We start from the raw sequence: 227,010 nt of genomic DNA on the forward strand, positions 1-227,010 counted from the left end.
ACCTCGACGGCAAGGTCGACCACATCATCGAGAAGCTCGAGGGGATGAAAATCGAGGACGTCGCCGAGGTTGAAGGCTAGAGTTCCGGCACCGCGAGGTTGAAGTTCTGGTTTCGGGCCTCGACCAGACAGAGGTGGTAGCCGCGTTTCCGGCTGAGGTTGACGAAACTCCTGCGCTTGTCGCGGCTGAGGAGCCCGCCTTTGGTCGCCTCCGCCGCCGTTTCCAGGGCCTCGGGCTCGAAGAAACTCTCAGTCACGAGAAACGCGCCCGCGAGCGTGTCCTTCGAGCCGCCGACCCGCTCGGCCGCCGTGATCAGCCGTTCCATCATCCCCTCGGTCGCACCCTGTCGGGAGTCGTTCAGGTTCGCCACGAACAGCGGGTCGCCCATCCGGTCGCGCAACACGATGTCGAACGTCTCCTGGTCGCGCTGCTCGGTCCCGTCCTCGGTGTACCTGACCGCGACGGTCCCGTTCAGCTCCGCCCGGTCGACGTCGGGCAGCGCGTCGTAGAGGTCGACCAGCCCGTCGGCTCCGCCAGTGTCCCGCACCTCGAAGAGCAGGTCCTCGACGAGCCACGTGACGAACTGGTACTCGACCCGGCTCCGGACGAACGCGTCGTAGTCCTGGCCGTCGACCGAGACCTCGCTCGCGTCGAACTGGGTGTGCTGTTCCAGCCGGAGGTTCTCGGTGACGTCCTCCCGGCGCCCGTTGCCGTCGTGAGCGTCGGCCAGAGTCGTCCCGTTTTTCGACCGGTAGCGGACGAACAGGTCCGTCCCCTCCAGCGCCTCCGCAGGGGTCAGCCGCTGGGACGCCCCGGTCGCGACGTCGAACTCCTCCTCGACGCGCTCGAGTTCGGTCTCCAGCCGCTCGACCTCCGCGGCCAGCTCGTCGCGCTCCTCGCGAACCTCCGCGAGCTGTGTCTCGAGCTCTTCCCGGCGCTCGGTCGCCTCCGCGAGTTCGGTCTCCAGCCGCTCGACTTCAGCCTCCCGGTCCCCGAGCCGTTCGCGGAGGTCGGCGGTTACTTCGGTCTCCCCTTCCGCGTCCGGGTCAGCCCCGGTCGACGCCGCCTCCTGTTCCGGTTCGGCCCCGTCCGGCTCGGCGCCGGAGGACCGGCTGTCACCCGGTTCGTGGACGCGCTGCTCGCGTCCGGGGTCGGTCTCGGGCTCCGGTCCGGCGCGGTCCGCGGTCGGCGACGACCCGGCTGCCGTCTTCCGGCTCGACCCGGCACCCGCGCCGGGCACGGCGCCCGGACTGGCGTCTCCGCCCGCTCGCTCCGGAGCCGACGTCCGTTCCGGGTCGAGTGACGGGACCGACCGGGTCTCCAGAGCAACGCCCGCCCCCTCGCCGGCCTGCTGTGCGTCGGCCCCGCTCCCGCCGGCCGCCCCCGCAGTCGCCGCGGTCGGCCCGTGGGATCCCTGCTCGTCGACTGGCTGCCGGTCCGGTTCCGTCCGCTCTGCCTCGGGCTCGGAGGTATCCGCCCCGGCCGGCCGGCGCTCGGCGCGCCCGCGCCCCGCCGCCGCTTCGTCGCGCTCCCGGTCCGGGCTCGCCCCGTCGCCCTCCCGGCCCGCCCCCTCCTCGTCGCGCTCGCGGCTCCCGGCGCCGGCACCGTAGCCGGCCCCTGTATCGGGTTCCGCGTCTTCCGGGGGCCGACCACTCTCCGGTCGGTCGGGCCGGTCCCCACCCGGCGCCGCTCCAGGCTCCGTCCGGTCCGGCTCGGCGTCGGCCTCCACACGCCCGTCGGCTGGGGTCTGCGGGCTCCCGGAGCCCTCTCCGGGGTTCTCCCGCGTTTCGACCGCTTCCGACTCCGCGCCGGCGTCCCCGGTCGCCCCGGCGTCGACGGTCCCGGCACCGTCGTCGCTGGACGCGCCGGTCCGGTCCGGCCCGGTATCGGAAGGACCGCCCCGCCCGGACCCGGCGTCGGGCTCGCCTCCCGCGGCCCCGACACCCAGGTCCGGGGCATCGTCGCTTCCTTCCCGGGGCTCGTCGCCACCAGCGTCGGCCCCGGCCGCCGTGCCTGCTGTCGCTCCCGCCTCTGTCCCGGCGCCGGACTCCGGTTCCGGGTCGGGCTCCTCGGGTTCCGGGATGTCGACGGCGTCGACCTCGGCGGGCCGGACCTCGTAGATGCCGACCTCGTCGTTGGCCGTCTCGAAGGCCTCCTCCCCGTCGACGAGCTGCTGGCTGTTGCCGACGAAGGCGACGCTCATCGACCGCCCCTGGTGGTAGACAAGGTAGTAGTCGCCGCTGAGGACGTTCTCCGAGAGCTCGACGTAGCCCGTGAACCCGCCCTCCGAGAGCGTCTCGTCGACCTCGGCCATCGGGGTGTCCTCGGTGTAGTACTTCGCGCGGACCTCGTCACCGCGGCTCTGCATCACCGCCAGCAGGGGCAGCGCCGGCGAGGGGGCGCGGTAGGCAGTTCCGCTCGCCCCCTCGAAGTCCTCGATGGAGCCGTCCTCGATGCCGACGACGGTGCCCTTGGTCATGTAGAGGTCGGCGCCGCCGGCGCGCACGACGCCGGAGAAGTCCGCGTCGGCGAGGTCTCCGAGCCCGCGGTAGCCGTCGGCGAAGGACTGCTGTTTCCAGCCGTCGACCCGGTCCGCGACGCGTGTGCTCATTTACGTGTACAAACCCGATGCCGGACAAATACTTTGCGGGCAAGCGACGGACATAATTCGGTGCGCCCCGTACGCGCGTCCATGGACGAGGACATCGACAGCGAGCTCGACCGGGAGATAGAGCCCGGGCTGAGCGAGCAGTACCGGAAGGCGAGCCCCTGGCCGCTGTTCGTCGCGCTGGGCTTCGTCCTCTCCGAGGTCGGCGTGATCCTGGGCTTTTTCTCGGTCACCGTCGTCGGCATCCTGCTTTTCGGCGGCACCGTCGGCGCGATCCTCCAGGAGTCGGGCTACATCGGTCAGTCCTGGCGAGCGATGGTGTCGATCGGCGCGCTCTTCGGCCTGCTGGGGGTAGCCGTCGTCGTCGCGTGGGGGGAGACGCTCGCGGTCGGCGGACTGCTCGACCCCGCCAACGGCTTTGCGTACCGCGGGTTCGCGGTCGCTATCGCCGGTGTGCTGCTCGCCGCGGTCGGCACCACGGTCCGGGTCGCCGGTCGCCAGCCCGTCTGAGCGGGAAACCAACACGCTATTTTACTCCCCTTCTCGAATGCCCGGTATGGAGAAGGAACTGTTCGACCGTGAAACCGTCCTCGACCTCACGGTCAACTTCATCCCGCTGGGTATTCTCCTGGTGTTCATCGTTCTCTACCTCGTCTTCAACCCCTTCGGGTTCGGCAGCGTCATCTCGAGCATCCAGTTCGCGATCATCGGCGCGATGTTCGTCGCGCTGGCCGCGCTGACCTACTACTCCGGCGCAGCCGTCTCGCGCGCGGAGAACCAGATGGAGGCGGCCGCGGCGCTCGAGGAGGACGAAGAGACGGAGGAGCTCGGGTCCGGGGACGACGGGGAGGAACTCGAGGACGAGGAGCCAGCGGAACTGGACGAGGGCGACGACCAGGACGGAGAGAGCGACAGCGAAGACGGGGACGGCACGGCGTCTGAGAGCGACGACGAGGGCGACTCCGGATCGGACGCCGACGACGCGGACGAGGAGACGGCGTGACCGCGGTCGGGAACCGCGAACCTAACCTTTGATTACCCCCCAGTCCTGAATCGGATCCATGGCAGGAGAGCAACTCCTATTGACGGCCCTCATGGGGGTGCTTCTGGTCGCCATCGTTGCGCTGCTGACGCGCATCGAGGACTGGAAGTCGTACACCCCGCTCGCCGGGGGCGGCGCCGGACACGCCGGGGAGTCCGGCTACGCCCACAGCGAGAAACCTGGCGGGATCATGCGCTGGCTCACGACGGTCGACCACAAGGACATCGGCATGCTGTACGGCGCCTATGCCATCATCGCGCTGGTGGTCGGCGGGCTGATGGCCTTCCTGATGCGGGTCCACCTCACCTCGCCCGAGGGGGCGCTGTTCAGCAACAACTTCTATAACGCTCTGCTGACGTCCCACGGGATCACCCTCCTCTTCCTGTTCGGGACGCCGATCATCGCGGCCTTCGCCAACTACTTCGTCCCGCTTCTGATCGGCGCGGACGACATGGCATTCCCCCGGATCAACGCCATCGCGTTCTGGCTGCTTCCCCCGGGCGCGGTACTCATCTGGGCCGGCTTTTTCCTCGAGCCGCTGACCGGCGGCGCCGTCGAGGCCGCCCAGACCTCCTGGACGATGTACACGCCGCTGTCGGCCTGTTCCGGCACCGGCTGTGGCGCGCAGGCGACCGCCGGGGTCGACCTGATGCTTCTGGGACTGCACCTGACAGGGGTCTCCGCGACCATGGGGGCGATCAACTTCATCGCCACCATCTTCACCGAGCGCGGCGACGACGTCAACTGGGCCAACCTCGACATCTTCTCCTGGACCGTCCTCACCCAGTCCGCGCTCATCCTCTTCGCGTTCCCGCTTCTGGGGAGCGCGCTGGTCATGCTGTTGATGGACCGCAACCTCGGGACGATGTTCTTCGCCGTCGAGAACGGCGGGACGATGCTGTGGCAACACCTGTTCTGGTTCTTCGGCCACCCCGAGGTGTACATCCTCGTGCTCCCGCCGATGGGGCTCGTCAGCCTCATCATCCCCAAGTTCGCCGGCCGGAAGCTCTTTGGCTTCAAGTTCGTCGTCTACTCGACGCTGGCCATCGGTGTCCTTTCGTTCGGTGTCTGGGCCCACCACATGTTCTCGACCGGGATGGACCCCCGGCTTCGGGCCTCGTTCATGGCGGTCTCGCTTGCTATCGCAGTCCCCAGTGCGGTCAAGACCTTCAATTGGATCACGACGATGTGGAACGGGAAGATCCGCCTGACGACGCCGATGCTGTTCTGTATCGGCTTCGTCGCCAACTTCATCATCGGCGGGATCACCGGCGTCTTCCTGGCTGCCGTCCCCGTCGACGAGGTGCTCCACGACACCTACTACGTCGTCGGCCACTTCCACTACGTCATCATGGGCGCGATCGCCTTCGCGGTCTTCGCCGGCATCTACTACTGGTACCCCATCTTCACCGGGAAGATGTACCAGCGCAAGCTCGGCAAGGCCCACTTCTGGCTGACGATGGTCGGTACCAACGTCACCTTCTTCGCGATGCTCGTGCTGGGCTACCTGGGGATGACCCGCCGGTACGCCTCCTACCAGCTCACCGTCGCGAGCGCCCCGCTTGACCTCATCACGCTGTTCCACCAACTCGCCTCCGTCGGTGCCTTCATCCTCTTCGCCGGCCAGGTCGTCTTCCTGTGGAACTTCGTCTCCTCCTGGCTCGAGGCTCCCGAGGTCGAGGACGGCGACCCCTGGGACCTGAAGGAGAACGGAATGGTCGACAAGGACTTCCAGTGGCACGAGGACCGCATCACCACGGCCGTCACTGACGGCGGTGACGAGGTGGCCACGGACGGCGGCGAGGAAGTCGCTACCGACGGCGGCTCCGCGAGCGAAGCGGCGGTCGCTGAGGGCGACGGCGCCGAGCCGTCCTCGGACGACGACGCGGTCTGACACCACGACACGCTGGGGCTCTCTGTCGCTCTCGTTTCTCCCGCCAGTCGAGGTAGCGTTCCCCTCTCTGTCCCCTGCCCGAGAGGCCGTATCACCCGGTCGCGATCAGCACCAGGCCCGTGACGAACATCATGGCCGCGACGCCGGCCAGAACGAGAAAGAGCAGGTCCTTCTCTGTCATACCGCTACCTTGGCGGGGAATGTGTAAAGGCTATTCGTCTGGGCACCGAATCCGTGATATGTCCGAGGCCGAGACCGGGTCGGACCCGGGAGCCGACCCCGGCAGGGAGTCCGACCCCGGGGCCAACCCGGAGACCGAGCCCGACTCCGGGGCCACGTCCGACCCCGCAGTCTGGGGTGGCAAGCGCTTCGTCATCCTCATCTACGTCGCCCTCGTCGCGGTCACGGGCGTCTTCGGGTACATCATCGGGCTGGCGCGCCCGGAGAACCTGGACCCACGGCTGCTCGGGGTCATCTCGCTTCCCCCGACACCGGCGGGCGTGGCGCTGTACGGCATGCTCACGGTCGCGCTCGTGCTCGGCGTGCTCCTGTTGGCTGTGAACTACGTCTCCCAGCGCTACGACACCGCGGCCGTCGACGGCGGCGAACAGGAGTAATACTCCGGGAGCCGGTGAGTCGGCCCCGTTCAGAACCCGCCGCCGTAGCTGCCGTAGTGGTCCGCGAAGACGCTCATGACCTCCTGGACTGTAGCCTTCGCCTTGACGGCCTCGATGACTGCCGGCATGACGTTCTCGCCCTCGCGGGTCGCCGCCCGGACGCCGTCGAGGGCGGTCTCGACTTCCCTGTCGTCGCGTTCTTCTTTCGTCTCCGCCAGCCGGGTGCGCTGGCGGTCCTGGGTCTCCTTGTCGACCGACATCGTCTCCGGGCGGGTGTCCTCCTCGATGGTGTACTCGTTGACGCCGACGACGACCTCCTCGCCGCGCTCCACCCGTTGTTGATACTCGTAGGCGGAGTCCTGGATCTCCCGCTGGAAGTAGCCGTCGTCGATGCCCCGCAGGATCCCGTCCCGGACCGAGCCGTCGCCCATGTCCTTGATCTCCTCGATGTACTCTAGTGCTTCGGCCTCCATCTCGTCGGTCAGCTTCTCGACGGCGAAGCTCCCGCCCAGCGGGTCGACGGTGTCGGCCACGCCGGACTCCTCGGCGATGATCTGCTGGGTGCGCAGGGCGACCCGGACGGCCTCCTCGCTGGGCAGCGCCAGCGCCTCGTCGAAGCTGTTGGTGTGGAGGCTCTGGGTCCCGCCCAGCACCCCGGCGAGCGCCTGGATGGTCACGCGGACGATGTTGTTCAGGGGCTGCTGGGCGGTCAGCGACTGGCCCGCCGTCTGGGTGTGGAACTTCATCTGCTGGGCCTGCTCGCCGGCGTCGTACCACTCGTCAGTCAGCCGGGCCCACAGCCGCCGGCCGGCCCGGAACTTCGCCACCTCCTCCAGCAGGTCGTTGTGGGAGTTGAAGAAAAAGGAGAGGGTTGGGCCGAACTCGTCGATGTCCATCCCGCGGTCCAGACAGTCCTCGACGTAGCCCAGCCCGTCAGCGAGGGTGAAGGCCAGCTCCTGGGCGGCGGTGGAGCCAGCCTCGCGGATGTGATAGCCCGAGATGGAGACGGGACTGAACTTCGGCGTCTCGTTGACCGAGAACTCGATGACGTCGGTCACCAGCCGCAGCGAGGGCTCCGGCGGGATGACCCACTCCTTCTGGGCGATGAACTCCTTGAACATGTCGTTCTGGAGGGTCCCCCGGACCTGCTCGCGGGGGACGCCCTGCTGGTCGGCCAGCGCGACGTACATCGCGTAGATGACCGGCGCGCTGGGGTTGATGGTGAAGGAGGTCGAGACCTCCCCGAGGTCGATCCCGTCGAACAGCCGGGCCATGTCGTCGAGGGTGTCGACCGCGACGCCCTCCTTGCCGACCTCGCCGTCGCTCATCCGGTCGTCCGAATCGAGGCCCATCAGCGTCGGCATGTCGAAGGCCGTCGAGAGCCCGGTCTGGCCCTCGTCGATCAGGTAGTGAAACCGTTCGTTGGTCTCCTCGGCGGTCCCGTAGCCGGCGAACTGGCGCATCGTCCAGGTCCGGCCGCGGTACATCGTCGGGTAGACACCCCGCGTGTAGGGCGGCTCGCCCGGGAGGCCCAGGTCCTCCTCGTAGTCGGTCTCGGCGACGTCGTCGGGGGTGTACAGCCGGTCGAGCTCGTGGTTCGAGACCGTCGCGAAGCGGTCCTGGCGCTCGCCGTAGGCGTCGAGCACCGGGCCGAGGGTCTCCTCCTCCCACTCCTCCTTGGCGGAGCGGATCGCGTCCAGGTCCTCCTCGTCGTACATGTGCCACCGTTTCGCACCACGGGAATAAGAATACCGGGGGAGTCACCGGACAACGCGCGGCCGCCCCGCGGGGGCAGCGCCTGCGGGGTCCTAGCCGTTCCGCCGGAGCCGCTCGGTCGTCTCGATCAGCGGGTGGTGGGCGTAGTCGACGGCGTCGATGTCCTCGATCGACTCGAGTTGCTCCTTCTCGGCGGTCTTCACCATCCCCAGGTCGACGGGCTCGTCGATGACGATCACGTAGGCGTCCATCTCGTCGATGTCCAGGCGGCTGGCGGCCTTCACGCGGTGGTGGCCGTCCGCGAGCAGCAGGTCGGTCCCGGTGTCGATGACCACCAGCGGCTCCGCGAGCCCCCGCTCGAGCTCGTACCGCCGTCCCTCGAGTTCGTCGGCGTAGACTTTCCCCTGTGTGGGGGTGAGGTCGGCAAGGGAGACGTCCCGGCGCTCCTCGCGGGTGTCGACGTCGTGGATGTTCTCCAGGGTCTCCCGGAGTTTCTCGACCTTGCCGGGGGTCGCGCGCTCGATCTGGCTGCGGATCACGTCGGCGTTCGAGATGATCCCCACGAGGTTGCCCGCGTCGTCGACGACCGGCAACCGCTGGATCCCCGACCGGAGGATCACGCGGGCGGCGTCGTCGACCTCCATCTCCGGGTGAGCCACCAGGAGGTCGGTCGTCATCACCCGGAAGACCGGGACGTGCTCGGGCTCGAGCAGGAGGTCGCGGGCGCTGACGAAGCCCTCGACGTGGCGGCCGTCGCAGACGGGGAAGCCGCTGTGATTATCGCTTTCGGCGATCCGGCGGGCGACGTCGGCCACCGTCTCGTCGGGCGAGACCGTCTCGACGTCCCGGGTCATGTAGTCGCCGACGGTGGGGTTTCCCTCGTCTGTCATCACTCCCCTGGATGGGCGGCCGGGAGAAAAGTTCCCCGGCCCCGGAGTCACTCCCCCCGGTCCGAGACGGGGGCGTCGTCGGATGCCACGCCGGCCCCGGGGTCCGCATCGGTCCCGCCGGCACCGGAGCCCGACTCCTCCTCCGGCGCTGGCGTCCCGCCGCTGAGGTCTACGGCGTCGCTCTCCTCCGGGGACAGGTACCGGTCGACGAGCGCTTCGACCGACGTCGGGCTCGCGGCCGCCCGGCCGGGGACGGTGTCGGCCGCCTCGAGAAAGCGGTTGTCGACGAAGGCCTCGACGACGTCGAGCAGCGACTCCTCGTCCTCCACGGCCTCGAGGACGCCCAGGGTTATCTGGGCGCCCGCCATGTCCGCGTGGCCGCCGGCGCTCCCGACGCGGCCGAAGGCCTCCCGCAGCGCCGCGCCGAGGTCCAGCTCCGGGTCCCGCGAGCGCGCCGAGATGTGGATCGTGCTCTCCATCACGCCGTAGACGACCGCCGTGGAGACGCCCTCCATGTCGACCAGCCGGTCGGCGGCCTGTGCGAGCGCGTCCCGGTCGGTGAGCTGGCCGGCGCAGCTGAGCACCACCGTCCCCTCCTCGCGGCGGTTGCGGATCGCGGCCGCGATCGTCTCGAAGGTGTCGGTGCCGATGCTCGGGGAGCCGACCCGCTCCAGGGTACCCAGGTCGGCCTCCGGGAGCAGCCACGCCCCTGCCTCGAAGTCCATCGCCGACACCCCCCGCCTGAACTCCCGGGTGTCGGTCCGGATCCCGAACAGGAGGCCGGTCGCCAGGTCCGCCGCCGGCCTCATCCCGAAGCGGTCGAGGTAGTCGACGAGCAGCGTGCTCGTGGCGCCGGCCTCGCTCCGGAGGTCGACGAAACGGCCCTCGACGGGGCCCCGCGGCGGGTGGTGGTCGATGACGACGTCGACGTCCTGCTCTCCCGGGAGCCCGTCGTTGACGCCCGGCCGCGAGTGGTCGACGAGCGCGACCCCGTCGGCGTCGGGTTCGGTGCCCGGGTCGAGTCTCGTCAGGTCGAACCCCAGCAGGTTCACCAGCGCGCGGTTCTCCTGGTGGTCGATCGACCCGTAGTGGTAGACCGTCGCCTCGCAGCCGCTGGCGACCGCGACGCGCTGGAGCGCGACGGCGCTCGCGATGGCGTCCGGGTCGGGGTTGTCGTGGGCGACGACCGCCAGCCGGTCGACCCCCCGCAGCACCCGGCGGAGCTGGCGCGCCCGCATCCCTCGTTCGGTCACCCGCTCCAGGAGGTAGTCCGTAGCCACGCCGCCGGCGTCGACCGTCCGGTCCGCGAGTTCGGCCGCGGCCGCCCACCGCTCGTCCTCCCGGTCGCCGCCGAGGTAGGCAACCACGGCCGCCCCCGGGTACGCGGCCCGGGCGGCCCGCGCGCTCCCGAGGGCCAGGTCGGGGTCCGGCGTCGCGACGACGACCCCGCTCACACCGTCGACCGCGGCGAGCGCGTCCCGGTCGGTCGGGTCGGCCACCGTCGCCGAGCCGCCGCCTTCCCGGATGCGTTCGGCGGTCGCCTCCTCCGGCGTGACGACGTGGACCGGTCCGTCCCCGCTGCGGTCGACGAGGGCGCTGCCGACCGTGCGGGCTGGCGCTCCACTCCCCAGGACCACCCGCGTGTCCATACCCCCGGTCGGAGCCCCCGACTCTAAAAGGTCGCGCTCACCTAATTCGAGGCGGAGGCCCCACCCCCAAGGAGCGAGCGGGGCGATTGCCCCCGAGCGAAGTAGGGGAGGGTAGTTTACTTCAGCCGTTCCTGCAGGAAGGAGGGGTGGGAGGCCACGACGCCCTCGATGCTCGTGATCTCCTGGTTGATGACCTCGCCGAGTTCGTCGCCGTCACCCGCCCGGACCTCGGCCATGAGCATGTGGTCGCCGCTCGAGGTGTACAGCGCCTCGACGGCGTCGAGGTCCCTGAGCGCGTTCGTGACCTCGACGTAACGCTCGCTCTCGACGTCGACGCCGACGATGGCGATCGACTGACCCGCCAGCTTCTTGGGGTCGACGTCCGCGGAGTAGCCGACGATGACCCCCTCCTCCTCGAGTTTCCGGATGTACTTCCTGACCGTCGGCTTGGAGACGCCCGCCCGCTCGGCGATCTCGGCGTAGGAGGCCTGGGCGTCGTCCTCCAGCACGGAGAGGATCTGTTTCTCCGTCGCTTCGGTGCTCATGCACCGTTCTTTGCCGTCGGTGAAAAAATACCTTCCGAACCCGAAAGTCCCGTGCCGGGCTCCCGTCACCGAGTGCGCGAGCGCCCGCCCGACGGGGACGCGACCCGGCTCAGGTGTGGCGGTCGATGAGTTCGTCGGCGGTCCGCTCCCACTCCCCGTCCCCGAAGTACCGCTCGGCGACGGGCTCTTCGGGTACGTCCCCCTGGGCTCGCTTCTCCTCGCCGTAGGAGGGGCGGTCGGGGTCGTGGTAGAACCGTCCGGTCAGCACCTCGCCCTCGTAGAGGCGGGACTCGGCCTCGTACATCGCCTCGGCCGCCTCGCGGCGGTCGCCGGTGTCGAACTCGAACTCCTCGGAGTCCTGGACGTCGGTGTAGGGGACGTACTCCTTGGCGTCCTTGTTCCAGGTGGGACACTGGGTCAGGAAGTCGATGTGGGCAAAGCCGTCGTGCTGGATGGCCTCAACGAGGACCTCCTGGGCCTGCCGGGGGTTCACTGCGGCGGTCCGGGCGATGTAGGAGGCCCCCGAGGCCAGCGACAGCGACATGGGCCGGACGGGGTCCTTCGCGGAGCCGTGGGGCTGGGTCTTGGACTTGTGGCCTTTCGGGCTGGTCGGAGAGGTCTGGCCCTTCGTCAGCCCGAAGATCTCGTTGTTGAAGACGATGTAGGTGATGTCGTGGTTCTCGCGGGCGGTGTGCATGAAGTGGTTGCCGCCGATGCCGTAGCCGTCGCCGTCGCCGCCGGCGGCGATCACCTCCAGGCCGGGGTTGGCGAGCTTCGCAGCTCGGGCGACCGGGAGCGCCCGGCCGTGGATGCTGTGGAAGCCGTAACTCTCGAAGTAGGAGGAGAGTTTCCCCGAACAGCCGATGCCGGTCACCAGCAGCGTCTCGTCGGGCGTGCGGCCGACTTCGGGCATGGCGCCTTTCAGCGCCTTCAGCACGCCGAAGTCGCCACAGCCGGGACACCACGTCGCCTGTGGCTCGATCCCCGGCGTGAACTCCTCCTGGTCTATCTCGCGGTCCTCTCCGATCCCTGTGAATGCACTCATATCAGTCACCTGCCGCTGGCACGAACTTCATGTTCCCGGCGGCCGGCTGGCCGCCGTCGATGCTCGACTCGAACCCGTCGACGACCTCGCCGGGTTCGAACGCTTCCCCGTCGTACTTCAGGAGGCTGGAGAGTTTCTCGCCGTACTGGCCCAGCTCCTTCTGGGTCAGCCCGCGGAACTGGCCGGTGGCGTTCATCTCCACCACGACGCACTCCCGGACGCTCTCCAGGAATTCGCGGACTTCGGCCTCGGGGTAGGGGAGCATGTCGCTGACCCCGAGCGCCTTCACGTCGTGGCCGGCCGCGTTCAGGCGGTCGACGGCCTCGAAGACGGTGTCCTGCTGGCTCCCCCAGACGAGCAGACCGTACTCCGCGTCCGCGGGCCCGTGGCGGGTCTGGTGGGACTGATCGCGGCCGTCCAGCTCCTCGCGGACGTGCTCGAGTTTCCGCATCCGGCGGTCCATCTGGGCCTTCCGGTTGTCGGGGTCCTCGCTGATGTGGCCGACCGTGTTGTGCTCGTTGCCCGAGGCCAGGAACCGGCCGCCGGTCTGGCCCGGTATCGAACGCGGGCTGACGCCGTTCTCGGGGTCATGCCGGAACCGCTCGAACTTGCCCGACTCGTGGTGGGCGGCCTCGCTGATCTCCTCCTCGGTCAGCGTCGCCCCCAGCGAGGGGTCGGGTTCGCGGTCGAAGAAGTCGACGCCGACGTTGCGCATCTCCCCGCCGAGCTTCTGGTCGTAGAGGATGATGGTGGGGATCTGGTAGTCGTAGGCGACCTGGAAGGCAGTCCGGGTCTGCTCGTAGGCCTCCTCCAGATTCCCGGGCGCGAACACGACCCTGTTGGAGTCGCCCTGGCTGGTGTACAGCACGTGCTCGAGGTCGGCCTGCTCGGTCTTGGTGGGCATCCCTGTAGAGGGGCCGGCCCGCATCGCCTCCACGAGCACCAGCGGCGTCTCTGTCATCTCCGCCAGCCCGAGGGGTTCGCTCATCAGCGCGAACCCGCCGCCGGAGGAGCCCGACATCGCCTTCACGCCGGCGTGGGAGGCCCCCAGCGCGAGGGCGGCGGCGGCGATCTCGTCTTCGACCTGCTCGGCGATGCCGCCAAAGTCCGAGAGGTTCTGGGACATGATCGTGAACACGTCCGTCCAGGGGGTCATCGGGTAGCCGGCGATGAACCGACAGCCCGAATCGAGCGCGGCGTAGGCGATGGCGTTGCTCCCGCTCATCAGCGCCTGGTCGGTCTCGTGGCTCCCCGTCGGGACGCGCAGGTCGTGAGTGAACTCGAACTCGCTTGCTTGCTCGTAGGCCTCTTCGAGGATGGTGAGGTTTGCCTCCATCACCTCGCCGGACATCGCCTCCTCGACGAGTTCCTCGAAGTAGCTCACGTCCTTGCCGACGAGCGCGGCCGTCGCGCCGACGCCCGCGGTGTTGCGCATGACCTCGCGGCCGTGCTCGCGGGCGAGTGCCCGCAGGTCCATCGGGTAGACGTGCCAGCCCTCCTGCTGGGCGCGTTCCTCCAGCCGGATCTCCGCGATGTCCTCTTCCTCGAAGAAGCCGGTATCGTAGACCACGACCCCGCCCTCGTTGAGGTCGTCGAGGTTCTCGGCCAGCGGCTTGACCTTCTCGTTGCCGTAGTAGGCCCCCTCCTGCGGGCTGCGGGCGAAGGAGTCGCCGAGCGCGAGCAGGAAGTTGAAGCCGTCCCCGCGCGAGCGGACCGGCTGGTCGGCTGCCCGTACCTCCACGTACGTGTGGCCGCCTCTGATCCGCGACGGATAGTGCCGGTGGGTGAAGACGTCGAGCCCCGACCGCATCAGCGCCTTGGCGAAGTTCTGGCTCGTCGAATCGATCCCGTCGCCAGACCCGCCGGCGATCCGCCACATTAGTGTCTGGTCTGTCATATGTCGGTGTCGGCCCCGGTCGGGTGCCGTATGTCAACCTTTGTCGTGACGGGACTAAACTCTTGTCACCGAATGGATGAATAACGATCGTGATGGACTGCGGGCCGTGCCGGCGGCCGCGGGACGCGACTGGAATCCCCGCACCGCTCCCCGAGCGCCGCTACTGGCGGCGGTGGGCTGCCGGGTACTTGAGGGCGGGAGACGAGGACCGTCCGACTCTCCGCCCGGCCCGTCGGTCGCCCGACCGGGTTTTTAATATCCGCCGCGGCCGAGGCCGGAGTATGCGCCGCACAGACCTGGCCCGAGACGGGGCGCGGGTGGGACGATGAACATTCTCGAACACGTCCTGCTCCCGGTCGCACACGAGGAGGACGCGCTCGCGACGGCCCGACGGCTCGAGCCGTACGACCCGGAGCGGGTGACCGCGCTGCACGTCGTCGAGAAGGGCGGCGGCGTCCCGGACAAGACTCCGGTCGAACAGTCCGAGGAGCTGGCCGAGGAGTCCTACGCGGCGGTCCGGGAGGTCTTCCCCGACGCCGACGAACACACCGCCTACGGCCGGGACGTCGCCGAGGCGATCTTCGAGGCCGCCGAGGCGGTCGACGCGAGCGCCATCGCCTACCGCGCCCGCGGCGGCAACCGACTCATGCAGTTTCTCTCGGGCGACGTCTCCCTGGATCTGGTCACCGATGCGGACCGGCCCGTCATCGCGCTCCCGCGGGCCGACGCGAGTGAGTAGGTCGCGGAGGGGGTGGGGCCGGCCTCGGCGATCCCCCGGGAATCGCCGACGCGGGTCCCGTCAACGCTCGCCTGACTGACCCTCGTTTTGCCCCCGTCCCCCCAGTGTCCGGTCACGGGCGGCTCACAGCTCCCCCTGGAGCCGCGCGGCGACCGCGACGAGCGCGATACCGGCGAGCCCGACCGCGCCCGTCGCGACGAAGACCGGCGTGTAGCTGCCCAGCCGGTCGACCCCGACGCCGGCCACAAAGGGGCCGAGCAGCCCGGGGACCGCGAAGGACAGCGAGACGAGCCCGAACAGGGCGTTGAGGTTTCGCTCGCCGAACAGGTCCGCGGGAACGGAAGACAGCAGTGCGCCGGTGCCGCCGTAGCCGACGCCGAAGAAGACGGCGACGGCGAGCACCAGCAGCGAGGTGTGCGCGAGCGGGAGGACGAGCACCGCCAGCGCCATCGCGGCCCCGCAGGCGACGAAGACGGCCAGCCGACCCAGGCGGTCGCCGACCCCGCCGACGGCCAGGCGGGTGAGCGCAGTCGTCCCGCCCAGCACGCTCAGCGCGAGCACGCCCGTCTCCCGGATGCCCTGCCCGGCGGCGTAGTTGACGAGGTGGTTGAGCAGGACGTACAGCGTCCCGTACAGCAGCACGTAGCCGGCAAAGAGGAGGAGGAAGGCGCGGTTCCCGGCGACCGCGCGGACCCCGCGCAGCTGCTCGCGCCAGCCGCCAGTCGCCTCCGGTCGCCCGTCCGGGAACTCGGTGTCGACCGCGGCGTCGACGCCTGCGGGGTCGTCGGCCATCAGCAGCGCCGCCAGCACCAGCGCGAGCGCGAGGGCGACTCCCAGCACGAGAAACGCCCCTCGCCAGCCGACCCGGCCGACGAGCGCGGCGGCGGTCGGGGCGATGACGACCATCCCGACCCCGAGGCCGGCGCTCGCGACGCCGGTCGCCAGGCCGCGCCGGCGCCGGAACCACTGCGGCGGCGTGGCGTAGCCGACGACGAAGGCGACGCTCATCCCGGCCCCGGTCACGACGCTGTAGGTCAGGACGAGCACGGGGAGGCTGCCGGCCCGGCTCCCCGCGACCATCCCCCCGCCCAGCAGCGCGGCCGCGAGCACGAGCCCCCGCCGGGGCCCGAGCCACTCCACCACCCCGCCCATCGGCGGGGCGACCACGTAGAGGACGAACAGCTGCACCCCGAAGACCAGCGAAATCCGGGCCGTCGAGGCCGGGAACGTCGCCGCGAGCGGGTCGAGGAAGACACCGAAGGAGTAGGTCATCCCGAAGACGACGCCGCTTGCCAGAAAGCAGGCCGCGACGACGAGCCAGCCGTAGTACACCGGCCCGTCGGCGAGCCGGGCCCGGAGCAGCCTCATAGAAACCCCCGACCGGTCTCGGGCTCAAATTGTTGCCGGTTTCCGTGTCGACGGCTGGCGAACGAGCCCCGCCCGGGAACGGGAACGACGCCGGCCCTCAGCCCCGCCGCCACCGCCGGACGAGGATGCTCACCGTAGCGAAGGTGACACCGAATGCGGTCCCGAGCACCGCAGCCCGGGTCGGGGAGCCGTCGTGTAACACCATCTCGGCACCCCCGTAGGTGGCGCCGGGGACGACTGCGAGTATCAGCCACCAGACGATGGCGTGCTCGTGGAGCCAGTCGGCCACACTCGCGTACGAGGTGCGGATGCTGGAGGGCATGTGGGCCCCGACGCCTGCTGGCGACGAAACCGTTGCGCCGGCCGACCACGGAGCCCCGGCGGCGCGTCCGGGTTCGGGTCACTCCCCGGTCTCCTCGTCCGCAGGCGCGCCCTCGCCCTCTGACGGGTCGCGCTCGTCGCCAGGGTCGCCGTCCCGGGGGGGTCCGGACCCGCCTGCAGCGGGGTCGTCGGTGCGCCAGGGAGGACGCCCGCCGACCGCCCGCCGCGCGACGAGGCCGGCGGCGAGGACGGCGCCCCCGAAGAGCACGAACGGGCCGAGGCGAGCGGCCAGAAGCACGGCCCCGTACAGCAGGTCACCGAGCGCCCCCACCGAGCCCAGGAACGCCGAGACGGGCGAACTCCCGGCGTCGTCCTCAGCGTCCGCTCCGGGTTCTGGCTCGCGCAGCTCCACCCGGAGCGTCGAGAACGCGACGCGGTTCTCGAGTGCGCGTCGCTCTGCCTCCAGCCGCTCGATCTCGGACTGGACCGACGAGAGCCGCTCCTCGACGCGCAGGAGTTCCTCCGTCGAGTTCGCCCGGTCGTAGAAGGAGCGCAGCCTGTCCCGGCGCTCCCGCAGGTTCGTCAGCCGCGCCTCCAGGTCGACGAGCTGGTCGGTGACGTCCTCGGTTTCGGTCCCCTCGCTCAGCACGGTCCCGCGCTCCCTGGCGTCGGCGAGCGCGTCGGAGAAGCGCTCGGCGGGCACCCGGACGACGACGTAGCCGGTCGTCCACGAGCGGTTGTCCCGGGTGTTCCGGGTCGAGCCCGACTCGCTGACGTAGCCGCCCAGACTCCGTGCCCGGTCCGCGACGGCCGAGCGCGCGGCCTCGAAGTCCCCGACCCGGAGTTCGACGGTCCCGGTCCTGATGACCGCCCTGTCGACCTGTGCCTGGCCGGCGACCGCGTCCCCACCGCCGGCCTCGGCGCCAGCGTCACCGCCGGCCGGCCCGTCCGCCCCGTCGGCACCGCCGCCACCGCCGTCGCCGGCGTTGGCGGCCCCGCCGCCGCCCCCGAGCGACCCACAGCCCGCCAGCACCACCAGGGCGACGAGCGCGACGGTCGCGAGCCCGCGTGTCCGGTCCATGCTCGGACTGATCCGACGAGCGACACAAAAAAGAAGCGTAAGGCCGGACGGTCGTTTGACCCTCCGGGCTGCCGGTCCGGACCCTCGTCCCCAGGGCCGAACGCAGGCGCAGTGACCGGGTCCCGCTCAGGGCCAGTCGTCGGGGAATTCGTCCCGGTGGTTCTCGATCAGGACCAGCAGCGGCGCGATGTCCCCCCAGTTCGGACCCTTGCTTATCTTGTTCGCCTCCCGGTCCCACTCGATGAACCCCATCTCCTCGAGCTTCGGCAGGTGGTTGTGGACGATGTCGAGCTCGAGCACCTCCGGCTCGATATCCTCCGAAACCACGTTCAGCGGGTCCCGGTCGTCGTCGTCCTGGGGGTTGTGTCTCAACAGTGAGAGAAGCAACTGGCGCCGGTAGGGACTGGAGAGCGCATCGAAAATGTCGTCCACTGTTGAAGGATCCAACACGGTCGACCAACAGGCCCCCGACCGATACGCCTGTGGCATGGCACACCATGGGAGCTCTTGTCGCCCCGCTCCGCTCCGATAGTGACCGCGCGCCCACCCGTTCCGGGCGAGAACGGGACGAGCGGGAAAACCGGTCGCCACCCCCCTTCCCTCACTCGCCGACGGTCTCCTCGACGACCGCGACCTCCTCCTCGGTCAGCCCGTAGAGGTCGTAGACGATCTCGTCGATCAGGTCGTCCGTCCGCTCGATCTTCGCCTCCAGTTCGTCGGCGCGGGCCCGCGTCTCCCGATAGCTCGCAAGCCCCTCGCGGACGTCCGCGACCGCGGGCAGCGTGAGCGCGCGCAGGCGGTCGACCGGCGAGTTGGTCTTGGTGGCGGTCTCCCGGAAGCCCGCGAAGCCGCCGGCCTCGTCGACGGCCACCGGGACAAAGGCCTCCACCAGGTCGGCCTCGGTCTCGCTCAGGTCCGTGACCCGCAGCGCCGGCAGCGGGTCGGTCTCGGTGTAGCCCCACTGGTCCGTTTCATACGCATCCTCGTCGTCGGGCTTGTACCGCGCCGTCAGCCGAACCGTGACCGTCGTGGGTGACTCGCGGGCCACCGTGGCCTCCCCGACCCGGAGGTTGGGGTACTCCTCCGCGGTGGCCTGGAGGATGGAGTCGGCGGCCCCCTCCGGTGGCTGGGTCAACCCCGCGTCCGCGAGGGTCTGGCCGTCCGAGTACGAACCGAGGTGGTCTAACAGATTATCATTGAGATTCCGTCGCTGTACCGTCAACTGCTCTATTTTCTGTACTTTCTCATCTATGGATTCGTAAGTCGATGAGTCATACACCAGCGGTAGTTTTCTGATATGTTCCGGAAAGACGTTCAACTGTCCGCTGATAGCTTGCATGTAATAATAATGCATCAACGACGAATTGATGATGCCGAGGACAGACTTGGCCTGTACATTCTGGGATCGCTCTAAATCATCGGAGTAAATCGTCGTATCCCGGTCGTAGACCATGGACTCGTCCGAATCAGAAGCTGGCCGAGTGTGCTCAACGATTTCGATGCCGCGTGCAGAGAGAGTGCTGTCATCAGCTTCTACTAAATCGGCTTTGGAAATGACGTTGACAACTGAATCTTCAGTATAATACTGTTCTTCATCGATGGCGGCTACAAGACCGTTTGCTCCAGCTACCTTCCGAATACACACTTTTGTATTCTCGAATAGTTCGGGAAATGCCGGCCTGTGTAGCTCTTGCCGGTCATACCATAGATATCTGCCATTGTACGAGATTGAATATCTTGAGATGTCCGCTCCCTTGATCAATTCGACGACCTCGCCCTCCACATCAGAGGGGTATTCGTCGAAAACAAACCGGCTGGCGTTCCCAGGCTGGGCTCCCCAGCTCGCATAATATAATCGTGAGAGAGGAAACGAATTCTCCCGAATCGCCCTCAGCATATCGGGGGTCTTCTCAGTCCAATCAATGCGGATCTGTGCACCTGGTAGACGTTGATACTCTGCAACAGGGAGGTGGCACCGCTCAGTCACTCCTGACTGATTCATCACATCAATACCGATAGTCGTAGCCTGTCCTCCCGATTGAGAGATATACACGACGGGCGCATTCGTGGCATCATCGAAAACGTTCTGCTCACGTAGATCCAGAATCCTGTGAATGTCGCCATCATCGAGAACGGTCTCGCGCCAGACGGAGGCGTACGACTCTGTTAGGATCTTATCGGGCACAATATAGGAATAATAGCCGCTGGTCCGGGCCAGCGAGCCGGCTAATTCGGAGAATAGCACGTACAAATCAAACCGCCGAAAGGCTGTCTCGTACGTGTCCTTGAAATAGGTGGCTTGGTCGTCTGGGATTCGAATGATATTGACATACGGCGGATTTCCAGCTATGGCATCGAACCCTGCACCCTCCATCCGCTCCCCGTCCTCGCCGAAGAAGACCTCGGGGAACTCCAGTTCCCAGTGGAAGAAGTCCTCCTCGTCGGCCATCGCCTGCGCGCTGGCGAACCAGTCCCGCTCCTGTATGTCGGCCCACGCATCGTCATCCTCGATGGCGCCGGCCATCTCCTCGTAGACGCCCTCGGGGACGTCCAGCCCGAACTGCTCGGCGGTGTGGACGTTGGCGACCTCGAACAGCCGCCGATATAATGGATCGGCGCGGATCTCCCCGTAGATCTCCTCCATCGACTTGATGTCCTCGAGCGTTTCGTTGTCGATGGCCAGCAGGTCCTGCATCAGCTCCATGACGTGGCCCAGGGTCTCCTGGCGGGCGCGGGCGAAGGCCTGCCCGAGGGTGAGCTGCCCGCCGCCGTCCTCCGGGTCCTCCGAGAGCACCTCGGTGATGTCCGAACCCACGAGCGAGTTCCCGGTCTTGAGGTGGTGGTCCAGGAAGGCGAGCGGCTGGTCGGCCGCCAGCGTCTCCAGCCACATCGACAGCTTCCCCAGCTCGACGGCCATCCCGTTCACGTCGACGCCGTAGATGCACTCCTTGGCGATCTCCCGGCGGAGGTGTTGCTCGTCGTAGGACTGGATCTCCTGCTCGCGGACGACCTCCATCACCCGCTCGGTCAGGTAGCCCGTCGCGCTCGTCAGGAAGTGGGCGCTTCCCATCGCCGGGTCCAGGATCTGGAGGTCCTTGACGGCCTGCCAGAACCGCCGGAAGTACTCCCGGTCGCTGGGCTCCAGTCCGTCCGCGCGCAGGTCGGCCTCGATGTCTTCCAGCAGGGGGTCGACGGTCTCCTCGACGATGTAGGAGACGACGTAGTCGGGGGTGTAGTAGGCGCCCGTCGCCTTGCGCTCGCCCTCGTCGTTGACGACGTACAGCTCCCCTTCCTCGACGGTCTCGACCGCGTCGGCAACGCTGACCTCCGTGGCGGGCTTCCAGACCTGTCCGCCGTCGGCGGCGACCGCGGCGTACTGCTCGGGGGCGATCCGGAACTCGTGCTCGAGGAGCCCTTCGTAGATGCTCCCGAGGTGGCGGGTGTCCAGGTCGGCGTAGTCCGCGAGGACGAACGACCCCTCACCCGCTCCGTCCCCCGCGGCGCCCGCGCCGTCGGCCTCCGTGGTCCCCAGCCGGTAGATTACCTCCGCGATGTAGCGGTCCGCGACCTCGTGCTCGGCGAGGAACTCGTGTTCCTCGGGGTCGAAGAGGCCGCCGTTGTACGGGGGGATCCCCAGCGACTCCTCGCCCTCGTCGACGAGGCCGAACAGGTCCTCAAGTCGCCCCCAGATCTGGGTGGCGAAGCCGCTGTAGTCCTCGAAACTGTCGCCGGACTGGATGTCCTCGTGGACCTCCAGCCGGAGCTGGTCGAGGCTGAAGTGCTCCTCGTACTCGGCCTGTTTGGCGGGCTCTTCGGGGTGGATCAGCCCCCTGGACTCGGCGTAGAGGACGAACATCAGCCGGTAGAGGAGCACGAGCGACTGCTCTTTCAGCTCCCGGCGGGCAGCTTCGTCGTCGGGGTCGATGTCGAGGTCGTTGGTGTGGACGAAGCCCTCCCCCAGCACCCGCAGGGCGGTGAAGACGTTGTCCTGCAGGTCCTCGCCCAGCTCCTGGGCGGCGGTCTCGCTCTCGTTCCAGACCCGGTCCAGAAAGGAGGTCCCCGCCGTCTCGCGGAAGGCCGCCGGCCGGAAAAAAGCATAAAAATACTTGAACTCCTCCAGGCTCCCCGACTCCAGCAGTTCCGGCAGGTCGACCTCGTAGTAGGTCTCGGTGGCGTAGTCCTTGGTGCCGTAGAGGCGCCACTTCTTGCCGTCGGTCAGCACGCCCCACCGGAGGTCCTCGGGCGTGCGCTCCAGGTAGTACTTGACCTGGTGTGAGGCGTCCCGGTAGGAGCGGGCCTCGTTGAACCGCGCCGAGAAGTCCGCGCCCCACTGTTTGGCCTCCAGGACCGCCGCCGCGCGGGCGTACATCGCCTCGGCGTTCCCGTCCCGGCGCCGCGCGGCGCCCTCCCGGCGGGCTCCCTCGGACTCGAACAGGAGGCGGTCGTTGTAGCCGCCGCCGTCGGGTAGCGTCGGCTCCGAGAGCGAGCCGAAGCCGAGGGTGTCGAGCACCTCGTCGACCCAGGCGGCGAGCAGTTCGTCCTCCTTGTACCCCGCGACGAGGTCCCCTTCCTGTGCCCACAGCTCCCGCAGCGTCTCGAAGGCGGCCTCGGCCTCGCTGTCGCAGTCCCACCCCTCCAGGTCGTCGACGCGCTCGTCGAGGTAGTATCCCGAGAAGAGGTTCGAGTTCCGGTAGGGGGCTGACCCGAGGGTGGCCTGGCTCATTCGTCCCTTGGAGCGCACGAGGGCAACGGTATCAATCTTGGGGAGCGCCCGGTAACGGCGGACTACCGCGGGGCCTGCCCGTAGATCAGGTCGCGCTGGATGGCGTTTGCCCCCTCGTAGATGACGGGGATCCGGACGTCCCGATAGATGCGGGAGATCTTGTTCTCGTTGAGCACCGACCGGCCGCCGTGCAGGGACATGCCGGTCTCGGCGCAGTCCATCGCGGCCTCCGTGGCAGTGGCCTTCGCGAGCGCGGCCCAGTAGCCGGGGTGCTCGCCGTTTTGCACCTTCTCGACGGCGCGCCAGGTCAGCGCCCGGGCGGACTCGAAGGCCATCCGCATCTCCGCGAGGTCGTGCTGGACGGCCTGGAACTCGCTGACCGACTGGCCCCACGCTTCCCGGTCGTGGACGAAGTGGCTGGCCTCCTCGATGGCCGCCGCGCCCAGCCCGAGCCCGTGGCCGGCGACGACCACGCGGCCGTGGTTGAAGAACTCGAAGAGCATGTAGAAGCCCTGGCCAACCTCGCCGACGACGTTCTCCTCGGGGACCCGGCAGCCCTCCAGCGTGATGTGGGCCTGCTTGGAGGCCCGAAAGCCCATCTTCTCGGGGATGTGCTCGGCCTCGTAGCCCGGCGTGTCGGTCGGGACGATGAACATCGAGTAGTCGTCGTAGCGGTTGCCCGTGTCCCCCGTCTTCGCGTACACCGTGACCCAGTCGGCCTCGACGCCATTGCCGATCCAGTACTTCTCGCCGTCGAGGACCCACTCGTCGCCGTCTTTCTCGGCGCTGGTGGTCATCCCGCCGAGGTCGCTGCCGGTCTCGGGTTCGGAGACCGCGAGCCCGGTGATCTGCTCGTTCTCGGCGACGGGGCGGATGTACTCCTCGATCTGTTCCTCGGTGCCGTACTCGTAGGTCATCTCGGCGCCGAAGCTGGCCAGCTGCAGGGAGAGGGCGATGCCGGCGTCGGCGCGGTAGAACTCCTCGGCCAGCGCCAGCATCTCCGGCAGGTCGAACCCGCGGCCGCCGTACTCCTCGGGGATGTCGGGCGCGACCAGGTCCGCCTCCATCCCCGCCTCCAGCACCTCCCAGGGGTACTCCCCCGATTCGTAGTGGGCCTCGGCGGCGGGCTCGATGTGTTCCTCGGCGAACTCGCGGGCCTCGCGTTTGACGTCCCGTGCGTGTTCCGGCACGATGGACTCGTCGAGAAGGTCCATGTCCCCTGTTGGGGCTCGGCAAGCAAAAACACGAGGAACGCCGACCCCGGGCGGGACGCGGTCGGCACGGGCGGCCCGGCTCCCGAGACGGGACTCAGTCCCGCCTGACCGAGACCGCGACGCCCTCCCCCAGCGGCAACAGCGCCGTCTCGAACCCCTCGGCCTCCCGGACGTGGCCGAGGTAGTCGGCGATCCCCCGGCTGGCATCGCTCGCCTCGACGGACTCCCCGGACAGCAGCGCGAGCACGTCCGTCCGGTCGATGGGGCCGGCGGTGACGGCGTTGTCCGCGAGCACCAGCCCGCCCTCCCGGACCTTCTCCCGGACCGCCTCGAAAGCCTCGACGTACCGGGACTTCTCGTTGTCGACCAGGACCACGTCGAAGGGCCCCTCGTACTCGGTGACAGTTTCGATGGCGTCGCCGTGCTCGAAGCGTGCCCGGTCGGCCAGGCCGGCGCGCTCGAAGTACGTCCGGGCGTCCTCGAGTTCATCGCGGTCGACCTCGGTCAGGACGACCTCGCCGTCGGCGGGCAGCTCCCGCGCGAACCAGTAGGCGGAGTAGCCGAAGCCGGAGCCGAACTCGAAGACCCGGCGGGCGTCGACGACGCGAGCCAGCAGTGCGAGCCACCCACCCACGGCGGGGCCGACCGTCGGGAACCCCTCCCGCTCGGCGCGGGCGTCCATCTCCTCGACCAGCTCGTCCGGTTCGGGCCCGACCGCCTCGGCCAGGGCCGTGACTTCCTCCGGGAGGACATCTGACATATCCGGCCTGGCGGGCGCCGTGGGCTTACCGGTTGCGCCCGGCCGCCTCGACCAGCGCCCGGACGCGCTCGCGCTCGACGGGTGCGGCCGTCTCGCCACCTCTCTTCAGCGCCGTCCCGACGACCAGCCCGTCGGCAAGCTCCAGCAGGTCCGCGGCGTTGTCGGCCGTGACGCCGCTGCCGACGAAGACGGGCACGTCGCGGGTGGCATCGTCCCGGCCGTCGAGCACCCGGCGCAGGTGGTCGCCGTCGGCCGCCTCGCCGGTCGTCGGCCCCGACACCACGAGCCCGTCGGCCAGCCCCCGGTCGACCGTCTCCCGAGCCAGCCGCGCGAGGTTGCGGTCGGCGACCGCCCCGGAGTGTTTGACGGCCACGTCCGCCAGGACGGCCACGTCGGCGTCCAGTCGCTCGCGCAGCCGGAGCGTCCCGTGGGCCCGCCCCTCGAGCACCCCCTGGTCGGTCGCGCGGGTCCCGGTGTGGACGTTCACCCGGACGAACGACCCACCCGTGGCCGCCGCCACCGAGAGGGCGGCCTCGGCGTCGTTCCTGAGGACGTTCACGCCGTGGGGGAGGTCCACCTCGCCCGTGACCGACTCGACGACCGCCGCCATCTCCGCGACGACGTGGGCCGGGACCGACTCGGGGTGGTAGGGCGCGTCGCCGTAGTTCTCCACGAGGACGGCGTCGCAGCCACCCTCCGCGAGGGCGGCCGCGTCGGCGCGCGCCCGCTCCCGGACGGCTCTCCTCTCGCCCCCGTACCCCGGCGAGCCGGGCAGGGCCGGGAGGTGGACCATCCCGACCACCGCCCCCTCGCGTCCGAAGACCGCCTCGACGTCCATGGCCGGCCTTCGCCCCGACCGGACTAAACCCTGGCCCGTCCGCGGTCACAGTTTCCGTGAGATATTGACACGCAAATTTCAACAAAGCTTACTATCACCTGGCGCCAACCTCACAGTTGCGCGGGAAGTCATCCGGGCCAACTGGACGGTCCGTCGAAGACCGATAGGGAAGCGACGGGCTGGGAACGCCTCCCGAAATCATAAGGGCGGTGGTCCGAAGGAGAACCGCACCACACCGACGCCGTCCCTTCCGGAGGGGGCGGAGGAAGGCCAACTACCGCCGGCCGGGAAACCGGCCGGTGGGAACCCGGCAACACGCCGGCACAGCCGTAACGGACGTGGGGAAAACGTCTCCAGTCCGGGTCCGGGTGGTTACCGCGCACCCATTCATCTCCGACATTCCGACCGCGAGCCACGGGGCCGTCCCGACCGCTGCCCCGACGCGGTCTCCTGTCACCCGGCGTAGTCGGGTTCGTTACCGGGCTTCCACTTGATCGAGCAGCCACGGGAGGCTTTGAATCCGGCGTCGACCTCGCCGCCGGCCAGCAACGTCTCGATGTGTCCCTTCATCTCGCGCTCGGTGGGCTCGTCGTCGGGGTTGAGCGCGTCGTCCAGCCGGCCGTGGTAGGCCAGCCGGAAGGTCCCACTCACATTCTCGAAGAGGAACGGGTCCGGCGTGCAGACGGCGCCGTAGGCCGCCGCGACCTCCTGGCTCTCGTCGCGCAGGTAGGCGTCGTACCGGACGTCGCCGCGCTCGACGTACTCCCGCATCTTCTCGAAGGAGTCCTCCGGGTACTCCTCCTCGTCGTTCGGGTTGACCCCGACGACGGCCACCTCGTCGTACTCCTCTGCCAGGGCGTTCAGCTCGTCGAATTTCGCCTTCGCGTACGGGCAGTGGTTGCAGGTGAAGACCACCAGAAGCGCCTCGCGGTCCGCGAACTCGGAGAGTGCGTGGGTCTCGCCGTCGGTGCCGGGTAGCTCGAAAGCCGGTGCCTCGTCGCCGCGCTCCAGAACTTCCTCGGAGTCGAGTGCGACCATACCGCACCTTCGGGCGCGCCATCCTTCAGGGCAGCGCTGACCTGTCGAGGCAGCGCCGGCCTGCCTGCCTGCCGGGTCGCGGCTCAGCCGGTCGCCGTCAGGTACACCGCGACGATGGCGAGGACGATCCCGGCGCCGCGCCGGAGGGTGAGCGTCTCGTCGAGCAACACCACACCCGCCGCCGAACTCGTGACGATGAACATCGCGAAGATAGGGACGACGATGCTCACCGGCCCCAGCGAGAGCGCCCGGTAGTAGGCGATGATCCCGACCGCGAGAAAGAGCCCGGCGGCGTAGACGTAGGGGGTCTTCGAGTGTGTCAGGAAGTCCACGGCGCTGTTGTCCGACACGGCGACGAGCCCGCCCGCGACGGCCACGAGGATGAGGTTCGAGAGCAGTACGGCCACGTCGCTTGGCACGTCCGTCAGCGCGATCTTCATCAGCGGCGCGACCATCGTGTAGCTCGCCATCCCGAGAAGCGCCCACAGCACGTAGTTCATGGCCCGGACTACGCCCCGAGGGGGTTTCAGTCGCTACGGTTCGGTGCGGGCCCGGTTCCGGCGCGCAGCGCCCCGCCTACCCGAGTTCGATGACGTGCTCGCGGTCGGCGCCACAGCTCGGACAGACGTGGTGGTAGACGACCCGCCGGCCGTCGGTCTCGCTGGTCCAGTTGCCCGCCTCGTCGACGAACCCGCAGGCCGGGCACTTCTTCTCGGTCGTCTCGTACCGGCGCCGCAGCCGCTCGAGTGCCCCGCCGCCGGTCGTGTCATACGTTGCCATGTAGCAATGTTTCCGGTCCCGACGCATAAATCTCGCGCCGTGGTCGCCAGCCGCCGGCGAGCGGTCGCATCTCCGGGCGCGGAACCGGCGGCCGGCGCCGCGGGTGGCGGCGGACCGACAGGATTTTGTTCGCGCTGGGGTCCCTACAGGTATGAGCAGCCACAGCGACGTGCTCGGCATCCTGCGGACCGACGCCCGGACCTCCGTCGAGGACATCGCCCGTCAGACCGGCCTCGAGGAGGACGACGTCGAGGAGGTCGTCGCCGAACTGGAGGCCAGCGGCGTCGTCAGAGGGTACCGGGCGGTCGTCGACTGGAAGCGCGTCGAGGACGAGCCGGTCCGAGCGGCCGTCGAGCTCAACGTCACCCTGGACCGCGAGACCAGCTACAACGAGGTCGCCGAGCGCGTCGCCAAGTTCCCCAAGGTGGAGTCGCTGCACCTCGTCAGCGGCGACTACGACCTCCTGATGGAAGTCGAGGGGGAGTCGATGAGCGAGGTCTCCTCGTTCATCTCGGAGAAGGTGGCGCCCGTCCCCGAGATCACCCAGACGGTCACCCACTACGTCATGGACACCTACAAGGACGAGGGCATCGAGTTCGGCGACGGCGAGGACGACGACCGGCTCTCGGTCTCGCCATGAAGCCGGCCGACCGCGTCGAGCGCGTCCCGCCCTCCGGGATCCGACGGTTCTTCGAACTCGCCGAGGAGAAGGAGGACATCATCTCGCTGGGCGTCGGCGAGCCCGACTTCTCGGCCCCGTGGGCGGCCCGGGAGGCCGCGATCACCTCCCTGGAGCAGGGCAAGACCTCCTACACGGCCAACCGGGGCCGTCGCGAACTCCGGGAGGCCATCGCCGACGACGCCCGCGAGCGCTACGGGCTGGATTACGACCCCGACGAGGAAGTGCTGGTGACGGCGGGCGCAAGCGAGGGGCTGGACCTCGCCTGCCGGGCGCTGGTCGACCCCGGCGACACGGTCGCGGTCGCCCAGCCCACGTACGTCTCCTACGTCCCCGCGGTCACCTTCGCCGGCGGAGAGGTCTGTGCGGTCCCCACCCGCCCGAAAGACGAGTTCAAGCTCACCTACGAGCGCCTCGAGCGGGCGGGGGCGGCCGACGCCGACGCGCTGATGTACTGTTACCCGAACAACCCCACCGGCGCGACGATGACCGGTGACGAACTGGCGGAGGTGGCGGAGTTCGCCCGCGAGCACGACCTGTTCGTCCTGTCGGACGAGATCTACGCCGAACTCACTTACGAGCACGAGCACACCTCCATCGCCACCCTGCCCGGGATGCGCGAGCGGACGGTCGTCTTCAACGGGTTCTCGAAGGCCTACGCGATGACGGGCATGCGGCTGGGCTACGCGCTCGGTCCGCCGGAAGCGGTCACGGCGATGAACCGGATCCACCAGTACACGATGCTCTCGGCGCCGACCACTGCCCAGTACGCCGCCATCGAGGCCCTGGAGAGCTGCGACGGGGCGGTCGCGGAGATGCGCCGGGAGTACGACCGCCGGCGGAACTTCGTGCTCTCGCGGTTCGACGAGCTCGGGGTGGACTGTTTCCCGGCCGGCGGGGCCTTCTACGCCTTCCCCGAGGTGCCCGGCGGCGACGCGGAGGCATTCGCGGAGGGGCTGCTGGAGGAGGAGGGCGTCGCGGCGGTCCCCGGTGGGGTCTTCGGCGAGGGGGGTGCGGGCCATCTGCGGGTCTCCTACGCGACCGGGCTGGGCGAGCTCAAGGAGGCGCTCGCCCGCATCGAGAGCTTCCTCGACTGACGGGTCGGGGCCCCGGCCGGTCTCGGACGGGTAGGAACTCCTTTCCGGACGATCCCCCCTGTATCGTCTGATTTCGCCGGATCCACTCGCTGAAATCGGGGGACAATCTTTTTGACGCGGCACATGTAGGGAGGCCTTAATGGCAACCGACGAGACGGGGGGCGAGGAGGGCCAGTCGGACCCGGAGGCCGACCCGGACTCGGCGGCCGAATCGGAGCTGGAGTGGGGGTCGACCCCGGGGTCGAACCCCGACCGGGCGGCTGACACGGAACGGGAGGGCGTCGCTCCGGAGGACCCCCGGGTGGCCGTCGGGGAGTACTCCTGGACCGACCTCCGTCGCGAGACCGACGGCGAGGGGTCGCTCGACCGGGCGGAGTATCTCGGGTTCGACCCCGCGGACCTCGGGGACCGCCTCCGCGAGGCAGCCGGCGCTGCCGCAGACCTCGACGACCACTTCCAGGCGTTCTGTGACCCCGAGACGACCCCGGTGGTCAAGGACACCTACAAGTGGGAACACTTCAAGCGGGAGTACTACTACGAGGCCGGCGGCGCGCTCCCGCGCAACCAGGCCGGCGAGCAGATCCCCTTCGAGCCGGCGGGATATCTGGGATTCGACCCCGCCGAGACCGAGCCACGGCTCTCCCGCGGGCAGGACGCCGCCGAGACACTCGCCGACATCGTCGAGGAGCGGACCGTCAACGTCAGAGAGGAGCTCGACGAGGACGACTTCTTCTCGACCCGGGAGGGCTACTGCACGGTCGTCGACCGCTACGACCTGGAGAAGGCAGTCCCGATGGAGAAGAAGACCCACTTCTACGAGGAGGACCGTTACTGGGTGAACAAGCCCTACGCCTGCGTCGTCATCTTCCACTCCCGGAAGGAAAACGAGCGCAAGTACTACGTCATCGAACCGTACAGCAACGAAATCGAGGAGCGGCTCCGCGATTTCCTCTCGCGGAAGCTCAAGACTGCGATCAAGTACTCCGAGGACGACGTCGTCGTCCAGGGCAGCGACACCGACAGGGCGCAGGTCATCCAGCGGGAGGCCGAGAACCTGCTCAACCGGTACGACCTCTACGACGGCACGACGGTCCACACGAACGGGAGCGGCGACGAGGAGGACGGGATGCTGGCACAGCTCAAGGGGATGCTCGGGATGAACGGCGCCGAGAGCGAGTCGACCGGTGGCGAACTCGAGGGGATCGCCGTCCGCCCCGAGCCGGCGATCCTCGAGGACGACCCGGAGACGCTCACCGAGTACCAGGTCGAGAAGCTGCTGTACCTGCTCAAGCGCAACTTCATCGGCTACGCCCGGATCGATGCGGTCAAACACGACATCAACGTCGAGGACATCTCCTGTGACGGCTACAACTCCCGGGTGTTCGTCTACCACACCGACTACGAGCAGATCATCACCAACGTCGAACACGGCGAGAGCGAACTCGACGAGTTCGTCGTCAAGCTGGCCCAGCGCTCGGGGAAGGGCATCTCGAAACGCCAGCCCCAGGTCGACGCCACCCTCCCCGACGGCTCGCGTGCCCAGCTCACGCTGGGCCAGGAGGTCTCGGACCACGGCACCAACTACACCATCCGCCAGTTCAAGGACGTCCCCTTCACTCCGGTCGACCTGATCAACTGGAACACGTTCAACCTCGACGAGATGGCCTTCCTGTGGCTCTGCATCGAGAACAACAAGTCCCTCATTTTCGCCGGCGGTACCGCCTCCGGGAAGACCACCAGCCTGAACGCCGTCTCCCTCTTCATCCCCTCCAGCGCCAAGATCGTCTCCATCGAGGACACCCGCGAGGTCGAACTCCCACAGCGCAACTGGGTGGCGTCCGTAACGAGGCCCTCGTTCGGCGAGGACGACAAGGGCGACGTCGACGAGTTCGACCTGCTGGAGGCCGCACTCCGGCAACGGCCCGACTACATCGTGATGGGCGAGGTCCGGGGGGAGGAAGGACGGACCCTCTTCCAGGTCATGTCGACCGGCCACACCACCTACACGACCTTCCACGCGGACTCCGTCGGCGAGGTGATCAAACGGTTCACCACCGAGCCGATCAACGTCTCGAAGACGCTGTTCACCGCGCTGGACCTGGTCTCGATCCAGACCTCGACCCGCGTCGACGGCCACAAGGTCCGCCGGAGCAAGACCCTCACCGAGATCAACGAGTACACCCCCGAGAACGACGAGATCAACGTCCGGGACGTCTACGAGTGGCGCGCGGAGACCGACGAGTTCCTCCAGATGGGCTCCTCGAGCACGCTCGAGGAGATCAAGTTCGACCGCGGGTGGACCCGCGAGCGCCTGGACGAGGAGCTGTTCAAGCGGAAGGTCGTGCTCGCCTACCTCATCCGCAACGGGCTCAACAGCTACACCGAGGTGGCGGCGACGATCCAGGCCTTCATCAACGACCCCGAGACGATCCTGACGGTCATCGCCAACGAGCGCCTGGAGCGGTCGCTGGAGGACCTGCGGGAGATGGAGTCGGTCCAGATCGAGGTCGACCCCGAGAAGGAGGAACTGACGCCGCGGCCGGACCCCGGCGAGGACCTGATGGACGAGACGGCGGAGATCATGGAGAACGCCGAGCCGATGTTCGAGCGCTACCGGGGGATGGAGGCCGGCGACATCGTCAACGCGCTCCAGGGGATTACCGACGAGGAGGCCGGCGAGGAGACGCCGATCCCCGAGACCCCCATCTCGGAGACGCCTATCGAGGAGGGTGGCGGGCTCGGCGACGACCTCGACTTCGGCGAGTTCGTCCCCAAGGCGGGTGAGGACGAGGAGAGCGAGGGACAGCCGTGAGCCTCGACCGTCAGGGTGGCGAGACCCTCGGCGGTGACTCGCTGGGGGCGACGTTTTACCCCCTCTACGACCGGCTGTTCGACGGGGACGGGGAGTTCGTCGCCAGCATCGAGGAGAAGCTCGGCCAGGCGCGGATGGCCGACAACGTGGAGATGTTCCTCTCGCGCGCGCTGGCCGTGGGGACCATCGCCGGCCTCGCGCTGTGGGTGCTCGGCGTCTTCGGCGGCTGGCTGTTCGTCCAGGCCTTCGTCGACCCCGGCACGACACTGATCGGCCTGCCGGTCCCCGAGAGTCTCCTGCCGGTCGTCAACGCCATCAAGGGCCCCCTGCTGATCGTCCTCGCCGGCCTCCTGTTCGGGTCGATCGGCTTCACGATCGGCTTCGGCTCGCTGGTGTCGATCCCCTACTTCCGGGCGAGCGCGCGCAAACGCGAGATCAACGTCCTCCTCTCGGATTCGATCTCCTTCATGTACGCGCTCTCGGTCGGCGGCATGAACCAGCTGGAGATCCTCCAGGCCATGGCCAAGGCCGACGACACCTACGGCGAGGTTGCGAAGGAGTTCCAGTCGATCGTCCTCGAGACCGAGTACTTCGACACGGACTACCGGACCGCCATCCGGAATCAGGCCATCGAGACGCCCAGCGACGAACTCTCGCAGTTCCTGACGGACATGCTCTCGATCATCAACTCCGGGGGTGACATGACCGGCTTCCTGGAGGACCAGAAGGACAAGCACATGCGCACCGCCAAGCAGGAACAGGAGAAGCTGCTCGACACCCTGGAGCTGTTCGGCGAGATGTACATGACCCTCTCGCTGTTCCCCCTCCTTCTGATCATCATCCTCGTCATCATGCAGATGATGGGCGAGGCCCAGGCGATGCTGCTGTACGGGACGGTCTACGGGCTGATCCCGCTGATCGGCGTGGGCTTTCTGGTGCTCGTCTCGACGGTCACCCAGGACAGCATCGGCGACGGCTACATCCGGGCCGACACCGCCGAGGACATCGACCCCCAGCAGGGCGGGATCGGCGTGTTCAACCCCGGCCTGGTCGAGCAGTACACCGGCGACCACGGCGTCTTCGACCGGATCAAGCGCCGCGAGGGGACCCACGAACTCCTCGAGATCCTCCGGGCGCCACACCTCTTTTTCAAGGACCACCCGATGCTGGTGCTGGCGGTAACGATCCCCTTCTCGGTTCTGGTGCTCCTGGGCGCGGTCCTCACCGGGAACGCCCCGCTCTCCTTCGACGGGATGGTCGCCCAGCCCGTCTGGAGCACGTTCATCTGGTTCTACGTGCCGATGTACATCAACTTCCTCCCGCTGGCGGTCTTCTACGAGTGGAACGTCCGCTCGCGGCGGGGCGTACTTGGTAGCCTCTCGGACAACCTCCGGAAGCTCGCAAGCGCCAACGACACCGGGATGACGCTGCTGGAATCGGTCCGTGTCGTCTCCGACACCTCCTCGGGAAAGCTGGCCGATGAGTTCGAGACCATGCACGCCAAGGTCAACTACGGGACCAGCCTCAAGGAGGCGTTGCGGGAGTTCAACAACAAGTACCACATCCCGCGGCTGGCCCGGACAGTCAAGCTCATCGGCGAGGCCCAGGAGGCCTCCCACCAGATCCAGGACGTCCTCTCGACGGCCGCCCAGGCCTCCGAGAACCAGGACGACATCGACCGCGAGCGCAAGGCCCGCACGCGCATGCAGATGGTCATCATCATCATGACCTACTTCACCCTGCTGGGCGTGATGGCGCTCCTGAAGCTGCAGTTCCTTGAGGTGATGGCCGGGCTGGCCCAGTCCGCCGGCGGGTCCGGCGGGGGGAGCGGTGCCAACCCCGCGGGGAGTTTCAGCGGGGTCGACACCGAGGTGCTCTCGCTGCTGTTCTTCCACGCCGTCACCCTGCAGGCCGTCATCTCCTCGTTCATCGCGGGGTACATCCGCAACGTCGAGCTGGTCTCGGGTGTGAAATACGCCGTCGCGCTCTCGACGGTCGCCCTGCTCGTGTGGGTCGCAGTCAGCGCCGTCTCCTCCGGCGAGAGCGGTTCCAGCGAGTCCATGCTCCTGCTGGTCGGCGCGACCGGCCCCGCCGCGCTCCGGGACCTCCGGGCCCGCGTCTCCCGGTTCCGCTCCGACGGGGGCGGGGACGAGGCAGACTCGCCTCGCGGGAGCCGCGAGCGGTCGGCACCCGTCGCCGGCCGGCGACGACGCCGGCCACGACGCGCCGGCCGTCACCGGTAGGGAGTCGGCGGTCGCCCGCCGCCGCTACTCGAAGGAGTCGTCGAGGTCCTCGGCGACGCCGCCCAGCGCCGCGTGCGCGTCGTCCAGTTCCGCCATGCCCTCCAGCATGGTGAAGAAGCCGTGGATCATCTCCTCGTAGTTGCGGTACTCGACGCCGACGCCCGCCTCAGCGAGCGCCTCGGCGTAGGCGGCACCCTGGTCCCGCAGCGGGTCGAAGCCGGCGGTGATAACGGTCGCGGGCGGCAGCCCCGAGAGGTCCGCCGCCTCGAGGGGGTTGGCGTAGGGGTTGGCCTCGTGGACCTCGTTGGGGACGTAGGAGTCGTGGAACCAGTCCATGTCCTCGGCCTGGAGGAAGTAGCCCTCGCCGAACTTGGTCATGGAGGGCCAGTCGTCGCTGCGGCTGGTCGCCGGATAGACGAGCACCTGCCGGTCGATGTCGGGGCCGTCGAGGTCGCGGGCCATCAGCGAGACGGCGGCGGCGAGGTTGCCCCCGGCGCTGTCGCCCATCACCGCGAGGTTGCCGTCGCCGTCCAGGTCCTCGGCGCCGGCCGCCCAGACCGTCGCTGCGTAGCAGTCCTCGACGGCCGCCGGGAAGGGGTGTTCGGGCGCGAGCCGGTAGTCGACGGCGACGACGACGCTACCGGTCTCGTTCGCCAGGTACCGGCAGGTGATGTCGTGGCTTTCCAGGTCGCCGATGACGAACCCGCCGCCGTGGTAGAAGACGACCGTCGGGAACGGCCCCTCCCCCTCGGGGCGGTAGATGCGGACCGGAACCTCTGGACCGCCGTCGTAGCCGGGGACGGTGCGGTCCTCGACCTCGCTCACGCCGGGGCCGTCGACGTCCGGCTGCAGCTCCGAGTAGACCTCGCGGGCCCCCTCGGCGCCGTACTGGTTCAGCGGGAGCACGCCGAATTCCTCGATCTCCGCGAGCACGTCCTGGACGTCGGGATGCGGTTCGTCGGCTGCTGTCGGGTCCATGGGGAGGAGTGTGTCCGGCGATGACATAACGTTCGGGGGACCTGTGTCGACCGACGGGGGAGCGGCGTCGAGCCGTCGCGGACAGGGCGGGCCGGACCGGGGCCCCACGGGCGCCGGCACGCCTAAGAGGGACCCCGTCGAACCCGACGGGCATGTCCAAACTGGACGGCTCGACGGCGTTCATCACGGGCGCGAGTCAGGGGATCGGCGAGGAGATCGCGGTCACGCTCGCAGAGTACGGCGCGAACGTCGCCCTCGCGGCGCGGTCGGACGGCATCTACGAGACCGCCGAGCGGATCGGCGACGACGACCGGACGCTGCCCGTCGAGACCGACGTCACCGAGGAGGACAACGTGGCCGCCTCCATCGAGGAGACCGTCGATGCCTTCGGCGGGCTCGACATCCTCGTCAACAACGCGGGCCACTCCGGCCCGACCGCACCCGTCGAGGAGGTCGAGGCCGAGGAGTGGCAGCTGATGACCGACGTGAAGGTCTTCGGCCCCTTTCTGTGTCTGAAACACAGCGTCCCTCACCTCCGGGAGAGCGACCGGGGCACCGTCGTCAACATCTCCTCGGTCGGCGGGAAACGCCCTTACCCGAACCGGTCGCCCTACGCCGCTGCGAACATGGCGATGATCGGGATGAGCCGGACCTGGGCCCACGAACTCGGGAGCGACGGGGTGACTGTCAACACGATCTGTCCCGGCCCGGTCGCGGGCGACCGCATCGAGCAGGTCATCGAGGCCCAGGCCGAAGCGCAGGGCCGCCCCGTCGAGGAGGTCCGCCAGGACGACTACCTCGCGGACCTGGCGGTGCCGGAGTTCGTCGAGCAATCCGACATCGCCGAGATGATCGCCTACCTGGCCAGCGACGACGGCCGCCACATCACCGCCCAGGACCTCAACGTCGCCTCCGGCGGCGCCTGGTACTGACCGGCGGCGCACGTTCGACACGCGGTATCCCGGTCGCTTCCGTCACCCGGGTCGATAGGGGTTGGTCGCGGTCCCGAGGCGGGAGATGTTCTCAGGGGCGTCGAAATCGTCGTCGAACGCGTAGAGATAGTCCAGGTCCTCGGCTCGCATGTACGCGACGATGCAGGCGTCGACGAACGAGAACCGCTCGTACTGCCGGAAGAGCGCTTTCGCCGTCGCGAAGGCGTCCGCAGTCAGCGAATCGACGTGGAACCGCGCGTTCTCCTCGAGGTGTCCGAGGGAGTCGACGGCATTTTGATGGCCGGCGTGTGTCGCCAGGCCGTTCAGCGTTTCCGCGAGCACGTAATCGAGGACCACTGCCTCCGGAAGGTCGGCGGCGTCGACCCCCTGGAGGGCCGGGAGCGCACGCTCGTGGGCGCCGTCGCGGCGGTACGCCGCGGCGAAGGGGACGGTCGTATCGACGAGCGCCCGGGGCATCTACTCGACGTCGACGCCCCACGCGTCGTGGTCGGTCGTGACGTCGGTTTCCTCGCTGCCGGCGTAGCCCTCGAAGTCCTGAAACGTACCGCTGCGCTGCTGGACGACGCGGACGCGGAGCGTCCCGTCGTCGTCGATCCGCCACCGGAGTTTGTCGCCGTCGTCGATACCGAGTTCCCGGCGGATGTGTGCGGGGATGTTCGCCTGATTCCCCGACACGGTGCTCTCGGCGTCGACCCGCTCACCACTCATACCGGGAGCTACGGCGTCGCCACTGATGAATTGTAGTGTGCACGCACACTACCAGCGCAATCCCACGACCGCCGCAGCGGCACCCACCGGGCGCCCCGTATCGGCACCGGGAGGTGTGACCGGGCACTGGACGGTCCGCTCTCAAGCCGTTCCGAACGCGTCGGCGAGGTGTTCGCCGAGCCGGTCCAGCGCGTCCTGGCCCTGCGGGATCGCCTCGGGCAGGCTGACGAAGGCGTGGATCATGTCTTCGTAGTGGAGGTGTTCGGTGTCGACGCCGTCCTCGACGAGCCGGTCGGCGTAGCGGATTCCCTCGTCGCGGATCGGGTCGAAGCCGGCAGTGATGACCGTCGCGGGCGGCAGCCCCGAGAGAGCGTCGGCGAGTAGCGGCGACGCGTACGCGTTGCGGACGTGCGCGGGGCTCTGGACGTAGTTCTCGTAGTAGAACTCGACGGTCTCGGTCTCCAGGAAGTAGCCTTCGGCGTTCTCCTCGTGGCTGGGGATGTCGTGGAGGACCGGCGAGGCCGTCCCCGGATAGATGAGGCCCTGGTAGGCCAGGTCGGGGCCGCCCTGGTCGCGGGCCATCAGCGAGACGGCGGCGGCGAGGTTACCCCCGGCGCTGTCGCCCGCGACGGCCAGGCGGTCGGGGTCGCCATTTATTTTCTCGCCGAACTCCGCGGCCCACTCGACGGCCCGGTAGGCGTCCTCGAGCCCCTCCGGGAAGGGGTGTTCGGGGCTGAGCCGGTAGTCGACCGAGACGGTGAGGCAGTCGGCGCGGTTGGTCAGCGCCGCACAGACGTTGTCGTGGGTGTCGAGGCTGCCGACCATGAACCCCCCGCCGTGGTAGTAGACCAGCATCGGGTAGGGCGGCTCGGCGTCGGGCTCGTAGACCCGCAGCGGGATGGGTCGGTCGGTCGTCTCCGGGCCGGCGATGCTGTACTCCTCGGTGTTTTCGACGTCCTCGACGGGCAGGTCGCCCATGATGTCCTCCAGGCGCTGCCGGGCGCTCTCGGGGGAGAGGCCGTCGCTCGACGGCACCGGGACGGCTTCGGACATCTCGATGACTTCCCGCGCGGCGGGGTCTGGTTCGTCTGCCATACCTCCGGACAACACCGGTTTCCGGTTAATCCTATCGCCGGCATTGCCCCGGCTCGGGAGGCTGGTGCCCCGGGCCACGACGCGGGCTCCCCGCACGCGACCGGGCGCCAGCCCGCATGTAAGCCGGAACTACACTTTCCCGTGTCGACACGAACGGCGGGGTATGGACGAGCTACCCGATGGGCGGGGAGTGGCGACTGGCGGTGCCACGAACGGGACGGCGGAGGCAGTCGACGGGGAGGCCACGGGCGAGGGGGCCGCCGCGGGCGAGGACGACACCGCGGCGCCCGGCGTGTTCGCCGAGTTCCTGGCCACGGTTCCGGACCCGGTCCTCGTGGTCGACGGGGAGCTGTCCGTCGTCGCGGGGAATCCACAGTTCGGCGAGGAGTTCGGCCGCGACCCGGCGCGGCTGCGGGGCGAGCCGGTGTCGACGGTGTTCCCTGCCCTGACCCGGGACCAGGTGGTCGGTAACTGCGACGACGGCACCGGCGAGTACGTCACCACCCCGGTCGCCGGCGCGGGGCGGGGGCGACGGACTTGGGTCGACCTGGCCTTCGACCGCCACCAGCTCAACGGCCGGACCTACTTCGTCGGCGTCGCCCGGGACGTCACGGCAAAGCGCCGCCACGAGCGCGAGCGCGAACAGTACGAGCGGATCCTCGAGACGATCGAGGACGGGATCTACGTCCTCGACGAGTCGTTCGTGATCGAGACCGTCAACTCGGCCGTCGAGTCGATGACGGGCTACGACCGCTCAGAGCTGGTCGGCGAGCCGGCGACGGTTCTGACCGACGAGTCGACCATCGACGAGGCGGCCAGACTCAGCGAACAGTTACGCACCGGCGAGCGTGAGGTCGGGACGCTGACGACGGAGCTGCGGACCGCGGCGGGCGAGACGTTCCCCGTCGAGACCCGTTTCTCGACCTACAGGGACTCCGACGGGAACTACAGGCAGGTCGGCGTCGTGCGCGACATCTCCGACCGCCGGCAGTTCGAGGAGACCCTCGCTACCCTCCACGGCTCCACCCGCGAACTCCTCGAGGCACAGACCACCGAGGAGGTGAGTCGGCTTGTGGTCGGCTCGGCGACGGACGCCCTCGACGTGGAGGGGGCGGCGATCTACCGGTTCGACCAGTCGGCCAACCGCCTGGTCCCCGAGACCGTCTCGGGGTCGCTAACCGTCGTCGACGGGTCGACCGCCGTTGACGTCGGCAACAGCCCGGTCTGGGACGCCTTCGTCGACGACGAGCGCAGGGCCGTCTCGGCCGACGGCAGCCACCGCTTGGCCGCGTCCGACTCCTCCGCCGACGGGGCGGAGGTCGCCGGGCTCTGTTTCCCGCTCGGCTCCTACGGCGTCTTCTACGTCTCGCTGGGGGCCGAACGGCAGTGTTCGGACGTGGTCGGTGTGATGGAGGTGATCGCCGCCAACACCGAGGCAGCGCTGGCCCGCGTCGACCGCGAGCAGGCGCTGCGCGAGCAGGAAGACCAGCTCCTGGCCCGGAACCGCCGTCTCAGGCGCCTCGAGGAGGTCAACGCCATCATCCGCCGGATCGACGGCGCGCTCGTCGACGCCGACACCCGGGCCGAGGTCGAGCAGGCGGTCTGTGACGGGCTCGCGGACTCCGACCTGGTCTCCTTTGCGTGGGTCGGCGCGTCCGACGGCGTGGAACTCGACGCCCGCGCGTGGGCGGGCGGGGGGTCGGACTACCTGGACGCCGTCCCGCTGGAAACCGGCAGCGAGGCGCCTCCGCCTGCGGTCCGGGCCGTTCGAGACCGGGAGATGACCGTCGTCTCCTCGGTCGCGGCGGACCTGCGCGAGGAGGCCTGGCGGACCGAGGCCCTGTCGCGGGACTTCCGGTCGGCACTGAGCGTCCCGCTCCAGTACGAGGAGTTCACCTACGGCGTGTTGACCGTCTACGGGACAGAGCAATCGGCGTTCGACGAGACCCTCCGGTCGGTGTTCGCGGAACTCGGGGAGACGATTGCCAGGGCAGTCTGTGAGATCCAGTCGAGGCGACAGCGCTCGGGCGCGACGACGGTCGAGCTGGACGTGTCGGTGTCGGCTCCGACCGACCCGCTCCAGCAACTCGCCGACCGGCTCGGAACCCGTGTCGACTGTGCTGGTGTCGTCCCCGACGAGGCGGGAACGACCCGGCTGTTCGTCCGGATAGGGGACGGCGCCGACACCGGGGCGGTCCGGGACTGCTGTGCTGACCTGACCCGTGTCCGGTCGGTGACGGTGGTCACAGACGATGACGGCGAGGCGCCCCCCCTCTACGAGGTAGTCGTCTCCGGAGACACCGTCCCCGGGACCCTTCTGGACCGCGGCGTCCGGGTCAGCTCGCTGTACGCAGGGGCGGAGGAGTCGGGCCTGTCAGCGACGGTTCGGCTTCCGCCGGGACTCGACGTCCGCGGGCTGGTGGAGTATCTCGACGCCCTCTACGGCTCGGCGCAACTGACCGCGCGCCGCGAGCGCGACATCGCGGACCGCTCGGAGCGTGGGGTGCGAGCGACTGTCGAGAAGCGGCTGACAGAACGCCAACTCCAGGTGCTCCGGACCGCCTACTTCAGCGGCTTCTTCGAGTGGCCCCGCAGGACCACCGGCCAGGACCTCGCCGGCAAGTTCGACGTCTCCCAGCCGACGGTCAGCCGCCACCTCCGGAAGGGGACGGGACGCGTTCTCGATATCCTGTTCGAGACTGCCTGACATGCCAGGCTCGTCTCCCCCGGCCGACGGCCGGCGGCGCTAGATAGATACCCCCCGGGTCGAACACCTCCTAACAGCTTACCCACAACGTGGTTTATACGGGGAACAGTACCGCTATGTAGGTCAACTCATGACGGAGACGACAACTTACCAGCTGTCCGCCGACGAACCGACGAGTACCGCAGTCGTGAAGTGTGTCGCGGAGGCGAATGGCGTCGAACCGTGTTCGCTGGACGACCGGCTCTACGACCACGTCGACCCGGACGCCCTCGACTCTCTGTTCAACACGGACGGCCGGGGTGCCATCGACGTGACCGTCTCCTTCCGGATGGCCGGCTGCCGGGTCACCGTCGACGACACCGGGACAGTCTCCGTCACGTACACGGAGGGCGTGGAAGCAGCCACCCCGAGCGCCCTCTCCTGAGCGGAGTCCGAACGGTCTTCTCCGGGTTTCCGGCCCCAAAGCGGCCGGTAAGCACTTCTTACGGCTACCTCGTGCCCGGTCCGGCAGTCGAGAGCCTGGATACTAGCCACGACGCTGCTGGTATCCAGGTATGGAGAACCGGTACGTAATCCGGACCAACCCACTGATGTCACGCAAAAATAGTCTTTAGAGTAGGTAGTTCATACCCGGTCGTGTACCACCGAGACTCCCGACCCGTCGAGACGACCGCCCCTGTAAGTGACTCCCTACCGCACCGGACCGACGACCCGAACCATGGCGACTAACGACGCCCGCGCTACCGACACGGGGTTTCTCGACCGGATCGATAGCGTGACGCTGCCGGAGCCGGTGGATTCGCTGGCCGAGGAGTACGACGCGCTGTTCGAGGAACGCGACCGGTTTCTCTGGCGGTGGATCTACTCGCTGTTCCCCGCCTTCACCCTCTCGTCGGTGCCCGAGACTCACGCCCGCCACGTCCGCACGCAGAAGACGGTGTTGACGATGTACGTGACGGTGCTGGACGACCTCGTCGAGCACCACGGCGACAGACGGACCTTCGAGGAGGCCCGGCGGCTGAGCCGCGACCCGGCGGCGGTCGACCGCGACCGGGTCGAGGTGACCGACGAGCAGTTCGCGTTCATCGAGGAGCTCTGGGAAACCTTCGCCGCGGGGATCGGGGACGCCCCGCGCCACGACGAGTTCGCCGACGTGTTCGACTACGACATGCGCCAGACGACCAACGCGATGCACTACAGCGCGGTCGTCAACCGTCACCCGCGGATCGCGAACCTCAGCGGCGCGCGCCGGTACGACGCGCACAACATGGTCATGTTCCCCTACGCGGACGTCGACCTGATGTACTCGCCGTCGTTCTCGCTGGCCGACTTCGGCACGCTCCGGGACCTGCTGTGGGACCTGCAGGAACTGGCCCGGATCGGCAACTGGCTGACCACGTGGGAACGGGAGGTCAGAGAGGGCGACTACACCGCCGGGATCGTCGTTCTCGCCCTGGAAGAGGGGGTCGTCACCCCAGAGACGCTCCAGCAATCACCGGACGCGGCGGTCGCGGCGATCCAGGACAGCGACGTCGAGGCCCGCTTTCGCCAGCGGTGGCGGACCAAGCACGCGAACGTCCGGACCCGGGAGTTCGACACCGAGAGCGTCGACCTCCGTGGGCTCGTCGACGGGATGGAGACGGTCTTCGAGTACCACCGTGCGAGCCGCGGGCACAAGTAAACTACCCTACCCTACTTCGCTCGGGGGCAATGGCCCCGCTCGCTCGTTGAGGGGAGGGCTTTCGCGTGGACTCCCGTTCTACGCCGCATCAGCGGTGGGAAGGTCGTCCTCTCCACTCACGTTCAACGTCCCGCGATTCAAGCGCACGTCTACAAGTGCGCCTCCGTCGTCTGCGTTTTGCCGACGCCGGAGATACCGAAGGCCGATGTTTTTCGCCGCGTTGTAGTCGGCGTGGTTCTGGTAGCCGCAATCCTGACACTCGAAGTCCTCACCGTTGCGGTTGTCGTCGTGAGTAAACCCACAGGTCGAACACCGCTTCGAGGTGTTCCGTGGGTCTACTTGGACGGCTTCGACGCCCTGCTCTCTGGCTTTGTATTCGACGTACTCATAGAGGTGACGGAACGCCCACAGATGGTGCCACGACGCCTGTGGGACGTTCTCACGGATGTGGGTCAGGTCCTCGAATACGATATGCGAGCAGTCGTGTTCGACGGCTTCGACTACGAGTTCGTTGGCAACACGATGCAGGAACATCTCGAAGCGTCCGTCCTCCTTGCGCTCGACACCTGCTATCGCCTCGTGTGCCGCTCGCGTTCCGCACTGTTGCAGGTCGCCACGCCGCTTCTCGTACTCTCGTTTCCAGTGGTTGAACTCGTCTGCCGACCAGAACCGCCCGGTCGAAGCGACCGCGAGTTGATTCACACCGAGGTCCACCCCGAGGACTGTTCTGTGCCTGGTGGTGGTGTCGGTGTCGTCGTCCTCTTTGAGCATCGACGCATGGAGATACCAGTCGCCGTCGCGTCGATGGAGTGTTGCCCGCCGAAACTCGTAGTCCTCGTCTGTGACGTACTTTGTCGGCGGTACGTCGGTATCGTCGGGGAGAATATAGTCACACTCGATACGCCTATCCGGTGTCGAGAGCGACACGTGGTCACGGTGGAAGGTGGCACTTCGCTTGTCGTAGACGGCGGTATCAGCTGTGAGCGTCGGACGGGACGTATCTTGGCCGTTTTTGAGCCGCTCGACGCCGCTCTTGACTGATTCGACAGCTTGGCGAATCCCCTTCTGGACGAGATTTGCGGTCAACTCCGTGTCCTCGCGTAGCTGGTCGTACAGCGCATCTTCGGCCTTTACTTTCGATGTGACGTGGTAGCCGTCATCGCCGTGCCAGCACCACTCGCTCGCGGTGTTGGCGCAGTATTTGAATTGCTCGACAGTCTCCCGCAGGCGTGCATCCGCGCCTTCGGGTGCTTCGAGCTTGATAACGGCGGTTCGACGGCAGTCCACGATATTTTCACGTGCCAGGTTGAGGTTACATAATCGTTGGGAGTTGGCAGGCACCAGTTTGGCGGCTGGTCGATACCGGGTCAGCTTCCTCCCCACCCTACTCGCTTGTGCTTCCGCCGGGGCCGGAAGCCCGGCGCTCCTTGAGGGTGGGGCCTCCGCCTCGAATTTGATGAGGCCGCGACCCTGCCCTGTTCTCATACACCGTAATTTCAGCTTATCTGAACCGTTCGCCAGCATAGGAGTCTCCTACCGGTAGGGTTATGTGCCCGTGGGACGCGATGACGTACGTCACGATGTCAAGCAGGCGCGGCCGGAGTTCGTCGGCGTCGCTCAGGCAGGTTCTCTCGGTGGACTACAGCCTCATCCGGCGGTGTCGCCGCAACGGCGGCTGCCGGGTCGACTGTGCCCACGACCGGACCGACGACAGCCGGCTCCCCTGGGAGGCCGACGGCTACGGCGGCTGGGGCGGCCACGAGTACCACGGCACCGAGCCGGGGACCGAGCGACCGCCGGTGGTCTTTGTCCACGGCAACCAGCGCGACGCCTGCGACTGGGACCCCCACGCCGAGTTCTTCCTGAACCGCTCGTACGGCGGTGACGAACTCTGGGCAGTCTCCTTCGGCGACGCCAGCCCGACCCACCCGGCCATGGCGGACCAGCTCGAGGAGTTCGTCTCGCGAGTGTGTGCCTACACCGGGGCGGAGGAGGTGTCCGTCGTCGGCCACAGCCTGGGCGTGACGGGGCTGCGCTACTGGCTGGCCCGCGAGGACCGCTACGACCGGGTCGACAGCTTCGTCGGCATCGCCGGTGCCAACCACGGCAGCGAACTCTTCGGGCTGGCTGTGCGGGTCGGCCTCACCGAGGGGACCTACGGGGTGTGTCGCTTTCTCCAGGACGGCCCGGCCGGGGAGAGCCCACTCGCCGCGCTCAACGAGAACGAGACGCCCGGCGACGTGGACTACTACACCATCCGCGGGACAGAGGACCCGCTATTCATGCAACGCCCGGAGAGCCCGGCGCTTGAGGGGGCGACGAACGTCGCCCTCGAGACCGACCACGACGGGGCCAGGGAGAGCCTCGACAGCCTCGAACTCCTCTACGAGTGGGTCGCCGACGAGAGCCCCTACAACGTTCGGACGTTCGTCTAGGGCGGGTTACGGCCCGTCGTTCCCCCGTACGTCCGCCCCACACCGCTGACACATGTCCGGCTGGTAGGGGACCGTTTTCACGACGGTCCTGACCTCACCACACTGCGGACAGTACGCCTGACGAGTCGAGACCATGCTACGCGGCCGCTCGCTCCGCCGCGAAGTCACCCCCGACCGGAGCAGCCCCCTGAGTCCCGACGGCGGGACCTGTGCTCACTCGAGTGCGATGTACGTTCCCCCACATACATGTTATCTGAGACGAATTATAGATTGATAAAACTTCCTCCCGGCCTCCCGGAGCCGACTCAGCCGGGGTCCGGCTGGACGGTGACTCGCTCGTACCGGTAGACGGCGTACAGACCGGCGGCGAGGGCGGCGAGCGCTGCGAGCGCCGCGGCCGCGAGCGAGGCGGTCCACAGCCACGCTACGACCGTCACCAGACCAGCTGCCCCGACGGCGACCCCGGCCACGGCGAGCAGCAGGCCCGGTGCCGCTGCGCCAGAGACGGAGGTGAGGAGGACCGCGACGAGCGGGACCTGCAGCGAGGCCAGGACCGGGAGCGCCCGCGGGGCCAACCCGGCCGCGACGAGCTGTCCGACGGCGAAGGCCGGCACCGGGCCGAGAACCGCCCAACAGGCTCCGAGGAGAACCGCGCCACCGGTGCCGGCGACCGGGTCGACCGCCGCGAAGCCCACGAGGAGAGCCCCGGCGGCGAGAGCACTCAGCGGATTCGGGCTGTTGCTCCCCGACCCGACGATACTCACTCGTGGCTCACCCCCGCAGTCGGTCGCTCCCGGCCCGCCGAGAGGACGGCTGCGAGCCGGTCCGCCGGTGCGACCTCGAACGCCGTCACGCCGCCGAGCCCCGCGAGTTCCTGGCGTAACTCCTCGAAGGCTACGTAGGAGGCGTACGCGTCGTCGAGGTCGGTCAGCGCACCGGCGCCGTAGAGCGCGCCCGGTAGCAGATAGAAGACGGTCTGAACTCCCTGGCGCCGCAGGAGTCGCGCAGTCTCCCGGAGCTCCGTTCGGCCGGTGTCGTCGGTGACGACCACAGCCAGCTCGGTGCGCGACCGCCGGGCGAGCGCCGTCCCGACGGCGTCGAGCAGCGGCCTCTCGCGGACGCGCTGGACGTAGGCCTCGCTGTCCGACAGGAGCGGCGCCAGTGCGTCCGCGAAGGCAGACTCGTCGTCGGCAAGCCGGGCGGCGACCTCCCGGGTTTCGCCCGGGCCCCGGGGGTCCGACCGGCCGCCAGAGCCGTCGGTCGGCACCAGGTCGGCCAGCCGCGTCCGGACCCGGCGGTAGTGGTTGTCCGCTGCGCTCGGGTCGTACTGTGCGGTGAGTCCCCCGTCACCGACGGTCACCAGCCCCAGCGGGTCCGCGAGGTCGTCGGCGCTGTCGACGACTGCCAGGGCGAGTTCGCGCCCGTAGTCGAGTTTCGTCTCGCCCGTCCGTCCGGCGCCCATCGTCGCCCGGTGGTCGATGACCAGAAGCGTCTCGCGGTCGACCTGTGCCTCGAACTCCCGGACGTAGGGCTCGCCGAGTCGGGCGGTCGCGTTCCAGTCGATGCGGCTCGTGGGGTCACCCGGGATGTACTGCCGGAGCTCTGCGGGCTCGAGTCCGGCACCACCCCGACCGGTCTCGTGTTCCCCGTAGGCCACCGCGAGCCGCCGGCCGCCCTCGCCGACGTGGACGTCCCGGGGTCGGCGTGGCTGCACCGCGAGCTCGGTCGAGCCCTCCGTCGGGACGGTCGTCTCGAACAGGCCCAGGGGGTCGGCCACGCCCAGCCGACAGGGCCCGAGTTCGAACCGGCCGGCGACCGGGGCGGTCAGGAGGACGGTCGTCCCGTCCGTCCCCCCTCCCTGTGTCACCGCGAACGTCGGGTCTCCGTCGATGAGTTCAGCGACCGCCGGAAGCTGACAGTCGACGGTCACCTGGAGTCCGGCCGCGGCGGGCTCCCGGCTCGCCCTCACGGTGACCGTCGTCTCCCCGTCGGTCCTGACGGTCGCCGGCGCGGCAGAGATGTCGATGTCGAGCCCCTCGACCGCCCGCCGCGTGCCGGCGACGAAGGCCGCCGCCGCGCCGACGAGCCACGCCCCGAGCACGAGGCTGCCGACGAGCAGAACGGGCTCCCGGGCCACGGCTGCGAGTCCGCCGAGTGTTGCACACGCTCCGGCAGCCGCCCGGAAGCGACGCGTGAACCGCATTACTCCCTCCCAGGCGGAAGGGACAGTTAGGCCTGCTGGTAAGGACAAGACGTTTCACCGACCCTGTGCATCCTCGGAACAGTGAGGGCGCTCCGGACCGGGACTGTACTCCGTGTGTGCGTGCTCCTCCTGGTACTGGCTGCCCCGGCCGCCGCGACAGCGGGCCCGGCAGACGCGGCACCCGCACAGCGTCCCGCCGACGGCGGGAACGGCGGGGTTCTGGGAGCGGGCGACGGCCTCGAGCGCCTGCCCTCCGGCCTCGGACAGACCAACAATACGACCCAACACGAGGACCCCGACAGCGTTTCCGAGGAGGGTGACGAGAGCCAGGTGGCCGCCTGGCTGGCGAACCGTCTGGGCGACCAGCTCCAGGGGAGTACCCTCCAGCTCAGCCAGGGGGAGTACGAGCTCGCCGACCAGTTCGTGACCGAGGGGTTCGAGGAGCATCTGGGCCGCTACGTCGACGTCGCGGGCGAGACCGACTCGGCGGCCGACGACGAGGCGGCCGACACCTTCCAGGAGGTAGAGGAGGACCAGCGAGAGCTCGTCAATCGAACCAGGGAGTACGAACGAACGCTTCGGGAATACCGGGAGGCCCAGCAGGCGGACAACGTCAGCCGGGCTCGCAGGCTCGCGCGGGCCCTCCAGGGTCTCGCGGACGGCGTCAACCGGTCGGCGCTCGACGTGAGCCGCGGGGCCGCAGCCATCGAGAACCGGACGGACGTCTCGCTGGCGGAGACGCAGACCCGTCTCGAGGCGCTTCGCCGGGAAGTGCTCGCCGAGCAGGAGAACATCACGGCCTCGCTGTTCGTCGGGACGCGGCTGACGGCCTCGACCAATAGGACGACGGCGGCCTTCGACCACCCGGTTCTCGTGACCGGGCGGCTCGCCGTCACAAACGCCTCCATCGATACCCCGGATGAGGTGACGCTTCGGGTCGGCGAGACGACCCGCCGCGTCGCGCTCGATGACCAGGGCGTGTTCGCGTTCGCGTATCGGCCGCGACTCGTGCCCGCTGGCCCCGGGAACGTCACGGTCCGGTACCTCCCGGGACCCTCCACGCCGTATCTCGAGAGCCGGGCTGCCGTCGAACTCGACGTCGAACAGACTCCCTCTTCGGTCGACGTCACCACCACCCCCGACTCCGTTCGGTTCACCCGGGACCTGCGGGTCGACGGCACGGTGTCGGCCAACGACCGGCCGGTACCCGGTGTCCCGGTCCTGGTCCGCGCCGGCGACCGCCGGCTGGGCACCGTCACGACGGACGGGGAGGGCTCGTACTCCCTCGCGGGTGCGTTCCCCGCGGACGTCCCGGACGGTCAGCGTCGGGTCACCGCGGAACTCGCCGTGAGCGGCCGCGCCGTCGGCCCGTCGAACGCGTCGACGGACCTCGTCGTGAACGAGACCGACACCAGCCTCACCGCAGCGGTGACCCGCGGGGACGACCCCGCACGGGTTCGCGGCCGGCTGACGACGGCCGACGGGACGCCGGTCCCGGACCAGCCGGTTCGCCTCGACGCGCCCGGGCTGGCGACCGTCACCGCGCGGACCGGCGCGGATGGGGGCTATGCGGTCAGCCTCGAGCGCCGTAGCACCGACCCGACGCCCGTCACCGTCCGCTTCTCGGGGCGGGGGACGAACCTGAACGGCAGCAGCGCGGCAATCCAGCTCCCCGCGCGCAACGACACGGCGAACGGGTCTGGCACGTCATCGGGAGCAGATGGCGGCCCGAGCGAAGGCGGGCCAGGTAACGACTCGCTTCCGCTGGCTCTCGCCGGCCTGCTCGGCCTCGCGGTGGTCATCGGGGGGGTCGCGGTCGTCGCCCTCCAGCGGGGGACCGACGAGGGGACAGGTACCGCAGCGGCGGCCGCCGACGAGGGCGACGGCGGCGGCGACGGAAACGGTGCCGGCCCGGAAGAGCCAGCCTCGCCCGCCCCGGTCGACCTCGTCGGGGAAGCTATCGACGCCGGGGAGTATAACCGCGCAAGCCGGGAGCTGTACGCGCTCGTGCGCGCCTCCCTGGCCGAGCGCGCTGGGGTCGCCGACGGCGGGACTCACTGGGAATTCTACGACGCGGTCGCGTCCGTCCCCGACGCCGACGGCGACGTCCGGGACGCGCTGCGGACGGTGACTGAGACCTACGAACAGGCGGCCTTCGCACCCACGGCCGTCGGGGAACGGCGTGCGCGGACGGCACTCACCGCAGGAGAGCAGTTGCTCGGAGACGGAACCGGCTGACCTGGCTTCGCGTGGTTCCAGGTCTGCCGGGCGAGGGAGAGACCGGATCCGGGCCTGGCTCCGGGCCGGGAACCCGGCGGCTTTAGTTCGCCCGGCGGATCGGATACTCGTATGGCCGACTCCCAGTGGGCAGCACTCGTCCCCCGCCCGGTCCGGGACTTGCCCGCTGACCTCGCCGCGGTCCTGCTGTTGACGGGCGCGACCCTGTTCGTGGCGCTCGCTCCCGTCGTCCGGGAGACGCCGCTACGGGTCGTCTTCGGCCTCCCGTTCGTGCTCTTTCTCCCGGGCTACGCGCTCGTGGCAGCGCTGTTCCCGGAAGCCGGGGACGATGGCGCGTCCTCGGAGCGCGAGGAGGGCGGGAACGACGGCGGACGCGACGGCAGCGGGGTCGCCGGGGTCGAGCGCGTGGCGCTCTCGTTCGGACTGAGCATCGCCATCGTCCCGCTGGTGGGACTGGTGCTGAACTTCACGCCCTTCGGGATCCGGCTGGTGCCGGTGCTGACGGGCGTGAGTCTCGTCACGGCGGCCGCCGCCGCGGTGGCCGCGCGGCGCCGCCGGCTGCTGGCGCCCGAGGACCGGTTCCGGGTACCGTACCGTGCGTGGTACGCGACCGCTCGCGGGGAGTTCCTCACACCGAATTCGCGGACGGACGCGGCGCTGAACGTCGTTCTCGTCGTGAGCGTCCTGCTCGCCGTCTCAAGTGTCGCCTTCGCCGTCACGGTCCCCCAGCAGGGCGAGTCCTTCACCGAGTTCTACCTGTTGACCGAGACCGACGACGGTGACCTGGTTGCCGACGGCTACCCGACGAACTTCACCGTCGGGGAGTCGAAGCCGGTCGTCGTCGGCGTCTCCAACCAGGAACACGAGCCGGTCGACTACACGGTGGTCGTCGAGCTACAGGAGGTGCGACCGGCGGGACCGAACGGGACGAACCTGACTGTCGAGGGATCGACGGAGCTCGACCGCTATGGCATCGACCTCGGCGACAACGAGACCGACCGGCGGACCGTCGACGTCCGGCCGACGACGACCGGCGAGCGGCTCCGGCTGGCCTTCCTCCTGTACCGCGGGGAGCCGCCTGCGGACCCCGCTGTCGAGACCGCGTACCGGGAGACTCAGCTCTGGGTGAACGTGACCGGGGGATGAGACGGCTCACCCGTGTGGTGGGCGGCCGCTACTCGATGACGCTGAGGAAAAACGAGGAGAAGACGGTCTGTAGCCCGAGTATGATCCCCAGACACGCCAGTAGCGACTGCGTTGTCGGGGGCACGACCGAGAAGCCGGAGCCCGCCCACGTCCAGACGAGATACAGGGCGTAGCCGACGCCGGCGACGAAGAGCGCGAGGCCGGCGCCGACCCCCCGTTCGACGCTGACGTGTTCGACGAGGAACGTCGTCACCGGGTCCGTGGGCTGGCCGATGGTCCGCCCGGCGACCCGGGAGAACACGGCGAGCGCCACGGCGTGAGTTCCAACGATGGCGAACACGCTGCCCGCGATCATCGAGTTGACGCCGAACGAGCGGCCGAACACGGCCGTCCCGGTGACTGCGAACAGGAGCAGAAGGACGCCGAACACGAAGGCGCCGATCCCCGGGCCCGCAAACAGGTACGTCGGCGCGTTCGTGAGCATGAAGCGGACGTGCCGCCAGCCGTCCCGGAAGCTGTCCAGCGTCTCCTCGCCCTCGCGCTCGTGGTAGGTGATCGGCACCTCCGCGACGTCGAGGTCGGCGGCGCTTGCGGCCATCACCATCTCGCTCGCGAACTCCATCCCGTCCGTTTCGAGGTCCATCGCCTCCAGTGCATCGCGGGTGAACACCCGGAAGCCGCTGTGGGCGTCGCTCACCTCCGTTCCGTAGAAGACGTTCAGGAAGCCCGTCAGCAGCGGATTGCCGACGTGCTCGTGGAGCGCGGGCATCGCGCCCGGTTTGATCGTGCCATCGAGTCGGCTCCCCATCACCATGTCCGCGCCGGTGCGCTCGAGTTCCGCGACCAGCTTCGGGAGCTCCTCGAAGTCGTAGGTGGTGTCGGCATCGCCCATCGCGATGATGTCGCCGCGGGCGCGCTCGAAGGCGTACCGGTAGGCGTAGCCGTAGCCCGGCCTGTCGGGCTCGACGACGATAGCCCCGGCAGCCTCGGCGATCTCCGGCGTCCGGTCGGTCGAACTGTCGCTGACCACCACCTCCGTCGGCACCCCCAGCTTCCCGGCTGCGGTCCTGATGCGGTCGATACACTCCCTGACGCCCTCCTCCTCATTCAGGGTCGGCATCACCACGCTCAGCACCGGCGACTGGTCGCTGTCGGCCCCCACCAGAAGCGTGTCGGTCTCGTGCTCACCCCGCTCACCCGGGTCGGACTGTGTGAGCGATTCCCCCGGTCTGGTCCCCTTTCGTGTCGTACTTGTCATTGTCGCGAAACCGCAGGCCGGCGTCGTTGCGCGAGCGAACCTGTCCGGCTGGCTGGCGCTGCGAGGGTGATGCCAGGTCGTCTACGCCCGGTCTCCCCCGAAATTCCCCCGTCTGTTGCTCCCCGCGTCTCTGACTGAGACGACAGTCGGATGTCATCAGCAGCCATCAAATAGCTTGTGGTGGCAACAAAACCGCGGAACGGTTATGCCTACCGGTAGCACTTCAAGCTCTACTGCCGGACAGTTGTGGTATGTAAACAAACGAACCACTTGGGCAAAGTTTCCGGCGCCGTCCCCGAGCGAGTGTCGCGAGGGGGTCAGGGGCCGGTTCAGTCCCGGGCCGTCGAGGCGGCCGCGAACTCCGCGTCGGCACTCGGGGTGGGGACGTCATCGAGCAGACTCCCGATGACCGCGTCCGGACTGCGCTCGCCGAGTTCTGCCTCGGCACTCAACACCAGCCGGTGGCGGAGGACCGGGCGGGCGAGTGCCTTCACGTCGCCAGGAATGACGTATTCGCGTCCCCGCAGAGCCGCCCGGGCTTTCCCGGCGTCGAGGAAGGCCAGAGACGCCCGCGGGGAGGCGCCGTACTCCACGGCCGTGCTGTCACGAGTCGCCGCGACGACGTCGAGGATGTACTCCTTGACCGGGTCGGCGACGTGGACGTCCGCCACGGCCTCACGGGCTGTCCGGACCTCATCGGGCGAGACGACCGCCTCGATGTCCTCCGGCCCCAGTTCGGGTTCGTCGTCGAACCGGTCGAGGACCCCCCGCTCCTCGGCCCGGTCGGGCAGGCCGACGTCGATCTTGAACTGGAAGCGGTCGCGCTGGGCCTCCGGAAGCTCGAACGTCCCCTCGAGTTCGATCGGGTTCTGGGTCGCCACGACCATGAACGGCCCCGGAAGCGGGAGTGTCTCCCCCTCGATGGTGACGTTGCGCTCCTGCATCGCCTCCAGCAGCGCCGACTGCGTCTTCGGCGTCGCCCGGTTGACCTCGTCGGCGACGACCACGTTGGCGAACACCGGTCCTCGCTGGAGGTCGAACTCCCCAGTCGCCTCCCGGTAGACGTGGGTACCGGTGATGTCGGCCGGGAGGATGTCCGGCGTCATCTGGACCCGGGAGTGGGTGAGGCCGCTGGCTCGCGCGAACAGCGTCGCCATCGTCGTCTTGGCAACGCCCGGAACCCCCTCCATCAGCACGTGGCCCCGAGTGAACAGCGCCACCGTCAGCTGTTCGACGACGTCCTCGCGGCCGACGAGCACGCGGCCGACCTCGTCGCTGAGGGCGTCGTAGACCGCCTCCGGGTCGCCCGTCTCCTCGGGCGCCGTCATGGCTCCACCCACCGACTGGTCGAGCGGCTACGTCCGTTCATCTATCCGTTCGTTCTGGCGGCGGCGGTTAATCTCTTGTGCGACGCGCTCGACCCGGTCGGGGTCCCAGTCGGGGTGCTGGCGCTTCACCGCGTCGACGACCTCCTCCGTGTCGAGGGCCTCTGTCCCGGTATCGCGGTCGTCACCCCGGTCGACCGCGAGCCGTCGACGGACCGGGGCGGTGACCCAGGCAGTGCGGCCACGCCCCCACAGCGCGAGCCCGACGACGGCGACGCTCCCGGTCGCTGCGAGCGCGAGCGGCGACTCGCGGAGTATCAGGACGGCCGCCGCGAGCGGTGGGACGCCCGTGGTGTGCGAGAGGTCGAAAAGCACCGTTGAGGGTCCGTCGACGAAGTTCGTTGCGAACGCACGGTTTCCGGGCCGTTCGAGCATCGCGTTGAGGAAGACACTGGGGTCGGAGACCACGACGACCCGACCCTCGCCGACCGCCTCGACGGCGACGACGGGGTAGGAGGCGACGGTCTCGTTGTCCTCGAGCTCGCCGGAGGCGTTCGTGTCCAGGTACGCGAACGCCGAGGTACCCACGAGGACCGTCGCGTTCGGCCCCGGCTCGAGGACGGTCCCGTAGTTGAGTGTCACCTGTTCGACGCCCGACGCGAGCGTGTGGTTCGCCGAGACGTTCGTCGCCGTCGGCAGTGCGGGGCTCCGGTAGTAGAACCGCTCGTCGCGCACCAGCGTGCCATTAAGCCGGGTCTCGACGCCCAGCCCTGCCAGTAGTGGGTTCTCGTGGCTGCCGAAGTCGCCCGCGACGACCAGCGTCCCGCCGCGGTCGGCGAACGTCCGAAGACGGTTGGTCTCGTTCGCCGTGTAGGCCTCGGTCGGCGACAGGACGAAGGCGACGGTCTCGTCGGGCTCGGTGTCCCCGTAGGCTCCGACGTCGCGGGCGATGACGGTGTCCCCGGCGCGGTCGTCGGCGAGTGCGCGCAGGTCGCTCGTCCCGTCCCAGTTCGGGTTGTATGCGCCGAACGCGGCCGTCGAGAACAGACCCGCGAGGACGAGCGTCAGGGCGACGAGGCTGGCAAGGCCGACGAGCAGGGCTCGCGGCAGGTCGACGTCCGTTCCCAGTACCCGCATCAGACGACCCCCTCGGGGAGGATCGCGAGCACGCGGCGGACGACGATATACCCGAACACGAGCAGCCCCAGTCCGATGAGCCACTTCAGCCGCGAGCGCCACCGCGGCCGGACGTTGAACGGGGCCGTGAGTTCGACGACGACCAGAAAGCCGACCAGCGAGACGACGAAAAACAGCTCGTAGGAGAGCGCGCCCAGTGCAACCAGACAGAGCGCTGCGGCGAGCTGCCAGGCGAGCGTGCCGACGACGAACTGCTGGCGGCGCCGCGTTGCCATCACCCGGAAGCCACAGGCCGGTCCGGCTTAGGGCTGTCGACCGCCCGTACGGGAGACCGGCTCGTTGACGCCGTGCCAGACGGGACCGAAACGTGGAGCATATCACCCACCGGGGCGACCGTGGAGGTATGTGGCCCTGGGCCCACGCCGCCGTCGGCTACCTCCTCTACGTCGCCTACGCTCACCGCCAGGGGTTACCGCTCCGCGGGGTCCCGGTCCTCGCGACCCTCTTTGGAACCCAGGCACCCGACCTGCTCGACAAGCCGCTGGCCTGGACGTTTGCCGTCCTTCCGGCCGGCCGCTCGCTCGGCCACTCGCTTCTGTTCGCGCTCCCGCTGGCCGTCCTGTGCTGGTACGTGGTCGCCGGCCGCTTCGACCGGCCCGCGGTCGCGCTCGGCGCGGCGGTCGGGTACGTCTCCCACCTCTTCACGGACGGGCTCGGGGCGGCGCTGGCAGGGCGGTGGGCCGATCTCTCATATCTCGGGTGGCCGGTGCTGGCCCTCCCCGAGTACGAGCTCGACCCGAGCTTCGCCGCGCACTTCCTGGCCTTCGAATTCGACGAGCTCACACTCTTCGGGTTCGCACTCACGGGACTCGCGGCCGCCGTCTGGCTGCGGCTCGCCGTCCGGGCGCGCCGCCAGGCGAGCGAGCCGTCCGCGGCGCCGACTCGGGAGTGAGTCCCCGCCCGAACGGTGAGGGCGACCGCTACGACCCCTCGGTGTCTTCCGCGCTCCAGCGACAGGTCACGTGCGCGTCCGCGCCGGCCTCGTCGAGTTCCTCGGCGGTCAGCCTGACCGGCCGCTCGAGGTCGCTGGCCAGCCCGGTCGCGACGAGCGAGGCGACGGGGTGGTCGAAGCGGGTCACGGCACCGAGCGCGCTGTCATGGACCGCGACCGTCACTTGTCCGTCCTCGGCATCGACCTCGGGGTCGGCGGCCGCGGCGAGTTCGAACTGCTCGACGACGGCGTCGGCGAGCCCGTCCGCGACCGCGGCGACCTCGGACGACCCGTCTGTGACCCGGCTGCGTTCGAACTCCTCGTGGAGGCGCTGTCCGGTCGGCTCGAGTGCGACTCCGCGCTCGCGCCGGTCCTCGGGGACGACTGCGACGCGGTCGAGGTCGGCCGCATCGGGCACCGCGTACTCCTCGTGCTGCGGAACGAACAGCCGCACCTCCCCCTGTCCGGTCGGCACGTAGACGCGGTGGTCGGTGAGAGCGAACTCCTCGACGAGGGCGTCCCCGTTCGCCGCCAGCGTCGCGTAGACCCGGTCGCCGACCGACGCGGCGATGAACCGCTCGGGTGTCAGGTAGTAGGTCAACACCGCCCCGAAGGCGCCGATCCCCGCGAGCACGACGAACACCGACCGGGCGGCCGGAAAGAGGAGTCCGCCGACCGCGGCGACCGCGGCGACACCCAGCAGACCGAGCGCCGTCTGTCTGTACCGCGCCTGCGTGAGCCGCCGTGACTCCTTGCGGAGCCGACGGTTCTCCTCGCGCAGCACCTCGACGCGAGTCCTGAGGTCGGCCAGAGCCGCTTCCGGGTCCTCCGAGGGCGGCGACGCCTCGCCCTCGCTTGCGTCGCTATCGGCCCCGCTGGCGCGTCCGTCGCCAGTCTCAGAACTCATTCTCGACCGGGATGGGCTATCTCACGCCAGCGGCTAAATCAATGTACTGGCTCACGACTGAATGTGAGGGACCCTCGCCGATGGTCACGACAGGATCAGGTCACCAGTCCGGCGCGTAGTCGGGGTCGAAAAACCGCTCCTTCCTGTCGATCCCGTCGATCGTCGCCAGTTCGTCGTCGGTCAGCTCCAGCCGCCGGGCGGCCCAGTTGTCACGGATGTGGTCCTCGCCCGTGGCCTTCGGGACGGCGGCCACCCCGAGCTCGAGCAGCCACGCCAGGGTCACCCGCGGGACGCTGACGCCCCGCTCGTCGGCGATTTCCTTGAGTTCGGGCACGTCGAAGACGCTCCCGTGGGCCAGCGGCGCGTACGCGACCACGTCCACGCCGACCTCGGCGCAGTAGTCCCGGAGGGCAGCCTGCGGGAGCAGCGGGTGGCACTCGACCTGATTGGCGACGACCCCGGGGTCGGTGTCAAGGGCGGTCTGGAGGTGGGCCGGCTCGTAGTTGCTGACGCCCACACCCCCGACCAGCCCGTCGTCGCGACACTCCGCGAGCGCGGCGTGCACGAGTTCGAGGTCCCACTGCGCGGGCCAGTGGACGTACATGAGGTCGACGCTGTCGACGCCCAGGCGGTCGAGACACCCCTGGACGGCGGCCCGGACCTGCGCGCGGTCGAGGTCATCGGGGGAGCCCTCGACCGCACGCGGATGAAGCACTTTCGTCGCCAGGTAGATGTCCTCCCGGTCAACGTCGGCGGTTCGGATCCCTTCGCCGACGGGCGCTTCGTTGTCATACAGTTCGGCGGTGTCGATATGACGGTAGCCGACCTCGAGTGCGGTCCGGACGCTCTCGGCGCACTGCTCGGGGTCGGTGTTCTGCCAGGTGCCAAGCCCCAGACGGGGGACCGGCGAGTCTGCGACGACCATACCGGTGGCGCGTGTCCGGAGCCTAAGAGTCCATCGGCACTACCGGCACGGAATCTTTACCACGCCGGTCCCGAAAGCGCGTGGCATGGGAACGGACCGCGTCGCGACCTTCGAAGCCGAACTGGAAGGGGTGTCGACCGTTCACCGGACGGCTGCCGCCGACTTTGAGGAGACACTCGCTGGCGCGATTGTCGAGCCAGCCGTGGGGACGGATATCCCGACCGAGGACGTCTCGCTTGCGGACACGCCGGTCGAGACCGCACCCTCGCCGGCCGACGTCCTGGCTGCGGAGACCGGCGTGACGCCCGCAGGACTGGGCGTCGCCAACTACGGAACCATCACGCTGCCCGCAAGCGAGGAACCCCGCGAGGTGGTCAGCCTCTACTGCACCCGCCACGTCGCCGTTCTGGCCGAGAGCGACCTCGTCGCCGACATGCCCGCGGCCTACGACCGGCTGAGCGAGGACTTCGCCGCGGGGACGGACACCCAGATCCTCGCGACCGGGCCGAGTTCGACCGCCGACATGGGCGAACTGCTCCGGGGCGTTCACGGGCCCCACGAGACCCACGTCGTGGTGGTGACCGACCGATGAGCTCGCGACGTGACCGCGCGGATGACCTGCGGGAGCTGATGGAATCAGAGGGCGAAGCCATCGGCGGGAACACCCAGCTCATAAACCAGCTCACCGCCGAGAACGTCGGCAGCTTCGACCGCTACGAGGAGCTTCGGGAGGAGGCCCGCGCGACCAAGGAAGCGGCCATCGAGAACCTCCCTGACCTGATCGACCGGCTGGAGGAGGCCGTCAGCGCCAACGGCGGGCAACTGCACGTCGCGCAGGACGCTGCCGACGCCAACCGGATCATCGAGGAGATACTCGACGAGCGGGGGGCCGAAAAGCTGGTGAAGTCGAAGTCGATGACCACGGAGGAACTGGAGGTCAACGACCACCTTGAACCCGACTACGAGGTCGTCGAGACCGACCTCGGGGAGTACGTCATCCAGGTGGCCGACGAGACGCCCTCACACATGATCGGGCCGGCGATGCACAAATCGGCTGCAGACATCGCTGACCTGTTCAACGACGCGTTCGACCTGGAGGAACCCCTGTCCGACGACCCCGCGGAGCTGACCGAATTCGCCCGCGAGCGGGTTGGCGAGCACATCCTCGACGCGGACGCGGGCATGACGGGCGCGAACTTCGTCGTCGCCGAGAGCGGGTCGATCATGCTGGTCACCAACGAGGGCAACGCCCGCAAGACCGCCGTCACGCCCGACACTCACATCGCGGTCACGGGCGTCGAGAAGGTGGTCCCGACGGTCTCGGACCTCCAGCCCTTCACCGAGCTCATCGCCCGAACGGGGACCGGCCAGGACATCACCTCCTACGTCTCCCTGCTCTCGCCGCCGGTCGACACACCGATTCCGGACTTCGAGGCGGACGAGTTCCGCCCCGCCGAGGAGCGGGATTTTCACCTCGTGCTCGTGGACAACGGCCGGATGGCGATGCGCGAGGACGAGGATCTGCGGGAGACGCTGTACTGTATCCGGTGTGGCGCTTGTAATAACGCGTGTGCCAACTTCCAGTCGTTGGGGGGACACGGCTTCGGCGGCGAGACCTACACCGGCGGCATCGGCACGGGCTGGGAGGCCGGCGTTCACGAGATGGAGGGTGCCGGCGAGATGAGCGAACTCTGTACAGGCTGCTCGCGGTGCGTGCCCAAGTGCCCGGTGAAGATCGACATCCCGTGGATCAACACCGTCGTGCAGGACCGAACCAACCGCGACGCCGAACCCGGCGATTTCGACTTCCTGGTCGACGGACTCACACCCGACGAGGAGCCCTCGGGGCTCGACCTGCAGAAGCGCTTTTTCGGGAACATCGAGACCGTCGCGAAGCTGGGGTCGCTGGCGCCCGGGCTGGCGAACGCGCTCGCGGACACGAGCCTGGCGGACTGGCTGCTGGAGCGGTTTGTGGGGGTCGACGAGCGCCGAGACCTGCCCGAGTTCGCCGGCGAGACCCTGCGGGAGTGGTACGGTGCCCGCGGGCCCCGCGTCGACGACCCCGACCGCGAGGTGGTCCTGTATCCGGACCTCTACACCGAGTACTTCGAGCCCGAACGCGGGAAGGCGGCCGTCCGGGCGCTGGAGGCGCTGGGGGTTCGGGTGCGGATCCCCGAGGTGCCTGAGAGCGGCCGGGCACCGCTCTCGCAGGGGATGGTCGCGACCGCCCGCGAGCAGGCCGAGCGAGTGCACGGCGCGCTCGTGGGCCACGTCGACGACGGCCGGGACGTGGTCATCATCGAGCCAAGCGACCTGGCGATGTTCCGGTCGGACTACGAGCACCTGCTGCCCGAGCGCTCCCACGAGCGCCTGGCCGAGCACAGCTACGACGTGATGGAATACATCTACGGCCTGCTGGAGAACGGGGCCGACGCCGATGCCCTCGCGGGGCCCGCGGGTGAGGGGGAGGGAAGGGGAGACGAACGGGTCGCCTACCACAGCCACTGCCAGCAGCGGACGCTGGGCGTCGAGCGCTACACCACGGCCGTGCTGGAGGAGCTCGGCTACGAGCTGCGGGAGTCGGATGTGGAGTGTTGCGGGATGGCCGGCTCTTTCGGGTACAAATCCGAGTACTACGAGGTGAGCATGGACGTCGGCAAGCGGCTACGGGCGGACCTGGGTGACGTTGCGGGGGAGGAACTGGTCGCGAGCGGGACCTCCTGCCGGACGCAGCTGGACGCGCTGTACGACCGCGCGGCGACCCACCCCGTCGAGTTGGTCGCTCCAGAGACCGGGTCTCGGTAGCTAGCTCTTCCTCTCATCTGGTGTTGGGGGCCCGGCCCGTTCTGCATCGGTCGGAACTGTTCGGTCCGATGGACGTCTAAGTCAGTCGGGTTCTAACGGGATGCGGTCGAGGCCGACGGTGTCGTAGTCCAGCTCGGTCGAAAGAACACGCTCCTCGGACAGGGACGAGTACTCGACCGGTATCTATTCGGAACGGACCCGGAAACAACGCTTATTCCACGAAAAGTCATATTGATGACAGTATCGCGAGATGTCGTCCAGCACGGACGCCGACACGGAGCGGGGGGAGGCGGGTGCCGAGTCGGCCACGGAGCACGCGGTCCGCTGTTCCGGGGTGTCCCACGAGTACCGTAGCCGGGAGTCGCGGCTGCTGCCCTGGCGCTCCGGCGAGGTGACGGCGACCACAGCACTGAAGAACGTCTCGCTGGCTGTTGAGAGGGACGAGGTGGTGGGTGTCGCCGGCCCCAGCGGGAGCGGGAAGTCGACGCTGTTGCACCTGCTGGCCGGGTTGACAGTCCCAACCGACGGCACCGTCGAGGTTGCAGGGACGGACCTGGCGTCGCTGTCGGCCCGCGAGCGGACGGCCTTCCGGCTCCGGCACGTCGGGCTGGTGTTCCAGCGGTTCCACCTGCTGCCCTCGCTGTCCGCGCGGGGGAACGTAGCGCTCCCGCTACTCCAGCGCGGGGTCGGGCGATCCCGGCGGCGTGAAAGGGCAGAGACGCTCCTTGAACGGGTGGGTCTGGACGACCGGGTCGGCCACCGGCCCGCCCAACTCAGCGGGGGTGAACAGCAACGGGTCGCCATCGCGCGGGCGCTCGTGACCGAGCCGGACGTGGTGCTGGCCGACGAGCCGACGGGGGAACTCGACGCCGAGACGGGTCGGACTGTTCTCGACGTCCTGACCGAGGCCGCGGGGGGGCGGGCAGTCGTCATCGCCTCCCACGACCGCGCGGCGCTCGCGGCGGCCGACCGGGTGTACCGCCTCGGAGACGGCGAACTCGCGTCCGCGGGCATCGAGGCCCGCCGATAGCGATGGCTGCTCCCGACGACGGTGGGTCGCGGTGGGCCCGGTGGCGAGGGCTGGTCGGGCTGGCCGGGCGCCGCCTCCGCGGCCGGACGGCAGACGGCCTGTTCAACCGCGTCACGTTCACGGTGCTGGTCGTCGCCGTCGCGGTCGCGCTGCTCGTCGTCGTCACCGGGCTCAGTCTCGGGCTGGCCTCGGGGGCCGCGGTCGGGGCCGGGAACGCCGACTTCCGGGTCGTCCCCGAGTCGGGTGGCACGCTCAGCTCCGTCGTCGCGGTCGGGGACCCGGCGCTCGGCGACGCTCACGGCCGGGCCGCGGAACTGGCAGCCGTCGATGGCGTTCGTCGGGTCACGCCCGTGCTCGTCGGGGTCGTCCGATTGCGCGCACCGGCGAGCGAGGCCCCCGAGTACGTCCTTGGGGTCGGGGTCGTCCCGCCCGAGGAGCCCGTCCGGGTCGGCGGGCTGTCGACGGCGCCACTGACACCCGGCGACTCCGGGTTCGTGAACGGGAGCGGAGATGGGTCCGGTGCGGGTGACGGCGGCGAGACCACGGGCGAGGTCGTCCTCTCGCCGGCGGCGGCGACGCTTCTGAACGCCTCGGCTGGCGACGACTTGGTGGTGGGTAGCCCGGCGTCCGGGACGGTCGAGTACTCGGGGTACGGGGTGACGGCCGTCGCCGACAGCCGGGCGCGGGGGCCGGCCGGCAACGCCCCGGTCGCGCTCTTTCACCTGCGTGACCTCCAGGCGTTGACCGGAGCTGCGGAGGGCGACCAGGCCACGCAGGTCCTCGTCTGGACGTCCGGATCGGGTGTGAAACCGCAACTGGAGGCGACCGCTTCCGGGGCGCAAGTCCTCGAGCGGGGCGGACTGAATGCGGAGCAGGTCTTCGACTCGGACCTCCCACTGGCCGTCGCGGCCGCCGCGCTGCTCGTCGCGCTCGGCGTCGTCGGCCTGTTCGTCGCGACCACGATGGGCCTGGAGGTCGAGACCGACCGGCAGTTCCTGGCGGTGCTGGCTGCGGTCGGCGTCGCCCGCCGCTCCCGGCTGGCCGTCGTCGCCGCGACGACGGTCGGCCTCGCGGCGCTCGGCGGCCTCGTGGGCGTGGTGCTGGGTGCGGGCCTCGTGGTCGCCCTGAACGTCGCTGTACCCGCGCTGCTTGGCCTCCCGGTGGCCGTCCAGTTCTCGCCGCTCCTGGCGGTCTACGGCGTTGGGGTCGCCGTCCTCGCGGGGCTGCTCGCAGTGCCTTACCCGCTGGCCGTCGCGCGCCGGACAGCCACCAGCGAGGTGCTCGGGCGGTGACCGGGGAGCGGCTCAGGCGTGCGTGGGGCGCGGTCGGGCTGGCCGGGGTTCGACTCCAGCGGAATCCCCGGCGGACCGCGCTCGCGGTGGTGGGCGTCGGGCTCGCGGTGCTCGCGGTGACGCTCTTTGCGAGTGTCGGCCTGGGCGTGGCGGCGACCGGCGAGGAGAAGTTCGACAGCTCCGGGCGGGATCTGTGGGTGACCGGTGGGCCACTCGAGATCCGCGCCCGGGAGACCGCGCCGCTGGAGAACAGCCTCCTCGGCGCCCACGAGGTGGCCGCGGGGATCCGTAGCCACGAGGACGTCGCCGTGGCCACGCCGATGGCTTTCCAGGCCATCTATGTCGGCGCGAACGCCTCGGACCTGCGGCTGATTACTGCTGTGGGCGTGCTGAAAGCCCCCGCGGGGACCGCCGTCTCGGTCGACAGCGGGGAGGGGCTGGAACGGGGGGACGTCCACTACGCCAACGGGAGCTACGACGGGCCGATGACCCGGAACGTGCTGCTGGACCCGGGGACCGCCGAGCGCCTGGGCGTCTCGGTCGGTGACACGGTCCACGTGGGCGCGAGCCGGGCGGGCGCACGCGAGCGGGGGTTCACCGTTGTCGGGGTCTCGTCGACGTTCTCGAACTTTCTCGGGACCGAGACGGCCGTGTTGCACCTGAGCGAACTCCAGGCGCTGACGGGGACGACCGGTGCGGACCGGGCGTCGCTGCTGACCGTCCGGCTGCGGGAGGGTGCGGACCCAGAGGCAGTCAGGGCTGACCTGCAGGCGGCCTATCGTGACCTGGAGGTGCGGACGAACCGCGAGCAACTCACCGCGGTTCTGGGCCGGCAGGCGCCCGTCGTGGGGAGCGCGGCCGCGCTGGTCGCGCTGAGCGTCGCGTTGGGGCTGGCGCTCGCGCTCAATCTGCTGTTGCTGACGGTCACCCAGCAACGGCGCGAGCTGGCCGCGCTCCAGGCGATCGGGCTCTCCCCGCGGACGCTCTCGCTGACGGTCGGCACCCAGGGCCTCCTGGTCGGCCTCGGGGGCGCGACCCTGGGGATGCTCGCGACGCCCGTCGCCGCGGCCGGGCTCGACCGCGCTGTCGCCGCGGTCGTCGGGTTCGAGTCGCTGCTCCGGACGCCCCCGGAGGTGTACCTCCTGGGCGCGGCCGTCGCCGTGGGCGTCGGGACGCTGAGTGGGCTCGTCGCCGGCTGGTACGCGGGCCGGACCGCGACGCTCCCGGAGCTCCGGGGGTAGGGCCGCCGCTCGTTCGGCCTGCGAGTGCGCTCGCTCGGGCGCCAGCGTGCGCGCACGGTGACAGCAGGGAACGACGCGACTGCCGGCCGTCCCCGTCCGAGCGACCTTCCTGTGGGCGGAGAGCCGACTGGCTTGCGGGAGACTCGGCGAATCCCCGGGAACGCGAGTGGACAACCGTCCCGGACGTATCGGGCAACTATCCCGGGGGTATCGTCGGAGCCAGCACCGCCAACCTCGGGCCAAGCCGACCCTTTCTTCGGCGCGACTGGAATGTTCAACGCACTTAGGGTTTTACCGTTTGCTGTCGATACTGGGAGTGAGCCGAACACACCACGGAGCCACAATCATGAGTTTCGACCGGCGTACGTATCTGAAGGGAACAGCTGCGGCAGCGGTACTGCTGGGTGGCCTCGGCGGGGCCTCGACGGTGCTCGGCCACCCCGGGAGGGGCGGCCCGCCGGGGTCGGGCTCGGGGTCCGGAGGGGGGTCCGGGCCCCCCGGGTCGGCACCCGCCTGTCCGGCCGGGACGACACCGCTCGCGCGCTACGAGGTCAACGGTGGAGGGGTCCAGTTCGTCGAGGGGGACGATGTCGTGAGTTTCTCGGGTGTCGGCGGTCCCGGCCCGGCGACCGCCTTCGAGTGGGAGGCGACGGACCTCGTCGCCGTGGTGAGCGCCCGCGCGGGCCCCGACCGGACGTACTTCGAGGGCGGGTTCGAGGGGAGCGTCGACGTCGGCTCCGGAGGGCCGCCGGTCAGCAGCGTAACCTTCTGTGCCCCGCGGGGCGGCCGGGCCGTGCTCTGCGAGCTGGACCTGAACGGGCACTACGACACCGACTTCTCCCTCCCTGGGGACCCGGCAGGTGTCGAGTTCAGTCGCGATGAGATCGCGCAGGCGAAGTACAACTCCGATTTCGACGAACTCAGCCCGGAGACAACCCTGCAAGTCCAGGCCATCTTCAATCGCCAGCCGTTCCCCGACGGGACGGGGCCCGGGGATGTCCACACGCGCGAGGAGATCGCCCGGGACCGCTACGGGGGGCACTTCAATGCGCTGAACCGGGCACGGACCATCGAGGTCCAGAACGACTACGACAGACAGTTCGGGCCGCTTCCCTCCGGTCCGGCCACCAGTCTCGACACTATCTCGCAGGCGAAGCACGGCCATCCGTTCGTGGACCTCAGCATCGAGACGACCGGCCAGGTCCAGGCCATCTACAACCGTCAGCCGTTCTCCGGGGACGCGACTGCGGTCCGGACCCGGGAGGAGATCGCGGAGGACCTCTTTGGGTTCCCTGGTGAGGAGGCCGACCTGCCCGACGAACTGGATCGCGAGCAGCTCGTTGCGGTCCAGAACGCCTACGACGAGCAGTTCGGGCCGACGCCGCGGACTGGGGTCGTGTGCGTGACCTCCGACGGGACGACGCAGGATTACGCCCACGCGATGGTGAACGTGGCCTCGCGGCTGGACGAGCGGATCCACCTGGGAAAGCTCCGCGGGCTGACCTTCGACTATTACGAGGGGTCGGAGAACACGGGCAGCGTCCCGGACGAGCTGTTCGTGACGCTGCTGACGCCGGAGGGTGACGCCAAGCTGGCCGTCACCCACGTCGGAGAGGAGGGGCCAGTCGAGGAGTGGCAGAGCGTGGACGTCTTCGAGGCCATCGAGAACCGGGACTGGAAGGTCGAGGACGTCTCGCTCGCAGACTTGCGGACCGGGCAGGCCGCCGCCGCGACGGCGCGCTCGCTCAGGGACGGCCCCGACGAGGAGGTCGTGCTCGGCGACGAGTTCCCGGATGCCACCCTGCTCGGGGTGGGCTTCGGGGCCGGCAACACGCGCAAGCCGACGACCATCGAGCGATGCTTCGACGACATCGTCGTCGAGTGGCACCCCGGTGACGAGTCCGGAAGCCTGCGCGAGGAGACGTTCGACTTCCCGGCGCTGCTGGAGCTGGCCGTCGACGACGTCACGACGCGGGGCCAGGGACAGCTACGGGTCGACCTCTCCTTCGCGGACGACCCGGAGGGCGTGGACCTGGAGGATGTCGTGCCGGAGTCGGTCAAGCTGAACGCGTTCGGGGCCTTCGCCGCGCCCACGGAGCCCGGGGTCGCGCCACAGCAGGTGCGGGTGGAGGATGGGGTGCTCCGGTTGCGGTTCCAGTTGCAGCGGGTCGAGGAGGTGCTGGACGGTGAGTCACACTTCCTCCTCTCGGGTGACTTCGACGTTCCGACGGGGACGTCGTTCTTCGCCGCCGGGGGGCTCTGAGTTCTCCCGGGCCGGATGCTCGCCCGGGACGCTTTCCTAAGAACTAAGAAGTTCAGCCCGACTGTCCTAATCGTGGAATGCTGTCACCGTACCGGTAAAACGAACACTCGTGCGTGGTCGGCTGCGCCGACCGTCGGGACCGCTACCAACGACTTCTGAGATATGGACGACGAGACCGTCGACACGGAGGACATCTCTGCCCGGCAGAAGCTCCGGGCGATCGTCGAGGTGGCCACCCACAGACCGCTGCTGTCCGTGGGGATCATCGTCTTCGGGGTGACGACCGCGGCGCTGGAGGGCGTGGGCCTGGGGTTCATCCTCCCGATCATCCAGGTGGCCCAGGGGCAGGCCGAGCCGTCGGGGCTGGCCGCGCTGTTTGCGAGCTTCTACGACGCCATCGGCGTCCCGTTCACGCTGGAGTACATCATTGCCGGCGTCGGAGCCGTGCTCGCGGTGCGGTACGCCGCGGCCTTTGCCGTACAGTGGCTGCGGGGGATCCTTGAGGCCGTCTACGTGCGCCACCTCCGGGACGAGGCGTTCCGGAAGGGGCTGGACGCGCGGGTCTCCTACTTCGACCAGCAGGGTTCCGACGAGATCCTGAACGCGATCATCACCCAGACCCAGTACGCCGGGCGGGCGATCCAACGGACCGTCCGGGTGCTTGAACTCGTGCTCGTCGGAGGTGTGTACGTACTGATCGCGATGTACATCGCGCCCACGCTGACACTCGTGACGGGGATCGTGATGGGTGGGTTCGTGTTCGGGGTGCGTCGCGTGTTGGAGAGCGGGACCAGCGTGGGCAGCCGCGTCGCGGACGCGAACGAGCGCGTGCAGGAGGCTATCCAGGCCGGGATGCAGGGCATCCGCGACGTGAAGCTGTTCAACATGGAGGAAGAGCTGTACAAGGAGTTCAAAGATTCGGTGGACCAATTTGTCCGGGGGACGATCGACCAGCGGCGAAACCAGTCTGTAATACGGAACGTGAATGATTTCGCGATCGCGGCGACAATCTTCGGCTTGATCTATCTCGGACTCCGGGTGTTCTCCCTGTCGCTTGGTAGCCTTGGCTTGTTCCTGTTTGCGATGTTCCGGCTGGGTCCAAAAGTGAGCAACATGAACGACGTGTTCTACGGGCTAGAAGCAGACTTACCTCATCTCGTTCGAACGCAGCGGTTTACAGAACGGCTGGAAGCCCGGGCCGAGTCTTCGTCTGTTGACCGACCTATCGAGTCCGTCGACACGGTGGAATTCAATAATGTGTCGTTCAGTTACGAAACCAGTAACGAGCAGGTTCTTGACGGAGTTTCATTCTCCGTCGATCGCGGGGAATTCATCGGCTTTGTAGGTCAGTCAGGGGCAGGAAAATCAACGATCGTCTCACTGCTAGCCCGGTTGTACGACCCAGACGAGGGTGAAATCTTGGCCAATGGAACACCGATAAAGGATTTCGACATCTCTGAGTGGCGTGACCGGGTCTCAGTCGTCCGGCAGGACCCGTTCGTGTTTAACGACACCCTCCGAACGAACATCACCATCGGGAACCGAGACGCGACACAAACCGACGTCGAACGCGTCGCCAAAATTGCACGTGTGACTGAGTTTCTGGACGAACTGCCAAATGGGTACGATACGATTCTGGGTGATAACGGGGTCCGGCTATCAGGCGGACAGCGCCAACGGGTAGCAATCGCTCGTGCCCTGCTGAAGGACGCCGACCTATTGATTCTAGACGAGGCAACAAGTGATCTGGATACCCATCTTGAAGAAGAAGTACACCAAGCTATCGAGTCGATGGAGCGCAATTACGGAATGATTGGTATTGCTCATCGCCTGTCGACAGTGACGGGGGCAGATCAGATCATTACAATGAGTGACGGAAAGATCGTTGAACAGGGTTCACATGATGAATTGTTAAGTAAAGGCGGCCAATATGCGGGATTATATACATCTCAATCATAATCAAAAGTCAGAATTCAGCTATTCATGTCTGTAGTATATAGAAATTCATATATTCACTCTCCACGATTATATCTGACTTTGTTGAAACCCTTGCTGGGAAATATGACCAGTGATTATCGGGAGGTGAGATGAACGCCCTCCCGAGATCGCGTCTTCTCCGGTACGTTGAGCGTGCTATGGTGCTGGCTCGACATGCTGTTCCACGGTTCTCAACCCGATACTCACGGAAGCGACTTACACCCTGGCAACACGCCGTTCTGCTCTGCCTGAATATCAAAAATATTATAATTTACCGCGAACTTGTTGACGAACTCATCGAGACGTCGCGCATTCGAGACGCCCTTGACCTCGCTTCTGTTCCTGCACCCTCGACACTGTACGAAGCTTTCGACCGTTTGAAGATGGTCATTTGGCGGGTGCTGCTGAATGTTTACCTCGCGGACTTGCCGCTCAACGGTGGCACCGGTATTGATGCCTCCGGGGTTGAGCGAGCGCATACCTCAACTCACTACACTAAGCGAATGAATCTCACCATCCAGCAATTGAAGCCGACGCTATTGGTCGATACAGCTACCGACGCCGTTCTCGAGATCCACGTAACGACGACACGATAACGCGATACACATAGCGCATCACAGGTAGTGAAACGGAACGCAGCCTCCATCGGGGTGTTGATTGGTGATAAGGCATAAGATGACCAGAAGCCCCCGCATTTCGTCCGGCGTCACGACATCCGGCCACTCATTAAGCACCGTGAGTTCACATCTCTCTACAAGGCGCGGGATACTCGGCTGGTTAGCGAACTCTGTTCCAACGGAAATGCACGAGACAGTCAATACGGCGGTCAAACAGAAATCCGGTATATTCGTTCAGTCACGTCTCTGGTGGAAGCAGCTCTGCGAGCTCGTCATCAAATGCATCGTTCATAATCTGGACCGAGGTCTCGCCATTTCACATGGGGACGAATCTTGAGGATTCCGAGAGGAACTAACTACTGAATATAGAGGATGGGCCTTGTTTAGACGCCAGCGTTCAGCGGTCAGCCACCTCGATTGCGCGTTCGATGTTTCGCACCGCTGATTTCATGACAAGTTCGCGGAATTGACCGAACCACGTTCTCGCCCACAGCGTCTCACCGTATCGCTGGCGTAAGCCGAAAAACACGGATTCAGCATTCGAACGCTGGTTATACGCCCGGTCGTGGATGAGTAAGTTTCTCGCCCAGCCTCGGAAACCTGGGCCGCGTTGCGGAATCAGCGGTGTGATACGTTCAGCACGCAACCTCTTGCGAATTGCTTCCCAGTCGTATCCTTTATCGGCCGCCACAGCCGTCAACTCGTCGAGATTCCGCACCAATACCTGCAAACCGACCTGTGTATCATGCGGTTGTTTCATCGAACAGTGTATATCTAGGATCGCACTCGTTTCACAATCGACGAGCAGCGTGGTCTTCACCGCCTCGAACGTGTAGTCCGTCCGTTTTGCGTAGTGCTGGCTCGCTTGGACACGATCCACGCCGGTTGCGTCGATTGCTTGGACATCTCCGAGTTCGTACAGTTCAACCGACGCGTCGAGGATTGCTCGCCACTGCTTCATCGGAATCGTTTGCTTCCGCGCACAGATCGTGGAGAAGTGAGGGAGCGTCTCAACGGTTAGATCGAGTGATTCTGCAACTCCCGGCATTTCTCGCAGGACATCCATCAGCTTCCTGTAATCGTGGTTGAGATACTCTTTGAGCCCCTGAACAGCGAGAATTACCCAGTCGGCATACCCTTCTCTTCCGGGTCGGTATGCCGGAGCTGGCTCGCCAGCGACGGCTTTTTTGGAGAGCGACGCAACCATCTCTGCGAAGCGGGAGGTCTTGGTTTGCACACCCAATCCGTCCCGCTTCACTTCCTAGTAGATTTGGTACTCTGTTAGAGCTACTAGTTTGACGACACTAGTGGAACAATCTTCAGACTGATCAAGTCTCTCCGTCTAAACAAGGCCTAGAGGATGTAATCAGCAGAGCGGTACAGCGAGGGCGCGTAGGTACAGCGTCAGGAGTTACCGATACCCGAGTGCTTCTAACCTTCCCTCAACCACCGAGTCGTCAGGCTCGTCTAAATTCTTCGGCGTGTTAGGGACCACTTCCCGACGTTCAGCAGTGGGCAGTTCGTGCCACGGGACAGTAACAAGAGCGGGATGCCTGATCCCTCTTGGATGGCCGTATCCTCTAACTGGGAGCGGGGAAAGAGGCTCTCCGACCAAATTCCCATGATCCGCGGTGACCACTACTTTGCCCACCAGCTCGTTCTGCAAGCGGCGCACGGCCGGCTCTGTCAAGCGATAATTTTCCGCATATGCCTCCCACACCGTCGTCTTGTCAACGGGGCAGCGGAGGTTTTGCAATAGCGTCCAAATATCTTCACCGCCGCTCTTGAGGTCGCCAGAGCCGAATGAACGGCCAATTTCTCCGATGAAGGGGTAATGCGGCTGCATGAAGTGCACAATGAGTCGTTTGTTCGGATATTCTTCAGCGGCAGCACTGGCGACCTCAGCGACCGCCTCAGGCGGAACTGTTCCTAAATCATCGTTCCAATGCGTGGCATAGACGTTCTTCACGTCAAAAAATGTCTCCTCGGGGAGATCGCTGGTAAAAGGGTTCGCTGAGACATAGACGGCTTCCCAGAGCTGCTTGTCATGAAAGTTCATCTCCAGGAACTCCTTTGAATCACTACCTGCAGAAATAACGCTGTCCGTCTCGCCCTCAAGCGTTGATTCCTGTTGGAAAAGATCGAAGCGGCAGCCGTCAAGAATTACGAGTATATCCCAGTCGGCGGCAATCACGTCAAATCCAGTATGAGAGCGCGACGACAACGACCTATTCACAGTGGCGCCAACTCGTCGTAGCTCTCCATAAATACGGCCAGGCTCGCTCAAGGCACGGATTGCGGCCTCAATGGTGTATCTACGCCCCATCACTCCCATACACAACGACGCTTTCCTTAGCTTTTAGTATCTATAGCAAAATTGCTGTTTGACTGTCACGGCATGAGTCCAACAGCAGACGCAGCGATGTGTATTTTTGAGGTGTCTGCGTCGACGGTAATATCAGCCCCCGAGTCTTGTTACAGGTCCAACTGGTAATTTGCCTTCGCTTTATCTGGTGCAGGCGATGGCGGACCCGCCACTGTGAAGGTGGATCTTGTACCCTCAACACGGTATTCGTCGTATGCAACTGTGGATCCCTGTCCATTCACGATACGGAGTTGGAGCAAAAACGGGGTTCCCGAGATACCCGAAATGGCTACACTCGCGTTTGTTTCAGTCATTGCCCGCGGCTTCTTCGCAGTATATTGCAGATATAGGATATCCGGGGAATATAATCAGTGCTGAACCCGCTTTTGCCCATGTTAACCGTCTGCCCGCTGCCGCTTGATTGGGGCGTCACAGTCGTTGTTTGGTCGGCCTCTAAGCGGGCTGCCTATGTCGTTTCTTATGACACGGCGAACACTCCGATGGTGTAGTTGCTGTTGCTGTTAGCGTCCGTGACTGCTAACATCTCTTGCCAGACGGTGTAGGTGTCGAGAGCCTGCACTTGCGTATAGTCAAACCCGATCCCTTCATACTGCGATGCGACGTTCTTGAGATTTTGGGCCGTTGCGCTGGATGTCGACAGATCGGTTAAAACTGTGTACTGCAGAGTCTGTCCGCTGGGAATTAATACCCGCTCCTACTTGACGACGGTCGGGCCAAAGACAGACCGGCCGTCATTCCCGGGCAAAAACGGGCTTGATGGGCGTTCCGTCCACGAGATGCCAGGAAGGTCGGGATACTGGTCCTCATATAACAAGCGGTTGTCGTTGTTGCTGCCGTTCTCAGCAATCATCTACAAGCGCTCGTTGAACGGTAAAACCGTGTTTGCCGATGTCTGCACTAACGCTATAATCCTCAACAAAAGTATGAGACCCGGGGTCTGACTCGAAGCCGTTCCATTCGAGTAATTTGAAGTGACCACCCGTCTTGGAGGGGTGACATACTCGTGACCCCGTTAGCCGAAGCCTTGCGGCATTGAAAACCCATTCCTGAAGTTATTACTGTCGACGATGATCTGCTCGTATCATCCCGAGTAATCCTCAAAGGTAGCCCGACCAATATCGGAATTGCCATTCCCTGTAACTTCAAATAAACTATCGCCCCGATACCAGATCGGATCCGCAACGAACGCCGCATTGTATTCGCTGACATCTCCTGAAATTAATACCGGATTTTCGATATACTGATGAGAGGTGACCTGATCGGCGGCCACCTTTCCAGATCGCGTTTGCGATGAAAACCCGTCAAGAGCTCCCTTGGCTTCTCCGATAACTGCATCCTCTGATGTGCCACTCATCCTACTCCAAGACTCGCGCTCTCTATTCAGCAAGACTGCTGCAACCTATCATCTAAGGAGGGTTTCAACAACGCTTTTCGACTCAAGAATCGGCTATAAGCGCACCAATCAGAACGGAACAAATATACCCTTGAGATGTTAGTTCGCACCATGCGTGCTCCTCTCGTTTCGACAATCATCCCTACTTATAATAGACCCAATCAATTTGCTGAGGCTTTGGAGTCAGTCAATAGACAAACCTATGAAAACATCGAAGTTGTGATAGTTGACGACGGCTCTGACAAGACCTACGCTAACCGCATAGCTTCAAATGCTCTCGATACGGACTCGTACATTATTTGTGAACACGACACAAATCAAGGCGTTGCCGTAGCGAGAAATACAGGAATCAAAGATGCAAACGGCGAGTACATAGCATTTCTTGACGACGACGACGTTTGGAAAGAGTCAAAAATAGAGAAACAAATCGCCTCGTTAGAAAACGATGACCGCTCTTTCTGTTATACCTGGCTGAAAAGGGTAGACGAAGATGGAACTGTCACGGGAAGATCGACCAAAACAAGTACAGGGATGGTTAGGACGGAGGTTCCTGATGGGGGATTTCCAGGCCCACCCGCAGTATGTGTTAAAAAAGACGTCTTTGATGATATTGGATACTTCAATGAATCGCTCGATGTATTTGAAGATGTGGAATTTGGTCTGAGAATGGCGGACAATTATGAGTATTCATGTGTGCCTGATACATTAGTCGTCGCTAGCTCTGTGAATCACGTTTCTAGTGAGTATGTGATGAAAAAACAACAAGCAGTACAAAAAATACTCGATTGGCATACCCCTCTTCCCGAACGATTTGGTCCCAAAGCGACCGAACGTTTCCGGTCAAGATTGTATCGCGGACTCGGGATAACTGCCCTCAAAGCTGGTGAGTACTCCATAGCTAGAAAAAGTCTTCATCGCTCGATACGCGAATATCCCTCGCAGCGGCAAGCCTACGTATATGCTTTAGCCGCACTGTGCGGTAAATTCACTCACAAACCATTGCTTTTTTTAAAACGAGCTGCATTCGACCAAAACAATAATTAATTTCCATCATGAATTCTCGGGATATGGGGATGACACTTATCATATTACTGTTAGATTGGGGATAAACGTACAAACTTAAGAAACGACACGTCCTAAAGGCCAAGCAAGTAGATGAACGAAATAGATGAGGAGGTCGCTCTCGGCACAAAAGTCTTCAGCCGGCCCGGTGATTTATATCGCCTGATGGAATCAATTCCTTCTTGGATTTCACAAGTCTATATCGCTGATGACGGGAAAATGACTGAAGAAAAATTGGCCATATATAATTCCAATTATGATTTTGAATTGACTGTTCTGGATCTTGAATACGATTTGGGGGTGGGTGCCGGGAGAAACGCCATAGTTGATGCGGTTACCGAAAATTTCATTTTTATTGTTGACCCAGATCATCAACTGCCGCCGACAGTTTCATTACTTTACGAACAAATCAAAGATTCCCCCAGAATGGGAGGCATCGGCTCATTGATCATAGAGCCCGAGAATGACAGACTATACTCCCAAGCTGCTGATTTCCGAGAGATTTCAACTAACGGGAGCCGGGAACTTGTCAGAGAAACGCACGGGATAGAAAGTAAAAAAAATATACGTATTGTGAAAGGCGCCCCACTTGTTGAATTCGACTTCATTCCACACGCGACACTATTCAGACGTGAATGTTTAGAAGAACAAGCATGGGACGAGGCATTTCTCACTGAATATGAGCATACAGATTTTTTTCTTTCTCACTGGAAAAATACAGACTGGAAGTTCTCCATATCACCAAGCGTACAAATGCTGCACTATCCGGGTGGAGACACGGAGTATTTGCTCAACCGCCAGGATCCAGAAAAGACCGCACACGGTAGGGAACATCTATTGAACAAGTGGGGATACAACAACATGACAACGACAGAGGGCAGATGGATTGAGGCAGGTTCCCTCGGATCGTTCTCAGATAATTTTGAAAGCGCGATTCAAGTTCTTCGAGAAGAAGGACCGATAGCGCTATTACAGCAAGTGCGACTATACTTATCAAACGACAGGTAAGCATGCAGGAGCCGAATGTGCTTATAATCTCAATTGATTCACTGCGAGCAGACGCGACTTCACTACTTAATCCAAATCTGGAAAATACCCCCTTCATTGAGCAATTCTCATCAGACGGAACTGTGTTCAGGAGTGCTTTCTCTCAGGCCGAGTGGACAGTCCCTTCCCACACTTCGGTTTTTACCGGCCTGTATCCAACCGAACATGGTGTTGTGTCAGGAGACCGAGCGCTCGGAGATCATCCCACGCTTGCGGAACTGCTCAAAAATGGAGGATATCAGACAGGCGCAAATTTCCGACTTAACTGGTTCACAGGGGGTGGTATTCTTAGGGGGTTTGGTGATTACGAAATAGATAAAAGAGAGAGATCTAATTGGCTAATTGAAACAGCAAAGGAGTCAATTAAGCAGTCATCAACTCTAAGACAGGTTGCCCGTGGTATATATAGAGGGAGCTTTAGAGGTCACATGCACGATCAGCATGTGGTAGATGGAGCAATTGAGGCAATCAACAGTACTGAGGAACCGTTTTGCCACTTTGTTCACCTGAATGACGCTCATTGGCCATACTCCCCGACAGCTCCATTCCATAAGGCGGCCACTGAGAGACCGACGTGGCAACTGGCTTGGAACAGAGCGGTAACTCAACAGAAATTGTTCGACGAGGATAATCCTACCTCACCTGCAAATAGTGAAAAAATGGCGATAATGAAGGACCTGTATCTTGGGGCTGTTCGCCAAGTCGACCATCACGTAGAAAATCTGCTCACCAACATACATGAAGGCGTTCTTCAAAATACGATCGTTGTCATTTTCGGAGACCACGGGGAAGCATTCGGAGAACATGGTGAGATTGGTCACAATGCGCCAATTCCGGAGGTGGCTCACGTTCCGTTGATGATTAGAGATCCGACTGATACTCTACCATCTTCGAGTATTGAACAGACTGTCCAACTTATTGACCTTTACCCGACCTTGGCTGACTTGCTGGATATCAACGTTCCTGAAACAGATGCTACGAATCTAATTACAAATAATCCGCCGGAAGTAGCGTTCACCCATGCTGGTGATCCCGTGGGGCAAACACACTTTCTGGAGGAGTACGTGGTGTGGCGCTCACCGACAGATTACGTCGCCTTGGACTACCAGAGCGGCAAGTTTGCCGAGCATGGACAAACGGGTAGATTAAGAGGACTGTTAGAGGATCATATCTCGAATCTTGAACATATCTCTCCAAAAGGAAGAGAAGAGATGGACGAGCAGACAGTCCGCCAACTTAAAGATCTTGGATATATGGAATGAACCAAGATGCAGAATAACATATTTGCTGAAATCCCTTTAAGATCAACTTTGTTCAGTATCATCAAATAATTGTTCAAAACTTATAATTTGAAAGCGAGACGGATCGGGACATTGCTGTAATTTCCTCTTAATTTTATTTCTTAAGACGCAGTTATAGCTTCGTTCTAACTAGCTGAATGTAATGATAGTACTGCATGACTATTGGTATCCGAGAGCCTCAAGTTGTTCTGTCCGTGAGATATTCGTAGATGTTCGATCGATCGTCGGCATTATAGTCTGCCTATCGGCTGCTTGAACAGAAGCCCAGGGTACTTCTCTGAGGCTTTTAATTTCCACTCTCGCTGGGTGGCCGTATAATCCATTATATCCTACTCCATTACCGTGATCAGCAGAAATAATTGCTTCCTTAGCATCAAAGTTTTGGCAAAGTTTGTTAACTTCCTCCAGTACGTATCGAAGGTTGTCTAAGTATAATTCGTGTAATTTGGAACTCTCAAGCTCTCCACGCATGACCTGATACCACGGTTCCCGACAGTCCTTAGCTGGGTACGAGAGCTCGACAGCCTCTCGGTTGTTTTGATTTGTTCTCGTTATAAATGGGGCGTGTGGTTGCATGTAATGTACAACATATCTATCAAAGTCAGTTGTTCGTCCAACTTTGATGGCTGCATTGGTAACTTTGTGAGCAGGAACAGTACCGAGATCGGACTCCCATCCCCATTCCCTGACGTCTTCGACAAAACCTAGCGACGGCGGTTTGTGGGCTTCCATAAATGGATTTGCGGTTATAAAAGCGGTTCGTCTTAGTACTTCGCTGGGCGTCCGGGCGAAAGTCTGTTCGTGCCAGTCATCGGATCCGGATCCGACGGAGATTATTGAACCGACGTTATCTTTATTAAAGAGTTGTTGTTCTGGGACGATCTCCCGGACCCATCCCACGTCGCATCCATCGATAATTATTAGCAAATCCCATTCCCGATCAAAGACATTTGTACCTTCAATATTCATTGGTTTGATGCGGTGGTACTGTTTCCGAACCCACCACTTAGCGCCCTCAATACCGCCCCTGTTGAAATGTATACGGAAATTACGTATATGTGATATCATCGCGGTTCTTGTTTGGTGGATGCAACGGTCGCAGAGACTCGGTTGGACTCGTTTCTTATAAGCATGATTATTTATTTGTAGCCAAGTTGAGTAAGTCTGTCCTCAACAGTTTGATCATCTTTTGTATTTTTGTGCTCCTTGGGTTTGTAACTCTCTTCGTCAACCGCTGTTGTTTCAATCCACGGGACTAATTGTACAGCGTCAATTGGCATATGGATTGGGTGACCGTAGATTCCCCACTCACCCACAGCATTCCCGTGATCAGCAGTGATCACGACATTCTCAGCATCTATGTTTTTCAGCAGGAGATCGATATCTTTGAGGACATATCGCAGATTCTCTCGATATCCATGCCATACATCAGTCTCGTTTAGCTCACCTTTGCGGAGCCGATCCCAAACATTGTCCCATGGTAATTCGCCAAATCGATTTATATCAATTCCGTAATCAATTTCCGGAGCAGTGATGAACGGATAGTGTGGTTGCATATAGTGGATTATCATTCTGGGCGGTGAATTGGAGCGAGCGAATGAAATAGCTTGGTCCGTCACAGGCCTCGGCGGCAAGGTTCCTAGTTCCTGATCCCAGCTATGTCTCCAAACTTCCTCTAATGCCAAAAATGTCTTATCATCAAGAAGCCAATCAGAATGCGGGTTTCCACATATATAAGCTGTATCCGAGATCTTGTCACTGAATTCGGTTGTGAAATTCTTCTTCATCCACTCACGAGTCATTGTGTCTACCGACCTGATCTGGTCCACCCCCGCAATATACGCGAATTCGGGACCAACCTCCTGCATGAGATCAAGACGACAGCCATCAAGTACTATTAGTACGTCCCAATTGCGATTATAGATAGGAGTACCATCCGGCGAAAACCGGAATACCTGATGAAGAAATTTTTTATAAACTGGATATAATGCTTCTGAAACCCCTGCGATCCCATCAGAGCGGATGTGGGAGAACGAATCATTCAACCAACCTTTCAGATCCATCGTTAAGATAATCTGGATCATAGCTATTATTTTTTATTATTTGAATGGGCGAGTGTTTCATCCAGACAGACGGAACGTTTGCACTGTATTGTGGCAGTCAATTCGCTTCCGACAGCAGGTTCATGGCAAGCTTGGTGAATTTAGCAGCAAGAAGATCGTGTGAATAATGATTTCTCACACGCTTAGCTCCCGCTTTTCCCATTTTGCGTCTTAGTTCGCTATCAAACGATAGCTTCTTTATTTTTTTTGCATATTCTTCAATATTACCCGGCTTGATCAAATATCCTGTTTCTCCATCTACAACTGACTTAGATATACCGCCAACTGGGCTGGCTACTACTGGCAACCCACTAGCCATCGCTTCTAGCACTGTGATACAAAGCCCCTCAGATAGTGACGGTTGAATATATATGTCCGTTTGTTGGAAGAAGTTGTACAGCTCGGACTGTGTTCGTTGCCCAAGTAATTGGACTCCATCAACCTTTGATACTTTTTGTTCTAGGAACGTGCCCTCTGGCCCTTCTCCCACAATATTGAACTGATAATTCTCAGCTCTAAAGTGGCTAGCAATATCTACGACAGCTCCAAGATTCTTTTCTGGCTGAAGGCGGCCTACCACACCCACTTTTGTAACATTGTTTTGAGTTACGGATACTTCCGGAAATGAGTCTGGATTAATCCCAGCCAATGTCAATACCTCAATGTCATCTTCGGAGATCCCAAGTTCCTCTTCTAACATGAAGCCAGATTCCTCACAGTCGGCTAATACCTTTGTAGCGAGACTTGCGGTAAGCCGGTGGACTGGTTGTCTAATACAGTTCTGTATTTTCGTGCTGTGTTGCCACCTGAAAATCACTGGAATACGCATCACCTTGCCCAGTACTGTACCAACTAATGATGAGTGGTACATTGAACAGATCAATATATCGGTGTTTGAGAAAATCCGGATGAGGGGCGCAAGACTGGCTATCTGATATTTATATTTCACATTGAGTTCGACAATATCAACATGATCTGGTAATTGAGTGAGGAATTCCTTATCATCAATACGAAAACAGACAATCTTGATATCAAATATCTGTTTATCTAGACCAGAGAGAAGTCTCGCCATTCCGGTTTGTGCGCCACCCCAGTCCAATGTATTGATAAAATAAGTTAATTGGTGGTTTTCGCTCATTGTTGATTTTGAATGTGTTACACCAGTTTGGTTATTTTACATCGTATATCCGAACTGATTCAAGTTATCTGTCGTTTCCGCGCTAACTCCCGACTGCGAGTCCCGCCTGCTAACCTCACCCTGCGCGTAGTTCTCGATCTCATCCTCAATGCATTCGAGCGCGTCCAGCGTCGGAGTCGTGTCCCGGTGGTGGCCGTAGAGCCCACAGCGGTCACGGCGGAGACAGTCGACCGTGACGTGGAGAACGTTCATCGTCGCTGTATCTCTCTCAAATGCAGTAGAATATAAAAATTGTTTTGGGAGCGATGCGTCCCTCCTGCGAAGCGAATGGACATCTGTTTTATTTCGAAACAATTCGACCCGAGCGGGGGTGGCTCTGAGCGGTACGCATACGAAGTATCGGGAGCGCTTGCGCGACGGGGCCACAACGTCGACGTGTTTGCGTTAGGTGACGGTGGTTCATTTGACATGGATCCGCTTCCGGACGGACTTTCGGTGACTTTCATTGCAGACCGCCGCCGGTATCTGGTCACGTTCGAGACGCTCTACTACAGCCTGCTCACCCGTCGGGAAGTCCACTTCGAGAACTACGACCTGATTCACGGAACGCTCATGCCTGCCTCGCCGATTGCAATGTCGGTCCGTCCTCCTTCCGCACCGCTGGTGCTCACTAGTCACGGTACCTCGCTGGGAGAGGTTCGCTCCCACCAGTTGGAAGTCCCAACAGATTACCTGAAGAAATTCTTCTTTCATCCGATGAACGTCCTGATGGATGCAGCGACCATCAGGCATGCGTCGCGGGTCATCGCGATCAGCAGGGACTCGCAGAAGGAACTGCAGGGCCGCTATCCCGTGAGCGACAATGCAGTGCGCCGGGTTCCACATGGCGTCGATTGTGACCGATTTCGTCCGGATTGCGCTGGACACCCGGATGTGAGCCCCGACCGATTCACCCTCCTCCATGTCGGCCGACTCGTCTCACGAAAACATGTCGACCTTGGTCTCGAAGCGCTCGCCACACTCGATCGAGATGACGTCGAGCTTCTCGTCGCAGGGACCGGGACCCACAGAGACAGATTGGAACAGAAGACACGCGACCTCGGTATCAGCCACCTGGTCTCGTTCTTGGGGTTTGTTCCGGAAGATGATCTCCCGTCGCTCTACGCCAGTAGTGACGCGTTTCTCTTCCTTTCACGATACGAGGGGTTCGGACTCGTCTTCCTAGAGGCGCTGGCCTCGGGTACGCCAGTGATCGGCTCCCGCGTGGGAGGATTCCCCGACCTCGTCACGGACGGACAGGAGGGGCTGATCGTCGACCGCGACGCCAGCGCGGTGGCAGGTGCAATCGACACCCTCGCGGAGTCACCCGAGCGAGCAGCGCAGATGGGAGAGCGTGCCCGCGCGCTCGCCGAGGGGCGAACCTGGGACGTCGTCGCCGAGGAGACCGAAGCCGTTTACGAGGCCGCTCTCCGCGGAGAATCACCGGACTCGAATAAGCGCGCCTGACCGGTCTCGACCGCGGACGGCTCGTGTTGCACACTCCGGTACACATAAACCCAGGAAGGGCAATCGATCAGGCAACTACCGGACACCGGTCCACACTGATGATTTCAGTCTCCAAGCGGACCCTCTACGCGGTACTCGCGACGGCCTCTCTCGGGACGGCTGGCGTCGCGCTCTTGCTTCCCGAGACACTCGCCGCCCAGCTCGTCGCGCCGGCCTCTCTGCTGCTCGTGCTCCTCGTTCCAGGACTCCTGGGCTATCTCGCCCTCACCGCCTCGGATACTGTCGACATTCGGGCCACGCTCTACGGCTTCGGCCTCTCGGCCGCCCTGCTGATGGCGCTGGGCTTCGTCGTCAATCTCGCCAACCGGCTGTTCTTCATCGACCCGATCCGCCCGCTCCCGGTCTGGATTTCCTTCGCCGCGCTTCTCGGCGTGCTCGGACTCTGTGTCGAGCGCCGCGTCCCTGGCGACCGCATTGACATCGCTCTCTCCTCTTCGCCACAGCCCTACCTCCTCGCCACGCTCCCGCTCGCCGCGGCCGTGGGCGCGCTGGTCGTCGCGGGCGCCGGGACGAACGTCTTCGTCGTCCTGGCGCTGGGGCTCGTCGGCCTCGTCTACCTCCTTGGGGCATTCCAGCCGTTCCACCGCGCGATGCTGATCTTCGCCGTCGCGCTCGCCCTGCTCCTCCACAACAGCCTCATCAGCGAGTTCCTGCTGTGGGGCGACCAGGGCAAGGAAGCCAATCTGGTCTACACTGTCCTCCAGGCCGGCCACTGGGACCCCTCGAACCTTCCGAAAGCTAACAAGGCTGTCATGCTCCGGATCGTCCTCCTCCACCCGCTGCACTCCCTGCTGACGGGGCTGGAGGTGCGCCACGTCTTCAAGATCGCCCACCCGCTCCTCTTTGCGACCGCCCCAGTTGCGCTGTACCGGACCTTCGCCACCCGCGGCCGCGCCCAGGCCGGCTACCTGGCCGCCGGCGCGCTGATGTTCTTCTTCTCCTTCTTTACCGTTCTCGCCCGGAACACCCGGACCGCCATCGCTATCCTCTTCATCATCCTGTTCGTGAAGGTGCTGCTCGACGCCGACCTCGCCGCCCGCACCCGCCGGGTCCTGCTGGTGACCTTCGGGACCTCCGTGTTCGTCTCCCATTACGGCGCGGGCTACATGTTCCTGGCAATCCTCCTCGGTGGGTTCGTCGTCGGCGCCGTCGGCCGCCGCCTGACCGGCCAGCAGGCCCGGTTCCACGAACACCTCACCGGGCCATCCGTCGCCCTCATCGCGCTCATCGACTACGCGTGGTACACCTACGCCCCGCCCGACGCCGCGACGCTGAACACGCTCGTGGGCTTCGTCACCGAGTTCGCCGCCCGCCTCCAGGAGGGCTTTTTCCAGCCCTCGAACTCCGCGACCGCGAACTACGCCGCCAGCTCCTTCTCCTCGCTCTCGCTGAACGGGATCAAGCTCCTGACAATCGTCCTCTTCGCCGTCATCGGCATCGGCTGGCTCGTGGCCGCCTCCCGCGCGGTCCGCGGCGAGGACGGGATCGAGACCAACGTCTCCTACCTCGCGATGGCCACGATGGGTGGCGCGCTCGCCGCCGTCACGCTGGGCCCCGTCGAGCGGTTCAACACCGCCCGGACCATCGCCGTCTCGCTGGCCGTCGTCGCCCCCCTCTTCGCCATCGGCGTCGAGGGGATCCTCGGGGCCATCCCGAGCCGGTCGGCGGTCCCCCGCTGGGCCACCACCGCCGCCTGTCTGGCCATCCTCCTTCCCTTCTTCATCTTCTCCTCGGGGCTGCTGGCCGCGACAGTGACCAACGACTACTCGCCGAACGTGCTGGTCTACCAGGACAGCGTCATCCGGGAGGGCAACGCCGAGAGCAAGAGCTACCTCTACAAGCAAACCCTCCCTGATACGGGCGCCCGCGGGGGTGACTGGCTCGCCCGCCACGGGACCGGCGACGTCTACGGGAGCGGCTGGCCCGGCAACCCCACCTCCGGGGAGATCCGCGGGCCGGTCCCGGCGTACGACTACCACGGCAACGTCTCCGCGGCGACCAGCGACAGCTGCATTTACCTGAGCCCGCTGAGCGTCGACGCCGGCGTGATCCGGATGCCCTCCGCTCACCTCAGCAACGATTTCATGAACGTCTCCGACCTCGACACGAGCGCGCGCTCGACCGTGTACGCCAACGGCGGCGCGACGCTCATGTGCTGACGGCGCCCGGCCCTCTAGAAGCTGTCGGTCCGAGACACTCCGGCGCACTCCACCGAAAATGCCCTGTCTGGCTGGGCAACGCGGGTGGGGCTGAAAGGGGCCGCTCGCGTGGCGGCTTCGCCGCCACGGTATGACGAGGTCGGCGGAGCCGACCTCGCGCTCGGCGCCTGAGACGACGCAAGCCGCGAGGCGCCTCCGGCGCCTCGGCCCGTGCGAACGGGCCGAAGGCCCGTGAGCAGACACCGCAGCGAGGCGAGGAGCACAGCGAGTCGCACTAGCCGAGCGAGCGGGGGCTTTCTTGCTGTCCGCAGTGCCGTCGACACCACGATCTCCCCGGAGTCCCTCGCTCCAGAGGAAGTCGCGAAACCGTCGGTTGGCTGTCGCTGACGGGACAGAGCCACGGACCGTCGAAACGATTACACCACTCCGTATACAGCGTATACGTATGAGCACCACCATCCGTCTCTCCGACGACACGAAAGCTATGCTGAGCGTGCTGAAAGAGGACGACGAAAGCTGGGACGAGTTTCTCACCCGCCTTGCCCGGCGGGAGCGCGATGTCGACGAACTCGGCGGATTCGCGGACGACGATGTCGTCTCCGATATGGCAGACGCCCGTGAAGACGCCCGCGAGGACTGGGACGGCCGCCTCGACGCATGATCTGCCTGGACAACGACGTGTTCAGCCGCTACGCCTCACAGGAATCCTATCCAGCGGTGTCCGACTACCTCGCCGCTCACAGCACCGAGCCGTGGCTCCTCCCCTCGATTGTCCTGTTCGAGTACCTGCAGCGATACTCGGCGCACAATACGATTCAGACGGAGCGACGAACCGTCGAGGACGCCATTGACGGAATCATTCCTGTCGATGCCGACGTCGCCACCCAGGCTGCGAACCTGCGGACTCGTCTCGCGTCCGCCGGCACGTCTCTCGCTGTCCCGGACCTCCTGATAGCAGCAGCCGCCCGGGAGCACGGGTGTACGCTCGCCACCCGAAACAAGACCGATTTCGACAAGCAACCGATTCACGAACTGCTGTCCGTCGACATCGTTCAGTAGCGACGCCCGCAAACCCGCTCGACCGTCGGTGTCGGCTGCTGACGTCCTCCCCGACACTCACCCCAGTAAAAACGGGCCCTCTGCTGTCTCGAGGCGAGCCCTGGTGAGAATCGGCGTGGGAGCGTTTGTCGCCGGCGGTTGGAGCGCTGGCGCGGCTCCGCCGACGAACTCGAGGCCGAGACGGGCGACGAGGGCTGGTCGGACCTCAACGTGCACGGCCTGTGCACCAGCCGAAGTCCCCCGGAAGCCGGCTCGAAATCCCCGCCAACCGACAGGCCTTTTCGGCTCGCATCAGAGCATGCACGCATGAGCGAACAGGGGGAGCAGGCGACCGTCGAGATCCCGGCCGACGTCCGGTCGCAGATTGCGGACCGCGTCGAGCACACCGAGTTCGCTGACGTGAACGCCTACGTCACCCACGTTCTCGAGGAGGTACTCCACCAGGCCGGCGAGGACAACGACCTCTCCGGAGAGACAGTCGACGAGGAGCAGGTCGAAGAACGGCTCAAGTCGCTGGGCTACCTGAACGAGTAATCCCGCTCGATGAAGGTCGCATACCTGTATGACGCAGTTCATCCATGGGAGAAAGGCGGCGCCCAGAAGCGGGTCTGGGAGTTGGCCAGGCGGCTGGCCGACGACCACGACGTCCACCTCTACGGGATGCACTACTGGGACGGCCCGGCTGTGATGACCAAAGAGGGTGTGACCCTCCACGGCGTCTGCGAGCCCAGGGAGCTGTACGTCGACGGCCGACGGTCAATCCCCCAGGCGCTCACCTTCGCCGCCAGCCTCGTTCCCCCGCTCCTGCGCGAGGACTTCGATATCATCGACTGCCAGGAGTTCCCCTACTTCCCCTGTTTCGTCGGGAAAGGTCACGAACTTCTCCGGGACTCGACGCTGGTCGTCACGTGGTACGAGGTCTGGGACGACTACTGGCACGACTACCTCGGCTGGAAGGGCGTCTTCGGGCAGGCCGTCGAGCGCGCCACCGTCCGGCTGGCCGACACTGTCGTCCCCATCTCGGAGTACATCGCCTCGGACCTGCGGGCCATCGGCCGCACGCACGGGCTCGAGGTCGTCGAAAACGGCGTCGACTTCGACGGCCTCCAGGATATCCCCGCAGCGGACGCCGACTGGGACCTGGTCTACGTCGGCCGGCTCTCCGAGCACAAGAACGTCGACTTGCTGCTCGACGCCGCGGCCATCGCCTCCGGGCGGATGGACCGCGAGCTCTCCTGCTGTATCGTCGGCGACGGCCCCGAGCGCGACCGTCTCGAAGCGCACGCCAAGGACGTCGGCGTCGCCGACCAGGTGGACTTTCTGGGCTTCGTTGAGGCCGACGACGACGTCATCGGGAATATCAAGGCCGGCTCGGTGTTCGTGCTGCCCTCGACCCGCGAGGGGTTCCCGAACACGATCCTCGAGGCGAACGCGTGTGGCGTCCCGAGCATCGTCGTCGACCACGAGGAGAACGGGTCGACGGCCGTCGTCGAGGACGGCGTCACCGGCTTCATTACGTCGGTCTCCGCCGAGGCCATTGCCGACCGCGTCGTCGACCTCCTCACAGACGACGACCTCCTCGCGGACCTTTCTACCGGAGCCAGGGAGTTCGGCTGGGCCCACGACTGGGATGTGATCGTCGACGACCTCGAAGACGTATATTCAAGTGCCGTGCAGGCAGACGGCTAACCAGTTGATGTCAGACCGCGATATCCTCGTCACTGGGGGGGCAGGGTTCATCGGCTCGCATCTCGTCCGGCAACTGACCGACGCTGGCGCGAACGTGCTCGTCGCCGACAACTGCTTTTCGGGCACGCCGTCGCTCGTTCCGGCCGGCGCCCGTCTCGAAACTGTCGACATCAGAGACGAGGAGTTCGCGGACCTCATCCGCGCGTTCGAGCCCACCGACGTCGTCCATCTCGCTGCCCTCCACTACATTCCTTACTGTAACGCGAATCCCGAGGAGGCGTTCCAGGTTAACACCATGGGCACCCGCAAGCTCGTCAGCGCGGCCCGCGACCTCCCTGGCCTCGACACGATGGTCTTCGCCTCCTCGGCGGCCGTCTATCCGCCCCGCAAGGGCCCGAACAGCGAAGCCTCCGAAACCGGTCCGATGGACATCTACGGCGAGACCAAGCTGGTCGGGGAAGACCTGATGCGACTGTTCCACAGGGAGACAGGCGTGCCGACGGTGACGGCCCGGCTGTTCAACGTCTACGGCCCCAGCGAGACGAACGAACACCTGGTCCCCGCGGTCCTCGAGCAGGTCCGCCGCGGCAACCGGGAGATCGAACTCGGAAACTTGACGCCCAAGCGTGATTTCGTCCACGTCTCTGACGTGGCACGCGCGCTGAGGACGCTGCTAGCGGAGTTCGAGGGCGGCTACGGAACCTACAACGTGGGCACAGGCACCGAGTGGTCGGTCCGGGAGGTCGTCGAGCAGACCAGCGAGGCCCTCGGCGAGGAGATCGAGGTCGTTCAGGACGAGGACCGCGTCAGGGAGAGCGACCGGCCGCACCTCCAGGCCGACATCTCCCGCATCCGGGCTGACTTCGGCTGGGAGCCCGAGGTCGAGTTCGTCGCGGGCCTGCGCGACCTGCTCGAACAGGACGAGGAGGTGGTCGTCGCGTGACAGAGCGCAACGTCGTCATCGTGACCTACGACAGCCTCCGGGCGGACCACTGCGGGTACATGGGCTACGAGCGGGACACGACCCCCAATCTCGACGAGCTGGCCGAGGAGGGCGTCGGCTTCACGAACGCCATCTCGCCTGCCTCGCGGACGAACCCGTCGATGGCCGGGGTCTTTACCGGCGAGCCCATGGTTGCCAGAGACCGGGTTGCCGACCCGGACCACGCCCGCCGCCACCTCGCGCGCTACGGCACGCTCGCCGAGGAAGTCTCCGGCCGGGGGTACACGACCGGTGCGTTCAATCCGAACGCCTACGCGTCGCGCCACTACGGCTTCGACAGAGGCTTCGACCACTTCGAGGACTTCCTCTTTTCCAGCGACCAGTACCAGCAGGTCTTCCAGAAGCACCTCTCGGATTCCACGCTGTACACGCTGGTCCGGAACTTCAGGAATTACCTGCGACGCGAGGAGGCGTTCAAGACCTGGGATCGGTACATCGATGAGATCGAGGCGTGGTGTAAGGACCAGTCGGAGCCGTTCCTGCTGTGGGTTTTTTCGCTCGATACACACTTTCCGCATCTCACTCCCCGACAGCACCGGGAGTGGAGCAGCCTCTTCGAGCAGTACTACTACAACTGGCGGTGCAATCAGCTCATCGACGAGATGGACCCTGACCTCTCGGAGAAAGAGGTCCGGAAGATCGTCGACATCTACGACGATTCGGTCCGCTTCGGGGACGTGCTGCTCTACGAACTCCAGGAACGGCTGGCGGAGTTCGACCCCGTGTACGTGGTCTTTGGCGACCACGGCGAAGCGTTCGGCGAGCGGGATATATACGGGCACTTCTATCCCTCGCTGTACGAGGAGAACATCCACGTCCCGCTCGTTGTCTCGGAGGCCGTCGACGGGATCGACGACCACACCAAACCGCTCTCGCTCACGCAGGTCCCGTCGATCGTCTCCCAATTCACTGGCGGCGACGACCGGCCGGAGGTCGGTAACTGGGCCGTCGCGTCGGATTACGACGGGCGGACCGACCGGAATCTGATCGCAGTCCGAACTGAAGAAGCAAAGCAGATCGTTTCCTGGCAGGACGGACAAGTGGCCCGTGAGGAGACCTACGACCTGCGCGAGGCTACGCTCGAGGAGTCGCCCCTTCCGATAGACAGCTCGATTCACGAGACGCTGAGGCCACTCACGCAGCGGCGGTATAACCACGAAGAAGAGTTGCTGTCGATCACCTCAAGCGTCGCTGACGTAGCTTAGTCCCAACTTCGCGGAACGTCGACAGCCTCCTGAAGGCCTTCGACGCCGTCACCGCCGAGCACGACGCCACCCTGGGCATCATCGGCGACGGGCCCGAGGCAGAGCGCCTGCGCCGACAGGCCCGCCGGCTCGACCACGCCGACCAAGTCACCTTCCTCGGCTTCTTGGTGGAGTACGAGGCTGTCCTGGGCCACATGCGCGCCGCTAGCGTGTTCGCGTCGCCGTCGACCCGCGAGGGCTTCGGGATCACCTACGCCGAGGCGATGGCCGCCGGCTGTCTCGTCGTCGGCGCTGACCATCCCGACCCCGCCGCGGACGAGGTAGTCGGCGACGCGGGCTACCTGCCAGTGCCGACCCGCAAGGGCGTCGCCGCTGCACCCGACGCCGGGCTTTCCGGACAGGCCCCAACAGGCGATCCGCGAGAGCGAGCGCGACAGTTCGACTGGGGAAAGGTCACCGACCAGGCGGAGGAGGTCTCCGAACGGGCGAGGGCAACGTGAAGCTAACACCTGCTGGGATCCCCATTTGTGCAGACTGTCCTCGCCTGAGACTGTCGTTAGGAGAATCATCAACAACTCACCGCAAGGGTAGTGGAGGTGTCGGTGGACCCATTGCCTACCGTTTCGAAGGATGCCTCACAGCAGTATTTCAGTCCTTTCGTACCTTTCATTCCTATTACTTTTTACAATCCTCGCCGTACTCGTACACAGGCATGTCGATCGACCGGGACACCTTCGAGAACACGAGCGAGGAAGAACTCGCGGACCTCTCCGTCCCTGACCAGGTACTCGGGTTTCTCGTTGCCAACGATGACCGTGCTTTCAAAGCGCGCGAGGTCGCCTCCCAACTCGGTGCCGACGAGGGCGCAGTCAGTACCGCACTCTCGCGGCTGAAAGAGCGAGGGCTGGTCGAACACAAGGCGACGTACTGGGCGGTGACCGACGACGAAGACCGGCTCGAGGGGTACAGTGGCTACGAGCGGGCGACGGCACTGTTCAACGAGCGACTCGGAGCGGAAGACAAGGAATCGTGGCGTGAGCACGCACCCGGTGAATCTCATCCGAACGTGGAGAGCGAGCAGTGACTGACGAGGAAGAGTGCCCAGTCTTCGAGCGAGGGATGTCGTCTACGGTGATGATCCATTCAAGAGTGAAGAGAATGCCCGACCCTGGCTCGTTCTCTCGAACCACGAGGGGCGCCCGTTCCACGCCGAGCAGTACCTCGCGGTGACGTTGACTTCGCAATCTTGGATGGATGGGCTCGTCGACATCCCCGATGGAAGTTGGGTCTGTGGTGGGACACCCGAGGAGAGTCGGGTCGTCCCGTGGGGTATCCAGTCGATCGACCACGAAGACATCGACTTCTGGCAAGGCCGTTTGGAGAGCGATATCGTCGACGAGGCTGTTGCTGCCCTCGTCGAAGAACTTCGATAGCGGCTGTGCTACCAGGACAACCCCGGGTACTACCAGGAAGGGATCTCATCGGGCCTCAGGGCGGGCACAATCCCACGACGATTGATATTTCCCCGCCAGTCTCAACGAGGCCGAACCTGTGATCCAAACTCCGCGTTACTGGACGAGATCCCCGAAGCGGCACGGAAGTGAAAGCTACGGCCGTCAACTGCGATCCAAACACGGCCGTAGAGCCCGCAAGTAGAGGGAATTCGGAGTTTTGATCCCGGTTTTGGACCAGTTTCGTCCGCGAGAGTCAACTCTCGTAATAATCTTATTTTTGCCGAAGAGACCCCGGAGACGTGCTCAGCGCCCTGGTTTGAAATCTTGTCGCTCTGATGGTGGGCAGCCCACCGAGGTGGCTACCAGCAAACCGCAAGACGGCAACCGTGTTTGGATCCGAAGCCGGCCCGAAGTAACTCACAAATGACGAGCGACCTTTCACGTCGGACAGTCTTCCCACGTTCGGAATCGCCAGACGGAATCCGGTCACGTCTACATCCCCACAGCCGGGGGGCGGTTCCAAGACTACCGATCCAAACTCCGAATTAGCCACTACTTGCGGGCTCTGAGCGGAGTTTGGATCCCGGATTGAGTGGGTTTCCGACGATCAATGACCCGATAGCCGGTCCTTAGCCGGTCACGCGGAGTTTGGATCGAACGGTGTCCGACCCCGATTCAGCGAAAGGAGTAGTTTTCTCTATCCTAACAGCGTCAGGCAGAAGCGGTGTAGCCAGCGTCCTCGACCACGCGGACCACGTCGCCGATGTCAGCGTCGCCGTCGATCTCGACCTGCTGTGACTCGCGGTCGGCTGTGGCGCCATTGACGCCGCTCAGCTCACACACCGCCTCTTCGACGGTCTGTTCGCAGTGCTCACACGACATCCCCTCGACGGTGATTGTCGTCATATCGATATCTACGTCGGCCTCTTTTGCGGCTTTTCTTTCGATACTTCGGAAGCGATTGACGCTCGGTTTCGAACCCAAAATCTCGTTCCGAACGAGCGGAGTGTTCGTAACGATAAGCGCATTGAACGAGGACTCTGTAGGTATAGTTGAGCGCCAGTCATGGCCACTTCCCGATGGTGATCACGATGTCACAGACTGACCGACAGCTCGTCACGCTCGTGCTCGTCCTTTTCGGAGCGGTCCTGCTGTTGCCCGTGTTAGTGGGCGGGGCGATGGGATTCGGCCCCGCAATGACTGGGATGTGGGACGGCGGGGTCTGGGGAACCAGACAGTCGTCCTGGTGGATGACCCTGGCCGGTGTCGTCCTCCGGCTGGTGGCGCTCGCCGTCGTCATCGCCGTGGGCTATCTGTTCTACCACGCGTTGACTGACGAGGACGACTCCGACCAGGCTCTGGAAGATCTCCGTCTCGCCTACGCCCGGGGCGACCTCTCCGATGAGGGGTACGAAAGCCGACGCGAGAGACTTCAACGAGACATCTGACCAAACAAACCAAACCATGACCCAGCCCTCCTTCGCTGACCACAGGCGTGCCAGCCCGTCCCTGCCGCACTGGCTCGACCGGTACACCACTTACGCCCTCTACGGACTGGGTGCCGGAACGCTGCTGGCGGTCGTCGCGCTGTTCACGAACCCGGTGCCCGACCCCTCGTTTCCGTGGGCGACGCTTCCAGCGTCGCTGCGACTGCCAGTGACCCAGCCACGGGTCGAACACTGGCCGGTGACGTACACCCTCGGCATCTGGCTCTGGATTCTGGGGTTCCCGGCACTCTTCCTCGCAGGGTACCGCCGATACGGTGACCGCCTCCCGGGCGGGCCGACGGCGTGGCTCGCCGGCCTGCCGGTGCTCGCGATGCTCGCCTGGACCACCTACTGTCGGTTCTTCTGGCCGAAACTCGAGCCGGCGACGTGGAACGCCCCGTCGTACACGCTGGTCTGCTGGCTGTACTGCTCGTCGTACGACCCGCTCTGGAGCAACGCCGCGTACTTCGTTGCTGTACTGGGTGTCGGTGCGACGGTCGTCGCCGCCCGCCGGTTGAGCGTCGCCCCGTACGCGCTGGGCCTGTTCGGCGTCCTCGCGCTACCGCTGGGGCTGCCGGCCCTGTACGAAGGGTATCGATGTCACAGGACTGCCGGGGCTGCCGCCGACGGCGGTGAGACCTGACGGGACTCTAACTCGGCTCTATCGCTGGCCAGATTCCACCCGCCTCGAAGCCGCTCGCCCCCAGATTTACTGGGACGCCGAGTGTTGCCCACGACATGGCGCTTCGCTCAACGCCCGACCACCGGTTCGACCACCTCGAGGGGTACGACTACGAGCCACAGTACGTCACGGCGGTCGACGGCAACGCCGACATGGCCTACGTCGACGTTGGCAGCGGCGAGGAGACGTTTCTCTGCCTCCACGGCGAGCCCACGTGGGGGTACCTGTACCGGAAGATGATCCCCGAGCTCCGCACCGAGGGGCGGGTCGTGGTCCCCGACTTCGTCGGCTTCGGGCGGTCGGACAAGTACACGACCGTCGAGGAGTACAGCTTCGAGATGCACTACCAGTCCCTGGAGACCTTCGTCGAGGAACTGGACCTCCAGGAAGCGACGCTCATCTGCCAGGACTGGGGGTCGGTGCTCGGCCTGCCGCTCGCGGTCTCGGAGCAGCCCCACCGGTTCGACCGGGTCGTCGCAGCAAACGCGTTGCTGACCGACGGCGAGCGCGACACCACGCTCACCGACACCTGGTACGGCTTCAAGGAGATGGTGGAGGCGGCACGGGACCTCCCGCTGGCGACGTTCGACATCTCCGGCCTCATCGACTTCTCCTGCGAGGGGACGCTGTCACCGTCGGCCGCTCGTGCCTACGACGCTCCGTTCCCGGACGACGAGACCAAGGCCGGCGCCTACGCCTGGCCGCCGATGGTGCCCCAGGACCCCGACATGCCGGGCGCGGACCTCCACGCCGACCTGCTGGAGGACCTCGAGGAGTACGACAAGCCGTTCCTGACTGCGTTCTCGGACGCCGACGACGTGACGCGCCACTACCGCGACCAGTTGCGTGAACTGGTGCCGGGGGCCGACGACCAGCCCGACATCTGGATCGAGGACGCCGGCCACTTCCTGCAGGAGGAGGCCGGGGGAGAACTCGCGGAGTACGTCACCGATTTCGTCCGCCGGACGCGGGGCTGAGACCCTCTCACGGTGAGGGCTGTCTCGATACACCGCCCCGGACCCGGGGCGTCAGACACCGGTCCCCGCCCGCGGGGTGTTCACCGCCGCCCGAGCAGGAGGAGGGCAACAAGCACCGCCACAGCAGTCCCGAGAACGGTGAATCCTGGCGTGCCATCACCGGTCGTTTCGGCGGGGGGCGTCCCCGTTCGGGTCCGTGGCGTGATGGCGGACTCTCCCGAGCCGTCTGAGGTCGCTGACTGTGTCGCTGCCCTTCCCGTCTTGTCACCGGAGGGCGGAGGAGATGTAGTTCCCGGCCCCGAGTCAGTCGGTGGCTCCGGCGGACTCGTCGGCGTGACGGTCGTCGAGGGGGGCGTCACCGGTGACGAGACGCTCGTCGTCGGCGGAGGGACCTCGGTCCCGTCGCCTGCCCCCCGGTCACCGTTGTCGGTCGACGGCGGCGTGCTCGCGGCCCCCTCCCGGACCGTGAGCGAGCGCCCGTCGCTCTGGCCGAGGAGTTCCTGCCGGCCGAAGGCCTCCTCCTCGCCCTGGGCGATGCCGTAGAGGGTGTACTCGCCCGCATCGAGGCTGGAGGCGTCGACCGTCGCGACGTACCCCGACCCGGATGCTGAGGCTTCGACGGTGTTGACCTCCCCGTCGCCTGCGAGCACGGCCTGTACCTTCGCGGGCTCCGGCGGGACGGCGGTGTCCACGCGCGATACGTCGATAGCCACCTGGAACTGGTCGCCCTGCTCGACTTCCGAGGGCGCGTCGGCGGCGACCTCGTACCCGCTGACGAGCAGCGGCAGCACGTCCTGATAGACTCCGTCTGCGTACGGCGAGACTGCGTAGGAGCCCGGTTCGTACCCGGAGAGGTCGTAGGTGAAGGTGTCACTTCCATCACCGCGTTTCGAGGCTTCGATCCGCTCCTCGCTGTTACGGATGTGGAGTCGGTACACCTCTTCGGGGGCGTCGACGCTGACCGTCACCTGGTCACCGGCCCTCGCGCGGATCATCGAGTCGATGGTGTGAGACTGCTGCTGGACGTCGACGGTCCGCTCCGGGACGTCGATGGCCCTGTCCGAGGAGACCTGATAGCCACTCGCCGCGGTGAGGGCGGCGCTCAGACTGAGTGCCACAACGAGTACGACGAGGAGCCCGCGGGGACGCATAGCTCCACGTCCGGGGTCGCCTCCCAAGAAAGGTACGGATACCCGAGTCTTCGGGGGCACGTCTCCGACCCGAAGCCGCGAAGCCGGTAGCCGACCTGCCCGCCGGGTAAGTGTTGGATAAAGAGTTTTAATCTGCGCCTATCTTGTTCGACATAAATGTCTCTTGCTCGGGGGAGACGGGGTGTCCCCGCGTTGGTAGTCGCCCTGGTCGTGATCGTGTCAGTTCTCTCGTACGTTCCGGCCGCGGGAGCCACCGGCCACACCGACCCGCCACCGCAGGCGGACGTGTTCGAGGTGAGCGACAGCGTGTCGGCGTGGGACCGGGCGGTCCTCCCGCTCCGCGCCGACACAGCGAGCGCAGCCTACACGGTGCCGAACGCCGAGTGGCGGGTGGTCGATACAAGTGACAACGAGGCCAACCTGAACAAGGACCCGCTTGCGGTCTACGGTACAGATACGGAGATCACGTTCACCTTCGACGACAGTCTCGCGAACTACGCCGGATTCGCCGACGAGAACGTCGAGGTCGTCCGGGCCCGTATCGAGGAGTCTGGAGACGGGACCGTCCCGTCGTCGTTCTCCGACGCCCTCGACCAGGTGACCGCGTCCAACGCGAACGAAAACGCGACGTTCACCGAGGTCGACCCGTCGCTCGCCGTCGGTGGAGATGGGACAGTGCAGTTCTCGGACACGCCCAGCAAGAGCGGCCACTACCTCTACTTCGTCGCCGTTAACGAGACCGGCAAGGACGGCTTCACCGTCACGGACGGTGGGGTCGGCGTCGACGGTGAGGTCACGGTCGTCGGGATGGAGCAGGTCGTCGTCCGCAAGGGCTCAGGGTCAGTGACCCCACCCAGCTCGATCCAGCCCGGGGACAACGCGACCTTCGACGTCGACGCCGGAAGTAGCATCCAGGGAACCGACATCGAGCAGGCGGTCGTGCTCTACGACGAGGACAGATTCGTTGCCCAGTCGTTCGTCCACGAGATAGACGCGAGCGTCACCAGCGACTTCAACCTCAGCGAGGACAGCACCCTCTACTCCGATATCGACGAGGTCAACGGCGTGGGGCGAACGGCGGACCGGATCGGCGCGCTCGGGGTCGATTTCAGTGACGGCACGGTCTCGGGACCCACGAGTGTCGGGACCATCGTCGACTTCATCGGCGAGGAAGCAAGCACCGACCTGCCGGAAGTGAAGGACAATTCGGACGACCAGGACATCGTCCTCGACGGGTCGGCCACAGTCATCAACACGACCCATCGTGACACCGAAATCACCGTCGAGACGTTCGACAACTGGACGACTGGCGACTATCGGTTCGTCTACGTTGCTGTCGGCGAGGACAGCGGGGAGATGGTCACCGATACTGGGACAGTCACCATCGAACAGGAGAGCGACGACGAAGACGACAGCGACGGCGGTGGCGGACCGCCTCCCGGAGACGGCGGCACATCCCCGGGCGGTGGCGGCGCGCCCGGTGACGGCGACGACGGTGACGGGGAACCCGAGCCCCCGGACGACGGTGAGACCGAACCCCCACAACAGCCGGTGGTGATCGAGCCGCCGCTGACCAGAACGAACAACACGGTCACCGCGACGGTCCCCTCCGTGGCAGCGAACCAGTCCGTCGCACTCGACGTCTCGCTGTCGACCGCGACTGACCGCGGTGGGATCACCGTCGAGCGCCTGCAGGTCACACCCTCCACACCGGCCACGAACGTCACGACCCGGGTGACGACAGGGCAGGGGCCGCCGAGTGGCACGCCCGCACTCGACCGCGCGGCATCGGTGGGCTACGTGACCGCCGACCTCGAGAACGTCACCGACCCGGACACGACGCCCGGAACCTTCGAATTCACCGTCTCACAGTCGCTTCTCGACGAGACGGATGTCGAGCCCGAAGACATCGTGATGTACCGCTTCACCGGCGGCGAGTACGTCCCGGTCGAGACGGACTACATGGGTGGCAACCGATTCCAGGCGACCACGCCAGGGTTCTCGACGTTCGCCGTCGGTGCCCCGCCGGCACCCGCGGCCGACCTGCGGGTGACAGAAGCCTCTCTCGGTGCGGCGACCGTCACCGCCGGGGACAGCGTCGACCTCTCGGTGACGGTTCAGAACGCGGGCGGGGCCGACGGAACGGCCACGTTCGAGGTCACAGCCGACGGGGAAGTTCTGGCGACCCCCGAAATCTCGGTGCCGGCAAACGCAACCGAAACGGCGACAGTGCCGGTCGCAATCGACACCGCCGGCGACTACGAGGTCGCGATCAACGGGACAACGGCGGGGACGCTCACCGTCGAGTCGCTGACTCCGACGACGCCGTCGACCGGGCCGGGCAATCCCGGTCAGGGCACCGCCGGCCCGGGGACGGCGACGCCACCGGGAGACTCGGACGGTCAGGACGGCTTCGGCGGGCTCGGGCTGGTGGTGCTCGTCCTGGTCATCCTCGGCCTCCTCGCGACAGGGGTGTGGTATGACCGCCGGACGGAGTAGCTCCCCCGACCCCGTCGTCACCCTTTGCCGGCACCGCGTGCCTGCACGCCGGCTCGGCCGCTCTGTGGGGGCCACGACTCGGTGGGATGTGGTACCCGCGCCCGAGCGGTGCAGTGCCGGTCACGAGCACCCATGACTGCGAGCAAGACCGACGAGAAGACGGCCACGGTCGGGGAGACGGTCGTCTCGGGTGACGACCTCGTCCGCGAGTACACCCGCGGTCAGGGACGGTTCACGAGCGACGGACCCACCGTCCGGGCACTCGACGGTGTCTCGGTGTCCGTCGCGCGCGGCGAGGTAGTCGGGGCCGCCGGCCCGAGCGGGAGCGGAAAATCGACGCTCCTGCACCTGCTCGCAGGGCTCGACACGCCCACCTCGGGGACTGTCCGACTCGCCGGCGAGGACGTCGGCGAGCTCGGAGCGCGGGGTCGTGCCCGGCTCCGGCTGGACCACGTCGGGGTCGTCTTCCAGCGCTTTCACCTCCTGCCGGCGCTGTCCGCGCGGGCGAACGTGGCGCTCCCGCTGGTCGAACAGGGGCTTGGGAAGAGCACGCGACGCGAGCGAGCGGAGGCCCGCCTCGAGGAGGTCGGGCTCGATGACCGCGTGAGACACAAACCCGGGCAGCTCTCCGGCGGCGAACAGCAACGCGTCGCCATCGCCCGGGCGCTTGTGACTGAACCGGATTTGCTCGTCGCGGACGAACCGACCGGCGAACTCGACGCAGCCACGAGCGACACGGTCCTCTCGGCGCTCGAGGCGGTCGCCGACGAGCGCGCGGTCGTCGTCGCGTCACACGACGAGCAAGCACTCGACGTCTGCGACCGGGTGCTCCACCTCCGGGACGGAACGCTCCGCGAGGACGACTGAGATGCCCGGGAACCGGCTCGTGGCACTGGTGGGCCTCGGCGCACGCCGGATCGTCGGCCGGGTCCGGATCGCCCCACAGCGAGTCCTCCTGTGCGTGCTGGGTGTCGGGCTGGCGGTTGGGTTGATGGTCGCCGTCACCGGTATCTCCCTGGGGCTGGCCTCCCAGACGGTCATCGAGGGGGACGACGTCGACTACTGGGTCGTTCCGAAAGGCGCGGACGTGCAGTCGCTCGCAGTCTCGACCGGTGGGGTCCAGCTCGGCGGGGTGCACGGGGCGAGCGAGCGCCTCGCGGCCGACCCGCGGGTCGAGTACGCGACACCGGTCCTGCTCGAACTGCTGCCGGTGCGGGACGCGACCACCGGCGAGCAGACGTACGTCCTCGCCGTCGGCGTCGTCGCGCGCCAAGAGGGGACGGTGCTGGGGCTACCGACGGACCCGCTCGCTCCCGGGGACCCCCACTACGCGAACGGGAGTTACGACGGGCCCTGGACCGGGGATGTCGTGCTCAACGAAGCCGCTGCGACGCTCACCAACGCCTCCACGGGTGCCCGCCTCGACCTCGTCCGGGGTGGAGCCAACCGGTCGCTGACCGTCTCCGGTGTCGGGTCCGGCGAGACGACTACCGGTGTCGGCACGCCCCCTCTCGCGCTCGTGCACCTGAGCGAACTCCAGTCGCTCACCGGCGCGACCGAGGGCGACCTGGCCGACCAGGTGCTGGTCAGCACCGACGACCGGGGGGTCAGAGAGCGGGTGGAGCGTGTCTACCCGCGGACGACCGTCGTGACGCGGAGCGGGCTCGCCGCCCAGCAGGTGACGGCGTCGAACCTGCCGCTGGCCGTCGCCGTCGCCGCCCTGGTCTCGGCTGTCGTCGTCGGGGTGCTCTTCGTGACGACGCTGATGGGACTGGAGGTGAACGCGGACCGCCGCCACCTCGGGACGCTGGCCGCGCTCGGCCTCGGCCGGCGGTCGCGGTCGCTCCTGGTCGCCGCCGAGACCGTCACTGTCTCGCTGCTCGGTGGCGTCGTCGGGGTCGTCCTGGGGTTGCTGGCCATCCTCGCCATGAACTTCCTCGGGGGCGCGACGTCCGGGGTCGGCGCCGTCGCCAGGTTCGACCCGCTCCTGCTGGGGTACGCCCTGGCGGTGGCCGCGGTCATCGGGCTGCTCGGGGCACTGTACCCCATCCTGCTGAGCCGGCGGACCGACCCGCTCGAGGTGGTCGCGCGGTGACCCGACCGGTACGCGGGGTGCTACCGCGGTGAGCCGGCTGGCGCGGGTGCGGGCGCTGGCGGGTATCACCGGCGCACAGCTGTGGCACGACCGGACGCGGACGGTCCTCGCGGTCCTCGGGGTCGCGATGGCCGTGCTCGCCTCGGTCCTGCTGGTGAGTGTCGGGGCCGGCGTCGTCGAGACCGGCCAGCAGAAGTTCGACCAGTCCGGCCGGGACCTGTGGGTCACCGGCGGCCCCGTCCAGCTCCGCCCCGGCTCTGTCGGTGGCTTTCAGAACTCGCTGGTCGGGGCACACGACCTCGCGGATTCAATCGAGAACCACGAGGCCGTCTCGACGGCCGTACCGATGACCTTCCAGACGGTGTACGCGAGTGCCAACACCTCCGAATTCCGGACGGTCGTGGCCGTGGGCGCGCCCGCACGGGGCCCTTCGGTCACGATCACCGAGGGGCGGCCGTTCCAGTACCGCGACGTTCACTACGGCGACGGTAACTACTCGGGGCCAATGACCTACGAGGCCGTCCTCAACGAGCGGGCGGCCGACCTGCTCGGCGTGTCGGTCAACGACACCGTCCACGTCGGTGGCACGCTCGCAGCGGCCCGGCAACACGAGTTCCGCGTGGTGGGCATCTCACCCACCTACTCCCGGTTCGTCGGGGCGCCGACCGCCACGCTCCATCTCAGCGAACTCCAGGAGCTCGTCGGCACGACAGCGAGCGACCGCGCGACCTTCATTTCCGTCCGGCTCACGGACGGGGCGTCGGTGACGGCGGTCGAACGGGACCTCGCGACCCGGTATCCGGAGTACACGGTGCGGACGAACCGCGACCAGCTCGAGGCGACGCTGCAGGACCAGGCGGTCGTCCTCGTCAGCGGCGCCAGCCTGGTCGCGCTCGCTGTCCTCGCGGGCGTGCTGTTGCTTCTGAACCTCCAGCTCTCCTTCGTCACCCGCCACCGGGAGCGCTTCGGCGCGGTCAAAGCCACCGGCGTGTCCGGCACCTCACTGCTGGTCCTGGTCGGGTGCAACGCGGTCTGTATCGGGTTACTGGGCGGGGTGGTCGGGGTGGCGCTGGCCGTCCCGAGCCTCTGGGGCGTCAACTACGTCGCCGAGGCAGTGACGGGCTTTCAGGGGCTCGTCACCGTCTCCCCGGCCATCCTGCTCGGGGGGCTCGGCCTGGCCGTCGCCGTGAGCTGTCTCGGCGGGATCGTCGCCGGCGTCTACCTGGCGCGGATGCGCGTCCTCCCGGCGCTGCGCTCGGAGTGACCGGGCGCTCAGAACCGTCCGGGACGGTACGCGTCCAGGTCGACCTCCGGGTCCCGGCCGGCGAGGAGGTCCGCGACCAGCTTCCCCGTATAGGGCCCTAGCTGGAGTCCGGTCGCGCCGTGTCCCGTCGCGAGAAACGCCCCATCGACGCCCGGGACCGCCCCCACGAGCGGGAGGCCGTCGGCGGCGACCGGCCGGAGTCCGGCCCTGAGGTCGCGAACGCGGGCGTCGTCCAGCCCCGGCGCCAGCGCCCGAGCCGTCCCGAGCAGTTCGTGGACGCCCGCGACCGTCGTGTCGGCGCGGTAGCCGACCTCTTCGTCGGTCGCGCCGATGGCCACCCGCCCGCCGTCCCAGGGGACGAGATACCGGTGGCCGAAGCCCGTCACGACCGGCCAACCGCCGGTGTCGGCCTCCGTCTCCACGTGGACGATCTGTCCCCGGACCGGATCGACGGGCACGTCCAGGCCGAGCTGGTCGGCGAAGGCCGGCGACCACGCGCCGCCGGCGAGGACGACGGTGTCGGCCGCCAGTTCCCCACTGGTGGTCTCGACGCCGGTCACAGTCCCACCCGCGGTCCGGAGGCGCTCGACGGCGCCGTCGCGGACGTCGAGCCCGTGGGTTCGTCCCGCGGCCCGGAGTGCCGCCTCGAACTGTTTGCCGTCCACGCGGGCGCCGCGCTCGTAGTACAGCGCGCGCTCGGGCGTCGCCAGCGGCGGCACTCGCTCGACTGCTTTCTCGGGTGCGAGTTCCGTGACCGTCCCCCCGGCGGGGTAGCCCATCGTCGCCTGCCGCTCGCGCAGGCGCCGCTCGACTTCCTCGAAGGTGCCGACCGCGTCGTCGTCCATCGCGACGGCCAACAGTCCACACTGGGTGTACCCGGTCTCCTCAACCCCCGTCTCGCGGAGTTCGTCGACCAGGTGGGGGTAGTACTGGACGGCCGGCGCGGCCAGCCGGAACCACTCGTCGGAGGCGTTGCGGCTGCTGGTCGGCGGGGAGAGGATCCCCGCGCCAGCGTCGGTCGCCCGGCCCGGGTCCCTGCGGTCAACGAGGACCGTCCCGTGCCCGTCGCGGGCCAGGTGGTAGGCGACCGCCGAGCCGACGATGCCACCGCCGACCACGACTGCGTCGGTCATACGCCCCGTTTGCCGCTCCGGGGTTGTCAGTCCCGGGGCCTGGCCGGTCGGGGACAGTCACCCGGCCGACCGGCTGCCGGGACGACGCCTTCACACGTCGGACCGCGCGCCCGAGCCTGAACCACCCACTGAGGTCCGGTCTTAACAACCCACTCACAAAATGAGCGTTGAGAGGATCGAGGCGGGAATATAGGTATCCGCTCGTACGTCCCCGGATGTGCCGGTTCTGGCCCTGTATCACTCAAATCTGATTTTGAAACGCCCGCGACAAATTATCAAATTTACGATATATTTATGGGGTGCGAGCGGGACCGTCCAGACGCCATGACAGCGACAACCGACGCAAACGCGGACGCCGAACGTCTCGAAGAGTACGTGAACAGCCTCGCCGGCACGCACGGTATCTCGGGGTACACGACCACACCCGACGGGACGGTCGTGTACGCCGCGTACGCGGACGGCGGCTACGACCTGCGGACCGAAACGGAGTGGCTCACCGACGCCGACGGCGACGTCACGTCCCCGGAGTGGCTGGACGGGCGAGAGACACTGCTCGCCCTCCGGGACGTCGACGGAAACGAGCAGTTCGACCTGCTCGAGGTCGACCCCGAGACCGGCGAGGTCACTCCCTTCCTCGACGACGAGTACATGAACGTCAAGGCCCGACAGCACCCGACCGACCCGGACCGGGTCGCGTTCGTCTCCAACCGCGACCGGTCGCTGGACCTGTACACGCTGGACCTCGCGGACGGGACCGTCACGCGCCGTTCGGAGGCGGCGGAGCCGGTCCTGGGGTACGCGTGGTCGCCCGACGGCGACCGCCTCGTCTACCAGGCCGGCACCTTCGAGGAGTCGGCGCTGCGGGTCGTCAGCCTCGAGCTGGACCGGGACGACGTCTTCGTCGACGAGCCCGACTCAGAGCAGTCCATCGCCTTCACCGACGACGGCGCCGGCGCCTGGTCCGAGGCGGGCGTGGTCTTCACGACCAACCACCGGACCGGCTACCGCGAGCTCGCGGTCGCCGCCGGCGACGGCGAGTACGACCTCCGCTACGTCAACAACCGCGACAAGTACGACCCGCAGTGGACCGACGACGGGGGGATCGCCTTCCTCGAAGCCCGGGGAGGCAACCGCGAGCTGCGCGTCCTCGAGGACGGCGACGTGACGGCTGTCGAGCGGACCGGGATGAACATGGACGTGAAGACGACCGACGGCGAGGTCTACTACAAGCACTGGAGCCCGGCGACGGCTGGCGACCTCCGGCGGAAGGGAGAGCGAAAAGGAGAGACCGTGGTCGACACGGGACAGGTCGACATCCAGACGGTCGCGCCCGAGGAACTGACCTACGAATCCTTCGACGGCCAGGACGTCGCGGCCCGGCTCTACCGGCCGGCAGGGGATCCAGTCGGCGGGCTGGTCAAGGCCCACGGCGGTCCGGAAGCCCAGCACTACAACCGGCTGGACATGGTGACCCAGACGCTCGTCCACGCCGGCTTCGAGGTGCTGGCGCCGGACTTCCGGGGCAGTCTGGGCTACGGACGCGCGTTCCGGAAAGCCAGCGACGGCGACCTGGGCGGGGACGACCTCACGGACGTGGTCGCCGGCGCGGAGTACCTCCGCGGCCGGGGTCGCGAGCGGGTCGGGCTGCTGGGTGGCTCCTACGGCGGGTACATGACGCTGATGGGTGTCGGCGCGACCGACGCCTTCGACGCCGGCGCCAGCGTCTGTGGCGTCGTCAACTGGGCGACGGCCGTCGAGAACGCCCGGGCCTACCTGGGCGACGTGCTGATGCGCAAGCTCGGCGGCACGCCCGAGGAGAAACCCGACCTCTACGAGGAGCGGTCGCCGGTCACCTACACCGACGACATCGACGTGCCGCTTTTGGTCGTCCAGGGGGCGAACGACCCGCGCGTCCCACAGAGCGAGGCCGAACAGCTCGTCGACTCGCTGGCCGAGCGTGACGTCGACCACGAGTACCTGCTCTTCGAGGACGAGGGTCACGGCGTCGTCAAGACAGAGAACCGCGTCGAGTACATCACCCGCACCGTCGAGTTCTTCGAGGACCATCTCTGAGCCACCGACAATGACAACACCTTCCACCAACCACGCAGAACGGCGCTCACACAGTGACGACGCGAACGGCGCGCACGACGACAATGACCCTGCAGCGCACCGGCCGATGACGGTCGGGGAGATCCAGAACGCCTACGCCGACTACGCGGACCGCCTGGGCCGGTTCGAGTGGGCCGACCGGCTGGTCGCGGGCCGGTACCGCCGGGCCCGGTTCGGGGACGTCTCCGGCCGGGTGCTCGATGTCGCCTGCGGGACCGGGCCGAACTTCCGGTATCTCCCCGAGACGGTCGACCTCGTCGGGGTCGACATCAGCCCGGAGATGCTCGACAACGCCGCGGACCGCCTCGCGGACCTCGAGGTCGACGGCACGCTCGAGCGGATGGACGCTCAGGACCTGGCGTTCGACGACGACAGCTTCGACGCCGTGATTTCGGCGCTGTCGACCTGTACGTTCCCCGACCCTGTCGCCGCGCTCCGGGAGATGGAGCGCGTCTGCAAACCCTCGGGGACCATCCGGCTCGTCGAACACGGCAAGAGCGACGTCGGCCCGGTCGCGCGCTTCCAGGAGTGGCGCGAGGACGCCCACTACGCGAAGATGGGGTGTCGCTGGACTCAGGAGCCCCACGAGGTCGTCGCCGAGGCCGGTCTGTCGGTGCGGGACAGCTCCACCGGCCTGCTCGGGATGGTCACGACCTTCGAGATCGACCCCGCGTGAGGCCGCCCCCGGAGGGACTCCCCCGCCAGGGGTCGCCCCGGGATTTCATTACCGACGGGGCCGACCCGCCGGCATGGACACCGAGCGGACGGCGGCCGAGGTGTTCGGGCTGCTCTCCGACGAGACTCGCCTCGACATCCTCCGGACGGTGGCGGAGGCACAGAACGAGGACCACAGGACGGGCGTCGCCGAACTCTCCTTCTCGGAGGTCTACGACCGGGTCGATGTCGACGGGACCTCCAAGCTGTCCTACCATCTCGGCGAGCTGACGGGTACGTTCCTCCGCAAGCACGACGAAGGGTACGCCTTCAGCCACGCCGGCGAGCAGATGGTCCGGTTCATCCTGGCGGAGAACTACCGCCAGCCGCCCGACATCGGGCCGGTCGAGGCCGACGGGACCTGCCTGCGCTGTGGCGAGCCCGGCCTGGAGGCGGTCCTCCAGGACCAGTACTTCGTGCTCCGGTGCCCGGACTGTGAGCGGCCGACCTTCACGTACCGGGTCACGCCGGCGCAGGCGCGCAGCCACGCCGAGGCCGACCTGGTCGAGGCCGTGACCTGGGAGCTGGCCGGCGACCTGCTCAAGACGCGCCAGGGGGTCTGCCCGGACTGTGCCGGCCGGCTCGACACCGACGTGATCGACCTGGACGACGTGCCGAGCGGGGAGACGGTGCCGACGTCGTTCGCGGCTGCGAGTGAGTGTCGGGAGTGTCTGCGGTATCTCGGGCTGCCGCTGTCACACGCCGCCGCCTACCACCCGGAGTCGGTCGCCTTCCACTGGGAGCACGGTATCGACATCGCGGGCACCGGCCTGTGGGAGTTTCACGACCGCCTCCACGACGGCCGGTGGACTACCGACCGCGTCGACACCGACCCGGACGAGTACCGCGTCGAGCTCGAACAGGAATCCGCGACGCTGCGGCTCTACCTCGACGACGAGGCGACCGTCACCCGGACCGAGCGCGTCCGGAGCAGGGACCAGCGCGGTCGCCGGTCCTGAGTGTTCGCGGACAGCCCGGCAACACAAACCTGAACACGGAGCTGCCGACACTCCACCGTCCTGTGGGTTCCAGTTCACGTGCTGAATGCTGGGCGCGTATTTCCTAGAACACACGAGGGACATGTCTTCTGCGCCCCCGGCGGACACAACAGGTAGTGAACTACCCCTGCCTACTCACTCGCGGCGTAGCCGCTCGTTCCTTGAGGCAGGGGCTTCCTGCCAGCGGCCGCACTGCATGGAGGACGACCCCGATATATGATAACACCCTGGGGCTAACTCGGTCACGTATGGACGCCGAGCGCGGATTCCAGCTCGTATTGCTTGCCATTGCCGTGGTGCTGGTGTTCCTGCTATTGCGTCCATTTCTGTCCGTCATACTGGGAGCGATTCTGTTAGCGTACTTGCTCTCAGCGCCCTACGATTGGCTGGCCCCTCGTGTCGGCGAACGGATCGCTGCTATATCGCTGATCCTTGCTACACTTTCAACACTTCTCGTTCCGGTTGTCCTGCTTACGTCCTTTGTTTTCCAGGGAGTCAATGAACTGCAACGGGCGATCGGTCAGGGAGATACGGTCACCGAAGTTGACGGAGTGCGGGCGCTATTGGAGGAGGTTTTCGGTATCCAAATTGAAGAGGGAATGTCGGCGGTGGAGCTTCTTCGTCAGGGCGACGTGCTCGAGCTGGCACAGAGCGCCGTCGGTACGTTCGGCGGCATCTCCGAGGTGTTCGTCCATCTGACGGTACTGCTGTTCACCTGGTATTACCTGATGAAAGACGGTGACAGGCTGCTCTCGTGGATGGGCAACGTGGCGCCGATGCCCGAGGAGACGCAGACACGCCTCGTAACCAGAGTGAACGAGCTGATGTATTTCGTCGTGGTCGGTAACTTCGCTGTCGCGGTGGTCGACGGGCTTCTGGTAGCGCTGGGGTTGTTGGTCTTGGGGTTCGACAATGTCATTTTCTGGGCGTTCGTTTCGGTCTTCCTTGCGCTGATCCCGCTCGTTGGGTCGATGTTGGTCTGGGTGCCCGCGGCGACCTACCTCGTCATCCTCGGCAACGTGACGGCCGGCATCGGTCTCTTCATCTACGGGTTTCTCGTCGTGGGGTCCGTTGATAACGTTCTCCGGCCGTTTCTCGGAGCGCCAGAGATCGGACTCGATCCGGGTCTCTTCGTCATCGGAGTCCTAGCCGGACTCTCGCTTTTCGGCGCCGTTGGTATCTTCTACGGCCCGGTCCTACTGGTGCTCGCAAAAGCCGTGACCGAGATAGTCGGTCGGGATCTCCAGTAAAAGGATCTGGACAGTTTATCAGCAGGTCGATATCTGCAGTTCAAGAGACAGGGCGCACATTCAGCGGAGAGTGCCCAATACCCTATTGAGGTAGGAGGACGGACGAACCGAGTAATGGCTGATCTCCTGATTCACGACGCGACTGTCGTCACGGTGAATCGAGAGAATCAGATACTGAAGAGCGGTTCTATTCGGGTGACGGACGGAACTATTTTGTCGGTCGAACCGACTGAACCCGCAGACCGAGACTCAACCGCGAGTCACGTGATCGATGCCAGTGGCAAGATCGTGGTCCCTGGCCTTATCGACGCCCACCGACACACCGATTTCACGCTCGTCCAGGGTTTGTTCAGCGATCTTGATGGCGGTGAACTGCTGAAAGAGGCCTTTGCGTTGTATCACACCGCCGAACCGACGCTGGGAGAATCATTCTTCGACGCGGCGTGGCAACTCGCCTGCCTGCGTCAGCTTACCCACGGCGTCACGACGGTCAACGCGATGGACTTCACGCCGGAACTCGGGGCGGAAGCCATCGGAGAGTCGGGCTTACGCGGCGTGATCGGCCCAGAACTTGCAGATTTCGTTAATCCCGCCTCCGCGTCCGAACAGCTCGCGGATGCCCGTCGATTCATCGAAACCTACCACGATACCTACGATGGGCGAGTTACCGCGAGTATCGCACCGGGCGGTGAAGCCGGCTGTTCGCGGGAACTATGGGAGGGTGTGGCTGAACTGCGAGCCGACTATCCCGACTTGCGCCTCCACACTCACCTATACGACTCGGCTGAGGCAGATACGATGGCCGCCGGAAGCGGCTTCAGCGACCCGCTCGACCTGCTTGACCGATACGGCCTCCTTGATGAACGAACGCTACTAACTCACCTACTGCATGCAAACAGGGAGGACGCGCGACGGATCGCGGACGCCGGCGCACACGTCCTGCACTGTCCAACGGTGTACAGTTATTTCCAGGCCGGGGATCGAACCTGGTTCCCGCTCCCTGCGCTCCGCGAATTCGGCGCGAACGTCGTCATCGGCCTGGACGACCCGTTCTGGTTCGATTGCTGGGACCTCATCCAAGAAGCCAAACACGCCCGTCTGTTGTCGAACTTCGCGTACGGTGCCCAGCAGTGGTCCTCGTATGACCTGCTCAAAATGCTTACCATCGAAGCCGCACGCGCACTCGGGCTCGACGACCAGATCGGGAGTCTCGAACCCGGGAAACGCGCTGACTTCGTCGTCATCGATGCCGATACTCCCCGCCACCAGCCATACAGCAACCTCCCGTCGGTGCTGATGAACTCGGTGACTGCAGGAGACATCGAGACGGTCGTTGTTAACGGTGAGATTCTGATGCAGGAGCGGGCGGTCCAATCGATGGATGTCAGGAGCGTTCGCACAGCCGCCACACGAGAGCGGGAACGACTTCAAACCGAAACCGGCTGGGAAACTTCACTCGCTGGCAGTACACCACCAGACAAATCGATACTCCGACGCGTGTCTGCACGACCGCTGTTACGTGCGGTGCAACAATATGGCCGCGGCGTTGCCAACCAACACCTTGGATGATCGAACGCAGGCCTATCTATCGGCTACTCCGGTGGCGACGCACTGGGATAACCAATCGCCGTCTGCGGAATGCGTCCCCTGTATGGGTCAGGGCGTATTGACAGAAGCGGAGACGTGTTCGAAGGCGCCGATGAGTACAGGGGGTGTATCGGTCACAGGATGGAGCGTCTCTCACGAAACGTTTTCCGGCTGTTTCTCCTACGTCAGATATGTCCACGACTGTGGCGACTCCGGATGCGGACGAACTTTGCGCGTACTGCGACTCCCGAATTTTCGACCACGACCCGATCTGTGTCCGTGATTGTGACGACGGCTGCGGTTCCCCCCAGTACTTCTGTAACTACGCGTGTCTCGCGGCATACATCGAGGAAAACAGCCTGACGACAGGGAATGCGTGTACGTGGAACCCCGAGGGAAGCAACTGCTGCTAATCGGCTGTATCGCTTACAGAGATTGCTGACTAATGCTCGCTATTCAGCAGCTCCACCGTATCAGTTGGGTAGAACTTAGGAAACGAAAGACAGCGTGGACCCGCAGCCCTCAGTCGTCGGCGATGGCGACGCCGTCGGTCGCAGCGTCGGCGTCGACTGACGCCGGACCGTAGCGGGCCCAGAGGGCGAGCATGCTCGGGAGGACGAACACCGCCACGACGAAGGACGTGACCATGGCGAGCACGACCAGCGTCCCGAAGCTCTGGAACTGCGGGTGGGGGTGGAGCAACAGCGCGCTGAACGCGCCCGCAGAGGTGAGCGTGCTCCCGAGCAGCGCCCCGCCGGTGCCGGTGGTCGCTTCGACCAGGGCGTCGTGGACCGACCGCCCGCGCTCGCGCTCGTGGACGAACCGGTCGCTGACGTGGATGTTGTAGTCGATGCCCACGCCGATGACGAGACTCAACAGGAGGGCCGTCAGAAGCGTCAGCGGGACCTCGAACAGCCACATGCCCCCGACGACCAGCGCCGTCACCAACGTGACCGGCACGGCCGTCACCGCGCCCAGCGAGGCGCTGCCGGCGACGAGGCGGTAGACGAGCGTGAGGAGAACGCCGACAGCCCCCAGCGCCAGGACCAGCGTCATCAGGATGCTGTCGGCGGTCTGTGAGAGGCCGGCCTCCTGGAGGGTGGCGCTGCCGGCGGCGGTCGCCGAGACGCCGTCGTGTCCGTCCGCAGCGGCCGCCAGGCTGTGCATGCCGTCGGCCTGGACGGTGATGGTCGCGTCCGGCTGGACCGGGACGACCACCCGCAGCGAGCGGTATTCGGCGCCGGCCGCGTCCCCGTCGCCGGCAGTCCCGGCCCGGTCGATGACCTGGCTGGCCCGATCGGGGGCGGCCGCGTACAGCGCGTCGTAGACGCCCTCGAGGTTCCGGTCGGGGACGCCGTCGTCGTCGGTGTCCGCGGCGGCGAGCGTCTCCGCGAACGCGGGGTCCTCCTCGGCGACCGCCGCCATCACGGTCAGCGGCGAGGTCACGGGGGTAGCGCCGCTGCCGCTCTGCTGGTAGACGACCGCGGTTTCGCTGGCAGTCTCGTGAACGGCCTGGACTGCCTCCAGCGCGGCCGGGTCGGTCACTGCCCCCTCGACGAGTACGTTCGACCGGCTCCGGGCGTCCTCGTCGGCCGCCCGGTAGTGGTCGGCGACGTAGGCCCGTTCGTTCGCCTCCTCGGCGACCTCCCAGGCCAGCGGCCCGGGCAGGTCCTGCTTCCACTCCGCGACGCCGCCGTCGCCCTGCTGGACGGACTGCCTGTCGAGGTCGGCCCAGGCGACCGCCCCGGCCGCTCCGACGACCAGCGCGAGGACGACCACGACCGGCGCAGCGCGCCTCGCGAGGCTGGCCCCGCGGCGCAGCACTCCCTCGAGCCACCCGGTCTTGCCCAGCGGGGCCTTGCGGCGGTCGAGACCGACCCGTTCGAGGAGGCCGTCGACCGTGACTTTGAGTGCGGGCACCAGCGTCACCGAGACGACGAACGTGGAGACCACACCCAGCGAGATGGCTACGCCGAGCTGTCTGATGACCGCGAGTTCGTTCGCGGTGTTAGAGAGAAATCCGACCACCGCCGTCAGCGTCACCAGCCCCAGCGCGGCAACGAGCGAGGTGAGCCCGCGAGCCATCGGGTCGTGGATACTCTCGTCCTGACTGCGCTCTTCGCGGTAGCGCATGAACACGTGCAGGCCGTAGTCGACGCTCAGCCCGACGATGAGGACCGGGCCGATTATCAGCGACATGCCGGCCGGGATCCCCAGCCAGCCGAGGATCCCGAACATCCACAGCACGGAGAGGACGACCCCGGTGAAGCCGACCAGGATGTCGACCAGGTCCCGGTAGGAGAAGGCCAGCACCAGGAGGATGAGCAACAGGGCGACCGGCACGACGAGACCCATCGTGTTCCCCATGTACTGGGCGTTAGCTTCAGCACTCGCGTGTTCGCCGGCGGTGAAGTACTCGGGGCTCTGGCGCTGGTCCGCGGTTTCGTAGAGGACGGCAGTCGCCGCCGACCGGTCACCGGTCTCGGCGAAGCGGAACACCATCCGGTGGCTCTCGGCGCTCGCCGTCCCGGGTTCGTAGCCCTCGGGGAGTAACTCCAGCGCCGGCGACCCCTCCGTCAGCGTTTGCTCGACGAGGCGCTCGACCTCGGACGCGCTCGCGGCCTCCAGCGCGGCGGTCTGTTCCTCGAGTCCCGCACCTGGGTCGCCCGCAGCGCGGACGGCGACCAGGTTCGCGACGCCGACGACTTCGCGGTCGCCCAGCGCAGCCGCGACCGATTCGTTCTCCCGGACCGCCTGCTGGAAGCGCAGCGAGTCGAGCAGTGCTGCCTTCGAGAGGGCGTTGTCCTCGGCGCGAACGTAGACGGCCGCCGACTCCGTGTCGGTGCCGTTCTGCCCGCCGCCGGGCCCGTAGTTGTCCTGGATGTACGTCAGCGTCTCGGCGACCTCGGTGTCGCCGGCGGCCCCGGTCGCGTCGGCCTCGCTGGTCAACTGTAGCTGGCTCGCGCCCGCGACCACGCCGCCGGAGAGGACCAGCAACAGGAGCAGCGTCACCAGGTTGTGCTCGGTGACGAAATCGAAGACGCTCCGCAGCGGGTCGTTCATCGCTCGTCCCTCCTCGACGGGTGAGGGGTGTGATGGTCTGCGTACGATACCTCCGGGGACCGTTCGGTGCGTCTCATCTGTCGCGTCACCTACCCGGAACGTCGGCGGATAGCTACATAAATATTATCGAATATTTGATAAATTAACAGGGCTATTTCAAAATCGGTATTGAGCGGCTCGCCGGGTTTTTGAGGCCACGAGCGCGCTATCGAGTGAGATGGATGCAGATCCGGGCGAGCCGCTCAACGCCGATTTTGAAAGTAATATGTTACTTCGCTCGCGCGGCGGACCAGTCCGCTCAGGCGCGCAGCGTGGGAGCGCCCGGTCCTTTGGGCCCCGGTGACGCCGGCCGCGGTTCACTCCTTGCGGGCCGCATAGATGACCGTCGGCGGCACGTTCGCCATGAGCTCCGGGTCGAAGCTCCCGAACTCGGAGACGTACGCCTCGGGGTCGGCGTAGCCGGGTTCCCGGACCTCTTCGACCGCGAATCCGGCGTCGACCAGGAGGTTCACCGTCTCGCTCACCGGTCGCCGGTGGATAACCATCTCGGCGTCCAATTCCTCGCTGTAGGCCCGGCGCGGGCTGGGGTCGAAGTAGCTCCGCGCGAACTCCCCGGTTCCGGGGTCGAGCAGCTTGTAGTAGGGGTGGTCGACGCTGAAGACTAGCCTGCCGCCGTCGGTCAGAATCCGGGCAGCTTCCTCGAAGCACGCCTCCAGGTCTTCGACCCACTGGAAGGCAAACGCCGAGAAGCCGAGGTCGAAGGCGCCATCGGGGACCGTCGACAGGTCCGTGACACTGCTCTCGATGAACTCGATATCCTGGCCGTGGCGCTCGGCGTTCTTCCGCGCGTGACCGAGCTGTGCGGCGGAGATGTCGACGCCGGTGACGTCTGCTCCCCGTTTGGAGACGGCGATCCCGAACTGCGCGCCACCGCAGCCCAGCTCGATAGCCCTCGTCCCGTCCAGGTCTCCGAGCAGGCCGAGGTCGTCGTCCTTGGGCGCGCCGGGTCCCCAGTCCATTCCCACCTGGATCTCGCCGTCGCCGTACTCCTCTTGGAACCGGTCGGCCCAACTGTTCCACCACTCGCGCGCCTTCTCGTCCATACCCCATATGAAGTTTCGCTGATAAAACGTGTTGTGGTGGCGGCCGCGACGCCGTCAGGCCGGCTCAGGTCCGGTCGTCCGTGATGTCGTAGGCGATAACGTCGCTCCCGACGCCGGCGAACAGCCGGTTGCCGGCCCCGACCGTCCCGAGGTAGGGCCCGGGCGTCTCGAAGGTGCCACGTACCTCGCCGTCCACCTCTCCGAGGACCACCACCTCGCGGTCCGGGCCGATGCCGCGGTCGACGGCGACGTGGTCGGCCAGGACCGCACGGAGGTGCGTGTACTCGTAGTCTGCGGGCCGGTAGCGCCAGCGGACCGTTCCCGACGCGCGGTCGACGGCGGGGATCTGCGTCCCGCCGTCGTTGTACAGGGTTTCCGGGGTAGTCGGTACCTCGGGGACACCGAAGTACGGGACCCGGAACTGCTCTTCGCCGTTCCGATCAAGCGCGAGGAAGGGACCGACCCCGGCGTGGATCGTCCCGTCCTGAAGTCCCAGGTCGCGGGGCCCGCGCTCCCAGTCGCCGGCCGTCCACAGCAGGGACCCGTCGGCCGGGTCGTAGCGGCCGACGCCGCCGCGCTCTGTCCCCTCCGCGCCCGCACCGGCGAGCAGGATACCCTCCTCGGCCAGCGGGGTGAGCGGGGTTACCGTTCCGGTGTCGACGCTCCACCGCTCGGTTCCGTCCGGGTCGACGGCGCGCAGCCGCAGCTGGTTGGTGTCGCGGCCGCTTCGCTCCAGCGCGTAGGCGCCGTGACTCGCCACGTCGGCGCCGCGAAGCTCCGGCACGTCGACGTGCCAGCGCTCCTCGCCGGTGGCGCGGTCGAGGCCGTAGAGGCGCCCCTCGCCCCGCGGCGACTGGTTCGGCCCGATCTCGTTCGGGTGGCGAGCGATCTCCTCGCCCGCCAGGACGACGACGTCACCGAGGACGCCGAGCACCCGGAGGAAAAAACCCTCCTCGAACGTCCAGCGAACGTCGCCGGTCGCGGGCTCGAGCGCCTCGACGTGGGAGGCCAGCGTCTCGTCGGTGAACGTCTCGCTGACCGCGTAGACCGCTCTCTCGGTGACGGTGAGACCCGGGTCGCGTTCCTCGGCGCCGCGAGCAGTCGCTGTCCACTCCAGGCGACCTTTCCGGGCCGTGAGGCGAGCGATTTCCCGGGACTCCGTGGCGGCGTACAGTGGGCCGGCCGGGTCGTCGGTCGGTCCGGACCCGGGCAGCAGGAGGGTATCCACCCGGCCGGAGAGCCGGTCGGCGGTCCAGGCGTCGGCGGCGGCGAACTCCGCTGTGGGAGCCGCTGTGGAGGTCACCGTCTCTGCCGGGGGCGCCGTGGCCGTACCCGGCGTATCGACCGGGGTGTCCATGGAAGTCGTAGCCTCGGCCGGGTCGTCGCCGCCCGCACAGCCCGCAAGTGACGCTACCGCAGCCGCACCACACAGCTGGAGGAACTGTCGGCGGGGACCTGTCGGCATGATTCGTGTTCCATGATAACTCCCAACATACAAATCTTGTGTCGCTCGACGCGACCACGGGCCACCGGATCCCGGACGTGACGACGGCAGACACTCCAGCGGGGCTCTGCTACCGCCGACCCACCGCCGGCTCAGCGACCCTCGGTGGTCTGACCGACTGCAGAAACCGGACCGAACACAGCACCGGGAAGGTGTGGGTGTGGGGCACCTCCCGGCTGCTGTAATGTCGAAAGGCGACAGGATGACAGTCGTAACCGTTTGGGGCTCTGGTCCTGTTACCGTCCGTCCCGATGGTGGGTCTCTCAGTGGGTGGACGGCATGTGCGTGTTACACTGTCACAGGCATACGTCCGTGGCTTGGCCTACCAGGCGGTGGTTCCCGGGCCGCAGGGACGTGATTCCGCCCCGACAGTGCGTTCGGGGCCGGCTCGTCTCGGCCGGCTGTCGGGTCCGGCCGTTCAGGCCCCGCCGTGTTCGCGCTCGTGGCGTTTCTCCAGTTCGCCGAGCTTGATCTTCTCGCTGGCGGTCTTGGGGAGTTCGTCGACTATCTCCAGCTTCCGGGGGTACTCGTGTTTCGAGAGTTCGGACTTGGCGAACTCGACGAGCTCGTCCCGGAGCTCCGGCGTCTCCTCGTACCCGGGTGCCAGGGTGACGTAGGCCTTGACGACGTTGCCGCGGGTCTCGTGGTCGACGCCGATGACGCCCGCCTCCTCGACGGCGTCGTGGTCGATGAGCGTCTCCTGGACCTCGCCGGGGCCGATCCGGTAGCCCGCCGAGATGATGACCTTGTCCGCGCGGCCGCGGTACCACCAGTAGCCGTCCTCGTCGACCTCCGCGAGGTCGCCCATCCGCTGCCATCCCTCGGGACTCTCCCCCGCCATCGGACCCGAGCCGCCCGACTGGTAGGCACAGATCTCGCCGACCACACCCGGCTCGTCGATGAAGACCATCTCCTCGGTCGGGGCCGGGTTCTCCTCGGTCGCCGGCGGGCACTCCGAGCCGTCACAGAGCCGGACTTCCTTCCCCGGCGTCGGCTTGCCCATCGAGCCGTGTTTGACCTCCCAGTCGGGGAACGGGTAGTTACAGACGAGCATCCCGCCCTCGCTGAGCCCGTAGGCGTCCAGCGGGGCGGTCCCGAAGTGCTCGTCGATCCAGGCGGCGGTGTCGCCGTCGCAGGTCTCGCCGGCGGTCACCAGCACCCGCAGGTCGATATCGTAGGCGTCCACGTTCACGTCGCCCGCCCGAAGCTGTCGGAACACCGTCGGCGCGACCATGGCGTTCGTCACGTCCCAGCGCTCCAGGGTATCCAGCCACATCTCGGAGTCGAACCGGCCGCGGTAGGCGCCGATGTTCGTACCCTGCAAGCCCGGAGCGAGCGTGCCGACAGTCAGCCCGTACGACCAGGCCGGGGAGGCCGCCGCGAAGTAGGTGTCCTCCGGCAGCAGGTCGACCACGAAGGTGATGTAGGGCTCGATCCCCACCGCAGTCGCGTGCTCGGAGGTCAGCTGGGAGGGCTGGCCGGTCGTCCCCGACGAGTAGACCATCCCGTAGGTCTCTGTGGGCGCCATCCGGATCGCGTCGTAGCTGTCGGATTCGCGCTCGACCTCGTCGTAGTGGAGCATCTCCACTCCTTCGATAGAGCCGGTCCCCTCCACGGCCCGGCTCCCGTCCGCGGACCCGCTTCCCTCCCCGACGAGGACGACCCGCTCCAGGGCCGGCATCTCCCCGGATTCGACCTTCCCGAGGTGGTCGGCGGTCGTGAACAGCGTCGTCGCCTCTGCATCGGCCATCCGGTAGGACAGCGCATCCGGGCCGAACTTCGTATCCAGCGGCAGGAAGACTCGCTGGGTCTTGACTCCCCCGAAGAGCGCGGCGTACAGCTCCAGCCGGGGCGGAAGCATCAGCCCGAACCGCTCCCCCCGGTCGAGATGTCCCTCGAAGAAGTTCGCCGCCCTGTTCGCGGCCCGGTTCAGCTCGTCGAAGCTGTAGGCCTCGTCGCCACCGGTCGCGAAGTCGCGGATCCGCAGGGCCGTCTCGCTGGAGCCGGCGTGCCGTCCCAGCGCCTCCTCCGCGAGGTTGAACGACTCCGGCTCACCGGCCTCGAGCATCCGCTCCCAGGCGCCCTCCGGCCAGTAGGTCTCCGATACCGCGTCGTAGATGTCCGTGTATGTCATTCGCTACCGATTCCCCGCACGGCATCTTAAAATCCGGGGGCAGGCCGCCGTCGACGGACGCCGCTCTCGCGGTGTCGACCGGTTCGTCGATGACGCTACGAGCGCACTGAATCCCGGACAGCCGACGGACATTTCCCGGGACCCGTCACTGTGTGGCGAAGTCGGTGAACTCGTCGGCGACGACGAAAGTCACCGGGTCCTCACCCTCGACACCGAAGCCGACGGCGAGCATCTCCTCGTCCGGGTCGTTGACCTCGGCCGTTCGGCTCCTCTCGACCGCCCCGTACATCGAGTCCGTCACCTCGACTGTGACCTCGTAGGCGCCGGATTCCTGCCAGACGTCGCTGTAAACCGCCGTCGCGCCCTCGGTCGGCTCGTCGGGCTCCTTGGCTTTCAGCTCGAAGCGCTCCTCGAGCGCTGTCGACCCGTCCGGGGCGAGGACGGTGACCGACCCCGAGAGCGCCTCCGGCGTTTCGTTGAAGACGTTCACGTCCTCGAGCGCTTCGTCCGCGACCGCGTTGACGAGGTCTGTACAGCCAGCCAGGCCGGCAGTCGCGAGCGTTCCGAGACCGGCAAGCACCGACCGACGGGAGATTGACGGTGCTCGACTGCTCTGAGCGTCGGTTGTGGAGGGCACGTTCATCGCGATCCGGGCTTGGCCCCTACGCGGATTAAGCCCTCAGATAGCTATAACGGATTTTGAAGCCTCCCCTGGCTCGTCTCTGGCGTCGGACCCGAGTCAGTTCCGGACCGTGATGTCGCCGTTGGTCGTCTCGCACCGAACCTCGTGTGTCCCGTCACCAGTCACCGTCTCGAGGCTGTCGGTGTCGCTGACCGACAGACCGTCGACGCCCTCGACGCTCACGTCGCCGTTTGTCGTCTCCAGCGAAAACTGCGCGGCCATCGACGCCGGTGTGACGACCTCGATGTCGCCGTTCGTGCTCTCGGCGGTCACGTCGGCACCCTCGTCGAGCCGGAGCGAGACCTCGCCGTTGGTCGTCACGGCCGTCGCGGCTCTGCGGTGGTCCCGCACGTCGATGTCGCCGTTGGTCGTCTCGGAGTCGAGGTCGGCGTCGAGCCCTTCGGCCTCCACGTCGCCGTTCGTCGTCCCGGCCTCCACCGCCGACAGCGACTCCGGAACCGCCAGATCGAGGTTCACCTCCGAGTTCGTGCCGAACGACGGGAGCCACCCGTCGTCGGGGTGGTCGGCGGCGAGGACGAGCGTGTCACCCTCCCGGCGGGTCTCGAGACCCACGTCCGCGAGGTCCTCCTCGCTGGGCGCGCGCTTCTGCCCGTCGATTTTCACCGACTGCCGCTGGTCGTCCCGTACCGTGATATCCCCGTTCGTCACGTCGACGGACAGCGACGTTACCCCGTCGGCCGCGAGTTCGTCCGTGACCGGAGCAGAGGCGGTGAGTTCGCCGGACGCGCAGCCGGCCAGGCCCGCGCTCGCTGCGGCGGCACAGCCCGCCAGTACCTCGCGTCTGGAGACGTTCTTGTTCATACCCGGGACCCCGACCCGGTGGATAATAAACCGGGCCGCGGTGTTTCACCGCGCGCAACGGTGGCCCGGTCGGTCCGGGTACCGCTGTGGGGCGTCTTCCGGAAGGGAATGGAATGCGAGCCGGCTGTGAGAGCGGTCGTCTCTCCGACCGGCGAGAATCTTCCTATCGGTCGGCGCGCCCGCTGGTCTCCGGGATGTCGGCCCCCGCAGCCCCGGTCCCGTCCCCACCGAGTCGCGAGAAGTCCATGTCGCCGAAGTACTCCGGCGACGTCCGCTCGGTGGCGTAGAGATAGAGCGCGGTCTTGGCCACGCCGTTGAGCGCTTTGCCGAGCAACAGCCCGACCAGGAACGCGGAGCCACCGACCAGCACCGCGAGCAGCAGCTGGAGGGTCCCGAGCCCGGCCGTCAGGACGTAGGTGACCCCGCCGAGCGCGACGCCGACCAGCGCGAGCAGGAAGGCGACGATGTCGATCGCCCCCATCGCGCCGAGCGACTCGCCCCAGGTGTCCTTGAACGTGCCCGCGCTCTCCTCGAACATCCCTCTCACCGACGGGTTCCGAAACACGATCACCGGGACGACGAAGTAGGTCATCACGCCCCAGGCGAGCGCGAAGAGCCCGGCGAGCAGTTCCGCGACGATGTTGTCCTGGGACTCGACGGCCTTGATCAGCGTGCCGACGACCGCGGCGACCACCGACCAGACCAGCAGCGGCAGCTTCCGCTGCCAGGCCGTCGCCATCGCCGCGCGGATGGAGGGCTCACCGCCGCGGAAGACCGTGCGCGTGGCCGCGACCAGCGCCGCGGTGAAAAACGACGCGACGAACGTTTCGACCAGGTACGCGACGAACAGTGCGCCGAACAGCGCCGGCCCCGGGTCCTGCAGGAGCGGTCCGGTCAGGAAGAGACTCCCGAACAGCGTCAGGATGAACGCGATACCCGACACTCCGCCGGCGAGCGGGAAGACGAACAGTTTCGGGTGGGCTCTGAGCACGCGGCCGCTCCGCCGGGCCATGCCGAACCCCACTTTGAGGCGTTTGAACAGTCCCATGTGACCTGACGGTCGAGCCCTCGCCACCTCAAGGCCCCCGGAGGGTTTCTCATTCGGCGACTCCCCACAAGGTACTTATCGGCAACCGCGACCTGTCCGACCCCCGTCTCCCGACGCCGTGGGCGGTTCACAGGTACTCGACGTCTTCCACGGCGGAGTTGTAGATCCGCCACTCGCCCTGGTAGGTTCGCAACTCGTGGGTCTGGTGGGCGCGGTTGTCCCTGAACCCCGAGATGTCCGCCCGCGTCGTCTGGACGACCTCGACGTCCGCCCGGTCGCCGGAGACGTCGGCGGACTCGATGGTGACCTCGACAGTCAGCTCCCCGGCCGAGACCTGCTGGAGCAACGCTTCCGTCTGGGACCGCGTTCGGTCGTAGATCGGGGATTCGGGGTGCATCGTCTCCATGTACCTGTCGACGTCGCCCGCCTCCAGGGCCTGTGCGTTCTCCTCGATGACCGCGCGGACGTCGTCGGGCACGTCGCCGCCGAGCAGAAAGAACGCACCCCCGCCGACCGCGACGACGCCGACGCCGCCGGCGACGAGGAGAGCCCGCCGACTCACGCCTCCACCATCCCCGTCCAGTCCCCGTCCCTGCTGTCCAGGTTTCCGCTGTGGCTGTCGCTGCTGTGGCTGCTGTTGCCCTGGCTGCTGTCGCTGTGGCTGCTGTCGCTGTGGCTGCTGTCGCTGTGGCTGTCCCTGCTGTGGCTGTCCCCGGTGTTGCTCCCCCTGCCGCGGTTGGCTCTGCGGGGGCTGCCCGTGAGATGGCTGTTCGCGGCCTGGCTGACCGCCCTGTCCCTGCTGTCGATTCGGCCGCTCCTGCCGGGGCGAGTCCTGCGGCGGCTGGCTGTCCCCCCGGTCGTTCCGGGCTTCACCGAGCGACGCTCCACAGGAGCTACAGAACGTGTCCGCTCCGTCGACGGTTCGACCACAGTTCGGGCACGACGGCATGTCACAAGCACCGGGAAGGGTTCTAATAAGTATTCATATGATGATTGGTAACAGACTCCCTCCGCTACCGGTCCGTGCCGCTACGCGGCCACGAACCCGTTGTGACGCGTGCCACGAAGGCAAATCCTCTTGAGCGCGGGGTGGGATACGCCGAGGGATGACTGGTCAGGACCGGCCGCCGGAGACCGGAGCGGAGACTGGAGACGAGGAGCCCCCGCCGTCGGAGCGCGGCAGTTCCTTCCCCGAGGGCACGTTCAACGACTGGCTCGGGCTCACGGTGGAGGAGATGGGCGACGGCAGGGCCGTCCTCTCGGTCGCCTACGAGGAGTTCAAGCAGAACCCCGACGGGGTGATGCAGGGCGGGGTCACCGCGACGCTGACCGACGTGGCCGGAGCCGTGGCGGTCCGGAGCGCGCTCGAGGGCGAGGAGGTCCCCATGGCGACGACGAACCTGGAGGTGAACTACCTCCGTCCCGTCACGGACACGGCGTACGCGACGGGCGAACTGGTCCGGCTCGGAGAGGCGAACGCGGTCATCGACGTGGAGGTCGAGAGCACGGCGCCGAGCGGCGAGCGGAAGACCGTCGCCATCGGAACGGTGACGTACACGCGCCAGTGAGGCCGTCGCCGGCCCGGCGGCAGTCTGGCGGTATCTATTTTCCGGGCCGTGCCGATGGTCGGCACACGATGCACGACACGCCGATCCGCGTCGACCACGTGGGGATCGCCGTCGAGTCGGTCGAGGCCGCCGAGCCGGTGTTGCAGGCGCTTGGCTGTGAGAAGCTCGTCGACGACACCGTCGAGGGCCGCTTTCGCTGGGTGTACTACACGCTCGGCGGGGCGTCGCGCCTCGAACTCATCGAACCGGTGGCCGAGGAGTCGTTTCTCACTGACTTTCTCGACCGGAACGGGCCGGGGCTCCACCACGTCACCTTCGAGGTGGCCGACATCGACGCGGTAATCGACACCCTGGAAGGGGAGGACATCGCCGTGGTGGACTACCAGGAGTTCGACGGCTGGACGGAGGCGTTCGTCTCGCCGGGGAACCCGACCGGTGCACTCTTCCAGCTGATGGAGTACCACGAGAGCTACGTCGAGGAGACGGGGACGCCGGCGGAGTCGCTGTTCATCGACGGCCGCCCGGTCGGCGAGTGAGCCCCGCTCGCGACCGGCTCGCGGGTATCCGAGGGGAGGCTACCGACCGCCGGACAACTATTTACGACATGGCCCGGGTTGTTGGGAGTATGTCCGCCGAAGACGACTACGAGACACGCATCGCCGACGAGGAGGCGCTCGCAGCCCATCTCGGATCGGTGCTCGGCGAGGTGGACACCTACGCCGTCGAGCGCCACGAGGGCGGCCACTCCAACGAGACGCTCTTCGTGACCTGGGGCGACCGCGACCTGGTCGTTCGGCGGCCGCCGCCGGGCGAAACAGCGGAGAGCGCCCACGACGTGCTCCGGGAGTACACCGTGCTCTCGGCGCTGGGAGACACTGACGTCCGCACGCCGACCGTCGTCCACGCCTGCGAGGACGAGTCGGTGATCGGCAGCGAGTTCTACGTGATGGAGCAGCTGGCGGGCGACGTCATCCGCGACGAGGAGCCCGACCGGTTCGGCACGCCGGCCCGCCGCGAGCGGCTCGGCGAGGAACTGGTGGACGCGCTCGCCGAGATCCACCAGGTCGACTACGAGGCTGTCGGGCTCGGCGACTTCGGCCACCCCGAGGGGTACCTCGAACGCCAGGTCGACCGGTGGTGGAAGCAGTACGAGTGGGCCTTCGAGGTCACCGAGGAGGTCCGGTCGATCCCGGCCGTCGCGGAGGTCGGGGAGTGGCTCGAGGAAAACGTCCCCGAAGCACCCACCCACACGCTGGTCCACGGGGACTACAAGCTGGACAACGTGATGTTCGGGCCCGGGATTCCGCCCGAACTCGTCGGCGTCTTCGACTGGGAGATGAGCACGCTCGGGGACCCGCTGGCGGACCTCGGGTGGATGCTCCACTTCTGGCGCGACCCTGACGACCCCGGCCCCCGCGAGGGCGACTCCGCTCCTGTCTTCACCGAGCGCGAGGGGTACCCGACCCGGCGGGAGCTCGTCGACCGGTACGAGCGACAGACCGGAATCGAGTTCGAGAACGAACGCTTCTACCGGGCGCTGACGGCGTTCAAGATGGGTGGCATCGGGGAGATGTTCTTCCGGCGGTATCTGGAGGGCAACAGCGCCGACCCCACCTACCCGCTGATGGAGGAGCAGGTCCCGCTCCGCGTCCAGCGAGCAAAGGAGTTCATCGAGGCTGGCGACGACGGCCTCGTCTGAACGAGCCCGTCGTCCGGGGACTGAACGGGTGGCATCGACCGTCCCGGGTCGCTCCTGCGACCGGGCCTGCAGCTGTCAGCTACGATTCGTTGACCGGGGCTGTACTCTCCGCCTCGAGCTTCTCGATACGGGCGGCCTTCCGTTCCTCCCGTCGCGCTCGCGCCGAGTCGGCCATCATCCCCTGGTGCCACTCCATGCCTTGGTCCGTTTCGAGCGTAACCGACGACACGCCGTCCAACCCGCCGACTTTCCCCTCGACCTCGTCGACGAAATAGGGGATCTGCATACAGAACGGGGAGGTGAGCCGCAGCGAGACGGTCACGTGGGCCGACTCTATCTCGATGTCCGCCACCAGCCCCATCTCGACGAGGCCGAGGTCCGTCCCGTTGGCCGCACTGCACGGGTCGACGACCTCGTCCAGCCGCCGTTCGACCAGCTCCCGGTCGACCGTCATCCGACCACCTCGTCTGCCGCCTGCGTCGTCGAGTACGGCGCAGCCAGCTCGTCTCCCCCCTGACTGAACTCGTCGTCCTCGATACGGGACCTGGCTTCGTCGATATCTAGCCCGATGAACTCGGCGTAGTTCTCCCCGAGGATCTTCCGTTTGTGCTCGTCAGTGAGGTGCGGGACCTCACTCGTTCCACCCATGCTTTCGCGGACGTCTTCCGGGAACTGGAACTCGGCGAACGCTTCGAGTTGCGGGCGGGGGTGGATCGACATCGCCCCGGAGCTGTAGAACAGTTTCTCGACCCCGAGTTCGCCGGTCATGCTGAGCAGCTCGGCAAACACGTTGGCGAAGCGGCGCTCGTTCGCGACGAGGAGCGGGAAGAGCCCCTCGAGGTTGGCGTAGACGTTCGGGAATCTGGCCAGTTGCCAGGCAGTCTCCTCGGCGAAGGCGACCCCGGCGTGGACGATACTGAAGTCGATATCGGGGAAGCTCTCGGCCGCCACGTCCACGTCACCGGGATGGTAGTCCGACCGCGGGACCGGGCCGAACGGGATAGCCTTGTGGATGTCGATGCGGTCGAGACCCATGTCGACCGCCTTCTCGAACACCGGGAAGGCCACCTCCGGGTCGCCCATGCTCCAGCCCTCGTAGGTGTCCTCGCTCCAGTGTGACGGGTACAGTTTGACACCCAGCGGGTCGAAGGCGTCGGCCTGTTCCTCCAGGGCCCGCTCCCACCCGTCCCGGAGGGGGTCGACCGAGGCGTACGCCCGGAACCTGTCGGGCCACCGATCCATCACCTCGGCGGCTTTCTCGTTGGCGACGAGCCCGTCGTGGAACGCGTACATCGGGACGGGCTGGAAGGTCGCCATGTCCGTCCGGCTCTCCCGGAAGAGCATGTTCGCCGTCTCCTCGACGCCCCAGTCCCGGACGAACCCGTCTTGCGAAAGGTGATACTCCGCCGGCCCGATATCCGTGTTGCCGGCGAGCATCCCGACGATCCCCTCGGCGTGGCGCTCGTTCCGGTAGTTCGAGGGCGCCATGTTGTACGCGTGCGTGATCGAGTCGTAGACGAACGTCTCGTTGAGGTCTACCACGGACGACACCCCCGGACACCGGACCGCGCGGTGCTGACTGTGCTATGTTCTACCGTGGCTATGTCACACATACGTCTCCCGGAATGGTTACCTCAAAATCATAAATCTACTGGTCGGCCCCCCGGTCCCACCCCGACGAGGGAGGGAACGCAGGACCCCTCAACATTTAATGACTATGGATTGAAACGTACCCGCATGAGAGCCGCGACGTACCACGGACAGGGAGACGTCCGCGTCGAAGAGGTCGACGCCCCTGCTGGTCCCGGGGCGGACGAGATCCGGGTCTCGGTCACCGCCTGCGGGATCTGCGGGTCGGACCTCCACGAATACGCCGCCGGGCCGGTCGCGATCCCCGACGACGACCCACACCCGCTCACCGGCGAGACGCTCCCGGTCCCGCTGGGCCACGAGTTCGCCGGGGAAGTCGCCGAGGTCGGTGCCGACGTCGACGACATCTCCGCTGGCGACCCCGTGACGGTCAATCCCCTCCTCTACTGCGGGGAGTGTCGACACTGTGTTGCCGGTCACCACAACCGGTGTGAATCCGGCGGCTTCATCGGCCTCTCCGGGGGCAGGGGTGGACTCGCCGAGGAGGTCGTCGTTTCGCGGGAGAAAGCCGTCCGGCTCCCGGACGCGCTCCCCGTCGGGTACGGCGCGCTCGCCGAACCCTTCAGCGTCGGCTTCCACGCCGTCCGTACCAGTCCCCTCGCTCCAGGCGACTCCGTCGCCGTCTACGGTGCCGGCCCGATCGGCCTCACCGTCATCCAGGCTGCCCGCGCCGCCGGCGCCGACACGGTCTACGCCGTCGAACCGCAGGACACACGCCGCGACCTCGCCGGGGCCGTCGGGGCGGACGGGACGCTGGACCCGACCGCGACGGACACGGTCGCGCAGATCCACGAGCGGGCCGGCGGCGTCGACGTCTCCTTCGAAGTCGCCGGCGTCGAGCAGACGCTGCAGGATGCGGTCACAGCGACCACCGCCGGCGGCCACACTACCGTCATCAGCCAGTTCGAGGGCGCCGTGGAGGTCGACCCGAACCTCTTCGTCATGGGCGAACGCTCCCTCGACGGCACGCTCGCGTACGAGGGTGGCCCCCGGTCGGACGAGGAGTTCGGTCCCGTCGTCGGGATGTTCGCATCCGGCGCGCTCGACCCCGAGCCCCTCGTCAGCAGCTGCATCCCCCTCGACGATGTCGTCGAAGACGGCTTCGATGCGCTGCTGGACCCCGACCGGGAGGAGGTGAAGGTTCTCGTCGAACTGTAGCCCGGCCATGGACCGACCACCGTCCGGGGAAAGTTTCAACCCCCCGTCGCGTCAGGTGCGCGTATGACGGCTACTGGCATCACCGTGGGCGGCGGCGACCGCGAGGACCTGTTCGAGTACGCGACTCTGGCCGAGTCGGCGGGGCTCGAGTCGGTCTGGGTCGGGGAGTCGTGGGGTCCCGCCTCCGTACCGGCGATGACGCAGTTGCTCGAACGCACCGACACGATCGACGTCTGCTCGGGTATTTTCAACATCTACAGCCGGACGCCGGGGCTCGTCGCCATGACGGCGAACACGCTCGCGGACATCGGGGACGGCCGCTTTCGCGTCGGCATCGGCGCGAGCGGTCCGGCGGTGATCGAGAACTTCCACGGCGTCGAGTTCGAGGCGCCGCTCCGGCGGACCCGGGAGTACATCGAGACCGTCCGGGGTTTTCTCCGCGGCGACCGCGTCGAGTACGACGGCGAATTCTTCGACCTCTCGGGGTTCCAGCTCGACGTGGACACCTACCACGAGTGTCCGATATACGTCGCGGCAATGGGTGAAACGAACCGCCAGCTGTCCGGGGAATTCGCCGACGGCTGGATGCCCTTTATCCTCCCGTCGTCGGGGCTCGACGACGCGCTCGAGGCCGTCCACCGTGGTGCCTCTCGCGGCGACCGCGAGCCCGACGCCATCGACGTGGCACCGTGGGTCCCGACCTGCATCTCCGAGACAGACCCAGAGGCGGCACGCCAGCACGCCGCCTCAGTCGTCGGCTTCTACGTCGGCGCGATGGGCGACTACTACGCCGATGCCGTCACCAACTTCGGGTTCGGCGAGGAGGCCGACGCCATCCAGGCGGGCTGGGCGGACGACGGGCCTGCCGGGGCCGCCGCCGCGGTCACCGACGAGATGGTCGACGCGTTCTGCGCCGCCGGGACACCCGAACAAGCAGCCGAGAGCTTCGACCGTTTCGGGGCGGCCGGGGCCGACTCGCCGGTGGCCTACCTCCCGGCCCAGAGTGCGCCGGAGGAGATGCTTCGCGAGACAGTCGAGCATCTCTGAACGTCGGTAGATGTAACGGCGGTCGTTGCCACCCTTTTTGTGGACTCGCGCGGACAGTCCGGTATGGATTCGGTGTACGTGACTGCTGCCGACAGCCGGACGGGTCGATGGTAGACGTCGGCCCCTCGCTGCTCCGGCTCGTGTTCGCGCTGTTTCTCGTCGTTCTGAACGGCTTCTTCGTCGCCGCGGAGTTCGCCTTCGTCCGGGTCCGCGCCACCTCGGTCGAACAGCTCGTCGAGGAGGGGCGAGCCGGCGCGGAGAGTCTCCAGGACGTGATGGGGGACCTCGACAACTACCTCGCGGTGACGCAACTCGGCATCACGCTCGCCTCGCTGGGGCTGGGGTGGGCCGGCGAACCCGCCATCGCGTCGCTGCTGGAACCGGCGCTGGAGTCGGTCCTCCCGGCGTCGCTCATCCACCTGGTCGCCATCGCGGTCGGCTTCTCGATCATCACCTTCCTCCACGTCGTCTTCGGCGAACTCGCCCCGAAGACGTTCGCGATCGCCCAGACCGAGCGGTTCTCGCTGTACCTCGCGCCGCCGATGAAGGTCTTCTACTACCTCTTCTACCCGGGCATCGTCGTCTTCAACGGGGCGGCCAACGCGTTCACCAGCCTCCTGGGTGTGCCGCCGGCCTCCGAGTCCGACGAGACGCTCGGGGAGCGGGAGATCCGCCGCGTGCTGGCACGCTCCGGCGAGGCGGGCGACGTCGACGTCGCGGAGGTGGCGATGATCGACCGCGTGTTCGAGCTCGACGACACCAGCGTCCGGGAAGTCATGGTCCCGCTGCCGGACGTGGTGAGCGTGCCGGCCGACGCCACACTGGCCGAACTCCGGGAGGCCGTCTTCGAGTCAGGACACACGCGCTATCCAGTCGTCGAGGCCGACGACCCGACCCAGGTGGTCGGCTTCGTCGACCTCAAGGACGTGCTGCGCGCGAGCGAGAGCGCGGACGCCGGGACGACGACCGCCGGCGATATCGCCCGCGAGATACTCGTCGTCCCGGAGACGACCGCGATCAACGACCTCCTCCTGCAGTTCCGGGAGGAACACCAGCAGATGGCCGCGGTGATCGACGAGTGGGGGTCGCTGGAGGGGATCGCGACGGTCGAGGACGTCGTCGAGGCCGTCGTCGGCGACCTCCGCGACGAGTTCGACACCGACGAGCGCGAACCGTCGGTCCGCGAGCGCGGCGACGGCGGGTTCGACGCCGACGGCGGCGTCCCGCTGTCGGCGGTCAACGACGTGCTCGACCTCGCACTCGACCACGAGGCGGTCGAAACGGTCGGCGGGTTCGTGCTCAGCCGGCTCGACCGTGCGCCCGAACCCGGCGACAGCGTCGACGTACCCGGACACACCATCGAGGTGACTGGGGTCGACGGCACCCGGATCTCGACGGTACGGATCTACGAGCGCGAGGGGAGTGACGAGTGAGTCGGCACTGACGGGTGCGTCCCGCATCCCGGACGGTGACTCCGGAGACCGGCGGGTGCCGACTGATCCCGACTGGGTGTCTCTTCGCACGGGTCGGCGGCACCTGGCTATCCGGGTCGACCCCCGTTCACCCCCGGCTCCTCCAGTTTTCGACCAGTCGCGTCCGGAACGTTCCCGGAAGCGTCCTGGCGGCACCCGCGCAGTCGTCTCGGCCACAAAGCATATTGTCACGCTGCCAACTTGTATCGCGTGTGTGGAAGAAACCACTGCAGTGGCTACGAGCCCGATTCGCGACCGGATCTGAAGCCGAGGAGACCCGGAGAAGGAACGGCGAAGACCCCGAACCGGGGCGGCTCTACGAGTGTCCTGACTGTGGAACTGTCTACATCAGCACGGACCCCCAGCCCTGCTCCGACTGCGACAGTGACGTCGAGAACGTCCCGAACGAACGCGACCTGGGGATCAAGACGAACGAACTGTGAGCGCGGGGCCTGGCAGCACGCGAGAAGCCCGGAGCCGCGCATGGGCAGACATTCTTTAGCGCCCCGCCAGTACCCTCGCGCATGGACGCCGACCCCGACGGTGGCGGGGATGTCGAGAAGTTAGAGGGGAGAGACCCGGGGGAAGACCCGGAAGACCCGTACGAGGACACCGACATCTCCGAGCTGCCGGACTGGTGGCGGAGAACCATCGAGGAGTTCCGGCGGTACGGGCTCCGTCCGTACCGTCCGCCGCGCTTCGAGGACGGGGTGCTCAAACACGAGACCGTCGACGACCTCGAGCAAGAATACGGGATCGAGATCCGCTTTGTCGCGTACGCGTCGCAGGTCGGGAACGCGTGGGAGGTACAGGTCGACGGAGAGGCGGTCGGGAAGATCGAACGCCGGCGTTCGCCGGAGGGCTACACGGTCTACGGGATGGAGAGCGACGCGTTCGTCGACTTCGTCGAAGCGAAGCTCTGACCGCTCGCCCGGAACTCCCGTCGCGGGCTTGTGTCCCCGGGACTGGGGCGGCAGCGGAACTTATAACTGGTCGACTGGGGTTGGAGAGAGCAATGCCAACACGTCACCTGATCGCCGAGGAGTCCGAACTCGCCGAGGAGGGCGACCGCGTCCTGGCCGACGTCCGCGGGACCGAGGTCGCGGTGTTCCGGGTCGAGGGAGAACTCCACGCGCTGGTGAATTTCTGTGTCCACCAGGGTGGCCCGCTCTGCGAGGGCGACCTCTCCGGCGAGTACGGCATCGCGGACGACGGCTGGGAGTGGACCTACGACGACGTCCAGAAGAACGTCACCTGCCCCTGGCACGGCTGGAAGTTCGACGTCCGCGACGGGAAGAGCATCGACGACGACCGGTACCGGGTCCCGACCTACGACGTGGAGGTCGAGGACGGTAACGTCTACGTCCTGCGGTAGTTCAGATCCCGAACACCTCCATCGCCTTCTCGCCCATCAGCTTGCGCACCTGGTCGTCGTCGAGCTGTGCTTTCGCCGGTTTGAGGACCTCGCTGGGCGGGTCGAAGTCGGGGTGGGGATGGTCCGTCGAATACAGCAGCGTGTCGCCGCCGCCGGCCATCTCCATCGCCCACCCCATGTGCTGGGTGTCGTCGGTGTGACCGAGCGGCTGGGTCGTGATGTGGAACTGGTCTCTGATGTACTCGCTGGGCCGTTTCGTGAGCATCGGGAAGTCCTGCGAGCACTGGAGGTAGTGGTCGTCGAGCCGCCACATCATCCAGGGGAGCCACTCCGCACCCGACTCCTGGAGCACCCACTCAAGGTCGGGGAACTTCTCGGGGACGCCGTTGCAGACAAGCGAGATGAGGTGCCACATCGATTCGACGGGGAAGCTGAAGGCGTGGCTCTCCGAGAACGTCTCGGCCCACCGGCGCTGGACGGGGAACGTGCTCGCGGCCTGGACGTCCTGGCTGTGCATCACGACGGGGAGCCCGTGGTCCTGGGCGGCCTCGTAGATGGGGTCGTACATGCGGTGCCCCGCCGGCGGCACCAGCCCCGCCGCGGGGAGCTGTACACCGACGACCTGGTCTTCGGTGGCCATGCGGTCGATCTCCTCGGGCATCCGGTCGGGCACCTGGCTGGCGACCGAGAGGGTCGCGTAGAGGCGGTCGTCCGTGTCGATCCACTTGTCGAGCAGCCAGTCGTTGTAGGCCCGCGCGAGCGCGTCTGCGGTCTGGTCGTGGTTGACTGTCCCGAGCAGCCCCGGCGGGGTGAGGACGCTGTAGTCGACGTTGAACTCGTTCATGAACCCGATCTTCCCCTCCGGGTCCGTCGAGTCGTGGCCCGCCCCCGAACTCGAGTAGGCGTCGGCGTTCGGGAAGGCGGGGCTCGCGCGTGTGACTGTGTAGATCTCGTTGTACACCATCCCGCTCTCGGCCGCCGTTTCGATCATGTCACGGGCGGCGTTCGACTCGTCGATGTAGTCGACGAGGTGCTCGGCCGCCGAAAAGGACAGGTGCGAGTCCGCGTCGACGATAGTCAGTTCTTCCGCGGTGAGGGCGGGTTCTGTCTGCTGGGTTGCCATGCGTTGCCACACCATTCAGCACCCGGTACAATAAATTCGGTGGGGGGTCGTGGGCGGACCTGGGGGAGTGAAAATCCACTATGGTGACAGAAGACGAATGCTCCGACAGGGATTTGAACTCGCCGAGACGTGCTCGCTACGCTGCGCGCGACTCGTCTGCTCGAATCCCTTTGTGTGCTTCCTTCTTCACTCACTCCGTTCGTTCAGAAGAGTGCTCCGACAGGGATTCGAACCCTGGTCATTGCCTCGAGAGGGCAATATGATTGGCCGGACTACACTATCGGAGCGCCCGAACGCAAGCAGACGTAGCGACAGAATGCTTTTAACCATTGCGTTTCGCCCTCACTCCTCGTCGAAGGGCGAGCCGGCGGCGTCGGGTTCGTGGCCGCTGAGGCTGATGATGTTCTCCCGGCCGACCCGGAGCTTGCTGATCTCCCCGTCTTCCTCCATCTCCGAGAGGAGCATGCTCACCTTCGATTTCGACCACTCGGTCTCGTCGACGATGTCGACCTGCTTCATCCGCCCGCCGTTGTCCTCGAGCAGCCTGCGGACGCGGTCCTCGTCGGAGAGCAGTTCCGCCTCCGATACCGGCGGGCTGGCGGCCGGGTCCCGGGTCTGTGCCCCGGCTGTCCCGGCCGAGGGGCCACCGGCGTCGCCCGGCGAACCGGTCTCCCCGTCAGTGCCGGACGCCCTGCCGGCCGGGATGGCGCCGCTGTACCAGGCCAGACCGACCAGCCCGAGGAGCAACACCACCCCGAGCGCGACCGGGAGCATCAGCCCGGAGCCCCCGTCGTTCGGCGACGACCCGTTCGGGTCACCCGCGCCGTCGGAGCCCGCGCCCCCGTTCGTCCCGGACCCGTCGGACCCGGGAGTAGCCGTTCCCTCTCCAGGTGTTTCCGCTCCGGCCTCGACTCGCGCGTACGCGACGCGCGGCCGGGCGTCGAGAAAGCGCCGCTCGCCGACCCAGGTGACGGTGTCGCTAGCCCCGAGAGCCCCGCCGGCCACGGAGTCCGGCTCCGGGTCGACGCCGTCGGCGGCGAAGCTGAGGTTCCGTCCGTGAGCGAAGACGAGGCGCTGGTCCGTATCGATGTACATCCCGCCCTCGAAGACGTCCGAGACGACGACCCGGTCCTCGCGGACCTGCGCGAAGCCACTCCACAGGAAGGAGAGTTCGACGACCCCCACGGCCTGGGTCCCGCCGGGCTGTGTCCGCACGAACGCCGCCCGCCGGAAGCCGGTTGCCGTCATGTTCCGCCCGGTCGCGTTCGTCCCGAAGGCGGTCAGCCGCTCGGCCCGGGTCCGGAAGTCGCGGACGAACGCCGGTTCGGTGCGCTCGAACTCGGCGGCGTACTCCTCGAAGGTGGCGACCTGTGACTCGTTCTCCAGCAGGCGCAGGTACTGGAGCGTCCAGCGAGCCGACCCGTTCTCGTAGGCCGTGACACGGAAGACCGTGCTGTCGAACCCGTCGGGCGTCGCCTGGGGGACGGGGCCGGGAGCGGTCTGTGACGCGAGTCCGGCGTTCGCTGCCGGCTCACCCGCCGACCCGGGCGCGGCGGCCGAGGCCGCAGCGAGCGCGGGGGCCGCGGCGACCGCTCCGAGTACGAGAACCGCGACGAGGCCGACCGCCCCCAACCGTCGGGTCATCTGTTCGGTACCTCTGCTGGCCGACGGGAAAAGCGCTGTGTCTACCGGTGGGGAAGCGCCTCGGCGAGCGCCTCGGCGGGGTGGGACGGCGTTTCGCCCTTCAGGACCTCCTCGCCCAGCTGCGAGCGGCAGGACGCGCCGGGCGCGACCACTCGCTCCCCCGGGCTTTCGGTGACCTGGCTCTCGAGGATGGAGCCGATGGCCCGACTCATCGAGTAGTGCTCGGCCTCGTAGCCGAAGCTCCCGGCCATGCCACAGCAGCCCGAGTCCAGCGCGTCGACCGCGTAGCCGGCCCGCCGGAGTACCCCTACCGCGTGGTGGTCGCGCTTGACCGCCGTCTGGTGACAGTGGCCGTGGTAGGTCAGCGTCTCGTCGGGCGCCTCGAAGGGGACGCGCTCGTCGAGGCGGTGGCGGTCCAGATACTCACAGACTCCGTAGGTGTTGGCGGCGACCCGCTCGACGGTGTCGCCGGCGAGCAGGTCCAGGTAGTCGGACTGGAACATCACCGCGTCGGAGGGCTCGACGACCACGACGTCGAACCCCTCGGCGAGGGACGGCGCCAGCGCGCGGACGTTCGTCCGCGCCCGCTCGCGGGCCGTGTCGAGAAAGCCCTTCGAGTGGGCCGCCCGCCCGCTCGGAGCGACGCCCTCCGCCAGGCGGACGTGAACGTCCGCCGCCTCCAGCACCCGGACGGCCGCCTTCCCGGCCTCGGGGTGGCTGTAGTTGGTGTACGTGTCGGGGAAGAGGACTGCCTTCCGGACCGCCTCGCCAGGCTCGACGGCGGGCTCGCGGCCGGCCATCCAGTCGGTCAAGGTCTTCCGGCGGAAGGTCGGCAGGTCGCGCTCGCGGGCGATCCCCAGGGCCTTCTCGGCGACGAGCCCGCTTCCCGGGAGGTTCCCCGCCCAGTTGGAGAGGGGTGCGAGCGCGCTCGCCAGCCGGCTCACGCTGTCGATGTTGGCAAACAGGCGGTCCCGGAGCGTGGTCGCGCCCTCCTGGTGGGCCTGGTACTCGACTTCGGCCTTGAGTTTCGCCATGTCGACCTCGCTGGGGCAGTCCCGGGCACACCCCTTGCAGCCGATACACAGGTCCATCACCTCCGAGACGAACTCCTCGTCGGTGACGTCGTCGGGCAGGTCGCCGCTCATCGCCTGCCGGAGCATGTTCGCCCGGCCGCGGGTGCTGGTCACCTCCTCCTCGGCAGCCCGGAACGTCGGGCACATCACGCCGCCGGTGGTCTCCTGGGGACCCCGACACCCCCCGCAGCCGTGACAGAGTTCGACCATTCCCTGCATCCCGTTGTCGTTGTCCCATTCCAGCCGGGGCTCGAAGCCCAGGTCGAGGTCGTACTCGGGATCGAAACGGAGGTGGTCGGTCATCTCGACGACGCGGGCCCGCTCGGGAACGTCCGCGCCGGGCTCGCGGTAGCCGACGACCTGCCCGGGGTTGAACAGCCAGCCGGGGTCGAAGGCCTCCTTCAGCGACAGCGAGAGGTCCCAGACCCGCTGGCCGTACAGCTTGTGGTTCCACCGGCTGCGCGCCCGGCCGTCACCGTGTTCGCCGGAGACGCTGCCGCCCTGCTCGACGACCAGGTCGGTGGCTTTCTCCGCGATCGCCCGCATCGTCTCCACGCCCTCGACGGTCTTGGTGTCGACCAGCGGGCGGATGTGCAGACAGCCCGGCCCGGCGTGGCCGTAGAAGCTCGCGACCGACCCCTCCTCCGCGAGCAGTTCCTGGAAGCCGGCCACGAAGTCGGGCAGCTGCTCGGGCGGGACGGCGGCGTCCTCGATGAAGCTGATGTGTTTCTCGTCCGTCGTCCGGCCCAGGAGAATGGGCAGGCCGCTCTTGCGGAGCTTCCAGAAGCGGTCCCGCTCGGCCTGGTCGTGGGCCTCCGCCGCCGCCGTCGCGTAGGCCGGCGCGTCGGTCGTCTCCGCGGCGCCGTCTGCGGGGCTGGCTGCCGTTTCCGCTCCCGGAAACCGGTCGGCCAGCAGGTCCGCAACTTTCTCCCGACCCTCCTCGTCGCTGTCGGCGTAGAACTCGACGAGCAGAACCGCGCCGGTCCCTGCCGCGACCATCTCCTCGACGAGCGCACCGAACTCCTCGGTATCGCGGGCCAGGTCCAGCAGAACGTCGTCGAGCACCTCGACGGCCGCCGGGTCGTGAGCGACGATCGGTGCCACGTCCCGGCTGGCGTCGAGCAGGTCCTCGTACTGGAGCAGCGCCATCGCCTTCGTCTCCGGGACCGCCTCCAGCGAGACCGTCGCCTCCGTGACGATAGCGAAGGTCCCTTCGCTGCCCGCCAGCAGCCGGGCCAGGTTGACCGTCCCCGTCTCGGCCTCCTCGACCAGCCGGTCGAGGTTGTACCCCGAGACGTTGCGCTTGAGGTCCGGGTAGGCCTCCGCGACGGTCTCCCGTTCGTCGAGGATGCGGGCGACGGCGGCGTAGACCCGCTGCTCGGTGTTCCCTTCGGGGTCCGCGCGTTCGCGGAGGTCGGCGACCGCTATCTCGCCGAACTCCGTCACCGTCCCGTCCGCGAGGACGGCCTCGCAGGATTCGACGTAGGCGTCGGTCTTGCCGTACTGAAGGGAGTGTGAGCCCGTGGAGTTGTTCCCGATGGCGCCGCCCAGCGCGCTCTTGTCCCCCCACGCCGGGTCCGGGGCGAACTTGAGGTCGTGGTCGGCGAGTGCGGCGTTCAGGTCGCCCAGGTAGACGCCGGGGTCCGCGCGGGCGACTTCCCTCTCGGGGTCGACCTCGTGGACCCGGTCCATGTGCCGGGTGAAATCGAGGACGACCGCCTCGTTGACCGTCTGGCCGGCGAGGCTGGTCCCGCCGCCCCGAGGGAGCACCGGCACGTCCCGGTCGGCACACAGCGAGACGGCGGCTGCCACGTCGCCGGTCGACTGCGGGAAGACGACCCCGACCGGCGTCACCTCGTAGGCGCTGGCGTCGGTCGCGTACAGCTGGCGGGAGTACTCGTCGAAGCGGACCTCGCCGTCGACGCGCCCCTCGAGCGCCGCGACGAGGTCGGGGCGCGTCTCGGCGCCACCCTGGTAGTCGTAGTCGGATCGGGGGTCCGCTGCCGGGTCGACCCCGGCACCTGTCCCCGCGTCGTCGACACCCATATCCCCTCCTTTGGCCCCGCCCCGAATAATCCATCGCCGGCCACGGCTTCTCTGCGGGGAGACCCGGCCGCTCTGGTCCGGCTACTCCTCCTCGATGCTCGCCTCCGGCGCGTTCTGCTTCACGCTCTCGATTCCCTGTTTGGCCTTCTGCTTGGACGCGTAGCCCTCGCCGCTGTCGGCGATGATGTTGCCGTTCTCGTGGCGGAGCCGCCAGCGGTACTGTCCTGCGTTGTCCTCGTACAGTTCGAAGGTCGCTGTCATACAACTATCCCCTCAGGAGCCAGATGGAAATAGCCGACGGCCGTCAGGGCGCCAGGCGGTTCTTCCGGCCTTTCATCTCGCGCTCGTAGTAGTCGAAGGTGACCGGACACCAGTCCGCCGCGAGGTCGAGCAGCTCTTCTGTCAGCTCACGGATCTCCCACTGTGCGTCCGCAGCCGCTCGCATGTCAGCCACGTGCATCAACATCCTGACATTCATCGACATCACGATGTTGACCTTCGTGCCGATGGGCAGCACGAACCGGGCGTCCTCGGGGGGCATCCCCAGGTCGAGCAGCTCCTGGTAGCTCTCGACGGCGTCGGCGACGGTCTCCCGGAACAGCTCCTCACGGCGACGGACCTGCTCCTCGTCGACATCGGCCGTTCGCTGGTTCCGGCCGACCCAGTCCGGGTCGGTCGCGGAGGGCGGGACGACGACCATCTCGCCGTCGCGGACGGCCGCTGGGTCGACGTCGTCGAACGCGACGTAGCGCATGCTCCGGACGTCGAATGAGACGTGGCGGTGGCGGGTGATCTGGGCCATACACGACCGGCTTACCCCTTTCACCGCGAAGGTGGCCTGTGGGTGTTCGAAGGGCCCGAAGTGACCGTGGTCCATCAGGTGGCCGATGAGGGTCCGCATCTTCTCTTCTGTCGTGTCTCCGTCGACCGTCTCCATCGTCTCCTCGAAGGTGAGGTCGCCGACAAACTCCTGCATGTAGTCGTTTCGGGCCGCTTTGCAGATGAGCTCCTCCGGGTTCTCTGTTGCCTCGACGAGTTGGACTTCCATGTCAGGCTGCATTAGTGGTTGTGTGCCTCCTGTAAAACGCTTCCTTCAGCTCCTCGTACATTTCTTTGCTCCCGGTCTCGAATTTGTACTCGAAGCCCGGTACCGGCTCGCCGACGTACTCGAAAAACCACTCAGTCTCATCGGAAGTCAGCATGAGTCTCCCCTCGTGAAATGTTGGAGTGATGGGCGTCGGGTCAAAGAGTCCGCGGACGAATGCTTTCCGGTCTTTCTCGTTGTACGCAGAGATCCAGACCTGGGGACGTGTGTGTCCTTTTGTTCCCCACAGCAAGTTTCCGTCACAGACGTACCAGAGCTTGAGAGTTATTGGCTGTAGTCGCAAATCCTCGGGGAAGCGTTTCTGTTCTTCGGTGTACCATTCGGCATACCGATTGAGTTCTGTATGTCGGCGCGTCGTCAAGAGATACTGGTCACGGATCTCGTAGTCGACGGATGCAAACCGCTCTAGTGCCGACGAGCGATTCGCTTCGCGGATCTCGTCACTCGTCCGACGGAGGGTGACAGTATTCGAAAGCCACGCCAGCTGTTCGTCGATCCATTCCAAGAATCGGGAGTTGACGCTGTGTACCTCCATCCGAGGGTTCGCTGCTGATGGGGGGTTGTGAACTGTTGCGTCGCCCATCAACAACCCGCTCAGTATTTCATGGCGGCGCCGGTCGAGCGGCGGATAAGAACAGTCGGCCGACATAGCCCAGTGCTGCGCGAGCCGCTCGTAGGAATCACCACACGCCGGACATTCAGTATCCCCCATTAACCGGTTGTACCAGCGCTTCCAGCAATAAGAATCGGCCTGCTGGTGAAAGTGGAGAACCTGTTAGGTCGACGTTCGAGCTCGAGAACAAAAGGCCCGCCACGGACCGCTCAGGGAGACTACAGCACCCGCCAGGGCGAGGGGTCGCCGCCGAGCCCGCGCACGCGGACCTCCCGTTGCCCCTCGCGCTCGCGAAGTTGCACCTGGCCGTCGAAGTTCTGTTTGAGCACCTGCAGGGTCTGCTGGTCGTGAGCGCTCTCGTCGATGGTGAACAACCCGACGAAGCCCGCCCCGTCCAGCCGCGAGGCGAGGACGTGACAGAACTTGAAGACGGTCTTCTCATCGGTGTAGGTCAGCATCGTGGACAGCGAGGTCAGCCCGAACCGGCCGCGGTCGTACCCGCCGACGTCGACCCGGTCGAGTGCCTCCGTGATGCAGACGCCGATGCTGGTCAGGTCCGCGGGGTCCGAGACGCGGTGGACGTGGCTGCCGCCCTCGAGTTCCTGGCTCTCGCGGCTCCCCTCCGCACGGCAGTCGACCACGCTGAGTGCTCGCCCCTCGAACTCCGCCCGCTCGCGGATGTCGTCGACGAACCCCTCCGCGGTGCCGCTCGTCGTGACGGCGAGTGCGGCCTCGCTCCGGGAGAGTCCGTCGGCCAGAAACGACTGCAGCAGCCCGTCTTTGCCGGTCATCGCCGGGCCGGAGATCAGCAGCGCAGTCCCCGACGGAACCGACCGCAGGCGGTCGACGTCGAGCACGCCCCCGAGGTCGTAGGCGCCGCGGTCAGCCGCCCCCGCCATCGTCGACCCCCCGGATGGCCGCGATGAACTCTTCGTCGTCCGCGATGCCGCCGATCGTCTCCGAGAGCCGGTCGCGCAACTCCTCGACCTCCGCCGTCAGCCGCCGGTACTCCCGGTTCTCCGCCAGCGCCGCGTCCTCCTTGGTCGCCTCGAGCGCCGCCCGCTTCTCGACCAGGGCGTAGTACTCCCGGAGCAGGCTGTCGTACTCCGACCGCGCCAGCAGGGCCTCGACGGTCTCTGTCAACTGGTCGGCGTCCACCGGCTTCGAGAGGTAGGTGTCAAAGCCCATCTCGAGGATCTCGAAGTCCGGGTCGACAGCCGTCACCATCGCCACCCGGCAGTCGATGCCCCGTTCGCGGATCCGTTCGAGGAGCTCGTCGCCGGACAGCCCGGGCATCTTCCGGTCGAGCAACACCACGTCGACCGAGTCGTCGAGCCGGCGTAATCCCTCGTCGCCGTCCGCGGCCACCCGGACCTCGTAGGCCTCCTCGAGCCAGATCTCGTAGGTCCCAGCGACGTCGGGCTCGTCCTCGACGATCAGCACGACGGGGTCGTCTGTCCCATCCATCTCGTCTCGCCGGGGGGTTGTATTTCAGTCCACATAGCCCTGTGGGTTGGCCGGTCGTCGCCGCTCCGGAGTTCGATAGGCTTAAACTGCCAGGTCGGAAACTACCGGCCGCGGGCTCGTAGATCAGTGGTAGATCATCCCCCTGGCACGGGGAAGGCCCGGGGTTCAAATCCCCGCGAGTCCACTCGACTCACTTCGTTCGTCTCATTCCCTCGCGAGCCCCCGCTCACTCCGTTCGCGGGGACCCCGCGAGTCCACTCGCTCCGCGGGTCGTTCCGCTCGCGAGACCCCCGCGAGTCCACTGGGTCCCGTAAGCCCGGCTGGCTCCCGAACCACCAGGGTTCAGGTCCGGTCGATCTGCGTCTGCTCGGCCGCGACGAACGTCTCGGACCCCGCCAGAAACTCCGCCTCGTCGGCCTGGATCGCCTCGTTCAGTTCCTCGGTGAACCCCGACTGGATGTCCTCGGTCGACTCGAAGTACAGCTCCGCGACCCCGTCGTAGGGGGCGTCCCCGGGGTTGATCGCCGGGGCGATGGTGTACCGCTGCAGCGTCGACACCTTCTCGATCTGCTTGACGTGTTCCTCGTCCCAGTACTCGACGAACGCCTCCCAGTCCAGGTCGTCCCGTTTCTCGACCAGCGCCACGATCTTGAGCATACCTGACACAGGTGTCCCGGGGATAATATAACTCCGCCGCGTGCCGGCCCGTCGCGCGCCCGTGGAGGCTTCGCACAATCTCGCAGCTAGCACAGTCCCGCAGTCAGCATAGTCCCGTAGCTATTTGCCGGAGACGCGAGAGCGGGGAGGTATGGAACGGATCGAACTCGATGAGGCGCCGCCGGCAGCACTCTCGACCGGGTACGGCCGTCTCGCGCTCGACGACGCGCTCGGCGCGACCGACCTGGCGGTCAAGTACTACGACCTCGACCCCGGGGAGGTCTTCTCCGGAGCGTACCACACCCACGAGAGCCAGGAGGAGATCTTCATCATCCTTGAGGGGGAGGCGACCTGGGACACCGAGGAGGGCGAAGCCAGCATGACACTGTCTGCCGGGGAGGCGGTTCGCTTCGCGCCCGGCGAGTTCCAGCACGGCTACGTCGAGGAGAGTCGCGAGGAAGGCGTCCGCGCGCTCGCGCTCGGCGCGCCGCCGGGGATGGACGAAACCGTCTCGAAGTTCACATGCCCCGCCTGCGAGGAGGTGACCGAGCACGACGTCGACCTCGATGCCGACGAGCGGGTCTCGACGGCGACCTGCCGGAACTGCGGGAACGAGGTCAGGACGGAGCTGGGCTGACGGCCGCCCGGGGACCGTCGGGTGCGCCCCGGCCCGGCCTCAGTCGCCGGCTTCCTCTTCCTCGCCCAGCTGGACGTCGTCGAAGCGGTCCCGGAGCGTCTTCTTGTCGAACTTCCCGGTCGAGGTCTTGGGGATCTCGTCGAGGAACTGGTACTCGTCGGGGAGCCACCAGTCGGGGTAGGTCTCGGCGAGGTGTTCGTTGAGCTCCTCCGCGGTCACTTCCATCCCCTCCCGGAGGACGACACACGCCATCGGCCGCTCCTGCCACTTGGCGTGGGGGACGGCGATCACGGAGGCCTCGCTGACCGCCTCGTGGCCGATCAGCTCGTTTTCCAGGTCGACACTCGAGATCCACTCGCCGCCGCTTTTGATGACGTCTTTCTCGCGGTCGACCAGGTCGAGGTAGCCGTCCTCGTCCTGGGTGGCGATGTCGCCGGTCTTGAACCAGCCGTCCTCGGTGAACGATTCCGCGTTTGCATCCGGCCGGTTGTGGTAGCTGTCCAGCACCCACGGCCCGCGCACCTCGAGTTCGCCCATCGACTCGCCGTCCTTGGGGACGACGTTGCCCTCGTCGTCGCGGATCCGCGTCTCGATGCCCGGCACCGGGAAGCCCGCCTTGGCGCGTTTGGCGTAGCGTTCCTCCGCCGGCGCGTCCTGCAGTTCCTTCCGCAGCGTCGACAGCGACCCCAGCGGCGTGGTTTCGGTCATTCCCCAGCCCTGGATGATCGGCGCGTCGTACTCCTCGTCGTACTTGCGGATGAGCGACTCCGGCGGGGCCGAGCCGCCGACGGTGAGCCGCTCGATATTGGAGATGTCGACCTCGGGGTTCTCGTCGAGGAACTCCGCCATCTCCAGCCAGATGGTCGGGACCGCCGCCGAGAAGGTCACCTCCTCCTCGTCGATCAGCCGGGCGATGCTCTCGGGGTCGGTGTGGACCGTCGGGAACACCTGCTTGGCTCCGACCATCGTCGAGGCGTAGGGGACCCCCCAGCCGTTGGCGTGGAACATCGGCACCACCGGCAGGGTGACGTCGGACTCGCCGATCCCGTTGGCGTCGGTGTGACCGGTCATCACGCTGTGGAGGTAGATGGCCCGGTGGCTGTACTGGACGCCCTTGGGCTTGCCCGTCGTCCCGGAGGTGTGACACATGCCGTACTCGGAGTCCTCGTCGAGTTCGGGCCAGTCGTACTCCGTGGGGTGGCCCTCGATGAGCTCCTCGTAGGAGACCACCGGCTCGAGGCTCGTCTCGGGCACCTCGTCGGCCAGGACGACGTACTGCTCGACGGTGTCGAGCTGGTCGGCGTTGGCCTCGACCTTCTCGAGCAGGGCGGGGTCGACGAAGAGGACTTCGTCGGCGGCGTCATTGATCGTGAACTGGAAGTGGCCGTCGGGCAGGCGCATGTTGCACATGTGGAGGCTCCGGCCCGTACAGCCCGGCGCGAAGTAGAGTTCGAGGTGCCGGTAGTGGTTCATCGCGACCGCGCCCACCCGACCGTCCTCGCTGACCCCGAGCTCGTCCAGCGCGTGCCCCAGCTGGGCGATCCGGTCGGCCGCGTCGGCGTAGGTGTACCGGTGTTTCGAGCCGTCGGGCTGGAGCGTGACGATCTCGCGGTCCGGGAACAGCTCTTCCGCGCGACCGATGAGCTTGTCGATGGTGAGTTGAACGTCCATCATAGACATTCGATAGCATCACCCGGCAGCGACTTATAAGTTGACGACATCGGCCCGCGGACGGCGAATCGGCGGGTCGGGAGCGTGCGAGGCAGGACGTCCCGCGGACCCTGCACGCTTATTTCCCTGGCCGCGGCAGGGGAGGGTATGCGACTCGACGGAGTGCGCGTCCTCGACCTCTCGCAACTGCTCCCGGGCCCGTACGCCACGCAACTGCTGGCGGACGCGGGCGCGGACGTGATCAAAGTGGAGACCGCGGACGTCGGCGACGGCGCCCGCTACTCGCCGCCCCAGACCGAGGACGGCGTCGGTGCCCTGTTCGACGCCGTCAACCGCGGCAAGCGCAGCGTCGCGCTCGACCTCAAAGACGAGGAGGGACACGAGGCGTTCATGCGGCTGGCCGAGACCGCCGACGTCGTCTTCGAGCAGTTCCGCCCCGGCGTCGTCGACCGGCTGGGCGTCGACTACGAGTCCGTCCGGGAGCACAATCCGGACATCGTCTACTGCTCGCTGACGGGCTTCGGTCAGGCCGGCCCCCACGAGGACCGGGTGGGCCACGACCTCAACTACATCGGGATGGCGGGGCTGCTCGACATGACCCGCGAGGACCCCGACATGGCTCCGCAGATCCCCGGCTACCCCGTCGCCGACATGGCCGGCGGCCTCCTGTCGGCCTTTGGCATCGTCGGCGCGCTCGCCTCCCGCGAACTCGGCAACACCGGCGGCGAGTACGTCGACGTGGCGATGACCGACGTGATCCTCTCCTTTTCGCAGGCGGTCGCCCACGAGGGGCTGACCGGCGGCGACCCGCGACCCGGCGCGACGACGCTCAGCGGCGGGCTCCCCTGGTACGACGTCTACGAGACCGCCGACGGCGAGTACGTCACCATCGCCGCCCTCGAGCCGAAATTCTGGGAGACCTTCTGCGAGGCCGTCGGCCGGGAGGACCTGGTCGACAGCCACAACACGGACGACCCCGCGGAACTCGCGGCGGTCCGCGAGGAACTCGAGGGGATCTTCGCCGGGAAGACCCGCGCGGAGTGGGAGGCCGAACTCGGGGACGTGGAGGCGATGGTCGCGCCGGTCCGCACGCCCGCGGAGGCCTACGACAGCGACCACGTCGCGGCCCGCGGCCTGGTCGACGAGAGCACCCACACCCCGCGGGTCGGCTTCCCGGTCCACTCCTCGGAGGCCGCCGACGGCGCCCGGACAGGCCCGCCGGGCCACGGCGCGGACACCCGCGACCTGCTCGCGGAGGCCGGCTACGGCGAGGAGGAACTCGACCGCCTGGCCGAGGACGGCGTCCTCGGCGAGTAGCCGCGTCGGTTCGCGGTCCGGCTGCAGTCCTCAGTAGGTGAACAGGTCGACGCCGCCGGTTGCGCCCATGACCTGCCCGGTCACGTAGGAGGCCTGCTCTGAGGCCAGGTAGGCGGTGAGGTTCGCCACGTCGGCCTCCGTCCCGAGGTGGCCCATCGGGGTCGCCCGGGCGATGTCGGCGTAGTGTGGGCTGATCTCCTCGAGTTCGTCGGGCGTCAGGTCGGCCAGGTCCGCGACGACGATGTTGGGGGCGACGATGTTCGAGGTGACGCCGTCGGGGGCGCCTTCGAGCGCCAGCGTCTTGCCGAAGCCGATGAGCCCGGCCTTCGTCGTCGAGTAGGAGAGCTGCCCGAAGCCGCCGTACCAGCCGGCCATCGAGGACATCGTGATGATCCGGCCCCAGCCGCGCTCGCGCATCGCGGGGAAGACCTCCTTGGTGATGTTGTAGGTGCCGGTGAGGTTGATCAGGACGTCCCGGTCCCAGAGGTCTTCGTCGAGCTCGCCGGCGCGGCCGGTGGCGTCGACCATCCCGGCGTTGTTGACGAGCACGTCGATCCCGCCGGTCGCCTCGCGCAGTTCCCCGACGGTCTCCGCGACCTGTTCGCGGTCGGTGAGGTCACAGACCGCGGCGATGGCCTCGCCGCCCTCGTCCTCGATCTCGTCGGCGACCTCCTGGGCGCCGTCCTCGTCGACGTCCAGTACCACGACCTCCGCACCCTCTTCGGCCAGTGTGTGACAGTCCTCGCTCCCGATGCGACCCGCACCGCCGGTGACAAGCGCCGTCTTGTCGTCGAGTCCGAAATCCATTGCACTCGTCCGTTCGGAGGCACCGCTCATAAAGCTCGGCCACCCGGCAGGTGTCGTCCGGACGGTGTGGCACGGCGGTACCGGACCCGGCCGCTCAGGCCCCCGCGGGTGCCTCCGTTTCCGGCTCCTCCGTCCCGGAGGCCCGGAGGTGGAGCCAGGTGACACAGCCCAGCGAGACGAGCCCGGAGGTCGCCGCGAGCGCGAACAGGAGCCGGTAGCCAAAGAGCGTGTAGACGCGGGCGCCGCCGACGGTCTGGCCGGTCCAGTAGGCGTCGAGGATCGCCCCCATCACGGTCGGGAAGACGGCCGCGCCGCCGAAGGCCAGCGCGTTGACGGTCCCGGTGGCGACGCCGCTGGCCCCGCTGCCGTAGCCTTCCTTGACGACCGTATAGCCCAGCGCGTACCCCCCGGCGAGGAAACTCACCATGAAGAAGACCAGGCCCACGCTCCAGAGCGGCGGCTTGCCCGCGAGCGCGAGCAGCGCGAACGCGCTCGTGTACAGCACCGCACCGCCGACCATCAGCCGCGTGCGCACGCCCAGGTAGTCCGAGATTCTGCCGATGACCGGCGGCCCGAGCAGGAGACCGACGCTGCCGAGGAGAACCGTCGTGGAGGCGGCCGTGACCGACTGGTCGTACACCTGCGCGACGTAGGGGACGCCCCAGAGCCCGAGGACTGTGAGGTTGAGCCCGGTCGAACAGAACAGCGCGATCCCGGCGAGCCAGGTGTCCCGACCGCGGAGGACGGTCCGGGCGTTCGCGGCGACGTCCCGGAGACTCAGCGTCGGCGAGGAGGGCACGTTCTCCACGGGTTCGAGGCCGGCGTCGGCCGGCGTGTCCCGCGCGAGCAGCCAGACGACGACCGCGATGACGAAGCCCGCGCCCCCGAGCGCGAAGAAGGTCATCCGGAGGCCGACGGTCTGCTGGAACACCGACAGCGGCGTGGTCGCGAGGATCCCGCCCAGACCGGCGATGGCGATGGTGAGGCCGTTCATCGTCGCGAACTCGTCGGGGCGGTACCAGTTCGCACAGAAGCGCAGGGTGGCGATGAAGATGACACTCGCGCCGAGCCCGATGCAGAGCCGCGCGAGGAAGGCCACGGGGTACACCTCCGCGAGCCCGAAGGCCACCCCGCCCAGACTCATGACGAGGACGCCGACGGTCGCGGTCGTCCGGATCCCGAGCCGGTCCGAGAGCACGCCCGCAGCCACCTGCATGGGCGCGTAGACGTAGAAAAACGAGGAGTGGAGCGTCCCGAGTTGCGAGCCCGTGGCGTCGAAGGCGCGCATCAGGTCCTCGGAGAGCACCGCCGAGGAGAGGCGGTGGACGTTCACCAGCAGGAAGCCCAGGGCGAGGGCGACCCAGACGACCCAGCGGCGCCGCGTGGGGTCAGACCAGATGTCCATCACCGGCCCCACTCGCCCCCCGGGCAAAACGTTTGATGTACGTGGCCGCGCCACAGGGAGCGCGAGTCAGTACCCGAGGGGGCACAACACACGGGCCCGGGAGGAACTACGGGGAGTCCCAGAGGGACAAACTGTATCAGTCAGCGCGGAAACCGGGAGATATGTTCGACAAGTCGACGTGGATCCGGCTGCCGCGCAACGTCGTCGTGGGCCACGGCGTGCTCGCGCAGACGGGCGACGTCGTCGCGGACCTTCACCTGTCGGGCCGGCCGCTCGTGGTCACCAGCCCGACACCACGAACCGTCGCCGGTGAGCGGGTCCGGGACCTCCTCTCTGACGCCGACACCGACCCCGCGCTCGTCGAGGTCGAGGAGGCCAGCTTCGCGGCCGTCGAGCGGGTGATCGAGGCCGCACGCGAGGCCGGCGCCGGCTACCTCGTGGGGGTGGGCGGCGGCAAGGCGATCGACATCGCGAAGATGGCCGCCGAGGACCGCGACATCGGCTTCGTCTCGGTCCCGACCGCAGCCAGCCACGACGGCATCGTCTCCGGCCGCGGGTCGGTTCCCGACCGCGACACCCGCCACAGCGTGGCCGCCGAGCCGCCGCTGGCGGTCATTGCAGACACGGAAGTCCTCGCGGAGGCTCCCTGGCGGCTGACGACTGCGGGCTGTGCGGACATCATCTCGAACTACACCGCCGTGCGGGACTGGGAGCTGGCCCACCGGCTCCAGAACGTCGAGTACTCCGAGTACGCCGGCGCGCTCTCGCGGATGACCGCCGAGATGCTCGTCCAGAACGCCGACTCGATCAAGGAGGGTCTGGAGGAGTCCGCCTGGGTCGTCGTGAAGGCACTGGTCTCCTCGGGGGTCGCGATGTCCATCGCGGGCTCCTCCCGGCCGGCAAGCGGCGCCGAACACCTCTTCTCCCACCGGCTGGACCGGCTCGCGCCTGGGGCGGCTCTGCACGGCCACCAGGTGGGCGTCGGGGCCATCATGACCGAGTACCTCCACACCGGCGAGAACGGCGACTGGCGGGACGTCCGCCGCGCGCTGACGGCGATCGGCGCGCCGACGACCGCCGCCGAGCTGGGGATCGACGAGGCGACCGTCATCGAGGCGCTGACGACCGCCCACGAGATCCGGGACCGCTACACGATCTTCGGCAACGGGATGAACGAGGCGGCGGCCCGGGAGGCCGCTACCGTCACCGGCGTCATCTGAGTCGGCAGGCCGGGCGGGTATCTGTCCGCTTCCGCAAGCCGGGGCCCCGATAGTGCGTTTTTTGCCCCCGCGGCGTGTGGCCTCCGGTAATGAGCACCGGCGAGTACGACTACGAGGAGCTGGGGCTGGTGGCCGGCCTGGAGATCCACCAGCAACTCGACACCGAGACCAAGCTGTTCTGTGCGTGTCCGACGGACCTGCGCGAGCCCGAGGAGTCGACGCGTCGCTTCACCCGGTATCTCCACCCCACCAAGTCGGAGCTGGGGGAGATCGACGCCGCCGCCCTCGAGGAGAGCCGCGTCGAGCGGGAGTTTGAGTATCTTGCCTACGACTCCACCTGCCTGGTCGAGGAAGACGACGAGCCCCCGGGGCGGGTCGACCGCGAGGCCATGGAGACGACCCTCGAGATCGCCGCCCTGCTGGACATGGACCCGGTCGACCAGGCCCACGTCATGCGGAAGATCGTCGTCGACGGCTCCAACACCACTGGCTTCCAGCGCTCGATGCTCGTCGCGACCGACGGCGCCATCGAGACCAGCGAGGGGCCGGTCGGCGTCGAGGACATGATGCTCGAAGAGGAGAGCGCCCAGCGCGTCGAGGAGACCGACACCGGGGTGCGCTACAGCCTCGACCGCCTGGGGATCCCCCTCGTCGAGATCGGCACCGACCCCGACATCCGGAGCCCGGAACAGGCCCGCGAGGCCGCCGAACGGATCGGGATGTTGCTTCGCTCGACGGGAAAGGTCAAACGCGGCCTCGGAACGATCCGCCAGGACGTCAACGTCTCCATCGCCGAGGGCGCACGCGTGGAGATCAAGGGCGTCCAGAGTCTGGATGACATCGACGACATCGTCCGCAACGAGGTGGCCCGCCAGGCCGAACTCCTCGATATCCGGGCTGAACTCACCGACAGGGACGCGGCCGTCGGCGACCCCCGGAACGTGACCGAGGTCTTCGCGGACACCGACAGCGGCGTCATCCGGGGCGCACTCTCCGATGGCGGGCGGGCGATGGCCGTCCGGCTGGCGGGTTTCGACGGGCTCGTCGGCCACGAGCTCCTGCCCGACCGCCGGCTGGGGACGGAGTTCGCCGACCACGCCAAACGCCACGGTGCGGGAGGCATCTTCCACACCGACGAACTCCCCGCCTACGGCGTCACCGAGGAGGAAGTCGAGGCGCTACGGGAGGCCGTGGGGGCGGAGGAGGGGGATGCGGTCGCGCTCGTTGCCGACGACCCGGAGACCGCCGAACTGGCCATCGACGCCGTCGCCGAGCGCGCGGCCACCGCCATCGAGGGCGTCCCCGAGGAGACCCGGGACGCAAACGAGGACGGCACCACCCGGTACCTGCGGCCGCTGCCGGGTGCGGCGCGGATGTACCCCGAGACGGACGTGCCGCCAGTCGAACCCGACCCCTCGGAGGTCGAGCCGCCCGAGCTCCTTACCGAGAAGGTCGACCGCTACCAGCAGGAGTTCGGCCTCGACGGGAGCCTGGCCGAACAGGTCGCCTACGGCCGCCGGATGCCGCTGTTCGAGGCGGCCGTCGAGCGCGGCGTCGACCCCAACCTCGCGGCCCGGACCGTCGAGTCCACCGTCACGGAGCTTCGCCGGGACGGCGTCCCCGTCGAGGAACTGACCGACGACCACTTCCGCGGGGTCTTCGCCCTGCTGGCCGACGACGAGGTGGCTTCCGAGGGCGTCCCGGACCTGCTGACCGCGCTGGCCGAGGAGCCTGCCCTCTCCGCCGAAGAGGCTGCCGAACAGGAGGACCTGGGGAGCGCCAATACGGAGGCGGTCCGCGAAGCGGTCGTGGAGGTCGTCGAGCGCCACGCCGACCAGGTCGAGGAGGAGGGGATGGGTGCCTTCTCCGCGCTGATGGGCGAGTGCATGGGCGCGCTGCGGGGGAAAGCCGAGGGCGACGTCGTGAGCGACGTGCTCCGCGAGGAGATCCAGAAGCGGGCTACCTGAGCGCGAACTCGTGGACGGGCCACTCGGCCTCGTAGGAGAGGTGCATCTCGGGGTCGATGCCGACCTCCGCGGGGTCGCGCACCCGGAGTTCGACGGCCGAGCCGATTTCGACCTCTTCCAGGTCCGCGGTCACTCGCCCGGCCAGCCGCGCGCCCGAGTCGAGTTCGACGACTGCGACCGTCACCGGCGCGAGGTCGGCGAACGGTGAGGGCGGCTGGTAGACGGCGGTGTAGCTGACGACCGTCCCGGTCTGTGGCTGCTCCTCGGTCTCGACCGCCCGACTCCCGCAGCCGTAACAGGCCGGCCGCGGCGGCACGAGGTGGGTCCCACAGTCCGTACACCGGCCGGCGACGAGCCGCCCCTCCGCGAGCGCGTCGAAGAAGCCGGGCAGCGTGAAGGGGGAGCCGCTGGTGACGTCTTCGGGCGCAAGCGGCCCCGTCCGCGGTCCCTCCGTCATCTGCCGGCCCTCCGGAGGACGTGTACTGCGGTGTGGGCATCCGCCAGGCCACCCTCGTTGATCAGCAGCGCGGTATCCGCATCCGGGACCTGACGGTCGCCGGCCCGGCCGGTCAGCTGCTCGTACCCCTCGACGGCCTGGAACAGCCCGGTCGCGCCGATGGGGTGACCGCGCGCCTTGAGGCCGCCGCTGGTGTTGACCCGGACGTCGGTCCACCCCGGAGAGCGCTCGCCGGGCTCGCGGACCGTCTCGGCGCCCCTCCCCCCGGGGGCGAAGCCGGCCGCCTCCGCGAGCAGCGCCTCGCAGACGGTGAAGGCGTCGTGGACCTCCGCGACGTCCACGTCGGCCGGTTCGACCCCCGCCTCCTCGTAGGCGCGGCCCGCGGCCACGTCCGCGCCTTCGACGTAGGTGAGGTCGCGCTCGGCGACCGCGAGCGTGTTCGCCGCGGTCCCGACCCCTGCGACTTCGACGGGCTCGGTGCCCAGGTCGGCCGCAGTTCCGGGCTCAGCGACGAGCACCGCGGCTGCGCCGTCGCTGACGGGCGCGCAGTCGTACAGCTTCAGCGGCGGCGCCACCGGGTCGGACTCGAGGACCGTCTCGACGTCGACCTCGTGGTCGAACATCGCGCGCGGGTTGGCGGCGGCGTTGCGGTGGTTCTTGACCGCGATCCGCGCCAGGTCCTCCTCGGTCGCGTCGGTCTCGTGGAGATAGCGCCGGGCCAGCAGCGCGTACTGGCTGGGCGCGGTGATGCCCGAGCGCTGTTCCAGCGCGCGCTCGAAAGCCGCCGCCAGGGCGTTGGTCGCGCCCTCGGTCCCCCCGGCGGTCATCTTCTCGACCCCGCAGGCCAGCACCGCGTCGTGGACCCCGGCCCGGACGTCCCGAACGGCGTTTTTCAGCGCGAGCGCGCCCGCAGCAGCGCAGGCCTCCACGCGCTCGGCCGGGCAGTTGCGCAGCCCGGCCCACTCCGCCAGCAGCGTCCCCTGCATGATCTGGTTCTCGTAGCGCTCGGACTGTGCGCCGACGTAAACGGCGTCGACGACCTCGGCGGGGTCGGGCAACCCCTCGAAGGCCTCGGCCAGTGCCCGGGAGAACAGGTCCCGGCCGGGCAGGTCCGTCCGGCCGACCGGAGAGGTTCCGACGGTTGCGATGTGAGCCTGTACCATGCTCGGAGTTCCCGCCCGGCCCGCTTAACCGTTCGGTCCGTTCCGGCCGTCGCGTGCGCTCACATACCGGCCGGACTCGGGTGAGCGTCGCCGGAACGTGCGACCAAATATTAATATGAGGGTTGACAAGCAGACCCCTATGGGCGAGCGGGAGGACGGAACGATGGAAGACGCGCTCAAGGAGATCGCCTATCTCACACGGTCGCCGAACCGCGTGAGGATACTCGACTGTCTCGCCGAGGGGCCGCGGACCCGGCGGGAGGCTAAAGAAGCCAGTGGGGCAACCCGGACGACGGTTGACCGGATCGTGAATGAGCTTGAAGACCGCGGCTGGGTCGAACGCACGACGGACGGCAATTACGCCGCGACCCCTGTCGGCAGACAGCTCGTGCGGGAGCTGACACCGCTTGTCCGCGCAGTCGAGGCTATCCAGGAACTCGGAAGCGCCGTCGAGTGGCTCCCGCTCGACGAACTCTCGGTCGGACTCCAGGATTTCGCCGACGCGACGGTCAGGCGTCCGGACCGCGGCGACCCTGTAGACACGATCGACTACATGACTGACCTGGTCCGCGAGGCAAGCGAGCTCAGGGCCCTGACACACCTAGTTCCGCCGGAGTCGTTCCTCCGCGTCACGCACGATGCCATCGTATCGGGACAGCTCCGCCTGGAGGGTGTCGTCCCCACCGACCACGTCGAACCGTATATCGAGACACAGAGACGTCGCGAGCGGTGGCAAGCGATCCTCGAGGCGGGCGGTGAACTCCACCTACATGAGGCAGCTCTCCCCTGCAACATGTGGATCATCGACGAAACGGTCCTGATCAAACGCAGCGACCCCGGTCGGATGGAGGACTCCTACGGTGTGCCGGTCGTGACGACAGACGGGACCGTTCGGGACGCGGCGCACGACCTGATCGACCGATATCGGGACGCCGGAACTCAGGTCGGCCCCGGTGCGTTCGACGTGCTCGCCGACGAGCCCGAGACATCCTGAGCGGGGCTGTTTGCGCGTTCCGGAGACGACTGCGGGTACTCGCACACGGTGTGGGCAATTCCCCACGGGATAATCTGGTATGGGTTCCCGCGGAACGTGTCGGTAACGGATCGACAATGAGCCTGACTGCAATACCCAAATACGACAGCGAACGAGTCTCGACGGCAGGGGACCACGCAGTCGTGGTCGGCGGGAGTATGGCTGGCCTGGTGAGCGCCCGCGTTCTTGCGGATGCCTTCGAGTCGGTGACCGTGCTCGAACGCGATTCGCTTCACGACGACCGGGAACCCCGTCGTGGCGTCCCCCAGGGACGGCACGTCCACGCACTCCAGACGGCCGGACGGGAGGTGCTCGAAACGCTGTTTCCGGGCTATCAGCAGGATCTGGCCGCAGCCGGTGCTGAAGTGATCGACGTGGCCACGGATTTCAGTTTCTACGACGAGGGGGGCTTCGTGGCCGATGGCGACGACCGACAGCCGATGTACTGTGGGACTCGACCGCTCTTCGAGGTGGTGACGCGACGCCACCTCACCGCCCGTGACGATGTCGCGCTCCGGGACAACTGTCAGTTCACGGGCTACCGTACGGACGACCGTGACACGACGGTCACCGGCGTCACACTCCGTAACGAGCAGGCGCGATCCGAGCGGCTTACCGCTGACGTGGTCGTCGACGCGACCGGCCGGACGTCACGAACGCCCGACTGGCTGGAGGCTCACGGCTACAGCGTGCCGCCTCTGGAGGAGGTCCACGTCGACCTGGCCTACAGCACGGCCTTCCTCTGCCGACCGCCGGACGACCGGCGCGCGTTTCACGTCATGCCGTCCCCGCCGCGGAAACGCGGGGTCGTGGTCCTGCCGGTCGAGGGCGACCGGTGGGTCGTGACGCTGTTCGGCGTCCACGGTGACCACCCACCGTCGACCATCGACGGGCTGCGAGACTTCGCCGCCGAACTCCCGGCCGAGCCGGTCCAGAGACTCCTCGACACCCACGAGCCAGCCTCGACGGAAGTCGCACAGTATCCGGTCCCCTCGAGCCGGCGCCGGAGGTACTGGGACCTGGAGCGCTTCCCGGACGGGCTGGTCGTCGCCGGTGACGCGGTCGCGAGTTTCAATCCGGTCTACGGGCAAGGGATGTCCGTCGCAGCGCTGCAAGCGTTACAGCTCCATCACACGCTTGCAGAAACGGGAGCCGAAGACATCGGAGTTCAGTTTTTCGACCGGGTCGAACCGGTCATCGAGGACGCGTGGAACGTCGCCGTGGGCACCGATTTCCGGTTCGAGGAAACCGAGGGACCGAAGCCGACCGGGACGGACCTTCTGAACCGGTATCTGTCCAGGCTGACTCGCAAGGCTCACCGGGACGCGACTTTGGCAGACGCGTACGCCCGGGTCATCTCGCTGGAGCGGCGGCCGACGTCGCTCCTCCGTCCGACAGTCGCCTGGCGTGTGCTCAAACCATCTCCGCTCTAACCGCCCGGGTAGGTCTCGGGGTTATCCGCCCTGGGCCCGTACTGGGGGTATGAAGACGCTCGTGACTGAACGGGACGAGTGCATGCTTGCCCGGTTCGAGAGCGACGACCGGGTGTTCGAGGTGAGTTTCGACTCGGTCGAACCGACTGATGTGACCCTCCGATTCTACCGGGACGGCGACCGCGTCGGGAGTATCTACAACGATGACGGCACCGACCGGACGATGGCGCGGTTGACAACGGGTCGCGACGGGACCGACTTCATCGGCGTCGAGGTGCCCAAAGAGTTCGTCGCCGAACTGCTCGACGCCGCGGGCGAAGCCGGCCGGCTGACCGACGACACCGCGGCTGAAGGGTACCGACTCCGGGTGTTGTGAGGGCGCCGCCCGGGCCGGTTTTGCCAGCTTCCGTGTGGTCCCCGCACCGGGTGGCAACGTGCGGTGAAACGCCCCGCCCAGGGTTTCAAGTGGCGGTTACTCGAACAGCCCCTCTTCGCGAAACCCGTGCATCAGGTCGTCGACCAACTCGTCGGCCGTCTCGTAGGGGTAGTCCTGATAGTCGGCGTACGTCATCCCGAGGTCCATCACCTTGATCGACACGTCACCCGCTTCGAAGGTCGTGCCCGGGCCATCCGGAAGGGCCGGAACCAGTTCCATCGGGCCGTCGACCGGGAAGTCCGCGCCGCCGAACACCTCTTCTAGCTCCTGTCTGAGTCGTTCTGCGGTATCAGAAGTCACGGTGTGGAGTTCGGCAGCGATCACAAAAACTCTTCCCGCAGGTCACTCCTCCCGCAGCCGCTGGCTCGCTTTCCTGAACACGCCCCGAAGCGTCCGGACTTCCCGTCCGGTCGGGTGCGCGCGCCCGAGCAGCCGGCGCCAGAGCCGGCCAGCCTTCGGCCGTTTCTCCTCGGGGTGGCCGACTGCCTCCAGGAAGTCGGCGAACTGGTCGTGCAGCCCCTCGATGGCCCGCTCATCGGCGCGGTCGGTCCGCTCGGGGAGCTGGCTCTCCTCAAGACTCAGCTCCCGGAGTTCGTACAGTGCCACCGTCGCAGCCTGGCCGAGGTTCAGCACCGGGTAGTCGGCGCTGGCGGGGATCGAAGCCACCTGGTCGAGTCTGGCGAGTTCGTCGTTGGTGAGCCCGACCCGCTCGCGGCCGAAGACCAGACAGGTCGCCGCGTCGACTCCCCGGAGGTCCTCTGCCAGTTCGGCCGGTGTCGCGAACGGGTAGCGGACGTGTTTGGTCGCGTCCTCGTTGGTGACGGCGGTGAAGCCCACAGTGTGAAACTGCTCGACAAGGAAGTCAAAGGAGACCTCGCGGGCGCCGGGGAGCACGTCCTCGCGGGCGGCGCCGGCGAAGCCGTAGGCCTCCCCCTCGGGGTCCAGCTCGGGCGGGTCGACGAGGTACAGGTCCGCGAGCCCGAAGTTCTTCATCGCGCGGGCGATGGTACCGACGTTCCCGGGGGTCTCGGCGTCGACGACCGCGACCGAGAGCCCCGGGCTCCCGTCCGCGTCCGTGCGCCGGCCCGCCTCGTCGTCGCTCATACGTCCAGATCGTCGAGGTCGAGGTCCAGCGCCTCCTGTTCTTCCTCCTCGAGTTCGGCGGCCTGCTCGGCCACCTCGTCGAGGCTCTCGGCCTGCATCGGGTCGGGGAGGTCGTCGGGGGCCTCGTCGACGTGCTCGACCGGGCCGAACGACTCGGGGGCACGGTTGCCCTCGGCGAACCACTCGAAGAACTCGTCCTGGAGGGTGGCGGTGCCGGCGTACTCCGAGCCGCCTTCCTCCTGGAACCAGTAGACGAAATCCGGCTCGTGTTCGGTACAGAGCAACACCTCCGCGAGCGGCTCGCCGTAGACCACGTCGCCCATGTTACACTGCTCGACGTTCTCCTGACCGTGGACCAGCCAGCAGGCGCTGCAGGGTTCGCCCAGCAGCGCCTGAAGCCGTATCAGCCGGTTGCGGGTGTCTTCGGGCATCTCCGCGATGTCCCGGACGGTGCCGTCCTCGTCGAAGACGAGGTCCTCGTCGAAGCGCCAGCCGCGCAGACCGATGGAGACTTTCGCCATACCCGGCGGTACGCCCCTGGCGGGCAAAAGTCGTCTGAAGCAGCCCGGGGGTGACGGTAGGAAAAGCGTACGGCGGAACCCGGTCACGGCAGACTAGTCTCTGTCGAGGGGCTCAGCAGCCGATCCCGTCGGCGACCGAGAGCAGCGTCGACTTCTCGAGGTTGCCGAAGACCACGTACTCGGTGCCGTTACACGACCAGACCACGTTCCCGGTCGAGTCGCCCACGGAGCGGTAGGTCGCGTCGTGACCGTCGACGGTGACCTGCTCGTCACCCTCCATTTCGACCTGCATCGCGTCGGTGGCCTCCGAGAGCGAGACCGTCACGTCGTGCTCGCCGTCGCTGTAATCGACCATCACCGACCGCGGCTCACCGCTCTCGCTCTCGAAGACGGTCGCGTCCTCGAAGGAGAAGCCCTCGGGGAGCTCCGCGGGCGGCACGTCCAGGTCGACCGCCGAGGCGAGTTCGTCGCGGTCCTCGTAGGTCTCCGTCTCGGTCTCGACGACGTTGTCCTCGTAGGTCGCGTCAGCCGGCGGGTCGAACTCGAAGGTGCCCGCCTCGAACTCGGGGTTCAGTTCGACGTCCGAGAAGGTGACCGTCGTGGTCAGGTTAGCCATCGCCGAGGACTCCATCTCCATCTTCACGGGGACCATCCGGTCGGTCTCGACCCACAGCGTCACCGAGTCGACGAAGCCGTCCGACTCGTTCGTGGGAACGAGCGTGGCCTTGTGGGCCTCCGTGCCCTCGACCGTCTCGGTCCCGTTGTAGATGACGTCCGTCTGTTCGACGAGCTGGTCGAACTGCGCGCTCAGGTTCGAGCCCATCGCGGGACCGTCCATCTCGACGTCGAAGGTGTGGTAGACGTTCTCGCTTTCGTCGTAGCTGATCATCGCCGAGCCGTTGTAGACTGTCACGTCACCGGCGTTTTGCTCCGGCTGGAGCGTCTCCATCCGATACTCGCCGGTCCGGAGGTCGACAGCCACGTCGGCCTTCGACGTCACGGACCGGTCACCCGTCTCTACTTCGGTCGTCATGGTCGCTTCGAAACCGTCCAGTTCCTCGAGCCTGTCCGCGAGGCGGTCGGCCACCTGCTGTTGCTGGTCGTCGTCGAGCTGTCCGGCGAAGCCGGCACAGCCCGCGAGCACCAGCAGCGCGGCGACCGCGAGCGCGGGGAGGGCTTTGCGTTTCGGGGACATTGCATTCGTGGATTCACCCGGCATCCACTTCAAACGGTGTCGGAGCCTGCCCGGGTGGAAAACGAGGAAAAGGTACTTATACCACCCCCCGCCCCGGAAGGCGCGCCGGACGGGATTCCCGCCGGGTCGACGCCGCGCAAGCTACCCGTGACCGACCGGCTTAACAGGCTCGCAGCCCACATGTGGGTATGCGAACTGTCGACGCCGCCGGGCTGGAGATCGGCGACGACCACCCCCCGCGGGTCATGGGCGTTCTCAATGTCAGCGAGGAGTCACCCTACGACCCGTCGGTCTACGACGACCCCGCCGAAGCCGCCGCCTACGTCGACGAGGACCTCATCGGCGAGGGTGCGGACATCGTGGACGTCGGCCTCGAGTCGGCGAACAAGAAGTTCGACGTACTCTCCGCCGAGGGGGAACTCGACCGGCTGGAGACGGCCGTCCAGACCATCGAATCCGTCTCGGGCGACGCGGTGTTCTCCATCGAGACCCGCTACCACGAGGTCGCCGAGGAGGCCCTGGACCGGGGCTTCGACATGGTCAACGACATCTGTGGCTTCGCGGACCCGGAGATGCCCCGGGTCTGCGAGGAGTACGATGTGGCCGTCGGAAAGATGGCCAGCCCGCCGGACCTGGAGCGACCCGGAGCCATCGAGGACGTTGACGAGATCTACGATGCGCTCTTTCGAAATGGCGTGACCGAGAAGACCATCGTCGACCCGGCCTTCGGCGGCTGGAGCGAGGAGAAGACCACCGACGACGACCGCGAGACCTTCCGCCGCCTCCGGGAGTTCCGCGCGGTCGGCCAGCCGATCCTGGTCTCGATCAACCGGAAGAACTTCCTGCGGGAGCTTGCCGGGCGCTCGACCGACGAGTCGCTACCGGTCTCGCTTGCCGCCACCGCGATGGCCGTCGAGCGCGGCGCCCACGTCGTCCGGACCCACGACGTGAAAGAGACCGTCGACGCCGCCCTCGTCGGCGACGCCTTCGCCCGCGAACGGGTCCGGAACCCCGAAACGGGCGTCGAGGAACTGGACGTGACGGCCGTCGGCGAGGCCCGGCGGCAGTTCGAGGCCGTCGACGGCGATGCCGACCCCGGCCGGGCGGTCGCCCGGTCGTTCACCCTCGCGCTGCCCGCGGAGTCACGCGAGCGCCTGCGGACGGCTGCCGAGGGCCACGACGTCGTCGTCACCGGGACTGGCGACCGCGTGGTCCTCGCGGGGACCGTCGCGGCACTCCGGAGCCTGGCCGACAGCGTTACCGAGCCGCCGGCGCTTGTAGCCGCGCTGGACCGCGTTCGCGAGGCGTCCCGGTAAGAAAACTTATGCCGGATGCGCCGCAAGCGCCGCGTGAAGGCCGAAAGGGCACGCGGGCAGGGGTGTCTCGTGCCACTTCGGCTCAACCCGGATTATCTGGCGCACCGCCCACCAGCACCAGCTACTACAGCTACCGATGAACTTCGAGACCTGGGAGCCCGTCTACGAAGTCATCCTCGCGGACTTCGGCTTCGACCGGGCGGCCGACGAGCGCGCCCGGGACCGCCTTGCCGACATCGTGGGCGACCGCGAGCCCTACGACCTCCGCCGGCTGGGGATCGCTGGCGGGACCGTCGCGATAGCCGGCGGCGCCGCCACGCTGTCCGACGAACTCGACGCCGTCGAGGGCGCCGACGCCGTCTTCGCCGCGGGTGCCGCGTTCTCGCGGCTCCGCGAGGCCGGTCTCGCCGTCGACTGTGTGGTGACGGACCTCGATTCCGCGCCGGAACGGGCCGTCGACCTCGCACGGGCGGGGACTCCAGTGGTCGCCCACGCCCACGGCGACAACGTCCCCGCAGTCGAGGCGTACGGCCCTCGCCTCGCCCGGGAGGCGGTCGTCCCGACGACACAGGCCGCGCCCGTCGACGGAGTCCGGAACTTCGGCGGCTTCACGGACGGCGACCGCGCGGCCTTCCTCGCCGACCACCTCGGCGCCGACGAGCTCGTCTTCCCGGGCTGGGACTTCGAGGACTCCTCCGTCGATGAGATGAAAGCCCGCAAGCTCGTCTGGGCCGAGCGGCTGCTCCACTGGCTGGAACGTCGCCGGGACGAGCGGTTCGCGGTGCTGGACGAGCGCCGGGGCGGGATCGACGTCAAGGCGCTCCCGGTGTGAGGCTCTCTCGTGGCACGAGGGCCACACAGCCCCGCCCGCAGTCTCTTGGTCCCACCGGGTTTACCTTCGCCCATGGGCTATCACGCACTCGACCCTGCCGACCTCCCGCCCTCGCAAGACCACCCCTGTGACCGCCGGTCGCTGACCGACGCTGCCGACCTCGCGACCCTCGCGGCGGCCGTCTACACGCTGGAGCCCGGCGAGGATCTCGCCCAGGAGTACCACTACCACGACCAGCGCGAGGAGCTATTCTATGTGCTCTCGGGCACGCTACACGTCGAGACGCCCGAGGAGGGGTACGAGGTGCCCGCCGGCGAGACGTTCGTCGTCGAACCCAAGAGTCCGATCCGGCCGCACAACCCCGACCGGGCGGACGAGCCGGTCCGCGTGCTCGGCGTCGGCGCACCGAAATTCGATATCGGCAAGCCCTACGACCCCGACACGGAGGGGGCACCCGGGTAGTCAGAGCCGCTTCGAGACGTAGGGGCCGTCCTGGTGGTAGCCGAGCTTCTCGCGGTAGTACTCCCGGACGCCGACCCCGCTGAGCACGGCCAGCTTGTCGTAGCCGGCGTCCGCGGCCAGCCGCTCGGCCTCCCGGAGGAGCCGCCGGCCATACCCCTGGTGTTGCTGGCTGTCGTCGCCGCCAGTCTCGCCCACCCCGACCTCGCTCCCGTAGACGTGGAGTTCGCGGACGACCGCTGCGTCCTTGAGCTCCCGCCTGACGGGGTCGTTCGGGAACCGGAGCCGGCAAAAGCCCACCAGGATGTCGCAGTCCCGGTCCTCGAAGCTGATGAAGTGTTCCCGGCCGCCAGCGACCTCGTACTCCGTGGTGTCGAGCGTCACCTCCCCGGGCTCCTCCTCGTGGTGCCCGACCTCCCGACACCGGATGCAGTCACACGTCCAGCCGTGCTCGTCCATCCGCTGCCGGGCGAGCTGCCGGAGGTTCGACTTCCAGACCCCGCCCTCGATGAAGTCCGCGGGGATGTCCCGCTGGACGCGCTGGAGCCGGGTGTACTCGGGGATCATCGACTTGACCTCGGCGACGAGTTCGGCGGCCTCCTCGTTGTCCAGCGGCTCGAACTCCCCGCGGTGCCACCAGTCGTAGGTGGCGGTGCCTTCGACGACGAGGGTGGGGTAGATCTTCAGGTAGTCCGGGCGCCACTCCGGGCGCTCGAAGATCCGCCGGAAGTCCTCCAGGCACATCTCTTTGGACATGCCGGGCTGGCCGGGCATCATGTGGAAGCCGACCTTGAAGCCGGCGTCGCGCAGCCGGCGGTTGGCGTCGATCGAGGCCTGGACGCCGTGCCCGCGGTGCATCTCCCGGTTGACCCGCTCGTAGGTGGTCTGGACGCCCACCTCGACCTTGGTCCCTCCGAGGTCGAGCATCCGGTCGACCTGCTCGGGGCCACACCAGTCGGGCTTGGTCTCGAAGGTGGTGGCGACGTTGCGCACGTCGGCGGTCTCGTTTTCCGTGATGACGTCCTCCAGGTACCGGAACTCGTACTCCTCGGGGTCCTGGGCGAAGCTGACCCCCTCGGCGGGCTGGGGCTCGCCCGTCGGGTCGTAGTCGTTCATCGCCTCCAGCGCCCGCTTGACGAAGTGTTCCTGGTAGTCGTGGCTCCGGGCGGTCATCGTCCCGCCCATCAGGATCAGCTCGACCTTGTCGACGGGGTGGCCGATCTGGCGCAACTGTTCGAGGCGTAGCCGGACCTGCCCGTACGGGTCGTAGTCGTTTTGCTCCCCGCGGGCGGCGGCTGGCTCGTGGCCGGTGTAGCTCTGGGCGCTCGAGAATTCCGAGTCCGGGCCGCCGGGACAGTAGAGACACTTGCCGTGGGGACACCGGTGGGGCGAGGTCATGATCGCGACCGGCGAGACCCCCGAGGCCGTCCGGACAGGCTTGCGCTGGACCACCTCCGCGACCGCGTCGCGGTGTTGCTCGGGCGCGTGGTCGATCAGATCGGAGTTCTGTGGGACTTTCGACGCAGAGTACTCCCCGCAGACTTCCTTCTTGGCGGTCTCGAGGCCGTCGCTGTCGACCTCGCCGGCGAGGATCCGGTCGACCAGCTCCTCGCAGACCCGCTCGAAGGTGTCGACGGCCGCGTCGCTGCTCATCGGCGTTCGGTAATCGAGGTAGCTGCCTAAGGGTGTCGCTCCGAGGTCCGGGCGCGCTACTGTGCGCTACTGGCCGGCTACAGCGACTCCGCCAGCGCCGCCAGCAGCGCTTCCTGGGCGGCCTCGCGCTCGCCGGCGAGGAACTCGACGCGCCCCTCGCGGGCGCCGCGGGCGTCCAGGCCCGCTTCCGGGGCGTCCTCCTGTGCCCGCTCGACCAGCGTTCGCACGTCGACGTCGCCGCGGACGAAGGCCTCGTCGGTGCCGACCCCGAAGAGGGCGGCGGCCTCCTCGCGGTGGCGGCGGTAGAGTTCGTCCAGCAGGAGCCGGTCCGGCGGGAACTCGTAGCGGTGGGTGTAGGCGTCGGTGTCCAGAACGAGGACGGTCTCGCCGCCGACCTCGCGGGTGCCGATGTTCGCTTCGGCGGTCTCGACCTCCGCGCTCATCCGCTCGCGGAACTGCTCGCTGACGTGTTCGACGAGGTCGCCTTCCCCGTAGAGCAGGTCCGCGACCAGCTCGCGCTTGTCCTCGTAGGACTGGTAGTACGCCTCCAGCGCGACGGCCTCGCGCATCCGGGTGGTCTCCTCGGCGCCGGACCCTGCCTCCTCGGCGAGGTCGACGTACTCCTCGGGCGTCTCCTCCCAGAAGCTCACCGCCGGGAGGTGGCGGAGTTCCTCGCGGGCGTCGCCGTTGACGTGGGCCGCGAGCGTCGCGGCCAGCGCGGTCGCCGTCGTCTCGCCCTCATCGGGCGTGGCGAGCACGTCGACGGTCTCCGCGATGTCGGCGTCCACCTCCTGCTCGTCGACGAGGACGCGGCGGGCGCCGTAGACGCCAAGCAGGTCCAGGGCGTCCTGGGATTCGGCGGTGCCGCCCGCGGCCAGGAAGACGAACAGCGGGAACTGCTCGTCGTGGCGGGCCCGGTTCGAGAGCATGTCCGTCACGTCGCCCGTGGCGTCGTCCATGTCGTAGACCGAGCCCTCTAGGGGCCGCCGGTCGAAGTAGTGGTACTCGGCGTCGGCGCCGGTGTTGTGCTCGCGGACCAGCGGGAGCGTCGCCCGCTCCAGCGCCACGCCCGCCAGATAGCCGTCGGCGGTTGCGCTGTGCCGGACGATGACCGGCCGCCCCTCCAGCACCGCGCGCCGGACGGCGGTCGCGGCGTCGCGGACCCCCTCGAGGGCGGACTCGACGGCCGGGTCTGCCGCCAGCGGGTCGACCTCGTCCGGTCGGGCGCGCTGGAGCATCGCCTCGTCCATCCGCTGGGTGACCGTGTCCCGCTCCTCGTCTTCGAGGACGACCAGCCCCTCGGTCTCGACCTGGAGCTCGCCGCGGCGGCGCTCGACCTCGCCCTCGAGGCGGACGATGTCGCCCTCGCCGGCCTCGGGGTACGCGCGGACGCCGGCCTCCTCGAAGGCCGCACAGTCGACGGTTCCGGTCTCGTCTCGCAACTCGAACACCGTCGGGCCCGAGGTCTGTCTGGCGGTGACGACCTCGCCCTCGACCCGGACGCGCTCGCCCACGCGGTCGGCGAGCGAGTCGATGGTCACCTGCTCGAAGGTCGGCGTCCCGTCGACGGACTCGGCGTCGTCGCCGTCCTCGGCCGCCGGTGTCTCCCCGGCCTCCGCCTCGCCTGCCGCAGCCCCGGCACCTTCCGACCGGTCGTCGACGCTTCCGGCCCGGGCCGGGCGGTCCTCCGTCTGCGCGGCGACGGCGCCCGCACGCGGGGCGGACTCCTCGGCCTTCTCCGACTCACCGGACTCGGTCGCGTTTCCGGCGCCGACTCCAGTCTCAGCGGGTTCGGCGGACTCGGTCGCTCCGTCGTCCCCGGCCTCGTCGTCGGTTCCCTCCTCCCTCTCTGCGGACGCGGGGGACGACCCGTCAGTCGCCCCCCCGTGCGCGTTTCCCGCTTCGTCCTCCTCGGCGAGGTACTCCGCGTCGGCTTCGGGGTCGTCGACGAGCGTGCCGCGGAACGACGACTCGTCCTGTCGGATCGACCAGCCCAGGTCGATGTTCCCGTTGTCGCGGACGCCTTTGACCTGAACGAAGACCGTGTCGCCGGCGTCCCAGTCGAGGCTGTCCAGCCGCTGGTCCAGCTCGCTCTTGTGGAGGAGCCCGGTCACGTGGTCGCCGATGTCGACGAACACGCCGAACTCCGCGTAGCCGTCGACCGTGCCGCGGTAGTACCGACCCGGTGTCAGCTCGTCCGGCTGCGTCCCGCGGAACTCGAAGACGACGTCCTCTTCATGCAACTCACAGATGCGGCCGTCGACAGACGTGCCGCAGATGATACACGAACCCATTGGCAGTGACAAGCGCCCCCGGCCTAAAACGGTTGTCGAATCCGTTCGCTCCAGTGTGAGGGCCGGTGGCGTACCCCTCGGTCAGCCGAACAGGTCGTCTCCTCGCGGGCCGGCCGCGTCTCCCCGGCCGGTGCTCGTGAGCCCGGCTCCCTCGCTGGCTCAGTCGCCGCCCTCGCTCCCCTCGGCCAGTTCTTCCAGCCCGGCCCGCAACTCGGCCGCCTCCTCGGGGAACAGTGCCACCTCGACCTCGTTGCCCTCGTCATCCTCGAAGGCGAGTTTCACCCGCTTGTCGCCGAACTCGCGGCTCCCGACGTCCGTAACGTCGTACAGCTTCGCGGTCGCTGCGGCGTTCGAGGCGCCGACGTGCTTGACGGTCCCCTCCTTGAGTTCGAACATGAACGAGTCCATATCCAGCGTGAACATGTCCGGACCGAGAGCGGGGACGGACAAAAGCCCGCCGGGAGTCAGGCCTGGCCCGCGAGGAGTCTCGCCTGCTCGGCGACGGCCGCGAGCGCCTCGAGTCCGCCGAACCCGTAGCCGAAGGCGAGAGCGGCTGGCACGGCGGCCACGGCGAGCGCCGTCGCCAGGGGAACGCTGTGGACCTCGCTGACGCCGACGACGAAGAGGACAGTCCCCCAGACGGTGACGGCGCCGGTCACCCAGGGGTTCGCGAGCCCGACGAGCACGCAGGGCGCGGTCGCGTAACAGAGCACCTGCACGGTCTCGCTGACGCCGGCGCGGTCCTCGACGGTCCCGATCAGGATGACGGTCTGGAGCGCTGCGGTGAGGTGGACGCCCGCGGGCGCGACCAGCACGACGACGAAGAGCACCCACAGCACGGCCGAGGCGGCCGGCTGGCCGCCGATGACCGGGTAGGCGTTGTCCACGACCGCGAGCCGGACGGTCTCGGAGACCAGGACGACCGCCGCCACGAAGGTCAGCCCCGGGGCCTGGTCGCCCGGCGCGACCTTCCCCCGGAAGAACCGGCGGGGGGAAACGAGCACCTCCACCCACGCGCGCAGGACCGCGACGGGGCCGCGCTCGCGCCCGAGGTCGGTGTTCTCGGCCCACTGAGTCACACCCCGGAGTAGGGTCCGCCGCCGTATGACGGTTGCGTTAGCCGCCCGCGCCGACGTTCTGGTCGCCCTCGAAGGAACCCGGGTCGGGGCTGATGTCGGCGTACTCGACGGCACGCTCGCCCAGTACCGCGACCCGCTCGGCCAGCGACTCGTCGACGAACTCGCCGTCCTGGAACTGGCTGCCCGCCCGCGGGACGGCTGCCTGGTGGGGCAACACCCAGGCGTTCAGTGCCCGGCAGACCGACCGCAAGTGCTCCAGCGTCGTCACCGGGAAGCTCCCGCCCGAGACGCCGAGCAGGCCGACGGTCCGGTCCTCGAACTCCTCGAACCCGCAGTAGTCGAGCGCGTTCTTCAGTGGCGCGCTGTAGGAGCCGTGGTACATCGGCGAGCCCAGCAGTACCGAGTCGGCCGCGCGGACGGCCGACCGGAACGCCGGGGCGTCGCCGGCGTCGTCGCGGTCGGCGTCGTAAACCGGGAGGTCGTACGTCCGCAGGTCGAGTAGTTCGGTCTCTGCACCCCGGTCACCCGCCGCGTCCAGCGCGTGACCGAGCGCAGTCCGGGTGTGGCTTGCGTCCCGCAGACTCCCGCAGACGGCGACGATTCTGGGTGGCATGCGAACACGTGCGCAAGCGAGCGGCAAAATGCTTCGGTGGCGGGGGGCCGGTCACCGCAGACCCGGCTCGCTCGGGTTCAGCCGGCGCCGCTGCCGACCAGACGGCGGAGGCCGGTGACCCGGTCTTTGACCCAGCCGACGACGGCGTCACGCGCCCAGGTGACGTGTCCGACGACGGTCTCCCTGACGAACTGGCCGACGCCGGCGGCGCCGTCCTCCCGGAACCGGTCCGCGGCCTCGCTCAGCCAGGCCCGCCCGCGGTTGACCCCACCGGAGACGCCGTTGCTGAAGAACATCACCACGATGAGCAGGAGTAGCCCGAAGCTGGCCTCCCAGTGGGCCTCGAGCACCGGGAACTGCCGGATGAACCACCGGAGATACTCGTAGGTGAACGCGCCGATCGCCGGCCCGAAGAATGAGTAGGGGCCGCCGATGACGGTCATGATGACCGGGTCGGCCGAGGCCGTCCAGAACGCGTGGCTCTCCGGGTTGACGTTCGTCGCCAGCGGGATGAGCAACGCCCCCGCGAGCCCGGAGAAGGCACCGGAGACGATGAAGGTCATCCACTGGTGGAAGGTCACGTCGATCCCCAGCGCGCGCGCACGGTCCGGGTTCTCGCGGATCGCCTTACAGACCAGCCCGAATGGCGACCGGACGACCCGCCAGATCGCGTACATTCCCAGCGACACCACCAGCAGCGTCAGGAAGTAGTAGCCGAACGGATTGACGATGTCGACCAGCTGGAACTCGATCACCCCGAACAGGTCCACGTCCCCCATGATGAAGGTGAGCCCGTCGGACCTGTTGGTGAAGTTCCCGTCACCGATGCCCAGGGCCTGGAGTATCGTGCCGGGGGTGTCCTGGTTGGCCATCACGAAAATGGCCATGCTAAAGGCCAGGGTGATCAGCGCGAAGTAGATCTCCTCGAGCTGGACCGAGAGATAGCCGACGAAGACTGCGAGCAGGGTGGCCATGAGCATCCCGAGCACGAGCGCGAGCACCCAGGTCACGAGCCACCCTGTGCCACCGAAGGTCTCGATCAGGCCCAGCGCAGGTGCGACCTGGCTGACGGTCTTCGCGACCGTGTAGCCGGCCACCGCGATGAACATCGCGTGCCCGAACGAGAGCAGCCCCGTGTAGCCGTACAGCAGGTTGAACGCCGTTGCGAACAGGACGAAGATCAGCGTCCGGGTCAGAAGCGACATCTGGAAGCCGCCGAGCCCGCCGGGGAGGAGAAACGGGATACCGTACGGTAACCCGACCAGCAACAGCGCCGCCAGGATGGCGGCGATGGTGAACTGGGTCCTGCTCCGCCCTCCGCTCAGCCGGTCCGGGAATCCGTAGGCCATCGATACTGTCCCCGGTCGTCACATACCCGGCGGGAGGTCGTTCTGGCCGCCGAGCAGTCCCTCGCTGCCCTCCAGCAGGTCCTGGGCCTCCGACCGCTCGATGCTGTAGGTCTGTATGTTGGTCTGGCCCGGGCCGTCGTAGGGGACGTCCGCGTCCTGTGAGGACTCGCCGATGACCACGGAGGCGTTGGCCTGGTGGCTGGTCTCGTCGAGGGTGATCGTCCCCCTGGGGTCGTTCTCGAAGGTGTACCCCTCCATCTCCGCGATGATGTCCTCGGCGTTGGTTCCACCCGCGGCCTCGATGGCGTCCTTGTAGATCTGGACCGCAGCCCACGTGCTCCCGCCGGTGAAGGTCGGGTAGGCGAGGATCTCGTCGTCGTCCTCGTAGGCGTCGACGAATGTGTCGATGAAGTTCTGGTCGGCATCCGTTCCGTAGGCGCCGGGCCAGTACCATCCGGAGTAGTGGAGCCCATCGGGCATGGTGTCGCCCAGCGAGTTGAAGTTCACCGGGTCGGCGCCGATGGTGTCGAAGCAGTCCTCGATGTCCTCGAACAGCCCCTGCTCGGCCGCCTGGCTGGTGAAGGTGACGGTGTCGCCGGCCCAGAAGCTGGTGAACACGATGTCCGGGTCCGCGTTCTGGACCGTGGTGATCTGAGGGGTCATGTCCCCGGCACCCAGCGACGGGAACTCCGAGGCGACGACCTCGTAGTCGAAGCCGAGCCCGTCGAGGTAGGCCTGGTAGTAGGCCCAGCACTGCTGGCCGTAGGCGTAGTCCGGCCCCATGTTCGCGATCCGGAGCCCGCCGTCGAAGTTGTCGGCGGTGTACTGGGCGATGCCGTAGGTCATGTGGGCGGTCATCGAGTTCGTCCGGAACAGGTTCGGGAGACCGGCCGCCCTGCCGTCCTCGTCGTAGTAGTCACCGTAGGTGTCGGTGTCGTGTTCGGTGATGAACGGCGTCCCGATGTCGGTGAGGGTGAAGGGTACTCCAAGCTGCTCGATGGTCGGCCCGGAGTTCAGCGTCACCCCCGAGGAAGTCAGCCCGATCATTACGTCGGCCCCGAACTCCTGGACCAGGCTCCGCATCTGGGCCTGCGGGTCGTCGCCGTGGTCGCGGACCTGGATCTCGACCTCGCGGTCGTTGATCCCGCCCTCCTCGTTGATCGCTTCCACGGCAACCTCGGCGGCCGCCGCGGACCCGGCCCCCAGCTGTTCGGCCAGCCCCGAGAGCAGGTAGACCCCGCCGATCCGGATCGGCTCGCCGCCCCCGTTACCGCCGCCGTTGCCCGAACAGCCAGCCAGCGCGGCCGTCGCGCCGGCCCCAGCCACAGTCAGGAACTTGCGTCGGTCCACCGTACCCAGCCCACCGGTGTCCGATCCGTCCTCCGCATGCCTGTTACTATCCCGCATGGGTACCTCCTTGATCATCCTGGGGTAATAAAAATTCACATTCTACCCCCCGCTGGCACGTCCGTGATTGCTGTGGTGTATGCTATCACAGAGCGACCGGCCGTCAAAAGATTTAATCTCTAGGTCCATGACGTGTTGTTCCATGTCATGGATGCCGATGGTATCGGCGGGACTCATAATTGACCAGGTGATCATCGGGTTCAGTATCGGGGGCTGGCTGTTCCTTCTGGCATCCGGTCTCACGCTCATCTTCGGCGTCATGGAGGTGTTGAACTTCGCACACGGCGCGCTGTTCATGGTCGGCGCCTACGCCTCCATCGAGGTGGCCCGGGCCGTCCCGGGTGGCTTCTGGACCGGGGCGCTCGCGGCGGCGCTCGTCGTCGGTGTGCTGGGCGTCATCATCGAGATGGGCTTTCTCAGACGGATCTACGACCGCGACGAACTCGACCAGCTCCTTCTGACCTTCGCGTTCGTGCTGTTGATCACTGAGGGGATCCGGTTCGTCTTCGGCTCCCAGTCCCGGCTCACTCCGCCGCCGGATATCTTTCAGGGCACCATCGTGATCACTGAAGGCGTCAGGCTGGGGGCCTACCGCGGATTTCTCATCCTCGCCTCCGTTCTCGTACTGGGCGGGATCCTGCTTGCCCTCCGGACGACGAACTTCGGCCGGCTCGTCCGGGCGACGTCGAGTGACCGGGACATGGCCCTGCTTCTGGGGATCAACGTCCCGCGACTGTACACTGCAGTGTTTCTGATCGGCACGGCGCTTGCCGGGCTCGGCGGGGCGCTGTATGCTCCGATCACCTCCGTGACGCCCGCGCTCGGGAACAGCGTCATCATCAACGCGTTCGTGGTCGTAGTCATCGGCGGGCTCGGCTCCTTCACCGGAGCGTTTGTCGGTGCCTACGTGATCGGACTCTCGATCGCGGTCGGGAGTGTGTTCGCGGCCGGGGCCGGACAGCTGTTCCCGTTCCTGGCGCTGATCGTCGTGCTGTTGCTCAAACCCGAGGGGCTGGTGGGAGGTGTTGCGGACGCATGACCACGGTTCTGGAGACCGAAGGCCTCGAACGACGGTTCGGCCGGCTCGTGGCGGTCGATGACGTGACCGTCGAGATCGACAGCGACGAGGTCACCAGCATCATCGGCCCGAACGGGGCCGGGAAGACCACCTTCTACAACCTTCTGAGCGGGCGACTGAAACCGACCGCTGGGACCGCGAAGCTGCTCCCCAGAGGCGAGGACGAGATGGTCACCATCTCCGGCCGCGAGCCCTACGAGATCAACAAACTCGGGCTCTCGCGAGCCTTCCAGATCAACAACGTCTTCGAGGGGCTGACCGTCTCCGAAAACATCCGGGTCGCCCGGATCAGCAGGAACGACCGGACCCGCGACCTGCGGGCTATCGCCCGCAAGGACGCCGAACTTTCCGACGAATCCCGGGAAGTCATCGACCTGGTCGACCTCGGCGGCGTCGCCGATACGGTCTGTGAGAACCTCTCGCACGGCGACAAGCGGAAAGTCGAGATCGCGCTGGCGCTGGGGACCGACCCGTCGGTCGTGTTGCTGGACGAACCGACCGCCGGCATGAACGCCTCCGAGACCGACAACATGGTCGACCTGATCCGGGACCTCGACGAGGAGACCGACACGACCTTCGTCCTCACCGAGCACGACATGGACGTCGTGCTGGGTATCTCCGACCGGATCCTCGTGCTGGACAACGGCGAGCTCATCGCCAGCGGAACCCCCGACGAGGTCATGGCAAACGAGCGTGTACAGGAGGCGTACCTGGGGGGTGACGCGGGAGCATGAGCCTCCTCGAACTCGAGGACGTCGACGGCTACTACGGGAACAGCCACGTCCTCTTCGACCTCTCGCTGTCGATCGACACGAACGAGGTGGTCGCGTTACTCGGCCGAAACGGGGCGGGCAAGACATCGACGCTGCGGACGATCACCGGCGTCATCCCCCGCCGGGAAGGCCACATCCGGTTCCGCGGGCGCGACATCTCCCGGCTGTCGGTCGACAAGATCAGCAACATGGGGATCAAGCTCGTCCCAGAGGAACGGCGGATCTTCCCGACGCTGACGGTCCAGGAGAACCTCCAGGTCGCGCGTGACTCGGCCGGCGGGTCCGACCCCCGGCCGATCGAGGAGATGTACGAGATCTTCCCGATCCTGGACGACCTCCGCGAGAGCAGAGGACAGAATCTCAGCGGCGGCGAACAGCAGATGCTGTCTGTCGCCCGGGCCCTGGTCCAGAACCCCGACGTCCTCCTGCTGGACGAACCGACCGAGGGGCTCGCTCCCGTCATCGTCGAGGACCTCTCCGAGACGCTTGAGGAGGTGGTCGAACGCGACGTCACCGTCCTGATCACCGAACAGAACGTCGAGTTCGCGCTTGACCTCTCCGAGCGGGCCTACATCATCGAGAGCGGCGAGAACGCCTGGGACGGCTCGATCGAGGAACTGCGACAGCGCGAAGACCTGCTCGAACAGTACCTCTCGGTGGGGGCCGCCGAGAGCGACTGACCATGCCACCCGCAGCCAGGCAGACCTGGCTGCTCGTGCTCGTGTTCGCTGTCGGGCTGTCCGGCTGTAACGCGGTAGCGCCCGACCCGGGGACGACAGTGACGCCGGCACCGGTGCCGGAGGCCCCCGACTCGCCCGGCGACGTCGCACCTGGTGTTCCATCAAACGCCACGACTGCCGCCGGCGTCGACGGACAGTACGTCGCCAGGGTCCACACCCAGACCCTACAGAACACGTCGTACTCGGTGACCCAGTCTGTGGTCCAGCGGTTCCCGAACGGGACGGTCGTGGCCCGGTACGTCACCCGGGGGAAGTTTGGCGACGGTGACCGGGCGACTGTGACCCTCAGCCAGTTCGACCGCAGTTCCGACGGGACGACCCTCCGGACAGTCAAGCGATTTCAGGAGCGGGACAAGCGGTACCGGCTCGTCATCGAGAACGGGACACGCGAGGCAACCGTGACCAGCGAGTCCGGCTACGGCGCGGCCGACTACCGCAGAGTCCTCGCCAACGGCGGGGCCGTGGCGCGCGTGTTCGGGTTCGTCTCGACAAGAGTCGCTGGCACCGAGACCGTCGACGGCACCGAGTTCGTGACTCTCGAAACCGTCGAACCCGCATCCGTTCCACCGCTCGAGAACGTCACGCTGACAGCCAGGATCTCCGAGCGGAACGTCATCCGTTCGTACCGGGTGACCTATAACGTCGAACGACAGGGCCAGCGGCTCAACACGACCGTCTCACTGGAGTACACTGACGTCGGCACGACGAGGGTCGACCCCCCCTCGTGGGTCGGGAACGTGACGGCCCGACAGGCGACGTAGGAATTCACCGGTAGGGCACACGATTCTCACCGTCATCCACGTGCAGACCGTTAGCGCCGGAGTCTGGCAACCGTACTCGTCTTGCGCTCCTCGAGACTGACCAGCCCGTCGTCCGCGAGGTCCTCGACGAGTTCCCGGAGCCACTCGCGGCCGTAGGTTCCGTCGGGGACGTAATCGACGCGAACCAGCGGCCCGAGGTCGTCGAGTTCGAGCTCGCCGTGCTCCCGCAGCGCCCCGAGCACGCGCCCGCGCATCTGCCGGCGCGACCCCTCGAAGGCCGGCTGCTCCGGCACGTCGGGTGCCGTGAAATCGCCCGTGGCGTACGCCTGACACCACTCGCGCCAGGGACAGCCCGCCTCGTCACACCGGGGTGTCTGTCCACACGCCACACCTCCGAGTTCCATGACCGCGTTGTTCCAGTCCCGCGACTCCCCGGTGGGCATGAGCCGGTTGGCTGCCGTCTCGAACGCGGTGTCGCTGTCAGGAACGCCGAAGGCCCGATAGAGGACGCGCTTGACGTTCGTGTCCACGACCGCTTCCCCGTTGTTGAACGCGAAGGAGGCGACCGCGTTGGCGGTGTACGGGCCGACGCCCATCAGCTCCTGGAGAGCCGCGGGCTCGCTCGGAAACTGGCCGTCGAACTCCTCGGTGACCTGACGGGCTGCCTCGTGGAGGTACTTCGCCCGGTTGTTGTAGCCGAGGCTGTGGTCTGTCCAGAAGCCGACCACCGCAGCGCGGTCGGCGTCGGCCAGGTCTGCGGCGGTCGGCCACCGCTCGATGAACTCCCTCCAGGCTTCGACCACTCGCGAGAGCTGCGTCTGCTGGCTCATGACCTCCGAGACGAGCACCTCGTAGGGGTCGGTGGTCTCCCGCCAGGGAAACGAGCGGTGGTCCTCACGGTACCACGACAGCAGCGCCACGCGGGCCCCCTCCAGACTGGCCTCCGGGAGGTGGTCGGTCTCCGGCTCGTCCACGCACCCGTGTATCCACTCACGGAGTAAAAATGGGGCGAACAGGCGACACCCGGCTGCGGCGACGTGCTGTGTCGCACGACCGCGGAACACGCCGCCGTCGCTGGTCAGGTCACGGGGGCGGTGGTCCGGTCATCGTATAAAAACCGTCCCTGCCCCCGCGCTCAGACGACCGCGAACAGCAAGGAGGACACCGCACTGACGACCTCCTCCCACACCGAATATCCCGTCGTGATACTGAGGACGGTGTCGGTGGCGAAAAACAGGAAGACTCCGGCTCCGACGAAATGTGCCTTTCGCAGGTCGAAACGGTGGGAGAACCGGTAGAAAAACAGCGCGTTGGCCAGGCTGACGGGGATGATCGCCGCCATCTCCCCGGCCCAGATGGCCGCCCCGGCGGTGTACTGGGTCGCGAGCGTGATGGTGATCAGCTGGGTTTTGTCTCCGAACTCGCCGACGGCCATCATCGCGAAGATCCCGAGAAAGGTCGCCGCCCGCTCGGGGAGGTCGACCCCGAACACCGATAGCTCCCGGTCTATGGAGTCGAACCCGCCGTCGGTCTCGGTCGTCCGGGGGTCTGAATCCGGTGCTGGCGCTGACCGGAGCAACAGCAGGCCGAAGAGCAGAAAGAACCCCGCGGCGATGAGGTCCAGAGCAACCGGCGGGAGTGCGCCCTGGAGCGCCTGCCCGAACACGATCTCCAGGGCCGTCCACCCGGCGAACGCGCTGCCCGCAGCCGCGACCACGACGAACGGGTTGTACCGGGTCGATAGCCCCGAAATGATGAGCTGGACTTTCTCCCCGGGCAACACCGCGAGCTGCGCCGTGGCCGCGATGACGAACACTTCGGCGAAGCTGGCCACGTTAGACCACCTCGGCGTCGTCGGTCATTCGAGTGTTTTAGACGGGTCTAATTAATAACCCCGGCGGTTAAAAATCCATCACCCGGGGCGGGCCACCACGGCGAGGTGGTCCTCGTGCCGCGGGTCGAGCCGCCGACGCGCCAGCAGTTCGTACCCCTCGGCGAGCTCCGCGGTGACGTCCTCGAAAACCGCCTCGGGGTCGCGGGTGACGTCCTCGCTGCGAGCCTTCACCGCGAGCAGCAGGCGGCCACCGTCCTTGAGGAACTGCCGGTTCTCGAGCGCGACCGCGGCCTGTCCCCGCGTCGCGACGTCCTGGACGATGACGTCGACCGGCTCCACGACGTGTGCGTAGGTCTCGGGGCGGCGTGCGTCTTTCAACAGCGGAAACAGCCGGTCGCGGTTCCGCGCGACGGCCACCAGGTCCCTGACCGGTCGGGGAGCGAACTCGACGGCGTAGGTCGGTCCGGCGAAGTCCGCGACGTGACTCGCCGTCGTTCCGGCCGCTGCCCCCAGGTAGAGCACCGTCTCTCCGCCCGCCAGCCCGGTCTCCATCCCCGCGTCGAGCATCGCGCCGAGCTTCGACCGGGCGGGGTCCCAGGCCCGCCACTCGCCGTCTGTGGCCTCCTCGGAGACCTGCGGCCCGCGAGTCGCGAGCGTCCGCTCGCCGCCGACGGTCCGGTACTGGACGCCTTCGGGCAAGCTCATGCGTCCTCACGAGCGCGGATGCGCTCGATCCGTCCTTCGAGCTCCCGGTCCAGGTCGGGTCGCCTGTCCCCGCTGTAGTGGTCGACCCGGGCCGCGATGGTCAGCTTGCCGGCCAGCGCCCTGGCGGCCGACCCGCGCTGCTCGGGGTCGGTCCCCCGGACGTACTCGTGGGTGTAGATGACGCCGTGTTTCGGCGACGGCGCCCCACCCTGAAGATGTGCGAAGAGCGCGTCCTCGGCTCCGAGCACCTGGAGGGTCCCGCTGGGCTTCTTCGCCAGCGCCTCCAGCCCGCCCGCGAGCGAGACGAGACGGGCGGCGAGGACGGGCCCCGCCAGCGCCGACAGGTTCGGAGCCACCGACGGCGCGGTCCGCTCGACGTGCCCCCGGAGCGTCGCTGCGTCCTCCTCCAGGGCCCGGACGCGCTCTGCGAGGGAGACGAGTCGCCGCTCGCCGGGGGTCTCGGGCTCGCGGTCGGCCACATCCGCGGCGTCGTCGGGCCACCCGAGGCTGCCGGCCCACTCCGCGACGCGCTCCGCGAGTTCGTTCGCAGTCCGGCTCGCGTCGTCCATCGCCCGGAGGCTGTGCACGAGCTGCCTGTCGTCCGCCCGTTCGCGTTCCCGGCTCGCCTCCGCTGCCGCGCTGACGGTCGCGTCGTGGAGCAGGCCGTAGTACTCGTCCTCGTCGGCCGCGAAGCCGGCGCCGACTGCCAGCGCGGGCCAGTCCGCCGGTCCGGCGGCACTCCCTCCCTCGATCGCCTCCCGGGCCCCGTCTAGGTCTCCCGGGTCCACGTCCTGAAACCACCCGTCGGCGGTGTCTCCGGTCATGGCCGCCATAGACGCCCCGCCTGTAAATGGACTTTCGGTAGCGCGAGACCCGCGACGCGGAGCGCCTCGACCGCGGACTCCACCGGCCGGCCGCCCCTGCCTGGCCGGGTACGATCCGGCTACCGGACCGGAGAAGGCCGCCTGCTGCCGGTGATTTTTATATTCCGGTCCCGTCGTGAGACGGTATGGCACAGACAGAGCCGGCGTGGCTCCGGGCCGAGCGGGAGTACCGCGACGAGCTTCCCGACAGGTGTACGGTCCCCGAGCTGTTCGAGGACAGCGCGGCGCGCCACCTCGACCGGCCGGCACAGCACTACAAGGGCGGCGTCTACGACCGCTCGCTCGCCGCCGAGGGCGTCGTGCAGGCGGCCGACACCGGGGAGTTCGCCAGCCTCTCCTACGGCGAGATGCGGGACGTCGTCCGGAAGCTGGCGACCGGCTTTCGCGAACTCGGCCTCGAGGCCGACGACCGGGTCGGGATCTACGCGAACACGCGCATGGAGTGGGCACAGACCGACTTCTCGGCGCTGGCGGCCGGCTGTGTCGTCACCACCGTCTACACCGAGTCCTCGCCCGCCCAGCTGCGTTACCTGCTCGCGGATCCGGAAGCGAAGGCGGTCGTCGTCGAGAACGAGAGTCTGCTCGACACCCTGCTGGAGGTCGAGGAGGACCTCGACCTTGACCACATCGTCCTGGTCGACGAGCCCGCACGCGGGTACGACCGCGAGGACGTCCACACCCTCGGCGAGGTCCACGAGCTGGGTGCGGCGGCTTACGACGCGGAGACCTACCGGGAGTGGGTCGACGAGCGGGACCCCGAAGACCTCGCGAGCCTGGTCTACACCTCGGGGACGACCGGCGACCCGAAGGGGGTGAAACTCTCCCATCACAACTTCCGGACCAACGTCCGGCAGGTCCACCGCCGGTTCTGCCCCCGGCCGGACAAGCCGCCGGAGATGCCCACGCTCGACGAGGAGACACGCGCCATCTCCTTTCTGCCGCTGGCGCACGTCTTCGAGCGCCTCTCCGGGCACTTCGCGCTCTTCTCCGTGGGAGCGAGCGTCGGCTACGCCGAGAATCCGGACACGCTCACCGAGGACTTCCCGAAGCTCGCGCCGACGACCGCGGGCAGCGTCCCCCGGGTCTACGAGCGGATCTACGAGGCGATCCGCGAGCAAGCCGGCGAGTCCGACGCGAAAGCGCGCATCTTCGAGTGGGCGGCCGGCGTCGCCCGCCAGTACGCGGACGCCGACTCGCCCGGCCCGCTGTTGCGCCTGAAACACGGGGTCGCCGACCGGCTGGTCTACAGCACCGTCCGCGAACGCCTCGGCGGCAACATCGACTTTCTCGTCTCCGGCGGCGGGAGCCTCAGCCCCGACCTCATCCGGCTGTTTCTCGGCATGGGCATCACCGTCGTCGAGGGGTACGGCCTCACCGAAACCTCGCCAGTGGTCTCGACGAACCCCCTCGAGGACATCCGCCCGGGGACGCTCGGCCCGCCGGTCGTCGGCGTCGAGACCCGCATCGACGAGTCGGTCGTCCCACAGGAGGAGTTCGAGGCCGCGGGACAGGTCGGGGAACTGCTCGTGCGCGGCGACAACGTCACCGAGGGGTACTGGGAGAAACCCGGCGCGACCGAGCAGGCCTTCACCGACGGCTGGTTCCGGACGGGCGACATCGTCGCGGAGTCGCCCGACGGCTACCTGACCTTCCGGGAGCGCCTCAAGCAGCTGCTCGTGCTCTCGACGGGCAAAAACGTCGCGCCGGGCCCCATCGAGGACCGCTTTGCAACCAGCGAGCGCATCGACCAGATCATGCTCGTCGGCGACGGCCGGAAGTACGTGGCCGCCCTCATCGTCCCCAACTTCGGACAGCTCCGCGCGTGGGCCGCCGAGGAGGGCGTCTCGCTCCCGGACGACGAGGAAGCGCTCTGCGAGGACGACCGCGTCCGCGAGTGGGTCCGGGAGGCGCTCGCGGCGGTCAACGCGGACCTGTCTCCCCACGAGTCCGTCGAACGGTTCGAACTCGTCACCGAGGAGTGGACCGCCGAGAACGGGCTGCTCACACCGTCGATGAAGAAGAAACGTCGTGAAATTACCGACGCCTACGAGGAGAAAGTCGACCAACTCTACGCCGAGGAAGCCGCCGCGGACTGACGGGCGGGTTCCGTGTTCCCGCGGCCTGTCGCCGGGCCCGTCAGTCCGCGAGCACGCGGACCGTCCGCGTGCGGGGCCCGTCACACTCCACCAGCAGGACGGACTGCCAGGTCCCCAGGTCCGGCCCCCCGTCGCGCACCGGGACCGTCACACTCGGGCCCACCAGCATCGCCCGGACGTGCGCGTCGGCGTTGCCGTCCAGCGCGTCGTGGTCCCACCCCTCGTCGGGGACCAGGTCGGAGAGGGCGGTCTCGAAGTCACCCAGCAGGCGCGGTTCGGCCTCGTTGACCGTGACAGCGGCGGTGGTGTGGTCGACGTGGACGGTCGCGACCCCCTCGGCGTCGTCGGGAAGCGCCTCCCGGACCCGGTCGGTCACGTCGACGACGCTCAGCCGCGCGCCGGTGCTGACTGAAAAGTCGGCCATACCGGACGGACGGCGGGACAGGGGAAGTACGCTACGCCGTCAGGCGAGCCACTCCTCGGGTTTGGTGTCGTAGTCGACGTCGGTGGCCGCGAGGTGTTCGACGGTCTCCCGGTCGAGCTCTTCCTCCGAGAAGTCCATGCCATCGTACCGGATCTCCAGCCCCTTCTCCTCGGGAGTGGGCTCGCTGTCACGCCGGCGGGCGACTTCCACGTCGTGTTCGTCGTAGCGTTTGACGACGGTCCGGAGGTTGACCGGCCGACCCCAGAGTTCGAACACCCGCTCGAGGGTGTCCTTGGCCTGCTCGATGTCGAGGGCGACGCCGTTGTACTGGTGCTCCAGCAACAGCTCGTTGCGGTTGTCGTAGTTGCCGTCGGCGACGACGATGGTGGGCTTCCCGAAGTTGGTGAACTGGAGCATCAGCTTCTTTTTGACGTCCGCGGCGTCGGTCGAGGTCGCCCGGTAGTCGTCCGAGGCGTGCATGTACTCGTAGGTGAAGTAGTCGTGCTCGTCGACGAACTCCTGGGAGAGAAACTCGTCGAGGAAGGTCACGTCGTTGTGGCTCTCCCGGACCTCCCGCATCCGGTCCCAGCCGACGGTGTAGTCGACCTCCGCGAGTGCCTCCTCGATACCCTCGTACCGGTCGCGCTCGAACATGTACCGGGAAACCCGCTCGAGTTCCTCCTGGCCGACCCGCGAGAGGAAGCCGCGGTTCTGTGGCTTGGTCAGCGAGTAGTGCCGCTCCGCGAGCCCCTCGTAAGTCAGCAGCTTCCAGGGATACGCCTCCAGGTCCAGTTCGCCGGCTCGCGCGGCCTCGAGTGCCTCGGCGTCGACCCGGGGATCGTCGGGGTCGACCGTCGAGAGGTCGAATTCGGTGGGTGCGGCCACCAGGTCGTCCGGCTCGAGCAGGTCCTGGACCGCCTCGAAGTCGACGATGTCGTGGAAGTTCCGCCAGGTGACTCCCTCCACGCGGAGCAGGTGCTCGACGACGTGGCGGCGGTTGGTGGTGTTCTCGACGTACTGCCACAGCTCCAGCCCCAGCTTGTAGGGGTTCAGCCCCGGAGACCCCAGCACCTGGCTCATGTGGTCGGCGTAGGTGAGGAACTCGTCTGCGCCCGCGAAGTTCTCGTCGGCCATCATCAGCGACTCCCAGTAGCTGGCCCACCCCTCGTTCATCACCTTCGTCATCTTCTGGGGCGCGAAGTAGTACGCCTCCGCTCGGAGGATCTCGAGGACCTCCCGCTGCCACTCCTCCATCTCGACGGCCTTGCCGGCCTCGGCGTCGTACTGACGGCCGTGCTTGCGGAGGAAGGCGAGGATGTCGGGCTCGGGTTCGGCCGGGAAGCTGGCACCCTCCTCGTCGTCAGCCTGCGCGTCGAGCCACTCGTCGTCGAAGACCTGCCGGCGGACCTCCTCGGAGATGTTCAGCTCCTCGAGTTGCTCGTCGATCTCCTCGGGCTCGAACTCCGAGGCTTCCTGGTGGGTGTCGACCGGCTCGTAGGGGCGGTGCTGGTCGATGTTGTCCTCCAGACAGAGGGCGTGGTCGACCCACTTCTCGACCTCCGCGCGCTCGATGTCGGGGTCCTGCATGTACTCCCGGATGGTGTCGGCGTGGCGCGCGAGCATCGCGGTGGCGTCGGGGTCCTCGGCGAAGAGGCCGAACCACTGGTTGTTCGCGAAGAAATCACTGTGGGCCTCGACGTGAGTGATCACGGCCTTCTGGTCGGCCAGGGAGTTCGACACCTGCAGGAAGGCGTGGGCGGGGTTGTCGTTGTTGACGATCTCGAAGGCCTTCCCGCCGAGGAACTGCCCCTGCTTCTGCTGGCGGTCGTACTGCATCCCCCACCGCCAGTGGGGGTACCGCGTCTGGAACCCGCCGTAGGCGATGAGTTCGTTCATGTCGTCGTAGTCGACGACCCAGTAGTTCACCGGGAACGGGTCCAGCCCCAGCTTCCCGGCCAGGGTGGCGGCCTCCTCGACGGCCTCCTCTAACTTTTCGGCCTCGCGTTGCATCTCGATCTCCGATTGTCGGTCTCTCATTCGTCTGCCTCCTCCTCGGTGCTGAGGATCTCGTAGATCGCCGTTGTCACGTCCTCCGGCCCGGAGACGTACGCCACGGCGACGTTGTCCGAGCCCCGGAAGTGGCGCTCGACCTCCTCGGCGTGGGTCGCGTTGATCGCGTTGCCGCTGGGCTGGGTCTCGACGTAGGCGTGCAGGTTCGCGGGGATCTCCTCCATCATCGGGATCACCCGCTCCTCGGTGTCATTCGAGGAGTTCTCGGAGTCCCCCGCCGCGAAGACGTAGCGGTTCCACTCGCTCCAGGGGTACTCCTCCTCCAGGACCTCGGCGGCCAGGTCGTAGGCGCTGGAGATCCGGGTTCCCCCGCCGGAACGGATCCCGAAGAAGTCCTCGCGCTCGACCTCCCAGGCCTCGGCGTCGTGGGCGATGTAGACGAACTCGGCGTTGTCGTACTTGCCCTGCAGATACCAGTCCAGGGGGGTGAAGGTCCGCTCGACCAGCTCCCGCTTTTTCTGCCGCATCGACCCGGAGACGTCGCGGATGTTGACCACGACGACGTTCTTCTCGCGCTCCTCGACGATCTCGGGGTACCGGAACCGTTCGTCCTCCCGGCGGAAGGGGATCTGGTCGACCCCCTCCCGGCGGATCCGCTGGGCGGTGTCGACGCGCTCGACGTTCGCCTCCATCTCCTCCAGGCTGGCCCACTTGGTCTTCTCGTCGTCGGGGATCTCGGCGTAGGCCTCCTCGACCCAGGGCCGGGAGACCGGGAGGTTCTCGTCGGTGCGTGCCCACTCGAAGACCGTCTCGGGGCCCCACCCGTCGACCTTCAGCGCCTCCCGGACGTAGCCGCGGTCGAAGTCCATCGCGAGCTTGCGCTTGAGTCCCTGCTTGAACAGCCGCTCGAAGTCCAGCGTCGAGGTGGGGCCGGTCCGGGTGATATCCGTGAAGTCACCCTCCGTCTCCTCGACGACCTGCTTGCCCTTCGGGTCCAAATCGAGTCCCAGCTCCTCGTCGAGTTCCTCGGCGAACTCCTCGGGGTCCATCTCGTAGTACTCGTGCTCCCCACCCTCCTCGCCGGGGTCGCCGTCCTCGTCGCCGTCCTCGGGCTCGCCGACGGGCTCGCCGGGCTGGGGCGTGTCGCCGTCGCCCTGACCGACCCCGCCCATATCCCGCTGGTCGTACTCGAACTCCGGGAGGTCGACGATCTTGATCGGGATCCGGACCGAGTCCTGCCGGCTCCCGCCCATGTCGCCGTACTGGATGAACTCCGCCAGGTCCTGGCGGCGGTTCTCCCCCACCTCCCGGTAGCGCTCGAGGTCGTCTCTCAGTCCCATTCGCTCTCACCTGTCAGTCCCATTTGTAGCTCACCTGGCTCATGACGTGTCTGCTCGTCAGCTCCGCGGAGGCCTCGCTGTAGTCGTACATCTCCTGGAGGTTCCGGAGCGTCGACTCCTTGAGGTCGGCCGTCTGGGTGCCCGCCGGGGGATTGTCCCACTGGCGGGGGTCGAAGTCCTCGAAGGTCCGCCGGACGTCGTCCCAGTCGTGGCTCCCGAGCACCGTGCGGATGACGGGGATCTCCTTGGGGTTGACGTCGCCGACCGCGAAGTCCTCGTCGCGGTTGTACCACGCGTGGCGGTTCAGCGCCGTGATCACCTTCTCGGTCCGGAACGCCCTGACCGGGTCGGTGGGCTCGTTGCCCTCGTAGTCGCCCTCGTCGAACCGGCCGAGGTGTTCGACCTCGAAGACCTTCATCTTCAGCGGGTCCGGGTCGACGTACTCCCCACGGTCGTTCTCGATCTGCTCGCCCTCGGCCCACGCGTAGACGTGCTCGACGTACTCCTCGACGGTCCCCTCGTCGACCCGCTTTTCGCGCATCATCGCGTCCAGCACGTCCTCCTCCTGGCGGCCGAAGATGTAGTTTTTGACCGGCACCACCCGCTCCTCGAACTCCGCGGCCTCGGTGTTCGAGAACACCGGCGCGGTCGTCAGGTCGTCGGCCATCGTGTTCAGCACGTCCCGGGGCATGATGACCCGTTCGACGGCGAGCTCGTCGTGGAACCGGTCGGATTCCCTGTTGAGCAGGTCGGCGACCACGTCCCGGGTGAACGTGACGGGGATCCCGCCCTCGCCGTCGCTCCCGCCCTCGCCGAAGTCGAAGTCGTCGATGTCGACGCGCTCGTCGCCCTCCTGGAGGTACCCCCGGTCGAACAACAGCGCCTTGTCGACAAGGTCCAGCCCGCCGGGGACGTCCCCGGCGTCCAGCCGGGTGACGACGCTGTACAGCGCCGCCGCCTCGATGGCGTGGGGCGCGAGTTCGCGCTCGGTCACGACGTTGTCGTCGCCGCGGACGTCGACCCGCAACGGCTCGCGGATCCACGTCTCGAGCTGGTCCCAGGAGTCGGCCTTCCAGACGGCGGTCTCGTTTGTCAGCTCCCGGCGGAGGAGTTCGGCCTCCAGCGAGAGGTTCGTCAGGTAGCGGAACTCCCACTTGTCGAGCCGACGCTTGAGCGCCTTCAGCGGGTCCTGGCCCTCCCGGTCGGCGTGCTGGTTCAGCGTCGCCTCCAGGTCCGGGTTCGAGATGATCACCAGCTGGGTGTCGACGTCCATCCCGATCCCCTTGTCGAGCTTGACGTGGCCCTCGTCGGGGACGTTCAGCAGCTTCTGGAGCAGGTCGGCGTGCTGGGCGGCGTCCTCGACGATAGTCAGCAGACCGTTGCCCTGCGAGAGCACGCCGTCATACGAGAACGCCTGGGGGTTCTTCCGGCCCCGCGACCCCAGCTCGCGGAGCATCCCGTTCATCCACGACCCGACCAGACGCTCCTTGGGGGGGCCCTCGTCCTCGCTGTGGAGCACGCCGATCCCGCGGCCGATGTCGACGACGAAGTTCTTCACGCGGAGGTGTTTCGGGTCCGTCACCGCCGAGAACAGGTCCTCGACGCCCTGCCGGCGGTACTGCTCCTCGAGGTGCTCGTAGGCCTCCCGGGAGAACGGGTCCAGGTCGGCCTCCAGGCGCACCGGGATGTGGTCGCCCGAGGCCGCATTGAGCTCGGCGAGGACCTGCTCGCGGACCTCCTGGGGGAACACCGACAGTGGGTGTGACTGGACCGGGCTCTCGTACCAGTCGTCCTCGTCGGGTGCGGCGTCGCCTCCGTAGGTCAGGCCGGGCGAGTCACCCGCGCCGGCGACGTTCCACTCGACGGTGTACCGCCGACCCTGGTCGGTCTTGGAGTACTCCCGAAGCCCGTTTATCAGGCAGCGCTTGAGCTCCGACTTCCCGGTGGCGGTGGGGCCGTCGACCCAGATGATCTTCTCCTCCTTGCCGCGGCCGGCGGCGATAGAGCGCAGGTCGTCGACCAGCCCGTTGAGCACGTCCGTGTTGCCGAGGATTGCGTGCTCCCCGTCGTTGTGGGGGTCGTCGAAAAAGCGGTAGCGGGTCTTCTCCTCGCCTTCCTCGATGACGGTCCGGGTGCCGGCGTCCTCGATGGCCTCCAGCAGGTACTTCGAGGCGTGGGCTGCGAGTTCGGGCTGCTCGAAGAGGGCGTCGACGTAGGCCGCGAGACTCATCGGCTCCTCGTAGGCTCCCTCGAGCGCGCGGTCGGCCGCTTCGATGAAATCCTCGGTCATCGCGGTCAGTCTTCGATCTCGCTTTTGGCGACCTCGGCGCCCGCGAACTCGAGCACTTCCTTCGCGCCGCCCTCGGAGTAGCCCTGCTCGATGAGGGCGTCGATCCACTGGCTGCGCTCCTCGTCGTCCATGTCGCCGCTGGAGACCAGCGCCGAGAAGTTGATGTTGTGTTTCTTGTCCTCCCAGAGCTTGCGCTCCAGCGCGCGGCGCAGGCGGTCGTTGTCCTGGGGGTCGAAGGACACGCCCTCCCGGGCCCGGCGGGAGACCCAGTTGGCGACCTCCTGGCGGAAGTCGTCTTTCCGGTCCTCGGGCAGGTCGAGCTTCTCCTCGACGCTGCGGAGGAACTGCTCGTCGGGCTCCTGCTCGCGGCCGGTGATCTCGTCCTCGACGGTGTCGTCGTCGATGTAGGCCATCACGTGGTCCATGTACTTCTCGCCCTGGCGCTGGATCTCGTCGATGTCGTAGGCCAGCGCGTGGCGGACGTCCTCGATGGCCCGCTCCTTGTACTCCTCGCGGACGAGTTCGAGATACCGGTAGTAGGTCTCGAACATGTCCGCGGAGATGGAGCCGTGGTTCTCGAGGTTCCCCTCCAGGTGGTTGAACGTCGTCAGCGGCGAGAGAAAGCCCCGGTCCCGGTGCATCGAGTCCATGATCGCCTCGGCGATCTCGTCGCCGACAAAGCGGGCGGAGACCCCCTCCATCCCCTCGCCGATGTCGGCTTTCGCTTCGGCCTCCTCGCGGAGTTTCTTGACGTCGGCGTCGTCGGTCTCGTCGATCTCCCCGTTGTAGGCTTTGGCCTTCTGGACGAGGTCGATACTCGACTCGTCGGGCTCCTCGATCCGGGTGAGCACGCCGAACAGACCCGCCATCTCCAGGGTGTGGGGCTCGATGGAGATGTCGGGCAGGTCGGCGTTCCGGAGCATCTTCCGGTAGATGTCGGCCTCCTCCTCGTACTCGAGGACGTACGGGAAGTCGATCCGCTTTGTCCGGTCGTTGAACGCCTCCATCTTCTCGTCGCCTTTCTTGTCCCGGTACTCGGGCATGTTCGTCCGCCCGACGATCACCTGGTCGATGTCGATCCGGGGGTTGTTCTTCGGCTTGATCGTCTGCTCCTGGGTCGCGTGCAGGAAGTCGTACAGGAACTCCCGCTGGAGCTTCAGCAGCTCCTCGCCGGAGAAGATGCCGCGGTTGGCGTTACAGAACGCGCCGGCGTAGTCGAACGCGCGGGGGTCCGACTCGCCGTAGATGGCGATCTTCGAGTAGTTGACGTCACCCGTCAGCTCGGTCTCGTCCTGGTTTTTCTTGTCCTTGGGCTCGAAGGTCTCGATGGCCTGGCGCTTGTTCTCGTTCGCGAGCAGCCGGACGATCTCGACGTGGTTCTCCAGGACGGCCTGGAGGTCGTCGCCGTAGTGGGCGAGCAGTTCGTCGAGGTAGAACTCGCTGGCGGGGTCCAGTGTCTGCTCGTTGCGGACCGTGTACGGCGCCTCCAGCGCCTCGTTGACGTCTTCGAGGATGCGCTTGCGCTGCTCGCGGGGCAGGAGCACCAGCGGGTCCTGGTTCATCGGCGACCGGACCACGTCGTCGGCGGGGTCCTGGTCGGGGATGATGTCACAGAGGTTCGTCCACCGGAAGGTGTACATCCGCCCCTCGTCACGGCGGGTGTAGTCCTCGAAGTAAGCCCGGACCTGGGAGTCGAAGTCGGACTTGCCCGAGCCCACCGGCCCCAGAAGCAGGAGAATGCGGCGTTCGGGACCGAGCCCGCGGGCTCCCGACTTCACCTTGTTGACGAACTCGTGGATCGCCTCGTGGATCTCCCGCCCGTAGAAGGTGTTCTCACCGTCGTGCAGCGGGTCCTCCGCGGCCAGTTTGTACTCGACGATCCCGCGGTCCTCGTCGTATTCGGTGCCGTAGAAGTCGAACATGTCGGCCACCCGCTGGTGGGCCGACCGGGCGACCTTCGGGTCGGTGATGACCTCCGAGAGATACCAGTCGAACGAGTGTGTCGTGCGGAGGTCCTCGGGGATGGTGTCGCGGTACTCCTTGCTGAGGGTTTCGAGCGTGTGTTCGCTTGTCATGCTTTGTGGGCGTGACCGGCGGCCACCGCGCGACGGCGGCCGTGCGGGACGCTACCGGGGGACCGACGGCTCCGGGCGGCCACGTGGGTCCCTCGTGTCGGCGGCGTCGGCGCAGGTCCTGTCATGTGTTTCCATACCAAGGTACGTCGTCCCCCGGCCGGTCGCGAGTGGTGGAGCGGCCGACGGAACGGTACCGGTACTGTTTATTGTAAGAGAACTTCGGAAATATAAGTCTTCTTGCGGTGACGGGTCCCTCGGTTCCGAGAGACCGTCGATCGGCACGCAGACCCGGGGACGGCGACGGCAAGATTTACGACGCGAGTTCGATGCCGGCTCGCTTTCCGCCCCCATTTAAATAGTCTCACCTCGCCGACCGGGGCACTGAAGCGGTGCCGGCCACAACAACGGGCATGGCACTGGAGGACGTCCCGGAGGGGTGGGTGGTCTGGCACGAGGAGCCGACGAAGCTCGTGCTCGCGTACCGTCCGGACGTCTTCGACTCGACGGCCTTCCCCGCTCCCTGCCTGCCGACGGTCTACGCGACGAAGGGCAAGCGGGACCGCCGGCCGGGTCGGAACGTCCCCGACCCCGACGACCCCTGGTACGTGACCCTGTACCTCGAACCCGACGTCGCCCGCGAGACCGAGTCGTTCGACACCCGCGAGGCTGCCGCTGCCGGCGCCCGCGACCTCGCGCGGGCGTTCCACGCCGGGGAGCTCGACTACCGCGCCCTCTACCAGGTCCCCCGCGAGGCGTATCTCGACCGGCTGGACGAGCTGACCGGCGGCGGGACGACGGGAAGCGGGGACTGAGGACGGGGCGGCCGGCCCCGGGGGATTGAAGCCCACGGGTCACCCAGAGCGGGTATGGCGACGCTGACGCTGATCGGGACCCGGCTGGCCCAGGAGGGCGAGGAGTTCGTCTACCGCGGCGAGGCGCCGGGCTGTGAGGGCTGTCCCTACCGCGACCAGTGTTTGAATCTCGTCGAGGGGCGCAAGTACCGCGTCGAGAGCGTCCGCGAGGGCGCGAGCACGCTGGAGTGTGCCGTCCACGACGCCGGCGTGACCGCCGTCGAGGTCGAGCCCGCTCCCGTCCGGGCCAACGTCGCCTCCAACGCCGCCTACGCCGGCAGCAAGGCGTCCCTCGAGGGTCCATGTCCGCACACGGAGTGTCCGAGTCACGAGTTCTGCGAGCCCGCCGGCGCCGACTTCGACCGGGAGTACCGGATCGACGAGGTGCTTGGCGAGCCGCCCCACGACTACTGCATGCTCGACCGGGAGCTGACGCTCGTGGAGTTCGCTCCCCCCGACCAGTGAGAGTCGGCCTGCCCGGGCCGTGGACCGGCTGTTACTCCTGGATCTTGATACCGGTCCTGTTCAGGTAGGCCTCGAAGGTCTGGTCCTCGCCGGTGATGATCCGGCCAAGCGTCGCCTGGTAGGGCGTGATCGTGTACGGCTCGTTGGGTCCCTGTGGCTGCTGGGGCATCGGGATGTGCGCCCGGAAGTTGTCGACGCTGGCGATGGTGTGAACCTCGACGGGGGAGTTGCCGTAGTAGACGGTGTAGCTGAAGCTCTGGCTCCCGGCCTGGAGGTTGCGGGTCCAGGGGGCCTGGATGTTGGGACTGACCTGGTTCTCCCGCTGGATGCGCAGCGACACGTCCTCCCGGAACGTCCACGTCCCCCGGTCGGTGAACGGGATCCACCCCTGGTGACCCGATCCCTCGATGCGCCCCTGAATGTCCTGCAGCGACGTCATGCGACTGCAGCGTCGGCACGGGCCGACATAAACACACGGGGAGTTCACACGGCGAGTTCCGCGCTCTGTCCCGGTTTCCGGCCCCGGAGCGGCCAGGCTCAGGGGAGTGTCCCGACCCGGTCGGCCGTGTACCCGAAGACGTGTTCGTACCCCTCCGGGGACATCAACACCGGGTAGAACCCCTCCTCGGCGACGACGTCGACGCCGTCCGCGGCGGCGAAGGCCGTCCCCTCCGGGACCTCGGTGAAGTTGTCGGCGTACACCTCGTACTCGCTTGCGGCCTCCTTGGGGACGGGGTCGCGCAGCCGGAACACCGGAAGCCCGTCGGCCGGCGGTCGCTCCGCCTCGGGGAGCACGCCGACCGCACCCAGAAACGCGCGAGCGACGCGGGTGGCGTTCGCGGCTGCGGTCTCCGAGCCCTGGTAGCCACACTCCACCTCGATGGTCCGCGGGATCGACTCGAACAACCGGCCGTCGGTTTCGGTCCCGGCGTCGACGACCGCGTCCACGCCCAGCCGCGGGCAGATGTGACGGGCGTAGTCGGTGATCCTGTCGACGATCGCGAACGGTTCGCCGTAGGACTGTGTGGAGTGCATCGAGAGTGCGGTGCAGTCGCCGAAGCGCTCGCCGATCTCGGCGGCGAGTCTCGACTCGTGAGTGTCGCCGCCGGGGTCGCCGGGAAACGCCCGGTTCAGGTCCTCCTCGAGGTACCGTTCGCCCGCCGCGAGTGCCTCCTCGTTGGCGACCACCAGCGCCACCGGCTTCTCGACGTCGGGGTCCTCCGCGAGCAGGTTCTCGACCGCCCGCATTCCGCAGGGCTCGTCGCCGTGGATGCTCCCGATGACGACGTACTCGGGGTCCCCATCACCGAGCTGTTCGACACGCATCTGCGGGGCCTTCACGCCGGAGGAGTATTAGTGGGACGATCCGGAACCGTCTGACTCTCCGCGGCCGTCACTCCCCGCCCAGCGGGAGCTGGGTGATGTTCTCCAGAAAGCCCGCTCCCGGAACGTCGCCGTCCCGGGTCTGTCGGGCGGCGGCGCGGTTCAGCACCGCCCGCTGGTCGCGCTCCTCGTCGACCCAGTCCAGCGGCGTCGTCACAAACGGGCGCACCTCGATCGTCGTCGCCCCGCCCTCCCAGACGAGTTCGAGCTCCATGTCCGGGCTCGTCTCGCCTCTCATCCACTCCCGGGCGGTCTCGGGACCGAACGCGGGGGTCTCCGTCACTGTCGACCCGGTCAACGGAACTGCCCGCTCGCCGTCGTACCAGAACCCGTTGACCATCCGCTCTTCGGGGTGTTCTGCGAGCCAGAACGACAGGTGGTTGTAGGCGGTCCCGTCCTCGAAGGCTCCCGAAATCCAGAGCCACTCGGCGTCGCCGGCCCACTTCCGTCTCCCCCAGGAGTGGTCACGTTCCCCGACGCCAGCGAACGCGCGCTCGCGGCCGTCGACCGTAACCGTCCCCTCGACGTGTGTCGCCACCTCGTAGCGGTCGTTTCTGGGTTCGTCGGGAAACGTCTCCCCGTCGGAGTAGTAGAACGGGTCGTGGCGGCTGGTGAGCGTGCAGTCGACCGACAGTGTCGCCGGGTCACCCTCGCCGGCGAGTAGCGCCGCAGGCTCGTCGGCCGGCGTGGCAGTCACCGTCCCCTCGACGCGTGCATTCCACTCGGCCGGCAGGTCAACGGGCAGGAGTTCGACCGTCCAGTCCTCGCCCCGGACGAGGAGGCCGTGGGTGTCACCGGGCGAAACGGCTCGCTCGCGGAGCCAGTAGACGGTCCCGTCCGCGATGAGATAGAAGAACACGTTCGCCTGCTTTCGGTTCGGATAGAACCCGACCCGACCGTGCAGGGCGACGTCCTCCTCGGCGCCGATGGCGTCGAAGTAGTGACTCTCGCTCCAGTACGTCTCCGCTCCCGGTGCGTGGAAGAACTCGTCGGCCTCGCGCATACGGTGTCCAACCGGTGCATACATTGATAGGTATTGCGTCGTTCGTTCTCACACATCATGACAACAGATAGCATGGCTGTCGACGAGCACGCGCTTCGCTCGTCGCTCTCCAGCGAGCTGGGCGCTGCGGATTCTTGCTCGCTCGAGCCCCTGGAGGGTGGAAACGCCAACGAGACCAGTCTGCTCCAGTGGGACGAACAGGAGTTCGTCGTCCGCCGGGTGCCGCCGGCGGAGCCCGCCCCGGAACTACTCCACGACCTGGACCGGGAGTACCGGGTCCTGGACGCCCTCGAGGAGACGTGGGTCCCCACACCGGACGTCGTGACGTACTGTGACGACGAGACCGTTCTGGGCGAGGAGTTCTACGTGATGGAGCGGCTGGAGGGGGAGGTCTTCGACACGCAGCCCCCGGCCCGGTTCCGTTCGCCGGAGACGCGACAGACGGTCGGGGAACAGACTGTCGACAGACTGGCGCAGATCCACCACATCGATGCCGACCGGGTCGGCCTGAGTGACCTGGGGGACCCGGCAGGCCACACGGAGCAGCTGGTCGAGAAACTCACGGCTCAACTGGAGTGGGCACAGCAGCGGACGGGCGAGACGCGGGAGCTGCCCGTCTGTTTCGAGGTGGCTGACTGGCTCGCCGACAACGTTCCGCCAGCACCGCACGCGACGCTCGTCCACGGCGACTACAAGCTGGACAACCTCCTGTTCGGTATTCCCGACGCTCCCCGGATCACCGGCGTACTGGACTGGGAGATGGCGACCCGCGGCGACCCCCTGACCGACCTCGGGTGGGTGCTTTCCTACTGGGCGGAGGCAGAGGACCCGTCGCCGATCACCGACGGCATCGAGGCGGCCTACGGCGACCACGAGCAGTTCCCGGTCCTGGAGGTGTTCGTCGAGGAGTACTCGGCGTTCATGACTCACCCGGAGTATCACAGCCGACAGGAGTTGGTCGACCGCTACGAGAGACAGACCGGCATCGAATACGACCACGACCGGTTCTACCGCGCCCTCGGCGCGTTCAAGCTCGCGGCACTTTGCGAGGGGTTCTATCGCATGTATCTGGAGGACGCGCCAAACGTGAAGGAGTCGTACCCTGCGATGGAGCTCATCGTCCCGGCGCTGGGCCGAAAGGCGCGCCAGATCATCGAGGGCGAGGTCCCGCTCTGAGGGCGTCGACTCACGCCAGCTCCCTCAGCGTCTCCAGCTCTCCCTCGTAGGATTCGGGGTAGTGGGGGCCGTTCAACCGCGAGTCGACCTCGCCGTCGAGTACGAACAGCGTAGTCGGTGCCCCCGCCACGTCGAACTCCTCGTAGAGCAGTTCGGCCCAGGCCGGGCCGTAGACCGCGAACAGCGCGATGTCCTCCGGAGCATCGAGGAGGTCCTCGAGAGTCTCGCGAACGAGGTCACACGGCTCGCAGTCCTCCTGCCAGACGTACACCACAGCCCGGCGGGTCAGCCCCAGCAGCGTGGGAAGCTGTTCGCCCCCGACCGGGAGAAACGGGTCGGGAACCCCCGCCGACCTCGGCGGCGTCCCCTGGAACTGTGCGAGGACGGCAACCGTCCGGACGAGGTCGTCGTGTGAGAGCGACTCTACCCGCTCGGCGAGCGCACAGTACTGGGCGACAAAGCGGAGGTCATCCTCGCCGAGTGCCGCGAGCGCGTCGAGAGCGTCGGGGTCGTCAAACCGCGCCTCGAGCTCCTCACGGAGAGACTCCCGACGCTCCAGGGTCGTCTCCGTTTCCTCCACCAACTCCTGGAACTCCGCAGTGACGGCGACTGACTCGCCGCCGGCTGTCGGCTCCAGCACGCCGGTCCCGACCAGCGTGTCCAGTAGCTCGTCTGGCTGCATTTACCGTAGTCACTCGGCGATCGTGTATAAATACTGTGCGGCGGGTCCCGTACCTGTGCGCCATCAGCGGGGGCGGGGAGTCTCAGTCCTCCCCGACGGTGATCCGGGGGTCAACCACACTGTAGAAGATGTCGACCGCGAAGTTGGCCACCACGACCAGCGCCGCGATGACGAAGAAGACGAACTGGATGACCGGGAAGTCCCGCGCCCGGATCGCCTCGATGATCGTGAGCCCGAGTCCCGGCCAGTTGAACACGAGTTCGATGAGCACGAGGCCGCTCACCGCCTGCACGATCGAGATCGGGAACAGCGTCATCAGCGGGAGGACGGCGTGTCGGCCCAGGTGTCTGACTCGCCTGACGTAGGGCAGGCCGGTCACCTTCTGGTAGTACGCGAAGTCTTGGCCCATGACTTCCACGTAGCTGGTCCGCATGATCAGCGTCGGCCCGTACATGTACCGGATCGCGACGACGGAGACCGGCAGGATCCAGTGATAGAGGAAGTCGAGTGTCAGGTACTTGCGCCACCAGACGTCGAACCGGAGTTGCGTCGCTGTCGAAACCATGTCTCCCGTCGGGAAGATCCCCAGCCAGACCGACAGGACGACGATCGCGAGGATGGCGGTGAAAAAGCCCGGGAACGACCCGACCAGCGTGACCAGCGTCACCGCCGACCGCTCCAGACGCGAGCCCCGTTTGTCCCCGATGAAGCTCCCGACGACGCCGCCGAGCACGTAGGCGAGGAGCAGGCCCGGCAGTGCCAGGATCAGCGTGTTGACCATCCGGGGCCTGACGTAGTCCCAGACGGGGAGTCGCGTCTGGAGGGACGTTCCCACGTCCAGCATCAGGAAGTTCGTGAGGTAGTTCCAGTACTGGACGTAGAGCGGGTCGTTGAGCCCCCAGCTCTCCCGCAGCTCGGCCACGGCCTCGGGAGACGCCCCCTGATTGAGCATCAGTGTCGTGTAGTCACCGGGCATGAGCCGGAAGAAGAAAAACAGGAACGTGAGGATCACCCACAGCAGGAAGACGGTCCTGAGGCTCCGCATCAGCAGGTATCGAACTCTGCTCATTGGCTCCGAGTCACCTCTCCGAGATGGAACTCCCCGTAGCAACTGGCCGTTCCACCGGACCCGGCGTGGCGCGGATGTCGTCCAGCCACGTCAGACACCCCCGGTGGCCTGGTCCGCACTCTCGAACGACCGGCCGATCAGGTACGTCGACAGCACGGTGAAGGCGATCATGAACCCGGGGACCAGCGCCCACGCCCAGGCCTGTCGGAGATACCCCGAGAAGTACGCGTTCCGGATCATGACACCCCACGAGGGCGTCTGTGCGTCGGCGACTCCGACGAACGCGAGCGACGCCTGGGCGATGATGGCCACGCCGATCCCCAGTGCGAAGTAGAGGATCGCCATCGGGGCGACGTTCGGGAGGATGTGTTTCAAGACGATCCGTCTGGAACTCGCGCCCGACGCTTTCGAAGCCTGGATGTACGGCCGTTCCTTGATCTGGAGGACCTGTGCGCGTATCACGCGGGCGTTCGAGCGCCACAGCAAGATCCCGATGATGAAGATGGCGATCCAGAAGCCGGCCCCGAAGAACGCGACGACGACGAGCGCGAACGGGATGAACGGGATCGCGAAAAACAGGTCGGTGATGCGCATCAGCGTCTCGTCGACGACTCCGCCCAGGTAACCGGACAGGAGGGCGACTGTCAGTCCGATGGAGACGATCATCGTCCCGCCGACCACGCCGGCGATCGCGGTGGGACGGGCGCCGACGATGATGCGCGACAGAACGTCGTACCCGTCGCCGGTGGTCCCCAGCGGATGGGCCACGCTGGGTGGTTCGGCCAGCATGATCCCACCGTCGGGGGCGATGAGCCGTTCGTCGTACCCGTACGGGGCCAGCGACTCGCCAAACAGCGCGAGGATCGCGACGAGCGTGAGAAAGAACAGGGGGATCCGCGTGATGTTCTGTGAGAGCAACCCCCGGATCCCGGCGACCGTGTTCCGGACGACGATGTTGTTCTTCCGAAGCGACTTGATCCGATTCAGGGGACGTTGGAATGACATGGCGGGAGTGTTGACGGGTGTGGTGTCAGACGCCGGCGGGTGTGTACCCTCCCCGGCGCGGTTCCGGAGCCCCGGCCGGGCTCGGTGGCCCGTGCCCCGACAGCAGCGGCCGGTCACGCGGTGTACTCATCGATGTCGATGGGGAGGTCCACCTCGTCGTCCGGCGGCCGGGTGTAGTTGCCCTCGCTGTCGAGACAGGGGTAGTTGTCGGGGTCGGGAGTCCCCTCGGCCTCCCAGCGCGGCGAGAGGTCCGCGTCCTGGGGGTAGTGGAGGTTCCCGTCGTTGTCCCATCCCCACCCCTCCTCGCGCAGCCGCTCCCTGGCTGCCTCCATGTCGCCGCTCACGCTCCCGTTGCCCTGTTCGTAGAGCATCTCGTTCGGTGCGCGTCGCGGGTGAGACGGCGAGGTCGTCTCCGCGTAGATGTCGGGCTCCCGCTCGCCGAGCGTGGTCAGCGCCTCGATCTCCTGGTAGTTGATCGCCATCGCCACGGCCTCGCGGAACTCGAAGAACTTCGTCGGCGCCATCGGCCACTGTGGGATGAGGATCAGTGCCACGGTGCTCTCCCCGGGTGCGATGCTCAGCTGGTCGCTGAACTGCTCTCTGATCTGTTCGCGCTGTGGCGGTGACGTGATGCCCGCGTGGATGTCGCCGGACCGGAGCGCGGAGAACAGCGACGTCTGGTCGGTAAAGACGTTGAACGAGAGGTTTGCGTCCGGATGCGGGTCGAACTCGTGGTGGTCGGTGTACGGCTCGGCCGTGAGTCCCTCGCCGGAGGTGAAGCTAGTGAGCTGGAACGGGCCGCTCCCGACCATGTCCTCGGGGGCCGGCCGGGCGTTCTCGGCGTCTTCCGGCGCGCCGGCGTCGACCCACGTGTCGCGGTGGAGGATCCCCCAGGTGTGGAAATCCCGGGTAACGAGCGGTGCGAACGGCTCGTCGAGCTGGAAGCGGGCGGTGGTGTCGTCGACGGCCTCGACTGTCATCCCGACGTTGGGTGCGTCGAGGAAGACATCCGTGTTGCCGGCGAGGTACTCGAAGGAGAATTTGACGTCCTCGGCGGTGACCTGGTCGCCGTTGTGGAACGTGGCGTCGTCGACCAGATTGACGGTGTACTCGAGCCCGTCGTCGCTGGCCTCGACTGACTCCGCCAGGTCGCTGTTCATGAACCCGGATTCCTCGTTGTTGACGTCCACGTAGAACAGCTTCGAGTGGATCAGATTGTTCCAGGGACCGACCTGGTCCTGGTTGGAGTAGATGTTGGTGTCGTTGTAGTAGTGGGTCTGGTTGTCGGCGATCTCGATGAACTCGCTGTCGCCGACCGGCTCCATCGTCTCGTAGAGCCGGACGTTCTGCGGAAAGAACGTCCCGGTACCGATCTGGTTCTCGTCTATCTGTACGTCACTGGGTCTGTACGCCCACGTGTTGTCGAAGGGTAAGCCGAGATTGATGACCGCGAGGTCGTTGCTCCGGATGCTCTGTGCTTCGTGGAGCACCTCCGTCCGGCGTTCCTGGTCGGGGATCTTCCGCTGTTCGCGCATCAACACGCTGTAGGCGCAGTTGGGCCACTGACTGACGTTCCCGCCGGGGTTACCCGCCAGGTCGATGGTGTACCGCTCCCAGGCGACCGTCCCGTCCTGGGTGTTGCTGATGTAGTAGATCGGCATACTCGAGAACCGGTTGTCGCTGAAGACGTTCCCGACGGCGGTCGCGACATCCAGGGCGGCTATCTCGACGTCGACACCGAGGCGTTCCGGCATCTGCTGACTGAGCGCCTCGGCAGCACTCTCCATCTGGTACCACCCGGTGTAGTGTTGCATCGTCTGTGTCGGGACGCGCTCACCGAGGTCTTCCGCCCCGCCTCCTCCACCGTCGCTGCCGAGGATCCCACAGCCTGCGAGTCCCATGGCACCGGCTGCACTCAGGCTACTGAGCAACGTTCGTCGGTTGATACCATGGCTCTCGTCACTCTGTGACATGATACACAACACCATGCAGTTGATGGATAATGGTTGAGATACCGGATTTATTCTCCGCCTTCGTGTACCGCAGACGGCCCGGGAAGGGAAGGGTGCCGCAGGGCTACCGAACATGTCCACTTCGACCGTCACACCCCACACGTCTGTGACTCCACCAGCCCGTGGGAGACCTATGTTAACTACCCACAAAGCTTAATTCACTCACCTAAGAATGGGGTGTCATGTTACCCCACCAGCGATGGAGTCGCCGTGGTCTGCCGTTTTCACGCGAGCGCGACCCTCCGAACGGCCGGACCTGGGATAGACAACACGCCCGCGGAGGGCCGAGCACGGACCGGACGGCGTCGTGTTCGGGCGACATGTCTCGGGAGATGTCGGCGCCGGCCCCGATTCTCCGGCTCCTGTCCACCGTCTCGTCCCTGTTCGTCCGGACGGGTGGCCCCGAAGAGCGGGCCGGAGGGAGCGTCTGAGATGGCTGAACCCGTACTCGAGGTCGAGGACCTCACGATCAAGTACCGCGTCGACGGCGGCTCGATCTCGGCGGTGACGGACGCGTCGTTCACCGTCGAAGAGGGAGACTACAACGGGCTGGTCGGTGAATCCGGGTGCGGAAAGTCGACGATCGCGAAGGCCATCGTCGGCGGGCTCGACGACAACGGGGAGGTCACCTCGGGGACGATCCGTTACAAGGGCACGGAGATCCAGGATATGTCCCAGCGGGAGCTCAACCGGGAGATCCGGTGGGACGAGATATCGCTGATCCCCCAGAGCGCGATGAACAGCCTCGACCCGGTCCGGAGGATCAGCACGCAGGCCGTCGAGCTCGCGCAGGTTCACACGGACATGACCGAGGAGGAGGCACTCGACCGCCTGCGCGAGCTGTTCGGGATCGTCGGGCTCCAGGAGGAACGGGTCACGGACTACCCCTTCGAGTTCTCCGGCGGCATGCAACAGCGGGCAATCATCGCCTTCGCGTTGCTTCTGGACCCAGCGCTGATCATCGCCGACGAGCCGACCACGGCGCTCGACGTCATCATGCAGGACCAGGTGTTCGCGTACCTCGACAAGGTGCGTGAGGAGCTCTCGACGAGCATGCTGTTGATCACCCACGACATCAGCGTGGTACTCGAGAGCTGTGACAACCTCGCCGTGATGCACGCCGGGCAGGTGGCTGAGACGGGGACGTCGGTCGACCTCTACGAGAACCCACACCATCCGTACTTCATCCTCCTGAAAGACGCGTTTCCGGACATCCAGGCGCCCGACGAGCCGCTGTCTATCATCGAGGGGGACCCGCCCCAGCTACGGGGCGACGTCGACTACTGTACCTTCGTCGACCGGTGTCCGTGGGCCGTCGAAGAGTGTCGACAGGGGATGCCCGACCTCGAACCTGTCGACGCGAACTCCCCCGACCACCTGGCCTCCTGTATCCGGAAGGACGAGGACCTGAACGCGGAGTATCTCGCCGACGACGTCGGTGCTGTCAGGGGTGAGGGCGATGACTGAGGGCGAGCCCCTGCTTGAAGTGGAGAACCTGGAGAAGTACTTCGAGCAGACCGGGGGGATCCTCGACAGGCTTCGGGGGAACGTCGACCACGTCCAGGCTGTCGACGGCGTCTCGATGACACTGCGCGAGAACGAGTCACAGGCCGTGATCGGGGAGAGCGGCTGCGGGAAGACCACGCTCATCAAGACCCTGATGGGGCTGCAGGACCACACCGGTGGCACCATCCGGTTCAGAGGCACCGAGTTCTCGTCGTTCACCAAGTCGGACTGGCGGGAGTTCAGGCGCAACGTCCAGATCATCTTCCAGGACCCGTTCAACTCCCTGGACCCGAAGTTCACCGTCCGGGAGACGGTCCGTGAGCCCCTCGAGATCCACGACTTCGACGACAAGGAAGAGCGGGTCAAGCAGATGCTTCGCGAGGTGCAGCTCAACCCTCCCGAACGGTACCTCGACCAGCTCCCGGACCAGCTCAGCGGCGGGGAGAAACAGCGAGTGTCGATCGCGCGCGCACTCATCGTCGAGCCGGACATCGTCATGGCCGACGAGCCGGTCTCGATGCTCGACGTCTCGACGCAGGCGTCGATCCTCCAGTTGCTCAACGAACTTATCGACGAGATGGGCGTGTCGATGGTCTACATCTCACACGACCTCTCGACGGTGTCGTACGTCTCCGACTACGTCAACGTGATGTACCTCGGCCGCATCGTGGAGCGGGCGCCCACACTCCAGCTGATCGAGGAACCGAAACACCCCTACACGGAGGCGCTCGTCCGGGCCATCCCCCGCCCGGACCCCTACTTCGACCGGGGCCGCGTCGACCTCGCGGGGAGCCCCGGAGACCCGGTCAACATCGGCCCGGGGTGTCGGTTCAGGGACCGGTGCCCGGAGCGCATGGACGTCTGCGAGAAGACGCCCCGATTTCTTGAGGTCGAAGACGACCACGCGACCGCGTGTCACCTCTACTACGACCACGAGGAGGGGGCGCCCGCGCCGGACACCTCGGACGCCCCGACGCAGGCGGCCACCGACCGGATGGACTGACCCCCGTAGGCTTGGGGCCCCTCACTCCTCGACGAGCCCCTCGCGCTTCCGGAGGTCCCTGCGCCGGACTTTCTCGGTGCTCGTGCGCGGGAGGTCGTCGAGGAACTCGATCTCGCGGGGGTACTCGTAGTTGGCCAGCCGGTCGCGGACGTACTCTTGCAGCCGCTCGCGCAGGTCCGCCGGGTCGTGGTTCCCGGCGGTGACGACGAAGGCTTTCGGGACCTGGCCGCGCTCGTCGTCGGGGACGCCGATGACGCCGACGTCGGCGACGGCGTCGTGGCCGGCCAGCGTCTCCTCGACCTCCTCGGGGCCGATCTTGTACCCCGAGGAGATGATCACGTCGTCGGTCCGCCCGACGAACTCGAAGTAGCCGTCCTCGTCGACGGTACCCAGGTCCTCCGTGAGCAGCCAGCCGTCCTGGACTTTCCGGGCGGTCTTCTCCGGACGCTCCCAGTACTCCTTGAAGCAGACGGGGTTGTCCTCGTAGCGGACGGCGATCTCGCCGACTTCCCCCGGCTCCAGCCGCTCCCGGGTCCGCTCGTCGAGGATGGCTACCTCGTGGCCCGGCGCCGCAGGTCCCATCTTCCCATCTCTGTGCTCGATGAGTTCGGACCGCTCGGACACGAGCAGGTTCGCCTCCGTCTGCCCGTAGGCCTCCTCGACGGCGTCGATCCCGAACGTCTCGGCGGCCCAGGTCCGGATGCCCTCCCCCACGGACTCGCCGCCGGAGCCGATGGTTCGCAACTCGCCGAAGTCGTAGTCGGGGTTTTCGACCTGCATCATCATCCTGAGCGCCGTCGGCGGCGCGGAGAAGGAGGTGACGCCGTACTTCTCGAGAATGCGAAAGGCCTCGTGGGGGTCGAACTGGCCGCCGGCGTAGGCGACGACCGGCTGGCCGTAGTACAGCGTCGGCATCACCGCGGAGAACAGCGAGCCGATCCAGGACCACTCCACGGGCGTCCACGTGACTCGGTCCTCGGTGGTCCCGGTCCCGATGAATCCCGCGGCGGTGACCGGAAGGTGGCCGAGCAGGAAGCGGTGGACGTGGCGGACGCCCTTGGGCGGGCCGGTCGTCCCCGAGGTGTAGATGATGATGGCGTCGTCCTCGGCGTGCGTGTCGAGGGTCTCGAACTCGCGGGAGGACTCCGCCATGGCCTCGTGGAGGTCCATCTCGCCGGGCTGCCGGTCGACGTCGCCGAGCGTGAGGACCGTCTCCAGCGCCGGCAGGTCCGCCTCCCGGAGGGCGTCGATGTTCGCCTCCTCGACGACGCAGGCAACGGCGTCGCAGTCCCCGAGGCGGTGCTCGATCGCTTCGGGGCCGAACAAAAGCGACAGCGGCACCGACACCGCGCCCATCTTCCAGCAGGCGATGTGGGCCACGAGCGTTTCGGGTCGCTGATTGAGGTTCACGCCGACCCGGTCGCCGCGCTCGACGCCCGCCTCGGAGAGGTAGTTCGCCAGCCTGTTCGCTTCCTGCTGGAGCCGCCAGAAGGTGTACACTTCCTCGTTTCCGGCGGCATCCTCGGCGAAGACGGCTACCCGGCCCCGCTCGCTGGCCCACCGGTCGCAGGTGTAGGCGGCGATGTTGAACCGCTCGGGAACCTCCCACTCGAAGGCCTCCCGCAGTTGCTCGTGGCTGTCCCAGTCCTGTTCGTAGAAGTGGTACGCGTCGAGGCGTTCCGTGGGAGCCATGCGCACACCATCTCCAACGGCCCACTTAACAGTTCATGCCCACCTTGGACCGGCGAGTGGGACCCTCCGGCGCGGCGACGGGGGAGGCGGTGTCAGTTCCCGGGTGTTCCGGCCGACCCGCAACACTGGTACACCCTCCGGTCCTACGGCCGGGTATGCCGACCGCCGAGCCGTTCGAGACACACACCGAGCGGTACGACCAGTGGTTCGAGGACCACGACGACGCCTACCGCTCCGAGCTGGCGGCGCTCCGTCAGCTCGTCTCGGAGGCCGGGCGCGGCCTCGCAGTCGGGGTCGGCACCGGCCGCTTCGCCGCACCGCTGGGCGTCGAGGTCGGCCTCGACCCGGCCCGGGCGCCGCTCGAGCGCGCCCGCGAGCGCGGCGTCGAGGTGACCCGAGGTGTCGCCGAGCACCTCCCCTTCCGGGACGGCGCCTTCGAAACCGTGCTGGTCGTGACGACGGTCTGTTTCGTCGACGACATCCCCCGGATGCTGGCCGAGGCCGACCGGGTGCTCTCGGCGTCCGGCAGCCTCGTCGTGGGATACGTCGACAGGGAGAGCCCGCTCGGGCGCGTCTACCAGGAGCACAAGGAGGACAACCCCTTCTACCGGGAGGCGACGTTCGTCACGACCGACGAGCTCCGCGAAGAGCTCGCGGCCGCCGGCTTCACCGACACGGAGTTCGTCCAGACCATCTACCGCCCGCTCGGGGAGGTCGACGGCCCGGAGCCCGTCGAGGAGGGATACGGCGACGGTTCCTTCGTCGCGGTCAGGGCCCGCCGGTGACCGCTCGCCGGGACACGAGCCCTCGTCGCCCCAGCGTGTCGCTCACTCGAGCGTCTCCGCGTACTCGAAGTCGACCGACCTCGCAGTCGGGTGCGTCCCGTCCAGTTCGATCTGCCAGCCGTCCAGCGCCGCCGGGTCCTCGAGCGCGTTCGCGACCACGGTCCGCACGTCCAGCAGGTCGACCCCGTAGAAGTCGTCGGGAACGCCCTCGAAGTACTGCAGTGCCGTCCGGAAGAGGCTGCGCATCCCGTCGTCGTTCTGGAAGTCGTAGTGTTTGTAGGCGCCCGCGGCGACCTGGACCATCCCGTGCAGAAATTTGCTCTCGGTGCTCCCGCTGCCGTAGTTGTACCACTCCGCCTCGAAGCAGTCGTGGGACTCGTGGTACTCCCCGGCGTTGTACAGCCGGACGCCGTGGACCACGGCCTTGCGCAGCGTCCCGTGTTCCCACCCGTTCGATTCGGCCTGCCCGGCCCGCCAGCCCGTCGGGTTCCCCGAGACCGGCGGCCCGACGGTGTCGTCACGGGTGTGGTCGTCCATCGTCGACACTTGGACGGCGGGGGGCCTGAATCCGTCGGTGTCAGCGGTGCCCCGGATGCCGGGGAAAACCGGGCCCGGGCCCGTACCACCTCACTCCATGTACCCCAGCTGCTGGAGGCGCTCGCTGACCTCCTCGGACGCGCGCCGGTCCCCCTCGCCCGGTTCCGGCAGCGGCTCGCGGCGCCGTACCTCGGGGTCGCCGGCGAGGACCGGAAGCACCTCGCCGGTCATGTCCTCCGGCACCGCGCAGCCGTGGGCCGCGAGGACGGTGGGTGCGAGGTCGAGGATCGACACCCGGTCGAGCTCGCCCCGGGCGGCGAAGTCGGGGCCGCTGGCGACGAAGATGCCGTGGCGGGTGTTCTCGGCGGCCCACCGGTCCGGCCCGGTCGTCACCTCGCCGCCGCCGACCCCGTCGTTGACGTGGACGCCAGGGCGCATGTCGACGACGACCTCCGGCCCCTCCTCGACGTAGGGGCCGGAGTAGACCTCCCTGCCGCGGTAGACGCCGTCGAACAGCGGCCCCTGCTCGTCCTCGACGGCCCGCAGGTCCGCGACGAGTTCGTCGGCGACGCTGTCGACGTCGAAGGCGGGGTTGACGTAGATGGGACCCTGCCCGCTCGCGACGGCCTTCGTCCGCGGGAGGTCGACGGCGTCGAGCTTGCGGTCCCGCTTGAGCCCGTCGCTCTGTGGCACGAGCTTCTGGACGCGCTCGGGGACGACGCGGGCCAGCGTGTCGACGAGCCCGAACCGTTTCGCGACCCGGAGGACGTTCTCGCGGTCCAGCCCAGCCCGCGCGAGATAGTCGTCGACGGTCCGCGTCCGGGCCTGGTAGCCGTGCTCGGCGAGCCACTCGTTGACGTAGAATTCGGTGGTGGTGGGGGCGCTGCCGTGGTCGGACATCAGGACGAGATTGACCTCCTCCAGTTCCCGCAGCCGCCCGAGCCACTCGTCGACGAGCTCCCACGCCCGCTTCGTGGGCTCCTCGTCCCAGAAGAAGTGCTGGAGGACGTTCAGATAAAAGAGGGTCACGTGGACGAAGTCGAGGTCGCGCTCCTCGAAGAGGGTCAGCGCGACCTCGAAGCGGGTATCCAGCAGGTCGAGGATGGCGTCGACTTCGGCGCCGCGCTCGTCGTTGCCCGACAGCAGCGGGTCGGGGTGGACGTGGTAGTCGAACCGCTCCTCGAGGTCGGTGGCGAGTCCCTCGGGGTGGGTGTAGCCGGAATCGATGCTGCGGTACTCCCCCTCGACGGCGTCGGGCCCGCCCGCGACGACCACGTCGTCGATGGCCCGCGGCGGGTACATGGTGGGCATGTTGACCACGCCCGCAGACTGCCCCTCGTCGTTGAGGTAGTCCCAGAGTTCGGCGGTCCGGAAGTCCCCGCCCTCCGCGACATCGATGCGGCCCTCGGCGAGGTCGACGTGCTCGAACCAGAAGACGCCGAGCCCGCCGGGGTCCTTGCCCGCCGAGTAGCACTTCCAGTTCGGGAACGTGACCGGAGGCAGACAGCTCCGGGTTCCGGCCCACGAGCCCGCCTCGCGCAGGGCGGCCAGGTTGGGCAGGTCGCCGGCGGCCAGCCACGGGTCCAGCAGCCGCCAGCTGGCCCCGTCCAGCCCCACCACGAACGTCCGTGTCATCGGCCGGAGGGAGGTATGGGAGTCACTAGTCCCTTTCGAACCCTTCGATAGCTCTAAGTGTCGACAGGGGCGTGACTCCGGTAGTGCGAACAGTCGCCGTCATCCCCGCGTACAACGAGGCGGACACGGTCGGCTCCGTCATCGACGGGACCGCCGGCCACGTCGACGAGGTGGTCGTCGTCGACGACGGCTCCACGGACGGTACCCCGGCAGTCGCCCGCGACCACGGCGCCACCGTCGTCGAGCACACGTTCAACACCGGCGTCGGCGGCGCCGTCCGGACGGGCTACCGGTACGCCATCGAGCACGGCTACGACTTCGTCGTTCAGGTCGACGCCGACGGCCAGCACGACCCCGGCCAGATCCCCGACCTGCTGGCCGCCGCCGAGGACTGCGACATGGTGGTCGGCAGCCGGTACCGCAACGAGAGCATCGAGGAGTACCCCTTCGTCCGGCGGGCAGGCATCCGGTTTTTTACCGGCGTGGTGAACGCGCTCGGTGGCGTCGACGTGACCGACGTCACCAGCGGCTTCCGGGTCTACCGGGTGTCGATGCTCCGAAACATCCTCCACAAGCGCGACGCCCACTGGGCGGTCGAACAGACCCTCGACGCCGCCCGCCAGGGCTACCGGATCCGGGAGGTCTCGGTGGAGATGCCGACCCGCGACACCGGGGAGTCGCAGTTCGACCTCGGCACCTTCCTGCTGTACCCGCTCCGGATGACAGACGTCGTGCTCCGCGTGGTCCTGTTCAGGTGACCATGGCCGAGTACACCGCCGTCAACCTCGTCGCCGGGGTCGTCGGGATGGGCTTTCTCGCGACCGGATACGTCCTCGTGCGCCGCGAGCGCGAGGCGCTCGGCCTGTTCGCCCTCTCGGTCGCTGTGGGCGCCGGCCTGCTCTTCGTCGCGGTCACCCCCGACTCCTTCGACTACATCGCGACCTTCCTCGGGCTGGAGTTCAAGACCCACGCCATCCTCGTCGTCGCGAACCTCGTCCTCTTCGCGCTGGTCACGTATCTCCTGTACCGCATCGGCCGGCTCTACGACCGCCTCTCACGGCTCAACGAGGAGGTCGGCCTCCTCAAGGCCGAATTCGAGGACGGGGAGGAGTGAGCCGGAGCGACCCGGCAGCCGTGCTCTCGGTCGACGTCGAGCTGTTCGACCAGACCCCGGCCTACCGCTCGGCCCGCGGAACGACCGACCGTGAAGGGGTCGGGCTCGAGGGGCTGGAGTACCTCCTCGACGCGCTGGACCGCCACGGCGCGACGGCGACCGGCTTCGTCGTCTCGAGCGCGGCCGAGCGCTACCCGGACGCCGTTCGGCGCATATCCGACGCCGGCCACGAGGTCGGCTCCCACTCCCACAGCCACCGCCTGCTCACCGAGCTCTCTACGGCGGCCCGCCGCGAGGAGTACGCCCGCTCCCGGGAGCTGTTGCGGGAGCTGACCGGCCAGCCCATCCGGGGGTTCCGGGCGCCGGCGTTCGACGTCCCGCCGGGCCACTTCGAGGGGCTGGAACGGGCGGGCTACGGCTACGACTCCAGTGTCGTCGCCAGTCGCGCCGTCCCCGGGTGGTACGGCGGCGAGTACGACCTGGAGACTCCCGCGCCCGCCAGCGAGGTCGACCCCGGGGCGCCGGCAGGGATAACCGAAGTCCCCGCGAGCGTGATGCCCGGACTCAGACTCCCGCTGACGGGCACCTGGCTGCGGTTTTTCGGCCCCCGGTACACCATCCTGGGCATGCGCCTGCTCGCGCGCCGCGGGGTCGCGCCGGTGCTGTACGTCCACCCCTGGGAGCTGGTCGACCTGCCCGCCGTCGACGGCGTCCCCAAGCGGGTCTACTGGCACACCGGCGAGTGGATGCGCCGGGCCGTCGACCGGATCCTCGCACAGCCGTTCGACTTTACGACCGCGGCGGCGCTCGCGGGCGAAGCGGAGGGAGCCGGCGCGCCCAGCGATCCACCCCGGGGTGGATAGCGTGCCCCGACGGAGCCCCCGTGCACTCGCGCTCACCGCACTCCAGTACGGAGTGGCCGTCGCCGCGCTCGCGTGGGTCGTCCTGCAGGTCGACCCGGGGGCGACCCTGGCCCGCCTCGGCCGGGTCGACGCGCCGACCCTTCTGGCGCTGCTCGCGGTCACGCTCGTCGGACTCGGGGCCCGCTTTTCCACCTGGCAGGCGGTCATGGCGCCCGTCCACCCCGTGGGCTTCCGGACGGCCGCGAGCACCGACCTCATCGTCAACTTCGTGAACCAGTTGCTCCCCTCGCGGCTCTCCGGCCGGGTGGCCGCACCCTTCGTTCTCCGGAGCCAGACGGGGATGGCCTACGCCGACGCCGCGGCGGTCTCGGGCGTCCACACCGGGGTCTATGCCGTCTACTACGGGCTGACGGCCGCTGCCGGGCTCGCGGTTGCGGTCGCACTGACCGGCCTGTCGGCCGGGCTGGTCCTGCTGCTCGGGCTCTCGACAGGGCTGTATCTCGCGGCGGGGTCGGTCGTCCTGCTCGCTGGAACGAACCTCAAACTGCTGGACCCGCTGGTGGCGTGGCTGGCCGGGACTGTCGCCAGACTCCCCCGGGTCGGGGACCGCGCCGCCGAGCGAGTCCGTGGGCTCCTTGCCTTCACAGAGGCCTCCACGGAGTCGTTCCGCCGGCTGGTGGCCGACCCCGGCGTCTGGGGCAGGTACGCCCTCGGGTGGGCCGTCGCGCTCGTGCTCGCGCCCGGGCTGCGGGTGCTCCTGTTGTTCGGGGCGCTTGGGGTCGCCTTCGAACCCGCCGCCCTCCTGCCGCTGTATCTGGTGACGGCCTACAGCGTGACGCTGCTGCCGCTGACCCCGGGGGGGATCGGCGTCACGGAGGCGACCGCCACAGCCGTCTTCGTCGCGCTCGGCGTGCCGGGCGAGGTCGCCGTCCCCGTCGTCGTCATCGACCGGACGCTCGGCGTGTACCTGCCCGCCGTCGCCGGCTGGTACCCCTCGCTGGGGCTGGACCTGTCGGACCTCTCACCGGGTCAGTAAGGCGAATCGCGGAGCCGGGAGCCGTCGCACTCCCCCGTTCGCTCCAAGACGAGCGTGTACTGGTTCGCGGCGAGTTCCTGCTCGTCGGCGTACTGGTCGGTCTGTGGGACCACGCCGTTCCGGAGCAGGTCGACGAAAGACCCCGGCGTCGGCCGTCGGGGGACAAAGCCCGGCGGGCGGGTCCCGAACTCCGCGGCTATCTCGTAGTTGTACTCGCCCGCGAGCAGCCCTCTGATGTAGCTGAACCGGGCGTCGTCGTTCCGGTAGTACGTGTCCCGGTCGAGATACAGCAGGTCACGGTACCCGAGCTGGATGAACTCGGGACAGGGGTCGACCTCCTCACCACCCCCCTCCCGCCCGTAGACGTGGTTGACGTCCACCCCGTGAGGGACCGCGGTGTCCTGGATGTGCCGGCGGTAGACCTCGACCGTGTCGCCGTCCTCGGCGTTGGCATCGAGCCAGGCAGCCGCGTCGTCCCGGGGCATCGCGGCGTAGCCCCCGACGCCGACGGCCGCGTACAGCCCGCTGGTCACGAGCAACGCGGCCACGGCCGGCCGGGCGAGGGAGGGTCGCCGCCCGTGAAACCGGACCAGCGTGCCCGCGAGCAACAGCGCCAGCAGCGGGAACGTCGGCAGGAGGTGGTGCACCCGGAAGTCGTGCCAGCCGGCGAACAGTCCCACCCACAGGGCGAGCCCGGTGACCACGAGGAGCGTTCCCGGAGCCGCCCGACGGCGCCCGACCCGGAGGAGGGTCGCCCCGACGCCGGCCACCGCACCCAGGAACAGGGGCAGACTCATCCCGCTGAAGTAACCCCGCAGGAACCACCACCAGACCGGGGCATCCGGCCCGGTCGGGTGAGAGGCCCGCGCCCCGGGGTTCTCCAGGAGCCGCCAGGCGACGGCGTCGACCCCCCCGACCAGAAGCGTCGGGAACCCGACAGCGATGGCGACAGCACCCAGTAGCGCCCCCGGGACGAGCAGCGTGGGGCGGGCCAGCGCCCGCCAGGGGTCGTCGGCCCGCCTGGCTCGCAGAACGTGGGCCGCGAGCACGAGCGCGACGACCGGCGCGGCCGTGAGTTTGAACGCGATGGCGGCGCCGCCGGCGGCGCTCGCGGCGAAAAACCGCCACCGCCTGCCCGCCTGGACGTACCTGACCAGCAGGTACAGCGCGAGCAGGACGAAAAAGAGGGCGGGCATGTCCTCGCCGCCCTCGTGAGCGATGGTGAGAAAGCCGAATGTAAGCGTCAGGAGCAGCCCCGCCAGGTGACCGGCGGTCCGGCCCCACACCACGCGCCCGACCCGGTAGGTGAGATAGACGCAGCCGACGGCGAGCAGGACGTTTACCAGCCGGACCATCACGAGCGCACCCGTCCAGAACCACGCCGGCGTCGCCTGCCACGAGGGGAAGTACCCGAACTCGGCGCTCGGGGCGGCGAAGGTGGTCAGGACATCGAGCTGCCCGAGGAGGACGGCGAGCAGGACGACCGGGAGCACGGCGAGCCCGAACAGATAGAAGGTCGCGCCGAAGGGGACCCGTCCCCAGGCCACACCCTGCTGGAGGCTCTCGATACTCGGGTCGGCGGCGACCGAGCCGTAGGCCACGAGGACGTCGAGCAGCCGGCTGTGTTCGTCACGGGTCGCGAAGTTCGGGACCCGGTGCCAGAACCAGAACCCACAGAGCAGGGCCGCGCCCACGAGCAGGTAGCGGAGCCGACGGTCCTCGCGGAGGTCGGTGGCGACGGTCCCGACCCCGCGGGCGAGGAGGGTTCGGAGGGCACCCATCACAGGGCCTTGCGGGAACGACCGACAAAAAGCGTCCGGTCACGCGCGACCGACGGGCCGGACCGCTGCCCCGGGGTCGGCGTCCGGGTGGTCACTCAGAGAGGCGGCTGTTGTCGTTGAGCTTCCGGATGACCTCGTCGTGGATGTGGCCGTTGGTCCCGACCATCGGCGAGCGCTCCTCCTCGCCGGGCAGTTCGAAGCGGTCGCCGCGGGTGTCGGTGATCGTCGCGCCGGCTGCCTCGGCGATGACCATCCCCGCCGCCACGTCCCAGGGGTAGGTGTCGTACTCCCAGACCGCGTCGGCGCTCCCGCTGGCGAGATAACAGAGATGCAGCGCGGCCGAACCCAGCCGGCGGACGCCGCGGGCGTCCTGGTAGAAGTGGGTGAGGAAGGCTCCGTCGGGGTCGTACCCCGACATCAGCATGCTCTTGGCGAGCTCGCTCCGGTCGGTGACGCCGATGGGTTGGCCGTTGCGCATCGCCTGCTCGCCTTTGATCGCCGTCCAGAGCTCGTCGGTCTCCGGGGCGTAGACGACCCCGAGGACGGGCTCGCCGTCCCGGAGGAGTCCGACCGACACGGAGTAGTTGGGGTTGCCGTTGGCGTAGTTGCCCGTCCCGTCGAGCGGGTCGATGAGCCAGGTGAAGGCGCTGCCGCCCTCGACGTAAGTGTCCTCCTCCGAGCGGATGCCGTGGGCGGGGAACTCGTTTTCCAGCGCCGTGGTGATGATGTTCTCCGAGAGGTAGTCGGCCTCGGTGACGATGTCGGACTTGTCGGTCTTGAAGGTGACCGACTCGACGCGGCCGTGCAGCTCCCTGAGCGGTTCCTGGACGCTCTTGACGGCCTCGGTCGCGACCCGCAGCGCGTGTTCGAGTTCGGTCTCCTCCTCGGTCCCCGTGGTCTGGAGGCGCTCCGGGAGCTCCTTGCCGACCGAGCCCCGGGCACCCCACCCGAGCAGCTCGCTGATCGCGGTGTAGAAGTCGTCGTCGTAGCTGGTCCGGACGATGTTCGCCGAGGTGTCGGCGCCCGTGATCCGGACCGAATCGCCCTCGTCGAGGTGGACGTGGTGGCGGCCGCCGTCGACCAGGAGGTCCGCGGCCTCCTGGGCCACGACGTCGATCTTCGTGTCGTTGCTGACGATGAGCGGCCGGACGCCCATCTTGTGGGTCTGCAGCGGGACGATCTGCAGCGAGGAGTTGTTCTGCGGGTTGTGGATCGGCCCGCCGGCCGACAGCGAGACGCCGGTCGACCCCGTCGGCGTCGAGACCGCCAGCCCGGTCCCGTCGTACTCGCCGACGTACTCCCCGTCCGCGAAGGCGTCGAGTTTGGTGATCTTCCGCTCGACGGGGTCCTCGGGCATCGGGTGCTGGATCATCACGTCGTTGATCCCCGTCGCGTCCAGCTCCGCCCCCGAGACGTGCAGTTGCTGGCGGCGGTCGACCTCCGCCCGGCCCTGGATGGTCTCGGTGAGCGCCTCCTCCAGGTCCTCGACGTCGACCCTGACGAGGAAGGCCAGCGTCCCCGTGTTGATCCCCAGGATCGGGATCCCCCGCGGGGCGAACTGTTTTATCCCCTCCAGGAATGTCCCGTCGCCCCCGATGGTGATGCCGAGCGTCTCCATCTCCTCGTCCCAGGGGGTCTCGATGTCGTTGCCCACGTCGACGGTGGAGAACTCGAGGCCGTTGTCGGTGGTCCACCGGTCGAGCCGCTCGACGACCTCCTCGCTACCCGGACTCACTATCGCGATGATGTGTTCGATCGTCGCCAGTCGTCGTCCTCTCATACAGGTGATTGTGGCGGCACGGGCAAAATAACCACATGATGTTCTACACGAATCCGGACTATCCACGCGGCGTGCCCGGCTCGGCACCCGGTTTTTTCACCCGGACGGTCGAACCCGGAGTATGGAGTACGAAGTACTCGACACGGAGGACGTGGACGTGACCGACCTCTCGGACGTAGAGGAGGTGCCGCCGGACCTGGACATCCGGCCGGTCGGCGACCTGCTCGGGCTCGAGGAGATGAACCTCGCCATCTGGTACTTCGAACCGGGCGAAGGGATCGGTTACCACGCCCACTCGGAGCAGGAGGAGCTGTACTACGTCCTCGAAGGGGAGTTCTCGCTGAAGCTGGGCCGCTCGGGCGAGACCGAGACCCGCGAGGTCGGGCCGGGAGCCTTCTGGGCCGCGGGCCCGGAGGTCGGCCACGGTCACCGCTACCTCGGTGACGACCGCGGGGCCGTCCTCGCCATCGGCGCCCCGCCGGTCGAGGACCCGGGGCTGGACCCGCACGACCTCTGAGTCGCGGCGCGCTCCGGCGCGGCTCGCCCCGGCGTCGTCCCTCGCTCAGGCGTAGCTTTCCTCGAGGTACTCGAGGATCCGGGCGGACTCGGCCATCGTGATCCCCCGTTCCTCGTCGACGAGGACCGGGACCTGGCGCTGCCCGGAGACGCGTTTCACCTCGTTTCGCTTGGAGTGGAGTCCCTCCACCCAGACGCTCTCGTAATCGACGCCCAGCTCGTCGAGCTCGTCGACGACTTTCTCGCACCACGGACAGCCCTCCAGCCTGTAGAGTGTTGCTGTCATACCCCAGGGTACGGCCCGCCCCGTCTAAAGTGTGCTGGGCGCCGACGGTCGGCGGCCGGCCCGTGCCACACGCTTTTCACGCGGCGGCGTGACCCACGGGTATGCCACCGACACAGGGAGATGTCGTTCCCGACTTCGAGGCGGTCTGCTGTGACGGGGAGACGTTCCGCTCGCGGGCGCTGTCGGAGACGCTCGGTTCGGACGGCGGGCTGCTGGTCTCGACGGGCTTTGTCTTCAGCGCCATCGCGGAGAACTGGTACAAGCGCTTCGAGGGGTACGGCTGGGGCTCGGAGTCGGTCCCCCTCGTGGGCATCAGCCGGGACGGCCCCTACGCACAGAACGAGTTCCTCCGGGGGAACGACCTCCCGTTCAGACTGTTCGCGGACGTGAGCGGCGGGGTCTCGGAGACGCTCGGGCTGCTGACCGACCGCCACCACATGGCCAACGTCACGACGCCGCGACGCTCGGTGTTCGTCCTCGACGCCGACCGCGAGGTCCAGTACGCCCACGTCGCCGACGACTGGACCAGCCCGCTGCCACGGGAGGAGATCGGGGAGGCACTCGAGGAGCTCTGAGCGGGTCGCCCGTCCGGCGACCGTCGGCGTCCGGCAGCCGGCGCGCGGGCCTACGAGACGCCGGTGAACTCGAAGCGGGCCCCACCGTCGCCGCCCTCGGTGACCTCGACCGCCCAGCCGTGGGCGTGGGCGATCTCTTCGACGATGTTGAGGCCGAGCCCGGTCCCGCCCTCGGCCGTGGAGTAGCCGAGTTCGAAGACGTGTTCCCGGTGGTCGGGGGGGATCCCGGGGCCGTCGTCCTCGACGTAGAAGCCGTCCGGGAGGTCGCCGACCCGGACAGTTACCGGTCCGTCCCCGGCGTGTTCGACGCTGTTGCGGACGAGGTTCTCGAGGAGCTGCCGGAGCCGCGTCCCCTCGGCACTGACGGTCCGGTCCGTCTCGACGACCAGCGTCGCCTCGCCGGTGTCGACGTGTGCCCAGCACTGCTCGGCGACGTCTTCAAGCGAGAGCTCCTCGACGCTCTCGGGGACTTCCCCCTCGCGGGCCAGCGAGAGCAGGGCCTCGATCAGCCGGTTCATCCGCCCGTGAGCGCGCTCGACGTCGTCGAGGTGGGGGCTGTCACAGTCCTCCCTCGCCAGTTCGAGCCGGGCGCTGGCGACGTTCAGCGGGTTCCGGAGGTCGTGGGAGACGACGCTCGCGAACTTCTCCAGCCGGTCGTTCTGCCGGCGGAGCTCGCGTTCGTGTCGCTTGCGGTCGGCGATGTTCCGTAACACTCCGACAGTCCCTCTGAATCCGCCGCTCTCGGCCGGCAGCAGGGCGATGTGGTTCTCGTTGGGGATCCGCTCGCCGTCCCTGGTGACGGTGTGCATCTCGAAGGACACCGTCCGCGCGGAGTCCGACGCCAGCAGCTCGCGGATCCGCTCCTCGGCCCGCTCGATGTCCTCCTCGGGCATGACTGTCGAGACGTGTCGACCCACGAGCTCCTCGGGGTCGTACCCCGTCGTCGTCGTCTCCGAGCCGGCCGGCGGGATGACCGACGTCAGGTGCCCCTCGGTGTCGAGCGTGTACACCTCGTCGGGGAAGGCGCGGACGATTGTCTCGTACCGCTCCAGTTCCTGCTCGCGTTCCCGCCGCTCGGTGATGTCGCGGATGACGCCGACGGTGCCGCGGTATCCACCCTCCTCCGCCGGGAGCAGGGTCAGATTCGCCTCGACGGGAACGGTGTGGCCGTCGGCGGTGTGGAGGTCGGTTTCGACGGTCTCGATACCTCGTCCCTCCTGGAGGAGTCGCCGGATCGCGTCCTCGAACTGCCCGATCCCCTCGTCGTCGAGGACGAGTTCCGGCCCCTCCGCCAGTAGCCGGTCGGCTTCGTAGCCCGTCAGCTGCTCGAACGTCTCGTTGACGCGGATGTACTCCCCGTCGAGGTCGATGGAGTAGACGCTGTCGCCCATCGTCTCGACGAGGCGCTCGTACTCCTCGAGTTCGCGGGCCCGGTCGACCTGCGTGAACGCCGCCCTCAGGTTCGCGGCGAGGATCTCGGCGAGGCTGACCGTCTGGTCGTCGAACTCCCGGCGGGTCGTCGACCCGGCGGCCAGCACGCCGTACTCCCCCAGCGGAACGAGCAGTTCGCTCTCGACCGGGAAGTCGGGGGCGTAGGCTTCCCGGCGCCACTCGCCGCTCTCGAGCACGGCCGTCTCTCCCGTCTCGTAGACCCGCCAGGCGACGCCCTCGCTGCGCTCCAGTTCGGGGACCTCCGCGTCGAGTGTCCCGTCTTCGACCCGCGCGGCCGCTGGCACGAGCGCGTCGCGGTCCTCGTCGTAGCGGAAGACGACAGCCTGGGTCAGCCCGAGAATGTCCTCGGTCGCCTCCACCGCGGTCTCGGCGACGGCGTCGTGGGTCCCTGCCACGACCATCTCGCGGGTGACGTCGTGTAGCGCCTCGAGCCGGGTGGCCCGACGCCGCCGGTCGGTGACGTCCCGCGTGGTGCCCAGGACGACGTCGTCCCCGCCCGGCGAGGGCAGCGGGCGGAGGTGGAGTTCGACGGCCTCCGTCTCGTCCGGGTAGGCGGGTCCGACCTCCAGCCGGACCTCCTCGCGCTCGCCGGCGATGACCTCGTCGATCCCGTCCTCGATCGCGGCGACGTCGTCCTCGGAGAGCACGCCCGTCTCCGCCAGGTACGACACCGGGCGGCCGACCCAGTCCTCGGCCGAGGGCGGGACGCCGTCGACCCGGTGGCTGGCGAACTGCAGCCGGTAGTCGGCGTCGTGGACGTAGACGCCTTCCCCGAGGTTCTCGAGGATCGCCCGGTGCCAGTCCGCCGTCGCCTGGCTCTCCCGGCGGTCGGTGACGTCCCTGGCGTTGGCGACGATCCCCTCGATGTCGGGGTCTTCGAGGAGGTTCCGGGCCCGGACCTCCACCCACCGCCACTCGCCGCCGGCGTGCCGGACGCGTATTTCGACGGTCGCCTCGGCGCCCGGCTCGGCGAGGACCTCGTCGAGGCTCCCGGTGACTCTTCCCCGGTCGTCGGTGTGGACGTACTCCAGGGCGTTCTCGCCGAGTACCTCCGCGGGCTCGTACCCGAGCACGCGCTCGACGGCCGGGGAGACGTACGTGATAGTCCCGTCCGGCTCGAGGATGTGGACGTAGTCCGCCGACCCCTCCAGGAGCTTCCTGAACCGGCGGTGGGTCTCGTGGACCTCGCGCTCGGCGGCGTACTTCTCGGCCGCGTTGGTCACCCGGTTGGCCAGCAGGGCGTACTGGTCGGTTCCGGAGCTCTTCTGGAGGTAGTCGGTCGCCCCGGCCCGCACCGCCTCCGCCGCGATCTCCTCGCTTCCCTTCCCCGTGAAGAGGATGAAGGGGAGGTCCGGATGCTCCTCGCGGACCGTCTCCAGGAACTCGATACCGTCCAGCCCGGGCATGTCGTAGTCGGAGACGACGCAGTCGACCGGCCGCTCGGCCAGCCGGTCGAGCCCCTCCGCGGCAGCCGTCGCCGTCGTCACCTCGAGCCGCTCGTTCTCCCGTTCGAGGTACTCCGCCGCCAGCTCCGCGAAGTCCGGTTCGTCGTCCACGTGCAGAACCCGGACTGGGTCGGTGCTCATGTGGCTGTTCCTCACGTGTATGGCGCCCTCACTTATAATAAACCGTGTGCGATTATGGAGCCTGAAAATCACAGGCTGTCGGGGCCGGACAGTGTTCTTCCCTGCCGGCTGACTGCTCGCACCGCCCGCCGGGGCCCGACTCTCACTCCGTAACTGCGTCGATAGCCCGCCGCTCTTCAGCCGGGTCGGGCACGCCATCGGCCGGCTCCGGCCCGCGCTCGAGAGTCGCCCCGACGGTCTCCCGGATGGCCGTCGCGGCCTCGACGGGCGTCCAGCCTAACGACGCCAGACGCCCGGTGTCCAGGACGTGGGGGTACCGGCGGTAGTAGGGGATCGTGTCGGGGTCGACGGCCGTCCCCTCCAGCTCCCGGGGGCTCGCGGTGACGGTCTCGACCTCGGTCCCGGCGGCGTCGGCGGCCGTCTCCACGAACTCCTCCAGGGGGAACAGCCGCCGGTCGCCGACGTTGTACGCCGCGCCGGGCTGGCCCTCCTCCGCGACCGTCCGGAGCGCGCGGGCGACGTTCTCGACGGCGACCAGGTGCCACAGGGCGTCCCCGTCGCCGGGCACGAGCACGCGGTCGTGTTCGACCACGCGGTCGACCCAGTAGTCGAAGCGGCCGGTGTAGTCGTGGGCGCCGTAGACGATGGTCGGCCGGACGCTCATCGCCCTGACTCCCCGGCCGGCGGCCGCGAACACCTCCCGGTCGCCCTCCGCCTTGCGCGGGCCGTAGCTCTCCGGGCTGTCGTCGGTCGCCTGCTCGTCGCTGCAGCCCTCCAGCGCCGTCTCGCCCTCGCGTTTGGGGACCTCCTCGGCGCCGTACGCGCCGCCCGAGGAGACGTAGACGTAGGCGTCGACGTCGGCGAACGCCTCCGTGGCGGCCCGCACCTCCCGGGGTTTGTAGGCGACGCAGTCGACCACGATGTCGGGGTCGAGCGCCGCGGCCGCCCCGAGGTCCCCGCTCGCGGTGCGGTCCCCTTGGAGGTGGTCGACGCGGTCGTCGGCTGCGAAGGGGTTGTCGTGGCTGCCGCGGTTGAAGACAGTCACGCCGTAGCCGCTCTCCAGCAGTTCCTCGACCGTGGCCCGTCCGATGAAGCGCGTCCCGCCGACGACGAGTGCGTGGCTCATGGGGTCCCGTGGGGGCCCCGGAGCAAAAAGCGCCGAGGAGTCCGCGCGCCGCTCGTCAGTCGTCGGCCTGGGTGCGGACGGAGCCGGTCTCCGGCTCGAGCGTCGCGGGCGACGGCGGGTCGTTGCGCACGTCGTCGCGCTCGCGCTCCTCGATGACCCCCGCGTAGGCGTCGGGCATCACCTTGGTGAAGTTCTCCACCTCGCGCTCCCACTCGGCGAGCAGCTCCGCGGCACGCTCGGAGCCGGTGTAGTCGGCGTGGTTCTCGACCAGCCGGGTGAGCATCTCCCGGTCCTTCCGTTCGAGGTCGCCCGAGAGGGTCACCATCCCGGTGTTGGCCCGGTCTTCGAAGCTGTCGTCGGGGTCATAGACGTAGGCGACGCCGCCGGACATCCCGGCCGCGAAGTTCTTGCCCGTCTCGCCCAGCACGACGATGGCCCCGCCGGTCATGTACTCACAGCCGTGGTCGCCGACGCCCTCGACGACGCCCTTCACGCCGGAGTTCCGGACGGCGAAGCGCTCGCCGGCGACGCCGTTGACGTAACACTCCCCCTGGGTCGCCCCGTAGAGGGCGACGTTGCCGACGAGGATGTTCTCGCCGGCCTCGTAGCCGGCCGCCTCGGGCGTCCGGACGACGAGTTTCCCGCCGGAGAGGCCCTTGCCGACGTAGTCGTTGGCCGTCCCGACCAGGTCCATCGTCACGCCGTCCTGGAGGAAGGCGCCGAAGCTCTGGCCGGCCGAGCCGTCGAAGCGCACCGTAATAGAGTCCTCGGGGAGCCCCTCGACCCCATGTTCCTTGGAGATCCGGTTCGAGAGGGTCGCGCCGACCGCGCGGTCGACGTTTGAGATGTCGGTGTCGATGGCGACGGGTTCGCCGCGCTCGATGGCCGGCTCGGCGGCCTCGATCAGCTCCCAGTCCAGCGACTCGTCGACGTCGTGGGTCTGGGGTTGGGTCTTGTACCGGTCGATGTCGTAGTCGGTCTCGGGGTCGGCGAGCACCGCCGAGAGGTCCAGCTTCTTCGCTTTCTCCTGGGTCACGTCGGTGCGCTGTTTCAGCGCGTCCACCCGGCCGACCATCTCGTCGACGGTCTCGAAGCCCAGTTCGGCCATGACCTCCCGCAGTTCCTGGGCGACGAAGGTCATGTAGTTGATGACGTGCTGGGGCTCGCCGGGGAACCGCTCCCGCAGTTTCTCGTCCTGGGTCGCGACGCCGACGGGACAGGTGTTCTCGTGGCACTGCCGGGCCATGACGCAGCCGGAGGTGACCATCGAGGCGGTCCCGAAGGCAAAGCCCTCCGCGCCGAGTAGGGCGGCGACGGCGGCGTCCCGGCCGGTCTTGAGCCCGCCGTCGGTCGTCACCTTGATCCGGTCGCGAAGCCCCGTCGCGACGAGCATCTGGTTGGCCTCCGCGAGGCCGAGCTCCCAGGGCAGGCCGGCGTTCTTGATCGACGTCTTCGGGGAGGCGCCGGTGCCGCCGGAGTGGCCGGAGATGTGGACCTTGTCGGCGTTGGCCTTCGCGACGCCCGCCGCGATGGTGCCGATCCCGTCCTCCGAGACCAGCTTGACGTTGACGTCGGCTTCCGGATTCGACGCCTTCAGGTCGTGGATCAGCTGCTTGAGGTCCTCGATGGAGTAGATGTCGTGCAGCGGCGGCGGCGAGATGAGCCCGACGCCGGGGGTGGCGTAGCGGACGTGGGCGATCATCTCGTTGACCTTCTTGCCGGGCAGGTGGCCGCCCTCGCCGGGCTTCGAGCCCTGGGCCATCTTGATCTGCAACTCCTCGGCCTCCGAGAGGTAGGTGGAGGTGACGCCGAACCGGCCGGAGGCGACCTGCTTGGTCTTGCACTCCTTCTCGGTGTTGAACCGCTCGGGCGGTTCGCCGCCCTCCCCCGTGTTCGCCGAGGCGCCCAGGCGGTTCATCGCGATGGCGTTGTTCTCGTGCATCTCCGGCGAGAGCGAGCCAAGCGACATCGCCGCCGTCTCGAAGCGCTTGACGACCTCGCTGACCGGCTCGACGTCCTCGAGCGGAACCGACTCCCGGCCCTCGGTGTCGAACTCGAGCAGCCCGCGCAGCGTCTGGAGGGTCTCGTTCTGGTCGTTGATCTGCTCGGCGAACTCCTTGTAGCGCTCGTAGTCGCCGGTCCGGACGGCCTGCTGGACGGTCCCGACGGTGTCCGGGTTCCACTGGTGGTGGATCCCTCCCGTGCGATTCTCGTACTCCCCCACCCGCTCCATCTCGGGTTCGTCGTCGTCCCAGGCGACCTCGTGGCGGGCGGTCAGGTCCGACTCGATGTCCTCGATGCCGATCCCTTCGGTACGGTTCTCGGTTCCGGGGAAGTACTCCTCGATGAACGACGAGGAGAGACCGACGGCCTCGAAGATCTGGGCGCCCTGGTAGCTCTCGACCGTCGAGATGCCCATCTTCGCCATCGTCTTCAGGAGGCCGTCCTCGACGGCGTTGACGTAGGCGTCGATGGCCGTCCGCAGGTCCGCGCCGTCCGGCCCCGCGACCAGGTCCTCGATGGTCTGGTAGGCCAGGTAGGGGTTGACCGCGCCCGCGCCGTAACCGATGAGGGTCGCGAAGTGGTGTACCGCCCGGGGGTCGCCGGACTCGACGACCAGTCCAACGTGATTGCGCAGGCCGTTGCGGACGAGGTGGTGGTGGACCCCGCCGGTCGCCAGCAGGCTCGGGACGGGCACGCTGTCCGGCCCCGTGTCGCGGTCCGAGAGGACGAGCACGTCGTGTTCGGTGGCGAGCTCGTCGGCCTCGGCCCGGACGTCCTCGATGGCCCCCTCCAGGTCCGTCTCCTCGGGGTCGTAAGTGATGTCGACGACGGCCGTCGACATGCCGTTCTCGTCCAGGTTCCTGATGTCGTCCATCTCCTGGTCGGTCAGGATCGGGGAGTCGAGCACGAGCTGGCGGGCGTGCTCGCGGCTCTCGTCGAGCAGGTTGCGCTGGTGGCCAAGCCGCGTCTCCAGGCTCGTCACCAGCTCCTCGCGGATGTAGTCCAGCGGCGGGTTCGACACCTGCGCGAACAGCTGCTTGAAGTAGGTGAACAGGGGGCGGTTGAACTGCGAGAGCACCGACAGCGGCGTGTCGTCACCCATCGACCCGATGGGGTCTTTCCCCTTCTCGGCCATCGGCTCGATGAGGTGGTCGACCTCGTCGTAGGTGTAGCCGTAGGTGGCCTGGTGGGCGCGCAGCGCGTCGACCTCGCCCTGCGGGCGGTTGTCGTCGCCGGTGGAGATGTCACCCGGGCGGACCTGTTCGGTCTCGACCCACTCGCCGTACTTCTCGTCGGTGAGCCCCTCGAAGACCTCTTCGTCGGGCACGACCCGCCCCTCCTCGGGGTCGGCGAGGAAACACTGACCGGGCTGGAGCCGCCCGCGCTCCTCGATCTCGCTTTCGTCGTAGGAGAGCGCGCCGGCCTCCGAGGACATCACCAGCGTGTTGTCCTCGAGGATGTCGTACCGGCACGGACGGAGCCCGTTTCGGTCCAGCACCGCGCCGATGCGCTCGCCGTCGGTGGCCGCGACCAGCGCCGGCCCGTCCCAGGGCTCGACCAGCGAGGCGTGGTAGTCGTAGAAGTCCCGGCGGTCACCACGGACGTCGTTGGCCTCGCCGCGCCAGGCCTCGGGGATGAGCATCCGCAGGGCGTGGGGGAGGTCCCGGCCGCCCATCATCAGCATCTCCAGCGCGTTGTCGACGCTGGCGGTGTCGGACTGTTCGGGGTCGTCGATGATCGGCTTGGTCGTCTCGATATCCTCGCCGAAGTCCGGATGGGCGATGTCGGTCTCCCTCGCGCGCATCCAGTTGATGTTGCCCTGGATGGTGTTGAACTCGCCGTTGTGGATGATGTTGCGGTAGGGGTGCGCGAGGTGCCACGCGCCCAGCGTGTTCGTCGAGAAGCGGGCGTGGACCATCGCGAAGGTCGACCGCATCCGCTCGTCGGTCAGTTCGGGGTAGTAGTCGGCGACCTGCTCGGAGGTGAGCAGCCCCTTGTAGACGACGGTCTTGCGGTCCAGCGAGACGACGTAGAAGCGGCCGTGACCCGGCGGCTCGCGGTCCTCGACGGTGTTCTCGACGGCCCGGCGGCCGACGTACAGTTGCCGGTCGAAGGCCTCGCCGGTCTCGCCGCCGGCGGAGGTGACGAAGACCTGCTGGACGTCGGGCTCGGAGTCCAGCGCCGTCTGTCCCAGCGTCGCGTTGTCGGTCGGGACCGACCGCCAGGCCAGCACCTCCAGCCCCTCGCCGGCGAGTGTCTCCTCGACCATGTCCTTGAGCCCGGCGCGCGCGTCGTCGTCCCGGGGGAGAAAGAGCGAGCCGACGGCGTACTCGCCGGGCGCGGGGAGGTCGACGTCGACCTCGTCGGCGAAGAAGTCGTGCGGGGTCTGCAACAGGATACCCGCCCCGTCACCGGTCGACTCCTCGGCGCCGGTCGTGCCGCGGTGCTCCATGCATCGTACCAGCTCGAGGCCGTCCTCGACGACCTCGTGACTGCGGCCCCCGTCGAGGTCCATCACGACCCCGACACCGCAGTTCGAGCGCGTGTCGGTCGGGTCCGCGAGCCCGGCGGCGCTCGCGGAACCCGTGGGTGTGTGGCTGTCTCTCATGTGGCCCATAACAGTGGGCGCACCTTTATCAGGCTACTCCTGAAGGCCGTCGGTGGAACTATTGTTCCCTATACCACCATTATTGGATATAAGGAACATAATAGTGACAACGAGCCAGTAGGAGGGTACTAAGGGTGCTGGCGACGGTCCGTTCGGACCCGGCCCGGGAGCGGTCGCGAGTCTCAGTAGCTCTTGGCGAAGTAGGCAGTCTCTTCGGCCGGCTCACCGCAGATCGCACACGCATCGTGGACCGGCTCGGCGTCGCGGTCCTCGGGGACCATCACGATCTCCGCCGCGATGGCCTCCTTGATCGGTTCCTCGCAGTCCTCGTCGCCACACCAGCCGGCCTTCACGTAGCCGCCGTGCTGGCCGATGGTTCCGAGGATCTCTTCGCGGCTCTCGGCCTCGCGGACCTCGCCCTCCAGCGTCTCCTCGGCGTCCGCGTACAGCTTCGCGAAGACGGTGTCGAGGTGGTCGGTGACCGTCCCGGCGACCCCATCGAAGTCGGCGGTCGCGCGCTCCCCGTCGGGCCGGTGGACCAGCGTCACCTCGCCGTCCTCTACCTCGGCGGGACCGACTTCCACGCGCAGCGGCACGCCCTTCAGCTCCCACTCGTTGTACTTGAACCCGGGATTCCGGTTCTCGCGGTCGTCGAGGTCGACCCGCAGCCCCGCCGCGTCCAGCGCCGCCTCCACATCCTCGGCGTACTCGATGACTTCGTCCTTGTTCTCCTCCTGCCAGATGGGGACGACGACCACCTGCGTGGGCGCGAGCGTGGGCGGGAGCACCAGTCCCTGGTCGTCGGAGTGGGTCATGATCAGCGCGCCCATCGCCCGCCAGGACAGCCCCCAGGAGGTGGTGTGGGCGGACCGGTCCTCCTCGTCGGCGTCGGCGTAGGTGATGTCGAAGGCCTCCGCGAAGGACGTCCCCAGGTAGTGGGAGGTCGCCCCCTGCACCGACTTGCCGTCGGGCATCAGCGCCTCGACGGTCGTCGTGGTGTGTGCGCCGGGGAACTTGTCGTGTTCGGGCTTGCGACCGCGGAGGACCGGAATGGCGAGCACCTCCTCGTAGACGCGCTCGTACTGGTCCAGCCGGGTCATCGCCTCCTCCCAGGCTTCCTCCTGGGTGGCGTGGGCGGTGTGGCCCTCCTGCCAGAGGAACTCCTTGGTCCGGAAGAAGGGCTTGGTCTCGGTGGCCTCCCACCGGACGACCGAACACCACTGGTTCAGACGGAGGGGGAGGTCCCGGTGTGAGCGGACCCACTGGGCCATGAACGGGGCGATGATCGACTCGCTCGTGGGCCGCACCGCGAGTCGCTCCTCCAGCTCCTCGTAGCCGCCGTGGGTCACCCACGCCACCTCGGGGTCGAACCCCTCGACGACGTCTTTCTCCCGCTCCAGGTAGCTCTCCGGGATGAAGAGGGGAAAGTAGGCGTTCCGGACGCCGGTGTCCTTGAACCAGCCGTCGAGGTAGTCCTGAATGCGCTCCCAGATGGCGTAGCCGCGCGGGCGGGTGACGATGAACCCGCCCATCGGCGCGTAGTCGGCGAGGCCGGCCTTCCGGACGACCTCCGCGTACCACTCGCCGGTGGCGTGCTCCTTCGATTCGGTGATCCCCAGGTCCTGCTCGTCGCTCATTGGTGGCGTGTGCGGGACCGACCCATAAACAGGCTACGTTTCACGGGGCTATCGAGGCATCCTCAGCCGCCCGACCCCGCCAGCGCAAACAGAGTTATGGCCCTGGCGCCCGGCTCCCGTCTGTGGCTCGCCCGACGATCACGACTCGTCCCTGCGAGACGACGGAGACCCGACACGTCACCGAACTCCTGTACGACGACGGTGAGAACGACGACACGCTGGTCCTCGCGCTCCACGGCGGCGACGTCGAGCCCGGCACCGCCGAGACGGCAGTCGAACTCGCCAGCCGCCTGTCCGACGCGACCTGCTGGGCCAGGCTCGGCTACGACGACGGCGGCGCCTTCGAGGCCTGGCACCCGCCCTCAAAGCAGATCGGCCCGGCCGACCACCCGCTGCTCGCCGAGGTCGCGGGTCGGGGGTTCGACACCGTGCTCAGCCTCCACGGCCGCGCCGACGAGGAGGTCGTCGTCGGCGGTCGGGCCGACTCCGCCGCCAGACGGACAGTCAGAAACCGGCTCGACGACGCGCTTCCGGTCCCGGTCCGGACGGCCGCCGACGGCCCCTACGCCGGCGTCCACCTCGAGAACCCGGTGAACCGGCTCGCGGCCGGCGAGGGCGGCATCCAGCTCGAACTCGCTCCCTCCGCCCGCGGGGAGCACGCCGGCGCCGTCCGGGAGACGCTCGCGGACCTGGTCGCCGCCGAACGGTTCTGAGTTCCCCGGCTCTCACCCGTCGGGATTACCCGAACACGGAGTCGGCCGTCGCGGCCCCGACGACGCTGAAGATGGCGCCGATGGAGACCGCCTTGGCCGTGGTGTCGGCCCCCGCCTCGAAGGTCGCCGGGGCGTTGAAGACGACCGCCAGCGTCGCAACCGAGAGATACGAGACGGCCATAAGCGAGAGAAACCGGACCGGCAGGCCCGCGACCGAGTTCTCGCGGTCGGCGTCACGGCTCTCGTCGGCCCGGTAGAGCGTCCCGTAGCCGATCAGCGCGACGATGGCGACCGTGACCGCCCAGCGGAGCGCGTCCATCCCCGCCGCGAGGTTCCAGACCTCCTCCGTGACGACGAAGGGTGCCGAGAGGATGAAGCCGCCGACGACCTGCTGGGCGAGGTCGTCGAGCCCGAACGCACGTCCCCCGGGGAGCCGGTCGAGCAGGCTGATCGTCTCCCGAATGACGCGGCGCTCGTCGGGGGTGTCGGCGGCCTCCTCGAGCTCCTCCAGGTCCTCGAGCAGGTCCTCGACTTCGTCGCTGTCGGGGCCCTCGACAGGCTCGCCGTCCCGGTCCGGGCGGTCGGTCATCCGCTCTCCGGGTACTCCCCGACGCTCTCGTGGTCCCAGACGAGGTCCATGTACCGCTTCAGCCCGGCCACGAACGAGCCGTTCTCCGTGATCGCGGCCTGGCGCATGTGGTCGGGGACGCCGGGCTCCTCGACGAGGAAGATCGCCTCCCCGGAGTCGTAGGCCATGCTCGGGTCGATCAGCGTCCCGCGCCAGGGGAGCTGGCCGGTCGAAAAGCGCAGCGACACCTCCGGATAGGACTCGCGCAGCCGGGCGACGATGTCGGCCTGTATCTCCCGGTTCTCCGCCGAGAGCAGGTCGGGGTGGTTCAGGAGCGCGCGCACGTCCACGCGGCCGAGCGCCTCCGCCAGCGCGGGCTCGACGGCCTCCAGGTACGCGAAGCTCTTCGTGATGACGTCGACCCGCTCGTCGGCCTCACGGTAGAGCCGCCGGGTCTCGGTCTCGCTGGGCTCGCCGACGTCGACGACGTGGAACAGCTCCTCGGCGGGTCGGACGTCCTCGCTGGCGCGTTCGTAGCGCGGCCGGAACTCCGCGAGAAAGTCCTCGCGCATCGAATCCAGGTCCTGGCGGTAGCGCTCGAACTCCTGACGGTGGTTCTCGACGGCCCGGTCGAGCACCTCCTCGGGCGGCTTGGGCTGGTACTCCTTGGGTCGGCCCGGGATCACCTCGATGTATCCCTGATCGGCCAGCGAGTCGAGCACGCCGTAGATCCGCGCCTTCGGGATCCCCGTCGCCTCGGCGAGGTTCGGTGCGGTCGTCCGACCGAGCGCCAGAAGCTCCGCCAGTGCCGTCTGCTCGTACTCCGTCAACCCGAGCCGCTCCAGCATGTCCGCCGGCGCGTCCGTCATCGCCTCCGGCTACGCCGGCGCCTGCCTAAAAGCCCCGCCGTCCGGCCGGTCGCTGCCCGGTCCCGGCACGGCCGGTCCACGCTCACGTTCCCCACCACTTCACGACGCCGTAGAGGTACCCGAGCCCGACCGCAGCGGTGAAGACCCAGAGCATCGCGAACTGGAGTCCCCTCTCGACGGACGGGTCGCTCGCGAGCCCGCGGAGCCGCTCGGGAACCGAATCGAGCAGCAGCGCCCCCAGGAAATCCGACTCCGCGTCGGTAGAGCCGGATTCCGGGACCAGCACCTCCATCCCGCGCTTGGAGTAGCCCTGCCAGAACGCCCGGTCGAGCAGCCACGCGGGGTCGGTCCGGTAGTCGAACACCTTGTGCGCGACCTCCGCGTCGGGGGTGTAGTAGACGCCGTGGCCGTACGCCCGGTCCATCCGGGCACAGAGTTCGGTCTCGCCGCCCTGGAGGTTGGCGTCGCCCTGCCGGCCGCCGATCTCGGCCTCGAACCCGCCCAGTCCCAGAAAGACCTCCCGCCGGAAGGAGATGTTCGACCCGAAGGTGTTGCGGACCTCGCCGGCCTCGTCGGGGTCGCCGTCCGGGCCGTACCCCCGGTGGGTGACGCCGACCAGCCAGTAGAATTCGGCGGGCAGGAAGCCCGGCCTGCCGGCGACCCAGGCGGGTGTCATCCGCCCGCCGACCGCCGGCACGTCCCGCTCCTCGTAGACGGCGACGAGTTCGGCTACCCACTCCTCGTCGGCCACCGCATCGTCGTCGAGGAAGGCGACGACGTCCCCGGTCGCGGCCTCCGCGCCGTTGTTGCGGCTCTCCAGCAGGCCGACGTTCCCCTCGTTGCAGTGGACGACGGCGTCGGAGCACTCCCCGTAGTCCTCGCGCAGGCGCGCGCAGACGTCGTCATTCCCGTCCGCGACGAGCACCAGCTCCACGTCGTCGTGGGTCTGGGCGAGGACGCTCTCGGCTGCCTCACGGAGGTCGCCGTAGCGGTCGAGGGTGTGCTCGCAGACGACCACCGAGACGCGCATACCCCGGGCTGGGACACGCCCGGGCAAAGGCGTTTTCCATCCGTCTCCGGGGGTCTCTCGGCCCCGCTCGCTGACCGAGACATAAGGCTTATGCGCGGGCTGTAACTCTAAGCGGCCAATGAGTAACTGGCGCGAGGAGTTCGAGGACGGCTCGGGGGTCGCGGCTGTCACGGCCTGGCTCACGAGCTACTACCACTACGTCGCGCTCGCCGCGCTCGCCGGGTTTACGCTCTGGAACCGCACCCGCTTCTGGGGCCGCTTCGTCGTCGACGGCCGGACGCTGCTCTCGGGCAACGACCCTTACTACCACCTCCGCAGCGTCCAGTACGTCGTCGAGAACTACCCCGCGACGATGCCCTTCGACCCGTGGACGTACTTCTCCTACGGGACTGCGAACTCCCAGTTCGGCACGCTGTACGACCAGCTGATCGCGACGGCCGCCCTGGTCGTCGGGCTCGGGAGCCCGAGTGACGAACTCGTCCGGACGGTCGTCCTCTTCGCCCCCGCGGTCTTCGGGGTCGCCGTCATGGTCCCCGCCTACCTCCTCGGCCGGCGGCTGGGTGGGCGGGCCGGCGGCGTCGTCAGCGCCGCCGTCATCGCGCTGGGCGCCGGCGCCGTCCTCCAGCAAGGGATGGTCGGCAGCGCGGACCACCACATCGCCGAGGTGCTGTTCCAGGCGCTCGCGGTGCTGGGCGTCGCCGTCGCGCTCGCGGTCGCACGCGAGGAGAAGCCGGTCTGGGAACTGGTCAGAGCCCGCGAGTTCACCGCGCTCCGCCGCTCGCTGGGGTGGGCGGCCCTCGCCGGCGTCGCCATCGCCGCCTATCTCTGGGTGTGGCCGCCGGGCGTCCTCCTGCTTGGCGTGTTCGGTCTCTTCTTCCTCGTCCACCTCAGCGTCGAGTACGTCCGCGGGTCGAGCCCGGAACACGCCGCCTTCGTCGGCGCGGTGGCGCTGTCGACCGCCGGCGTCCTCCAGTTGCCGATGCTCGATACCCTCGGACTCACCGCCACCGGCCGGTCGCTGCTCCAGCCCGGACTCGCTATCGGCGTCGCCGCCGGCTGTGTCTTCGTCGCCTGGCTGGCCCGCCGGTGGGACGCAAGCGACCAGCCGGCCCGTTACTTCCCCGCCCTCACGTTCGGCCTGGTCGCGGCCGTCGGTATCTTCGTGGCAGTGGTCCTCCCCGACACCTTCGGCTACTTCGTCACCCAGGTCGACCGCGTGCTCGGCTTCGTCACCGGGCAGAGCGCCCAGGCCGCGACGGTCGTCGAGGCACAGCGGGGGAGCCTCGACACCGTTTACGGGGCCTACAAGCTCGCGGCCGTGACGGCGCTTCTGGGAGCGGGGGTCCTGCTGGGCCGGCAGGTGCTCGACGACGACCCCGGCGGCGAGGGCTTGCTGGTCGTCCTCTGGGCGGCACTCATGCTCTCGGCGACGCTCACCCAGGGCCGCTTCGCCTACTACATGGCCGTCCCCGTCGGCGTGCTCAACGCCGCCCTCGTCGGGTGGGCGGCCGGCTACATCGGGAGTGTCGGTGAGGACGGCGCGATAGAGACCTACCAGGTGCTTGCGGTCGGCGTCGTCATTCTGGTGGTGCTCGCGCCCATGATGCTCATCGCCCCGACAGCGATGGCGACTGCCCAGCAGACCCAGGCCCCGGGCAGCGTCACCGGCTGGCAGGGCAGCCTGGAGTGGATGGAGGAGAACACGCCCGCCGAGGGGCAGTTCGCCAACCCCGACGGCGACCCGATGGTCTACTACGGCACCTACGAGCGGACCGACGACTACGACTACCCCGAGGGCGCATACGGGGTGATGTCGTGGTGGGACTACGGCCACTGGATCACGAACATCGGCGAGCGGGTCCCCAACGCCAACCCGTTCCAGCAGGGAGCGACCGACGCCGCGCGGTTCCTGCTCGCCGGCACGGAAGCGGAGGCCGCGAGCGTCCTGAGCGAGATCGACGAAGCGGACGCGACGACGCGCTATGTGATGATCGACAGCCAGATGGTCGGCGGGAAGTACCAGGCCCCGCCGCAGTTCGCACCGAACGTCACCCGGTCTGACTTCTTCACCCGGTCGACGCTCAACCGCCGGGTGCTCCAGCAGTACGCCCGGGCGTTCCAGCAGCAGGGGCTCTCCGAGGCCGGCGCGGCGCGGCAGGCCCAACAGATCGCCACCGTCCGCCACCAGACCCAGGCCTACTACGAGTCGATGATGGTGCGGCTGTACGCCTACCACGGTAGCTCGATGGAGCCCCGCCCCTACGTCGTCGACTGGGAGCAGGTCCGGACCGAGCAGGGGGTCCGCCTCGTCGAGCCCGAGAACAGCTCGATGTTCCGGGTGTTCGAGAACATGAGCGCGGCCCGCGAGTTCGCCCGCCGGGACGGGACGGCCGCCGTCGGCGGCTTTGGCCCTTACCCCAAGGAACGCGTCGAGGCGCTGGACCACTACCGGCTGGTCCAGACCGGCTCCAGCCGGTCCGGGAAGTTCGCCCGCGACGTGGTGGGCGTCGGTTACACCTCCCGGACGGTCCTCCAGCAGCTGGGCAACGGGTCGCCGGTCGCCCAGCAGTACCTCCGGGACCTGACCACGCAGGTCCGGTCGTCGGACGGGTTCACCAAGGTGTTCGAGCGCGTCCCCGGCGCGCAGGTCCAGGGCGACGGCGCCCCCGCGAACACCAACCTCACGATGCAGGTCCGGATGAACCCCGCGAACGGTGGGAACTTCACCTACAGCAAGCGGGTCGAGACTGACGCCGACGGGGAGTTCGCCACGACGGTCCCCTACTCGACGACCGGCTACGAGAACTGGGGGCCCGAGCAGGGGTACACCAACGTGAGCGCCCGCGCGACCGGCCCCTACACCATCTCCTCGGGGCTCCGGACCAACGAGACCGGCTCGGTCGTCACCTACCAGGCGTCGGTCGACGTCACCGAGGCACAGGTCATCGGCGAGAACACCACCCCGATACAGGTGACACTCGACGAACGGGCGCTGAATATCGAGGGTCCCTCGAACGGGACCGACGGGAGCGACAGCAGCGGGTCGGACGGGAGCGGCACCGACGGGAGCGACAGCAGCGGGTCGGACGGGAGCGGCACCGACGGGACTGACGGGAGCGGCACCGACGGGACTGACGGGAGCGGGGACGACACCACAGGTTCGGTCCCGCTCGGGCCCGTTCAGGCCGCGCGGGCGGGGTGACCGTGGCGGGCGAGCCCGCACACGAACCGGACCGGGGCGAGGAGGCGTCCGGCGAGAGCAGTGACGGCGACCCCACGGCCCGCGAGCCGGACGGCGAGCACGCCGGAGCGGCCGCGGCCACGGGCACCGGCAACTCCCTCCGGGACCTCGGCACCGTCTACCTCAAGGGGACGGCGATGGGGGCCGCGGACACGATCCCCGGCGTCTCCGGCGGGACTATCGCGCTCATCACCGGCATCTACGAGCGGTTCGTCCGGGCGCTCACCCGGCTCGACCCCCGGATTCTCCGTCACGTCCCCCGCCTCCACCGCGCCGAGGGCCGGCGCGACCTGCTCGCCGACCTCCGGGAGATGGACTTCTTCTTCCTGGTGGCGCTCGGGCTGGGCGTGGTGACGTCGGTCGTCACGCTCTCGCGGGTGATGCATCTCGCACTCGAAACGGCCAGAGCCCCGACCTTCGCCTTTTTCCTCGGGCTCATCGCCGCGTCGGCGGTCGTCCTCTACGGCGAGCTGAACCTCGAGTCCGCCGGACAGGCGGTCGCTGGCCTCGGCGGATTCGGACTCGCCTTTCTGCTCAGCGGCGCAGCTGCCGAGGGTCTCCTCGGGAACGGTCTCCCCGTGATCTTCGCCGTCGGCGCGGTCGCGGTCACGGCGATGGTCCTGCCCGGTATCTCGGGCTCGTTCATTCTCATTCTCCTCGGGCAGTACTACTATCTCACGGGCGTTCTCGGGGAATTCGTCGACGGGGTCATCGCGGTGGTCACCGGAGGGGCGGCGGGAAACCTCCCCTCGCTCGCCACCGTCGTCGTCACCTTCGTCGCGGGAGCAGTCGTCGGTCTGGTGAGCGTCGCCCACCTCATCCGGTGGGCGCTGGACGCGTACCGGACGGCGACGCTGGTCTTTCTCGTGAGCCTGATGGTCGGCTCGCTCCGCCTGCCGGTGGTCGAGGTCACGACCAACGTCGACGCGTGGACGCCGGCTGCGGCGGGGCTCATCACACTCGCCGTCGTCGTCGGCGCGGGCGCCGTTCTCCTGCTCGACTACTACACGGCGGACCTGTCGGGGATGGCGAACTAGCCCCGGTTGTCGCCGACGGCCCCGGCCCGCCAGTCCGCGAAGGCGTCGAGGACGTCGTCCTCGTCGAAGCGCTCGATACAGGGGACGTCGTGGGGATGGAGCGCCAGGACGCGCTCGCGGAGGTCGTCGTACCCTTCGGTGGTGGTTTTCGCCAGCAGAACGACCTCCGGCTCCTCGTGGACCTCCCCCTCCCACCGGTAGGTGGAGTGGCAGCCGAGGCGGTTCACGCAGGCCGCGAGCCGCTCCTCGACGAGCGTCTCGGCGATGTCGGCGGCCGCCTCGGGCGGAGCGGTGATGTAGGCGGTCGGCACGCTCACTCGGCGACGGGGTTGTACGTCCCGTTGATGTCCCAGTCGTGGAGACAGTGTGGGGTCCCGGTCAGGCGCTCACCGTCCTCTTCGACGGCGACCCACGTCGACTCCTCGTCGCTCCAGGTATCGCGCCGGCCACACCGGAGACACTCCCGCTCGGAGGGGGGTACGACTTCGACCATACCCGGGCGGAAGCGGTCGCGGGTCTTCAATCCCTCGCCCCCCGCGGGCGGAGTCGTACGACCGAGGTGCCGCCAGCACGGCCCGGAAGGCGGTCGCATCCTTGATACGGGCGCGCGGTCTACGCCCGGGCATGAAGCGCTCGCTCGCCGACCACGCCGCTCGCTTCGACGAGAAGGCACCGGAGTACGACAGCTCGAAAAGCGACGAGTACAAGGCCGCCGTCTCGCTGGTCGTCGAGCACGCCGCGCCCGGCCCCGACGACGTCGTCCTCGACCTGGGGACCGGCACGGGCGCCATCGCGCTGGCGCTCGCGGCAGACGCCGGCCGCGTCGTCGGCCGGGACATCAGCGAGGGGATGCTTGCGGAGGCCCGGGAGAAGGCAGCCGACCGGGGGCTCGAGAACGTCAGCTTCGGCGAGGGGCGGTTCCGGGAGCCCCGGGTGGAGGCGGCCGGCCCGGAAGCGGGTGTCGACATCGTCACCTCGAACTTCGCGATGCACCACCTGAGCGACGGCGAGAAGCGCGAGGCCATCGAGGTCATCGCGGCCCTCGGGCCCCGCAGGGTCGTCCTCGGCGACGTGATGTTCTTCGGCGAGCCCGACCCCGACGACCCGTTCTACAGCCCGGACGTCGACGACCCCGCGACCGTGGGGACCCTCGCCGACGCCTTCACCGACGCGGGCTTTGCCCTGACTGCCGTCGAGCGGGTCCACGACCAGGTCGGTGTGCTCGTCGGCGAGCGGCTCGACGGCGACCGCGCCCGGGAACGTACCGGAAGCGAGGGGACCGACTCGTGACACTGCCCAAACACCTCAGACAGCGCTGGCGGTATCTCGCGGTCGGGGTCGAGTCCTGGCCGGAGGCGTCCGTCGAGCGCGATCCCTTCCAGCGGGCGCTGTGGTACGGCGCTCAGGATCTCGTGGGCGACGTCGGGAGCGCGACGGTCGACCTGACGGTCCAGCGGTTCCGGTACGGGGACGGCGAGGGGGAGGCGGCCGTGCGGACCCGCCGCGGCGCTGTCGAGCGGGCCCGGGCCGTGATAGCGAGCGTCGACGAGGTCGCGGGCGACCCGGTCGGGCTGCGGGTCCGCGGGGTCAGCGGGACCCTGCGTGGCTGTGAAGAAAAGTATATGGGCGGCGGGCCGGTAGCCACGGAGCAGAGACACGTCACCTTCGAGGGTGCCGACCGGACGGCGACGCTCCGGGGCGGCCGGGCGACAGTCCGGGTCGACGGCGCGCCCGTCGGGGTGACGACGCTCGATATCTAAGTATGCAGGGTCAAAACCAACAGCAGGCGTACGACCGCGGGATCACGATCTTCTCGCCGGACGGGCGCCTCTACCAGGTCGAGTACGCCCGCGAGGCAGTCAAACGCGGGACGGCGAGCATCGGCGTCCGGACCAGCGACGGGGTCGTCCTCGCGGTCGACAAGCGGATCCGCTCGCCGCTGATGGAACGGGACAGCGTCGAGAAGATCCACAAGGCCGACGACCACATCGGCATCGCCAGCGCCGGCCACGTCGCCGACGCCCGCCAGCTGATCGACTTCGCGCGCCGGCGCGCCCAGGTCAATCAGCTCCGGTACGACGAGCCGATCGGCGTCGAGACGCTCACCAAGGAGGTCACCGACTACATCCAGCAGTACACCCAGGTCGGCGGTGCCCGGCCCTTCGGCGTGGCGCTGATCATCGCCGGTATCGCGGACGGCAAGCCCAAGCTCTACGAGACCGACCCCTCGGGCACCCCCTACGAGTGGAAGGCGCTGGCGGTCGGCGCCGACCGCGGCGACATCCGCGAGTATCTCGAGGAAAACTACAGCGAGGAGATGGACCTGGAGGCGGGCGTCCGGCTCGCGCTCGAGGCGCTGGCCTCCGTCAACGACGACGAGCTCGCCCCCGAGGGGATCGGCGTCGCGACGATCTCCGTCGACGACGAGGTGTTCTCCGAGCTCACCGACGACGAAAAGGCGTCGTATCTCTCCGAGTTCGGACTGCTGGCGGAGGATGACGACGGCGAGGAGACCGAGGAATAGCTACGGACTGTTCGGACCGGACCCGGTACCGTCGTCGGACTCGCCGTCGCCAGACTCGCCGCCTTCGGACTCCCTGCCGGCGCTCCCGTCGCCGGCACCCACAACGGAAAGTAACCCCTCTCCGTAGACCCGTTCGACCAGCAACAGCCCGACGAGTCCGGCGATGATGATCGTGTAGGAGAGGGCGACAAGAGCCGCGTCCTGCGTGGTGGCGTACTCGCCAGTCCGGAAGATGATGACTTTCCGGACCATCGCGATCACACCGGTGTAGATGACGAGGCGGACGATCTTCCGGGTGTCGCTCTGCTGGGTGTACGCGATGACGGTCTGGTAGACCTCGACGATGATGAGCAGGAGCAGGCCGGTGTCGATGAAGCCGATCACGACGAGCGGGTCAGTGATCCTCCCTGACTGGATGGACTGGACGATCTGGAGGGCGAGGTCGACCACGCCCACAGCGAACAGGAAGGCAAAGAGGGCCGCCGCGGCGAGTTCGACGACGTGGACGAACCCGTCGGTCACCTTCGCCACGTCGGCGGCGGTCACGCCGCCGATCTGGTCCTCGCTGCGGGGCGTCGGGTCGCTCCCCTCGCTCATACCCACACTTCGGGTTCCCCACTGATACCCGTGGTGGCGAAACGGCGGGGTAGACAGACAAACACATAAATGGGCGCCGGAGGTAACTGTGGCCATGATATCACTCGACGAGGCCGTGACGGCGCGGCTGGAGTCCCACGGCGAGCGGTTCGAGGTGCTCGTCGACCCGGACGCCGCCCTCGCTATCAAACGCGGGGAGTTCGAGGGCGACCTGGAAGACGTCATCGCCGCGGAGGACGTCTTCGAGGACGCGTCCTCGGGCGACCGGCCGGCCGAGAACGCCCTGGAGGAGGTCTTCGGCACCACGGACCCGCTGGAGGTCATCCCGGAGGTGATCCGGGAGGGCGAGATCCAGATCACGGCCGACCAGCGCCGGGAGATGCAGGAACAGAAGCGCCGACAGCTGATCAACCAGATCACGCGCAACGCGGTCAACCCCCAGATGGACGACGCCCCCCACCCGCCCGAGCGCATCGAGTCCGCCCTGGAGGAGACCGACTTCCGGGTCGACCCGATGGAGCCCGTCGAGAGCCAGGTCGACGACGCGCTGGACGCGCTCCGGCCGGTCATCCCGATCCGCTTCGACACTGTCACTGTGGCCGTCCAGCTCCCCCCGGACTACGCCGGCAGCGGCCAGGCGAAGGTGCGGGAGTTCGGCGACCTCGAGCGCGAGGAGTGGCAGTCCGACGGCTCCTGGGTCGGCGTGCTCCAGTTCCCTGCGGGGATGCAAAACGACTTCTACGACCTCGTCAACGAGGTCTCCAGCGGCGAGGCAGAGACACAGATCATCAAAGACGAGGACGACCTCGAT

Annotated in this window: 199 protein-coding genes, 2 tRNA genes and 5 pseudogenes (2 of these 206 cut by a window edge); 97 read left to right on the forward strand and 109 right to left on the reverse strand. The window is 67.3% G+C overall.

Going from position 1 to position 227,010, the window contains the following annotated elements; all coding sequences use genetic code 11:
- Positions 1–80 carry the 3' end of a hypothetical protein gene (locus GN153_RS04075; protein ID WP_159900099.1) on the forward strand. 226 nt of this gene lie to the left of the window's left edge, so 80 of the gene's 306 nt are visible here — the last part of the coding sequence; its start codon lies off the left edge, out of view; it ends in the stop codon at positions 78–80.
- On the opposite strand, the gene GN153_RS04080 is transcribed toward GN153_RS04075, so the two are convergent.
- Positions 77–2,611 (reverse strand): DUF7527 domain-containing protein, encoded by a 2,535-nt coding sequence (locus GN153_RS04080; RefSeq protein WP_159900101.1) that lies wholly within the window; start codon positions 2,609–2,611, stop codon positions 77–79. The two genes, GN153_RS04075 and GN153_RS04080, sit on opposite strands and share 4 nt — an antisense overlap.
- A gap of 81 nt (positions 2,612–2,692) precedes the next feature.
- On the opposite strand from GN153_RS04080, the gene GN153_RS04085 reads away from it, so the two are divergent.
- From GN153_RS04085 to GN153_RS17645, 4 genes are all read left to right on the forward strand, one after another.
- Positions 2,693–3,118: a DUF7541 family protein gene (locus GN153_RS04085; protein ID WP_159900103.1), complete on the forward strand. Its 426-nt coding sequence runs from the start codon at positions 2,693–2,695 to the stop codon at positions 3,116–3,118.
- Positions 3,119–3,164: 46 nt separating this feature from the next.
- Positions 3,165–3,611, forward strand: coding sequence for a DUF6684 family protein (locus tag GN153_RS17640; protein ID WP_236544748.1), 447 nt, complete (start codon positions 3,165–3,167; stop codon positions 3,609–3,611).
- A gap of 58 nt (positions 3,612–3,669) precedes the next feature.
- Positions 3,670–5,544, forward strand: coding sequence for a cbb3-type cytochrome c oxidase subunit I (locus GN153_RS04095; protein ID WP_236544749.1), 1,875 nt, complete (start codon positions 3,670–3,672; stop codon positions 5,542–5,544).
- Positions 5,545–5,783: 239 nt separating this feature from the next.
- A complete protein-coding gene (locus GN153_RS17645) occupies positions 5,784–6,161 on the forward strand; it encodes a DUF7520 family protein (protein ID WP_236544750.1) in 378 nt (125 codons plus the stop codon).
- Positions 6,162–6,190: 29 nt separating this feature from the next.
- Here the strand turns inward: GN153_RS17645 and GN153_RS04105 are convergent, their stop codons facing one another.
- From GN153_RS04105 to GN153_RS04130, 6 genes are all read right to left on the reverse strand, one after another.
- Entirely contained in the window at positions 6,191–7,879 is a 1,689-nt protein-coding gene (locus GN153_RS04105; protein ID WP_159900105.1) for a methylmalonyl-CoA mutase family protein, read from the reverse strand.
- Between the two features lie 90 nt (positions 7,880–7,969).
- Complete coding sequence (locus GN153_RS04110) at positions 7,970–8,767, reverse strand: CBS pair associated ParBc domain-containing protein (RefSeq protein ID WP_159900107.1); 798 nt, start codon at positions 8,765–8,767, stop codon at positions 7,970–7,972.
- 47 nt (positions 8,768–8,814) lie between these two features.
- Positions 8,815–10,416 carry a DHH family phosphoesterase gene (locus GN153_RS04115; protein ID WP_159900109.1) on the reverse strand — a complete coding sequence of 534 codons (1,602 nt, stop codon included), beginning with the start codon at positions 10,414–10,416 and terminating at the stop codon, positions 8,815–8,817.
- 116 nt (positions 10,417–10,532) lie between these two features.
- On the reverse strand, positions 10,533–10,961 hold the full coding sequence (lrpA1, locus tag GN153_RS04120; protein WP_159900111.1) for an HTH-type transcriptional regulator LrpA1: 429 nt from the start codon (positions 10,959–10,961) through the stop codon (positions 10,533–10,535).
- Positions 10,962–11,070: 109 nt separating this feature from the next.
- Positions 11,071–12,006, reverse strand: a complete 936-nt coding sequence (locus GN153_RS04125; RefSeq protein WP_159900113.1) for a thiamine pyrophosphate-dependent enzyme — start codon at positions 12,004–12,006, stop codon at positions 11,071–11,073.
- A gap of 1 nt (position 12,007) precedes the next feature.
- Entirely contained in the window at positions 12,008–13,903 is a 1,896-nt protein-coding gene (locus GN153_RS04130; RefSeq protein WP_159900115.1) for a 2-oxoacid:acceptor oxidoreductase subunit alpha, read from the reverse strand.
- A 325-nt stretch (positions 13,904–14,228) separates the two neighbouring features.
- On the opposite strand from GN153_RS04130, the gene GN153_RS04135 reads away from it, so the two are divergent.
- Positions 14,229–14,642: a universal stress protein gene (locus GN153_RS04135; RefSeq protein ID WP_159900117.1), complete on the forward strand. Its 414-nt coding sequence runs from the start codon at positions 14,229–14,231 to the stop codon at positions 14,640–14,642.
- Positions 14,643–14,765: 123 nt separating this feature from the next.
- Here the strand turns inward: GN153_RS04135 and GN153_RS04140 are convergent, their stop codons facing one another.
- The 11 genes from GN153_RS04140 to GN153_RS04190 all read right to left on the reverse strand — a co-directional run bounded on the left by GN153_RS04140 (position 14,766) and on the right by GN153_RS04190 (position 26,765).
- On the reverse strand, positions 14,766–16,010 hold the full coding sequence (locus GN153_RS04140; protein ID WP_159900119.1) for an MFS transporter: 1,245 nt from the start codon (positions 16,008–16,010) through the stop codon (positions 14,766–14,768).
- A 97-nt stretch (positions 16,011–16,107) separates the two neighbouring features.
- Positions 16,108–16,332: a hypothetical protein gene (locus GN153_RS04145; RefSeq protein WP_159900121.1), complete on the reverse strand. Its 225-nt coding sequence runs from the start codon at positions 16,330–16,332 to the stop codon at positions 16,108–16,110.
- A gap of 78 nt (positions 16,333–16,410) precedes the next feature.
- The gene (locus GN153_RS04150; RefSeq protein ID WP_159900123.1) at positions 16,411–17,412 is read right to left on the reverse strand and encodes a DUF4349 domain-containing protein; all 1,002 of its coding nucleotides are present in this window, start codon (positions 17,410–17,412) and stop codon (positions 16,411–16,413) included.
- 126 nt (positions 17,413–17,538) lie between these two features.
- Positions 17,539–17,844 carry an ArsR family transcriptional regulator gene (locus tag GN153_RS04155; protein WP_159900125.1) on the reverse strand — a complete coding sequence of 102 codons (306 nt, stop codon included), beginning with the start codon at positions 17,842–17,844 and terminating at the stop codon, positions 17,539–17,541.
- A gap of 169 nt (positions 17,845–18,013) precedes the next feature.
- Positions 18,014–22,135, reverse strand: coding sequence for an Eco57I restriction-modification methylase domain-containing protein (locus GN153_RS04160; protein WP_159900127.1), 4,122 nt, complete (start codon positions 22,133–22,135; stop codon positions 18,014–18,016).
- Positions 22,136–22,197: 62 nt separating this feature from the next.
- Positions 22,198–23,349 (reverse strand): acyl-CoA dehydrogenase family protein, encoded by a 1,152-nt coding sequence (locus GN153_RS04165; RefSeq protein ID WP_159900129.1) that lies wholly within the window; start codon positions 23,347–23,349, stop codon positions 22,198–22,200.
- Between the two features lie 94 nt (positions 23,350–23,443).
- Complete coding sequence (locus GN153_RS04170) at positions 23,444–24,109, reverse strand: O-methyltransferase (RefSeq protein ID WP_159900131.1); 666 nt, start codon at positions 24,107–24,109, stop codon at positions 23,444–23,446.
- A gap of 25 nt (positions 24,110–24,134) precedes the next feature.
- The gene (locus GN153_RS04175) at positions 24,135–24,947 is read right to left on the reverse strand and encodes a BtpA/SgcQ family protein (protein WP_159900133.1); all 813 of its coding nucleotides are present in this window, start codon (positions 24,945–24,947) and stop codon (positions 24,135–24,137) included.
- A gap of 453 nt (positions 24,948–25,400) precedes the next feature.
- A complete protein-coding gene (locus tag GN153_RS04180; RefSeq protein WP_159900135.1) occupies positions 25,401–25,985 on the reverse strand; it encodes a thioredoxin family protein in 585 nt (194 codons plus the stop codon).
- An 83-nt stretch (positions 25,986–26,068) separates the two neighbouring features.
- Complete coding sequence (locus GN153_RS04185; RefSeq protein WP_159900137.1) at positions 26,069–26,485, reverse strand: EamA family transporter; 417 nt, start codon at positions 26,483–26,485, stop codon at positions 26,069–26,071.
- 76 nt (positions 26,486–26,561) lie between these two features.
- Complete coding sequence (locus GN153_RS04190; protein ID WP_159900139.1) at positions 26,562–26,765, reverse strand: HVO_0649 family zinc finger protein; 204 nt, start codon at positions 26,763–26,765, stop codon at positions 26,562–26,564.
- A gap of 151 nt (positions 26,766–26,916) precedes the next feature.
- Between GN153_RS04190 and GN153_RS04195 the strand changes: the two genes are divergently transcribed.
- The 4 genes and pseudogenes from GN153_RS04195 to GN153_RS04210 form a co-directional block, all read left to right on the forward strand.
- Positions 26,917–27,405 (forward strand): Lrp/AsnC family transcriptional regulator, encoded by a 489-nt coding sequence (locus tag GN153_RS04195; protein WP_159900141.1) that lies wholly within the window; start codon positions 26,917–26,919, stop codon positions 27,403–27,405.
- Positions 27,402–28,541 carry a pyridoxal phosphate-dependent aminotransferase gene (locus GN153_RS04200; RefSeq protein ID WP_159900143.1) on the forward strand — a complete coding sequence of 380 codons (1,140 nt, stop codon included), beginning with the start codon at positions 27,402–27,404 and terminating at the stop codon, positions 28,539–28,541. Before GN153_RS04195 ends, GN153_RS04200 begins: the two co-directional genes overlap by 4 nt.
- A gap of 139 nt (positions 28,542–28,680) precedes the next feature.
- Positions 28,681–31,353, forward strand: a complete 2,673-nt coding sequence (locus GN153_RS04205; protein WP_159900145.1) for a type II/IV secretion system ATPase subunit — start codon at positions 28,681–28,683, stop codon at positions 31,351–31,353.
- A pseudogene (locus tag GN153_RS04210) lies at positions 31,350–33,374 on the forward strand (type II secretion system F family protein); the annotation flags it as partial. The gene GN153_RS04205 and the pseudogene GN153_RS04210, both read left to right, overlap by 4 nt.
- A gap of 246 nt (positions 33,375–33,620) precedes the next feature.
- Here GN153_RS04210 and GN153_RS04215 read toward each other — a convergent pair.
- Positions 33,621–34,574 carry an alpha/beta hydrolase gene (locus tag GN153_RS04215; RefSeq protein WP_159900149.1) on the reverse strand — a complete coding sequence of 318 codons (954 nt, stop codon included), beginning with the start codon at positions 34,572–34,574 and terminating at the stop codon, positions 33,621–33,623.
- 152 nt (positions 34,575–34,726) lie between these two features.
- Here GN153_RS04215 and GN153_RS04220 point away from each other — a divergent pair, with 152 nt between their 5' ends.
- Positions 34,727–35,506 carry an SDR family NAD(P)-dependent oxidoreductase gene (locus GN153_RS04220; RefSeq protein WP_159900151.1) on the forward strand — a complete coding sequence of 260 codons (780 nt, stop codon included), beginning with the start codon at positions 34,727–34,729 and terminating at the stop codon, positions 35,504–35,506.
- 42 nt (positions 35,507–35,548) lie between these two features.
- Here GN153_RS04220 and GN153_RS04225 read toward each other — a convergent pair whose 3' ends face one another.
- The 3 genes from GN153_RS04225 to GN153_RS04235 form a co-directional block, all read right to left on the reverse strand.
- Positions 35,549–35,983 (reverse strand): type II toxin-antitoxin system VapC family toxin, encoded by a 435-nt coding sequence (locus GN153_RS04225; protein WP_159900153.1) that lies wholly within the window; start codon positions 35,981–35,983, stop codon positions 35,549–35,551.
- Positions 35,984–36,235 carry an AbrB/MazE/SpoVT family DNA-binding domain-containing protein gene (locus GN153_RS04230; protein ID WP_159900155.1) on the reverse strand — a complete coding sequence of 84 codons (252 nt, stop codon included), beginning with the start codon at positions 36,233–36,235 and terminating at the stop codon, positions 35,984–35,986.
- A gap of 141 nt (positions 36,236–36,376) precedes the next feature.
- The gene (locus GN153_RS04235; protein ID WP_159900157.1) at positions 36,377–37,330 is read right to left on the reverse strand and encodes an alpha/beta hydrolase; all 954 of its coding nucleotides are present in this window, start codon (positions 37,328–37,330) and stop codon (positions 36,377–36,379) included.
- Between the two features lie 163 nt (positions 37,331–37,493).
- Between GN153_RS04235 and GN153_RS04240 the strand changes: the two genes are divergently transcribed.
- The 3 genes from GN153_RS04240 (at position 37,494) to GN153_RS04250 (ending at position 41,718) form a co-directional block, all read left to right on the forward strand.
- A complete protein-coding gene (locus GN153_RS04240) occupies positions 37,494–40,037 on the forward strand; it encodes a PAS domain S-box protein (RefSeq protein WP_159900159.1) in 2,544 nt (847 codons plus the stop codon).
- Positions 40,038–40,167: 130 nt separating this feature from the next.
- Entirely contained in the window at positions 40,168–40,461 is a 294-nt protein-coding gene (locus GN153_RS04245) for a HalOD1 output domain-containing protein (RefSeq protein ID WP_159900161.1), read from the forward strand.
- Positions 40,462–40,755: 294 nt separating this feature from the next.
- Positions 40,756–41,718: a hypothetical protein gene (locus tag GN153_RS04250; RefSeq protein WP_159900163.1), complete on the forward strand. Its 963-nt coding sequence runs from the start codon at positions 40,756–40,758 to the stop codon at positions 41,716–41,718.
- A 78-nt stretch (positions 41,719–41,796) separates the two neighbouring features.
- On the opposite strand, the gene GN153_RS04255 is transcribed toward GN153_RS04250, so the two are convergent.
- Entirely contained in the window at positions 41,797–43,005 is a 1,209-nt protein-coding gene (locus GN153_RS04255) for an RNA-guided endonuclease InsQ/TnpB family protein (RefSeq protein WP_159900165.1), read from the reverse strand.
- 278 nt (positions 43,006–43,283) lie between these two features.
- On the opposite strand from GN153_RS04255, the gene GN153_RS04260 reads away from it, so the two are divergent.
- A complete protein-coding gene (locus GN153_RS04260) occupies positions 43,284–44,153 on the forward strand; it encodes an esterase/lipase family protein (RefSeq protein ID WP_159900167.1) in 870 nt (289 codons plus the stop codon).
- Positions 44,154–44,458: 305 nt separating this feature from the next.
- Here GN153_RS04260 and GN153_RS04265 read toward each other — a convergent pair whose 3' ends face one another.
- Positions 44,459–44,917, reverse strand: coding sequence for a hypothetical protein (locus tag GN153_RS04265; RefSeq protein ID WP_159900169.1), 459 nt, complete (start codon positions 44,915–44,917; stop codon positions 44,459–44,461).
- Positions 44,914–46,356 (reverse strand): DUF58 domain-containing protein, encoded by a 1,443-nt coding sequence (locus tag GN153_RS04270; protein WP_159900171.1) that lies wholly within the window; start codon positions 46,354–46,356, stop codon positions 44,914–44,916. Before GN153_RS04270 ends, GN153_RS04265 begins: the two co-directional genes overlap by 4 nt.
- Before the next feature lie 114 nt (positions 46,357–46,470).
- Here GN153_RS04270 and GN153_RS04275 point away from each other — a divergent pair, with 114 nt between their 5' ends.
- Together GN153_RS04275 and GN153_RS04280 are read left to right on the forward strand one after the other, a co-directional pair.
- Positions 46,471–48,594: a hypothetical protein gene (locus GN153_RS04275; protein ID WP_159900173.1), complete on the forward strand. Its 2,124-nt coding sequence runs from the start codon at positions 46,471–46,473 to the stop codon at positions 48,592–48,594.
- A gap of 111 nt (positions 48,595–48,705) precedes the next feature.
- On the forward strand, positions 48,706–49,740 hold the full coding sequence (locus tag GN153_RS04280; protein WP_159900175.1) for a DUF1616 domain-containing protein: 1,035 nt from the start codon (positions 48,706–48,708) through the stop codon (positions 49,738–49,740).
- A gap of 28 nt (positions 49,741–49,768) precedes the next feature.
- On the opposite strand, the gene GN153_RS04285 is transcribed toward GN153_RS04280, so the two are convergent.
- The 4 genes from GN153_RS04285 to GN153_RS04300 all read right to left on the reverse strand — a co-directional run bounded on the left by GN153_RS04285 (position 49,769) and on the right by GN153_RS04300 (position 53,735).
- Complete coding sequence (locus GN153_RS04285) at positions 49,769–50,998, reverse strand: glycosyltransferase family 2 protein (RefSeq protein ID WP_159900177.1); 1,230 nt, start codon at positions 50,996–50,998, stop codon at positions 49,769–49,771.
- A gap of 329 nt (positions 50,999–51,327) precedes the next feature.
- Complete coding sequence (locus tag GN153_RS04290) at positions 51,328–52,326, reverse strand: AAA family ATPase (protein WP_159900179.1); 999 nt, start codon at positions 52,324–52,326, stop codon at positions 51,328–51,330.
- 27 nt (positions 52,327–52,353) lie between these two features.
- Complete coding sequence (locus GN153_RS04295; RefSeq protein WP_159900181.1) at positions 52,354–53,460, reverse strand: DUF4350 domain-containing protein; 1,107 nt, start codon at positions 53,458–53,460, stop codon at positions 52,354–52,356.
- Complete coding sequence (locus tag GN153_RS04300; protein ID WP_159900183.1) at positions 53,460–53,735, reverse strand: hypothetical protein; 276 nt, start codon at positions 53,733–53,735, stop codon at positions 53,460–53,462. Before GN153_RS04300 ends, GN153_RS04295 begins: the two co-directional genes overlap by 1 nt.
- Positions 53,736–53,863: 128 nt before the next feature.
- Here GN153_RS04300 and GN153_RS04305 point away from each other — a divergent pair, with 128 nt between their 5' ends.
- Positions 53,864–54,412, forward strand: a complete 549-nt coding sequence (locus GN153_RS04305; RefSeq protein WP_159900185.1) for a metal-dependent hydrolase — start codon at positions 53,864–53,866, stop codon at positions 54,410–54,412.
- A gap of 28 nt (positions 54,413–54,440) precedes the next feature.
- On the opposite strand, the gene GN153_RS04310 is transcribed toward GN153_RS04305, so the two are convergent.
- Both GN153_RS04310 and GN153_RS04315 read right to left on the reverse strand, forming a co-directional pair.
- On the reverse strand, positions 54,441–55,358 hold the full coding sequence (locus GN153_RS04310) for a hypothetical protein (protein ID WP_201287806.1): 918 nt from the start codon (positions 55,356–55,358) through the stop codon (positions 54,441–54,443).
- 100 nt (positions 55,359–55,458) lie between these two features.
- Complete coding sequence (locus GN153_RS04315; RefSeq protein WP_159900187.1) at positions 55,459–56,283, reverse strand: aldo/keto reductase; 825 nt, start codon at positions 56,281–56,283, stop codon at positions 55,459–55,461.
- Positions 56,284–56,368: 85 nt separating this feature from the next.
- On the opposite strand from GN153_RS04315, the gene GN153_RS04320 reads away from it, so the two are divergent.
- From GN153_RS04320 to GN153_RS17445, 8 genes and pseudogenes are all read left to right on the forward strand, one after another.
- Positions 56,369–56,875, forward strand: coding sequence for an LUD domain-containing protein (locus GN153_RS04320; protein WP_159900189.1), 507 nt, complete (start codon positions 56,369–56,371; stop codon positions 56,873–56,875).
- Positions 56,872–59,088 (forward strand): LUD domain-containing protein, encoded by a 2,217-nt coding sequence (locus GN153_RS04325; protein WP_159900191.1) that lies wholly within the window; start codon positions 56,872–56,874, stop codon positions 59,086–59,088. The genes GN153_RS04320 and GN153_RS04325 overlap by 4 nt, the downstream gene beginning before the upstream one ends.
- A 250-nt stretch (positions 59,089–59,338) precedes the next feature.
- On the forward strand, positions 59,339–60,118 hold the full coding sequence (locus GN153_RS04335; RefSeq protein ID WP_159900193.1) for an ABC transporter ATP-binding protein: 780 nt from the start codon (positions 59,339–59,341) through the stop codon (positions 60,116–60,118).
- Between the two features lie 2 nt (positions 60,119–60,120).
- On the forward strand, positions 60,121–61,410 hold the full coding sequence (locus GN153_RS04340) for an FtsX-like permease family protein (protein WP_159900195.1): 1,290 nt from the start codon (positions 60,121–60,123) through the stop codon (positions 61,408–61,410).
- A complete protein-coding gene (locus tag GN153_RS04345; protein ID WP_201287807.1) occupies positions 61,407–62,651 on the forward strand; it encodes an ABC transporter permease in 1,245 nt (414 codons plus the stop codon). Before GN153_RS04340 ends, GN153_RS04345 begins: the two co-directional genes overlap by 4 nt.
- Positions 62,652–62,997: 346 nt before the next feature.
- Positions 62,998–64,914, forward strand: coding sequence for a hypothetical protein (locus GN153_RS04350; protein WP_159900197.1), 1,917 nt, complete (start codon positions 62,998–63,000; stop codon positions 64,912–64,914).
- Positions 64,915–65,076: 162 nt separating this feature from the next.
- Positions 65,077–66,873, forward strand: a complete 1,797-nt coding sequence (locus GN153_RS04355; RefSeq protein WP_159900199.1) for an ABC transporter ATP-binding protein — start codon at positions 65,077–65,079, stop codon at positions 66,871–66,873.
- A 128-nt stretch (positions 66,874–67,001) separates the two neighbouring features.
- Positions 67,002–67,845 (forward strand): annotated as a pseudogene (locus GN153_RS17445) (transposase).
- A 60-nt stretch (positions 67,846–67,905) separates the two neighbouring features.
- Here the strand turns inward: GN153_RS17445 and GN153_RS04365 are convergent.
- From GN153_RS04365 to GN153_RS04375, 3 genes are all read right to left on the reverse strand, one after another.
- Positions 67,906–68,745 (reverse strand): IS5 family transposase, encoded by an 840-nt coding sequence (locus GN153_RS04365; RefSeq protein ID WP_201287808.1) that lies wholly within the window; start codon positions 68,743–68,745, stop codon positions 67,906–67,908.
- Between the two features lie 174 nt (positions 68,746–68,919).
- Complete coding sequence (locus tag GN153_RS04370; protein WP_159900205.1) at positions 68,920–69,843, reverse strand: hypothetical protein; 924 nt, start codon at positions 69,841–69,843, stop codon at positions 68,920–68,922.
- Positions 69,844–70,975: 1,132 nt separating this feature from the next.
- A complete protein-coding gene (locus GN153_RS04375) occupies positions 70,976–71,248 on the reverse strand; it encodes a hypothetical protein (RefSeq protein WP_159900207.1) in 273 nt (90 codons plus the stop codon).
- Positions 71,249–71,398: 150 nt separating this feature from the next.
- On the opposite strand from GN153_RS04375, the gene GN153_RS04380 reads away from it, so the two are divergent.
- From GN153_RS04380 to GN153_RS04390, 3 genes are all read left to right on the forward strand, one after another.
- Complete coding sequence (locus tag GN153_RS04380) at positions 71,399–72,331, forward strand: glycosyltransferase family 2 protein (protein ID WP_159900209.1); 933 nt, start codon at positions 71,399–71,401, stop codon at positions 72,329–72,331.
- Between the two features lie 111 nt (positions 72,332–72,442).
- Complete coding sequence (locus tag GN153_RS04385) at positions 72,443–73,357, forward strand: glycosyltransferase family 2 protein (RefSeq protein WP_159900211.1); 915 nt, start codon at positions 72,443–72,445, stop codon at positions 73,355–73,357.
- Positions 73,358–73,359: 2 nt separating this feature from the next.
- Positions 73,360–74,658 carry a sulfatase gene (locus GN153_RS04390; RefSeq protein ID WP_159900213.1) on the forward strand — a complete coding sequence of 433 codons (1,299 nt, stop codon included), beginning with the start codon at positions 73,360–73,362 and terminating at the stop codon, positions 74,656–74,658.
- Positions 74,659–74,856: 198 nt separating this feature from the next.
- Here GN153_RS04390 and GN153_RS04395 read toward each other — a convergent pair whose 3' ends face one another.
- From GN153_RS04395 to GN153_RS04410, 4 genes are all read right to left on the reverse strand, one after another.
- Complete coding sequence (locus tag GN153_RS04395; protein ID WP_159900215.1) at positions 74,857–75,666, reverse strand: hypothetical protein; 810 nt, start codon at positions 75,664–75,666, stop codon at positions 74,857–74,859.
- A gap of 170 nt (positions 75,667–75,836) precedes the next feature.
- The gene (locus GN153_RS04400) at positions 75,837–76,760 is read right to left on the reverse strand and encodes a hypothetical protein (protein ID WP_159900217.1); all 924 of its coding nucleotides are present in this window, start codon (positions 76,758–76,760) and stop codon (positions 75,837–75,839) included.
- 97 nt (positions 76,761–76,857) lie between these two features.
- Positions 76,858–77,937 (reverse strand): glycosyltransferase family 4 protein, encoded by a 1,080-nt coding sequence (locus tag GN153_RS04405; protein WP_159900219.1) that lies wholly within the window; start codon positions 77,935–77,937, stop codon positions 76,858–76,860.
- A 36-nt stretch (positions 77,938–77,973) separates the two neighbouring features.
- Entirely contained in the window at positions 77,974–78,189 is a 216-nt protein-coding gene (locus GN153_RS04410; RefSeq protein WP_159900221.1) for a hypothetical protein, read from the reverse strand.
- Between the two features lie 75 nt (positions 78,190–78,264).
- Between GN153_RS04410 and GN153_RS04415 the strand changes: the two genes are divergently transcribed.
- From GN153_RS04415 to GN153_RS04465, 11 genes and pseudogenes are all read left to right on the forward strand, one after another.
- Positions 78,265–79,443 (forward strand): glycosyltransferase family 4 protein, encoded by a 1,179-nt coding sequence (locus GN153_RS04415; protein ID WP_159900223.1) that lies wholly within the window; start codon positions 78,265–78,267, stop codon positions 79,441–79,443.
- A 98-nt stretch (positions 79,444–79,541) separates the two neighbouring features.
- A complete protein-coding gene (locus tag GN153_RS04420; RefSeq protein WP_159900225.1) occupies positions 79,542–81,662 on the forward strand; it encodes a DUF2206 domain-containing protein in 2,121 nt (706 codons plus the stop codon).
- Positions 81,663–82,107: 445 nt separating this feature from the next.
- Positions 82,108–82,323, forward strand: a complete 216-nt coding sequence (locus GN153_RS04425; protein ID WP_159900227.1) for a DUF7557 family protein — start codon at positions 82,108–82,110, stop codon at positions 82,321–82,323.
- On the forward strand, positions 82,320–82,721 hold the full coding sequence (locus GN153_RS04430; protein WP_159900230.1) for a type II toxin-antitoxin system VapC family toxin: 402 nt from the start codon (positions 82,320–82,322) through the stop codon (positions 82,719–82,721). Before GN153_RS04425 ends, GN153_RS04430 begins: the two co-directional genes overlap by 4 nt.
- Positions 82,722–83,027: 306 nt before the next feature.
- Positions 83,028–83,255, forward strand: coding sequence for a hypothetical protein (locus GN153_RS04435; protein WP_159900232.1), 228 nt, complete (start codon positions 83,028–83,030; stop codon positions 83,253–83,255).
- Between the two features lie 9 nt (positions 83,256–83,264).
- The gene (locus GN153_RS04440) at positions 83,265–84,410 is read left to right on the forward strand and encodes a glycosyltransferase family 4 protein (protein WP_159900234.1); all 1,146 of its coding nucleotides are present in this window, start codon (positions 83,265–83,267) and stop codon (positions 84,408–84,410) included.
- A 7-nt stretch (positions 84,411–84,417) separates the two neighbouring features.
- A complete protein-coding gene (locus GN153_RS04445) occupies positions 84,418–85,353 on the forward strand; it encodes an NAD-dependent epimerase/dehydratase family protein (RefSeq protein WP_159900236.1) in 936 nt (311 codons plus the stop codon).
- Positions 85,350–86,618: a sulfatase-like hydrolase/transferase gene (locus GN153_RS04450; RefSeq protein WP_159900238.1), complete on the forward strand. Its 1,269-nt coding sequence runs from the start codon at positions 85,350–85,352 to the stop codon at positions 86,616–86,618. The genes GN153_RS04445 and GN153_RS04450 overlap by 4 nt, the downstream gene beginning before the upstream one ends.
- A 29-nt stretch (positions 86,619–86,647) precedes the next feature.
- Positions 86,648–87,118, forward strand: a complete 471-nt coding sequence (locus GN153_RS04455; protein ID WP_159902178.1) for a glycosyltransferase — start codon at positions 86,648–86,650, stop codon at positions 87,116–87,118.
- Between the two features lie 212 nt (positions 87,119–87,330).
- Complete coding sequence (locus GN153_RS04460) at positions 87,331–87,702, forward strand: MarR family transcriptional regulator (protein WP_159900240.1); 372 nt, start codon at positions 87,331–87,333, stop codon at positions 87,700–87,702.
- Positions 87,699–88,051: pseudogene (locus GN153_RS04465) on the forward strand (type II toxin-antitoxin system PemK/MazF family toxin). Before GN153_RS04460 ends, GN153_RS04465 begins: the two are co-directional and overlap by 4 nt.
- A gap of 732 nt (positions 88,052–88,783) precedes the next feature.
- Here GN153_RS04465 and GN153_RS04470 read toward each other — a convergent pair.
- Entirely contained in the window at positions 88,784–88,978 is a 195-nt protein-coding gene (locus tag GN153_RS04470; RefSeq protein ID WP_159900242.1) for a heavy-metal-associated domain-containing protein, read from the reverse strand.
- A 185-nt stretch (positions 88,979–89,163) separates the two neighbouring features.
- Here GN153_RS04470 and GN153_RS04475 point away from each other — a divergent pair, with 185 nt between their 5' ends.
- The 3 genes from GN153_RS04475 to GN153_RS04485 all read left to right on the forward strand — a co-directional run bounded on the left by GN153_RS04475 (position 89,164) and on the right by GN153_RS04485 (position 91,218).
- A complete protein-coding gene (locus tag GN153_RS04475) occupies positions 89,164–89,520 on the forward strand; it encodes an SHOCT domain-containing protein (protein WP_159900244.1) in 357 nt (118 codons plus the stop codon).
- Between the two features lie 16 nt (positions 89,521–89,536).
- On the forward strand, positions 89,537–90,202 hold the full coding sequence (locus GN153_RS04480) for a hypothetical protein (protein WP_159900246.1): 666 nt from the start codon (positions 89,537–89,539) through the stop codon (positions 90,200–90,202).
- 95 nt (positions 90,203–90,297) lie between these two features.
- On the forward strand, positions 90,298–91,218 hold the full coding sequence (locus tag GN153_RS04485; protein ID WP_159900248.1) for a haloalkane dehalogenase: 921 nt from the start codon (positions 90,298–90,300) through the stop codon (positions 91,216–91,218).
- An 80-nt stretch (positions 91,219–91,298) separates the two neighbouring features.
- On the opposite strand, the gene GN153_RS04490 is transcribed toward GN153_RS04485, so the two are convergent.
- Complete coding sequence (locus tag GN153_RS04490; protein WP_159900250.1) at positions 91,299–92,369, reverse strand: hypothetical protein; 1,071 nt, start codon at positions 92,367–92,369, stop codon at positions 91,299–91,301.
- Positions 92,370–92,525: 156 nt separating this feature from the next.
- Between GN153_RS04490 and GN153_RS04495 the strand changes: the two genes are divergently transcribed.
- The 4 genes from GN153_RS04495 to GN153_RS04510 all read left to right on the forward strand — a co-directional run bounded on the left by GN153_RS04495 (position 92,526) and on the right by GN153_RS04510 (position 98,227).
- Complete coding sequence (locus GN153_RS04495; protein WP_159900252.1) at positions 92,526–94,868, forward strand: PGF-pre-PGF domain-containing protein; 2,343 nt, start codon at positions 92,526–92,528, stop codon at positions 94,866–94,868.
- Between the two features lie 132 nt (positions 94,869–95,000).
- On the forward strand, positions 95,001–95,735 hold the full coding sequence (locus tag GN153_RS04500) for an ABC transporter ATP-binding protein (protein ID WP_159900254.1): 735 nt from the start codon (positions 95,001–95,003) through the stop codon (positions 95,733–95,735).
- Position 95,736: 1 nt separating this feature from the next.
- Positions 95,737–96,963: an FtsX-like permease family protein gene (locus GN153_RS04505; protein WP_159900256.1), complete on the forward strand. Its 1,227-nt coding sequence runs from the start codon at positions 95,737–95,739 to the stop codon at positions 96,961–96,963.
- Positions 96,964–96,991: 28 nt separating this feature from the next.
- Positions 96,992–98,227, forward strand: a complete 1,236-nt coding sequence (locus tag GN153_RS04510) for an ABC transporter permease (protein ID WP_159900258.1) — start codon at positions 96,992–96,994, stop codon at positions 98,225–98,227.
- A gap of 8 nt (positions 98,228–98,235) precedes the next feature.
- On the opposite strand, the gene GN153_RS04515 is transcribed toward GN153_RS04510, so the two are convergent.
- On the reverse strand, positions 98,236–99,360 hold the full coding sequence (locus tag GN153_RS04515) for an NAD(P)/FAD-dependent oxidoreductase (RefSeq protein ID WP_159900260.1): 1,125 nt from the start codon (positions 99,358–99,360) through the stop codon (positions 98,236–98,238).
- A gap of 324 nt (positions 99,361–99,684) precedes the next feature.
- Here GN153_RS04515 and GN153_RS04520 point away from each other — a divergent pair, with 324 nt between their 5' ends.
- From GN153_RS04520 to GN153_RS17650, 6 genes are all read left to right on the forward strand, one after another.
- Positions 99,685–101,433 carry a S9 family peptidase gene (locus tag GN153_RS04520; RefSeq protein ID WP_159900262.1) on the forward strand — a complete coding sequence of 583 codons (1,749 nt, stop codon included), beginning with the start codon at positions 99,685–99,687 and terminating at the stop codon, positions 101,431–101,433.
- 10 nt (positions 101,434–101,443) lie between these two features.
- A complete protein-coding gene (locus GN153_RS04525) occupies positions 101,444–102,148 on the forward strand; it encodes a class I SAM-dependent methyltransferase (RefSeq protein ID WP_236544752.1) in 705 nt (234 codons plus the stop codon).
- Between the two features lie 73 nt (positions 102,149–102,221).
- Positions 102,222–103,145, forward strand: coding sequence for an ArsR/SmtB family transcription factor (locus GN153_RS04530; protein ID WP_159900264.1), 924 nt, complete (start codon positions 102,222–102,224; stop codon positions 103,143–103,145).
- 287 nt (positions 103,146–103,432) lie between these two features.
- Positions 103,433–104,434, forward strand: coding sequence for an AI-2E family transporter (locus GN153_RS04535; RefSeq protein ID WP_159900266.1), 1,002 nt, complete (start codon positions 103,433–103,435; stop codon positions 104,432–104,434).
- Between the two features lie 114 nt (positions 104,435–104,548).
- Entirely contained in the window at positions 104,549–106,003 is a 1,455-nt protein-coding gene (locus tag GN153_RS04540) for an amidohydrolase family protein (protein ID WP_159900268.1), read from the forward strand.
- Positions 106,004–106,212: 209 nt separating this feature from the next.
- Entirely contained in the window at positions 106,213–106,434 is a 222-nt protein-coding gene (locus tag GN153_RS17650) for a hypothetical protein (protein WP_159900270.1), read from the forward strand.
- A gap of 109 nt (positions 106,435–106,543) precedes the next feature.
- Here the strand turns inward: GN153_RS17650 and GN153_RS04550 are convergent, their stop codons facing one another.
- From GN153_RS04550 to GN153_RS17655, 8 genes are all read right to left on the reverse strand, one after another.
- Positions 106,544–109,084: an efflux RND transporter permease subunit gene (locus GN153_RS04550; protein WP_159900272.1), complete on the reverse strand. Its 2,541-nt coding sequence runs from the start codon at positions 109,082–109,084 to the stop codon at positions 106,544–106,546.
- Between the two features lie 356 nt (positions 109,085–109,440).
- The gene (locus tag GN153_RS04555; protein ID WP_159900274.1) at positions 109,441–110,187 is read right to left on the reverse strand and encodes a class I SAM-dependent methyltransferase; all 747 of its coding nucleotides are present in this window, start codon (positions 110,185–110,187) and stop codon (positions 109,441–109,443) included.
- Between the two features lie 64 nt (positions 110,188–110,251).
- The gene (locus GN153_RS04560) at positions 110,252–111,652 is read right to left on the reverse strand and encodes an outer membrane protein assembly factor BamB family protein (protein ID WP_159900276.1); all 1,401 of its coding nucleotides are present in this window, start codon (positions 111,650–111,652) and stop codon (positions 110,252–110,254) included.
- A 457-nt stretch (positions 111,653–112,109) separates the two neighbouring features.
- Positions 112,110–113,825 (reverse strand): acyl-CoA synthetase, encoded by a 1,716-nt coding sequence (locus GN153_RS04565; protein ID WP_159900278.1) that lies wholly within the window; start codon positions 113,823–113,825, stop codon positions 112,110–112,112.
- Between the two features lie 145 nt (positions 113,826–113,970).
- Positions 113,971–114,405, reverse strand: coding sequence for a hypothetical protein (locus tag GN153_RS04570; protein WP_159900280.1), 435 nt, complete (start codon positions 114,403–114,405; stop codon positions 113,971–113,973).
- 159 nt (positions 114,406–114,564) lie between these two features.
- Entirely contained in the window at positions 114,565–115,329 is a 765-nt protein-coding gene (locus GN153_RS04575) for a DUF4097 family beta strand repeat-containing protein (protein WP_159900282.1), read from the reverse strand.
- Positions 115,330–115,492: 163 nt separating this feature from the next.
- The gene (locus GN153_RS04580; RefSeq protein WP_159900284.1) at positions 115,493–116,377 is read right to left on the reverse strand and encodes a DUF6159 family protein; all 885 of its coding nucleotides are present in this window, start codon (positions 116,375–116,377) and stop codon (positions 115,493–115,495) included.
- A gap of 127 nt (positions 116,378–116,504) precedes the next feature.
- The gene (locus GN153_RS17655) at positions 116,505–116,939 is read right to left on the reverse strand and encodes a nuclear transport factor 2 family protein (RefSeq protein WP_236544753.1); all 435 of its coding nucleotides are present in this window, start codon (positions 116,937–116,939) and stop codon (positions 116,505–116,507) included.
- Positions 116,940–117,483: 544 nt separating this feature from the next.
- Between GN153_RS17655 and GN153_RS04590 the strand changes: the two genes are divergently transcribed.
- The 3 genes from GN153_RS04590 to GN153_RS04600 all read left to right on the forward strand — a co-directional run bounded on the left by GN153_RS04590 (position 117,484) and on the right by GN153_RS04600 (position 119,644).
- Positions 117,484–117,945, forward strand: coding sequence for a PaaI family thioesterase (locus tag GN153_RS04590; protein WP_159900288.1), 462 nt, complete (start codon positions 117,484–117,486; stop codon positions 117,943–117,945).
- A gap of 68 nt (positions 117,946–118,013) precedes the next feature.
- The gene (locus tag GN153_RS04595; protein WP_159900290.1) at positions 118,014–118,481 is read left to right on the forward strand and encodes a VOC family protein; all 468 of its coding nucleotides are present in this window, start codon (positions 118,014–118,016) and stop codon (positions 118,479–118,481) included.
- Positions 118,482–118,570: 89 nt separating this feature from the next.
- On the forward strand, positions 118,571–119,644 hold the full coding sequence (locus GN153_RS04600) for a phosphotransferase family protein (RefSeq protein ID WP_159900292.1): 1,074 nt from the start codon (positions 118,571–118,573) through the stop codon (positions 119,642–119,644).
- A 79-nt stretch (positions 119,645–119,723) separates the two neighbouring features.
- On the opposite strand, the gene GN153_RS04605 is transcribed toward GN153_RS04600, so the two are convergent.
- Together GN153_RS04605 and GN153_RS04610 are read right to left on the reverse strand one after the other, a co-directional pair.
- Positions 119,724–120,098, reverse strand: a complete 375-nt coding sequence (locus GN153_RS04605; RefSeq protein WP_159900294.1) for a metal-sulfur cluster assembly factor — start codon at positions 120,096–120,098, stop codon at positions 119,724–119,726.
- Entirely contained in the window at positions 120,095–121,186 is a 1,092-nt protein-coding gene (locus GN153_RS04610) for an amidohydrolase family protein (RefSeq protein ID WP_159900296.1), read from the reverse strand. The genes GN153_RS04605 and GN153_RS04610 overlap by 4 nt, the downstream gene beginning before the upstream one ends.
- A 195-nt stretch (positions 121,187–121,381) precedes the next feature.
- Here GN153_RS04610 and GN153_RS04615 point away from each other — a divergent pair, with 195 nt between their 5' ends.
- The 6 genes from GN153_RS04615 to GN153_RS04640 all read left to right on the forward strand — a co-directional run bounded on the left by GN153_RS04615 (position 121,382) and on the right by GN153_RS04640 (position 126,346).
- Positions 121,382–122,452, forward strand: a complete 1,071-nt coding sequence (locus GN153_RS04615; protein WP_159900298.1) for a 2,3-butanediol dehydrogenase — start codon at positions 121,382–121,384, stop codon at positions 122,450–122,452.
- Positions 122,453–122,515: 63 nt separating this feature from the next.
- Positions 122,516–123,499 (forward strand): LLM class flavin-dependent oxidoreductase, encoded by a 984-nt coding sequence (locus tag GN153_RS04620; protein ID WP_159900300.1) that lies wholly within the window; start codon positions 122,516–122,518, stop codon positions 123,497–123,499.
- 107 nt (positions 123,500–123,606) lie between these two features.
- Entirely contained in the window at positions 123,607–124,932 is a 1,326-nt protein-coding gene (locus tag GN153_RS04625) for a hemolysin family protein (protein WP_159900302.1), read from the forward strand.
- A 251-nt stretch (positions 124,933–125,183) separates the two neighbouring features.
- Complete coding sequence (locus GN153_RS04630) at positions 125,184–125,414, forward strand: hypothetical protein (protein WP_159900304.1); 231 nt, start codon at positions 125,184–125,186, stop codon at positions 125,412–125,414.
- 81 nt (positions 125,415–125,495) lie between these two features.
- Positions 125,496–125,894: a hypothetical protein gene (locus GN153_RS04635; protein ID WP_159900306.1), complete on the forward strand. Its 399-nt coding sequence runs from the start codon at positions 125,496–125,498 to the stop codon at positions 125,892–125,894.
- 92 nt (positions 125,895–125,986) lie between these two features.
- A complete protein-coding gene (locus GN153_RS04640) occupies positions 125,987–126,346 on the forward strand; it encodes a Rieske (2Fe-2S) protein (protein ID WP_159900308.1) in 360 nt (119 codons plus the stop codon).
- A 1-nt stretch (position 126,347) separates the two neighbouring features.
- Here GN153_RS04640 and GN153_RS04645 read toward each other — a convergent pair whose 3' ends face one another.
- The 9 genes and pseudogenes from GN153_RS04645 to GN153_RS04685 all read right to left on the reverse strand — a co-directional run bounded on the left by GN153_RS04645 (position 126,348) and on the right by GN153_RS04685 (position 135,417).
- Complete coding sequence (locus GN153_RS04645) at positions 126,348–127,469, reverse strand: amidohydrolase family protein (protein WP_159900310.1); 1,122 nt, start codon at positions 127,467–127,469, stop codon at positions 126,348–126,350.
- A 212-nt stretch (positions 127,470–127,681) separates the two neighbouring features.
- Positions 127,682–127,756 (reverse strand) — tRNA-Glu (locus GN153_RS04650).
- Positions 127,757–127,811: 55 nt separating this feature from the next.
- The gene (locus GN153_RS04655) at positions 127,812–129,113 is read right to left on the reverse strand and encodes a helix-turn-helix transcriptional regulator (protein WP_159900312.1); all 1,302 of its coding nucleotides are present in this window, start codon (positions 129,111–129,113) and stop codon (positions 127,812–127,814) included.
- 41 nt (positions 129,114–129,154) lie between these two features.
- The gene (locus GN153_RS04660; RefSeq protein WP_159900314.1) at positions 129,155–132,232 is read right to left on the reverse strand and encodes an FAD-binding and (Fe-S)-binding domain-containing protein; all 3,078 of its coding nucleotides are present in this window, start codon (positions 132,230–132,232) and stop codon (positions 129,155–129,157) included.
- An 81-nt stretch (positions 132,233–132,313) separates the two neighbouring features.
- A pseudogene (locus GN153_RS04665) lies at positions 132,314–132,487 on the reverse strand (HVO_2922 family protein); the annotation flags it as partial.
- A gap of 49 nt (positions 132,488–132,536) precedes the next feature.
- Complete coding sequence (gene thyX / locus GN153_RS04670) at positions 132,537–133,280, reverse strand: FAD-dependent thymidylate synthase (protein ID WP_159902182.1); 744 nt, start codon at positions 133,278–133,280, stop codon at positions 132,537–132,539.
- A gap of 1 nt (position 133,281) precedes the next feature.
- On the reverse strand, positions 133,282–134,049 hold the full coding sequence (locus GN153_RS04675; RefSeq protein ID WP_159900318.1) for a hypothetical protein: 768 nt from the start codon (positions 134,047–134,049) through the stop codon (positions 133,282–133,284).
- A gap of 119 nt (positions 134,050–134,168) precedes the next feature.
- Positions 134,169–134,849: an RAD55 family ATPase gene (locus GN153_RS04680; protein ID WP_159900320.1), complete on the reverse strand. Its 681-nt coding sequence runs from the start codon at positions 134,847–134,849 to the stop codon at positions 134,169–134,171.
- Positions 134,833–135,417: a response regulator gene (locus GN153_RS04685; protein ID WP_159900322.1), complete on the reverse strand. Its 585-nt coding sequence runs from the start codon at positions 135,415–135,417 to the stop codon at positions 134,833–134,835. The genes GN153_RS04680 and GN153_RS04685 overlap by 17 nt, the downstream gene beginning before the upstream one ends.
- Positions 135,418–135,529: 112 nt before the next feature.
- On the opposite strand from GN153_RS04685, the gene GN153_RS04690 reads away from it, so the two are divergent.
- Positions 135,530–135,601: transfer RNA gene (locus GN153_RS04690), tRNA-Ala, on the forward strand.
- A gap of 158 nt (positions 135,602–135,759) precedes the next feature.
- Here GN153_RS04690 and GN153_RS04695 read toward each other — a convergent pair.
- Positions 135,760–136,074, reverse strand: coding sequence for an EthD family reductase (locus GN153_RS04695; RefSeq protein WP_159900324.1), 315 nt, complete (start codon positions 136,072–136,074; stop codon positions 135,760–135,762).
- Between the two features lie 151 nt (positions 136,075–136,225).
- Here GN153_RS04695 and GN153_RS04700 point away from each other — a divergent pair, with 151 nt between their 5' ends.
- Entirely contained in the window at positions 136,226–136,711 is a 486-nt protein-coding gene (locus tag GN153_RS04700; protein WP_159900326.1) for a cupin domain-containing protein, read from the forward strand.
- A 39-nt stretch (positions 136,712–136,750) separates the two neighbouring features.
- On the opposite strand, the gene GN153_RS04705 is transcribed toward GN153_RS04700, so the two are convergent.
- Positions 136,751–138,382: a long-chain fatty acid--CoA ligase gene (locus GN153_RS04705; RefSeq protein ID WP_159902184.1), complete on the reverse strand. Its 1,632-nt coding sequence runs from the start codon at positions 138,380–138,382 to the stop codon at positions 136,751–136,753.
- A 147-nt stretch (positions 138,383–138,529) separates the two neighbouring features.
- Between GN153_RS04705 and GN153_RS04710 the strand changes: the two genes are divergently transcribed.
- Positions 138,530–139,699 carry a CaiB/BaiF CoA transferase family protein gene (locus GN153_RS04710; RefSeq protein WP_159900328.1) on the forward strand — a complete coding sequence of 390 codons (1,170 nt, stop codon included), beginning with the start codon at positions 138,530–138,532 and terminating at the stop codon, positions 139,697–139,699.
- Between the two features lie 30 nt (positions 139,700–139,729).
- Here the strand turns inward: GN153_RS04710 and GN153_RS04715 are convergent, their stop codons facing one another.
- The gene (locus GN153_RS04715) at positions 139,730–140,506 is read right to left on the reverse strand and encodes an SDR family NAD(P)-dependent oxidoreductase (protein ID WP_159900330.1); all 777 of its coding nucleotides are present in this window, start codon (positions 140,504–140,506) and stop codon (positions 139,730–139,732) included.
- 94 nt (positions 140,507–140,600) lie between these two features.
- Positions 140,601–141,911, reverse strand: coding sequence for an MFS transporter (locus GN153_RS04720; RefSeq protein ID WP_159900332.1), 1,311 nt, complete (start codon positions 141,909–141,911; stop codon positions 140,601–140,603).
- A gap of 161 nt (positions 141,912–142,072) precedes the next feature.
- Here GN153_RS04720 and GN153_RS04725 point away from each other — a divergent pair, with 161 nt between their 5' ends.
- Both GN153_RS04725 and gatE read left to right on the forward strand, forming a co-directional pair.
- On the forward strand, positions 142,073–143,131 hold the full coding sequence (locus GN153_RS04725; protein WP_159900334.1) for an NAD(P)-dependent glycerol-1-phosphate dehydrogenase: 1,059 nt from the start codon (positions 142,073–142,075) through the stop codon (positions 143,129–143,131).
- An 89-nt stretch (positions 143,132–143,220) separates the two neighbouring features.
- Positions 143,221–145,098 (forward strand): Glu-tRNA(Gln) amidotransferase subunit GatE, encoded by a 1,878-nt coding sequence (gatE, locus tag GN153_RS04730; RefSeq protein WP_159900336.1) that lies wholly within the window; start codon positions 143,221–143,223, stop codon positions 145,096–145,098.
- Here the strand turns inward: gatE and GN153_RS04735 are convergent.
- Together GN153_RS04735 and GN153_RS04740 are read right to left on the reverse strand one after the other, a co-directional pair.
- Complete coding sequence (locus tag GN153_RS04735) at positions 145,091–145,555, reverse strand: Zn-ribbon domain-containing OB-fold protein (protein ID WP_159900338.1); 465 nt, start codon at positions 145,553–145,555, stop codon at positions 145,091–145,093. The genes gatE and GN153_RS04735 overlap by 8 nt on opposite strands.
- Positions 145,552–146,718 (reverse strand): thiolase C-terminal domain-containing protein, encoded by a 1,167-nt coding sequence (locus GN153_RS04740; RefSeq protein WP_159900340.1) that lies wholly within the window; start codon positions 146,716–146,718, stop codon positions 145,552–145,554. The genes GN153_RS04735 and GN153_RS04740 overlap by 4 nt, the downstream gene beginning before the upstream one ends.
- 139 nt (positions 146,719–146,857) lie before the next feature.
- Between GN153_RS04740 and GN153_RS04745 the strand changes: the two genes are divergently transcribed.
- The 3 genes from GN153_RS04745 (at position 146,858) to GN153_RS04755 (ending at position 149,560) form a co-directional block, all read left to right on the forward strand.
- Positions 146,858–147,712, forward strand: a complete 855-nt coding sequence (locus GN153_RS04745; RefSeq protein ID WP_159900342.1) for a helix-turn-helix transcriptional regulator — start codon at positions 146,858–146,860, stop codon at positions 147,710–147,712.
- Between the two features lie 116 nt (positions 147,713–147,828).
- Positions 147,829–149,184 carry an FAD-dependent oxidoreductase gene (locus GN153_RS04750; RefSeq protein WP_159900344.1) on the forward strand — a complete coding sequence of 452 codons (1,356 nt, stop codon included), beginning with the start codon at positions 147,829–147,831 and terminating at the stop codon, positions 149,182–149,184.
- A 49-nt stretch (positions 149,185–149,233) separates the two neighbouring features.
- Positions 149,234–149,560 carry a hypothetical protein gene (locus GN153_RS04755; RefSeq protein WP_159900346.1) on the forward strand — a complete coding sequence of 109 codons (327 nt, stop codon included), beginning with the start codon at positions 149,234–149,236 and terminating at the stop codon, positions 149,558–149,560.
- A gap of 96 nt (positions 149,561–149,656) precedes the next feature.
- Here GN153_RS04755 and GN153_RS04760 read toward each other — a convergent pair whose 3' ends face one another.
- The 4 genes from GN153_RS04760 to GN153_RS04775 all read right to left on the reverse strand — a co-directional run bounded on the left by GN153_RS04760 (position 149,657) and on the right by GN153_RS04775 (position 152,440).
- Positions 149,657–149,920, reverse strand: a complete 264-nt coding sequence (locus GN153_RS04760; RefSeq protein ID WP_159900348.1) for an MTH865 family protein — start codon at positions 149,918–149,920, stop codon at positions 149,657–149,659.
- A 42-nt stretch (positions 149,921–149,962) separates the two neighbouring features.
- On the reverse strand, positions 149,963–150,724 hold the full coding sequence (locus tag GN153_RS04765) for an RNA methyltransferase (protein ID WP_159900350.1): 762 nt from the start codon (positions 150,722–150,724) through the stop codon (positions 149,963–149,965).
- A complete protein-coding gene (locus GN153_RS04770) occupies positions 150,721–151,245 on the reverse strand; it encodes a hypothetical protein (protein WP_159900352.1) in 525 nt (174 codons plus the stop codon). The genes GN153_RS04765 and GN153_RS04770 overlap by 4 nt, the downstream gene beginning before the upstream one ends.
- Before the next feature lie 112 nt (positions 151,246–151,357).
- Positions 151,358–152,440 carry a DUF2092 domain-containing protein gene (locus GN153_RS04775; protein WP_159900354.1) on the reverse strand — a complete coding sequence of 361 codons (1,083 nt, stop codon included), beginning with the start codon at positions 152,438–152,440 and terminating at the stop codon, positions 151,358–151,360.
- 188 nt (positions 152,441–152,628) lie between these two features.
- Here GN153_RS04775 and folP point away from each other — a divergent pair, with 188 nt between their 5' ends.
- From folP to GN153_RS04790, 3 genes are all read left to right on the forward strand, one after another.
- A complete protein-coding gene (gene folP / locus GN153_RS04780; RefSeq protein WP_159900356.1) occupies positions 152,629–153,756 on the forward strand; it encodes a dihydropteroate synthase in 1,128 nt (375 codons plus the stop codon).
- Positions 153,757–153,892: 136 nt separating this feature from the next.
- Complete coding sequence (locus GN153_RS04785; protein WP_159900358.1) at positions 153,893–154,588, forward strand: 6-hydroxymethylpterin diphosphokinase MptE-like protein; 696 nt, start codon at positions 153,893–153,895, stop codon at positions 154,586–154,588.
- 72 nt (positions 154,589–154,660) lie between these two features.
- Positions 154,661–155,050 (forward strand): cupin domain-containing protein, encoded by a 390-nt coding sequence (locus GN153_RS04790; protein ID WP_159900371.1) that lies wholly within the window; start codon positions 154,661–154,663, stop codon positions 155,048–155,050.
- On the opposite strand, the gene GN153_RS04795 is transcribed toward GN153_RS04790, so the two are convergent.
- The 7 genes from GN153_RS04795 to GN153_RS04825 form a co-directional block, all read right to left on the reverse strand.
- Positions 155,051–156,700, reverse strand: a complete 1,650-nt coding sequence (locus GN153_RS04795; RefSeq protein WP_159900373.1) for a tRNA uridine(34) 5-carboxymethylaminomethyl modification radical SAM/GNAT enzyme Elp3 — start codon at positions 156,698–156,700, stop codon at positions 155,051–155,053.
- Between the two features lie 77 nt (positions 156,701–156,777).
- On the reverse strand, positions 156,778–158,994 hold the full coding sequence (locus tag GN153_RS04800) for an OB-fold nucleic acid binding domain-containing protein (protein ID WP_159900375.1): 2,217 nt from the start codon (positions 158,992–158,994) through the stop codon (positions 156,778–156,780).
- A 159-nt stretch (positions 158,995–159,153) separates the two neighbouring features.
- Entirely contained in the window at positions 159,154–159,417 is a 264-nt protein-coding gene (locus tag GN153_RS04805; protein WP_159900377.1) for a hypothetical protein, read from the reverse strand.
- A gap of 41 nt (positions 159,418–159,458) precedes the next feature.
- Positions 159,459–160,073, reverse strand: coding sequence for a YIP1 family protein (locus GN153_RS04810; protein ID WP_159900379.1), 615 nt, complete (start codon positions 160,071–160,073; stop codon positions 159,459–159,461).
- Between the two features lie 37 nt (positions 160,074–160,110).
- On the reverse strand, positions 160,111–160,686 hold the full coding sequence (locus GN153_RS04815; protein WP_159900381.1) for an NADPH-dependent FMN reductase: 576 nt from the start codon (positions 160,684–160,686) through the stop codon (positions 160,111–160,113).
- A 77-nt stretch (positions 160,687–160,763) separates the two neighbouring features.
- Positions 160,764–162,035: a branched-chain amino acid ABC transporter permease gene (locus GN153_RS04820; protein WP_159900383.1), complete on the reverse strand. Its 1,272-nt coding sequence runs from the start codon at positions 162,033–162,035 to the stop codon at positions 160,764–160,766.
- Positions 162,036–162,053: 18 nt separating this feature from the next.
- Positions 162,054–163,385 carry an ABC transporter substrate-binding protein gene (locus GN153_RS04825; protein WP_159900385.1) on the reverse strand — a complete coding sequence of 444 codons (1,332 nt, stop codon included), beginning with the start codon at positions 163,383–163,385 and terminating at the stop codon, positions 162,054–162,056.
- Positions 163,386–163,584: 199 nt separating this feature from the next.
- Here GN153_RS04825 and GN153_RS04830 point away from each other — a divergent pair, with 199 nt between their 5' ends.
- From GN153_RS04830 to GN153_RS04845, 4 genes are read left to right on the forward strand one after another with little or no spacing between them, the layout of a single operon-like run.
- Positions 163,585–164,481 carry a branched-chain amino acid ABC transporter permease gene (locus tag GN153_RS04830; RefSeq protein WP_201287810.1) on the forward strand — a complete coding sequence of 299 codons (897 nt, stop codon included), beginning with the start codon at positions 163,585–163,587 and terminating at the stop codon, positions 164,479–164,481.
- On the forward strand, positions 164,478–165,254 hold the full coding sequence (locus tag GN153_RS04835) for an ABC transporter ATP-binding protein (protein ID WP_159900387.1): 777 nt from the start codon (positions 164,478–164,480) through the stop codon (positions 165,252–165,254). The genes GN153_RS04830 and GN153_RS04835 overlap by 4 nt, the downstream gene beginning before the upstream one ends.
- On the forward strand, positions 165,251–165,973 hold the full coding sequence (locus tag GN153_RS04840; protein ID WP_159900389.1) for an ABC transporter ATP-binding protein: 723 nt from the start codon (positions 165,251–165,253) through the stop codon (positions 165,971–165,973). The genes GN153_RS04835 and GN153_RS04840 overlap by 4 nt, the downstream gene beginning before the upstream one ends.
- A 2-nt stretch (positions 165,974–165,975) precedes the next feature.
- Entirely contained in the window at positions 165,976–166,794 is an 819-nt protein-coding gene (locus GN153_RS04845) for a hypothetical protein (protein WP_159900392.1), read from the forward strand.
- A gap of 50 nt (positions 166,795–166,844) precedes the next feature.
- Here the strand turns inward: GN153_RS04845 and GN153_RS04850 are convergent, their stop codons facing one another.
- The 4 genes from GN153_RS04850 to GN153_RS04865 all read right to left on the reverse strand — a co-directional run bounded on the left by GN153_RS04850 (position 166,845) and on the right by GN153_RS04865 (position 170,157).
- Positions 166,845–167,768: an A/G-specific adenine glycosylase gene (locus GN153_RS04850; RefSeq protein ID WP_159900394.1), complete on the reverse strand. Its 924-nt coding sequence runs from the start codon at positions 167,766–167,768 to the stop codon at positions 166,845–166,847.
- A 161-nt stretch (positions 167,769–167,929) separates the two neighbouring features.
- The gene (locus GN153_RS04855; protein ID WP_159900396.1) at positions 167,930–168,628 is read right to left on the reverse strand and encodes a TMEM165/GDT1 family protein; all 699 of its coding nucleotides are present in this window, start codon (positions 168,626–168,628) and stop codon (positions 167,930–167,932) included.
- 78 nt (positions 168,629–168,706) lie between these two features.
- Positions 168,707–169,333, reverse strand: a complete 627-nt coding sequence (locus tag GN153_RS04860) for a fibrillarin-like rRNA/tRNA 2'-O-methyltransferase (protein ID WP_159900398.1) — start codon at positions 169,331–169,333, stop codon at positions 168,707–168,709.
- Positions 169,330–170,157: an NOP5/NOP56 family protein gene (locus tag GN153_RS04865; protein WP_159900400.1), complete on the reverse strand. Its 828-nt coding sequence runs from the start codon at positions 170,155–170,157 to the stop codon at positions 169,330–169,332. Before GN153_RS04865 ends, GN153_RS04860 begins: the two co-directional genes overlap by 4 nt.
- A gap of 185 nt (positions 170,158–170,342) precedes the next feature.
- Between GN153_RS04865 and GN153_RS04870 the strand changes: the two genes are divergently transcribed.
- Complete coding sequence (locus GN153_RS04870; protein WP_159900402.1) at positions 170,343–172,313, forward strand: AMP-dependent synthetase/ligase; 1,971 nt, start codon at positions 170,343–170,345, stop codon at positions 172,311–172,313.
- Between the two features lie 40 nt (positions 172,314–172,353).
- On the opposite strand, the gene GN153_RS04875 is transcribed toward GN153_RS04870, so the two are convergent.
- The 5 genes from GN153_RS04875 to GN153_RS04895 are packed head-to-tail and all read right to left on the reverse strand — an operon-like array spanning position 172,354 to position 180,452.
- A complete protein-coding gene (locus GN153_RS04875) occupies positions 172,354–172,737 on the reverse strand; it encodes a secondary thiamine-phosphate synthase enzyme YjbQ (protein ID WP_159900404.1) in 384 nt (127 codons plus the stop codon).
- Positions 172,738–172,776: 39 nt separating this feature from the next.
- Positions 172,777–174,774 (reverse strand): SpoVR family protein, encoded by a 1,998-nt coding sequence (locus tag GN153_RS04880; protein ID WP_159900406.1) that lies wholly within the window; start codon positions 174,772–174,774, stop codon positions 172,777–172,779.
- Positions 174,771–176,087 carry a YeaH/YhbH family protein gene (locus GN153_RS04885; RefSeq protein ID WP_159900408.1) on the reverse strand — a complete coding sequence of 439 codons (1,317 nt, stop codon included), beginning with the start codon at positions 176,085–176,087 and terminating at the stop codon, positions 174,771–174,773. Before GN153_RS04885 ends, GN153_RS04880 begins: the two co-directional genes overlap by 4 nt.
- Before the next feature lie 13 nt (positions 176,088–176,100).
- Positions 176,101–178,377 carry a PrkA family serine protein kinase gene (locus tag GN153_RS04890; RefSeq protein WP_159900410.1) on the reverse strand — a complete coding sequence of 759 codons (2,277 nt, stop codon included), beginning with the start codon at positions 178,375–178,377 and terminating at the stop codon, positions 176,101–176,103.
- Positions 178,378–178,382: 5 nt separating this feature from the next.
- Positions 178,383–180,452, reverse strand: a complete 2,070-nt coding sequence (locus GN153_RS04895) for a PrkA family serine protein kinase (protein WP_159900412.1) — start codon at positions 180,450–180,452, stop codon at positions 178,383–178,385.
- Between the two features lie 410 nt (positions 180,453–180,862).
- Here GN153_RS04895 and GN153_RS04900 point away from each other — a divergent pair, with 410 nt between their 5' ends.
- Positions 180,863–181,264 carry a DUF5820 family protein gene (locus GN153_RS04900; RefSeq protein ID WP_159900414.1) on the forward strand — a complete coding sequence of 134 codons (402 nt, stop codon included), beginning with the start codon at positions 180,863–180,865 and terminating at the stop codon, positions 181,262–181,264.
- Positions 181,265–181,318: 54 nt separating this feature from the next.
- The gene (locus GN153_RS04905; protein WP_159900416.1) at positions 181,319–181,768 is read left to right on the forward strand and encodes a UPF0179 family protein; all 450 of its coding nucleotides are present in this window, start codon (positions 181,319–181,321) and stop codon (positions 181,766–181,768) included.
- Between the two features lie 31 nt (positions 181,769–181,799).
- Here GN153_RS04905 and GN153_RS04910 read toward each other — a convergent pair whose 3' ends face one another.
- From GN153_RS04910 to GN153_RS04920, 3 genes are all read right to left on the reverse strand, one after another.
- Positions 181,800–182,207 carry a hypothetical protein gene (locus GN153_RS04910; protein WP_159900418.1) on the reverse strand — a complete coding sequence of 136 codons (408 nt, stop codon included), beginning with the start codon at positions 182,205–182,207 and terminating at the stop codon, positions 181,800–181,802.
- 98 nt (positions 182,208–182,305) lie between these two features.
- On the reverse strand, positions 182,306–183,094 hold the full coding sequence (locus GN153_RS04915) for a succinylglutamate desuccinylase/aspartoacylase domain-containing protein (RefSeq protein WP_159900420.1): 789 nt from the start codon (positions 183,092–183,094) through the stop codon (positions 182,306–182,308).
- Positions 183,095–183,161: 67 nt separating this feature from the next.
- A complete protein-coding gene (locus GN153_RS04920) occupies positions 183,162–184,154 on the reverse strand; it encodes a DUF7065 domain-containing protein (RefSeq protein WP_159900422.1) in 993 nt (330 codons plus the stop codon).
- A 57-nt stretch (positions 184,155–184,211) separates the two neighbouring features.
- On the opposite strand from GN153_RS04920, the gene GN153_RS04925 reads away from it, so the two are divergent.
- Positions 184,212–185,330 (forward strand): phosphotransferase family protein, encoded by a 1,119-nt coding sequence (locus GN153_RS04925; RefSeq protein WP_159900424.1) that lies wholly within the window; start codon positions 184,212–184,214, stop codon positions 185,328–185,330.
- Positions 185,331–185,340: 10 nt separating this feature from the next.
- On the opposite strand, the gene GN153_RS04930 is transcribed toward GN153_RS04925, so the two are convergent.
- The 4 genes from GN153_RS04930 to GN153_RS04945 form a co-directional block, all read right to left on the reverse strand.
- Complete coding sequence (locus GN153_RS04930) at positions 185,341–186,012, reverse strand: thioredoxin family protein (RefSeq protein ID WP_159900426.1); 672 nt, start codon at positions 186,010–186,012, stop codon at positions 185,341–185,343.
- An 82-nt stretch (positions 186,013–186,094) separates the two neighbouring features.
- Positions 186,095–187,081, reverse strand: a complete 987-nt coding sequence (locus GN153_RS04935; RefSeq protein ID WP_159900428.1) for an ABC transporter permease — start codon at positions 187,079–187,081, stop codon at positions 186,095–186,097.
- A 90-nt stretch (positions 187,082–187,171) separates the two neighbouring features.
- Entirely contained in the window at positions 187,172–188,086 is a 915-nt protein-coding gene (locus GN153_RS04940; RefSeq protein ID WP_159900430.1) for an ABC transporter permease, read from the reverse strand.
- Between the two features lie 113 nt (positions 188,087–188,199).
- On the reverse strand, positions 188,200–189,987 hold the full coding sequence (locus GN153_RS04945) for an ABC transporter substrate-binding protein (protein WP_159900432.1): 1,788 nt from the start codon (positions 189,985–189,987) through the stop codon (positions 188,200–188,202).
- Between the two features lie 543 nt (positions 189,988–190,530).
- On the opposite strand from GN153_RS04945, the gene GN153_RS04950 reads away from it, so the two are divergent.
- On the forward strand, positions 190,531–191,565 hold the full coding sequence (locus GN153_RS04950; RefSeq protein WP_159900434.1) for an ABC transporter ATP-binding protein: 1,035 nt from the start codon (positions 190,531–190,533) through the stop codon (positions 191,563–191,565).
- The gene (locus GN153_RS04955; RefSeq protein ID WP_159900436.1) at positions 191,558–192,607 is read left to right on the forward strand and encodes an ABC transporter ATP-binding protein; all 1,050 of its coding nucleotides are present in this window, start codon (positions 191,558–191,560) and stop codon (positions 192,605–192,607) included. Before GN153_RS04950 ends, GN153_RS04955 begins: the two co-directional genes overlap by 8 nt.
- A gap of 21 nt (positions 192,608–192,628) precedes the next feature.
- Here GN153_RS04955 and GN153_RS04960 read toward each other — a convergent pair whose 3' ends face one another.
- Positions 192,629–194,299 (reverse strand): acyl-CoA synthetase, encoded by a 1,671-nt coding sequence (locus GN153_RS04960; RefSeq protein WP_159900438.1) that lies wholly within the window; start codon positions 194,297–194,299, stop codon positions 192,629–192,631.
- Positions 194,300–194,454: 155 nt separating this feature from the next.
- Here GN153_RS04960 and GN153_RS04965 point away from each other — a divergent pair, with 155 nt between their 5' ends.
- Positions 194,455–195,084: a class I SAM-dependent methyltransferase gene (locus tag GN153_RS04965; RefSeq protein WP_159900440.1), complete on the forward strand. Its 630-nt coding sequence runs from the start codon at positions 194,455–194,457 to the stop codon at positions 195,082–195,084.
- 42 nt (positions 195,085–195,126) lie between these two features.
- On the opposite strand, the gene GN153_RS04970 is transcribed toward GN153_RS04965, so the two are convergent.
- Entirely contained in the window at positions 195,127–195,621 is a 495-nt protein-coding gene (locus GN153_RS04970) for a DUF309 domain-containing protein (RefSeq protein WP_159900442.1), read from the reverse strand.
- Positions 195,622–195,711: 90 nt separating this feature from the next.
- Positions 195,712–197,256, reverse strand: coding sequence for an alkaline phosphatase family protein (locus GN153_RS04975; RefSeq protein ID WP_159900444.1), 1,545 nt, complete (start codon positions 197,254–197,256; stop codon positions 195,712–195,714).
- Between the two features lie 83 nt (positions 197,257–197,339).
- Between GN153_RS04975 and GN153_RS04980 the strand changes: the two genes are divergently transcribed.
- Genes GN153_RS04980 through GN153_RS04995 form a run of 4 tightly spaced genes read left to right on the forward strand, consistent with a single transcriptional unit; the run spans position 197,340 to position 200,269 of the window.
- A complete protein-coding gene (locus GN153_RS04980) occupies positions 197,340–198,014 on the forward strand; it encodes a glycosyltransferase family 2 protein (RefSeq protein ID WP_159900446.1) in 675 nt (224 codons plus the stop codon).
- A gap of 2 nt (positions 198,015–198,016) precedes the next feature.
- The gene (locus GN153_RS04985) at positions 198,017–198,370 is read left to right on the forward strand and encodes a DUF2304 domain-containing protein (RefSeq protein WP_159900448.1); all 354 of its coding nucleotides are present in this window, start codon (positions 198,017–198,019) and stop codon (positions 198,368–198,370) included.
- The gene (locus GN153_RS04990) at positions 198,367–199,233 is read left to right on the forward strand and encodes a polysaccharide deacetylase family protein (protein WP_159900450.1); all 867 of its coding nucleotides are present in this window, start codon (positions 198,367–198,369) and stop codon (positions 199,231–199,233) included. The genes GN153_RS04985 and GN153_RS04990 overlap by 4 nt, the downstream gene beginning before the upstream one ends.
- A complete protein-coding gene (locus GN153_RS04995; protein WP_394350889.1) occupies positions 199,226–200,269 on the forward strand; it encodes a lysylphosphatidylglycerol synthase transmembrane domain-containing protein in 1,044 nt (347 codons plus the stop codon). The genes GN153_RS04990 and GN153_RS04995 overlap by 8 nt, the downstream gene beginning before the upstream one ends.
- On the opposite strand, the gene GN153_RS05000 is transcribed toward GN153_RS04995, so the two are convergent.
- Together GN153_RS05000 and GN153_RS05005 are read right to left on the reverse strand one after the other, a co-directional pair.
- The gene (locus GN153_RS05000) at positions 200,263–202,050 is read right to left on the reverse strand and encodes an ArnT family glycosyltransferase (RefSeq protein ID WP_159900454.1); all 1,788 of its coding nucleotides are present in this window, start codon (positions 202,048–202,050) and stop codon (positions 200,263–200,265) included. The two genes, GN153_RS04995 and GN153_RS05000, sit on opposite strands and share 7 nt — an antisense overlap.
- A 91-nt stretch (positions 202,051–202,141) precedes the next feature.
- Positions 202,142–203,830, reverse strand: coding sequence for an NAD(+)/NADH kinase (locus GN153_RS05005; protein ID WP_159900456.1), 1,689 nt, complete (start codon positions 203,828–203,830; stop codon positions 202,142–202,144).
- 121 nt (positions 203,831–203,951) lie between these two features.
- Between GN153_RS05005 and GN153_RS05010 the strand changes: the two genes are divergently transcribed.
- The gene (locus GN153_RS05010; protein ID WP_159900458.1) at positions 203,952–204,347 is read left to right on the forward strand and encodes a cupin domain-containing protein; all 396 of its coding nucleotides are present in this window, start codon (positions 203,952–203,954) and stop codon (positions 204,345–204,347) included.
- A 45-nt stretch (positions 204,348–204,392) separates the two neighbouring features.
- On the opposite strand, the gene GN153_RS05015 is transcribed toward GN153_RS05010, so the two are convergent.
- On the reverse strand, positions 204,393–204,632 hold the full coding sequence (locus GN153_RS05015) for a glutaredoxin family protein (RefSeq protein ID WP_159900460.1): 240 nt from the start codon (positions 204,630–204,632) through the stop codon (positions 204,393–204,395).
- 101 nt (positions 204,633–204,733) lie between these two features.
- Between GN153_RS05015 and GN153_RS05020 the strand changes: the two genes are divergently transcribed.
- Entirely contained in the window at positions 204,734–205,207 is a 474-nt protein-coding gene (locus GN153_RS05020) for a redoxin domain-containing protein (RefSeq protein ID WP_159900462.1), read from the forward strand.
- A gap of 50 nt (positions 205,208–205,257) precedes the next feature.
- Here GN153_RS05020 and GN153_RS05025 read toward each other — a convergent pair whose 3' ends face one another.
- From GN153_RS05025 to proS, 4 genes are all read right to left on the reverse strand, one after another.
- Positions 205,258–208,245 carry a PAS domain S-box protein gene (locus tag GN153_RS05025; RefSeq protein ID WP_159900464.1) on the reverse strand — a complete coding sequence of 996 codons (2,988 nt, stop codon included), beginning with the start codon at positions 208,243–208,245 and terminating at the stop codon, positions 205,258–205,260.
- A 142-nt stretch (positions 208,246–208,387) separates the two neighbouring features.
- Complete coding sequence (locus GN153_RS05030; protein ID WP_159900466.1) at positions 208,388–209,371, reverse strand: NAD-dependent epimerase/dehydratase family protein; 984 nt, start codon at positions 209,369–209,371, stop codon at positions 208,388–208,390.
- Positions 209,372–209,426: 55 nt separating this feature from the next.
- On the reverse strand, positions 209,427–213,983 hold the full coding sequence (gene gltB / locus GN153_RS05035) for a glutamate synthase large subunit (protein WP_159900468.1): 4,557 nt from the start codon (positions 213,981–213,983) through the stop codon (positions 209,427–209,429).
- 182 nt (positions 213,984–214,165) lie between these two features.
- Positions 214,166–215,620, reverse strand: coding sequence for a proline--tRNA ligase (proS, locus tag GN153_RS05040; protein ID WP_159900470.1), 1,455 nt, complete (start codon positions 215,618–215,620; stop codon positions 214,166–214,168).
- 122 nt (positions 215,621–215,742) lie between these two features.
- Between proS and GN153_RS05045 the strand changes: the two genes are divergently transcribed.
- Positions 215,743–216,333 (forward strand): poly-gamma-glutamate hydrolase family protein, encoded by a 591-nt coding sequence (locus GN153_RS05045; RefSeq protein WP_159900472.1) that lies wholly within the window; start codon positions 215,743–215,745, stop codon positions 216,331–216,333.
- Between the two features lie 25 nt (positions 216,334–216,358).
- Here GN153_RS05045 and GN153_RS05050 read toward each other — a convergent pair whose 3' ends face one another.
- The 3 genes from GN153_RS05050 to aglG form a co-directional block, all read right to left on the reverse strand.
- Positions 216,359–216,778 (reverse strand): DUF2391 family protein, encoded by a 420-nt coding sequence (locus GN153_RS05050; RefSeq protein ID WP_236544784.1) that lies wholly within the window; start codon positions 216,776–216,778, stop codon positions 216,359–216,361.
- A gap of 140 nt (positions 216,779–216,918) precedes the next feature.
- The gene (locus GN153_RS05055) at positions 216,919–217,770 is read right to left on the reverse strand and encodes a TrmB family transcriptional regulator (RefSeq protein ID WP_159900476.1); all 852 of its coding nucleotides are present in this window, start codon (positions 217,768–217,770) and stop codon (positions 216,919–216,921) included.
- 82 nt (positions 217,771–217,852) lie between these two features.
- On the reverse strand, positions 217,853–218,800 hold the full coding sequence (gene aglG / locus GN153_RS05060; protein ID WP_159900478.1) for a glucosyl-dolichyl phosphate glucuronosyltransferase: 948 nt from the start codon (positions 218,798–218,800) through the stop codon (positions 217,853–217,855).
- A gap of 118 nt (positions 218,801–218,918) precedes the next feature.
- Between aglG and GN153_RS05065 the strand changes: the two genes are divergently transcribed.
- Together GN153_RS05065 and GN153_RS05070 are read left to right on the forward strand one after the other, a co-directional pair.
- A complete protein-coding gene (locus GN153_RS05065; RefSeq protein WP_159900480.1) occupies positions 218,919–222,002 on the forward strand; it encodes an oligosaccharyl transferase, archaeosortase A system-associated in 3,084 nt (1,027 codons plus the stop codon).
- Between the two features lie 2 nt (positions 222,003–222,004).
- Entirely contained in the window at positions 222,005–223,078 is a 1,074-nt protein-coding gene (locus GN153_RS05070; RefSeq protein WP_236544754.1) for a DUF368 domain-containing protein, read from the forward strand.
- On the opposite strand, the gene cutA is transcribed toward GN153_RS05070, so the two are convergent.
- On the reverse strand, positions 223,075–223,389 hold the full coding sequence (gene cutA, locus GN153_RS05075; RefSeq protein ID WP_159902188.1) for a divalent-cation tolerance protein CutA: 315 nt from the start codon (positions 223,387–223,389) through the stop codon (positions 223,075–223,077). The genes GN153_RS05070 and cutA overlap by 4 nt on opposite strands.
- 2 nt (positions 223,390–223,391) lie before the next feature.
- Positions 223,392–223,571: an HEWD family protein gene (locus tag GN153_RS05080; protein ID WP_159900482.1), complete on the reverse strand. Its 180-nt coding sequence runs from the start codon at positions 223,569–223,571 to the stop codon at positions 223,392–223,394.
- Between the two features lie 131 nt (positions 223,572–223,702).
- Between GN153_RS05080 and GN153_RS05085 the strand changes: the two genes are divergently transcribed.
- From GN153_RS05085 to psmA, 3 genes are read left to right on the forward strand one after another with little or no spacing between them, the layout of a single operon-like run.
- A complete protein-coding gene (locus GN153_RS05085) occupies positions 223,703–224,368 on the forward strand; it encodes a class I SAM-dependent methyltransferase (protein ID WP_159900484.1) in 666 nt (221 codons plus the stop codon).
- On the forward strand, positions 224,365–224,838 hold the full coding sequence (locus GN153_RS05090; RefSeq protein WP_159900486.1) for an Rpp14/Pop5 family protein: 474 nt from the start codon (positions 224,365–224,367) through the stop codon (positions 224,836–224,838). The genes GN153_RS05085 and GN153_RS05090 overlap by 4 nt, the downstream gene beginning before the upstream one ends.
- Before the next feature lie 2 nt (positions 224,839–224,840).
- The gene (gene psmA / locus GN153_RS05095) at positions 224,841–225,602 is read left to right on the forward strand and encodes an archaeal proteasome endopeptidase complex subunit alpha (RefSeq protein ID WP_159900488.1); all 762 of its coding nucleotides are present in this window, start codon (positions 224,841–224,843) and stop codon (positions 225,600–225,602) included.
- Between the two features lie 105 nt (positions 225,603–225,707).
- On the opposite strand, the pseudogene GN153_RS05100 reads toward psmA, so the two are convergent.
- A pseudogene (locus tag GN153_RS05100) lies at positions 225,708–226,199 on the reverse strand (phosphate-starvation-inducible PsiE family protein); the annotation flags it as partial.
- A 94-nt stretch (positions 226,200–226,293) separates the two neighbouring features.
- Here GN153_RS05100 and GN153_RS05105 point away from each other — a divergent pair.
- A protein-coding gene (locus GN153_RS05105; RefSeq protein WP_159900492.1) for a ribosome assembly factor SBDS crosses the window boundary here: on the forward strand, positions 226,294–227,010 show its 5' portion. The gene runs 9 nt beyond the window's last position; 717 of the gene's 726 nt are visible here — the first part of the coding sequence; the start codon lies at positions 226,294–226,296; its stop codon lies off the right edge, out of view.

The sequence above is a fragment of the Salinirussus salinus genome, assembly GCF_009831455.1.
GTDB lineage: Archaea > Halobacteriota > Halobacteria > Halobacteriales > Haloarculaceae > Salinirussus > Salinirussus salinus.

What these genes read in the sequence shown, in the direction of transcription:
- GN153_RS04915 (WP_159900420.1), bottom strand. Translation starts at nt 183,094, where the DNA reads ATGCGTGTCGAACAGCTCGGTGATGGGGACCCCGAGTACGTCGTCATC.
- GN153_RS04885 (WP_159900408.1), bottom strand. Translation starts at nt 176,087, where the DNA reads ATGGGACTGAGAGACGACCTCGAGCGCTACCGGGAGGTGGGGGAGAAC.
- GN153_RS04170 (WP_159900131.1), bottom strand. Translation starts at nt 24,109, where the DNA reads ATGTCAGATGTCCTCCCGGAGGAAGTCACGGCCCTGGCCGAGGCGGTC.
- GN153_RS04620 (WP_159900300.1), top strand. Translation starts at nt 122,516, where the DNA reads ATGACGGCTACTGGCATCACCGTGGGCGGCGGCGACCGCGAGGACCTG.
- GN153_RS04845 (WP_159900392.1), top strand. Translation starts at nt 165,976, where the DNA reads ATGCCACCCGCAGCCAGGCAGACCTGGCTGCTCGTGCTCGTGTTCGCT.
- GN153_RS04615 (WP_159900298.1), top strand. Translation starts at nt 121,382, where the DNA reads ATGAGAGCCGCGACGTACCACGGACAGGGAGACGTCCGCGTCGAAGAG.
- GN153_RS04395 (WP_159900215.1), bottom strand. Translation starts at nt 75,666, where the DNA reads ATGAATATTGAAGGTACAAATGTCTTTGATCGGGAATGGGATTTGCTA.
- GN153_RS05030 (WP_159900466.1), bottom strand. Translation starts at nt 209,371, where the DNA reads ATGAGCCACGCACTCGTCGTCGGCGGGACGCGCTTCATCGGACGGGCC.
- GN153_RS04900 (WP_159900414.1), top strand. Translation starts at nt 180,863, where the DNA reads ATGGCACTGGAGGACGTCCCGGAGGGGTGGGTGGTCTGGCACGAGGAG.
- GN153_RS04355 (WP_159900199.1), top strand. Translation starts at nt 65,077, where the DNA reads ATGGACGACGAGACCGTCGACACGGAGGACATCTCTGCCCGGCAGAAG.
- GN153_RS04600 (WP_159900292.1), top strand. Translation starts at nt 118,571, where the DNA reads ATGTCCGCCGAAGACGACTACGAGACACGCATCGCCGACGAGGAGGCG.
- GN153_RS04710 (WP_159900328.1), top strand. Translation starts at nt 138,530, where the DNA reads ATGCGACTCGACGGAGTGCGCGTCCTCGACCTCTCGCAACTGCTCCCG.
- GN153_RS04965 (WP_159900440.1), top strand. Translation starts at nt 194,455, where the DNA reads ATGCCGACCGCCGAGCCGTTCGAGACACACACCGAGCGGTACGACCAG.
- GN153_RS04325 (WP_159900191.1), top strand. Translation starts at nt 56,872, where the DNA reads ATGAGCTCGCGACGTGACCGCGCGGATGACCTGCGGGAGCTGATGGAA.
- GN153_RS04875 (WP_159900404.1), bottom strand. Translation starts at nt 172,737, where the DNA reads ATGGCCGACTTTTCAGTCAGCACCGGCGCGCGGCTGAGCGTCGTCGAC.
- GN153_RS04470 (WP_159900242.1), bottom strand. Translation starts at nt 88,978, where the DNA reads ATGACGACAATCACCGTCGAGGGGATGTCGTGTGAGCACTGCGAACAG.
- thyX (WP_159902182.1), bottom strand. Translation starts at nt 133,280, where the DNA reads ATGGAAGTCCAACTCGTCGAGGCAACAGAGAACCCGGAGGAGCTCATC.
- folP (WP_159900356.1), top strand. Translation starts at nt 152,629, where the DNA reads ATGCGAACTGTCGACGCCGCCGGGCTGGAGATCGGCGACGACCACCCC.
- GN153_RS04270 (WP_159900171.1), bottom strand. Translation starts at nt 46,356, where the DNA reads ATGCGGTTCACGCGTCGCTTCCGGGCGGCTGCCGGAGCGTGTGCAACA.
- GN153_RS04385 (WP_159900211.1), top strand. Translation starts at nt 72,443, where the DNA reads ATGAACGAAATAGATGAGGAGGTCGCTCTCGGCACAAAAGTCTTCAGC.
- GN153_RS04830 (WP_201287810.1), top strand. Translation starts at nt 163,585, where the DNA reads ATGTCATGGATGCCGATGGTATCGGCGGGACTCATAATTGACCAGGTG.
- GN153_RS04880 (WP_159900406.1), bottom strand. Translation starts at nt 174,774, where the DNA reads ATGAGAGACCGACAATCGGAGATCGAGATGCAACGCGAGGCCGAAAAG.
- GN153_RS04815 (WP_159900381.1), bottom strand. Translation starts at nt 160,686, where the DNA reads ATGCCACCCAGAATCGTCGCCGTCTGCGGGAGTCTGCGGGACGCAAGC.
- GN153_RS04410 (WP_159900221.1), bottom strand. Translation starts at nt 78,189, where the DNA reads ATGAACGTTCTCCACGTCACGGTCGACTGTCTCCGCCGTGACCGCTGT.
- GN153_RS04485 (WP_159900248.1), top strand. Translation starts at nt 90,298, where the DNA reads ATGGCGCTTCGCTCAACGCCCGACCACCGGTTCGACCACCTCGAGGGG.
- GN153_RS04085 (WP_159900103.1), top strand. Translation starts at nt 2,693, where the DNA reads ATGGACGAGGACATCGACAGCGAGCTCGACCGGGAGATAGAGCCCGGG.
- gltB (WP_159900468.1), bottom strand. Translation starts at nt 213,983, where the DNA reads ATGAGAGACAGCCACACACCCACGGGTTCCGCGAGCGCCGCCGGGCTC.
- GN153_RS04095 (WP_236544749.1), top strand. Translation starts at nt 3,670, where the DNA reads ATGGCAGGAGAGCAACTCCTATTGACGGCCCTCATGGGGGTGCTTCTG.
- GN153_RS04375 (WP_159900207.1), bottom strand. Translation starts at nt 71,248, where the DNA reads ATGAGTGGCACATCAGAGGATGCAGTTATCGGAGAAGCCAAGGGAGCT.
- GN153_RS04440 (WP_159900234.1), top strand. Translation starts at nt 83,265, where the DNA reads ATGAAGGTCGCATACCTGTATGACGCAGTTCATCCATGGGAGAAAGGC.
- GN153_RS04805 (WP_159900377.1), bottom strand. Translation starts at nt 159,417, where the DNA reads ATGTTCACGCTGGATATGGACTCGTTCATGTTCGAACTCAAGGAGGGG.
- GN153_RS04335 (WP_159900193.1), top strand. Translation starts at nt 59,339, where the DNA reads ATGTCGTCCAGCACGGACGCCGACACGGAGCGGGGGGAGGCGGGTGCC.
- GN153_RS04495 (WP_159900252.1), top strand. Translation starts at nt 92,526, where the DNA reads ATGTCTCTTGCTCGGGGGAGACGGGGTGTCCCCGCGTTGGTAGTCGCC.
- GN153_RS04700 (WP_159900326.1), top strand. Translation starts at nt 136,226, where the DNA reads ATGGAACGGATCGAACTCGATGAGGCGCCGCCGGCAGCACTCTCGACC.
- GN153_RS04430 (WP_159900230.1), top strand. Translation starts at nt 82,320, where the DNA reads ATGATCTGCCTGGACAACGACGTGTTCAGCCGCTACGCCTCACAGGAA.
- GN153_RS04705 (WP_159902184.1), bottom strand. Translation starts at nt 138,382, where the DNA reads ATGGACGTTCAACTCACCATCGACAAGCTCATCGGTCGCGCGGAAGAG.
- GN153_RS04955 (WP_159900436.1), top strand. Translation starts at nt 191,558, where the DNA reads ATGACTGAGGGCGAGCCCCTGCTTGAAGTGGAGAACCTGGAGAAGTAC.
- GN153_RS04420 (WP_159900225.1), top strand. Translation starts at nt 79,542, where the DNA reads ATGATTTCAGTCTCCAAGCGGACCCTCTACGCGGTACTCGCGACGGCC.
- GN153_RS04800 (WP_159900375.1), bottom strand. Translation starts at nt 158,994, where the DNA reads ATGGGTTCGTGTATCATCTGCGGCACGTCTGTCGACGGCCGCATCTGT.
- GN153_RS04185 (WP_159900137.1), bottom strand. Translation starts at nt 26,485, where the DNA reads ATGAACTACGTGCTGTGGGCGCTTCTCGGGATGGCGAGCTACACGATG.
- GN153_RS05085 (WP_159900484.1), top strand. Translation starts at nt 223,703, where the DNA reads ATGAAGCGCTCGCTCGCCGACCACGCCGCTCGCTTCGACGAGAAGGCA.
- GN153_RS05020 (WP_159900462.1), top strand. Translation starts at nt 204,734, where the DNA reads ATGCCACCGACACAGGGAGATGTCGTTCCCGACTTCGAGGCGGTCTGC.
- GN153_RS04370 (WP_159900205.1), bottom strand. Translation starts at nt 69,843, where the DNA reads ATGGGAGTGATGGGGCGTAGATACACCATTGAGGCCGCAATCCGTGCC.
- GN153_RS04110 (WP_159900107.1), bottom strand. Translation starts at nt 8,767, where the DNA reads ATGACAGACGAGGGAAACCCCACCGTCGGCGACTACATGACCCGGGAC.
- GN153_RS04425 (WP_159900227.1), top strand. Translation starts at nt 82,108, where the DNA reads ATGAGCACCACCATCCGTCTCTCCGACGACACGAAAGCTATGCTGAGC.
- GN153_RS04190 (WP_159900139.1), bottom strand. Translation starts at nt 26,765, where the DNA reads ATGGCAACGTATGACACGACCGGCGGCGGGGCACTCGAGCGGCTGCGG.
- GN153_RS04285 (WP_159900177.1), bottom strand. Translation starts at nt 50,998, where the DNA reads ATGACAAGTACGACACGAAAGGGGACCAGACCGGGGGAATCGCTCACA.
- GN153_RS04220 (WP_159900151.1), top strand. Translation starts at nt 34,727, where the DNA reads ATGTCCAAACTGGACGGCTCGACGGCGTTCATCACGGGCGCGAGTCAG.
- GN153_RS04640 (WP_159900308.1), top strand. Translation starts at nt 125,987, where the DNA reads ATGCCAACACGTCACCTGATCGCCGAGGAGTCCGAACTCGCCGAGGAG.
- GN153_RS04840 (WP_159900389.1), top strand. Translation starts at nt 165,251, where the DNA reads ATGAGCCTCCTCGAACTCGAGGACGTCGACGGCTACTACGGGAACAGC.
- proS (WP_159900470.1), bottom strand. Translation starts at nt 215,620, where the DNA reads ATGAGCGACGAGCAGGACCTGGGGATCACCGAATCGAAGGAGCACGCC.
- GN153_RS04720 (WP_159900332.1), bottom strand. Translation starts at nt 141,911, where the DNA reads ATGGACATCTGGTCTGACCCCACGCGGCGCCGCTGGGTCGTCTGGGTC.
- GN153_RS04680 (WP_159900320.1), bottom strand. Translation starts at nt 134,849, where the DNA reads ATGGCGGGGGCGGCTGACCGCGGCGCCTACGACCTCGGGGGCGTGCTC.
- GN153_RS04195 (WP_159900141.1), top strand. Translation starts at nt 26,917, where the DNA reads ATGAGCAGCCACAGCGACGTGCTCGGCATCCTGCGGACCGACGCCCGG.
- GN153_RS04785 (WP_159900358.1), top strand. Translation starts at nt 153,893, where the DNA reads ATGAACTTCGAGACCTGGGAGCCCGTCTACGAAGTCATCCTCGCGGAC.
- GN153_RS04245 (WP_159900161.1), top strand. Translation starts at nt 40,168, where the DNA reads ATGACGGAGACGACAACTTACCAGCTGTCCGCCGACGAACCGACGAGT.
- GN153_RS04550 (WP_159900272.1), bottom strand. Translation starts at nt 109,084, where the DNA reads ATGAACGACCCGCTGCGGAGCGTCTTCGATTTCGTCACCGAGCACAAC.
- GN153_RS04250 (WP_159900163.1), top strand. Translation starts at nt 40,756, where the DNA reads ATGGCGACTAACGACGCCCGCGCTACCGACACGGGGTTTCTCGACCGG.
- GN153_RS17640 (WP_236544748.1), top strand. Translation starts at nt 3,165, where the DNA reads ATGGAGAAGGAACTGTTCGACCGTGAAACCGTCCTCGACCTCACGGTC.
- GN153_RS05080 (WP_159900482.1), bottom strand. Translation starts at nt 223,571, where the DNA reads ATGGTCGAAGTCGTACCCCCCTCCGAGCGGGAGTGTCTCCGGTGTGGC.
- GN153_RS04535 (WP_159900266.1), top strand. Translation starts at nt 103,433, where the DNA reads ATGGACGCCGAGCGCGGATTCCAGCTCGTATTGCTTGCCATTGCCGTG.
- GN153_RS04625 (WP_159900302.1), top strand. Translation starts at nt 123,607, where the DNA reads ATGGTAGACGTCGGCCCCTCGCTGCTCCGGCTCGTGTTCGCGCTGTTT.
- GN153_RS04695 (WP_159900324.1), bottom strand. Translation starts at nt 136,074, where the DNA reads ATGCTCAAGATCGTGGCGCTGGTCGAGAAACGGGACGACCTGGACTGG.
- GN153_RS04595 (WP_159900290.1), top strand. Translation starts at nt 118,014, where the DNA reads ATGCACGACACGCCGATCCGCGTCGACCACGTGGGGATCGCCGTCGAG.
- GN153_RS04770 (WP_159900352.1), bottom strand. Translation starts at nt 151,245, where the DNA reads ATGGCGAAAGTCTCCATCGGTCTGCGCGGCTGGCGCTTCGACGAGGAC.
- GN153_RS04655 (WP_159900312.1), bottom strand. Translation starts at nt 129,113, where the DNA reads ATGACCCGACGGTTGGGGGCGGTCGGCCTCGTCGCGGTTCTCGTACTC.
- GN153_RS04505 (WP_159900256.1), top strand. Translation starts at nt 95,737, where the DNA reads ATGCCCGGGAACCGGCTCGTGGCACTGGTGGGCCTCGGCGCACGCCGG.
- GN153_RS04890 (WP_159900410.1), bottom strand. Translation starts at nt 178,377, where the DNA reads ATGACCGAGGATTTCATCGAAGCGGCCGACCGCGCGCTCGAGGGAGCC.
- aglG (WP_159900478.1), bottom strand. Translation starts at nt 218,800, where the DNA reads ATGCGCGTCTCGGTGGTCGTCTGCGAGCACACCCTCGACCGCTACGGC.
- GN153_RS05000 (WP_159900454.1), bottom strand. Translation starts at nt 202,050, where the DNA reads ATGGGTGCCCTCCGAACCCTCCTCGCCCGCGGGGTCGGGACCGTCGCC.
- GN153_RS04835 (WP_159900387.1), top strand. Translation starts at nt 164,478, where the DNA reads ATGACCACGGTTCTGGAGACCGAAGGCCTCGAACGACGGTTCGGCCGG.
- GN153_RS04645 (WP_159900310.1), bottom strand. Translation starts at nt 127,469, where the DNA reads ATGGCAACCCAGCAGACAGAACCCGCCCTCACCGCGGAAGAACTGACT.
- GN153_RS04985 (WP_159900448.1), top strand. Translation starts at nt 198,017, where the DNA reads ATGGCCGAGTACACCGCCGTCAACCTCGTCGCCGGGGTCGTCGGGATG.
- GN153_RS04295 (WP_159900181.1), bottom strand. Translation starts at nt 53,460, where the DNA reads ATGCGGGTACTGGGAACGGACGTCGACCTGCCGCGAGCCCTGCTCGTC.
- GN153_RS04660 (WP_159900314.1), bottom strand. Translation starts at nt 132,232, where the DNA reads ATGGGTGTCGACGACGCGGGGACAGGTGCCGGGGTCGACCCGGCAGCG.
- GN153_RS04400 (WP_159900217.1), bottom strand. Translation starts at nt 76,760, where the DNA reads ATGGATCTGAAAGGTTGGTTGAATGATTCGTTCTCCCACATCCGCTCT.
- GN153_RS04590 (WP_159900288.1), top strand. Translation starts at nt 117,484, where the DNA reads ATGACTGGTCAGGACCGGCCGCCGGAGACCGGAGCGGAGACTGGAGAC.
- GN153_RS04540 (WP_159900268.1), top strand. Translation starts at nt 104,549, where the DNA reads ATGGCTGATCTCCTGATTCACGACGCGACTGTCGTCACGGTGAATCGA.
- GN153_RS04380 (WP_159900209.1), top strand. Translation starts at nt 71,399, where the DNA reads ATGCGTGCTCCTCTCGTTTCGACAATCATCCCTACTTATAATAGACCC.
- GN153_RS04320 (WP_159900189.1), top strand. Translation starts at nt 56,369, where the DNA reads ATGGGAACGGACCGCGTCGCGACCTTCGAAGCCGAACTGGAAGGGGTG.
- GN153_RS04180 (WP_159900135.1), bottom strand. Translation starts at nt 25,985, where the DNA reads ATGGTCGCACTCGACTCCGAGGAAGTTCTGGAGCGCGGCGACGAGGCA.
- GN153_RS04675 (WP_159900318.1), bottom strand. Translation starts at nt 134,049, where the DNA reads ATGGGGGATACTGAATGTCCGGCGTGTGGTGATTCCTACGAGCGGCTC.
- GN153_RS04445 (WP_159900236.1), top strand. Translation starts at nt 84,418, where the DNA reads ATGTCAGACCGCGATATCCTCGTCACTGGGGGGGCAGGGTTCATCGGC.
- GN153_RS04165 (WP_159900129.1), bottom strand. Translation starts at nt 23,349, where the DNA reads ATGGACCTTCTCGACGAGTCCATCGTGCCGGAACACGCACGGGACGTC.
- GN153_RS04860 (WP_159900398.1), bottom strand. Translation starts at nt 169,333, where the DNA reads ATGAGCTTGCCCGAAGGCGTCCAGTACCGGACCGTCGGCGGCGAGCGG.
- GN153_RS04350 (WP_159900197.1), top strand. Translation starts at nt 62,998, where the DNA reads ATGAGTTTCGACCGGCGTACGTATCTGAAGGGAACAGCTGCGGCAGCG.
- GN153_RS04820 (WP_159900383.1), bottom strand. Translation starts at nt 162,035, where the DNA reads ATGGCCTACGGATTCCCGGACCGGCTGAGCGGAGGGCGGAGCAGGACC.
- GN153_RS05005 (WP_159900456.1), bottom strand. Translation starts at nt 203,830, where the DNA reads ATGAGAGGACGACGACTGGCGACGATCGAACACATCATCGCGATAGTG.
- lrpA1 (WP_159900111.1), bottom strand. Translation starts at nt 10,961, where the DNA reads ATGAGCACCGAAGCGACGGAGAAACAGATCCTCTCCGTGCTGGAGGAC.
- GN153_RS04560 (WP_159900276.1), bottom strand. Translation starts at nt 111,652, where the DNA reads ATGCCGACAGGTCCCCGCCGACAGTTCCTCCAGCTGTGTGGTGCGGCT.
- GN153_RS04905 (WP_159900416.1), top strand. Translation starts at nt 181,319, where the DNA reads ATGGCGACGCTGACGCTGATCGGGACCCGGCTGGCCCAGGAGGGCGAG.
- GN153_RS04300 (WP_159900183.1), bottom strand. Translation starts at nt 53,735, where the DNA reads ATGGCAACGCGGCGCCGCCAGCAGTTCGTCGTCGGCACGCTCGCCTGG.
- GN153_RS04920 (WP_159900422.1), bottom strand. Translation starts at nt 184,154, where the DNA reads ATGCGCGAGGCCGACGAGTTCTTCCACGCACCGGGAGCGGAGACGTAC.
- GN153_RS04870 (WP_159900402.1), top strand. Translation starts at nt 170,343, where the DNA reads ATGGCACAGACAGAGCCGGCGTGGCTCCGGGCCGAGCGGGAGTACCGC.
- GN153_RS05055 (WP_159900476.1), bottom strand. Translation starts at nt 217,770, where the DNA reads ATGACGGACGCGCCGGCGGACATGCTGGAGCGGCTCGGGTTGACGGAG.
- GN153_RS05065 (WP_159900480.1), top strand. Translation starts at nt 218,919, where the DNA reads ATGAGTAACTGGCGCGAGGAGTTCGAGGACGGCTCGGGGGTCGCGGCT.
- psmA (WP_159900488.1), top strand. Translation starts at nt 224,841, where the DNA reads ATGCAGGGTCAAAACCAACAGCAGGCGTACGACCGCGGGATCACGATC.
- GN153_RS04865 (WP_159900400.1), bottom strand. Translation starts at nt 170,157, where the DNA reads ATGACCGGAGACACCGCCGACGGGTGGTTTCAGGACGTGGACCCGGGA.
- GN153_RS04580 (WP_159900284.1), bottom strand. Translation starts at nt 116,377, where the DNA reads ATGGGACTGTTCAAACGCCTCAAAGTGGGGTTCGGCATGGCCCGGCGG.
- GN153_RS04715 (WP_159900330.1), bottom strand. Translation starts at nt 140,506, where the DNA reads ATGGATTTCGGACTCGACGACAAGACGGCGCTTGTCACCGGCGGTGCG.
- GN153_RS04460 (WP_159900240.1), top strand. Translation starts at nt 87,331, where the DNA reads ATGTCGATCGACCGGGACACCTTCGAGAACACGAGCGAGGAAGAACTC.
- GN153_RS04745 (WP_159900342.1), top strand. Translation starts at nt 146,858, where the DNA reads ATGGGCGAGCGGGAGGACGGAACGATGGAAGACGCGCTCAAGGAGATC.
- GN153_RS17645 (WP_236544750.1), top strand. Translation starts at nt 5,784, where the DNA reads ATGTCCGAGGCCGAGACCGGGTCGGACCCGGGAGCCGACCCCGGCAGG.
- GN153_RS04970 (WP_159900442.1), bottom strand. Translation starts at nt 195,621, where the DNA reads ATGGACGACCACACCCGTGACGACACCGTCGGGCCGCCGGTCTCGGGG.
- GN153_RS04490 (WP_159900250.1), bottom strand. Translation starts at nt 92,369, where the DNA reads ATGCGTCCCCGCGGGCTCCTCGTCGTACTCGTTGTGGCACTCAGTCTG.
- GN153_RS04280 (WP_159900175.1), top strand. Translation starts at nt 48,706, where the DNA reads ATGGCCGACTCCCAGTGGGCAGCACTCGTCCCCCGCCCGGTCCGGGAC.
- GN153_RS05010 (WP_159900458.1), top strand. Translation starts at nt 203,952, where the DNA reads ATGGAGTACGAAGTACTCGACACGGAGGACGTGGACGTGACCGACCTC.
- GN153_RS04230 (WP_159900155.1), bottom strand. Translation starts at nt 36,235, where the DNA reads ATGAGTGGTGAGCGGGTCGACGCCGAGAGCACCGTGTCGGGGAATCAG.
- GN153_RS04305 (WP_159900185.1), top strand. Translation starts at nt 53,864, where the DNA reads ATGTGGCCCTGGGCCCACGCCGCCGTCGGCTACCTCCTCTACGTCGCC.
- GN153_RS04105 (WP_159900105.1), bottom strand. Translation starts at nt 7,879, where the DNA reads ATGTACGACGAGGAGGACCTGGACGCGATCCGCTCCGCCAAGGAGGAG.
- GN153_RS04235 (WP_159900157.1), bottom strand. Translation starts at nt 37,330, where the DNA reads ATGGCAGACGAACCAGACCCCGCCGCGCGGGAAGTCATCGAGATGTCC.
- GN153_RS04940 (WP_159900430.1), bottom strand. Translation starts at nt 188,086, where the DNA reads ATGTCATTCCAACGTCCCCTGAATCGGATCAAGTCGCTTCGGAAGAAC.
- GN153_RS04140 (WP_159900119.1), bottom strand. Translation starts at nt 16,010, where the DNA reads ATGAGGCTGCTCCGGGCCCGGCTCGCCGACGGGCCGGTGTACTACGGC.
- GN153_RS04515 (WP_159900260.1), bottom strand. Translation starts at nt 99,360, where the DNA reads ATGACCGACGCAGTCGTGGTCGGCGGTGGCATCGTCGGCTCGGCGGTC.
- GN153_RS05025 (WP_159900464.1), bottom strand. Translation starts at nt 208,245, where the DNA reads ATGAGCACCGACCCAGTCCGGGTTCTGCACGTGGACGACGAACCGGAC.
- GN153_RS04910 (WP_159900418.1), bottom strand. Translation starts at nt 182,207, where the DNA reads ATGACGTCGCTGCAGGACATTCAGGGGCGCATCGAGGGATCGGGTCAC.
- GN153_RS04260 (WP_159900167.1), top strand. Translation starts at nt 43,284, where the DNA reads ATGACGTACGTCACGATGTCAAGCAGGCGCGGCCGGAGTTCGTCGGCG.
- GN153_RS04215 (WP_159900149.1), bottom strand. Translation starts at nt 34,574, where the DNA reads ATGGACCCGACAGCAGCCGACGAACCGCATCCCGACGTCCAGGACGTG.
- GN153_RS04950 (WP_159900434.1), top strand. Translation starts at nt 190,531, where the DNA reads ATGGCTGAACCCGTACTCGAGGTCGAGGACCTCACGATCAAGTACCGC.
- GN153_RS04115 (WP_159900109.1), bottom strand. Translation starts at nt 10,416, where the DNA reads ATGGACACGCGGGTGGTCCTGGGGAGTGGAGCGCCAGCCCGCACGGTC.
- GN153_RS04635 (WP_159900306.1), top strand. Translation starts at nt 125,496, where the DNA reads ATGGACGCCGACCCCGACGGTGGCGGGGATGTCGAGAAGTTAGAGGGG.
- GN153_RS04530 (WP_159900264.1), top strand. Translation starts at nt 102,222, where the DNA reads ATGGACACCGAGCGGACGGCGGCCGAGGTGTTCGGGCTGCTCTCCGAC.
- GN153_RS04435 (WP_159900232.1), top strand. Translation starts at nt 83,028, where the DNA reads ATGAGCGAACAGGGGGAGCAGGCGACCGTCGAGATCCCGGCCGACGTC.
- GN153_RS04775 (WP_159900354.1), bottom strand. Translation starts at nt 152,440, where the DNA reads ATGTCCCCGAAACGCAAAGCCCTCCCCGCGCTCGCGGTCGCCGCGCTG.
- GN153_RS04475 (WP_159900244.1), top strand. Translation starts at nt 89,164, where the DNA reads ATGTCACAGACTGACCGACAGCTCGTCACGCTCGTGCTCGTCCTTTTC.
- GN153_RS04750 (WP_159900344.1), top strand. Translation starts at nt 147,829, where the DNA reads ATGAGCCTGACTGCAATACCCAAATACGACAGCGAACGAGTCTCGACG.
- GN153_RS04390 (WP_159900213.1), top strand. Translation starts at nt 73,360, where the DNA reads ATGCAGGAGCCGAATGTGCTTATAATCTCAATTGATTCACTGCGAGCA.
- GN153_RS04555 (WP_159900274.1), bottom strand. Translation starts at nt 110,187, where the DNA reads ATGGACGAGAAGGCGCGCGAGTGGTGGAACAGTTGGGCCGACCGGTTC.
- GN153_RS04895 (WP_159900412.1), bottom strand. Translation starts at nt 180,452, where the DNA reads ATGACAAGCGAACACACGCTCGAAACCCTCAGCAAGGAGTACCGCGAC.
- GN153_RS04935 (WP_159900428.1), bottom strand. Translation starts at nt 187,081, where the DNA reads ATGAGCAGAGTTCGATACCTGCTGATGCGGAGCCTCAGGACCGTCTTC.
- GN153_RS04175 (WP_159900133.1), bottom strand. Translation starts at nt 24,947, where the DNA reads ATGGACGTCGAGGCGGTCTTCGGACGCGAGGGGGCGGTGGTCGGGATG.
- GN153_RS04930 (WP_159900426.1), bottom strand. Translation starts at nt 186,012, where the DNA reads ATGCAGCCAGACGAGCTACTGGACACGCTGGTCGGGACCGGCGTGCTG.
- GN153_RS04960 (WP_159900438.1), bottom strand. Translation starts at nt 194,299, where the DNA reads ATGGCTCCCACGGAACGCCTCGACGCGTACCACTTCTACGAACAGGAC.
- GN153_RS04795 (WP_159900373.1), bottom strand. Translation starts at nt 156,700, where the DNA reads ATGAGCAGCGACGCGGCCGTCGACACCTTCGAGCGGGTCTGCGAGGAG.
- GN153_RS04725 (WP_159900334.1), top strand. Translation starts at nt 142,073, where the DNA reads ATGTTCGACAAGTCGACGTGGATCCGGCTGCCGCGCAACGTCGTCGTG.
- GN153_RS04150 (WP_159900123.1), bottom strand. Translation starts at nt 17,412, where the DNA reads ATGGACCGGACACGCGGGCTCGCGACCGTCGCGCTCGTCGCCCTGGTG.
- GN153_RS04315 (WP_159900187.1), bottom strand. Translation starts at nt 56,283, where the DNA reads ATGGTCGTCGCAGACTCGCCGGTCCCCCGTCTGGGGCTTGGCACCTGG.
- GN153_RS04575 (WP_159900282.1), bottom strand. Translation starts at nt 115,329, where the DNA reads ATGAACAAGAACGTCTCCAGACGCGAGGTACTGGCGGGCTGTGCCGCC.
- GN153_RS04765 (WP_159900350.1), bottom strand. Translation starts at nt 150,724, where the DNA reads ATGAGCGACGACGAGGCGGGCCGGCGCACGGACGCGGACGGGAGCCCG.
- GN153_RS04240 (WP_159900159.1), top strand. Translation starts at nt 37,494, where the DNA reads ATGGACGAGCTACCCGATGGGCGGGGAGTGGCGACTGGCGGTGCCACG.
- GN153_RS04130 (WP_159900115.1), bottom strand. Translation starts at nt 13,903, where the DNA reads ATGACAGACCAGACACTAATGTGGCGGATCGCCGGCGGGTCTGGCGAC.
- GN153_RS04925 (WP_159900424.1), top strand. Translation starts at nt 184,212, where the DNA reads ATGACAACAGATAGCATGGCTGTCGACGAGCACGCGCTTCGCTCGTCG.
- GN153_RS17650 (WP_159900270.1), top strand. Translation starts at nt 106,213, where the DNA reads ATGTCCACGACTGTGGCGACTCCGGATGCGGACGAACTTTGCGCGTAC.
- GN153_RS04945 (WP_159900432.1), bottom strand. Translation starts at nt 189,987, where the DNA reads ATGGGACTCGCAGGCTGTGGGATCCTCGGCAGCGACGGTGGAGGAGGC.
- GN153_RS04145 (WP_159900121.1), bottom strand. Translation starts at nt 16,332, where the DNA reads ATGCCCTCCAGCATCCGCACCTCGTACGCGAGTGTGGCCGACTGGCTC.
- GN153_RS04565 (WP_159900278.1), bottom strand. Translation starts at nt 113,825, where the DNA reads ATGACATACACGGACATCTACGACGCGGTATCGGAGACCTACTGGCCG.
- GN153_RS04685 (WP_159900322.1), bottom strand. Translation starts at nt 135,417, where the DNA reads ATGGATGGGACAGACGACCCCGTCGTGCTGATCGTCGAGGACGAGCCC.
- GN153_RS04735 (WP_159900338.1), bottom strand. Translation starts at nt 145,555, where the DNA reads ATGACGGAGGGACCGCGGACGGGGCCGCTTGCGCCCGAAGACGTCACC.
- GN153_RS04740 (WP_159900340.1), bottom strand. Translation starts at nt 146,718, where the DNA reads ATGGTACAGGCTCACATCGCAACCGTCGGAACCTCTCCGGTCGGCCGG.
- GN153_RS04755 (WP_159900346.1), top strand. Translation starts at nt 149,234, where the DNA reads ATGAAGACGCTCGTGACTGAACGGGACGAGTGCATGCTTGCCCGGTTC.
- GN153_RS04975 (WP_159900444.1), bottom strand. Translation starts at nt 197,256, where the DNA reads ATGACACGGACGTTCGTGGTGGGGCTGGACGGGGCCAGCTGGCGGCTG.
- GN153_RS04415 (WP_159900223.1), top strand. Translation starts at nt 78,265, where the DNA reads ATGGACATCTGTTTTATTTCGAAACAATTCGACCCGAGCGGGGGTGGC.
- GN153_RS04480 (WP_159900246.1), top strand. Translation starts at nt 89,537, where the DNA reads ATGACCCAGCCCTCCTTCGCTGACCACAGGCGTGCCAGCCCGTCCCTG.
- GN153_RS04525 (WP_236544752.1), top strand. Translation starts at nt 101,444, where the DNA reads ATGACAACACCTTCCACCAACCACGCAGAACGGCGCTCACACAGTGAC.
- GN153_RS04500 (WP_159900254.1), top strand. Translation starts at nt 95,001, where the DNA reads ATGACTGCGAGCAAGACCGACGAGAAGACGGCCACGGTCGGGGAGACG.
- GN153_RS04790 (WP_159900371.1), top strand. Translation starts at nt 154,661, where the DNA reads ATGGGCTATCACGCACTCGACCCTGCCGACCTCCCGCCCTCGCAAGAC.
- GN153_RS04290 (WP_159900179.1), bottom strand. Translation starts at nt 52,326, where the DNA reads ATGACGGCGCCCGAGGAGACGGGCGACCCGGAGGCGGTCTACGACGCC.
- GN153_RS04160 (WP_159900127.1), bottom strand. Translation starts at nt 22,135, where the DNA reads ATGAGCCAGGCCACCCTCGGGTCAGCCCCCTACCGGAACTCGAACCTC.
- gatE (WP_159900336.1), top strand. Translation starts at nt 143,221, where the DNA reads ATGAGCACCGGCGAGTACGACTACGAGGAGCTGGGGCTGGTGGCCGGC.
- GN153_RS04225 (WP_159900153.1), bottom strand. Translation starts at nt 35,983, where the DNA reads ATGCCCCGGGCGCTCGTCGATACGACCGTCCCCTTCGCCGCGGCGTAC.
- GN153_RS04205 (WP_159900145.1), top strand. Translation starts at nt 28,681, where the DNA reads ATGGCAACCGACGAGACGGGGGGCGAGGAGGGCCAGTCGGACCCGGAG.
- GN153_RS04310 (WP_201287806.1), bottom strand. Translation starts at nt 55,358, where the DNA reads ATGAGTTCTGAGACTGGCGACGGACGCGCCAGCGGGGCCGATAGCGAC.
- GN153_RS04520 (WP_159900262.1), top strand. Translation starts at nt 99,685, where the DNA reads ATGACAGCGACAACCGACGCAAACGCGGACGCCGAACGTCTCGAAGAG.
- GN153_RS04605 (WP_159900294.1), bottom strand. Translation starts at nt 120,098, where the DNA reads ATGACGGTCGACCGGGAGCTGGTCGAACGGCGGCTGGACGAGGTCGTC.
- GN153_RS04080 (WP_159900101.1), bottom strand. Translation starts at nt 2,611, where the DNA reads ATGAGCACACGCGTCGCGGACCGGGTCGACGGCTGGAAACAGCAGTCC.
- GN153_RS04200 (WP_159900143.1), top strand. Translation starts at nt 27,402, where the DNA reads ATGAAGCCGGCCGACCGCGTCGAGCGCGTCCCGCCCTCCGGGATCCGA.
- GN153_RS05015 (WP_159900460.1), bottom strand. Translation starts at nt 204,632, where the DNA reads ATGACAGCAACACTCTACAGGCTGGAGGGCTGTCCGTGGTGCGAGAAA.
- GN153_RS04340 (WP_159900195.1), top strand. Translation starts at nt 60,121, where the DNA reads ATGGCTGCTCCCGACGACGGTGGGTCGCGGTGGGCCCGGTGGCGAGGG.
- GN153_RS04405 (WP_159900219.1), bottom strand. Translation starts at nt 77,937, where the DNA reads ATGAGCGAAAACCACCAATTAACTTATTTTATCAATACATTGGACTGG.
- GN153_RS04135 (WP_159900117.1), top strand. Translation starts at nt 14,229, where the DNA reads ATGAACATTCTCGAACACGTCCTGCTCCCGGTCGCACACGAGGAGGAC.
- GN153_RS04125 (WP_159900113.1), bottom strand. Translation starts at nt 12,006, where the DNA reads ATGAGTGCATTCACAGGGATCGGAGAGGACCGCGAGATAGACCAGGAG.